This window comes from Tenacibaculum tangerinum, from assembly GCF_029853675.1.
GTDB classification, from domain to species: domain Bacteria; phylum Bacteroidota; class Bacteroidia; order Flavobacteriales; family Flavobacteriaceae; genus Polaribacter; species Polaribacter tangerinum_A.
In genome coordinates this window covers 1,870,344-2,101,029 of record NZ_CP122539.1, presented here as the reverse complement: position 1 = coordinate 2,101,029, position 230,686 = coordinate 1,870,344, and the positions used below count along the sequence as shown (strand labels likewise).

The window sequence follows — 230,686 nt, the reverse complement described above, 5'->3', positions numbered from 1 at the left end:
GTGCTTGAAAGTTTTTGTAAACGGAGATGAGCAAAAATACGAAGAGCTAAAGGCACCCGCAATGCGTTTAGGGTCGGCATTTCAAAAAGTGAACTTCTTAAGAGACTTAAAAGAAGATTTTAAAGAGCTAAACAGGTCTTATTTTCCAAATGTAAATTTTGGAGATTTAAGTATCGAAGGCAAGAACACCATTATTAAAGAAATAGAAGACGATTTTGATTTTGCTTACAAAAACGGTATCTTAAAGTTACCAGTAGAAGCAAAATTTGGGGTATATACAGCCTATAGATATTATAAAACACTTTTAAATAAGTTGAAACATACTCCTTCAACAAAAATTATGGATACCAGAATTAGAATTTCCAACCCGATGAAAATTAATTTATTAGCAAGGAGTTATGTGAGGTATAAACTCAATTTAATATGATAAAAGAAATGCTATTTGGTGCTTTGTTCTTGGTGTTTACCGCTAGTTTTGGCAATACACCTAGCTTTGTAGAAGAATATCATAATGTGTCTACCAAAGCAGAAGAGCTAGCATACATACGTAAATACAAAAAAAGCAAAGAAGTTAGTGTAAAAGCGTATGTTATTTCTCTAGAAATGAAGCAGGCAGAATACAAAACAATGCCTTGGAGCAAGCTTAAAATTTTTAACACAAAGAAAAAAGAATTAGAAGCGTTAATTTTAAAAAATCCAGATAACATACATCTAAGGTATGTTCGATTGGTAATACAAGAAAATACACCTAGTATTTTAGGGTATACTACATCAAAAAAAGAAGATAAAGAATTTTTAAAAAAAGCACTTCAGAAAAAAGATAGTACCAATTATTTACACACTTATATAATAAACAACACATCATTATGAGTTTAGTAGTATACATAGCAGTTACGTTGATAACATTTATTGTTATGGAAGGGGTTACTTGGTTTACCCACAAATATGTTATGCACGGTTTTGGATGGTATTTGCATGAAGACCATCACCAGCCAGGATATCCTTATGTTTTTGAAAAAAATGACGTTTTTTTTGTTGTTTTTGCAGTTCCAAGCATGCTCTTGTTCTATTTCGGAATTAACCCAGAATTAAACTATTTATTTTTTATTGGTTTGGGTATTTTACTATATGGTATTGCTTATTTTTTAGTACACGATGTATTAATTCATAGAAGATTTAAGTGGTTTGATAAAACAAATAACCAATACTTTAAAGGATTGCGAAAAGCACATAAAATCCATCATAAACATTTAGGGAAACACGATGGAGAGTGCTTTGGTATGTTATTCGTACCTTTTAAATATTTTAATAAAAGACAGTGAGTCAATATTTATATCTTATCTTAAACTTAGGCAGCTTAAGTATACCGTTACTCTATAGCATCTTTGAAAAAAAGTTTCACTTTATACAGTACTTCAAACAAGCAATCATCAGTATTTCAATAGTTGCGTTATTTTTTTTGATTTGGGATAGTTGGTTTACACAAATGGGCGTTTGGGGCTTTAATCCAAAATATCACCTACCTATAAAGCTACTGCACATGCCCATAGAAGAATGGTTATTCTTTTTTTGTATTCCTTACGCATGTTTGTTTACGCATGAGGTATTAAAATATTTATTTCCAAAATTTAAAATGTCAAAATCAGGAACCATTATTTTAAGTTTTTTGCTCATACTTATAGTTAGCCTGTTGTTGATTTTTAACTTCGGAAGATGGTACACCACAGTTAACTTTATACTATTCTTATTGCTTTTAGCGTACGCTTTGAAATATCATTTGCCAACGTTACAAGAGTATTACCCTAGCTTTTTAGTGATTTTGATACCCTTTTTAATTGTCAATGGAATTTTAACAGGTAGCTTTATAGAAGAGCCTGTAGTTTGGTATAACAATGCAGAGAATATAGGGTTTCGGGTTTTTACCATACCCTTTGAAGACTTTTTTTATGCATTTATCATGCTGTTTTCAGTACAACTAATTTTTAACTATTTAAAAACAAAAAAACATGAAAGAAAATAAATACATACGATTTTTAGTTTTTCTAGTTGCTAATTTTTTAGCGCTAGGTATAGGGTCTTGGTTAATGAATGATGGGCCTAATACCGACTGGTATCAGTCTTTGAACAAAGCTCCTTGGACACCTCCAGGATGGGTGTTTGGAGCAGCATGGACAACCATTATGTTACTGTTTGCTGTGTATATGACCAAAGTAAGTTTTAAGTATCCATATTTAAGTAAAAAGCTACTCGTTTTATACGGTGTACAATGGATTTTAAATGTAAGTTGGAACTATCTTTTCTTCAATCAACATTTAACAACAATAAGCTTAGTGGTCATTATACTACTGTGGCTACTCATAGGATATTTTACTTTCAAGCACCTTAAACAAGTAAAAAATTACACCTTTTTCATACTACCTTATTTAGTGTGGATGACAATTGCGACTAGCTTAAACCTATACGTCGTACTAAACAATTAAATTATGGCAAAAAAAAGAACATAACAAAAGAAAGATTGATCGAATGGTACATGAATACTGTATTAACTACAGGTGAACCAACTTCAATATTTGCCTTTGCAAAAGAAAACAATTTTGAAGAAGCAGACTTTTACAAACATTATTCAAGTTTTGAGAGCTTAGAAAAAGCCATTTTCAAAGTTTTTGCAAAAGAAACGATTGCATTGCTACATAAAACCGACGCTTATGCAGACTATTCGGCAAAAGATAAATTACTGAGTTTTTATTTTACCTTTTTTGAGTTGCTTACAGCGAACAGGTCGTATGTGATGCTACAATTTAAAGGAATGAAAAGCGATTTTTCAAAACTATCGGTATTAAAAGGACTACGTGCAGAATTTATAGACTATATAAATGCACTCAATCTCGAAAAAATTGATTTTAAGCACGAGAAGGTTAATAAAATTCAAGACCAAACAGTTGCAGAAGGCTATTGGATGCAGTTGTTGATTATTTTAAAATTTTGGGTGGATGATGAATCTCCAAACTTTGAAAAAACAGATGTGTTTATAGAAAAATCAGTCAAAGCCAGTTTCGATATTCAACAAATAGCCCCTGTAAAAAGCGTAATCGATTTGGCAAAATTCTTATGGAAAGAAAAATCGCCAATGATGGCTAAGTAATAATTGTCTCAATTTTTTGCGACTAAATGAAAAAACAAAAACACACATGAAGACTTTAAATAAAATACCTACCTCTAAAATTGAACGAGCTACCAAACTAGTTTCAACAGGGTTAAAAGTTGGAGTGAACTATGCGAAGTATTACGGTAATAAAATTACCAAATCAGAAGAAGAAGCCAAAAAACAATTAAATGAAGACAATGCTGCCGATATTTATGACGGATTAAAAGAGTTAAAAGGATCTGCCCTAAAAGTGGCACAGATGTTAAGCATGGAAAAGAATATTTTACCCAACGCTTATGTCGAAAAATTTTCGTTATCACAATTTTCGGTACCGCCACTATCAGGACCATTGGTAAACAAAACCTTTAAGAAATATTTTGATAAAACGCCTAATGAGGTATTCGATACCTTTACATCAGAATCGGTAAATGCAGCAAGTATAGGACAGGTTCACAAAGCAACTAAAAACGGGAAAAAGTTAGCCGTTAAAATTCAATACCCAGGAGTAGCAGACAGTATTTCAACCGATTTAGCTATGGTAAAACCCATTGCCATGAAAATGTTTAATATCAAAGGCGAGGGCTCAGACGAATACTTTAAAGAAGTCGAAAATAAGCTGTTAGAAGAAACCAATTACGAATTAGAACTTGCCCAAAGTAACGAAGTAGCCGAAGCATGTAAACACATTCCGAATTTAAAATTTCCAAAATACTATCCAGCATTATCATCAGATAGAATTTTAACCATGGATTGGATGGAAGGGGTACACCTATCGGAATTTACAAAAGAACAACACAGCGAAGAAGTTTCAAATATACTCGGGCAAGCTTTGTGGGATTTTTATATGTACCAAATGCACGTCTTAAAAAAAGTACATGCCGACCCGCACCCAGGGAATTTCCTAGTATCTAAATTAAACGAATTAATTGTCATTGATTTTGGCTGTATGAAAGAAGTTCCTGAAAGTTTCTACGTTCCTTATTTTGAATTGGCAAAAAGAGAAAACATTGAAAACCCTGCTTTTTTTGAAGATAAACTGTACGAGTTAGAAATTTTAAGAACAGATGATACTCAGGAAGAAATCACCTTCTTTAAAGCGCTTTTTTACGAAATGTTATCGCTTTTCACAACACCATTTCAACAAGAAGAATTTGACTTTTCAGATGAGGTGTTCTTCGGAAAGATAGCAGACTTGGGGCAGAAATACGCCAAAAGCACCGAACTTAAAAAAATGAATGGAAATAGAGGTTCAAAACACTTTATTTACATTAATAGAACTTTTTTTGGTTTGTATAATCTTATGCACGATTTAAAGGCAAACGCCATAAAAATAAACAACTTTAACACCCTATAAATGCATCTTACACGTCAAGAAATAGACGAGTTTCCTCATATTTATAAAATAAATTTGATGAATAGTATTTCTGGTTACAAGCCGGCAAACCTCATTGCTACAAAATCGAACGATGATATCACGAATGTAGCGGTGTTTAGTTCCGTAGTACATTACGGTTCGAGTCCAGCAATTTTAGGTTTTGTGCTGCGCCCAACAACCGTGGTAAGGAATACCTATAACAATATAAAAGAAACAGGATTTTACACCATCAATGCTATTAACGAGGCAATTATAGAAGAAGCACATCATACCTCAGCTAAATATCCGTCAGAAGTTTCAGAATTTGATAAAACAACTCTATCAGAAGAATATAAAAATAATTTTCATGCTCCGTTTGTGGCAGAATCACCGTTACAAATAGGGATGAAATTCTTAGAAGAACACCCTATCAAAGCCAACGGAACTATTTTAGTATTGGGTGAAGTAACTGACTTATATTTTAAAGAATCAATGCTTTCAGAAGATGGTTTTTTAAACCTATCAACAGAAAAAATTGCAGCGATTAACGGATTAGATACCTACATGGTAGCTGAAAAATATAAAAGACTCTCTTACCAAAGACCCAAAGAATGAAGATCTTAGTTACAGGCACCACAGGCTATATCGGAAAACGATTAATCGTTAAATTACTCGAAAGTAACCACCAATTAGTTTGCTGTGTTCGTGACTTAGATAGAATTCCCGATGAATTTGAAAACAACCCGAATGTTACATTTATCAAAGTAGATTTTTTAAATGCCGAAGACACCAGCTTTCCCAAAGACATAGATGCTGCCTACTATCTCATTCATTCGATGGCGACCAGTTCAGAAAATTTTGAAAACTTAGAACTTACCTGTGCCAAGAACTTCAAAAAATTAGTAGAGCCAACCAACTGTAAACAAGTAGTATATTTAAGTGGTATTGTAAACGATAATTCGTTATCCAAACACTTACAATCACGATATCAAGTAGAACAAGAACTACGCTCAGAAGCATACGCATTAACCACTTTTAGAGCAGGAATCATTGTAGGTAGCGGTAGCGCTTCCTTTGAAATAATAAGAGATATTGTAGAAAAACTTCCAGTAATGGTCACTCCGAAATGGCTAAAAACCAAAACCCAACCATTAGCCGTTAGAGATGTTTTAGCATTTTTAGAAAACACCCTGCTTGTAGAGAAAACCTATAACCAATCGTTTGATGTTTGCGGACCAGAAATACTTACTTATAAAGAAATGCTATTGCAGTTTGCCGAAGTAAGAGGACTCAAAAGATACATTTATACCCTGCCTGTGCTTACACCAAAACTATCTTCTTACTGGTTGTATTTTGTTACATCAACCTCTTTTAACTTAGCCAAAGCGTTGGTAGATAGTATGAAAGTAGAAGTAATAGCAAAACCCAGTAATATAAACGAGTTGCTAAATGTACATCCGATGCCATATAAAGAAGCAGTTGCCTTGGCATTTCAAAAAATAGAACAAAATGAAGTAATTTCTAGTTGGAAAGATGCCATGAGTAGTGGCGTATTTCAAGACCAATTAGCAAAGCATATACAAATACCCCAATACGGCTGTTTTAAAGATGAGCGGGTACGAGAAGTACGAAACGAAAAAGACACCTTAAATAAAATTTGGAGTATAGGAGGAGAAAATGGATGGTATAAATTTAATTTTCTTTGGAAAGTTAGAGGATATATAGACAAACTTTTTGGAGGAGTGGGTTTACGAAGAGGACGAAGACATCCCACAGAATTAGAACCTGGTGATCCGCTCGATTTCTGGAGAGTACTGTTGGCAGATAAAAAAAGCAAACGCCTAATTTTACTGGCAGAAATGAAACTCCCAGGAGAAGCGTGGTTAGAATTTAAAATTGAAGAAGGGAAACTATACCAAAGAGCTATTTTTAGACCTAAAGGAATTTGGGGAAGAATGTATTGGTATGCGGTATTACCCTTTCATGGAATTATCTTCAAACAACTCATTAACTTTTTAAGTAAATAAAATTTATTGAAAAAAGAACACCTACCTACCAAAATATGTGTTGTTTGTGGCCTTCCTTTCACTTGGAGAAAAAAATGGGAACGCCATTGGGAAGAAGTCAAATATTGTAGTCAAAAATGCAGAAAAAACAAAAACAAGAATGTACGTTAGTTTGGTTTCGAAACGATTTGCGACTGCAAGACAATGAGTTGCTAGAAGAAGCGATTAAAACTCAAAAGTACCTCGTGGCTTTTTATGCTTTCGACCCCATTTTTTTCAAAAAACAACACTCTTTTGTACGAACAGAAAAGTTTAGAATAAATTTTTTAATAGAAACCCTAAGAGAATTAAGAGATGCTTTATCGGTTTATAACATCCCCCTTTTTGTAGCTACGAAACCCACGGAAGAAATGGTTGCACAGCTACAACACCAGTTTTCTATAGTAAATATCGTATATCAAGAAGATGCTACTTTTGATGAAGCGACTATTGAAAAGAGAGTTCTAAAAACATTACCCAAAGAGGTACATACAATAAAAGTTACCAATCAATATTTATATACCCCTCAGCAAATAGACGAACTATTTACAAAAGGAATACCCAAATCGTTTTCATCATTTAGAAAAAAAGTAGAGAAAAAACTCGAAGTATTACCTATTACCACCTACCGAATACCCATACAAGAAAAACTATACGACTCTGTATTTGAAACCCCCAATTTTTCTGAATATACACAACCGAAAAATACCGCTTTTCCTTTCAAAGGAGGAGAACGTGAAGCGCTGAAAAGAGTACAGTCGTATTTTTTTGATACTACTAAGGTCGCCACTTATAAATACACGAGAAATGAGCTGTTAGGGGTTGATTACAGTACAAAGTTTTCTCCGTGGTTAGCCAACGGTTCTTTGAGTGCACGCACCATTTATTGGGAGTTAAAAAAGTTCGAGAAACAAGTAAAAGCAAATGTATCTACCTATTGGGTGTATTTTGAGCTTTTATGGAGAGATTTTTTTAAGCATACAGCGCGATTTCAGGGAACTAAAATTTTTATGCCTAGCGGAATCCAAGAAAAGCGCATAACAACCCACCAAAATAATGAAATTATTGAATGTTGGACACACGGAAAAACAGCCAGTGATTTTGTAAATGCCAATATGATAGAGTTAAGAGAAACGGGTTGGATGAGCAATCGAGGAAGACAAAATGTAGCCTCTTATTTTGTGCACGATTTGCAGCAAGATTGGAGGGTAGGAGCCGCTTATTTTGAGTCACTGTTACTCGACTATGACCCGCATAGTAATTATGGTAATTGGATGTATATAGCAGGAGTGGGAAACGATACAAGAAATAAAAAATTTGATGTTAATTGGCAAGCAAACACCTACGATGCCAAGAGCGTTTTTACAAACCAATGGAATAAAGTAAATGAGTAAAACACTACGAATCATTCTCGGAGATCAGCTAAATATAGAACACAGTTGGTATAAAGAAACCGATGATAATACGGTATATGCGCTCTTTGAAATGAAACAAGAAACCAGTTATGTTAAGCATCATATTCAAAAAGTAGTAGGATTCTTTTTAGCAATGCGAAACTTTGCTAACGCATTGAGAGAACAAGGGCATCGTGTAGCCTATATGAAAATTTCAGATAAAAAGAACAAACATCAACTCATAGAAAACATAGAACAGCTCGTTAAAGAACACCATATTACAGCCATACATTATCAAGAGCCCGATGAGTTTCGTTTAGATGCACAACTTCAAAAAGGATTAAAAAAAATCGGGCTGCCGCTAAAAGTATATACAACAGAACATTTTTATACCACGAGAAATGAGCTTGAGAAATTTTCAAAAGATAGAAAGAAAACGGTTATGGAAGATTTTTACCGTTACATGCGTAAAAAGCATCAGATACTTGTAGAAGGAGATAAGCCTGTCGGAGGTCAGTGGAATTACGATAAAAACAATCGAAAAAAATGGAATGCAGAGGTGCTTATACCCCTGCCTTACGAACCAAGAAACAACTGTAAACAAATACTTCAGGAAATCAAAGAAGCGGGCATCACAACGTTTGGAGAGCGAACTGCTGTATTCAATTACCCTATTTCAAGAAAACAAGCCAAAGCACAACTCGATTATTTTTGCAAAGAGTTACTTCCTTTTTTTGGAGACTATCAAGATGCCATGCATACATCGCAAGACTTTTTATTTCATTCAAAACTATCTTTTGCGATGAATACAAAATTGATAAGTCCGAAGGAAGTTGTTGAGGCCGTTGAAAATGAATTCTACAAAAGCAGCAACATTGATATTTCGCAAGCGGAAGGTTTTATAAGACAAGTAATCGGTTGGCGAGAATATATGAGAGGCATTTATTGGCAATTAGGTGTCGATTTTAAACAAGAAAATTTCTTTAAAAATAAGGCAGATTTACCCAATTTCTTTTGGACGGGGGATACCAAAATGAACTGTGTAAAAAGAGCTATACAAAATTCATTACAAAATGCCTACGCACACCACATTCAACGCTTAATGATTTTGGGGAATGTAGCGTTGCTACTCGGAGTAGCTCCCGATAAAGTTGATGCATGGTATCTAGGCGTGTATGTAGATGCTATAGAATGGGTGCAACTACCCAATACCAGAGGAATGAGTCAATTTGCAGACGGTGGTTTAATCGCTACCAAACCCTATGTGTCAAGTGCGAGCTATATTCATAAAATGAGTAATTATTGTAGCAGTTGTTTTTACAATCATAAAACAAAAACAAATGAAGATTCTTGTCCCTTGAATACCTTATACTGGGATTTTTTACATAGAAACAAGGAGGTGCTAAAAAACAATCATCGTATGAGAATGATGTATAGCCTGCTAAATAAGATGGAATCTAAGCAAAAAGAGTTTCATGAAATTTTAGAAAAGGCGAAAAAAATTAAAGAAGCACCAGACTATTGTTAAAATCTATCCTTCTATAATTTTGTTTAATAATAATAATTAATAGTTAAACAAAAATTTTGTATATTTGATTTACAATCATTTACAAATTGAAGATACAAGAAGAAATAGCAATTGTTTGGTTTAAAAGAGACCTCCGTTTACACGATAACGAAGCTGTTTTTAATGCCGTAAATTCTGGTAAGAAGGTGTTGTTAGTGTATATTTTTGAAGACAGTTTACTGAAAGACGAACATTATTCTGAACGTCATTGGCACTTTATCAAAGAATCTATTGCCGACTTGAACGCTACACTATCTAAATACGGTACACGTGTTTTAGCGGTAAACTCCGAAGTAATTCCTTTCTTTAGTTATATCAAATCACTTACCAATACCACACAAGTTTTTTCGCATCAAGAAACAGGGTTACTCAAAACCTATCATAGAGACAAAGCTTTTAAGAGGTTTTGTAATAACAATGACATTGTATGGAAAGAGAACATTCACAACGGGGTGTTTAGAGGAAGAGAAAATAGAGAGCTTTGGATAGAAGATTGGGAAAGCTTTATGAATTCAGAACAATTTGCACCCAGCTTTGCATCGAATACATTTGTATCTTCTGAGGAGATAACTACCATAGCCAAAGACCTAAAAGAAGTAAACCTAGAAACCAAAAACGAAGGCTTTTTTCAAAAAGGAGGAAGAGTAGAAGGATTAAAATACCTACATAGCTTTTTAAATCAGCGATACCTTTATTATACAAAACATATTTCTAAACCAACAGAGGCTAGAGAGAGTTGTAGTCGATTGTCGCCTTACATTGCTTGGGGAAATCTCTCAGTAAGAGAAGTATACCAAGCAGCAAGAAAGATAAGACCAGTAGCTGAAAATAAAAGAGCCATAGATGCCTTTATTTCACGATTGCGATGGCAAGCACACTTTATTCAAAAATTTGAAATGGAGTGTATTATGGAAAAAGAAAGCATTAACAAAGGCTTTCGAAAGTTGAAGAAAGAAGTGACTGAAAGATACATAGAGGCTTGGAAAAAAGGACAAACAGGAATTCCGTTTGTAGATGCCTGTATGCGCTGTTTAATAAGTACAGGTTATTTGAATTTTAGAATGAGAGCAATGTTAGTTTCTTTTTTTATTCATAACCTATGGCAGCCTTGGCAAGAAGCCTCAAAGTACTTGTCGAAACTATTTTTAGATTTTGAGCCTGGTATTCATTTTCCGCAGCTACAAATGCAGGCAGGTGAAACAGGAATCAATACCATTAGAATATACAATCCTATAAAAAACGGATTAGAGCATGACCCAGATGCCTTGTTTATAAGTAAATGGGTTCCAGAGGTAAAGCATTTGCCTGTTGCTTTCAAGCATCAACCATTTAAAATGACAGCTTTAGAGCAAAAACTCTACAATTTCAATCTTGGAAAAGAGTATCCTAAGCCGATTGTAAATATTGATACTTCTAGAAAAAAAGCATCAAAAACTATTTGGGAAATGCGCAAAGACCCAGAAGTAATTCAAGATAATTATCGAATATTAAAAAAACACGTAGTAAAGTAAAGAAATGCTATTCAATGTAACACATACCAATAAAGAAAATCAGTTGATAATAAACCACATAGTGGGTGCCCGTTTCAATTTTTTTAAGTCTATAAAATTAAATGGAATAGGCTCTGGAAAAATGATTATAGAGGAGGTTAGTGAAAATTTTAAAGAATTAATTTCAGACACGAGTGATTTGAATTACGGAAATATAGAGTTGCGCCCTGGAGGCATTCTTGTTTTTGTAACCAAAAAACTACAACGCTTTTGTTGGACAATTCCTTATTATAAGCTGGTCGTATATAAAAATGAGTCTTTTAGCATTTATGCAGATGCCAACTTTATACGGTTTAGAAAAGACAAGAATTACAGAGAGAATCAAAAGTTTATAAGAAAAATGATGAACCTAAAGATAGCGTTCAAACAAGAGTATGCGTATGACAGATAGGGTAGTAGATAGAATCATCGAAATGGCTTGGGAAGACCGTACTACCTTCGATGCCATTGAATACCAGTTTGGCTTGAAAGAACAAGAGGTTATACAACTCATGCGAAGAGAGTTAAAACCTTCAAGCTTTCGATTATGGAGAAAACGAGTACAAGGTAGAGCGACCAAGCATCAGGCAAAAAGAGATTTTGTAAAAGGTAGATTTAAGTGTACACGACAAAAAAGCATTAGTAATAATAACATAGCCAAGCGATAAATGAAAGAGCCAAGAGTAGCCATTACTAGAAAAGAACATTTTAACGCAGCGCATAGGTTGCACAATCCGTCGTGGTCTGCAGCTAAAAATACGGCAGTTTTTGGAAAGTGCAACAATCCGAATTTTCACGGACATAATTACGAACTAGAAGTCACTATTATCGGAACCATACATAAAGAAACGGGTTATGTAATTGACACGAAAATTTTATCAAACCATATTAAAAAAGAAATACTAGAACCCCTAGATCACAAAAACTTAAATGTTGAGGTTTCAGAATTTAAAGAGTTAAATCCAACAGTTGAAAACATAGCTGTTGTAATTTATAACCGCTTAAGAAAAGTAATAGAGCGTGATTTAGACATTAAAATAAAACTTTATGAAACACCTAGAAACTTTGTTGAATACCCCTGTTAAGAATGATTTAACAGTTGAGGATATTGGAGACAACCACATGTGTACAGGTATTGAAACACCCATGATCGATGAAGCGTTTTTAGTTTCTGATGAAGAAAAAAAGAAAAAATAGCCTATTTATTTGAGGAAATCATGAGAACAATGGGCTTAGATTTAACCGACGATTCTTTAAAAGGAACTCCTCAAAGAGTAGCGAAAATGTATATCGATGAAATTTTTTCAGGATTGAATCCAGAAAATAAGCCACAAATTGCCTTGTTTGACAATAAGTATCAATACAATCAAATGTTGGTAGAAAAAGACATTCAATTTTACTCTAACTGCGAGCATCACTTTGTGCCAATTATAGGAAAAGCTCATGTAGCCTATATCTCGTCAGGAAAGGTAATTGGATTGTCAAAGTTGAACAGAATTGTTCAGTATTATGCAAAAAGACCTCAAGTACAAGAGCGATTAACCAATCAAATAGCCAGAGATTTACAAAATATATTAAACACCAAAGACGTAGCTGTAATTATAGATGCCAAGCACTTGTGTGTTTCATCTAGAGGAATCAAAGACGATTCTTCATCAACAGTTACTTGTTTTTATGGGGGTGTATTTAATACGCCAGAGAAAATTGTTGAACTTCAAAACTATTTAAAATGAGCACCGTAAACTTAATTCAAGAAGCCTTAGAGTTTGAAAGAAACTACAAATCATTCAAAAGCAGAAACGAAAAAATAATAGCTTCACGTAAAGCCAAGGAAATTGTGTTGTCTATTAACGAAGTGTACAAAAAGAATAAAGACAAACAATTAATGGATATTATGAAGCGTATTACGGTCATCAAACAAAAAGTAGAAAAAAGATTAAAAGGGAGGTTATGAAAACAATCGTAGTAGTAGGTGGTAGTAGTGGTATAGGAAAAGCTATTATTGATACTTTGAAAGACCAGCATAAAATCATCAATATTAGTAGAACTGAACCAGAAAGCCATAAAAATCTCAATCATTATTCATGCGATGTTGTTAAAGACGAACTTCCAATATTAGAGGATGATATTCATGGCTTGGTGTATTGCCCAGGGAGTATCAATCTTAAATCTTTTTCTAGATTGAAGATAGAGGATTTTCAAAACGATTTCGAGATCAACGTGATGGGAGCAATTAAAACACTAAAAGCCTATGAAAGCTCTTTGGCCAAAAACAACGGAAGCGTAGTGTTATTTAGCACCGTAGCATCCTTTTTAGGAATGCCTTTTCATGCGAGTATTGCTACGAGTAAGTCGGCAATAGAAGGACTTACAAAATCGTTAGCTGCCGAATATGCAACAAAAATTCGATTCAATGCCATAGCACCCACAGTTACCGATACTCCGTTAGCTACTCGATTGCTGCGAAATGAAAAACAACAAGAAAGTTTGCAAAATAGGCATCCTTTAAAAAAATATTTGAAACCAGCAGAAGTAGCAAGTTTAGCAAGCTATCTGCTATCAGACGATGCTGCAGCCATCACAGGACAAATAATTCCTATCGATGCAGGTATTGTAAGTGTAAAATTGTAAGTAAATAAGATGAAATGGATACTATTATTAATTCTTTGTATAGGTATGAATGATGAAATTGTAATTTTCGACGGTAAGAGTAACCAAAATGAGTGGAACATTACCAACGATACTGTGATGGGAGGAGTGTCTAATTCTTCTATGAAAATAGATGAAACAGGGAAGGCTATTTTTTCAGGAGAAGTATCTACCGAAAACAATGGTGGCTTTGCCATGACACGCTTGCCAGTTAAGGTAGCGTTTGAAAAAGATAAAAGGGTAATAAAAGTAAAGCTCAAAGGTGATGGGAAACAATACCAATTCCGACTAAAATCCAGTAAAGAACAACGTTACTGGTACGTTCAAAATTTTAAAACAACCAATCAAAAAGAAGAAATTATATTATCCTTAGCAGAATTTTATCCTTCCTATAGAGGTCGTAAACTTGATTTTGAAAATTTTTCAGCCAATAAAATAGAAGAAATAGCCATTTTAATAGGAAACAAAAAAGACGAGCAGTTCTCGTTAGCCATAGAAAAAATAACAATTCAATAATACGTATGAACACAGTAAAAATAGTTTTAATCATGTCATTATTTAGTTTTTTAGGAAATGCACAAACAGTAACACCAAAAGAATCATTATTTGATGTGAAAATAAGCAGCATAAACGGAGAGTCGTTAGATTTAAGTCAGTTTAAAGGAAAAAAAATACTATTCGTAAACGTAGCTTCTAAATGTGGATTTACGGGGCAGTACGAAGGGTTGCAAGAACTGTACACTAAATACAAAGACAAATTAGTTGTTGTTGGTGTACCATGCAATCAGTTTGGAGGACAAGAACCAGGAACCACCAAAGAAATTCAATCGTTTTGTAGTGTGAATTACGGAGTAGAATTTCCGATGACAGAAAAAATTGAAGTAAAAGGTGAAAACCAACATCCGTTGTACCAATGGCTAACTCAAAAAGAAAAAAATGGGAAGCTAAATTCTTCAGTAAAATGGAACTTTCAAAAATATTTAGTAGATGAGGAAGGAAGACTGATCGATGTTTTTTATTCGATGACCAAACCTTCCAGCAAGAAAATTACCAAACTACTGTAAGCAATGTCTAAAAAACCAGATAATGTTGTTTTTAATGAAGCGTCAGGTGTTTATGACGCTTTTTTAAAACCCTATGCAACGAGTTTTTCGGCTCCTGTAATCAAAGCAACCGATGTCGTAAGCTGGAAAAAGCAGCATGTTCATCAAGCAAACGCTCAGTTTTCAGCAGTTTTTCAAGAACTAAAAAAGCAATACAATAACCTTATTAACGAATACCAATACAACGAAATTATTTACAGTGCTAAATTCAACTTTGAACCCATTGTAGGCAACACGTACCATCTTTATAAAAGAGAAAATCAAGAGTTTTTCTTGTCGATACTTGCGCCTCAAGAGTGCGACTTTAATTTCATAGGAAGTTTTAAGTTGAACTCTGATAAAATTTGGAAAAAAATAACGTAGTATAGTAATAGTATGATACAGTTTAAAAAACATTCAGGCATTTATACATTAGCAACAGAACAAGTTTTAGATGTTTCTTTAGAGAAAGCCTGGGATTTTTTCAGTGCTCCTGAAAATTTGCAAAAAATTACGCCTAGTCACATGGGGTTTCAAATAACTTCAGCAGTAGATAAAAAAGCGTATGCAGGTCAAATAATTACCTACAAGGTTGGCATTTTACCAGGTATTAAGTCTAGTTGGGTAACAGAAATAACGCAAGTAGAAGATAAAGCCTTTTTTATAGATGAACAACGATTCGGACCTTACAGTATGTGGCATCACGAACATTGGTTTGAAGAATTACCAGACGGAAAAACGTTGATGAAAGATAAAATATCATATAAAATTCCGCTAGGCTTTTTAGGACACATCGCACAAGCAATCTTTATAAAAAAACAATTAAAAGGAATTTTTGAACACCGTTATACAACACTAGAAAACTTATTCAATGGAAAATAAGCTAGCTGTTTTTTGGTTCCGAAGAGATTTACGATTAGAAGATAATAAGGGGTTGTTCGAAGCATTACAATCAGGAAAAAAAGTCCTTCCCGTATTTATTTTTGATGAAGAAATTTTAGAAAAATTACCTAAAAATGATGCGCGTGTTTCCTTTATTTATCAAACGCTCAATGAGATTAATGAAAGGCTTAAAGAATATGCATCTTCCTTAGTAATTAAGAAAGGAACCCCTATAGAAGCTTGGGAAGAACTTATAAATGAATATCCGGTCGATTCCGTTTATACTAACAAAGATTATGAACCCTATGCGATACAAAGAGATCAGCAAGTTCAAGAATATCTAGCGTCAAAAAACATTACACTACAGCTTTTTAAAGATCAAGTAATTTTTGAAGAGAAAGAAATAGTAAAAGACGACGGAACTCCTTATACTGTGTATACTCCCTATAAGAACAAGTGGTTGAAACATTTTTCTGAAGAGGTACATGCCCAAGAATACAAAATAGATTTTGATGGTTTTTACGAATTGATCACTAGTTTTCCTTCGCTTCAGGAAATCGGATTCACCAAAAGTACAATTGAAGTAAAACCATACAATTTAAAAGAATTGGATTCGTATGAAAAGTTACGAGATTTTCCGTCAAGAGACAGTACTTCTTATTTATCGCCCTATTTGCGTTTTGGTTTGGTAAGTATTCGTAAAATGGTTCGGTTTGCATGTAAAACAAATGCTACTTTTTTAAGTGAGTTAATTTGGCGTGAGTTTTTTATGCAGATTCTATACCATTTTCCAAAGGTAGTTACTAAGAATTTTCGGGAAAAATACGACGCAGTACCTTGGAGGAATAACGAAGAAGAATTTAAACTTTGGTGTGAAGGAAAAACAGGCTACCCGATGGTAGATGCTGGGATGCGTGAATTGAATGAAACAGGGTATATGCACAACAGGGTACGAATGATAACCGCAGGCTTTTTATGTAAGCATTTACTCATTGATTGGCGTTGGGGAGAGGCCTATTTTGCAGAAAAGCTATTAGATTACGATTTGTCGGCAAACAACGGAAATTGGCAATGGGCAGCAGGTACGGGTTGCGATGCCGCTCCGTACTTTAGAGTATTCAACCCCGAATCGCAACTTAAAAAGTTTGATAAAGACTTACAGTATGTAAAAAAGTGGGTGCATGATTTTGAGGAACTAACCTATCCGCAACCCATGGTAGTACATAAGTTCGCTAGAGAACGAGCGATAGAAACGTATAAAAAAGCATTGCAATAAAAAAAGGTTCAGAATTTTCTGAACCTTTTTTGTATTATACAATATATTCTTTAGCTCTGTCTAATGCTTTCGGAATTCCTCCTGGATTTTTACCGCCAGCCGTGGCAAAGAAATTTTGTCCACCACCACCACCGTGAATGAGTTTTCCTAATTCTCTAACAACCTTACCCGCATCGTAGCCTCTTTCATTGGCCAACTCTTTAGAAATATAGCACGTTAACATGGCTTTTTCTTTCGTAGGAGCAGTGGCAAATACCACAAAAAGATTGTTTATTTCACCTCCTAATTCAAACAATAAGTTTTTAATACTGTTCGGGTCTAAATCTACTTTTGTGGCTAAAAACTGAACTCCATTTATTTCTTGTAACTGATTTTTAAGTTCAGTTTTCATGTTTTTAGCCTTGTCTTTTAATAGTTGTTCTACCTGTTTTTTAAGCTGGGTATTTTCATCTTGCAGGGCACTAATAGATTTGCTAACATCTTTCGGATTTTTCAAGAGTTGCTTTACCGTATTAAAGTTACGTTCAACATCTTCAAAATAATCGCCCACCGCCACATTGGTAATCGCTTCTATTCTTCTAATTCCGGCAGCTATTGCACTTTCCGACTTTATCTTAAAATACCATATATCTCCTGTTTGTTTTACGTGGGTGCCTCCACATAACTCCATCGATTTTCCAAAGCGAATGGAACGAACACTATCTCCGTATTTTTCACCAAACAAAGCAATAGCTCCTTCATCAATAGCTTGCTGCATCGGAATATTTCTTTTTTCTTCCAATGGTAAATTCTCACGAATACGAGCATTTACAAAGTCTTCTATGTCTTGCAGTTCGTCTTGGGTTACCTTAGAAAAATGAGAAAAATCAAAACGCAAGTGTTTTGGGTTTACCAAAGAACCTTTTTGTTCTACATGCTCTCCTAAAACAGTTCGTAACGCTTGATGCAATAAATGCGTAGCAGAATGATTATTTGCTGAGAGCTCTCTAAACTTTTTGTTTACAACAGCTTTGAAGGTGTCGTTTACATTTTTAGGAAGGTTTTTACTAAAATGAATAATTACATTGTTTTCTTTTTTAGTATCTAATATATAGGTCATATCTCCGTTAGGAGCCTCTAAATACCCAACATCACCTACTTGTCCACCCCCTTCTGGATAAAAAGGAGTCATATTAAAAACCAATTGATACTGGTCTCCGTCTTTTTTTGTGGTCACCTTTCTGTAACGAGTGAGTTTTATGTTCGTAGTTAAGATATCGTATCCGATAAACTCTTCAACATCATCTTCCTGTAAAACAACCCAATCACCTGTTTCACTAGCAGAAGCAGCACGAGAACGTTCTTTTTGAGCTTTCATACCAGCATTGAACTCGTCTTCATTCACTTCATACCCTTTTTCACGAGCAATTAACTGTGTTAAATCTAGCGGAAATCCATAGGTGTCGTATAATTCAAAAGCACGTTTACCAGAAACCACTGTTCCTTTGGTAGTTTCAATAACTTGATCTAATAATAGTAAGCCTTGGTCTAGCGTGCGTAAAAAAGAAGCTTCTTCTTCTTTAATTACATTATGTACTAAGGTGCCTTGCTTTTTTATTTCAGGAAACGCTTTTCCCATTTGCAGGGATAAGGTTTCTGTTAATTTATAAATAAAAGGTTCTTTTTGGTTTAAGAACGTAAATCCATAACGAATAGCACGACGTAAAATTCGACGAATCACATACCCTGCTCCATTGTTACTAGGTAACTGTCCGTCGGCAATAGCAAAAGCTACGGCACGAACATGATCGGCAATAACACGAATGGCTACATCGATTTTTTCATCTTTCCCATACTTAGCTCCTGTAATCGTTCCGATTTCTCGAATTAAAGGGGTAAATACATCGGTATCGTAGTTCGATTGAACTCCTTGTAAAACCATGCATAAACGCTCAAAACCCATTCCGGTATCAATATGTTTTGCAGGAAGTTCTACCAAAGAGCCATTTGCTTTACGGTTGTATTGCATGAATACCAAGTTCCATATTTCAACAACTTGAGGGTGATCTTCATTGATTAACAACTTTCCGTCAATCGTAGCTTTTTCTTTTGCTGAACGAATATCTACATGAATTTCGGAACACGGACCACAAGGGCCTTGTTCGCCCATTTCCCAGAAATTATCTTTTTTATTGCCCATTAAGATACGGTCTTCAGCAATGTATTGCTTCCAAATATCGTATGCCTCTTGGTCCATTTTTGTACCGTCCTTTTCATCTCCTTCAAAAACAGTTACATACAAAATATCTTTATCTATTTGGTATACTTCAGTCAATAATTCCCATGCCCAAGCAATCGCTTCTTTCTTAAAGTAATCTCCAAAACTCCAGTTACCCAACATCTCAAACATGGTGTGGTGGTATGTGTCGTAACCTACCTCTTCTAGATCGTTGTGTTTACCAGAAACTCGCAAGCACTTTTGACTGTCAGAAATTCTGTTGCTTTTTGGCGTAGCGTTTCCCAAGAAAAACTCTTTAAAAGGAGCCATACCAGAGTTGGTAAACATTAAGGTAGGATCGTTTTTTAACACCATAGGTGCTGATGGAACAATTGTATGCTGTTTTGATTTAAAAAAATGTAAAAATTTAGCTCTAATATCTTGAGATTTCATACAACTCTAGGTATCTGTATTTTGTTAAAATTTGTTTAAAAAACTGCTTGTAAAAAGAAGTTTTAAAAGATTTTGTAAATTTGTGAGTTTTCAAATTGTATATCCTACTGATGGATGTCTAATTTAAAAAGCACAAAAATAGTACATTTAGCATTATGGCAAAAGTAAAATATTATTACGATCCAGAGACGTTATCGTATCGAAAGATAGAGGTACAAACAATTGAAAAATATAAGAAAACTTTTTTAGGTTTACTAAGTGTTATATTAATTGCTTTCTTTGGTTTCATAGGGTTTAGCCAGTTTTTAATGTCTCCTAAAGAACGCGCACAAAAAAGAGAGCTAGAAAATTTAAAATTGCATTATGAATTGCTTTCTAAAAAAATGGAAGAAAGCGCCCAAATATTAACAGACCTACAAGAAAGAGATAATAATATTTACAGAACCTATTTTGAAGCAAGCCCAATACCCGAAGAACAGCGCAAAGCTGGTTTTGGTGGTGTAAATAGGTACAAACACTTAGATGGGTTTGATAACAGCGCTATGGTTAAAAAAGTTACCAAAGAGTTAGATATTTTATCAAAACAAATGGTAGTTCAGTCTAAATCGTTAGACGAAATCGTATCGTTAGCCAAAGAAAAAGAGAAGATGTTAGCTTCGATACCTGCCATTCAGCCTGTAAAAAATGAAGATTTAAAAAGAATGGCTTCAGGTTATGGCATGCGTTTGCACCCCATATTAAAATCGTGGCGTATGCACAAAGGAATGGACTTCACAGCTCCTACAGGAACTCCGATTTTTGCTTCTGGTAATGGTGTTATAAAAAAGGCACACCGAAGCTCTACTTATGGTAAAGTAGTGTACATAGATCATGGGTATGGTTATGAAACCATTTATGCACACATGAGCGAAACCGTAGCAAGAGAAGGACAAAAAGTAAAAAGAGGCGATTTAATAGGTTATGTTGGAAATACAGGACGCTCTGCTGCACCTCATTTGCACTATGAAGTACATAAAAATGGAATAGCAGTAAACCCTATTTATTATTACTACGGAGATTTAACTCCTGAAGAGTTTATAGAGATGCAAAAAGCATCACAACAAAAAGGGCAGTCGTATGACTAAGTATTGATTAATGCTGTGAAAAATGTATGTAGACTTACCTGAGAAGAGATATTATAAAATAGGAGAAGTAGCAAAAGCTTTTGGCGTAAATAGCTCGTTAATTCGATTTTGGGACAAGGAGTTTGAAATTATTAACCCTAAAAAAAATGCCAAAGGCGATCGGTTGTTTACACAAGAAGATGTACAAAATTTTAAAATTATTTACAATCTGGTAAAAGAAAGAGGATTTACTTTAGATGGCGCAAAACAAAAACTAAAGAAAAACCCAGACGGAGTCTTAAATAATCAGGAAATTATTAGTAGATTAGAAACGGTAAAAGCAGAGTTAATAAAAATCAAAAATCAATTATAACAATAAACAATCAAAAATTATGAAAAAATTACTTCCTATCATTATCCTTGCTATTATAGGATTTGGAATCTATGGATGGGCAAAAGGATTTTACAACACAGGTATTACGTACCAAGAAGATGCAAAAACAGCTTGGTCTAATGTAGAGAGTTCATATCAACGACGAAATGACTTAATAGGAAATTTGGTAAAAACGGTACAAGGAGCAGCCGATTTTGAAAAAAGCACCTTGACAGATGTAATCAATGCCAGAGCGAAGGCTACTTCGGTAAATATTGATGCTGGTAATTTAACGCCAGAGAAAATGGCGCAATTCCAACAAGCACAAGCAGGGTTAAGCGGCGCTTTATCTAAACTATTGGTATCGGTTGAACGCTATCCTGATTTAAAAGCAAATCAAAACTTTTTAGAACTACAAAGTCAGCTTGAAGGAACTGAAAACCGAATTAATGTAGCTCGCGATCGTTATAATGAAAGTGTAAATAAGTATAACAAACATATTAAAATGTTTCCAGGGAACTTGTTAGCGGGTATATTTAATCTTACTGAGATGGCACGTTACAAAGCAGATCCAGGCTCGGAGAACGCTCCTGATGTAAACTTCGATTTTAAAAATTAATAGATGTCTGTTGTAGAAGATTTTCTTACGGCGAAAGAAGAAGAGGAAATCGTTCTAGCGATTAGACAAGCAGAACGAAATACTTCCGGTGAAATCCGTGTACATATAGAGCGAACAAGTAAGATTTCGCATTATAATCGGATGCTGGAAGTGTTTCAATTGCTTAAAATGTTCAATACAAAAGAGCAAAATGCGGTGTTGATTTACATCGCAGTTGACGATCATAAGTTTGTGATTTATGGAGATAAAGGTATTGATAAGGTCGTTCCTGAAAATTTTTGGGAAACTACGAAACAAGCCATTCAAAACCATTTTCAACACGGAAATTTTAAGCAAGGAATTATTGATGGAGTAATAAAAGCAGGAGAAGAATTAAAAGCGCATTTTCCGTGGACTATTGATGATGAAAATGAGTTAAGTGACGAAATATCAAAAGTATAAAGTCTTTGCAGAAGCAAAAAATATGATAAAGAATAGTACGGTAGTAGATAGAAGAAACTGTAAGATGTCAAGCTTAAAAGGTGTTCTTTTTTTTGTAGCATTTTTATGTGCACACACTCTTTTCTCACAAGGATTCAAAATACCTGATACACCCGATTTTCAAACCAGTGTATACGATTATATCAACCTATTATCACCCAGTCAAAAAGCAAGTTTAGAAAATAAGCTAATTAAGTATTCCGATACCACTTCAACACAAATAGTAGTAGCGATTATAAGCTCTACACAAGGAGAAGAGATAGGGTATTTGGCTACCAATTGGGCGCATAAATGGGGGATAGGAGGAAGTGAAGAGAAAGACAATGGAATATTCATGCTGTTAGCCAAAGACGACCGAAAAATAACCATTCGAACGGGCTACGGAACCGAACACTTATTAACCGATTATGTTTCTAGACAAATTATAGAATACAACATTATTCCTTACTTTAAACAAGACGACTATTACGCTGGGTTAAACAGTGGAGTAGATGCTGTTTTTAAGGTGATGAGCGGTGAGTACCAAGGGAGCCGAAAAGAAACAGGAGGAGGAAATTTCGGATTTATTGTATTTGTCATTATTCTCATCGTATTTTTTATCATTATTTCTAACGCAAATCGAGGCAATCGTGGAGGGGGAAGAGGTAATTATCGTAGAACAGACTCGTTGAATGACATTTTTGATACGATTATTTTAAGCAATGCTGGTAGAGGAAGCTACGGAAGAGGTGGTTACGGCGGAGGTTCGTCAGGAGGTTTTGGAGGCGGAGGTGGCTTCGGTGGAGGCTTCGGCGGCGGCGGCTTCGGTGGTGGTGGTGCTACTGGTGGTTGGTAGTTTTGTACGCTGTAATCCGATTTTTTTTAGGTCTTGTGTGTTTATTTATAAAGGTAGATTTGAATATATCGTGTTTGATTTTTAATTGATTAAATGTGATGTTTTATAAAAACTCTAGTAACAAGCTTATCCATCCAACAATTAGTAGCAAGCCACCCAAAGGGGTAACAGGTCCTAAAAATTTCATTTTTTTACCTGTTGCACTCGATAATACCAAACCATAAATACTAAAGGAAAATAAAAAAGTGCCTACAGTAAAAGCATAATACAATACCAAACCAGGCGTTTCAAAATAACTTCCAGCGAATAATAATACCAATGCGTGATACATTTGGTATTTTACCCCTGTTTCAAATGATTTTATCTGTTCTTCAGTTGCTATTTTCTTCAAAGCATGTGCGCCAAAAGCACCCAATACTACAGCAAATAGTCCAAATAGAGCTCCCGTAATCAATACAATTTGTGGTGTCATATTTTTTAAATAAAAGTAAGGTTTTTAATATAAACGAGGGTTTTCTAGTAGGTTTTTGTAATCTTCTGGGGTATCGATATCTACTAGGTTGTTAGAGATAGTTGTCTTTATAATTTCAGCAGTAGGGCTTTCTAAAAAACTTTTAGCTCCTTTGTCTCCTTTCAAATTCATCAAATTATGAAAGTACTTTTTTGGAAAAATAGCAGGAACTCCAACGGTATGTTGGTATTTGGAAGCAATTATTTTTAAAGGATTTTTTTCTGAAATTTCAATGAGAGAATTAAGATATTCAAAAGTAACATGAGGTTGATCTGCCAGCATAATTAGCACTGTATCGAAGTTTTTTTCTTGTATGTATTCAATTCCTTTAGCAATACTAGTACTTAATCCGTTTTTATAGTTCGGATTGTAAATTATTTCGATAGGATGGTGTTTAATTTTTTCTTGAATAGTTTCTTTATTCGCTCCTAAAACACAATACACATTTTTTACAACGGATTTTTGGGCTTGCTCAATTGCGTGTTCTAGTAAGGTAGTATTTTTATAAGGAAGTAATTGTTTTGTTTTTCCCATGCGAGAGGCACTTCCAGCAGCCATGATAAGAATTACCGTATGTATCATGTTAACAAATTAATTATGGATTTTTCCTGTAACTTTTTTCAAAGAAAACACTTCTTTGTTACGAATTACCGATAGAATTTCTGCAAGAATAGACAAGGCGATCTCTTCGGGAGTTTCGGCGCCAATGTTCAATCCTGCGGGTGTGTGTATCTTGTCTAAAAAGTCATCAGAAATATCAGGTGAAAAATCGAAGAGTTCGTTCAGTAATTTTTCACGTCGCTTAGCAGCCCCTAGAATACCGATATACGCAGGTGTATATTCTTGCAATTTAATTAACCATCGTAAGTCGTAGGTAAAGTTATGGTTCATAATAACAATGGCTGTATGCTTGTTTATATGAGAAAGTTGAATTGTTTCTGGGGTTTGTGCTGTGACCGATTTTGCTCCTGGAAAATCAGCTAAGGTTTTAGGGTCTTTTATAGAACAAACCACCGCTACTTCCCACCCTAAATGGGTTGCTTGTGTACACAACTTAACTGCATCGTGTTCACCACCAATAATTAGTAGACGAAATAGGGGGGGTAATAATTGCTTGAAAATAGTGAGCTCAGCTGTTTTATCAAGAGAAAAAGCTGTGTTAAAAGAAAATTTTTGTGAATTATTAAATTCTATGATACTACCAAAATTACCCAATGCTTCGTCTTCTTTTGTAAAGAATGATGTAATGGTATATGCGTTTCTTTCTTTGTTATTTTCAGAAAAGGCACTGACAAATTCTGGAGAGATAACAAATGGCTCTAACAAAACATATAAAATTCCTTCGCAGCCTAAACGATAGCGACCGTCATAGGCTATTACTTTAGGAATGTTATTTTTAAAAACGGATTGTGCTCTGCGTTGTACTTCTTTTTCTACACAACCTCCGCTTATAGCACCGCTTATTTTTCCGTCAGAAGAAAGCAACATTCTAACTCCGGGTTTTCGATACGAAGACCCGTCTAAATCTACAACGGTTGCCAGTATATTAGTTATTCCTTTTTGTTGATTTACAAAAGCTTGCTGTATTATTTCTTTGAGTTCGTGTGTCATTATATCATAAAAAGCGCTCTTAAAAATACGCTTTTTATCATGTGGTTAAAAATAAAATAGTTTAAGTACGTTGCATTACATAGTAAATTCCTTTAAAACCCATAAAGGAGTTAAAAATGAAAATCATATTCTTTGATGCTTCCTTTTTTTCCAAGGCTATTGAATTTCCAGCTAAACCCGAGCATAAAGTATTGTTGTAACACCGTGCTTTCAGAATCTTCTATGTAGTTTGCCGAAGCAGTACGACGAACATTGTTATTTTGGTTCAGTAAATCGTACGCCTTTAAGCTAATGGTACCTTGGTCTTTGAATACAGAGTAGGCGAGTGTAGCGTTCCAAAACCAAGCAGATTTGTTAAAACCAATTACATTTGGGTTGTAGGTGTATCGAACATCGTTTCTCCATTCTAGCTTTTTTGGAACATTAGTTCTCGTTCTAATATTAACTAAATGTCTTGTAAAATTTTGATTTTGATTCTTATTGATGTCGTATTTTGTATTTGAAAAGGAAATATCGTAACGAGTTTCTATGCTTACGAGTTTGTTCCAATTAAATGTGGCTCTTATGTTAGGTTGTAAAGAAGTAGTTCTAGCTCCTTCTTTAATAGTATTTAAAATATTAAAGTTTTTATTAGCGTTAAGGTACGCTCCAACTCTAAGATTAATGCTGGTAAGAGAGTCTAGTTTAATTCTTTTACTGTAATTACCACCTCCCCAAGCATCATATCCACCATCTGTGTTTTCAAAAGTAGTATTTCTAACAAGGTCATCACCAATAGTAGTATTGCTAATTATCTGGTCTTTATAAAGAGTACCACTTACATAAAACCAAAACCCTGTTCGAGCTTGCCAGTTATATTTATTAAAATTCATATATACTCGGTGATTCTGCGTAGGTTTTAAGTTTGGATTACCCGTAATTATATTTGAGGGATTGGTAACGTTTGAAAAAGGTTGAATTTGATTAATACTAGGAGCATTGTTGTTTATATAATAGTTAACATAAACAGAGGCTTTGGAGTCGAATCGATACCTAAAGCTAGCGTCTAAATTTAGGTTGTTGTATTTTTTTTCTAAACTTAATTCGGGGCGTAATTTATCGTTGTTTTCTAGTGTTCTGTTTATAAAACCAGTTTCGAAGTTTACGTTCCACTTTTTTGTTTTATAAACTAATTCTAACGAGGGTATTTTTGCAATGTCGTTATAGATAAAGTCAGAACTTAAATCAGTGTTAAAATCACTGTATTGTTGTGTGGTAGTATTAAAGTCGAAGGTATTATTTATATTTTCTCGCTCGTTACGCAGGTAGGTGTATTTGGTGTCTAAAAAGAGTTTTTTAGCAACCAAAGGAAAACGATAAGTAAATCGTGTATTGAGTCCCATTAAGTTGCTTTCGGTAGCGCTTTTTTGATCTCTAATTTCAGTACTCGGATTGCTTCCAAAAACTTCTATGGTAGACTTGTTAATGCTTTCAGTATCTGCTTTATCAATACGATTGGTTACCGAGGCTTTAATAAAAGAACCTTTTGTGCCCAATTTTTTAGTAATATCTAAGCTGTTTTGAAAGTTATTTGCTTCTGATTCTGAGTAGGCGGAACTGATAAAGCTATTCGTAAGCGTATTATTTGCGTCTAAAGATTCTTCTTGTCTGCGGCTGCTTCCTTCTCTTTTGTTAAATACAAAAGAAGGGTTGATATTAATCAAAAAAGTTGAATCTATTTCGATGTCAAAATCTGTGTCAATACTATGATTGTGGTTTTCATCAACGGAAGTAGTGGTAGAGTTCGAGAAATACTTTCTATCTGGGAGGGTGTATTCTCTACTACTTTTTGATTCGTTGTTAGAGCTACTTCCTGAATAAAAATAGTTTGTGTTTGCATCGAGACCTTTTCCGTATTCATCAGCGTAGGTAGCACCAGCAGTTTTGGATTTAATAATACCGCTACCCCCTCCAAAACTTCTTCCGTTAACATTAAAACCACCATTACCATTAATCCAGATATTGCCACCGCCTCCAAACATTTTTCGAATTTCTCCAAAACTAAATCCAGGAGAGTTGATGTTGTTGGTACTCGCTAACACACTAAATCTTTGGTCGTTATCAAAACGGTTTACCATGGCTGCTCCTTCAAAACGTTCGTCTGTTCCAATACCACCTGAGACTCTACCAAACCACCCTTTATTATTTTCTTTTTTAATGGTAAGGTTGATAGTCTTGTTGTTCGTATCGCCTTTTTCTCCTGCAAATGCTTCTGATTTTGATTTTGTATCGGTTATTTGAACTTTTTCAATAATTTCTTTGGTTAAATTTTTAGTAGTAATGCTGGGGTCGTTTCCAAAGAAGGGTTTGCCATTTACCAATATTTTATTAACCTCTTTTCCGTTTACGGTAATTTTTCCATCTTCATCTACTTCAACGCCTGGTAACTTTTTTAAAAGATCTTCTACGGTAGCATCTTTCTTTGTTTTAAAAGATTTTACATTAAATTCTAAGGTGTCTTTTTTTATCGTAATGGGTGCTCTAGATTTTACAACGACTTCGTTTAATAAATTACTTTTTTCTTTTAAAAGTACAGTTCCTAGATTCAAGTTAGGAGTTTTATCTAACTGTATCGATTTGGAATAATCATCCATACCTATATAAGAGATAAACAACTTTACATTTTTATGATAGGTTTTACCTTCTAAAGAAAATAATCCTTTATTGTTTGAAATGGTGTAGGTAACGACAGTGCTATCTTTTGCTTTTTCTAAATGAATGGTTGCGGCTTCGATAGGAGTTTTATCTTTTTCTGATGCAACAACACCTGTGATTTTAAATTGATACGATTGGGCAAAAATTGAACTAGCGAAAAGTAGTGTAAAAGCAAAAAGTAGTTTTTTCATTATTTATAGCAATAAAATTTAACAGGCTACAAATAAAAAGAAAAACTACCTTTTTTATTGTTAAATAACGTTAAAATTATTTTTGTCGGAAATAGATACTCATAGGAACACCATTAAAATTGTAATGTTCACGTAATTGGTTTTCTATATAACGCTTGTATGGGTCTCTAATATATTGAGGTAAGTTCGCAAAGAAAGCAAACTGGGGTGTATGCGTTGGTAGTTGCATACAGTACTTTATTTTTATGAATTTACCTTTGGTTGCTGGAGGCGGATTGTGTTCTATAATCTCCAACATTGTTTCGTTTAACTTACTTGTTTGAATACGACGTTTTCTGTTTTCAAAAACCTCTACAGCGGTTTCAATTGCCTTGAAGATACGTTGTTTGGTTAATGCAGAAATAAATATAATAGGAACATCGGTAAAAGGAGCGATTGCCTGACGAATTGTAGCTTCAAAATCACGCATGGTATTGGTTTCTTTTTCAACCAAATCCCACTTATTCACCAAAATAACAATTCCTTTTCGGTTTTTTTCTGCTAGCCAAAATATTTTTTCATCTTGCCCTTCAAAACCACGAGTTGCATCAATAACCAGCACAGCAACATCGCAATGCTCAACAGCACGCACGGCACGCATTACAGAGTAAAACTCTAAATCTTCTTTTACTTTCGATTTTTTTCTAATTCCAGCCGTATCTACTAAATTGAATTCAAATCCGAAACGATTGTATTTGGTATCGATAGAATCTCTAGTTGTTCCTGCTATATCGGTAACAATATTTCTGTCTTCTCCAATTAATGCATTGATAAATGATGATTTCCCTGCATTTGGGCGTCCAACAACAGCAAAACGAGGAAGTTCTTCTTTTTCTTCATCTTCTTCGGGTTCAGGAATTTCTTCGGCAATGGCATCTAACAGTTCTCCTGTTCCGCTTCCATTTATTGAAGAAATGGTGTAGTAGTCTCCTAAACCAAGGTTGTAAAACTCAACAGCATCGGCATCGCGCATGGCATTGTCAACTTTGTTAACTGCTATGAATAGAGGTTTTTCAACCTGACGCAAAATTTTAGCAACTTCGGCATCCATTGGAGTAATGCCTTGCTCAACATCTACTACAAAAACAATAATATCGGCTTCTTCGATAGCCAACTGAACTTGTTTGCGTATTTCTCCTTCAAAAATATCATCAGAACCAACTACATACCCCCCTGTGTCAATTACAGAAAACTCTTTTCCGTTCCATTCAGATTTTCCGTAATGACGATCTCTCGTAACTCCACTAACAGAATCTACAATAGCTTCACGGCGCTTTACCAATCGGTTAAATAAGGTAGATTTTCCTACGTTTGGTCTTCCTACAATCGCAATAATACTCATTTTGCAAAAAATTTATGCAAAGATACAATTTAGTAAATGATTTGTGATGAGTTTTAAGGAGTATATAGTTTTTGCTATATTGCTGGGACTTAATTTTTTATTTTAATGGACGATAAATTATACAATCAAATTTTTTTAAAACCTCGCTTTCAGTTAGAGTATGACATGAATTCTCAGGATTTATTAGAGGGAATTAAGAAACACGTAAGCGATGTTTCTAAATACAAAATGAGAGTTGTAGATAATCATGTGGTGATTGATGTGCCAGAAAAGGAATCGCATTTATGGTCGCCACAGCTACAAATAGAAATTGAAGAGGTATCAGAAACTAAATCAAATATAAAAGGATTGTTTGGCCCAAAACCTCAAATATGGACTTTTTTTATGTTTTTACATTTTTTGGTAGGTACTGCTTTTTTAATTTTTGCTATTGTAGCTTATAGCAATTGGTCGTTAAAAAAAACAACCATGTTACCCATAGTAATGTTAGTTGTTTTACCTATTGTATGGGTTGCAATGTACTTAGTGGGTAGTTTAGGTAAGTCAACAGGAAAAAAACAAATGGATGAATTAAAAGACTACACTAAAAAGTTGTTGAAAACCGTTAAAAACGATTAGTCTTTATATCCGAATCGCTTTAATTGTCGTTCGTTAGAGCGCCAATTTTTGTTTATTTTTACATATAAATCTAAAAAAACTTTCTTTTCAAAAAATTGTTCTAAATCTTTACGAGCTTCTGTTCCTACACGCTTTATAGAATTTCCTTTATGACCAATGATAATTCCTTTTTGTGTTTCGCGTTCTACCATAATAACAGAACGGATTTTAATAATGTTGTCTTCTTCAACAAAACTTTCAGTTTCTACTTCTACAGAGTACGGAATTTCTTTTTTGTAGTGTAGAAGAATTTTTTCACGAATTTTTTCGTTCACAAAAAATCGTTCGGGTTTATCGGTTAATTGATCTTTTGGATAAAAAGGAGGAGATTCTGGTAAAAGCTCAATAATTTTATAAAAAACAGTATCTATATTAAATTTTTCAAGAGCCGAAATGACATATACATAAGAGCTCGGAACTTTCTTTTTCCAATAGTCAATTTTTTCTTCAACTTCTTCTTGAGTCGATTTATCAACTTTGTTTAATAGTAGAATTACTGGAATTTTACTATGGATGATTTTGTTAAAAAAAGCTTCATTTTTTAAGGCAGTTTCACCAACTTCTACCATGTAAATAAGCACATCAGCATCTTCAAAGGCAGATTTAACAAAATCCATCATAGATTCTTGCAGCTCGTAAGCAGGTTTTATGATTCCTGGAGTATCAGAAAAAATAATTTGATAGTCATCGCCATTAACAATACCTAGAATACGATGCCTAGTAGTTTGTGCTTTAGAGGTAATGATAGATAGTTTTTCACCAACCAATGCATTCATTAAGGTTGACTTTCCAACATTTGGGTTTCCGATGATATTTACAAATCCTGCTTTATGTGTCATGGGGCAAAGATAGTTTGTTTTGAGTAAGAATTTTATATTTTTTATAGGGTTGTTATAGAGAAAGTTATGAAATAGTTGAAAAATAAATGCTCTATTATTTGGAAAAAACGAGAAAAAGGTTGTATATTTGCAACCGCAAATCGCGGGATAGAGCAGTAGGTAGCTCGTCGGGCTCATAACCCGAAGGTCACTGGTTCGAGTCCAGTTCCCGCTACTAAAAATGATGAGCCTCTCAAGAAATTGAGAGGCTTTTTTATGATACGGGTACAACAATTTTTATTAAACTTTTTCTGAATAATAAAAATAGAAGTGTATTCTATTCCAATAATATAGAATTACCATTTCGAATCATTGTTCCTGGACTTGGAGTTTGCTTTGAAAATGTAGACTCATCAGTAACTTTTTCTGTATCTACTGTTTCACCAAAACTATATTCTAAACCATATTCGGTTAACAATGTTCTAATTTCCTTGAAGCTTCTTTTTTTGTAATCTCTATACCGTCATCATCTAAAACGTTTTTTTCAATTACGTTTGGTAAAAATCGAATAATTTGTGTGTCAGAAGGTGGTACTGGTACAATGTCAAACTGAATTTCTGCAGTTGCATTTAATCCTAAGTTATATTTATTTGCATTAGAAGCATTTACCGGTGTAGCATACATTTTAGGTTTAAATGCTCTAGAGTTTTGTACAGACCCATTTGTACTTTGTTGTGATATGGATAGTGATATTTTTGCTTTGGCCGTAGTTTTAGGTATCGTATAAAACGTAGGCTGATACCCAACATCTCGCAACATTTTTAAAATTTCAGGAGATTTATCAGGATCACTGTTATAGATTTCTAAGGTTTGACGTAATGAACCTTCATCTAAGGCAGCTTGCGCTTCTCCAACTCCTTCTCCAATAGAAGCTATAAAGTCTCCTAAGGGTGCTGCAAAGGCATCTTTTACATAATCGTATGAATTGCTTGACATAATTTTTTTAGTTTAATGGTTTTGCGAATATGACAATAACTTCTTGTCCTTCTTCTATATTAGCTCCTGGTGCCGGAGATTGTTTAAAGGATTGTCCTGATATTAAATTAGAATCATTAGTAGGATGGTAAACTGCATCTAGTTTTAGCTCATGGTCTAATAGTATTTTTCGAACAGCAGTTTCAGTTAACCCTAAAAGGTTTGGCATTTTTCTTCCTACAGTTTCAATAGCTGTAGGGTTGGGTACAATATCAATACTAATATCACTAACCGCTGCTCCGTTGATTCCTTTGGCGCTTTCGAAATCAATTAGACCTAGCATGGTGCCTTCTGGGCCTTTTTCAACAGTAGTTTTTAAGTTTAATGAAATATTAGCAAGTTTATATTTTGAATTCAATAGTTCTTCATCTGCCTTAATCACATCTTTTACTATGCTACCATATACTTTGCTAGCAGATAATTTGTTAGGGTGTTCAATCGCATTAAACTCTTTAATTTCTTCCAATTCGTTAGTTATTTTTGCGTTTTTTTGCACCAAAGAATCTATTAATGTTTGTGAAGCGGCTAACTCCATGTCTCTTGTACTGATAGCTTCTTGACTTATTTTTATATCATTCTGAAGTTTATCAATACTTGATAAAAAAGCTTCTTTTTCTTGCAGTGAATTTTCTTGTGTTCTTTCTAAATCTATTACTTTTTTTTGCAGCTCTAAAAATTTTGCTTCAAAGTTTTCAGCATCTTTAGCTTCGAGTTCTACAATCGTATTTTCTAATACTGAAATCTGATTTTCTAAAGTAGTTGTATATTCTTGTAACTCTTTTTTTTCTTGAATTTCTTCTTCTAACTGTGTATTTAATAATGTAAGGCTTGTATTTAATTCTCCTAATAACTCTTCTTTATCTTCCGCCTGAGTTCTTACTAAGTTAAATTCTGAAGTTAATATTTCTTTTTCTTGGCTTAAACTATTTATAGCAGTGTTTAAATTCACTAATTGTCCCTCTACTGTAGTTTTTTCTTTCAACAATTCTTCTTTTTCTTTTTCTACAGTTAACATTGCGTTATCAAACTCAAAAATGCGTAGTGAAGAAGCTATAATAACGTGTGTTTTTGCATTAATAATGGCTTCGTTTTTTAGGAGCCAATTTGTACCAAAGTTAATATCTAATAGTAATTTTTCTTTATTTATACTTACAGTGAAGTCTGAAGCAATAACTTTTGGAAGCTCTTTTTCTGCTGTAAATTTTATAATTCTGAATGTAGGTACTCCTCCTGATTTAATAATTTCTCTAACAATTCGAATTGTTTGATTAGTTGTTGATATTCTATCTGGGATTTCAATTGTATGTGAAAATTTTGATGCTTTTATCATTAAAGCCTCTGTTAAAGAAACCCAAGAATTCAGATTTATATTGTAGAACTGAACAACAACTTCAACACCTGTTATGGATTGGTTTGAGGCATCAAACAATTGACCTTTAAACTGTAAAAATTCTATATCCGTTATCATAACTTATTGTTGTATTGAAATTTTAGTTAATACATTTCCTATGTTTACATCTAAAATTAAAATGTGTCCGTTGGCAACATCTACTGCATCAACTTTAACTTGGGCGGAAGCTTTTCCGTTTTCATCCGTTCTAATTTCACTTGCATTTAAAAATGAAGTCCCATGATTTAGTGTAGCATTTGGGTTTAATTTTTCTGTTTTTTCTTGATTATAATTAAACTCTACTAGGGCATCTGAAATTTTTTCTCCTGCAGCGTTAATTACTTCCACATCTATATCATATATATGAATAGTAGTTGTTTTTTTAGGTACTGCATTTATAATAAGCTGTGGTAGTCCTTCATTAGGTACAATAGCTACAAATCGACCAGAAATAGTACTGGTTATCTTATTGGTTTCTTTAGAGTTAGTTGTACTGTTGGTAACAGGTTTAAATGCGATTGTTTTTTCATATGCTTGTTTATGAGGTTGATAAGGAAGCGGTTGACTCTCAGTAAACCTATTACTTTTTTGAGCTTCACTAGTCGTTTCTTTTTCAAATTCTGCTTCTACTTGAAGATTAAAATCTAGGTATGGTAAGGTATATAATGTATTAGGTCTTCCAAACTCATCGTAAGGTTTTATATTTCTGAGATGATTTTGGGCTTCGTTTAAGCTATCGGAAATCCCTAATAGTATTTGTTTTAAGGTTAATGCGTTATTAACTGAACTCATTGTATTGCGTTTTAAAATGAAAAACTATCTTTTTTATTTTTAGAACTCTTTAATGTGTCTATTCCTTTTTTTACTTTTTTTATCGTATTTATATCTACTGAAAGTTTTTTATTACTCACATTAAAGTTTTGATTTTCTTCTTTTTTTGATTTTTGATTTTGAATAAAGCCTAAATCAAAGGCATTAGCTGTTTTCTTTTCTTTATTATAAATTGTATTAAATATTTCTACTTTCTTATCTATCAACCCAACTGTTTTCGTAGTCTTATTTAGATATTTGTTAGCAGTATTAAAAAGCTGATCTACTTTGCTAATACTATTATCTAACTTATTTACAAGCGTTGCACTTTTGGAAATATTATTGCCAACACTTATAGCCTTTGCGTTTGTAGAGAGTTGTTGTAATCCTGAAATTACTTTGGGACTTACTTGCTTGATATTTTGGTAAGTATTCACCGCTTTTTTAACAGTTGTCATTGTAGTTTTCAGGGGCTTGTTTTCCTTTAATTTAGGAAATGATTCGTTCGTGTTTTTTTCTTTCTTTTGAATAGGGTTTGCTATTAAACTGCTTGTTTTTTTACTCTCTTTCCGTGTTTCAATAACTAAATTCTGTACTTTTTTAGCCTTTTTAATAAGTGTGGATACAGGTTTAGTTTTTTGTTTTGTTTTTTGATCAACACTAAAAAGCGATTTTTTTAGCTGTTTTTGTACTATTTCTATTTGGTCTTTTCCTTCTTTAACTTTCCTAATTGTGTTAGTTAGGTTCGTTTTATTTTGTTTGGTAATTTTTATTCCTGATTTTTCTGCTTTTTTCTTACGCTGCTTAATAGTTGTTATAGAAGCATCAATTGTTTTTTTAGCTTGAATGAAACCATTTTCTTTTTTCTTTTTAGTTAAGATTTTTGAGGGAATAGAAATAGAAGGTTCTTTTGTTTTTTTTTGAACAGGTATGTCAACCTTCCATCTATCCTCTTGTTTTTTGTTACTTTTTTGTCTTTTCTTTTCTTCTGTTCTTTCTTCTTTCTTTTTCTGATCGATTGATTTTATTTCATGCTCATACTTTTTGTTAGTATTGGATGCTTCTTTCTTACCAGTAAGCTCAGCCATTTTGTCTTCAAGCTGCTTTTGCTCATCTAATAATGATTTTAGATTAGCATTAAAGTCTGCTACCTCTTCTAAAGACTTGCTTGTTTGTTCTCCAGAAGAAAGAAGAGTTTTAAAATCCAACTCTTCTTTTTGTTCTGGAGTTTTTTCTTTCTTAACAAAACTTTTCCAATGCTTAGCCATGGTTTATGAATTGGTATTAGTAGGTGTTGTGGTATTCGGATTTCTTTTACTTTCTAGTTCTGCTTCAATCATACTTTGTAAACGTTGCTCAAACACCGGCGGGTTAGGCACTGTAACCAATTTGGTTCTAATAAGTGAGCTTGCTTCAGCAGAATATTGATATTTTTGAGAGTAGCTTGCAGATACTGTAGCGCTAACAGCAGCAAAACCTACGTTAAATCCGGCACTAGCCGATACTGAGGCACCAAATTCTCTAGACTCCACCATAGATACTGACATTTTACATTCAAAAAAAGTATCTACATACTGGTAGAAAGTAGGAGTAAAGCCTAGTGCTAGTAGGCTATACTCTTCTCCTCCCATTTCTATTTTGGTATGAACAAGCTCCTTCGCTAAATCCATAGAAACTCTGTCTAAGGCACGTTGAGCCTGTGCAATACCAATACCCAAACTTTTAACCATTTCTGGTAAGGGTGCATTTTGTATTTCTCTGGTTATTCTACCCATTTACACTAGTTTTCAGCTTCCTCTCTTGCTATTTCCATTTGCTGTTGAATGCGTTCTTCTAAAATTGCTGGGGGTGGAATAGGTACTAATTTTGTTTGTAATAAACTAGATCCTTCAGCAGAATAACTGTACTTCTGTGAGTATTCTGCGTTAACTTGGGTGGTGGTTACAGTTTTATTAGTTTTTAAACCACTTCTCCAACTAAAACTTGTACTTCTGTCGGTACTATCTGTTTTTCTGTTATATGAAAATGATGACGAACCTTCTCTTGAAAACTTAATGGCAATTCTTACTTGAATCATAGTATCTACAAATTGATAGAATGTTGGTGAAAAACCTAATTCAAGCATAGATAAACGTTGGGGTAAAAACAATGTTTTTTCTGTAGTACCAGGCTTTACCATAAGTCTTGTTGTAGAAGCTGTTGGTGGGTTTGCAATTGCTTGATATGACGATGTAGTTGAATCATATTCAAACCAATTACTCCCATTTCTGTAATATACTTCTGGATTCTTCTGATCATCAGGAGTAAATTTAGCTGAGCTATTAGATGGCACAGCACCACTTACATCTACTACAGGTCTATCATAAGCAGCTTCAGTATCATTTTTAATCTTATCTTCTATAGAAGCTCTATATGCTTGGTCTGTATTTGCATTGTACAATTCTACTGCACCTGCAAGTGACACCTTTTCTTTACCAAAGAAAACACGACTGTCCTTAAAATTGATAAATTCTTTACCATCTTTTTCGTACTTGACAGGACTTAATCCTCCCATCATTTCAGCTACTTCAATAGAGTTTGCATCTAATGCCATTTGTGATTTGGCAATAGACATTGCCATTTGCTCTATCATTTGTCCCATTGGAACATCTAATAATTGTTGCCCTATTCTGGGCGTATCTCTAAACATATTCATAATAAGTTCTTTTTATTCTTCTTTATTTAATGTTGACTTTAATATTTCTAAGTATATATCAGGTGGAGGTAGCGATACAATTTTGGCAGCAATAGATGATGATCCTTCGGCAGAAGCAGAGAATTTTCTTGAATAGTGTGCCGATACTGAAACACCAAACATTTGTGTTGAGGTGTTTCCGCTTTGTTCCTCTCCTCCAGAATTATCATTTTTACTTTTTCCGTAATTAAATGCAACGGCACCTCCGTAATTTTCTGATTCTGCCATGGAAAATTCCATTTTCATTTCTAGCGATGCTTCTGTAAAAGCATAAAATGTTGGCGTAAATCCAAGGCTTAATAAATTATACTCTTCATCACCTACGTTAACTTTTATTGATGCCATTTCATTGGCCAATCGAATTGAATTAGCATCGAGTGCAGATTGCGCATTGGCAATAGACATTCCTAGCTTTTCCAACATCATTGGTAATGGAGCATTGGCAATTTGTTGTATTACTTTAGGTGTTTCCATCGTTCAATTAGTTTGAAGATGTATTACTTCCTCCTGTTAACGATTGAATATAGTTTTCTAAAGCTGAAGGAGGCGGTACTGAAATCATACGTGCAGCAATAGAGGCGTTTCCTTCTACAGACATGTTAAACTGACGTGCATAGCGTACATCTAATGACCCGCTAATAGCTAAAGATCTGTCTCCTTTAAAGTCTTTAGAAGATTCTTTCAATTTAGAAAGATCATTTTTTGTATCACTTACAAATACCTTGGTAGTATCTTTATTAATATCTGCTGAAGCTTGCTTATTTATTTTTACATCTAATTCTTTATTTTGCTCAGAATGAATAAAGTAATTTACCTTGGTTTCTTCATGTAAGAAATAGTAGTAATCGTTATACTTTTCAGCATACAACTCTTGTAGTTTACTCTTAAAATTATTTGCCGATTGTAGGGCATTGCTTATATCTGCAGCAGTAAACGTATAGCTTTTTCCGTTATACTTAAAAGTAATTGGCAACCCTGTATTACCTGCTGAGTTATCATTTTCCAGATAAACAAAGGCGTTAGGAGTAGGAGCATTAGCACCTGTTTTTGTGATTTCTCCTCCATTAAAATGGATATAATCATAATCTGAAGGAAGCTCTACTTTAATTTTTCTAATGTTTGGGTCTTTAGCAGAACTACCATTGGCTAAGCTTTCACCTTTAGTTATTATAGTAACTCTGCTTTCAGCTAAGGTAAAAGTTCCTCTTTTTTCTAGCTCAGCTTTAAAGGCTTTAGCTCTTTTTTTACCCAAAGCTTTATTATAATCTGCATTTTCCTTGGTTGCATTACCACTTCCATCTGTATATCCGGTAATGGTAATAGTTAATGAAGGATCTCTTTCTAACAATAAAGCTAAAAGTGTAACATCATCTTTATGTACCGAATCAGATTTAACTCCGGTAGAATACCCATAATTGATATCATATTTATCCCAACCAAAAAAGAATTCCAATACTTTTTTACCTCCAGATCTATGAATTCCTTCAGAATTTATTCCTACAACAGTTCCATTCACTCCATTACTAGTTCTGGCACTTGATAAGGTATGTGCAAAATCTTTCTCTTTTTTGAAATTTTTAGGAGTACTTCCTCCTTTTAAAGTAATATTTGGAGCGCTAGGGTCGTTTAATGGTAAATAGGTTGAAGGCATTTTTAATAATCCTTCTGTTGACGTATGCACATAAGGTTCTGCTACAACTACAAACCCATCTTCTTTGATAATTAATAAATTGTTAGAAGTGTTTTCTTCTAAAATTTTTTCATCTTCAATTACTGAGTCTACTCGTAAATCACTAGCTTGATCTCTCATCTCTTCTTTAGTTTCTTCAACTTTAGAATATGAGCCCTCTTCTTTGTGAATTTCAAATGATTTTTCGTTAATACTAATTTCTTCAGATGTACTTGCTTTTAATGCAATTTCTTTCTGAGTTTTAGAATTTTTGCTTAACGATTTACTTCTGCTTTCTTTTAGTTGATCAAAGAAATCTTTATCAAATGTGGTATTATTTTTATAATCCACAGCCAAGCTAAAATCTACCTCTACTTCTTCTTTAACTGCCATTTTTAGGCTAATTGACGCAGAAATATCTGCATAATCAAAAGCATAAAACGCTGGTTGAAATCCAAATTCCAATAAGGACTTCCCAGCTATTTTGGTTTCTGAAAGTCGGATAAGTTGAGATACCGAATTGTTGTCTAGTCGCTCTTGAGCGCTAGCAATACCCAGGGCTAATGCTGTAACCATACTACTTACGTCTACGTTTTGTAGTATTTTTGCCCCTTGGTCAAAAGTTTTAATGTCTGCCATATTTTACTTATTTAGTAGTTTAAAATGGAGAAACGCCTTCGGGTAAATCCATGGCAATTTTAGGATTAACCGATTCTTTTCTCACAATGAAATAATTATGTTTCTGCTGTAATCTTTTTAATTGATTTGCATTAACCTGATACCCTCTAAGTAACCAATTCAACAATTCATCTGTAATAGGTTGTTTTCCTTTACCTAAATCTTTTTGAACTTCGAGTAACAGCGTTTTAGCTTCTTCTTGCTCTCCTTTAAGTATATGTTGAATTGCTTGACGCTCACTTACAAAGGCTTTATGCTTTCGCACTAAAACGTCTTGTTGTTTTTCTTCTAAAAAAGACCTGTAATTTTCACAAAACGAAATAACCTGATCATGTGCTCCTGATAATTCTAAAGACTCCATAACACACTGACTGTAGTGCTGAAAAAACAATTCGCTGTCTTGTTGTTTTTGTGTTAATTTTAAAGCCTCTTTATAATGTCGTAGAGCTTCTGTGTAGTTTTTATCTAAGGCGTGCATTTTGCCTCTTTCTGCAATTCTGTAGTGTAACATGTTTTGTTCCATCTTATATAATTTCTGGGTTACACATTAATTGTTCTAATTGCGCTAGTAGATATCTTGCAATTATTGAAGGAATGGCTTCTTTGCTTTCCCAATTTTTAGTTCCTTCTTTAGGCAAGTCTTCTTTAGCAATAAACTGACTTAGTACTTTGGTAACATTTTCAAAGTCTTCGATGTCTTCTATTTGAATTTTTTTCTTGAAATTGACCTCTCTTTTTAAATCAACGGTCATTCCCATTTCTATGCATGACCCCATAATTTCTTCAGCATTTTTTCTATTGATGTTTTCAAATAAGGTTATAGGTAAGGCATTTTTAACATCTTCTAAAATTACTTCTGGCAGGCCTACTTTATTAACTAAAAAAGAAACATGCTTTTGGTTATTTAAATCAAATTCATTCATCACAATATGAACTAATTGGTGGCTTTGATTTAATAGTTTTACCGTTTTTTTAGATTGGTATTTTCTCCATAACAATTGAGAATTATTATACGACACATCTTCAATCACATAAACATCTTCTTCTTTTTTGATAGCTTTTTTTAGTTGATTTTCAATGTTTTTTAACTCCGAACTTCCAATTTCATCGTTAATTAAAATAGTATAGCTGTCTTTTTTGGGGTTTGAGTAATGCACGTTTGCATCTATTCTTTTCTGTAATGCTTTTGCTGTAGCAACAGACACATTGCCAAGAACTATACTTGGGTTATTTAAAAGTAAGTTCAGTGCTTCTGATTGTTTACAACCTAAAAAGGTGGCCAATTGTTCCGTTACTTTTGGAAGCTGTAAAACATTCTCAAAACTCACACTAATATCTACAAGTTCCGTAGTTAAATCAAATTTGTCATCTTCTTTATAAACAGATATGTCTAAACCTAATTTAGTTAAAGTGTCTTCTGCTTTTAATGCGGTATTTTTATCTACCTTTTGAAATAAAATAGATGGTGCATTGTACAACAATTTTAAGATGTAATCTTGTGGTACTTTTAAAGCATCTGATAAAATTTTTGAAGCCCCCGGTGTGGCTGTTCCAATAGAATTAATTATAATAGAATGATTCATAAAAGAGTATTAATTGTAATTAGTGGAAACAAAACTAGCTTGATTGTTTTAAAATTATGAGTGTGAAATAGCTCTTTTTGGTTGGGTTTTTCACCCTATTTCTATGAGCTAAATACCCTTTGGAACGAGTTGTTATAAGCATAAAATGCTTTTATAATTTTGATGAAGTTTATAGATTTCAGGTTTGTTTCAACTATTAATAAGAGCAATTAATAATGATTACTTTTATTAATATAACGTGAGTTCGGGATAAAAAAGTTTTTTAATTACACGAAAAAAAGCGAAAAATTTAGTAAATTAAAGTACTGATTTTTAATTGTATAACTAAATTTTCCACTATGATTTCTGATTTTAAAATTACTGAATTTTTCTGTTTAATTGATGATTTTTGTGCCGAAATTAATCAAGTTATTGATAAAAATGCTTTAGAAACCTGTTCAAAGATAGTTAGACGAAGAAAGCCTAAACTCACCCAAAGTGAAATAATCACAATTATGGTGTTTTTCCATTTTAGTGGTTTTAGGTGTTTTAAACACTTTTATATCGAATATGTTAGCAAACACTTGTCAAAAGAATTTCCAGATTTAGTTTCCTATAACCGATTTGTTGAATTGAAAAAGCGTTGTTCAGTGCCTATGATACTGTTTCTTCAAATGCACTGTTTAGGTCAATGTACAGGGATCTCCTTTTTAGATTCTACCACTATTAAAGTATGTCATTATAAAAGAGAAAAGCAGAACAGAGTTTTTAAAAACACCGCAAAAAAAGGGAAAGGAACCATGGGGTGGTTCTTTGGCTTTAAACTTCATATTATTATCAATGAAAAGGGCGATATCGTTGACTTTTTAATTACGCAAGGTAATATAGATGACAGGCAACCACTTAAAGATAAAGCCTTTCATAATCGTGTGTTCGGAAAAATATTTGCCGACAGAGGGTATGTAGGTAAAGAACTGTTTGAACAGCTTTTTGTAGATGGAATACATTTGGTTACAAAAATTAGAAAGAATATGAAAAATACTCTTATGCATATCTATGATAAAATTATGCTTAGAAAAAGGGCTGTTATTTAAAGTGTGAATGATATTTTGAAAAACGTATGTCAAATAGAGCACACAAGACACAGAAGCTTCGATAACTTTATCTTAAATTTAGTCGCAGGGTTAATCGCTTATTCGTTTTATCCAACTAAACCTAATATCAATATCGATAACTTACAAAGAATAGGATAAACTATCCCGAACTCACGTTATTTAAGTGATTATACGAAAGATGTACGAGCAGAAATCTCTATCGTTTTTAATGAAAAAGGAAACTATAAAAACACCGTTATTGAATATAAAAAAGGTAATAGATTAGCTGCTGAAAATCTTCACAGGGATGGTTCGGATAAGCAAGGTGGATCAAAAAGAAGCTTTCTTAGTAGTGTAGATGAAATAATGAAAAATAAGGATGTAAAAATTAACTCACCAACAAAAAAGTGTCAACCTCAAAGTGTTGTTTTTTCTTTTGATTATTCATTAGAAGCAAAATAACACCTATAAAAATCTAAAGTATTCATTTTTGAACTTACTCCTGATTTAGACATAAATAAAAGAGATTATTTGTACATCAGATAATCTCTTTTTTTACTCTCTAAAATTTGAAAGTGATTGAAGTCTTTAAATCTAGAGATTATTGTGGTATACTATAAATATCTATTAATTTAAAAAGATGAATTCTTCTCTACTTCCAAAATCATTACAAAAAAGATTTATTTCTGTAGATATTTTCAACACAAAACTAAAAGAACTTCCTAATGTTTCAGTTGAAATCCCAAAAGATGAATTAAAAAGATTACAATCTTTATTTCCAGAAAAAATGAGTAATAAAACTTTTGGAAAATTAGAATTATTACAAGAAAATCTGAAAATAATAGCACACCCATTATTACTCAAATTCCTGCTAAAATTCTTGTAAATGATGTAGAAAATGATTTTACAATTCAAACGCTTCGAGAAGTTATGGAGATAGTAAATCAGTCAAACAATGAGGTAAAAAAAATATTTATCGAAAATGTTTCTGATGATGTTTTAAATAGGGTTTGGGATTCTCATTTAAAAGCATGGTCTTCTTCATGTCTGCAAGATTCAAAACAAAAATTATATACTGAGCAAAAAGAATTTCAAAGAGAAGTTATGGGTAAAAATTCTGAGTTATATGGTGATGCGTATTTGGCTTTTGTAATCAATTATATTGTTTTTAGAGAAGATTTAGTGTTTACGGGTAATTTTATGCGTTTAAATAGCCAAACGGAAGAAGGAGATAGTCATCAAATATATACTAGTGGTGTAGCAATTGAATTAGGAAAGTGGTCAAATGGCCTATTCTTATTGGGGGAATTGGTGCCTCTTTTATTATTGAATAATATTGTATTTTAGAGAAATCTAAAAGTACAATACTATGAGTGAAGTTTATTTTTGCGGGAAATGTGATCGTCAACAACAAACTAGAGAAGGCATACCTTGTAAGATATGTGGCAAAAACACAGTAAGTTGGTTTACTAATTAAAGAAACAGCACAGGATGCTAAAAGAAAGTGGAAACACATAAATTCTTAATTAAGATGGGGATATTTGATAGTTTAAAATACACGTGCTCTATGCGATGTGATTCTTGTAAGTGTTCTAGAGACCATACTGTACAAAACACTAAATTTTTTAGAACACAACAATGTTATAAATGTGGCTATGTAAAGAAAACTCGTAGAGCTTAACATTTATATTATAATCCAAAATTTTTCAAAGGAAGTTGAAGTCTTTAAATCTAATAATTTTATCATTTTTAAGGTTTAGATTTAAAACAAGTAAGCGTGTTGACGTAAACAGTAAAACTGAAGTTTCCGTTACCAACACGCTGACTTGTAAGGGGAATTTCCCCTTAACCCCTTTCAGCGGAATTTTGTTATCCAAATATTATAGGCTCTTTTTTTCAAGGCAAAATTATACTTTTAAATTAGAGAGCTTTTAGCTAAAAATCTAAATATTCTTATTTTTAATGTTGATTTAAGTTAGCCAAAACTTGAAAATAGCCTCAAATTTTAAGTGATTTGAATCTGATTTTTGCCCAAGTTCACTTTGTTTTACAAAGTGTGACTTTGCCCTACTTTTTTTAAATAAAGTTGTAACGTAATATTTTTTTTACTATTCTTGCAGTCGGAATTTTAGATTGCTGAAAGATTGCTGAAAGATTGCTGAATTTTCCTATTTAAATTTTTCTTTTTTTATTATAAACGTCATGTGACTGACGGTAGCGAAGCTATGTTTAATTAGTAATTTTTGTTGTTATGAGTTTTAAGAACGGATGGTATGTTATATATGTAAATCCTAATTCTGAGAAAAAGGTTTATGAGCGCTTAAGAGATATTTCTATAGAATCATTTATGCCTGAAATTAAAATAATCAGGAAATGGAGTGATAGAAAAAAACAATCCTTAAACCACTATTTCCATCTTATGTTTTTGTGAATATTAATTCTTCTTTAGAATTCCATAAAGCACTATCTGTTAATGGAGCATATGCATATATCCAATTTGGAAAAGAATATGCTAGAGTGACTGAAAAAGAAATCAATCAAATAAAGCTACTTATTGGAGATAAGAATATTTCAGAGATAGAAACTAATGTAGAGCTTCCAAAAATAGGTGAAGTAAAAAAAATTACATATGGCCCTCTAAACGGATTGGATTGTAAAATTATTAAAGCAGATAACCACAACAAAATTATAGTTCGAATTGATTCGTTACAGCAGAATATAATGGTAACAATCCCACTTTTTGCTTTGAATTAAAAAGTTCTTATTCAATAAAAACTTACTTATGAGCGAAAGCAATAATTCAAGAAAATCGTTTTTTAATATTTTTTTTAGTATCGCCTTACAAAGGTTATTAATGTGTGGTATATTTTTTACAGACACATATTTTTTAAGTCTTACTTCGGATGAAGCAGTTTCAGGAGTAGGTTCAGCTGTTGTTTTATTAATATCTTTACTATCTATGATTAGTGTCATAGCAATGGTTGGAGTTAGCTTTTTGTCCATTGCTGAAGGTGAAAATAATAACCGTAAATTTATTACTATATCAGGGGTCTTGATATGGCTATCCATAGGAATGGCGATCATTTTTACCTTACTACAGTATTTTTTATCTGAAAAAATAAGTAATTGGATTGGTTTAACACCTGAAGCATCAGATGCTTTTTTAAGTTACTTGTTTTATATGTTACCCATTTGTATTATAGATTCTCTTTATTCAAATTTTTCATCGATACTAATGGCAAAAAAAACAGTAAAAGTATATCGTATTCTTCTACGGTATTATTTATATCTAATATTGTATTCAACTTTATTATTTTATTAGGATTAGTTCCAGAAGTGAAAATTTCTCCTAAAACATTAGCGATGGCTACAATAATAAGTCAGTTCCCAGCTATATTAATTTTAATATATCATTTAAAAAAAGAAAAAAATCCATTACTTGATTATTTTAAAATTAGAAAAGAAGCGAAAAAGGAATCACTGGTAATTTTAAAACGAGTGTTACCACTTTCTTTAGAACCGATTTCATTTAATCTTAAAGATATATTTATTATTGCCTTTATTGGCAATATTAGTTCTATAGCAATAGCATCTTATACTTATTCAAAAAATATTTTAATTTTTCTAACCACCGTATTGGCAGGTGCGCTTGGGGTTACCGTTCAAATTTTCTCTAGTTATAATATTGGAAAAGAAAATTATTCTAAAGCCGACGCCTACATTAAAAAATCGTTAAAATATTATATACCAATTTTATTTTTTACAATGCTAATAGTTTACCTGTTTTCAGATTTAGTGTTTAGTGTTTTTACCATTAATAAGGAGGTATTACTTTTCATAGGTATTATTATTCCTTATTTTATTTTTAGTGAGACTTTTCAGGCTATTTCATTAATTATTTCACCAACGTTAAGGGGGGTTGGAAACCCTAAATTAATATCTGTATTTAGTGTTTCAAGTAATTGGATACTTGGAGTTTTAGGCTCTTTTGTATTTGCTTTTTACTTTAAAATGGGATTGTCAGGTATACTACTAGGTATATTTCTAGATGAGATTTTAAGAGCAGGATTTAATTATGTTTTATGGAAAAAGTGGTTAAAAAGTAATACTAAATAAATTTTAAGGGCGAAATAAATACAGGTTTAATTTCTCTTTTTCTGTATTGGAAAACAATTCGGTAACTGTAGCTATGCTATAGTTTTACGCTCTCAAAAAAAGAAAAAAATCAAGGTCACCTTTCTTGTGTCATTTTAAAATCCATTTGGTATAAAAGCTAAAAAATATTTAAAAGAATGAAAGATTTAAGAAAACAAGTAGCAGTCATTGGATATTCTGGAAAATTTGCGAGTGCAGGAAGTCTCGAAGAATATTCAAAAATAATAATGAATGGGGAAAGAGCGACTACAAACTTTTCAAAAGAAGCCATTATAAAAGAAGGAGTTTCAGAAGAAATAGTAAGTAGTGCGGATTACAAACCAATATCCGGATATTTCCCCGATGTTGATAAATTTGATGCTAATTTTTTTAAATTTTCTAATCGAGAAGCTGAGATTATGGATCCTCAGTTTCGTCTATTTCTTCAGGAATCCTATCATGCATTAGAGAATTCGGGATACATAAATAAAACAAATTCAGTAAAATGTGGGGTGTTTGCTTCCTGTGGGATGGCCTTATATTCTGGAAAAAATAGAAATACCTATTTTAAAAATAACGTAGAGCATCATAAAGAAGTATTAGAATCTGTAGATAGTGTTAAGGTTAAATTACTGAATGATAAAGATTATTTAGCAACACTTTTGTCATACACATTAAATTTAAGAGGCCCAGGACTAACCATTCAAACGGCCTGTTCATCATCTTTAGTAGCGCTAAGCACAGCGGTAAAAAGTGTTAGATATGGAGACTGTGATATTGCTTTGGCAGGGGGTGCTTCCGTGCACACTCCTCGAAAATGTGGCTATCAGTATTATGAAGGAGGTATATATTCTCCTTCTGGAAAATGTAATCCTTTTTCATCGGATTCTGACGGAATTATTGGAGGAAATGGCGTAGGTGTGGTCGTCTTAAAAAGGTTAGACAAAGCATTAGAAGATAACGATACAATTTGTGGAGTAATTAAAGGAGTATCAGTAAATAATGATGGAGCAAAAAAAGTAAGTTTTACCGCTCCAAGTATTGAAGGACAGCAAGAAAATATTGAAAATGCAATTGAAGATGCAGGAATTTCATCTAATGAAATAGGATATGTAGAAGCGCATGGTACAGGAACTAAAATGGGAGATCCTATTGAAATTACGGCCTTAACAAATGCCTTTCAATCAAAAGGAAAAAATGTAAATAGTCAATTTTGTTCTTTAGGATCTGTAAAGGCTAACTTAGGTCATTTAGATACTTCAGCAGGAATTGCGGCATTTATTAAATGTTTACTGCTAATTAAAGAAAAAAAGCAACCATTACTTACTGGATATGAAAAACCAAATCCATTTATTAACTTAAAAAATACGCCATTTCATATAAACAAAGAAACAAAGGAGTGGGAAAGTAGCGAAAAACCTAGAGTCTGTCTTATAGCCTCTTTGGGTGCAGGAGGCACGAATGCACATGTTATCTTATCGGAGTATGATAGTACTGAAAAAGAAAAAAGCACAACGAAAAGCAACTATTTCCCGCTTTTTATAAGTGCTAAATCAGAAAAATCTTTAAAAGATTATGCATTATTATATAAAGAGTACCTAAAACAGGATATTGATTTTAGAGAAATTTGCATCAATAGTATACTGTGTAAGGAGCATTTTGATCATAGATTATCGATACCTGTCGAAAGCAAAGAAAATGCAATAAAAAAAATAGATTATTTTCTAAGTCAGAAATATTCCGTAAATACTCAATATTACAAACAAACCAAGAAAGTAAAACAGTCTGTTGTTGTCGCATTTACAGGGCAAGGTAGTCAGTTTGTAGGAATGGGGAAAACTTTTTACGATTCGTTTCCACTATTTAAAGAAATTCTCCATACGTTTGAAAAGCTTTTTTATGATAAAAGAAAAGAAAGTCTTTTGGAGTTAATGTTTAATGGGCCAGAAGAAAATTTAACCTTAACAGAAAATGCACAACCAGCAATCTTTGCTTTTGAATTTGCGTTGTACAAACTGTGGGAATCATTTGGTTTAAAACCAAAAACATTGTTGGGGCATAGTGTAGGAGAATACACCGCAGCGGCAGTCTCAGGAGTCTTCACTATGGAAGAAGGTTTTAAGCTGATAATGCAAAGAGCAAGTATCATGGGAGGCTTGGAAAAAAATGGAGCAATGGCAGCAGTGTTTCTGCCTTTAGAAACGTTGCTCGAAACACTTAGTAAATTAAAGTTAAACATAAATATTGCCGCTGAAAATACTGAAAAGTCAATTGTTGTATCTGGACATGAAAAGGACATTTTATTTTTTGAAAAATGGTGTAAAGAACAAGAAATAACAATTAAAAAACTTAAAGTTTCAAATGCTTTCCATTCTTATTTAATGAAGCCAGCAATGGAACAACTGAGAGAGAAGTGGAAAAATAAAAAACTCAAAAAACCAAAACTTCAATTAATTTCAAATCTAACAGGGTTACCTGCTACCGACTCTATAGCTACAGTAGATTATTGGTTAGAGCATTTAATGAATAGCGTAAAATTTCACAAGAGTATTGAATACCTGGTAAACAAAAAAAATCAAATCTTTTTTGAACTAGGTCCTAAGCCAGTACTTTCTAATTTTATTAACGATTCTTTTGAACAAGCTGAAACCATTTTTTGCTCTAAAAGTATTCACGGCTCACATGATTTTAAAAAAGCTATAGGAAAATGTGTTTTGCTAGGGTTAGACTTGAATTTTTATAAGATATACGGAGCGAAGAGTTTTAAAAAATTGCTTTTACCAAATTACCCTTTTGAAAAGAAAAGCTTTTGGTTGCCCTCAAAAAATAACAAGCAGGACCAAAATAATATATTTGAAATTGACTGGAATACAAAGTCAATTTCCATAAATAATAGAGAAAAAAATATTGAAACTAATACGCTATGGGTACTTTTTGGAGACGACAAAAATCCTCTTTCAATAAAAATTAACGAATCACTTACAGCGCAGAAAAACGCTGTTATCCATTATAAAACTCCGCAAGATAAAGAAGAAATTCAAGCAACTATTAATTCTTTAAAAGCGGAACAGGGAGGAATGGAAACAAAAGTAGTTTTTGTGCCAAATAAAGAGCTTCCCTTTACAGAGCAAGCATTTTTTCTAACAACATTAATGGGGCAATTAGATGCAGAGCTAGAAGGAGGTAAGGCAGTTGATTTTCATTATGTATTTGATAATAATACAGCAGAAACAACTACGGATTCACAAAAATCAATTTCTCATGCACTTACGGGAATTGTGAAAAGTGCCCAATATGAATTAGAAAACCTACATTGTTATATTACCGAAATAGCTAGCTTAAATGCAAATCAAGAAATTATTAATTTTATTCATAGAGCCGATAGTTCCGATAAAAAAAGGTTCTATGAACGAATGATTAATAACAATGTAGCAGCACCTCAATTAAAAAACATTTCTTTTCACGAAAATTCATTTTTACTACCAACAGAGATAAGAAAGTGCATGATTTTAGGAGGTTTAGGTGAGATAGGCCTATATTTAGCTGAGAAAATGTTAAAAGAGAAAACTGTTGAAAAAATTGTGTTAATAGGTAGGTCTGCCCCTAATGAGGAAATAATAAATAAGATAGAGCAGTGGAATAAAGATGATAAAAAAATTGAATATTATTTATGCGATATAACCATTGAAGATGAAGTAAGAGAATTAATTAATAAAACAAATGGTATCGCGAATTCTTTAGATTTACTTATTCACTTAGCAGGAAAATTATCTGATGGTGTGGTTAAAAATATGAATTATCAAAAGATAAAAAATGTTGTATCACCAAAAGTAACAGGGCTCTTAAATATGATGCAAGTATGTACGCCTAAGAGAGTGCTGTTTTTCTCGTCGGTAGCAAGCGCTTTTGGAGCAGCGGGTCAGAGTAATTATGCTGCTGCAAATGCGTTTCTTGATGATTATTCAAAAATTTTGCGTAACTCTGGAATCAAAGCTACAAGTATTAGTTGGGGAGCATGGAAAAATATAGGTATGGCATCGAGAGGAGTTGCTGGTAAAAGTTTAAATGAAGCGTATAAAATTACCAATGAAGAAGCTTATAAATTAATGCTAGGAGCTTTAAACGATAATTCTCATCATTTAATTATTAATAAATTTTCAGATAATATTTTAAGTGAAATTTCAGATAATAAAAACTTAAATGAAATTGGAAAGCAATTTTGGAGCAGTCATTACACTGGCCAAACTAAGAAAGACGCAAATACTACTATCAATTTAGACGGACTTTCTTCTCATGAGAAAGAAGTACTGATAACTAAAGAAGTTATTCAAGAAGTTAAAAATGTATTAGGGATAAACGAAAATAAACATCTTCAGGAAGATCAGAGCTTTCATAACCTTGGTGTTGATTCTTTAACATTGATTCAACTTAAAAATCTTCTAAATAAGAAATTGCCTGTAAAATTAACTATTGGAGATTTTTATAGTAATTCAAGTGTAACGGCTCTTGCATTATGTATACTTGAAAAAACAGCACCAATAAAGGAAGAGGTAATTGAAAAGGAAAAAGTGTCTGAGGAATTAGAAATATCCGATAAAGACTACTTAATAGACTTACTTGAGAAAGAACTGTTTGAATAATAGTAATACCAGAGTAGTTATAACAATTGAAATACACAAAAATGAATTCAGATATAAAGCTTTTTATTAACAAGTTAAAGAACAATAATGTTTCTCCAGATTTGTTAAATGGGTTTTTAACAACGATAAAAAAAATAAAATCGCAAAAAGAAAAAAGAGAAAGTATAGCCATTGTAGGAATTGGCTGTAAGCTTCCTGCCAATATAAATACAACAGATGACTTATGGAGAGTTTTGTTGAATGGACAATCGGGAATTACAGACTATCCCAAAAATAGAGGATGGGATATTAACGATTTTTATAGTGCTGATAAAGATACTAGGGGGAAAACTTATGTAAATCAAGGAGGATTTATTAACGATATTGATTTATTTGATCCGAGTTTTTTTGGGATTTCTCCCAATGAAGCAATTCAAATGGATCCACAACAACGCTTGATTCTTGAAACAACTTACAAGGCAATTGAAAACGGTGGCTTATCATTAAAAGATTTACAAAATAGAAAAACAGGAGTGTTTATTGGGGTTGGAACTAGTGATTATCGCTCTCTATCAGTAAATAAGGATAGTCTTGATAATATTAACTTTTACTCCGGAACAGGTAATAGTAGAGGTGTTGCTGCTGGAAGAATATCATATTTAATGAGTTTTAATGGACCGAGCTTAACGGTAGACACAGCTTGTTCTTCTTCTATGACTGCCCTACATTTAGGGATTAATAGTTTGCTTTTGAAAGAAAGCGATTGCGCTTTAATAGGCGGGGTTAATTTAATTTTAACTCCACAAGAAGTTATTTCACGTTGTGCACTAGGAGCTTTAAGTGATGATGCCAGCTGTAAGTCTTTTGATGAAAATGCAAATGGGTTTGCTTTGGGAGAAGGTTGTGGAGTAATTGTCTTAAAAAGACTTCAAGATGCTGTTAGAGACAAAGATAATATTCAAGCTGTTATATGCGGTTCTGCTATTAATCATAATGGAGGAGGTAATGGAATGACTGCACCTAACGGAAAGAGTCAAGAAACAGTTATTAATAATTGTTTAAATGTAGGAGAAGTTGATCCTGAAAAGGTTGATTATATTGAGGCTCATGGACCAGGAACAAGTTTGGGAGACCCAATAGAATATTATTCTTTAGCAAATACTTATTGTACCAATAATAACCGCAAGTCTAAACTTTATTTAGGTGCTTTAAAGGCTAATTTTGGACATGCAGAAGCTGCTTCAGGTATATTATCCATAATAAAGGCTGCATTAATAGCAAAAAATAAAACCATCCCTCCCCAAGTGAATTATCATACTCCAAATTCACAAATAGATTGGAATCAATACCCTATTGAAGTTCCTATAGAAGTAAAGGATTTAAAAGAGAAAAAAGAAGAAGTATATGTTGGAGTGAGTTCTTTTGGAATTGGTGGTAGTAATGCTCATGTTGTTATAAAAACACCTTTGGTAGAAAACAAAGAGAATACGTCAAGTAAAGACGAGTTATATGGGCTAATTTTAGGAGCTCATAAAGAAAACAATATAGAAGCGCAGGTAAATAGTATGTTAAAATTCTTGGAATATACCGAAGAATCCGTGAAAAATATATGCTATACACAAGCCATTAAAGGTAAAACTTTTAATTATAGAATCGGTGTTGTAGGAAAAACTAAAAAAGAGCTTGCTAAAAGGCTACATGCTTTTTTAGAAGGAAAAAAGAAATTAGGACTTTTTAATTATTTAGGTAATAATAAAGCTTCTAAATTAACTTTTGTGTTTTCTGGCCATGGGTCACAAGGTAAAAAAATCGGAAGTTGGATGTTTAAACATTACCCTGTTTTCCGTTCGGTGATAGATGAATGCCAAGAAGCATATTATCAAATTAGTGGTAACGACTTAAAAAAGAACATGTTTGAAGCCTCGGAAGAAGCTTTAGAGTCTGCCCAAACAGCACATCCAGTTATATTTAGTTTTGGAATTGCATTTGCAAAACAATTAATGCATTGGGGAGTTACCCCTGATTCATTAATAGGGCATAGTATAGGGGAATATACAGGAATTTGTTTAGCAGGGATTTTGGATATAAAATCAACATTACAGCTAATAGAAAAAAGAGCGTCGTTAATGGAGAGTGTTGGTGATGAAGGTAGAATGCTGGCCATAATAGCGAAAGAAGCCCATGTAAAACAAGTGATAAAAGAAAATGGAGCAGATGTTGATTTTGCCGCTATTAATGGAAAAGAAGCCATCGTAATTTCGGGTCATTTAGAGGAACTTGAAAAAGTAGAAAAAGCCTTTAAAGAACAACAAATCAGCGTTAATTATCTTTCTGTTTCTCACGCAGCACATTCACGTTTTATGAATCCAATAATGGCAGAATTTACCGAATATGCTAGGAATGTAAAGATCAATAAACCCAAATTAGATATAGTATCTAATATAAAAGGTGAATTTATAACAGATAAGGAAATTACAGAACAGTATTGGGCAAATCATTTAAGAGATACAGTGAGGTTTCAAAAAGGCGTGAATACTATTCTTGATCGTGGTGTGAATTGTTTTTTAGAGATAGGATTTAAGGCGGCGTTAACGCCTTTAATACGGGAGTCAAACCCTGACACTACAACCATAAGTATTAGTCAACCTGGTTTTGAAAGAACTGCTCTTTTAACCGCACTAACAAACTTATCTAGCTATGGAATAAATGTGAATTGGGAGGAGGTATTAAAACCTTTTTCATGTGAAAAAATAGAAATTCCAGCTTATACATTTAATAGAAGCAGGTTTTGGTTTGCCGACACCAATAATACAAAATTTAATACCTCTGCTAAAATATTGCCACATAAATCAATTGAAAATATTTACACGGATATTTTTGAAGAGTCTTTTGAAAAAAATAAAGAGCTAACGTTAGCTGACAAAGACCCTATAAGCATTGTTCGTTTTAGAAATAGAATTAAACAAGAATTAGGAATAAGTATAACGCTGAAAACAATAGGGGAAAGTAATTTACAAGAAATAGCTGCTATTTGCAAAAGTAATACCAAATAAAAGGTTCTATAGTTTTTATCCTACAATAGAAAAAAATATACACTTTATCATAAGTGTTAAAGGTTAGAAAACTCTTTTGCTACAAGAAATTATTTAATAAAAACAACTAAAACATAATAAAAATGTCTGTTAACATAACAATTATGGGAGCAGGGGTTATGGGAACAGGTGTTGCCCACAATTTCGCTCAATATGGAATTCCAGTAACTCTAATTGATATATCTGAAAAACAATTAGAAAATAGTGAAAAACAAATTAGAAAAAACCTTCGATTATACAAGTTTCATAAAAATCATTATAAATCGAAAGAGTCGGTAGATGAAATTATCGAAAGAATAAATTTTACTACCAATTATTCTGAAGCAAAAGATGCTGATTTGATAATTGAAAATGTTACGGAAGATTGGGATATAAAAAAGGAAGTATATAAAAAATTAAGAAACATTTGTAAAGAAGACGCGAAATGGGCGGTAAACACCTCTGCTGTATCTATTACAAAGGTTGCAAATTTATTACCAAAACCAGAAAATGTAATTGGAGTACATTTTATGAATCCCGTTCCTTTAAAACCAATGGTCGAATTAATTAAAGGCTACCATACTAATAACGAAACAGTAGCTTTTTTACAAGATCAAATGAGTGTATTAAACAAGAGAACACTTGTTGTTAACGATTCACCAGGTTTTGTTACAAATAGAGCCATGATGATTTTTGTAAACGAAGCCGTTTTTATGTTACAAGAAGGAGTTGCTTCAGCTAAAGATATTGACACTTTGTTTAAAGAATGTTTTGGTCATACTATGGGGCCACTCGAAACGGCTGATTTGATAGGTTTAGACACAATTTTAAAATCACTCTACATGCTACAAGATGGTTTTAATGACGATAAATTTAGACCATGTTTCTTACTTAAAAAAATGGTAAATGCAAACCTCCTTGGTATGAAGTCAGGTGAAGGATTTTATTCATATAACGTATAATATTTAAACAATTATTAATAATGGAAAACATTAAAGTTAAAATTAGAGAGCGTATTAAGCCAATTCTTCAAGGAAATGAAATTGATGATGATGAGAACTTCTTTGAATTAGGACTAGTTCATTCGTTATTTGCAATGCAAATTATTCTATTTATTGAAAAAGAATACAAAATAGAACTTGACCCAGAAGAGGTATCGTTAGAAAATCTTAGCTCAGTAAATGCTATTGCAGAAATTATCGACGAAAGATTAAAAGTAAATAGCTAGAGCGAGATGGCATTTAATTCAAAATTTGAAGAGGAAGTAGCTCTTTTTGTTTCAGAATATATTGTACCACATGCTATTGAGATGGATGAAACTCAAAATATCCCTGATTCTGTAATAAAAAATATTGCAGACAGGGGATATTTCGGAGCTTGTGTAAAAAGTAAATATGGAGGGCTTGATTTGAATACTTATGACATGATGTCTCTTCATAAAATAATGGCAAAAGGACACGGATCAGTTGAAAATATGTTAACTGTAACAGGGATGGTTACTCAGCCTATTCAACGATTTGGATCCAAAGAAATTCGTGAAAAATGGCTGCCTAAAATAGCCTCTGGTGAAAAAATTGGAGCAATAGCCCTAACAGAACCTAATGCAGGAAGTGATTTAAGAGCTGTTGATACATATTTGACAGATCAACAAACTCATTTTACTATTAATGGTGTAAAAAGATGGATTACATTAGGACAAATAGCGGATTTTTTCTTGGTACTATGTAAGTTAAACAATAAAACAATTGCAGTTATTGTTGAAAAAGATACACATGGAGTAAAAGTTAAACCAATAACGAACATGCTTGGTTTACGTGCGAATATGTTGGCTGAAATTGAATTTACCGATTGTAAAATTCCTAAAGAAAACGCTATTGGTAACGAAATAGATGGTGTATCGACAGCGATTAATTTTGGCTTAGATGAAGGACGATACACAACTGCCTGTGGAAGTTATGGAATTGCAGAATTGGCCTTAGAGGAAACCTTGAAACATTTAAGAGAAAAAGATAGGTTAAATAAACATCAGCTTGTTCAGAAACTATTAACCGAAATGATAGTAGAAGTAGAATCTGCTAAAAGTTTTTGCACCGCTGCGGCTGGAGCTAGAGAAACTTTTGATTTTTCTATGATACGTAAAACACTTTTAGCAAAATATGTCGCATCAAAGGCAGCAACTAACGTAAGCTCTAAAGCTATTCAAATTTTAGGGGCGAAAGGATGTCATTTAAATTCGTCTTTTACAGAACGATTGTATAGAGATGCAAAAATTATGGAACTTATTGAAGGCTCAACGGAAATACATGAAGTTCTTATAGCTAAAGAGTTTTTATACGCCTAATCACGATTTTTTATATATGGAAAATAATAATATACTTTCGATAATAGAAGAAGCTTTTCGCGTACATGCAAATAAAGTAGCTATAATTCAAGGTGATCAGAAAGTTTTATATTCAGAGCTGGACGAACGTTCGAATCAGTTAGCAAATATGCTTATTGAGTCAGGAGTACAAAAAGGTGATATAGTTGGAATATTAATGGAGCGTTCCATAGAAATGATGACAACTATTTTTGCAATAACAAAGGTAGGAACAGCTTATTTACCTTTAGATCCTTCTTACCCTAAAGAAAGACTTCGTTCTATTTTTGAAGATAGTAAGATAAAAACGCTTGTATCAAGTACAAAGGATATTTATGATGCTTTTGAAGGAAAGCAGTTTTCGCTAGAGGAAATAGATTTAAGCATATTTTCTAAAAAAAGTCCAGAAATATCGGTTTCTGGAAATGATTTAGCGTATGTAATTTATACATCAGGTTCAACAGGTAAACCTAAAGGAGTTGCCATAGAACACGGCGGGTTATACAACCGATTAATTTGGAAGCAAAAAGCATATCCTATTACCTCTTCTGATACCTTATTTTTTAAAACAGTATATACTTTTGATGTTTCTGTATGGGAAATATTTTGGTGGTCAATGTACGGAGCTTCGGTAGTATTACTTCCAAGCGGTAGAGAGCAAGATGTAAGACTCATGTTTAAGTTAATTGATAAACACCAAATTAATGTTATTCATTTTGTACCCTCTGTATTTCGTTTGTTTCTCGAATATTTATCTATAAAAGAAGATGCAAGTGCTGTAGCATCGTTAAAGTATGTCTTTACCAGTGGGGAAAAACTAGCTATATCCAGCGTTAACACGTTCAATCAATTTTTTAAAAACCTACAAGGAATATTAATTAATTTATATGGACCTACCGAAGCTAGTATAGATGTATCTCATTATGCATTTAGAGAAAAAGAACAAGATTATACAATAGCGCCGATAGGAAAAGCTATTAGTAATATTAAACTATGGATACTTGATAACGATTTAAAAGATAAAAATAACGGAGAGGAAGGAGAGTTGTACATTTCAGGTATAGGGTTGGCTAGAAATTATGTGAATAATGAAGAATTAACCAATTTAAAATTTGTTTCTCTTCCTAACCATGGAAACATAAGAGCTTATAAAACAGGAGATATAGTATATAGAGATGTTACGTCTTTAGACATATGTTTTGTAGGAAGAAAAGATTTTCAGGTTAAGTTAAGAGGCTTGCGTGTAGAGTTAGCAGATATTGAAAAACAGCTTAAAACTATTGAAAATATACAGGAAACGGTTGTTTTAATGAACGAAAAAAATGGAAATCAATTTTTATATGCTTTTTATAAATCCAATGCAGCACTTAGGGAAAACTTTATAAAAGAACAGTTAAAAACGAAACTACCAATTTATATGATTCCGAACAAATTTGTGTTTAAAGAACAATTCCCTTTACTATCCAGTGGAAAATTAGATCGAAAAAAATTGATAGATGAATTATAATTCATGAAGTATAAAAATATTTCGCCTTGGTTGTCTTTTAGAGACCAAGGTATTAAAAACTACGAATCTAGATGGGTCTTTTTTCCTTATGCAGGAGCAACTTCCGCTGTAATGTATCCTATCGCAAATAAGATGGACAGTAACGTAGAGGTTTTAATTGTAGACCTGCCAGGAAGAGGAAAATGTATAAAAGAGCCTCTTGTTGATACTATAGATACCATAACGGAAAATTTAGTAGAAGAACTTAGCCAATTACCTGAGCTTCCAACCTATTTTTTTGGATATAGTTTGGGTACACTTATTGCCTACGAATTGGCGCTTGCCTTAAAAGGGAAAAATATAAAGCAATTAGTTTTAGCGGCAGGATCAGCGCCACATGATATACAAAAAAGAAAACCTCTTTACAATTTAGAGAAGGAAGATTTCTGGAATCAAGTTAAAGAATATGGTGGACTTCCGAAGGAAATTTTAAATGAGCCTGAGTTATTAGATTTTATAGAACCTATATTGCGTGCTGATTTTAAAGTAATTGATTGCTATAATTACAAACCGCAAAAAATTCTGAATATTCCCATAATAGCAATAGCAGGTAGTAATGATTTTGTTTGCCCTCCAAAGTACGTTGAAAATTGGAAAATGTATACCACAAATGAATTCAATTATTTTGAGTTTGATGGAGGACATTTTTTTATGAATAACAATATGAATGAATTACATAAATTGATGAAAGAAAAAACGTCGAATTACACTGCAATAAATTAGAGAGATTTAATACTGAATATAAATTTTCTAATTGAAATTATTCCTAACAAAAAAATAAAAAATTGCCTTAAACTATTGATACCGATTCACTTTATGTATGCGCTACGTTATGGTTTAATTGGTAGTACAAATATTAAGGTTAACAAGTGAAAAAATACTCCAGTCTTGATTAATGTTTTGAGAAAATCTAAAGTTTTCTCAAAAAAACACTTTTTTAAAAAGTACCAATTTGAGGTGTTAAGATGTGGAGATAACTAAATTATATAATTAACAAAAACAAAATGTAAGAAAATGAATTTAGATCATCTAAGTACCGAAGAAATAAAGGCCATTTTTGATAAAGATGGTGTTGTAGGACCTTTTAAAGCATACGATCAAGAAGAAGCAAAAAGTATGCTAAAAAATATTCGAGCAAAAAGTATGGTTCAAGATCGTGCAATGCATAAGAATAATGTTGGTTGGGATAGACATTTTGATGTTCAAGAGCTTTCTGATCATATATCTAATGAAAAAGTTTTAGATAAAGTAAAAATTATTTTAGGGGAGGATCTTTTATGTTGGAGAACGGAGTTTTTTCCAAAATTTCCTAAAAGTTCGGGAACAGATTGGCACCAAGTTGGAACATTTCAATATGTTACAGGTGCGCCAATTTTACAACCTACTATTACTGGCGAAAACGAAGATATAGAAATTACTGCATGGACAGCTTTTACCGATACAACCATTGAAAATGGATGTATGAAATTTTTACCAGGAACACATAAAAAACAATACTATAACGAGGCATTACCAGTATCTGAAGGAAGAGATAGCGAATATACTCCTATAGAAAAAGATAATTTTTATGGGTACGATTTTGAAGAATTCAAAATAGATCCTAAATGGGATCCAGACCAAATGGAAAGTAAATCCATTGAAATGAAGGCTGGAGAATTTATATTATTTACATCAAAATGTATTCATGGTTCACATCCTAATGTAAGTGAAAGATCAACACGATTTGCGTTTTCATCACGATTTGTTCCTACTCAAGTAAAAGTTTATCCAGAGCATGATGAATTTCATGGACATGGAGGTTTTTTTCAATTAAAAAAATCAGGTTACGGATGCGTATTGGTAAGTGGAGAAGATAATTTTAATCATAACGAGATAAGAACAGAAAATAATTTAGGGACTTTTTTTAAGAAAGGTCAATAAAAGAAAATTACATTTTTAAATGAAGAAAATAACTATTGGAGAATCGTCCTTTGAATTTAAAAAAGGAACTTCAATGTCAGATCTTTATGATTTTGATACAGTGATACCTTTTCAATGTTTGAAGGGTAGATGTGGCAGGTGTCTTGTAAAAACAAACTACGGTGACTTGGGAGAAATAACTTCTAAGGAAAAAAAATTATTGAAGAGACTAGGCTTTTCTATAGAAGAACACCGGCTACTTTGTCAATGTACATTAGAAGAAAACTCTGAAGTATTACCAGTTCTGATTTAAAATTGTTTATGTAAAAACTTGTTACCAAACTATTTATGATGAAAATAATGTTTTGGGAAAGTTTTTATCAAAATAGGTTAGTCATAAGACTAACTTTTTTGAATTAAAATAAAATTATTATAAATATGAAAAACCATAAATTCCATAGGGATATACTTAAAAAACTAGATGTTTTATCTAACCCCAATAATTACCGAGCCTTATTTGGACTATTGATTGACTATTTATTTATAGGTGCTAGTGTTTACTTGGTTCTTCAAAGCTGGTATTTTTATCCTTTAGCAGTGTTATTAATAGGTACTAGACAACGAGCATTTGTAACATTATTACACGATGCTGGGCATGGAGTACTTTTTAAAAATACTTGGTTCAATGATTTTGTAGGGAAATACCTCACAGGATACCTTATTTTTTTAGGTTTTGATGATTATATTAATTCTCATGTAGTACATCATCATAATTATATAGGTAATGAAGAAAAAGATCCAGATTTGAGGTTTTATAATCATTTTGGTTTGTACGAAGATCTAGATAAAAAGTCATTTATTAAAAAACATTTATTAAAACCTATGTTATTTGGTAATGCGTTTGTTTATGCGAAAGCTTTAATTAATGATCGTGTAGGCTATATTAAAGAAGGATCACTTGAAGCAAAAATAATATTGGGATATTGGGTTGCTATTATAGGTGTTTTTGCGTGGCAAGGTTGGCTATTATACTTAATTCTTCTATGGTTTGCTCCTTTCTTTCTTATATTTCCATGGCAGGGTTGGTTTATTGGTATCTCAGAACATTTTTTACTAATAAAAAACCCTAACGATATAAATCAATCATGGAACAGGTTTAGTCATCCTATCGAAGCCTTTTTTTCAAGTATACATAATGAGAATTATCATTTAACACACCATCTTCGTCCTGATATTCCTTATTGGAATTTAAAAAAAGCACATGAAGTAATGATGGAGGATGAAAAATACAGAGATCTAAATGTTGATATGGGAGGAATATTTCTTTCGTCAAATGATAACCCTACTTTTTGGAATAGAATTCACAAGTTTTTAGACGAAAGAGAATTAAAAAGAACCTCATTAAACTAATCAAAATGGATATATTAACAACAAAAAATATTACAGAAAATGAATTCCTGATTCGAAAATCAATCATAGGTATAAAAGGGATTTATGATTGTCAGTTAAGACAAAAAGAAACGAAAGAAGGAACTACTATTACGATACTTTACATATTAAGTACTCAGATAGTTGAAGAAGATGATATTAAGAGTAAAATTGTAGAGCTTGTAGATGATGAATTCAAAATAGTTCAACTAACGGGATTTCCATTAACAGAGGATGGTGAGTTAGATAATAAGGATTTAACAGAAACGCCAATTTTTGATGAAGTTTATACAGAGCTACTAGCAAAAAAGTTAACAGATGAATACCCTTCTTTGGAACTTAAGTATAGCCAAAAAGAAAGTTTTGAATTAGAATCAAACAAACAAATTTCTGTATCAAAACAAGCAATTATTTCAGGAGGAGTAGTTGCTAATACAGTAGCAGAGAACACACTTTCTGAAAGTTTAGTAGAGGCTTCAAAAAATAGTGATAAAGGCATAACTTTAATAAATAACCAAGGAAGAACTAATACAGTAACTTATGGTAGTTTATTAGAAAATGCGAAAACGGTTGCAGGGGCTTTTGAGGAACTTAAAATAGATAGAGAAACACCTGTTATAATGCAACTGCCCGATATGGAGCAGTATATAGAGGTTTTTTGGGGAGGGATTTTAAAGGGAATTCCTATGATTCCAATGGCATTTCCAAAACAGTATACTAAGAGTGTACCAACAGCTAGTAAATTAGCATCTGTTGTTAATCAATTCTCTAAAAGCATTGTAGTTTGTAATAAGGATGAGATAGAAGTTATAGAAAGTTTTTTAGAAGAAAACACGAACACCTTGGTAAAAGTTATTGCTTATGAAGAAGTAATAAATAATACTAAAAAATTAAATACGTTTGATGTAAAGCCAGACGATATTGCGGTTTATTTAATGACTTCTGGTAGTACAGGTGCTCCAAAATTAGTACCACAAACGCATCGAAGACTTATTAATAGGTGTGCGGCAACTATTGCAGCGAATGGTTTTACAAAGGAAGAAATTAGTTTAAATTGGTTACCCTTAGATCATGTTGGAGGAATAATTATGTTTCATGTTAGAGATGTAGTTAGTAAGTGTTCTCAAATTCAGGTAAATACTAATTATATACTACAAAAACCATTGCGTTGGATGGAATTATGTAGTCAATTTAAAGTAAACATAACTTGGGCACCAAATTTTGCATTTAACTTGATAAGCTCATTTACAGAAGAAATAGCTAAATCACGACTTGATTTGTCAATGCTTCGATTTATTATGAATAGTGGAGAACAGGTAGTAGCTTCACAAGTTCATAAGTTTTTAAAATTATTTAAGCCTTTTAAATTGAGTTCAAGAGCTGTATTCCCAGCTTGGGGAATGTCGGAAACTTGTTCGGCAGTATTGTTCAATAAAAACTTTGATTTAACTTTAATAAGTAATCAGTACGTTAGTGTTGGAAGCCCTGTTCCTGGAATAGATGTTAGAATTGTAAATGAGAATAATAAGCTTTTAAAGGAAGGTGAGCACGGAAAACTACAGATTAAAGGAGCTACTATCCTTGATTCTTATTATAAGAGACCAGATGTTAATAAAGAAGCATTTACTGATGATAATTGGTTTGATACAGGTGATATTGCATTTGTAGAAAATGAAGAAGTAGCCATTGTTGGAAGAAATAAAGACATTTTAATTATTAATGGTCAAAACCTTTCATGTCATGAGATAGAGGAATATATTGATGCTAATATTGATGTAGAACCATCATCTACAGCTGTAGTTCCGTATAGAAATGAAGGAAGTTTTACTGATAATGTAGCCGTATTTTATCACACTAAAAAAGAGGGGGCTGCTTCGGAAAAAATCGAAAAAACGATAAGAAGAGAGGTTTCCATTCTTTTTGGATTCACGCCTAGTAAAATTGTAAGAGTAGAACCTAATGAAATTCCAAGAACGTCGATTGGAAAAATACAAAAAGGGAAACTTACAAAAATGCTCGAGGCTGGAGATTTTAATACGGAATCTTCTAGTTCAAATACCGTGTCAGAAAATAATACGTACGATACTACTGTTTTAGAACAAACTTGGAAGCCAAAAAAACTTTCAAAATCTATTGATATTGAACCTAAAACGGTACTGGTTTTTCCACAAGAAGAATCCGCTATTAATTTTGAGGCTTTACCTAATGATACAAACGTTGTATTTGCTTTAAATTCAGACAGTTTTCATAAAATTTCAAAGAACCAATATGGTCTTAACCAAGATTGTTCAGAAGACTTTTTGAAACTTTTAGAAGATATATCTTTAAGTAACATTCAACTTGATACTATTATTATAGAATCAAGAGAATATAAAAATGAAAAGGATGCCAGTATAATTGCAGAAAAAAATGCATTAACCCTTTTACACCTTGCTAAGGCTCTTGGTAAACTCCAAAAAAAGTCTTTACAGTTAATTTTGGTTAGTAAAAATAACCAACAGGTTCTTTTAAATGAAGTAACCAAGATAAATGCAGGCTCTCAAATAGGAATGATGCATGCAATTCATGAAGAATTAAAGGGGATTTCTTGTAAACACATTGACTTAGACAGCTTAACTGATGTGACTTTACTAATAAATGAAGCGAAAACAATTCATGAGTTTGAAAGAGAAATTGCTTATCGCGATACTAAACGTTTTGTTTCTAAATTAAGCCAGGCGCAAGGACATAATTACGCAAAATCATTTATTCCTCAAGATAATGAAACTTATCTTATAACAGGAGGATTGGGTGGTATTGCCATAGCTTTAGCAAAAAGCTTACTTAAAAGAGCCAATGTAAACCTAGTACTTTTAGGAAGAAGTGCTTTTGATACACTGAATAAAGAAAAGCTAGAGGAATATAAAGAACTCACCAATATGAGCTCAAGTATAACCTATTTAAGTGCAGATTTAAATAACTACGAAACATTAAAGCAAAAATTAACTGAATTTAATATCGATTGTATTTTTCATCTAGCAGCCGATTTTAAAATGGATGCTTTAGGTAATTTCTCTACCGAAGAATTTAAACATCAAATTCAAACAAAAGTAAAAGGAAGCTTTAATCTTTACAATGTAGCATCTGAATTAGAAATATCTAATTTCATTAATTTTTCTTCGTTAAACGGATATTTTGGAGGAGTAGGAGTTATTGCTTATGCAGGAGCTAATAGTTTTCAAAAGGCATTAACATCAATTACAACGAAACAAGAAAAGTTAAAGGTTTGGAATATTTCTTGGTCTATTTGGGAAAATACAGGACTTGGAAAGGCCATTGAGTTTCCAGAGTTGGCAGCCCGAAAAGGTTTTGATATTTTAAAGCCTGAAAACGCTTTAAATGCCATGTACAATGTGTTAGCTAAAGGAATATCAAACTCATTTATTGGTGTTGATAAAAATAATCTTTTTATGCAGCCTTATTTATCTTTAAAAACTTCAATGTATAAACAAGTAGAAGTTTTTGGATCAGAAGATGATTTGAATACTAGTTTTAAAAAGCACTTAAAAGATGAGTTTGGAACAACAATTCCTGTATTGAAAAAAGTCCTTGCCGAAGATTTTACAACATCGTTAAATGAAAATACAGAAGATGTTGTTTTAAATGCAGGTGGTATTGAAAACTACGTAACTACAGTTTTTGAAGAGGTTTTAAAAACAGACGAATTTTCAAAAGAAGATAGCTTTTTTGATCTTGGAGGAAATTCGCTAATCTTACCGCAAGTATTCAATAAAATTGAAGAAAAATATAAATGTGGATTAACAATTGTTGATTTATTTCAGCATACCACTGTTCAAGAAATTTCAGACTTAATTGGAAACAAACTGGCAAATCAAGAAGATAAGGAGTCTTATGAGTCAGTAAAAGAACAGGTTTTAGCTATCTGGATAAAACTTTTAAATCTTGATGAAATTGATGAAGAAGAAAACCTATTTGATCTTGGGTTAAATTCATTAATGATACCACAAGCACAAAATGAAATTAACGAACTATTTAATACAGAATTATCTGTAGTAGATTTCTTTCAATATAGTTCAGTTAGCACATTAGTTGAAGTTATTTGTGAAAAGCTACAGATAACAAACTGATGAATATGTTTAAAACAAATATTTATACATTTTAATAAAAAGAAATTATGTGAAATTTTCTTATTGGATTAAATAAGAACTATAGTTTCTTTTTACTACTTCCAGTTAACCCCAACAAATTTTAAAAACAACGCATAAAAACCGTTTCTTTTTAGTTTGATTACAGTTAAAAAATTAACTCGTAGCTATTGCTGTTATTTTAGTTTTAGCCTAAATCAACTTTAACTATAATCCACTTTATGCATTTGACATTTTAAAATTAAGCTGGTGTTATTAGAACAAACAAAATCAAAATCAAAATGAAATTACAAGAAAATATTAGAACTCTTTTTGCTGATACCATGGGGTATGATGCAGAAGATATAGAATTAAAAGTGCCTTTATTAGAAATAGGAGCAGACTCATTTACTATGATGTCAGTAACTAGAAAAATAAAAGAAACTTATGGTGTAGCGATATCGATGAGGGATATTTTTGAAAATATAAACACCATTGAAAAAATAACCTCTTATGTAAGAGAGAATTCTGAAGAATTACCTTTAGAAGAAATTGAAGAACCTGTTTATGCCGAAAGTAAGTTTCAAGCTGAAAAAACATTACCAAAAATAGAAAACAATACAGTTACCAAAGAGTTTTCACAGAATTATTCTTTTAAAAAGAAACCAAAGGAAATTAAAAGTTTTTCCAGAGTTTCTGATGTGCAGAGTGATAAAGCACATAATGGGAATTTCAAGACTTTTACACCAAGAAAAATGACCTTTTCGCAATCGGGATCTACGGCAGTGAATGGTAAAAATGATGATGCGTCAACAGCATGGGTGGATACTAAAAAAGCTAAAGAACTTACTCCAGAGCAAGAAATTTATTTAAATGAATTTATTGAAGAATATAGTGCTAAAACATTAGGCTCAAAAAGAATAGCGCAAGAGTCAAGACCTTATTTATGTAATAACCGTAAAAGTTCATCAGGCTTTAGAGTAGAAACAAAAGAACTTTTATACCCTATAGTTACCAATACCTCCAAAGGATCAAAAATATGGGATGTTGACAATAATGAATATGTTGATATTGCAATGGGATTTGGATCAACATTGTTTGGACATAACCCTGATTTTTTGAAGAAATCTTTGCAAGAGCAAATAGAAAAAGGGTATCAAATAGGCCCCGAATCGGAGTTAACTGCGGAAAATGCAAGATTAATTGCGGAAACGGTTAATATGGATCGTGTGTTGTTTTCCAACACGGGTACTGAGGCAGTTATGACAGCTATTAGAATAGCAAGAGCAGCTAGTGGAAAAAAGAAAATTGTAGTATTTCAAAATTCGTATCACGGACATTGCGATAACGTTTTGGTAGTTCCAGATATAGAATCAGATAGATTTGAATCTAAAAGAATGGTTCCTGGAATACCCGAATCTGCTATAGAAGATACATTAATACTTCCGTATGGAAATGTAAAGGCGCTTTCTTTTATTGAAGAAAATGCTCACGATATTGCCGCAGTAATTGTTGAACCTGTACGAAATTATATAGGAAACAAAAACCCTGGAGAGTTTTTAAAAAATATTAGAGAAATAACTAAAAGAAAAGATATTATTCTAGTTTTTGATGAAGTTCTAGTAGGGTTTAGATTAGCGTTAGGAGGAGCGCAGGAATGGTTTGATATTGAGGCAGATATAACCACGTATGGTAAGGCTATAGCAGCGGGAATACCTGTTGGTATTGTAGCGGGTAAAAGTTGGTGTATGGACTGGGTTGATGGGGGATACTGGAGCTATGGAGATGATTCTGCTCCAATAGGAAACCAAACCTATACTGCAGGTACATTTTGTAAACATCCTTTAGCAATGACAGCTGTGAATGCCGCAATAAAAGAAATGCTAACAAAAGGTCCTGCATTACAGAATGAATTGAATGAAAGAACAGAGGAAATGTGTATTATTCTTGACGATATAATAGCGTACCATAAGGTTCCATTAAAAGTTCATAGGTTTGGTTCGAACTTCCGTTTCTCAATGTCTGGTAATTTGAGTTTCGCATTTCAACCTTTAGAACTTGACATTTTCTTTTATCATGTTATTAAGGAGGGGGTGTATGTATGGGAAGGAAGAACATGTTTTATTTCAACAGCACATACGGATGATGATTTAAATAAAATTATTGATGCCGTTCACAATGCTATCAAGAAAATGAAAGAAGCAGGTTTCTGGGCTGAAAAAAAAAGACTAAACCTAAATTAAAAAGAAAAGGACTCGTTAATCCTATAGCTTCTCTTTCAAAAGAGAAGGTGTTTCGTGAACCTGAATTTCAGGCGAACGCATATACTGAGAAAGAACAACAATTACATTCTCAGGAGAAACAGGTTTTTAAAAATAAATTAGGTATTTCAATGCTCCTTACAGATAAAGATATGGATAATCTTACTGAGGGATCATTTTTTTCTTTTTCAGATAAAATAGGTAGTAAAGAAGTAGTATTTCATTGCTATTTTGATGAAACTGTATCTGAACATACACTTAAAAATTGGGTGGAAACAAATAGCGATAAGCTCTTGGATTTACCTTTTAATATTGTATTAAAAACGAATCATAGATCTTTTGCAAGTACAAATGAATCACTAGGGAATTACACCCTCGATAACAGACTGTTTTTTAATATTACAGAAGACTTATTAGGTAAAAAAAGCATAGCAAGTAATAATTTTACATCACTACAGATAACCTTAAAAAACAATTTTGAAGAGTATGAATTTGCAGAATCTTTGAGTATGAATTCGGTAATTCAGTATACTAAAGACATAGATAGCAAAATTGCCGAAAAAATAGCTGTTTCTAAAAAGAACTCAAATTCAAACAACTTAAATCTACAAACAAAACATATTACATTACAAGTTTTATGTATTACTGGAGAAACACAAAAAGAAGCTATTGACAACGCTTACCAATTTTTATATGAAAGAGCGAAAGAAAACAATAGCTATTGGCTAAACTTTATAACTAATGATAAAAAAATAGGAGAAGTTTTATCTACATTAAGTTCTGAAGAAAAAGAATATGTACTTAAGAGTTATATAGATAAATGCATTAAAAAACGTGTATTAATAGGAACAACAGAATATTGTAAAGCGCAAATACAATATTTCTTTAGTTTAGGAATTAATGAAGTTAATTTTATAACGTCTCCTCATAATATAGAATCACAAAATTTTAGGAATAGTATTTCGCTTTTAGAAAATGTCCAGGAAGAAAAAGTTGAAAGTGAGGAAAATTCAAGACGTGATTCTCTTTGCCCGATTGTTTCTCCAGAATTTATGGAAGAGGCTAAAACGGAAATAGAAACTCAAAGGGTAATTAAAGAAGACAGGGAAGACGATATTTTTCAACAGGAAAATTTCACATTACCGTTAACAGGTGACCAAAAGGCATTGCTAGTTTTATCAAAAGTTAGTAAAGGAGCAATGATGACAAATTCCCAAACTTGGGCTTTAAAAGTTGAGGGAGCGCTAGATATTGATAAACTTCAAAAGGCATATCAAAAAGTTACTGACCGTCATAATGGAATGCGAATAACTATTGATGAAGAAACCCTTGAACAAACATTTCACCAACAGTTTGCAATATCTATTGGTGTTCTTCAAATGGAAGAAGAACAAAATTCAGAGAAATTTATAGAAGAATTTTTAAAACAAGAAGCTAGCAGACAATACGATTTAAGTAAGTCGTTACACAGACTTACTGTTTTGAAAATTAACGAGAATTATTCTGTAATTGTGTTGAGCTGTAATCATATTACGATTGATGGAGTGGGTGTAAGTGTACTATATACTGAATTAGCGGCTTATTACAACAACTTGAACGCCAAACTCGATAAAACAATGGGCTTTGATAAGTTTGTGAAATGGCGCCTTGTTCAATCTGAGGAAAAACACTTTAAACTTCAAGAAAAATACTGGTTAGATGAGGTTAATACCGAAATTCCAGTATTAGATTTACCATTAGATCATGCTCGTCCTTTAAGCAATCAATATAATGGTTCATCTTACTTAATGAATTTTCAAAAGGATTTCTTTAAAGAACTTAAAGATTTTTCGGTTGAAAACAATTGCACATATTTCATGGTAGTATTTGCCGCTTTTCAGGTGCTTCTTTACCGTTTGTCATCGCAAAAAAAGTCGGTAATTGGAGTTGCTTTTAACGGTAGAACAATACCTAATAGTGATTTAATGATTGGTTTTTGTGCTAATATTTATCCAATATTATGTGAAATAGAGCCAGAAGAAAGTATACTTGACTTTTTATCTAGAGTAAAGTATAAACTATTTAGTGCTTACGAAAATCAAGATTATCCTTTTAGTGAATTAATTCAAAAAGGATTAAAAAATAGAGATGTAAGTCGTTTTCCTTTTTTCTCAGTAGCTTTTAACTGGGATAGATTAACATTGCCTAAAATGGATGGGGCAAAAGTGAGTTGGGAAGTATTTAAACAAGAACATGTAAAGCTCGATTTAGTACCAAATTTGATGGAGGTTAATGGAGAGTTGAGTATGACTCTTGAGTATAATACAGATCTTTTCGATATTACAACCATAGAAAGATTCTGTAAATATTATGAAGATATTTTATACACCATAATAAAAGATCCGAAAGCAAGTATTTCTTCACTTGGTAATTGTATTAAAAGCGATGTATTACAAGTACAAAATTGGCAAGGTAATCGAGTTACAACGCATGAAAATACAAATGCTTTCCATGAATTGTTTGAATATAATGCGAAATTAACGCCTAACAAAATAGCATTAATTCAAGGAAATAATAAACTCACCTATAAGCAGGTAAATGAAAAAGCGAATCAACTTTCCAGAAAATTTTACAATGAAGGTTACCAAAAAGGAGATTTAGTTGGAATTTGTTTAGAAAAATCGTTTAACCAAATTATTAGTATCCTTGGAGTTATGAAGGCAGGATTAGCTTATGTACCCATTAATCCAGAATTTCCAGAATCGAGAATTTCGCAGCTCATTACCGATGCAGTAGCTCGCTCTATTATTACAATTGAAGAATATGCTTCAAAATTACCTGTAGATGATTCTAAGAAAATTATTTTAGACAATCCTGAATTACAAATAGTTCTAGAAAAAAATAGCACAGCTAACTTAGCGTTAGAAATGAGTAGAGAAGATTTACTTTATGTAATGTATACTTCTGGAACAACGGGGAAACCAAAAGGTGTTAGAATTGACCATAAAGGAATTTTAAATTTAGCTCATAACTTTTCTGTGTTTTTCAAAGAAAAGGAAATCGATATAGATCAAAATTGGGGTTGGAATTCTACATTTACTTTTGATGGTTCTCTAAATGCACTTACACAATTTTATCAAGGGAGAACCTTGGTTTTATTAGAAGATGCTAAAGAAAAGTCTCCAGAAGATTTTTGGAAATATTTACATAGAATGGAAGTTAAAGTGGTTGACGTTAGTCCCTCTCAACTGCAGTTTCTTTTATCAGGACTTTCTTCGGGTAACATACATACAGCACCTAATTTGGTAATAGGAGGTGAGGCTACAGGACAGCGTTTACTGGAAGAAATTAAAAACTATTGTAAACAATACAATGTGACCGCGTTTAACGTATATGGGCCAACAGAATGCTCTGTGGTGAGTCATATTAGTGTAATGACAGATCACGAAAAACCAGTTATAGGAAAAACATTAGATAATGTGGAAGCTTATGTGGTAAATAATCTTTTACAACAAGTGCCTATAGGAGCCAAAGGAGAATTGCTTTTAGGAGGCGTTGGCGTTTCTAATGGATACCACAACAACCAAAAACTTACAGAGCAAAAGTTTATTAACCTTCCCGAATTAACTAAGAGTAGGTTATATAAAACTGGAGATATAGTTAGATGGCTTCCTGGAGGAGTGTTAGAATATGTTGGTAGATCAGATAACCAAGTTCAAATTAGAGGAGTTCGCATTGAATTAGGAGAGGTAAAGACGCTTATCAATAAAATGGATGAGATAAGTGAATGTATTGTTGTGGCAAAAAAAGACACAAACAATGTTAACTCACTGGTAGTATATCTTGTTTTAAATAAAGATATTGTTATTACCGAGAGTGAGTTGTTTCAGAAAATGAAACTGTATTTACCCACCAATATGCTACCTTCTTCGGTTATTTTTATAGAAGAAATACCGATGACACTCAACGGGAAAGTTGATTATAGTAAATTACCAGATACAAACAATGTTATCAAGAACGATTACGTACCTCCCGTAAAAGATATAGAGAAAATACTTTGTATGATTTGGCAGGATGCATTAGAGCTTGATAAAATAGGTGTTTATGACGATTTCTTTTTTATAGGAGGACATTCGTTAACGGCGATGAAAATTATAGCAAAAATTCAAACTTTATTAGGTAGAAAAGTAACGTTAACAGAAATATTTAAGTATTCAAACATAGCGCTATTAGCTGAATTTTTAGAACGAGAAGACAAACAAAAAAGCGATTCGGAAATAATCACTGTACATACCGAAAAAAACAAAGAAAGAGTACTTTCTTTTCAGCAAGAAAGCTTTTGGTTAATAGATAAAGTAGTTGAAGATAGAAGTATATATAATGTTACGGAAATTTTTGAATTCTCGGGAGAAGTTAACAGTAATGCTTTAAACAAAGCGTTATGTGATATAGTTGAAAGACATGAAGTATTGCGAACAGTTATCCAATTAAATGAAAACAATGCACCAATTTCTATTTTACTAGACAAGCCAACAGATTTATTGGAAATAGTAAACTGTGATGAACATGCATTTTCAGAAAACTTTTTAAAAGAGCAGCAGAAAAAAGTGTTCAGAACTATTTTCGATTTGAGTAAAGGATACATGTTAAGAGTTAGATTAGTTAAAGTTTCTGATACAAAGTCTTTCCTTTTACTGGCAATTCCGCATATCGCAATAGATGGTTGGTCCATGAACATTTTTAAAGAGGAATTAAAATTTGCTTATAAAAATGCTATCAACGGTAATAAAAATACCTTTCAAAAATTACCTATTCAATATGCCGACTATGCCACTTGGCAACGAAATAAGTTTACCGATACTTATTTAGAGGAACAAAAAAGTTTTTGGGTTAACAAATTGAAAGGTATTCCTTTGTTACATAGTTTGCCATTAGATCACCCTAGGCAAAAGGTAAAGTCATATCAAGGAACTGCATTTAAACATAGTGTTGGAAAAGAACTCTATGATAAAATAGTGAAATTTAATGCAAAGCATGGTGTAACCATGTTCGTTACCTTACAAAGTGCTTTTGCTATACTATTAAGAAAATGGAGTAGTAAGCAAGATATTGTTATGGGAACACCCGTTGCCAACCGATCATTAAAGGAGGTGCAAGGCCTAATCGGAATGTTTGTAAATACAATGATTTTGAGAAACGAAGTAAGAGACAATATTTCATTTTTATCGTTTATTGAACAGAACAAAGAAAACATTATTCAAGCATTTGAATACCAGGATTATCCTTTTAATTTTCTAGTAGAAAACATAAATCCTATAAGAGAATTAGGGCACTCTCCTATATTTCAAATTATGTTTGCTCTAGAAAATAGTACAGAAAGCTCAGGAGTTTTTGCCGAGGATGTAACTATTAATAAGGTAAAAAAGGCGTACTATTCTTCTAAGTTCGATTTAACGCTTTATATGAATCAAAAAGAGGAAGATATTACTATAGAATGGGAATACGATACAACGCTTTTTGAGGGAGACACTATCGAGCGTATTGCAGAATCTTTTATAAATTTATTAGAAAGTATTGTTACAGATCCCAATACTCCAATAAAAAAAATAAATCTTTCTACTGAAAAGTTTAAGAAAAAGATACTTTCATTAAGCAAGGGAGAGGAACAGGAAATTGATAATACTTGTATACATGCTGCCTTTGAACAACAAGTATTAAAAAACCCAGAGAGTATTGCAATAGAATATCTCAATACAAAAATTTCTTATCAAGAGTTAAACTTAAAGTCTAACAAAATAGCAAACTACCTAATTAGTAAAGGGCTTAAAAAAGGTGATTTTGTAGTTATTCACGCACAAAGATCTATAGAAACATTCTCTTGTATTTTAGCAGTTTTAAAAGCAGGAGGAATTTATTTACCACTAGACTCAGGAACACCAAAGGGTAGAATAAAACATATTTTAGAAAGTTCAAAAGCACAATTTATTATATGTGATAAAAACATTGACAAAAAAGCGTTTGAGAATTATGCCATTATTAACCTCAATGACCAGCAAGTCGTTGAAGCTATAGAAAAACAGGAAACGGACAATACTTTCGTTAAAAGCGTTTCTTCTGATTTGGCGTATGCCATATATACCTCAGGATCATCAGGTTTACCTAAAGGCTGTCTACTGTCACACAGTAATGCTCAAAATTTGATACTCTCTTGTCGCCAAATATTAAACTTCACCCCTAATTCTCGAGTTCTTCAGTTTGCATCAATAAGCTTTGATGCTTCTGTTTTTGAGTGGATAAACGCTTTAACACTTGGTAGTACGTTAATAATTGTTCCAGAGGAAATCAGAACAATTCCTGAAGAATTATCTTCTTTTATTAAAGAAAAAAAATAACACATGCGTTAATTCCTCCTATTCTAATTTCAAATCTAAACCCTGAAGATTTTAAAAATATCACGGCATTAGTAATCGGAGGTGAGCACTGGAGTAAAGAGTTAATTAAAAATTGGAAAGGTGTTTGTGATATTTATAATGCCTATGGACCTTCAGAAGTTTCCGTTATCACAACTATTGGAAAGGTAGCTATAGATAAACCGCTAGACATAGGACGCCCTATTTTTAACACACAATGTTTTGTGCTTAATGAGTATTTAGACTTGCAGCTTGTAGGAGCTATTGGAGAACTTTATATAGGAGGAGAATCAGTAGGTAGAGGTTACTTAAATAATAAAGAGCTTACCCATAAGAGTTTTATGGAGAGTCCTAAAGATAATGTATCAAGACTATATAAAACAGGCGATTTAGTTAGGTGGAATTATCAAGGTAACTTAGAGTTTGTAGGACGATTAGACAATCAAGTTAAGGTAAGAGGTTATCGAATAGAAACTGGAGAAATAAAAACGAATATAGAGAAATGTACAGGAGTACGTCTTGCTCATATATTAGTAGAAAAAAACCAATTTCAAGTAAATGAAATTGTAGCTTTTATTGAAACTAGTGAAAAAATAGACTCAACATATATTGAGGGAACTATTAGTGATTTTATTCCTTCTTATATGTTGCCTTCTCGCTACATATTTATGGAGCAGTTGCCGATGACTATTAATGGGAAGGTAGACGAGAAAAAGTTAAAAAAAGCAGAAATGTTTACTGTATTTGAAGAAAATATAGTGTTGCCAGAAAATGAAACAGAAAAAGAAATAGCTAAAATATGGAAGGAGCTATTGGGTTTAAAAAATGATATTTCTGTTAAAGAAAACTTTTTTAGGTTAGGAGGTCATAGTTTAACTATTGCCAGATTACTTGGAGAGTTGAAAAAACAATTTAATATTCAAGCTGAATTAAAGAGTTTATATTTAAATCCAACGATAGAAAAACAAGCCAAACTTATTAGTAACTCTGAGAAGGAAGTTTTTGAGCATATAAAACCCGTTGCATCCAATACAAATTATGTACTGTCTTCTTCGCAAAAAAGACTTTGGGTGCTATGCCGCTTTCCAAACTTAAACCGAGCGTATAATATATCTAATACAAAAATAGTATCTGGTAAATTAAATGTTAATACTTTAGAAGATGCTTTTATTAGTATAATTAATCGTCATGAAAGTTTGAGAACAAATTTTAGAGAAGATCATAATGGTACTGTTTATCAAATAATACGAAATAAAAATATAGTTCCTTTTACCGTTGAACAACATAATACGAGAGATAAGAAAAAGGATGTTACGGAAATATTAAATGACTTTACACAAAAAATATTTGATTTATCTTCTGAATTACTTATCCGAGCTCAATTAATTAAAATAAAAGAAGAAGAATATATATTGCATTATGTTGTACATCATATTGTTGCAGATGGTTGGTCAATAGATATTTTAGAAAATGAATTAAAAAAATGCTATAACGCAATAAGTAATAATGAAAATTCAAATTTACCCTCTCTAAATATACACTATAAAGATTACGCAAATTGGCAACAAAATACTTTAAACAATTCTCAAGGAATAGCTGCTCGTAATTATTGGAAAGCGCAATTTAACGATACTCTTCCAGTTTTAGATTTACCTACCGATTTTATAAGACCTAAGGTGAAAACATATCAAGGGCGTTCTGAAGTGTTTGAAATAAAAGCAGACTTACTGTCTTGGTTAAATCCTATTTTAAAACAAGAAGAAGCAACTGTTTTTATGGGATTAACAGCATTGTTAAACTTGTTTTTATACAAATACTCGGGGCAAACCGATATAGTTCTTGGAGTTCCTGTCGCAGGAAGAGATCATGTAGATTTGAATAATCAAATAGGGTTTTATGTAAATACAATAGCTTTAAGAACACAATTTGAAGAGCAAAATAGTTTTATTGATTTACTAACTACAGTAAAACAAAATATGTTAGCAAGTTACGCACATCAAATGTATCCAATAGATGAGCTATTCGATCATATAAATATTGAAAGAGATATTAGTAGAAATGCATTATTTGATGTAATGATTGCTTTTCAAGATTTAGATGAAGACAAAAAAGACAGTTTAAACTTCTATGGAACTAAAGCAGCTCCATATCAAGGAGAGAAAAGAGAATACAGTTTACTAGACCTAACATTTAGCTTTGTAAAAAGAAATGATGATTTTGAATTGGAGATAGAGTATGACACCGATCTATTTCGAGGCGAAACAATAGCAAGAATGGTAGCTAATTTTTTCTATTTATTAAATTCAATAAATGGTCGAGTTAATGTAGCTGTTAATGAATTAGAAATGGTTAATGAAAAAGAAAAACACATTCTTTTACATGAATTTAACCAACCTGTAATTTCTAAGAAATATGCCTCAATTAAAGATTTGTTTGAAGCTACTACAGAACAGTTCCCCGATAGAGTAGCTGTGTTGCACGATACCAAAGAAATAAATTATAGTGAGCTTAATGAAAAAGCAAACCAGTTTGCAGATTATTTAAAAAGTAATCACCAATTGAAAAAGGATGATTTATTGGTGATTTACATGCAAAAAACAGAAAAGCTTTTAATATCTGTTCTAGCAGCAGCAAAGTTGGGCATTGCTTACGTACCAGCAGATATTAATGCACCGAAAAGTCGTTTAGATTACATTATACAAGATACAAATGCCCGATTCTTAATTGACGAGCAGTTATACGATTCTTTTGCACAGGATAAAAATCAGTATTCGAGAGGTAATTTCAAAAACAATGTGAAAGAACAAATGCCTTTTACAGTTATATATACCTCAGGAACCACTGGAAAACCGAAAGGAAGTGTTATAAGCAATAAAAATGTAGCATCAAGAATCCAAACAGAGATTAAAATACTAAACAAAAAAGGAAAAATAATAACCGTAAATACAACAAATGCAGCATTTGATGTTTGTTTGCTTGAATTCTTTTTACCCTTACTAACTGGAGGAAGCGTTCTTATACCTACTCAAGAGCAAAATGATTCACATAGTAATTTGGTAAAGGCAATAAAAAAACATAAAGTAAATGTTTTACAAGGTACTCCAAGTTTTGTACAACTTCTTTTTCAAGAAGAATCTGTTGCGAAAGCATTAAAAGGCATAACACATATTTGTATTGGAGGAGAGTCTCTAAACAGCTCATTGGTTCAAAGAATAAAACAAATATTACCTAACATAAAAGTAAATAACCATTTTGGACCTACAGAAACAACTATTGATGCAATTGTAAATAGAGATTTGAGCAGTTTTGAGCAGAATATAATAGGAAAACCTATAGCACAGACTCAAGTGTTCATTGTAAATTCAAAAGAAGTCTTAGTTCCATTAGGGGCAACAGGAGAAATTTGTATTGGAGGAGAAGGTGTTACTATGGGCTATTTAAATAATAAAGCTTTAACCGATAATAGATTTATTGACTCTCCATGGAGTGAAGAGAAAATTTATAAAACAGGAGATCTAGGAAGGTGGCTTCCTGATGGTAATATTGAGTTTATTGGTCGTAAAGATTCACAAATAAAAATACGTGGTTATAGAGTAGAACTTGAAGAAATAGAACATACTTTAATAGAACATGAAAATATTTCAGAAGCAGCATTAATAGTAAAGGAAAACGAACTTAAAAACAAAGAACTTATAGCCTTTGTTGTACTCAATAAAAAAATGAAGTCGCATGAAATTAAACGACATTTAAAAAACAAACTAGCGTTTTATATGATCCCAAATCATATTATTGAAGTACCTAGCATCTCTTTGACTATAAATGGTAAGAAAGATTATAAACTTTTAGAAAATAAGCTAACTGAAAAGGGAACGCATTTCATGGAAGAAGAACTAAGAGTACCAAATAAAATAGATAAGCAACTACTTTCTTTATGGGAAGAACTACTTAGAATAGATAAGATAACACTTGATGATAATTTTTTTAGTTTAGGTGGAAATTCCATTATGATTATTGAAATTAATAATAGACTAAGAAAGATTTTTGATACAAATTTTGATATTTCAATATTTTATGAATACACCAGTATCCTTGATTTATCTGATTTTATAACAAGTAAGTTAGATGTAAAAATAGATGGAAGTAAACAAGAGGAATCGGAAGGCGAAATAGAAATATTAAATTTTTAATTCTTTAAACATGAGTAATGATATTGCTATTATAGGAGCTTCTGTAAAAATTGGCGAAATAGAAACAATGCCTGATTTTTTTCTTTTTTAGAAAAATCAGAAACCATTTGTATTGATTTTCCAAAAAATAGATTTCAAGATGTTTCCAAAAAAATATCTTATCAAGATATTGCAAAAGGAGGCTATTTGAAAGAGATAGATTTGTTTGACTATGATTTTTTTAATTTAGATAAAGTTGAAGCCGAAAAAATGTACCCAGGTAACCGATTGTTACTTGAAGCAGCGGTAAAAACTGTAATGAATGCGGGTTACCATTATAATGATTTAAAAAACAAGCGTGTAGCAACTTTTGTAGTACAGCAAGAGTCCGAATATCATTCTTTTTTTCGTAGAGTTAATAAAAACTCTTCAGAGGCTTCTTATCTGCCTATGGCAGGTACCAGAATTGCAAATTTTTTTAAATGGAAAGGACCTGTAACGGCCATAGATACAGCTTGCTCATCATCATTATCGGCATTATATTACGCATGCCAAAGTATAAAAAACAATGATTGTGATGCAGCTTTTGTTTGTGGAGAAGTTACGGATTTTATATTTAAAGAAGCAGTGGAAAACCATCCAATATATTCTAAGAATTTTAAATGTTCTCCTTACGATAAAGATGCTAATGGAACTTTTTTTGGAGAAGGAGTTATGGGAGTTTTAATAAAACCATTAGATAATGCTCTTAAAGACAATGATTCTATTTATGCAGTAGTTAAGGGAGGAGCTTTAAACAGAGGAGAAATGGCTTCTAAAAACATATCGGTTCCAAAAGCAGAATCGCAAACAGAAGTTATAGAATTGGCATGTGAAAATGCATCTGTGCCTCTCGGAAATATTGAATTTATAGAAGGGCAAGGTACAGGAACTTTATTAGGAGATACTATTGAGTTAGAAGGATTGTCTAAAGCTAAAAATAAGCATCAGAGTTATAAAAATTGCCATATAAGTTCTGTAAAAGGACAGGTTGGTCACTTAGGAGTTTTATCGGGGTTAGTAGGTTTGTTCAGGGCAATTTATGCATTGCAAAGCAAACAGCTACTTGGTCAATACAATTTTAATTATTCATACTCCAATATTTTTGAAGAAAAGGATAATAAAATAAAAATCATGAGCAAAAATCAGGCTTGGGAAAGTAAGAGACTTTTAGCAGGAGTAAGTTCTTTTGGAATGACGGGAACAAATGCTTGTGTTATTTTAGAGAATTATCATGTGTCAAAAATAGCATCGAAATTAGGTCAAATGCATCTGTTTTTGATTGCGGGTAAGGACCAATTACAACTTAAGGCAGTAAAAAAGTATATTGTAAAGTATCTTAAAGGGCATAAAAATATCTGCTTTGGAGACCTAAGTTATTCACTTAATAGATTATTTGATAACAATGAGTGTCGTGAACTGTATGCTTTTACAACCTATAAGGAACTGATAGACCAATTAGAAGAAGATAAAACGATTACGGAAAGTTTTGAAGCTGATTTTATATACCTTATCACGGAAATTTACGAATTAGAACAAAGTATTGCTTTAATAGAGCGGAGTATATACTATCACGAATATAAAACAATTATAGAGGCTAATAGCTCTCTTACAGTACTCGAAAAAGCTATAATTGCACAATACTTTTCCTTTAAATTGTTAGCTGAGGTTAGCAATAACTCTTTTAGATTTATTGGCGGAAATATAGGAAAATATGTCACCAAACTCCTGTCGGGACATTTATACCCAAAGGATTTAGTGGTATTAGACCAAAAAAAGGATTTTAATGAATATAAGTTTATAAAATATTTAGTATCATTGCCCCCCGATAAAAACTATGTGCTATTAACAAAAAAAGAGGATATCTCTAATATATTTACCGAACTTAATGATACTTTTACTAAGTATAAAATAGGCTTAAATGAGAATCCATATGTTGATGCATTGAAAATAATAATAAATCATGGTGCTCATCTTAGTTTAAAAAAGCATTTTAAAAATGGTACTTTTCTTCAAGACCTTATGCTACCTGTTTTTGACAAAAAAAGATGCTGGCCAAATACAAATAAAGATTGAAATTATGATTGAATTAGAAACACAAAGACTCTTATTGAGACAGTGGAAACCAACGGATATTGATGCTTATACAAGTATTTGTCAAGATCCAAAAGTAATGAAATACTTGGGGGGTAAAACCTTTTCCAAATTAGAAGCATGGAGACACATGGCATTTTTAGTAGGACATTGGCACTTGAAAGGATACGGTCATTGGGCTGTAGAAGAAAAAGAATCTAAAAAGTTGATAGGAAGAGTTGGGTATTTATACCCAGAAGATTATCCAGGTTTTGAAATAGGTTGGACTTTATCTAGCGATTTCTGGGGAAAGGGATATGCTTTTGAAGCCGCTGTTAAAGCTCTTAATTATGCCTTTGAAAGCTTGGAACAAAAAGAAGTTATCAGTTTAATTCATCCCGAAAACGAGGCATCTATAAAATTATCTAAAAAATTAGGACAGTCGTATCTAAGAGATCAGAAGGTTATGGGCTATGACGTTAAAGTTTATGGCATAAACCAAGAAGACTGGAGAAAAATGCAAAACTAAATTAATACCAAATGAATTTTAAGATGAACAAGTATTTATGTGGCATTTTGAAGTTTATTTGGTGTTACATACGAACTATAAAAATAGCTAAACATGAAACTAATTTTTTTTTAATCGTCTTAACTTTTTTTTGCATAAAAAAAGTTTCTTCCCAAAATATAGAAATAGAGGGAAATATTTTAGATAAAGAAAATATACCAATAGAATATGCAAGTGTAATTGCGTATAAGCTTCCGGATAGTCTTTTATTAGGGCATGCTACAACCAATGAGGCGGGAAAATTTAAGTTAATTATAAGTGCAAATAAAATTAAAAAAGGAGCTACTTCTTTGCTTAAAGTTGACTCGTATGGATTTATGCCTTTTAGCAAAGAGCTGATATTGGATAAAGACACAAATATAGGAACGGTTGTACTTGAAGATATTGGACAACTGGAGGAAGTGGTAATTAGATCAGAAAAAAAACAAGTGACAATTGAAGGAACGGAAAAGTCCATTGATCCTTCTAAAAACCTCTTATCCCAAAACGGAAGTGCTATTGAAGTACTATCGCAGGTACCTGGTGTATGGATAAATCGCGATGGAGAGCTTATTCTTAATGGTAAAAAAGGAGTTACCGTAATGATTAACGGACAGCCACAAATTTTAAACACAGAGGGATTAAATGCTGTTTTAAGAAGTATCGATGCACAATCGGTAAAGAACATTCTTGTTAATACCTTACCTTCAGCAAAAAATGATGCTACGGGTGCTGCGGGTACCATAGATATTAAAATTCAAGAGAAGCAAAGCAACGGGATAGATAGCAATGTTTCACTAGCAACACACTTTAGAAATGAAACAAACTTGCTTGGGAGCTGGAATATGCGCGTAAAACAAAACAAATGGTATATAGGTACAAGCATAGGTTTTAGTAATACTTCGCGTTTGTTGGATGTAGATAATATATTCTGGTATAGAAATAATGGTTTAGAAACAGATGCTGATATTATTCAAAACCAAGGGTTCAGAAATAAGAATTTTAATAGCACGATCAAATATGAAGTTAATGATAAAAATGTAATAGGTTTACTCGTTAACGGTTTTGATAATAAAACTGAAAATCCAGTTGTAACAACCACTCATATTAGACCTATAAACTCAGAAGTCTTTCATTTTGCCGATTCCATTTCTATAACCGATTCACAAAATAAAGAGAGATTAAAAAGTATTTCCTCTGGACTATTTTGGAAGCATGATGCCGAAAATGGAAATTCACTTTATCTATCAACAGATTATTCTGTATACAATAAAAGTTTTGATGTTGAAGCGCAAACTTCGTTAAGTTTATATGATACTCCTCAAAATATTTTACGCGATGATGTAGTTAACTTTAGCATTCCTTATGATGTTTCTATCTTTTCTTCTAAACTAGACTATTCTATTCCTCTTAAAGAGCAACATTTATTAGAATTAGGAGTAAAGTATAGTAATACGGAAAATAATAGCCGTAGGGAATTTAGTTTTTCTTCATCTCCTGAAATTAGTGAAAGTAGTTTTGATTATAACGAAGATATTTTTTCGGTATTTACTAATTATAGTGGGCAAAAGAATTTTGATAAGAATATAACAACAGTTAATTATCAGTTAGGACTTCGATTGGAACATACCAATCCTGATTTTAATTTTTCTGACTCTAATTTGGTTACAATGTCTGACTATACAAGATTGTTCCCTAGTGCGAATTTAAGTCTTGTGTTTAAATCAAATAATGCATTAACTTTTGGTTATAATAGACGTATTCAACGTCCGTTATATAACGAGTTAAGTCCTTTTGTATATTATTTAAGTGACTATATTTCTAGAGAAGGAAATGCTACGCTAATTCCTGAAGATATTCATAATTTTTTGGTGAGTTATACTTTTAATAAAGGTAAAGGAAATATAGAATTAAACTACTCGCATACTCTTGACAAAATCACACAAATGCCTTTCCAAAATGCTGAAGATTTTAGCGTAATACTTCAAAACGTTAATATTCAAAAAAGACAAAACTTTTCAGCAACAGGAATTTTTCAAAATAAAATAAATCATTGGTGGAAAATAACCAATACTATTTCAGGTGTCTTTGATAGATATTATCAAGATGATTTTGAAGGTAGTAGTTTAGATATGAATAAGTTAAGTGTGAGTTGTAATGTGGTGAATAATTTTTCAATTTCAAAAGATTTAAAAGCACAGATTACAGGTTTATACTTATCTCCTTTTATTGATGGATTATATGAAACAAGTGATTATTTTATGATGTCAGTAGGTTTGAAAAAGTCCTTTTTAAAAGATAAATTAAATTTGAATCTAGAGTTGCAAGATATTTTTAACACATATAAAGATGATGTTAATGTAAACTTTAATTCACTTCAAAGCAGATTCATTCAAAAAATTGATACTCGAATTTTTAAAATTTCGTTAACGTATAATTTTAAATCAGGAACAAAAATTAATAAAGCATCTGAAAAACAAAGTAATGAAAGCGAGAAAAGTAGAGTAAATTAAATTTTTTCGACACCTTATTTTTTATAGATAACAAATGATAGTAGTACTTTACACGTATATATCTGAATCCTCACATAATAGATTATTAGAAAAGTTGTCTTTTTTTTCTGATAGATTTCAACAAAAAGTTTTGAAATATAGAAAATGGGAAGATGCACAATTATCCTTATTAGGAAGGTTACTTTTAAAAGAAGGGCTTGAAAATTATTTTAATAGCGACTATATTGATTCCGATGTAGAATACATGCAGTACGCTAAACCTTATTTTAAATCAAAAAAATACCATTTTAATATATCGCATTCGGGGAATATAGCGGTATGTGCTATTTCAGAAAAAAAAGATATTGGAATTGATATTGAAATGATAAAAAGTATAGATGTAGAGCACTTTAAAAATCAAATGACCAATTATGAATTGAATAAAATTGAAGAAGGGGTAAAAATGAACTTAGAAAGGTTTTATAGTTATTGGACTGAGAAGGAAGCTGTAATTAAATCGAATAGCAGAGGGTTACACATTCCTTTGAAATCATTTGAAATAAAAAGTAATAAAACTACTATTGATAATGAAGTTTACTATGTTAAAGAACTCAAAATTGATAGTGATTATAAATGTAACATTGCGTTTAAAAAGAAAGATAAATGTTGCTCAGAACATAATGATACATACAAGTTAATTCATTTTAAATTTTAAAAGCTAGATTAAACTTCTAGCTTTTTAGTTGAAGTGATTTGATATATTATAAAAGACAATTCATTGAATGTTAAATAATTTTAGTGTAGATAAAAACAAAACAATTTTTTTGATTTTAAATGCTCCAATACCAAAAACTACCATATCAAAAAAACAGATTAAGTGTCTTACATAATTTGATACTTGGCTAGGTTGAACGTTTTTTAAATTATATTGCTTAAACCAAGGTTTAAGCGTTAAAATAGTTGGATTCTGATTTCCATGCAGGAAGAGTAATTGGTTGGATTTTAACGTACGGATATCCTGTGCACTGAGAAGTAATTTCCCATATACATGATTTCCTTCTACTATGGTTGTATTTCCGATAAGATTTTAAGCCCATAAAGCCACTTCGGGACTTACTCCAGGATAAATAATACGACTTACACAATTAGAAAGTACCGTTTTCATAGCCGATGAACCTAACTTTTCTAGCTGTGAAAAATCCTGAATTACAATGACAATAGAACATTGCTTTTTACGGAGCACTACAAGGTAGTTTTCAATATCAAAATGCATAGCGTTAAACTCCTCAAAAATAAACTGAATGGGTAAATACGGTTGTCCTGCTATTTTAGGCTTCATGGCGAACTCTAGTAATTGTTTGATTAGAATACTCAAAACAAATTTTAACTTCGGCATTCGCTGTTCTTCACAATGTATGAACAGGGCTGTAGGGCGAGAGCGCAACTCCTGAAAATTTAAGCTATCTTTTTCTAAAACATAACGTAATACAGGGGTATTAAGCTGCTCTAAAGCCGACTTTAAGGACATAATAATAGATTGGAAGGTTTTTTCTTCAGAAGCTCCCATTAGCGATAGATATTCATCAAAATACTCCTCTGGTAAAAAACGTCCCATAAAATCATCAACTTCTGGTTGACTCACAGTAAAAAGCTAGTCGATAACATCCAATGTCTAAAAGTATTTCTTTTACTTTCCTCGATATGAAAAATCCATTTTCTTGATTTAAGAATTTGCATCTGCTTGGTAATGCTGGTAGTAATTTTACGCATCAAATAATGTGTTTTTGTTGATGTAAAAACAAATACAACATTTAGTTTGGGATAATTTATTCAACATGAGTTCGGGATAGTTTATCCTATTCTTTGTAAGTTATCGATATTGATATTAGGTTTAGTTGGATAAAACGAATAAGCGATTAACCCTGCGACTAAATTTAAGATAAAGTTATCGAAGCTTCTGTGTCTTGTGTGCTCTATTTGACATACGTTTTTCAAAATATCATTCACACTTTCAATAACAGCCCTTTTTCTAAGCATAATTTTATCATAGATATGCATAAGAGTATTTTTCATATTCTTTCTAATTTTTGTAACCAAATGTATTCCATCTACAAAAAGCTGTTCAAACAGTTCTTTACCTACATACCCTCTGTCGGCAAATATTTTTCCAAACACACGATTATGAAAGGCTTTATCTTTAAGTGGTTGTCTGTCATCTATATTACCTTGCGTAATTAAAAAGTCAACGATATCGCCCTTTTCATTGATAATAATATGAAGTTTAAAACCAAAGAACCACCCCATGGTTCCTTTCCCTTTTTTTGCGGTGTTTTTAAAAACTTTGTTCTGCTTTTCTCTTTTATAATGACATACTTTAATAGTGGTAGAATCTAAAAAGGAGATCCCTGTACATTGACCTAAACAGTGCATTTGAAGAAACAGTATCATAGGCACTGAACAACGCTTTTTCAATTCTACAAATCGGTTATAGGAAACTAAATCTGGAAATTCTTTTGACAAGTGTTTGCTAACATATTCGATATAAAAGTGTTTAAAACACCTAAAACCACTAAAATGGAAAAGCACCATAATTGTGATTATTTCACTTTGGGTGAGTTTAGGCTTTCTTCGTCTAACTATCTTTGAACAGGTTTCTAAAGCATTTTTATCAATAACTTGATTAATTTCGGCACAAAAATCATCAATTAAACAGAAAAATTCAGTAATTTTAAAATCAGAAATCATAGTGAAAAAATTAGTTATACAATTAAAAATCAGTACTTTAATTTACTAAATTTTTCGCTTTTTTTCGTGTAATTAAAAAACTTTTTTATCCCGAACTCACGTTATTCAAGAACTTTATGCTCAATTCCTTTTTCTTTAAAATATTTGAGTACCTCAATACCATTCATGGGCTGCATAGATATATCTAACACGATTACATCGCATTGATTATTCTGGCACCATTTTATTAACTCTTTACCGTTGTTAGAAACTCCTACTACTTTTATATTGCCATACTTTAGCAATTCTTTGATACCGTCTGCAACAATTTGATGATTATCCGCTATATGTACTGTTATTTTCTCCACAATACAAAAGTATGTAGTTTGTAAAGATAAATTTATGGACGTTTCCCCATATAGAGCTTTTTTTTATTGTTTTTGGAATTTATTATACTGGTATACAGTTAGTTGTGTTTTTGTGTTCTGTTAAATAAGATAGAAATTTAAAGCAACTTACCCGAAACACGTATTAATTTTATGTCAAGGAGTGACGTATTCTTAGGTTTTATAAACAACAACAACTGATAATTATGTAGTTGCAATTTTATTTAAAAAGATACAGAATAATTTGGTTTTTTTTGATTGGTTTTGAATAGAAATGGAGTAATTATTAATTCTAGTAGTAAAATATGTAATGAATCTATGTAGGTATCTAAAGTTTTTTTTCAAAAAATGAACATTCGATTTCAATTCAACTGCAACTTTTAAGATTTATCCATTTAAATCGTATAACGCATATACATAAAAACACCCGATTACATCTGTAATCGAGTGTTTCTTGAGTTTACATTTTTAAAACTCTAAAAGCTTAATGATTAATTGCATAACTAGCACCTTTACCTAAATATGATAAGTATGCTGAAATTGATTTCATTAAGTTTTTCCCCCTTTTAATTAGTAAGTGTCTTTTCATTGTTATTATATTATTAATTTCCCTTACTACAAAGTTAACCTACAACTAAAAGATAAACAGAGGGATTTTTCCCTTTTTCTACTTATTAAAACACCCTTTATGTATAATTGGTAAGTTTTTAGTTATGAGCTGTTAATAATAATATGTAAATAACATTGAGGTTCTTATAAAATTTTCACAAAATCTTCAAAAGCAACATAATACGGTTTGTTTTTGAAAATGGGTAGTTCTATACTTTCTGCATTCGCTATACCAACACCTGCGTACCAAACTTTGGCATTTTGCCTTTCTGCATGTTTTTTAAAAGTTTCCATCCATAATACATCGTATTCTTGAGGTGTTTGAATATTGTTGGTTGTTTTGACCAATACAAAAATGGTTGGTTCTCCTTTTTTGTATAATACAAATTGTGGGTGTTTTTTTAACTCACTATTTACTGCAATAAATTCGTACCCCATTTCTTGTAGCTTCTTTCCCACAATATTCATTCCCAAATTGTGAAGTTCTTGTTCTGTAAGTACTTGCATTATTTTCGCTTTTTATTGCGTTTGTTATAATTCTTATCTCCTCTTGTTTTGGGTTTTTTGTACTTTTTAGCAATTTCTCTTCTGTAGGAGCCTCCTTGGTTTGTTTTTTTGTTTTTTTCTTTTTTCTCGTGAAAAGCAGGTCCGGGTATATATTCTTGAGAAGTTCTATTTTTATTTAGTTCTCGGTCTTCTTTTATACGCTCTTCTTCTGTTAATTCTGTTGCTATTTCAACTTGTTCTGGAATAGTTAACTTCGGAATTTCGTAATCCATCAACTCTTCAATGCGTTGCTTTGCTTCCAGTTCTTTTTCAGTAGCAAATAAAATTGCTTTTCCCTTACGTTCTGCGCGACCTGTTCGACCAATTCTATGCATATAATTTTCAGGAAAATGAGGTGTGTTAAAATTAATTACATGGGTAACTTCTTCTAAATCCAATCCACGTGCAATTACATCGGTAGCTATTAAAATTCGCTTTTCTCCTTTATTGAACTGTTCTATAGAGCGCAAACGATAATTTTGTGTTTTATTTGAGTGAATTACACAGGCTTGCGAAGGATACGCTTCTGCAACGCAATCAAACAACCTATCTGCATTTCGTTTATTGGGGGCAAACACAAGTACTTTAGAAAATTCTGATTTGTCTTCTAGTAAGAAATTCAATAAATTAACTTTGGTATAAAAATTCGGAACATCGTAGCTTATTTGTTGAATATTCTCTAGAGGTGTTCCGCTGACTGCAATGGCTATTTTGTGAGGAGCAATAAAGAAATCATCAATCAATGCTTCAACATCTTCTGTCATCGTTGCAGAGAACATAATATTTTGACGTCTTTGCGGCAACAAATCAAAGATGTTTAATAGCTGAAAACGAAATCCTAAATCGAGCATTACGTCTACTTCATCAATCACTAATTTCTGAATAGATTTTAGTTTTAACACGTTGCTTACTGCCAAATCATACAAACGACCGGGAGTAGCCACAATAATATCAGCCCCTTGCATTACCGCTTCTTTATGACGGTTTAAATTTACACCCCCATAAACACCAATGGTTCTTAGTGTAATGTACTTTGCCAATTTCTCAATTTCTTCAACAACTTGAACTACTAGTTCTCGTGTAGGTACTAAAATTAATACTCTAGGGTGTAGTTGTTTTGAAAACTTTAAATCACGGAGTATGGGTAGTAAGTAACCAAACGTTTTTCCTGTACCTGTTTGTGCGATACCTACCATATCTTTTCCTGATCGTATTACTGGAAAAGATTCTTCTTGAATTGGTGTTGGGTGTACAAAACCCAATTCTTCAATAGCATTACGTAGTGGATTTGATAAATCTAAATCTTGAAAAGTTGTCATTAACAATAGTTTGGTACAAAGGTACAACCAATATTTTGTATATTTAAGGGCACAAATTCTTTTTGATTATGGAAATACCTAAACGACTAGAACAAGCACTGATAAAGCTTTACAATGCTTTTCATAATAACGAATTGAATCCTGAATGCTGTACTGCTTGCGCGGTTGGAAATATTTTAGACAATCAAGATAGCTGGAAGCATTTAACTAATGGGCATGGTTCTTTAGAATTGAGTTATGTAGGCAGGGTGCATCAAAATTTAGGAAGGACTTTTAACGGTTACACTCCCTTTGAATTACTACAAATTGAAAAAGTTTTTTTAGAAGCCTGTGGGTTTACAGTGCCCTTATGTCATTACAACCCGAAACCTAAAAACGCTACAAATAAAGAAACACTGTTTAATGGTTTGTGCGCAGTGGTATCGCATTTATGTGCACTTGATAATATACCAAACGTTATGGACTATTCTAAAATTTTTGAATATGAAAAGGACAGTCCTGTGTATAAATTTGATGTTATCTACCTATAAACTATCCTAACCTAGCTAAAAATTCTGTTTTACATTCATAACATTTGAATCTTTTTTTATTAAAAAAAATGAGTTTTTGAAAAAGACTTCTTTTGATTCTTTTTATAAAGTTAGACTGGCATTTTGGACATTTCATTAGTTAGTTAGTTAGATTTTTGGTAATAGTAGGTTTGGGTGCAAAGTAACTTTATTTGGTAAATAATAGGTATTTTATTTCTTAAATAATGAAAAATCGTTCATGAATGGTAAAAGTTAGAGCATAACAAAGCCGATACAAATTTGTATCGGCTTTTTGCAATATTTAAAAGTATTTTATTTTTAACCTCCAAAGTCATCAAAACGAATGTTTTCGTCTGGTATTCCAAAGTCTTCACCCATTTTTTGTACTGCTTTGTTCATTAATGGCGGCCCACAGAAATACAACTCAATATCTTCTGGTGAATCGTGCTTACTCAAGTAATTGTCAATTACACAGTTGTGAACAAATCCTACAAACCCATCGCCTTCATCGTCAATACTATCTTTTACTTTCCAATTATCTTCTGGTAAAGGTTCTGATAACGCAATATGGAATCGGAAATTTGGAAAGTCTTTTTCTAACTGATAAAAGTGATCTAAGTAAAATAATTCACGCTTAGAACGACCTCCATACCAGTACGAAACTTTTCTTCCTGTTTTTAATGTTTTAAACAAGTGGTATAAGTGCGAACGCATAGGAGCCATACCAGCTCCACCTCCTACATAAAGCATTTCAGCATCTGATTCATTAATGAAAAACTCTCCGTAAGGTCCAGAGATGGTTACTTTATCTCCTACTTTTCTTGAGAATACGTATGAAGATGCGATTCCTGGGTTTACATCCATCCAACCTCCTTTGGCTCTATCGAAAGGAGGAGTTGCAATACGAACGTTTAACATAATTTCACGACCTTCTGCTGGGTAAGAAGCCATCGAATAGGCTCTTTCTACCGTTTCATCGTTTTTCATTACTAATGGCCATAACTTAAACTTGTCCCATTCCAATTGAAACTTATCTGGAGTTTCATGTTCTTCTGGGTGAGCGGTTATGTCCATATCAGAAAATTTTACTTCGCATGGTGGAATTTCAATTTGAATATATCCTCCTGCTTTGTAGTTCATATCTTCTGGAATCTCAACTACGAATTCTTTAATAAATGAGGCTACATTATAGTTACGTACTACGGTAGCTTCCCATTTTTTAATTCCGAAAATTTCTTCTGGAATTGAAATATCCATGTCTTGTTTTACCTTAACCTGGCATGCTAAACGAGCTCCTTCTTGTAATTCTTTACGCGTAAAGTGAGGTGTTTCTGTTGGTAAGGCTTCCCCACCACCTGAATTAACATGACACTCACATTGAATACAAGATCCACCTCCACCACAAGCTGATGGCAAGAAGATTTTTTCATTACCTAAAGTAGATAATAATGTACCTCCTGAAGCTACTTCTATTGTCTTTTCTCCGTTAATGGTAATTTTTACGGGACCAGATGGTGCTAACTTTTGCTTTACAAATAATAACAAGGCTACTAAAACTAAGATAACTACCAAAAACGCTACTACTGTTATAGCAACTGTTCCTCCTGTACTTGTTTCTAAAAATATCATTATTCTGTAATTTCTTTAGTGTTATTAGCTATTTCTTTTGCTTTCTCTTCAGTCTTTTCAACAGCCTTTTCTTCAAGTTCTTTCTTTTCAACTTTAACAGTGGCTGTTTCTTCTTTTTTACCTGCATCGTCGCCTCCTGTTAACATTCCACCGAAGCTCATAAACCCGATAGCCATTAACCCTGTAATAATGAAGGTAATTCCTAAGCCTCTTAGTGCTGGTGGCACAGATGAATATCTGATTTTTTCACGAATCGCTGCAATGGCTAAGATTGCTAAAAACCATCCGATTCCTGAACCTACACCGTAGGTAAATGATAAGCCTAAAGTGGGTATTTCACGAGATTGCATGAATAAAGACCCTCCTAAAATGGCGCAGTTTACTGCAATTAACGGCAAGAAAATACCTAAAGAGTTATACAATGCTGGTGCGAATTTTTCAACAATAATTTCTACCAATTGTACCATGGTTGCAATCGTTGCAATAAACATGATAAATGATAAGAAACTTAAGTCGTAATCTGCGTACTCTTCTCCTAACCATTTTAAGGCTCCAGGCTGTAATAAATACTGATCTAACAACCAGTTTACGGGAACTGTTACTGCCAATACAAAAATTACGGCAGCTCCTAAACCTACAGCTGTTGATACTTTTTTAGATACAGCAAGGTACGAACACATTCCTAAGAAGGTAGCAAATACCATGTTATCTATAAATATCGACTTGAAAAATAATTCTAAATGTTCCATGTTTTTTATAGTATTGAGTATTGAGTAGTTAGTGTTGAGGTTGTATAGCTCAATTCTTTTAACTTCTCACAACTATTTTAATCTTCTATTAATGCTTTATTTCTTGTACGTTGTACCCAAATAATAATTCCCACAACGATTAATGCCATTGGTGATAATAACATAAATCCGTTGTTTTCATATCCTAAAGCATACAATCCTGTTTTCTCGATAGGATCTCCTAATACTTTGAATCCTAATAAAGTACCAGAACCAAATAATTCTCTAAAGAATCCTACGATAATTAAGATTACTGCATATCCTAAAGCATTTCCTATTCCATCTAAAAATGATTTCCACGGTCCGTTACCTAAAGCAAATGCCTCAAAACGTCCCATAATGATACAGTTGGTAATAATTAACCCAATAAATACCGATAAAGTTTTACTTAAATCGTACGCAAATGCCTTTAGCACCTGGTCTACAATAATTACTAGGGTCGCTACCACGATTAACTGTACAATAATTCTAATTTTTGATGGAATGATATTTCTCATAAGTGAGATAACTACATTTCCTACGCCTAATACAAACAATACTGATATTGACATTACGATAGAAGCTTGTAACTCTGCTGTAATTGCCAATGCAGAACAAATACCTAATACTTGAATCGTAATTGGGTTGTTATCTGCTAACGGGTCAGTAATTAATGCTGCATCTTTTTTTGATAAAAGTCCCATAATTATTTTAATGTTTTAAAGTAAGGTACATATAAACCTAATTCAGATTTAATCATTGCAGCAACACCATCACCTGTAATAGTTGCTCCTGCAATTGCATCTACCTCGTTATCAGTTTTATCTTCATTCTTTGGATCGTTATTCGATTTTGAAACTGCAATTCCTTTAAAAGCATCGCCATTCATTAAATCTTCTCCTGTAAAGTCATCCATAAAGTAACGTTGCTTGATATTGGCTCCTAAACCAGGGGTTTCTCCTTTATGATCAAAGAAAACTCCTTGTACTACCATATTTTTATCCATGGCAACAAAACCCCAAATAGCATCCCAAAGACCTTTACCTCTAATAGGAGCGATATAATAAGTCTTTCCTTCTTTTTCTCCTATAAACAAAGGTAACTTTCTTGTTTTTCCTTCTTTAGCTCTAGTTTTTTGCTTTTTAACATCAATTAAATACGCTTTGTCATCTTCAGAAACCTTATCTCCTTCGATTACTAATTGTTTTTTAATGTATTTAGCAAACTCATCTGCTACTTTATCTTTTGAAACAAACTCTACACTTGTCTCGTCATTTTCATTTACCCCCATAGCATACAAAATATTTTGTTGCTTTTCGATGCGTTTATTTGCATCGATTGTTGGGCGTAGTGATGATGCTGTAAAGGCTAACAGCGCACCTACTACTAACACCATTCCTATGGCGAAAAGTACTGTATATAAATTACTATCTGTCTTTTTACTCATAACTAGGTATTTTGAACTTTTACTTTTGCTCTTTTCAATCTTCTCTTCACATTACCTTGTACAACGTAATGGTCAATCGTTGGAGCAAACACATTCATTAATAAAATGGCTAACATTACTCCTTCTGGATATGCTGGGTTGAATACACGAATCATAATTGAAAGGAATCCGATAAAGAATCCATAGATCCATTTTCCTTTGTTCGTTTGCGATGCTGTTACTGGGTCAGTTGCCATATACACAGCTCCAAATGCAAACCCTCCAATGATTAAATGTTTCCAGAAATCTAAACTCATTAATCCGTAAAACTTGCTTGTTTCACCGATCCACCCCATTGCCACCACTTGGTTGAAGATGAATCCCATTACCAAAGCTCCTATCACTGAAGATACTATGATTCTCCAGCTTCCAATCTTCGTAAAGATTAAGAATAACGCTCCTAATAAGATTAACAACGTTGATGTTTCTCCTACTGACCCCGGAATGAATCCGAAGAACATATCAGAAACTGAGTAATTTAATGGTTGCGATTGGGCTAAACTTCCTAAGATGGTTTCTCCTGAAATCGCATCGGCAGTTCCAGCAGCTTCTACAGCTCCTTCAACCCATACTTTATCTCCAGACATCCATGTAGGATAGGCAAAGAACAAGAAAGCACGAATGGTTAAAGCTGGGTTTAAAATGTTCATCCCAGTTCCTCCAAATACTTCTTTACCGATTACTACCCCAAAAGCTACCGCTACTGCTAGCATCCATAAAGGTAAATCTACAGGTACAATTAACGGAACTAACATTCCTGTTACTAAATATCCTTCTTCAACTTCGTGTCCTTTAATTACAGCGAAGACAAATTCGATTGCTAAACCAACTCCATACGATACAATTACTAATGGTAAAATTTTAATGAAACCAATTAAGAAATTATCCATATTCCAAAATTCTCCAGAAAAGAAACTGGTTGCTTTTGAAACGACTTCTGTTTGAAGATTGTGTTGATAACCTGCATTGAACATCCCGAAAATTAAACACGGGATTAATGCCATAATTACGATATTCATCGTACGTTTTAAATCATCGGCTGCCTTGATATGAGTTCCTCCGTGAGTTGTCTCATTTGGCAAATATAAAAAGGTGTGGATTGCGTTAAACGCAGGTGCCATCTTAGTACCTTTATATTTTTCTTTTAAATTATGTAAATTTTGTTTTAAGCCCATATCTTATCCTAATTCTTCTCTCATTAAATCTAATCCTTCACGAATTATTTTTTGGTGAGGTTGTTTAGATACACAAATAAATTCTGTTAACGCAAAATCTTCAGGTGCAATCTCGTAAGCTCCTAAACCTTCCATTTCATCAAGGTCTTTGTACATACAAGCTTTTAGTAATTGCATCGGATATATATCTAACGGAAACACCTCTTCATACGAACCTGTTACTACAAAAGCTCTGTGCTCTCCGTTGGTATTCGTATTCAAGTCATATTTTTTCTTCGGATTTAACCAAGAAAACGTAAATGCTCTAGAAGTAGAAACCTTATCAAAAACAGGTTTGTTCCATCCAAAGAATTCATAATCATCTCCCTCTGGAATTGCCGTAATGAGGTTGTCGTAGTATCCTAAGAAACCATCTTCGTTTACTTCTAAGCCACTCAATACATTACCACTAATGATACGAGCATTGCTTGCTTCTAAATTTCCTTTAACAATATCTGCAATTTGTGCTCCTGCTTTAGCAGTTACATATTGAGGCTTGTTGAATTTAGATCCAGCTAATGCGATGGTACGGGTATTGTTAAACTTACCTGTTAGCAATAACTCACCTATTACTACTAAGTCTTGAGGGCTTACTACCCACACTACTTCTCCTTTATTAATAGGGTCGATTTGTGCTATTTGAGTACTTACATTTCCTGCTGGGTGTGGTCCTGAAACTTTGTGCAACTCAATCCCTTTTAAATCTTTAAACGGAGATAGTGTTGCATTTTTCCCAATAGAAACGTGCACTTTACCTGTAGTTAATTTTGTTAACGCAGTTAATGCTGCTTGCAATGCTGCCTCTTTACCTTTTAAAGTATAATCATAATCGGCTGCTAAAGGTGCACTTGCGTAGGCTGATACAAAAATTGCTTTTGGTGCTTGATTTGGATTGGCAATGATGTCGTACGGACGTTGCTTTACAAACGGCCAGCAACCAGAAGCAAATAAGTGATTCTTCACCTCTTCTCCAGACATTGCGTCTACATCTTTTTTACCAAAATCTTTGTATTCCTGCTGTGCATCAGCAGTGATTTTAATTGCTAAAACTTTTCTTCGTGCTCCACGAACGATTTCAGAAACTTTTCCGCTAACAGGGCTAGGAAATAAAATACGCTCATCACTTTTTGAATAAAAAAGTGCTTCTCCTGCTTTTACTTCTGTACCTTCTTTAGCTAAAATTTTAGGAATAACGCCGTGAAAATCATCTGGCTTTACTGCAAAAGCACTACCTAGTGAAAGTACGGTAGTTACCTGTTCTGCCTCGCCAACTAGCTTGATGTCCAAGCCTTTCTTAATACGGATGTCTTTTGACATAGGAACTGATTAATTTGATTCTCTTAAAAAACATGCAAATTTAAAAATTTTGAAAGCCTTTGCAGAACAAAACCATTTTTATCTTTCCGAAATCTTATTATTTATAATTATTCTAAATAAAAAACTTGTCTTTGGCTTATATTTTGATACTTTTGTTATTGTATGATAAAAAAAGAACTATTTATACTTGCTCTTTTAGCAGCAGTGTCTGTCTTTGGACAAAACATAAAAACGGTACAGTTAAGGCCTAAAAATAATCCTAATTTTTATGCTCCAATTGTTCGTTTAGGAAGGGTGTTGGAACTTTCTTTTGATGATCTCGAGGGAGATAGTAAGCAATATCAATATAAAATTGAGCATATGACACACGACTGGAAGCCTAGCTCAATGACAAGCAATCAGTATATTGAAGGATTTAATCAAAATGAAATACTCAATTTTACAAATTCGTTTAATACCTTACAATCGTATACACACTATTCGGTTGAAATTCCCAATCAAAACACGATTATTACCAAAAGTGGTAATTATTTAATTTCAGTTATTAATGAAGAGTATGAAGTGGTTTTTACCAGACGCTGTGTTTTTTATGAAGACATTACCGCCGTTGGTGTTGCTGTTTTTAATAGTAGAGATGCATCAACAGCCAACCGACAACAAACGGTGCAGTTTATTGTAAATCACCCAACACTTCAAATAAATATCCCTACCCAAGAAGTTCATGTTTCCCTTTTTCAAAATCATAACTGGAATACGGCTATTACAAACCTTGAACCTGTTTTTATAAAGCCTCAGCAGTTATTGTACAATCACACTGTGAAAACCAACTTTTGGGGTGGGAATGAGTTTTTAAATTTCGATACTAAGTTTATTAGAAATGCTAGTTTAAATGTTGCCAGAGTTGAAGAAAAAGAGGTGTATCACAGTTATCTTTATACTGATGAGCCTAGAGCAGAGAAAACATATACCTACAATCCTGATATCAACGGACAGTTTGTGGTGAGAACAACTGAGCGTAATGTTGCCTATAATCAAGACGATACTGAAGCCGACTATTCGCTAGTTCATTTTTCATTAGATGCTTTCGAGCCTTACGAAAACAAAGATGTTTTTGTTTATGGTGCTTTTAACAACTACCAGCTTTCTGAAGAAAATCGAATGACTTATGATGCGTCGCAGCAGATTTATAAAGCCGTTATACCTTTTAAACAAGGCTTCTATAACTACAGTTATGTTACCTTAGATCGTAACAATAATATTAATTTACACGAGATTGACGGTTCTTTTTATCAAACTGAAAATGAGTATACTGCTATCGTATATTACCGACCTTTTGGTGGTATTTACGATAGAGTAGTTGGAGTAGGCTATGGTTTTTTTAACCAAAATAGATAGCGGTGCTAGAAGAAACGTTGTTTAAAAACCGAAAAAGAGTTATCTTTAGCGTATGTTTCAACAAGTAACAAAAGGCATAAAAATTTCTGTAAAAACCTCTTTTTTGGGAGCTGTTTACAGAGGAGAACAGCAATATAATGCTTTTAGTTATTTTATTTCTATAGAAAACAACTCTAAAGACACCGTACAACTCTTAGAGCGATTTTGGGTTATTTTCGATGCTTTGAACGATATAGAGTATGTAGAAGGAGAAGGGGTTGTTGGCGAAACACCAATCTTACAACCCAATGATATTTACAATTATCGATCTAACTGTTTTTTATTATCTACTACGGGTGCTATGGGAGGGAACTATAAAATGATAAATACTGAAACTCTTGAAGAGTTTTTAGTAATTATTCCAACTTTTCAACTAACTACTACTCCTACTTTAAACTAATGACAAAGAAAAATACTATAGTAGTTGTCAAAGACGCTAGCTGTTTAAACTGTGGATATCCTTTTACACATAACGAAAAATTCTGTCCAGAATGCGGTCAAAAAAATAAAGGTAAAAAAATAACCTTTGGTAGTTTTATTCGTGAAGTATTTGCAGGTTTTTTTTCATGGGATGCTAAATTTTGGAAAACATTAATTCCTTTAATTATAAGTCCTGGAACAGTTTCGAAAAATTATATTGATGGAAAAAGAAGCAGGTATACCAACCCATTCCGTTTTTATATCACTACTTCTGTAATTTTCTTTTTAATCGTTAATTTAACTGATAGTTACAACGATTTTAAAAACTTAAATAACGATAAAAAACAGAATGCTAACGCTGCCATTTTAGGAGTACAAGATGCTTTTTACGATAGTAAAAAAGATTCTGTTGCAGCGATTGTATTAGACGAGTTAAAAAACAAAAAAATAGATTCTACACTAACCGCCAATGAACTAGATTCTGTAGTGAATATCGATTCAATAATAAAAAATAAAAAACCTTTTTTAAATGTTGCTGGTAAAGAAATAAAAATAAACAGGATGCTTACTTTTCAAAAAGAATACCCAGAAGTACCTGTAAATGACGCATTAGATAGCTTACAAATTAAAAAAACATTTTCTAATAGGTTTTGGTATTCTCGAACTGAATTAATAAATAGTTTTTTTTCAAAAACAGAAACTCAAAAGGCATTAGTAAAGCAGTTTTTATCATACTCATCAGTAGCTTTGTTTATATTGCTTCCGCTGTTTACATTATCGTTAAAGCTTTTGTATTTTAGAAGAAAGTTTACCTACATAGAACATTTGGTATTTGTTTTTCATACACAAACAGTTTTTTTTATACTGATTTCAATTTTTTATATTCTAGATTTTATTGGAGATAGTAATTACACAACAAACATTTTTCTACTTCTGTTTATGATTTATCTATTCATTGCTATGAAAAAATTTTATAATCAGGGGTATTTTAAAACATTTATAAAATACTGCATAGCAAATACCTTGTTTTTTATATTAGGTGCTATGGCTTTTGTATTTATTTCATTTGCTGTTTTTGCTTTGTACTAATCCAATAAATCTAAATAAGTTACTTTAATCGCATTTGAGTTTTTCTTTACAGATGTAACACTTACTGTTTCTACATGAGTCCGTCTCATTTTTAACGAAATTTCAGGAGTTCCCTTGGTTGCATCTTGATGAAAAGCGAGGATGTCTGATTGAAGATAATTGGGGTGCGCTGCCAACCACTCTGCCAACCACTTTTTTCTTAGCTGTTTCATTTCATCAGTATAGAGTGTAGAAGACGACCAAATTTTAGGAGTTCCGTCTAACTCTTGAAAATGTTTTTCTACTCCATCCCAAACCAATTCATAGGCTTGTAAATTCTCATTCCAATCGACCAAAATAATGGTAAAAGGTTCTATTCCAGAAAAATCAAAATGATTAATTACCTCCACAGGATTCTCAACTTTTAATAATTGCTTTACAATAACCCCTCTACTCATTCGGTAAGACTGCGCTCTTTGATGTTTGGTAAACCCACCATTTAACAAACAAATCAATCTATTTTTTTCACTTACACCAATCCAAGTGCCTCCCGCCAACTCATCTTTAGGATAGGTTAATTGTACCCCATCTTCTGTATATGTTTTAGGTGCAATTGTTTTTCGTTTTGGGTCTTCGTCTCTATTAGAGGTTAATATAAAATCATTATTCCCTAAAGGTAAATACGTTACCGTACACATATCGTTTTCTTTTGTTGAATTCCAGCCTTTTGTCTGCTTACATATTTCTAAAAATAACCGTACCTTTGTGCATCCGAAATTTTACGCAGACTTTTCTGTAACAAAGAAAGAAATTTATAATTCAACAAACAACATACAAATGGGAAAAGGATTTTTTCACGTACCAACTGCCATCAATGAACCGGTAAAAGCATACGCTCCTGGATCGCCAGAGCGTGAAGCCGTTTCAAAACAATACAAAGAATATTTTAACGGATCTGTAGATGTACCTATGTACATCGGTAACGAAGAAGTTAGAACAGGAAATACTCGCAATATGACGCCTCCGCACGATCATCAACATGTGGTAGGACAGTATCATATAGGCGATAAATCGCATGCTGAAAAAGCCATTGCGAATGCTTTAGAAGCTCGTAAAGCATGGGCACAAATGCCATGGGAACAACGAGCGGCTATCTTTTTGCGTGCTGCTGAGTTAATTGCAGGTCCTTACCGTGCAAAGATTAACGCTGCTACGATGATTGCGCAATCAAAAACCATTCACCAAGCTGAAATTGATGCTGCTTGTGAGTTGATTGACTTTTTACGTTTTAACGTAGAATATATGTCTGATATTTACGACGAACAACCTAATTCTGATGAGGGAATTTGGAACCGTGTGGAGTACCGTCCGTTAGAAGGATTTGTATATGCTATTACACCTTTTAACTTTACTGCCATTGCAGCAAACTTGCCTGCATCGGCAGCGATGATGGGGAACGTAGTGGTTTGGAAACCATCAGACAGTCAAATTTTCTCTGCGAAAGTGATTGTAGATGTATTTAAAGAAGCGGGTGTGCCAGACGGTGTAATTAATGTAATTTACGGAGACCCTGTTGAAATTACCGATGTGGTATTGGCATCTCCTGATTTTGCTGGAATCCACTTTACAGGTTCTACCTATGTATTTAAGGAGTTATGGAAAAAGATTGGTGAAAACATTCATACCTATAAAACATACCCTAGAATTGTAGGAGAAACGGGTGGTAAAGATTTTATCATTGCACATCCTTCTGCGAATCCAAAACAAGTAGCTACAGGAATTTCTCGTGGTGCTTTTGAATTCCAAGGACAAAAATGTTCGGCAGCTTCAAGAGTATACTTGCCAAAATCGCTAGCAGAAGAAACATTGAACTATGTAAAAGAAGATATTGCTTCTTTTAAAATGGGTTCTCCAGAAGACATGAGTAACTTTATTACAGCAGTAATTCACGAAGGTTCTTTTGATAAGTTAGCAAAATATATCGACCAAGCGAAAGCAGATGCTGATGCGGAAATTATTGCAGGTGGTAACTACGATAAATCGAAAGGATATTTTGTTGAGCCAACGGTTATCTTAACGACCAACCCTAAATATACTACTATGGAAACAGAATTATTCGGTCCTGTAGTAACGGTTTATGTGTACGAAGATGCCGATTGGGCGGAGACTTTACAATTGGTTGATGGAACTTCTGAATATGCCTTAACAGGTGCGGTATTCTCTACAGACCGTTATGCGATTGCAGAAGCTACTAAAGCATTAGAAAACTGTGCGGGTAACTTCTATGTAAACGATAAGCCAACAGGTGCGGTGGTAGGACAACAACCTTTTGGTGGGGCAAGAGCTTCAGGAACGAATGACAAAGCAGGGTCTGCTCAAAACTTATTACGTTGGGTATCGCCTCGTTTAATCAAAGAAACTTTTGTTTCTCCAACCGATTACCGTTACCCTTTCTTAGGATAAAGAAATCGCATTCTAAACCTGTTTTAGAATACTAGTATAAACAAAAAACAACCTTACTTCGGCTACGCTCAGTAACCAAGAAGGTTGTTTTTTATTGGGCAACAACTTTGCAAGTATACGAAAAACAAAGCTTGTTGTTTAAAAAGAGGAAAAGGGATGGTTGCAAAAAAACATTATGTGACCGATAACGAAGAGTTAGTTTTACCAACAAAGAAAATAACAAGGCGATAGCTAATTTAGAAGAAGTTTTAGAAGCTTCAGATTTATTAGAAAACATTCTTTTAAAAGCTGGCAAGAGATATCAATCAAAGAAAAATGAAGTACTTTTGAAAAAGCCAAAAAAACAGCAAAAAATCCTTTTTTCAATATTAAAAATATAAGAATTAATAAGTAATCTCGATAACTAATAATTGATTTGGCAGGAATTTACCTACATATCCCATTTTGTAAGCAAGCATGTTACTATTGCGACTTTCATTTTTCTACTTCCTTAAAAAAGAAAGCAGTGTTGGTTACTTGCTTAGTAAAAGAATTAGAATTACGAAAAGGAGAATTACAAAGTGAAGCAATAGAAACGATTTATTTTGGAGGCGGAACACCAAGTTTATTATCTATTGAAGAAATACAATTGTTGATAGATACTATTCATGAAAATTACAAGGTAGTTCCAAACCCAGAAATTACCTTAGAAGCCAATGCCGATGATGTATCTAAGAATCAACTAATCCAATTATATAAGACGCCAATTAACCGCTTAAGTATCGGAATTCAATCTTTTTTTGAAGAAGACTTACAGTTAATGAACCGTGCGCACAATGCACAAGAAGCCAAAGAATGCTTGTCTATGGCGATTCGCTACTTTGATAATATAACGATTGATTTGATATACGGAATTCCGAATATGTCGAATGAGCGATGGAGAGAAAACTTACAAATTGCTTTTGATTTCGGAATTAATCATATTTCATCCTACGCACTTACTGTAGAGCCAAAAACAGCCTTGTACTCGTTTATCAAACAAGGAAAATACCCAGATGTTGACGAAGCTGTAGCCAAAGCACATTTTGATATTTTGGTGGCAGAAACGGCTAAAAACGGATTTGTTCACTACGAAATTTCTAACTTTGGAAAACCCAACTATTTTTCAAAACACAATACGAGTTACTGGTTAGGAAAAAAATATATGGGCATTGGTCCGTCAGCACATTCTTTTAATAAAACGCATCGTAGTTGGAATATACCCAACAATGCCAAATATATTAAGGCTATTCAACAAGGAAAACTTCCTTCCGAAGAAGAAAAACTTACTGTAAATAATCAGTTTAATGAATATTTAATGACAGGCTTACGAACTATTTGGGGAGTATCGTTAGAAAAAATTGCGCAAGAATTTGGAGAAGAGCTTAAGATAGAACTACTTCATAATGCTGAAAAATTTATCAACCAAGACTTATTAACTATTGAGTACGATACCCTGCACAGTAAGGAAGAAATTTTAAAAACAACCGAAAAAGGAAAGTTTCTAGCAGACGGATTGGCTAGTGAGTTATTTATAATTTAGGTATCTTTGAGTATGATAGCAACAATTGAACACAACTCGAGAAAACACAAAATAGATTTATCAAAACCATTAGATATATCCATAGCCATTGATATGTCTAGAGAAAACGTAAATGCTTGGTATTTAGACGAGCCAAAAATTTACCCTGTTACTGACGGAGAGTGGGTAGGAAGTGTTCAGCAAGGAGCCGATGTAAATTTTAACAACATACAATTCAATCCACATTCGCATATTACACATACAGAGTGTGTGGGACATATTACCGAAAAAGTACATTCTGTAAATAAGAACTTAAAAAAGTTTTTCTTTTTTGCTGAAGTGGTAACTATAGCACCAGAGCAATTAAAAAACAACGATTTTGTAATTTCTAAAAAACAACTTCAGTACGCTTTAGGAAACAAAAAAAGAGAAGCCATTGTTATTAGAACCCTTCCAAATTTATCAGAAAAAAAATCCGCTAAGTACTCTAATACAAATCCACCCTATGTATTAGAAGAAGCGGCAATATATTTAAGAGAAAAAGGAATTGAACATTTGTTAATCGATGTACCATCGGTAGACAAAGAAAAAGACGAAGGAAAATTGTTAGCACATAATGCCTTTTGGAATACACATGGAGCCCTTAGAATGCAAGCAACCATAACAGAATTTATATACATTCCCAATACCATAAAAGACGGAACTTATTTTTTAAACTTAATGATTGCACCTTTTGAAAACGATGCTAGCCCCAGTAAACCAATGCTTTACGAAATTATTTAAAACTTTTATACTAGGGTGTTTATTTTTTTACTAGTTTTACGACTTAATTAAGAATACGAATGACCATTTTTAATACATACAAGCAATGCAAATCGACTGTGGTAAGACACAAAGACGATCGGGCGAGGTATGTATTATAACTATGTGTATATAAAATATAATAATTACAGAAAGTCCGACTGCAAAGTCGGACTTTTTACTTTTATAACTAAAACAACAACTAAAATTTAAGCTTATGAAAAAACTCTACTTTAACTATTTGAACACCTTTAAAGGGCTCTCAACCGAAGTTTGGTGGCTGTCGTTAATAACACTTATAAATAGGGCGGGAACGATGGTGATTCCGTTTTTATCGTTGTATTTGAGAGAAAGTTTACATTTTACATTGAATGATGTGGGATGGATTATGTCTTGCTTCGGATTGGGTTCTGTGGTGGGTTCTTGGCTAGGAGGGAAGTTAAGCGATAAAATAGGTTTTTACAAAGTAATGGAAATCAGTTTATTCTTAACAGGGATACTTTTTATTACATTGCAATTTGTACACTCATTTGCAGGATTCTGTATCGGTATTTTTTTGGTGATGTTGGTAGCAGATACCTTTAGGCCAGCCATGTTTGTTGCGCTGAATACCTATAGTAAACCAGAAAATAAAACACGCTCGGTAACCCTAATTCGTTTGGCTATTAATCTGGGGTTTTCAGCAGGTCCTGCAGTAGGAGGGCTTATTATAACCTCAATAGGGTATAGTGGATTGTTTTGGGTAGATGGAATTACCTGTATTTTAGCTACTGTACTGTTAATGAATGTATTGCATCCTAAGAAAGTAAGACCGTTAGATGAAGAAAAAGAAACCAACCCCATATCGATATTCTCAGATAAAGCCTTTTGGGTGTTTTTTGTAGGAATGTTTATTTTCGGTTTTATCTTTCTACAGTATTTTTCTACCATGCCCTTGTACTATAAAGACGTACATCACTTAACAGAGTTAGAAATAGGTCTGTTATTGGGGCTAAACGGGTTGATTATATTTCTGTTAGAAATGCCTTTAATAAAGTGGTTAGAAGATAGTGAATACACCAAAGAATTTTTAATGTTTATAGGTTTATTTCTAACAGGGTTAAGCTTTGTGGTAATTAATTTAACTGGTTGGATGGGAATTTTATTTGTAGGAATGTTATTAATGACTGTTGGAGAAATGATTGCTTTCCCTTTTTCAAATGCTTTTGTAATGGAACGAGCTAAAAAAGGAAAACAAGGTGAGTATATGGCGTATTATAGTATTGCATTTTCAATGTCACATATATTTGGGCACAATTCAGGAATGCAATTGATAAGTCATATTGGATTTGATAATACTTGGAATTTTATGATTCTATTGTCGGTAATTGGACTAGTGTTTTTGTTGATATTAATTCGAATGATAAAGAAAGAAAAAACTATAGCATGAATTTAAACCAAGTAACCATTCCGTCTCTCGATGTAATAACATCTGTAGCATTTTATAAAAAATTAGGCTTGCATCTTATCGTAGATGCAAGCCCTAAATATGTTCGATTTGAAGTACCTGATGGCGAGGCAACCTTTTCAATTCATCAAGTAGAAAAACTTCCTGGAGGAGAAGGAGTTGTGTTGTATTTTGAAGATGCTCATTTAGATGCATTAGTGGCGAGATTGCAACAAAAAGGAATTCAATTTACGCAGTTGCCAAAAGATCGAACTTGGTTGTGGAGAGAGGCTCATTTATTAGACCCAGATGGAAATAAACTAATTTTTTATAAAGCGGGCAAGAACAGAAAAAATCCACCTTGGCGAATCAATTAAGAAATAGAAGTTATTATCCTTTTACCATTTCAATATGTCGCTCTGATTTTTATTAATTATTCACTATTCATTGAAACATTAACCCAACCAACCTTCTCGGTCTAAACTTCTGTATTGAATAGCTTCTGTAATATGTTCTGATTGTATATCTTTAGAGGATGCTAAATCGGCAATAGTACGAGACACTTTTAAAATTCTATCATACGCTCTAGCAGACAAGTTTAATTTTTCCATAGCGATTTTTAACAAATTTTTACTTTCTTCTGATAGCTTACAAAACTCACGAATTTGCTTTACATTCATCTGGGCATTGTAGTGAATGTTTTCAAATTCCTTAAATCGTTTTGTTTGTATTTCACGGGCAAGTGTAACTCGTTCTCTAATGCGTACACTACTTTCTCCTTTTCGTTCATCGGAAAGTTTATCAAATGGTACAGGAGTTACTTCAATATGAATGTCAATTCTATCTAATAAAGGGCCAGAAATCTTACTTAAATAACGTTGCATTTCGGCAGGGGATGAGGTAACAGGCGAATCGGGATTGTTAAAATACCCCGAAGGGCTCGGGTTCATACTCGCTACCAGCATAAAACTACTGGGATAGTTTACTGTAAAACGAGCTCGAGATATGGTAACTTCTCTATCTTCTAAAGGTTGACGCATTACCTCTAAAACGGTGCGTTTAAACTCTGGAAGCTCATCTAAAAATAACACCCCATTATGTGCCAAAGATATTTCTCCAGGCTGCGGATATTGTCCGCCACCTACGAGTGCTACGTCAGAAATGGTATGGTGAGGACTTCGAAAGGGACGTTGGTATAATAACCCCGTATTTTTTACTTTTCCTACAACCGAATGTATCTTAGTAGTTTCTAAAGCTTCGTGTATGGTCATAGGGGGCAGAATAGAAGGAAGCCGTTTCGCTAACATGGTTTTTCCCGCTCCAGGAGGTCCAATAAGAATAATATTATGTCCGCCAGCGGCGGCAATTTCCATACAACGTTTTATAGATTCTTGCCCTTTCACATCGGCAAAATCAAACTCAGGAAAGTCGATATGTTTGTAAAACTCAGCACGGGTATCAACAGTGGTCGGTTCAATTTGTTTGTTACCATCGAAATGATGAATAACTTCCATAATGTTATGTACTCCAAGAACGTTTAAATCATTCACAATAGCGGCTTCTTTGGCATTTTCTTTCGGAAGGATAAAATGTTTAAAACCTTCTTCACGTGCTTTAATGGCAATTGGCAAGGCTCCTTTTATGGGTTGTAAACTTCCATCTAAAGAAAGTTCTCCCATAATAATATATTCGTCGATATATTCTGATTTTATTTGACTGGAAGCAGCTAAGATTCCCATGGCAAGCGTTAAATCATACGCAGCACCTTCTTTACGAATGTCGGCAGGTGCCATGTTAATAATAATTTTCTTTCCAGGGAGTTTGTAGTTATTGTTGGCTAAAGCAGCAGAAATTCTGTAAGAACTTTCACTTACGGCTTTATCGGGTAATCCAACTAAATGATAGCCGATACCTTTATCAATATTTACTTCGACAGTAATGGTGGTAGCTTCAATACCAAAAACAGCACTTCCATAGACTTTTACTAGCATATTTTTCTCTTTTCGCTAAAGATAGAGAAAAAATTAAAACATATACGATATTGGTAAATTAAAAGCAAACGAAACAGAAACTCTTACAACTAAGAAGTGTACTCGTTGTGAAGTTTAAAGTACAATTGTTTTTTAAGATAAAGAGAGAATTTCTTATGTAGTTTTATTTTTTTTAGTTTATTAAATTCCTATCATAATTTTAAATTAACGTTATCTGTATAACTTTTTTTAAATGATTTCTAATTTGTTTCATTATTTAAAATACTGAAAGTAAGTTTTTTGTAAAGGTTTTTTCTAATGTAGATAATTAATCTTTCATGAGTACAGACTATTAAAAATTAGTGAAAGTGATTAAGAGGTTTTTTATGTTATTGTTAGTTTTTCCACTGATTGTGTTTTTTTAACTTTTTTTTATACTTTAGCCGCAAGAAATTTTTTAGCAGAAAATTCTTGTTAAGAGTCTCCCGAAATGACTCCACGAAGATTGCTAAATTTCTTTTAAACATTTTCCACCTTATTATTCCTTTTTTATACCCTGTATGTGAGTCAGGGAAGCGAAGCTTTAGTCAAAATTTTAAATCTATTTTTATGAATTTTAACAATGGTTGGTACGTCTTGTACGTAAAACCTCGTTGGGAAAAAAAAGTAAACGAATCATTAAAAGATATTTTATTAGAATCGTTTTTACCACAAATAAAAACAATCAGACAGTGGAGTGATAGAAAAAAAACAATCTTAAAACCCATGTTTCCTTCTTATGTTTTTGTAAATGTAAAATCTTCTACTGAATTCCATAAAGCCCTTTCTGTGAATGGTGCTTGTGCATACATTAGTTTTGGTAGAGAGTATGCTAAGGTATCAGCATCTGAAATTGATAAAATTAAAACGCTAGTAAGTGCAGATGCTGTTACTAATTTTGAAATTGATACAAGGCGTTTGAAAATAGGCGCTATTAAAACAATTAACCAAGGTCCTTTAAGTGGTTTAGAATGCGAAGTGCTTAAAGTAAATAATAAGAATAAGGTTGTTGTTAGAATAGATTCGTTACAACAAAATATACTTGCCACTGTACCCTCACATTTTATTTAAATAATGAAAATAATTGCTTTCCCTTTCGCAGGAGGAAACTCTCAATCGTATAATAAACTTTTTCATAAAAATGAAAAATTTACTGCATTGTGTTATCCAGGAAGAGGAGGTAGAATTAGAGAAAAATTACTTTTAGAGGTAGATGAATTAGTAGAAGACATGCTTCTTCGTGTAATATAAGAAGTTGAAGGGACTGATGAGTATATCATTTATGGTCACAGCATGGGAGCAATAGTGGGATATTTGATTTGCAAAAAAATAGAAACTTTAAATATTAAAAAGCCCCTACAACTTATTGTTAGTGGTGTAAAAGCACCAGTATATCCAAGAAAAGAGAAAATAGCCCACTTATCAGATAGCGATTTTTGGAACAAAATTTTGAATTTTGGAGGAATGCCCGAAGATTTTGATAATTGCCCTTAACTTATAGATTTTTTTATACCAATACTAAAAGCAGATTTTCAATGTCTCGAAAATTATAGGTATAATAAAGAATCACCAAAACTAACGATACCAATTGATGTGTTTTATGGTAGTGATGAAAACATTTCAGAAACAGAAATAAACGATTGGAAAAATAATGAAACCACAAACGATGTTGCCATTCATAAATTAACAGGGAATCATTTTTTTATTTTTAACAATGCATATACGTTCAAAGAACATATTAATAAAATAGTTTTTAACTACCATTAAAATATTTTCTTCAGAAAAACCTCAAGTTATTTCTATGACTATAAAAAACAAAAGATTATTGCAATTGTAGTTGTTGTGGACTCCAACGAGCAGGGTCATACTTTCTTAAAAAACCTTTTAAAAGATTGTTACGTTGATAATCTATATAATCATCATAAATCAATGAAGTAGGTTTTTTACCTAGCTTGTTAAAGGGAATAGAAAAAGAACCATTGTCTATATCATCTTTGCTTACTATAAAAAATGACAGCTCTGATACATTCAAATTTTTATTAATTGTTGATGAATCATAGAAAGGTGTATCGATGGTAGAGTACGTGTAAATACTTTTAGGAAGCTTATCTTTCTTGTCCATTTCTTGGGCAGTAGCAGAAAATACAACTGCTATAAAAAGAAAGATGGTGATACTATTTTTCATAAAAATTGAATTTATAAATTACCATCAATAATTATACCTTTTTTGACTTTGTAAAAATAGACTTGTACATTTTACGAATAGCAATAAATATCAAAACGACTAGAATAATAGCTACTATAGGTAAAAAAATAGAAAAGGCAGACATCACCATAGAGGTGCCCGTTTCTACAGTAGAAATAACAGGATTTGCAATTCCCGCAGTTGTTGCAGTAGAAGTCAATCTTGCAGAAGCGGTAGTTCCTTTTATTGTAGAAGCTGTTCCGCCACCAGCAATTATTGCTAAAGCCCAAGTAGTTACAGGAGATAAATCTGCTATCGTCGAGACCATAACAGCGGTACCAGCAATGGCTGCAAGAGGAATGGCTATAGTATCTAGTAAATTGTCAAACCAAGGAATATAGTAAGCAAATATCTCTAACAAAGTAGCTATACCAAGCGTAATAATAGCCGATGAACTTGCTACCCAATGCCAGTTTTCATTCAATGGAATGATATTGTAATATCCAGCTAAACTCAATGCAAACAGCGGTAAAAAAACTCGAAATCCAACTGAGGCTGATAAGCCAATTCCTAAGAAAATACTAATAATCGTTTCTGGTGTCATTTGTTTTTTATTTGAAAGATATAAAAAAAGCCTCTTTTTCTAAAAAAAGAGGCTTTTTAATATTATATAACTTAATGTGCTAAAATTAGTTAGAATCAAATCTATCTAAACCAGTTTTTAACCAATTGTAGTACGTTGTATGATCTGTATATTGTTGAGGCGAATTTAATACTTCTAATTCAGGACTCATCAACACATAAAAAGGCTGAGAAGCTGTCTTAAAGTTGGCTGCTTGTAACGTAGCCCACTTATCTCCATACGTTCTAATTCTTTTAATTTTTCCGTTCGATTTTATAAAATCAAACTGTTGGTCTTCTGGTAAGGTTCTTTGATGATCGTCTACATACAATGAAATTAATACGTAATCGTCATTAATTATAGAATAGATGTTTGGTTGGCTCCAGATGTTCTCTTCCATCTTACGACAGTTTACACATGCCCACCCAGTAAAATCTAGTAATACAGGCTTGTTTACTGATTTGGCATAGGCAATACCTTCATCAAAATCTTTAAAACAATTCAGGTTTAGAGGACATTTATTGTCTTTTTGGTAAATACTATGGAATTTTGGTGGGGCAAAACCACTTAAAAATTTATCTTGACTCCAAATAGGTTTTTCCATAACTCCAGGAGCTAAATATACTGCTATGGCTAATGAACCTATCCCTAGTAACACTCTGAAAAGAGTAATTTTTCCGTGCTTCTTTCCTATAAAACCAAATAAATAGAGTGCCATTAAGAAGGCGATTAGTGCCCATATACCAATAAATACTTCTCTTTTTAAAATTCCCCAGTGACCTACTAAATCTGCATTTGATAAGAATTTAAAGGCAAAGGCTAATTCAATAAAACCTAAAATAACTTTTACGGTGTTTAACCATCCACCAGATTTTGGTAACGAATTTAACCAGTTAGGGAACATTGCAAATAGAGCGAACGGTAAAGCGAGTGCCAAACCAAACCCAATCATACCTATTGATAATTGCATAGCTCCACCACTTAAAGATCCTGCTAGTAATGATCCAAGAATAGGACCTGTACAAGAGAAAGATACAATAGCTAAGGTCAATGCCATAAAGAAAGTACCTATAATACCTCCAATGTTAGAAGCACTGTCTGCTTTATTACTCCAAGAACTTGGAAGTGTTAATTCATAAAAACCAAAGAACGAACCAGCAAAGAATATAAGAATAACAAAGAAGAATAGGTTTAACCAAATATTGGTAGAAATATTATTTAAAATTTCAGGATCTAAGGTATCTAAGAAATGAAAAGGTAGACTTATTAACCCGTATATTAATACGATAAAGAAACCATATAAAACAGCATTACCAACACCTTTACCTTTTTTCTCAGAACGCTTTGTAAAGAAAGATACCGTTAAAGGAACCATTGGGAATACACATGGAGTTAAAAAAGCCAACAAACCACCTACAAACCCTAGTAGGAAAATATTTAATAAGTTATCGTCTTGTTCTTCAGAAGAAGAAGATTCAGTAGAACTTTTTAATAAAACCGTATTCTTTAAATCTAAGTTGAGAGATTGCGATAATTCTTTACTTTTAGCGTCTACTTCGGCAATTGTTTGAGCAACTTTCTCACCTGTTAATGAGAAGGTAAAATCTTCATCAAAAGGCAAACAATACTCCTTACAAACTTGTGCGTCTAAATTTAACGTAACTTGTGTTAGTGTAGAGTCAGAAACTGTTATTCTTTGTACTAACCTACCTTCGTCTACAAAAAAGATTTCATCTTTTCCCCAGATTTCACTAAACTGAGTTTCTGTTTCACTTTCTTCGGCCTTACCATTTAAAGTATAGCCAGATTGTCCTTCTGCGGGTGCAATTGTCATAGGTAGTGAAGCATCTTCAGGATTGTACTGAGAGTATAAGTGCCAGTCTTCTGCAATTAACACATTGAAAATTAAATCGTATTCATTATCAGAGACTTTTTGTACAGATGGTGTTACTACTACGGGATTATCGTCAGATTGAGAATAAACCGCTAAACCTATGAATAATAAAAGTAGAGTAAAGAATTTTTTCATTCTATGTAGTTTGATGGGGTTAATTAAATACTAATTTTTAAAAGGTTGGTTGTTTTTTCTGTAGGTAAAAAACGTCTGTCTTGTCGTTTTCCTATAATCCAAATAATTTCGTTTTTACCAGAACAGAGTAACCAAATTTTGTTTTTGTTTACTATTGATATTTTTTCGTCCTTAAAATATTTACTTACCTTCTTACGCCCTTGCATTCCTTTGGGATAAAAGTAGTCGCCAGAAATCCAGCGCCTTAGAGATAGGGGATAATCAAGTAATTCACTATCAACATAAATAGAATTTGTGCTGATAGTAGTTTGTTTTTTAACATTTTCGAATATAAGCTCGATGGGAACTGTTATTCTTTTGTTTTCTTTATGAATGATGAAATGTTCATTCTTACACAAACTTTCCTCATCAGTGGGTAAAAGTAATAAAAAATCTCTGTCTTTCAACAAAGTATAAAATTTTGTTAAAATTCGCCTCCCCGATTGCGCATAAATTAAATCAAAAACATCGTCCCATTCCCTGAATCCATAAGGCTTTAAGAGCTGATATAGGTAGGCTTTTGGGTTCGTTAATTTTAACATTTCTTCAATGTTAATTTTTAACAAATCACCCTCTTTTAAAAGAATTTTAGAGGAAATTTCTTTGATTTTATTATCAATTATTTGTTGAGATTGCTGTAAATAATCAATTGTTTTATTGAACGATTTTAAAAGGCTAGGGTTCAATTCTTTTAATACAGGAATAACGTCATGACGTATTTTATTTCGCACATATTTTTTTTCAGCATTACTTTTATCTTCTTGCCATTCGATGTTGTTTTCTGTTGCGAAAGAAAAAATTTCTTCACGAGAAAAAATTAGCAAAGGCCTCACCACATTTTTATTAATTGACGGAATACCGGTTAGCCCTTCTAGCCCTGTACCTCGAGTAAAATTGATTAGAAAAGTTTCTAAATTATCGTCTGCATGATGAGCCGTTAAAATATAGTCAAAGGCGTTTTCTTTTCGTAGTTTATCAAACCAGTTATAACGTAGCTCTCGTGCTGCTAACTGTATTGATAGTTTGTTTTCAACGGCATATTCACGAGTATTAAATCGTGTTGTAAAGGTCTCGATAGTTAAGCGATCTCCTAATTTTTGAACAAATTGTTCATCCAAATCACTTTCCTTACCCCTTAGTTGAAAATTACAATGTGCCAATGAAATTTTAAATTGTAATTTGTGTAAAAGGTGAGTTAGCACAACACTATCGACACCTCCAGAAATGGCAATGAGCAATCCCTTATCCTTTAAAAAAGAAAATTGTTCGTCAATATGTGAAGCCAACTCTTGAAGCATATAAAAAAACCTATGGTAATTGAGCGTTTAACCAGTGTACTACATCTTGTAACAGTTCTTCTTTACACAAGTCGTTTTGTAGCTCATGATAGCCGCCCTCATATAATTTTATACTAGCATTAGGTGTTTTACTAGCAAACGCTTCTGAGCCTTTATAATCAATAATCTTATCATCAGTACCGTGCAATATTAATATTGGAGTCTGTAACGAAGAAGCATTTTCAATAGCCCACTCACCAGCATCGATAAACGATAAAGAAAAATTAGGACTTACCTTATCGTGCACCAAAGGGTCTTCTTTATATTTTTGTACCTCAATAGGGTCGCGTGATATGTCGTTAGGATTCAGCTCGTTACCTAAGGTAATTGAAGGTGCTATTTTTTGCATGAGTTTACCCAGCGATAGTTTCCATGCAGATGGCTGAAATGCCAAACGTAAAAAAGGACTGGTGGCTACCACTCCCGTTAAATCATGCTCATTTCTTAAGGTGTAGTTAATAACTGTATTTCCTCCCATCGAATGTCCGTATAAAAACACAGGGTTATTTCCAAAAACTTCGATGCCTTTTTCAATAAGTTTGGTAACACTTTTTAACACATATTCATAACCTGGATTATGACCTCTTTTTCCTGTAGTTTTTCCGTGTCCGAAATGATCGAAAGCGATAACACCAAAATTAGCGCCTGTGAGTTTTTTCGCCACATGCTCGTACCTGCTAGAATGTTCTCCCATACCGTGAATTAGCACTACAATGGCTTTTACGCTTTCAGGTTTCCAATACTGACCGAAAAATGTGGTATTTTGAAAATTGAATGTAAAGGTGTGGTGTGTCATCTAATCTCTTGTAATATTTCCGTCTTCTAAAATAGAAAAGATAATGGTAGAAGGCGAATCTGAAACATATTCTACCAACTCAATACTGTTTTTGTTAAGAGTAGAAGTGGTTTTTAACATGCCGTCAGCTATTTCATCATAGGCCAGTACCTGACTGTTAATTACGGTAAACGAATCATCGTAATTTACCAACATAGAAATCAGTTCGGTGTTATTAGGATAAAAATAATACACTACAGATTTAAAATTATCTGAAATTTTAGGCAGGTAAGAAACACCAATTTTAGCATTCTCCTCAGGTAACTGCCCCTCAAAAATAGCGGGAAGTTTTAAAAGTTCTTGTTGCGATTTGGTTAATAACTTGTCTTCTACATGATTGCTAAAATTGGTACTGTCTACCAAAGGAACAGCCTTCGTAGGGTACTCATCTAAAAAGGAATAATTGTTTGATTTACATGAGGCAATTGCTACAATAATAGTCGCGAAAAATATAATTTTAATGGTGTTTTTCATCTCTTTATTTTTTGTAATAGTTTGTTGGTTATCAATACTCATTACAAGTATCAGCTATAAATATAGTTAACTTTTGTTAGTATTCGTTAAAACAAATTTCATGGCTTTGGCTTTCAGTAAGCATTCTTCATACTCTTTTTCAGGAGTAGATTTAGCTGTAATCGCACCGCCAACTGAGTATGAAACGTATTTTTTTTCAAGATTGTATAAAATACTTCGAATAACTACGTTAAAATCAAAATCTCCGTTAGGAGTAAAGTAACCAACAGTACCAGAATACAAACCACGCTTGGTTTCTTCTAATTCTTCAATAATTTTCATGGCTGAAATTTTTGGAGCCCCTGTCATACTTCCCATCGGAAAAGTATCTTTAATCACATCAACAGGGTGTGTGGTGTTTTCAATTTCTGAAACCACCGTAGAAATGAGTTGATGTACTTGCTTAAACGAATATACGTTACATAATTCCTCTACTTGAACGCTTCCTTTTTTAGCTGTTCTTGATAAATCATTACGAACCAAATCAACAATCATTATGTTTTCAGAACGCTCTTTTGCATCACGAGCTAAGTCAAAAACAATTTTTTCATCTTCAATAGGGTCTATAAATCGCTTTGCTGTACCCTTTATAGGCTGTGAAATAATTTTTGAACCTTCTTTTCTAATATACCTCTCGGGGGTAGCAGATAGCAAGTAGTGATTGTCATTTTTAAAAAAAGTAGCGAATGGAGGTTCAGATATTTTATTTAATTGCTTGTATACTTTATACGGATTAATTACGGTGTTTTCGGCATAAAACTCCTGACAAAAATTAGCCTCGTAAATATCCCCTCTATGAATGTGTTCTAAAACTTTTTCTACTTTTTGATGATATTCATCTTTATGAATACGAAGCTTTATTTTTATCTCATCCGTTTCCTCTTGTTGAGAATGTAGAAGGGTAGGATTAATTTCAACAATATCCTCAAAATCTTCCTCTAATTCGTCATCAATCATTTGCAAGTAGTGAAACTCAACCGTACTTCCTTTAATAAAAATTAATTTTTGAGGTTGAAAAAAATACAAATCAGGAAAATGAAGTCCGTCAAAATTAGTAGAAGTCAGTTTTTCAGTATCATTTTTAACATCGTAACTAAGATAGCCAAAAATGTAATCTTTGGTAAAAGATTGGTATTCTTTCAATTTGTCAAAAGCATGCTCAGAATCTGTTTTAATAGAAGTAAATTCATCAATAGCCACCGCACATTGAAACGAAGAATAGGCTTGCTCATAATTATTAGAATCTAACCAAACGATAGTTTCATGTTGTTGAGCCCAAGCAAATAGCTTTTCTTGAAAGACTTCAATATTGTCAACCGAAAAGTTGCGCTGTGTTCTTTTTGACATGCGACAAAAATAGAAAATGAAGCGAACATTCCTGTTTTCTTTTGTTACTTTTATAAAAATTAAGTTTTTTTGAGATATGAGAAAAATAGTACTAGTAATATTAATTTGTTTTGTTGCGGCATGCAAAAAAGTTGATACTAAAAACAAGCAAACAAAAGAAATAAAAGAAGTAGCCGCTCCAGAACTAAATTTAGCACAGGCTAATAAATTGGCCTTTTTACCCGTAAATTGTATTAATGTTGAGTATCCTAACAAATTAAATCAGGTAATTGGTGGCGATGAAGACTTACAATCACCCAAAGAATTACACCCAGCCTTTTATGGATGTTTCGATTGGCATTCTTCGGTGCACGGGCATTGGAGTTTGGTTTCGTTGCTAAAACAGTTTCCTGATTTGAATAATGCCGAAAAAATTAAGCAGCAATTGCTAGCAAACATTTCAAAAGAAAATATTGAAAAAGAAGTTGAATACTTCCACGGAAAGCATAATAAAAGTTACGAGCGAACCTACGGATGGGCTTGGTTGTTAAAACTAGCAGAAGAGCTACATACGTGGGACGACCCTGTAGCTGAAGAATTAGAAAAAAACTTACAACCATTAACCGATTTAATTGTAAGTAAATATGTAGCATTTTTGCCAAAATTAACATATCCTATCAGAGTAGGAGAGCATACCAATACCGCATTCGGATTAACCTTTGCGTGGGATTATGCCAATACGGTAGGCAACGACAAATTCAAAGACCTCATAAGAAAGAGAGCCAGAGATTTTTATTTAAAAGATGCGCACTGTCCGTTGTCTTGGGAGCCTAGCGGATACGATTTCTTATCACCCTGTTTACAAGAAGCGGCGATTATGAAACGCATTATGTCACCAGCAGAATTTAGATTGTGGTTTGTCGATTTTCTTCCGCAGTTAAAAAATAAAGATTTTACCTTACCTGTAGGAGAAGTGTCGGACAGAAAAGATGGTAAACTAGTGCATTTAGATGGCGTAAACTTTTCAAGAGCGTGGGCACTTTATAAAATTGTAGAGGGCATGCCAGAATTAAAGCATGTAAAAAATATAGCCAACGAACACATCAATTATTCCTTGCCAAATTTAGTGGGAGACAGTTATGAGGGCGGACATTGGCTAGGTAGTTTTGCAATTTATGCGTTAAACGCCACTAAAAATGATTAAAAACTGGTTTAAAAATATAGGCCCAGGTACTTTAGTAGCAGCGGCTTTTATAGGACCAGGAACCGTAACCTTATGTACATTAGCAGGGGTAAATTTTGGCATGAATCTGTTGTGGGCTATGGTACTATCGATCCTAGCAACTATCGTATTACAAGAAATGGCAGCTCGGTTGGGCATTGTTTCTCAAAAAGGACTGTCGCAAGTCATACGAGAAGAAATACCATCGCCTTTCTCTAAACAATTCATCACTATTTTAATACTTTCGGCGATTGTTATTGGAAATGCCTCGTATGAAGCAGGTAATATTAGTGGTGGAATTTTAGGGCTAGAAACTGTTTTTGGAAAATGGACTATCGAGGTCGGGAGTTTTGCTGTAAATATGATGAGTTTTGTGGTTGGCAGTATAGCATTTGTACTGCTGTATATGGGAAACTACAAGTTTTTAGAAAAAGCCTTGGTCGCTCTGGTGTTATTGATGAGTATTTCGTTTATAATTACTGCAATGGTTACCAAACCAAATCTTACAGAAGTTTTAAAAGGAATGTTTATTCCGAAGTTTCCAGAAAAAAGTTTGTTAACCGTTATCGGACTCATAGGAACCACCGTAGTACCCTACAATTTGTTTTTACATGCCTCTTTGGTAAAAGAAAAATGGAAAACCACAGACGATTTATCGCTCGCTAAAAAAGACACCGTTATTTCTATTGTCCTTGGAGGAATGGTTTCAATAGCCATCATTATTTCAGCAGCGGCAATGCCCTCTTCTGAAATTCATAATGCTGCCGATTTAGCCAAAGGATTGGAACCTCTGTATGGAAGTTTTGCCAAGTATTTTATGGCACTAGGATTGTTTGCCGCAGGAATCACGTCGGCAATCACAGCACCTTTAGCCGCCGCCTACGTAGCCAAAGGATGTTTGGGCTGGAAAGAGGGACTACAATCCAAACGTTTTAGAACCGTTTGGATGGTAATTTTAGGCATTGGCGTGGTGTTTTCTTCCATTGGAATTAAACCCATTGAGATTATCAAGTTTGCACAGGTAGCCAACGGAATGTTATTACCTATAGTAGCAGGAATTTTATTATGGATTATGAATAAGAAGTCGATTTTAGGCAACTATAGCAATACCAAATGGCAAAATTTTGCAGGCTTATTCATTCTAACTATTAGCATACTGTTAGGACTCAAAACTATTTTAAGCGTATTCAATGTATTCTAACTATAGCATAGATATTAACTGTGATGTGGGTGAAGGCGTTGGAAATGAACACTTACTACTACCTTATATATCCTCTTGCAATATAGCCTGTGGGGCGCATGCAGGAAGTGTGGCTACGATCGACAATGTAATTCATCTAGCCAAAAAGCACCAAGTAAAAATAGGAGCGCACCCTTCTTTTCCAGATCGCAAAAACTTAGGAAGAGCAGTACTACCTATTTCTTCGGAAGCGTTGCAAGAAAGCATCGAGGAGCAGATTCGGTTACTAAAAGAAAGAGCCGATTTACAAGGGGTAAAACTCCATCATGTCAAACCACACGGTGCGTTGTATAATGTAATAGCTAAAGACAAGAAGATGGCACAATTGGTTATCAGAGCTATTCAAAATACGTGTTCAAACGTATTTTTATACGTTCCTTATAATTCAGTAATTGCTGAAGAAGCCGTAAAAAAGAACCTACAAATAGTATACGAAGCCTTTGCCGATAGAAATTATAATGACGATTTAAGCTTGGTGTCGAGAAGTAAAGAAAACGCATTGATTACCGATAAAGAAGCAGTTTTTATACACATAAAAAATATTATTCTGCACCAAAAGGTAACAACGATTGCAGGAACCCGAAAAATTATAGCCGATACAATTTGTGTGCACGGCGATACCAAAAATGCAGTCGCGTTAGTTGCCTATATTCATGCGAAACTAAAAGAAAATAACATTCAAATTGCTTAAAAAACCTACATATACGCTTTTTGGAGAACGCACTATTTTAATAGCGTGGGAAGCTCTGATTTCAGAAGCAATTATAAAAGACATTACTCAATTTGAACAGTTGGTGCAATCAGAGAAATCAGAAGTGATTGAAGACAGCGTTATAGGCTACAATTCGCTGTTGCTTATCTATAAAAAAGCACCTGATGCAGCAGAAATTGCCTCACTCAAAACATTGTATAAACGAAGGACTACTTCTGTAGATGTTGAAAATTTCTTATGGAAGATTCCTGTATGCTATGATATAAAGTTTGGAGTAGATTTAGAAGAACTAGCCAAAGGATTACAGCTAACACCAGAAGAAGTTATCCAAAAACACAGCAATGCTATTTACCATGTATATTTTATTGGTTTTTTACCTGGGTTTCTGTATTTAGGAGGTTTAGAAAAAGGATTGCACTTCCCCAGAAAAGCAACACCCAGATTGGCTGTATCTAAAGGGGCGGTAGCCATTGGAGGGAGTCAAACGGGAATTTATCCGCAACAAAGTGCAGGCGGATGGAATATTATAGGCAGCACACCCATTTCTTTGTTCGATATAAGCAAGGAAGCACCCTGTTTTGCTAAATCGGGAGACAAAATACAATTTGTACCGATTGGACTTTCTGAATATGCAAGTATTATGGCACAGAAAGGAGCTTACGAAGTAACCAAAACCTTGTTGCATGATTAACGTTCGAACTCCGGGAATTTATAGCACTGTACAAGATAGCGGCAGGAAAGGCTACCGAAAAATAGGTGTTCCTGTTTCAGGAGCTATGGATGCTTTTGCTGCAAACCTTGCGAATCAGTTATTGCAAAATCATGAAGATGCTGCGGTAATCGAAGTTACTTTTGGGGGGTGTATACTGGAATTTCTATGCGATACATTTTTGTGTATTACAGGAGCTGATTTTTCGCCGAAACTGAATGAGGTACCCATCAAGTTAAATTCGGTACAAAAGGTAATGAAAGGAATGGTATTGTCTTTTGGTAAAAGAAACTACGGGGTACGTACTTATATAGGGGTTTCAGGAGGCATACAAACCGAACGATTTTTAAATAGCCGAAGCTTTTACAAAGGAATCACGCCTCATTTTACGTTAAAAAGGGGAATGATTTTACCTATCGGAAGTTTAGAGAAGCAACTGCACCAAAGTTTGGCTGTAGTAAAAGTAAAGCAACCGCATTTTTCTTCAGAAAAAATATCCTGTTTTAAAGGACCAGAATTTGGGTTGCTTTCTCACGAACAAATCTTGTTGCTACAAGACACGGTATTTACGATTTCATCTGATAATAGTCGTATGGGCTATCAATTGAATGAAACCATTCCGAATACTTTTGACTCAATGTTAACTTCCGGAGTATTGCCCGGCACCGTACAGCTAACACCCTCTGGAAAACTAATCGTGTTAATGAGAGATTGTCAGGTTACGGGAGGCTATCCGCGTGTTCTACAACTCTCTGAAAATGCTATCAATATCCTTGCTCAAAAAACCACGGGAGACAGGTTGAGGTTTTTAGTACAGTAAAAAAAGAAACCCGATAGTTGTATTACTATCGGGCTTTTGTTTTATTCAAAGAAGAGTTATTCTTTTTTCTGATTACTTTCGTACTCTTTAATTTTATTTTGTACTTCTTCTAAAGTGCCTTCAAAAACTTCTTCTTTACTAACTTTTTTACCGTTTTCAATAGTGATGGTTTTAATGATAGCTTTCGCTGTTCCGTCTTCATTTTTTTGAATGTTCACTTCGGAAGTTTTTTCAACAAATTCAGTGTTAGAAGAAGCGTCTGTTTGGTGACCTTCAATTACTACCTGAGCACTTTCTGCTTCTTTGTGTATTTCAGCAGTATGTCCACCCAAAATAGGAGCGATTACCAAACCTACCAAGCAAGTTAATTTAATTAAGATGTTCATCGATGGTCCAGAAGTATCTTTAAAAGGATCACCAACGGTATCACCCGTAACAGCCGCTTTGTGTGCATCTGAACCTTTGTAGGTCATTTCTCCGTTGATTTCAACACCTGCTTCGAATGATTTTTTAGCGTTGTCCCATGCACCACCAGCATTGTTTTGGAAAATGGCCCACATAACACCTGATACACAAACACCTGCCATATATCCACCTAAAGGCTCTGCACCAAATAACAATCCGATAATAATTGGTGTAATAATGGTAATTAATCCTGGTAAAATCATTTCTTTTAAAGCAGCTTGCGTAGAAATATCTACACATTTTGCATATTCAGGAGTTCCTGTTCCTTCCATAATTCCTGGAATTTCTCTAAACTGACGGCGTACTTCGTGTACCATTTCCATCGCTGCTTTTCCTACAGATTGCATTGCCAAGGCAGAAAATATTACTGGAATCATTCCTCCCACAAACAGCATCGCTAATACATCTGCTTTAAAAATATTAATTCCGTCGATACCTGTAAAAGTAACATAGGCAGCAAATAACGCTAAAGCTGTTAAAGCAGCAGAAGCAATTGCAAAACCTTTACCTACCGCTGCGGTAGTATTTCCTACAGAATCTAAAATATCGGTACGCTCACGTACATGATCTTCCAATTCACTCATTTCGGCAACCCCACCTGCATTATCAGCAATAGGTCCGAATGCATCAATCGCTAACTGCATCGCAGTAGTTGCCATCATAGCTGATGCTGCTAAGGCAACTCCGTAAAATCCTGCAAAGTAATACGAGCCATAGATCGCTGCCGCAAATAATATAACAGATAAAAACGTAGATTTCATACCTACAGCTAAACCAGCAATAATGTTAGTTCCTGCTCCTGTAGCACTGTTTTTTACGATTTCTAATACTGGTTTTTTTCCTAAACTAGTGTAGTAAGAAGTTACCATAGAAATCAAAGCTCCTACAGCCAAACCAATACAAGCAGACCAAAACACGTTGATAGAAGAAACATCTTTAATTCCTTCTCCAAAGAAACTCATTTGCATAGTTTCAGGAAGCATCCAGTCAATTAAAAAATAACTTGCCACTAAGGTAATAAGTATAGATGCCCAGTTACCAGTGTCTAATGCTTTTTGTACTTGAGCTTCTTTTGCAGTATTGTCTTTAATACCTACTAAAAAAGTACCAATAATAGAGGCAATGATACCCACACCCGCAATTACTAAAGGTAATAGTATAGGTCCCATTCCATTAAAAGCATCGGTAAATTGAGTGGTGGTAGACATGTCTCTAATTACATAATTTCCTAATACCATCGCAGCCAATACGGTAGCAACATACGAACCAAATAAATCGGCACCCATACCAGCAACATCCCCTACATTATCTCCCACATTATCAGCAATAGTAGCTGGGTTACGAGGGTCGTCTTCTGGAATTCCTGCTTCTACTTTACCTACTAAATCGGCACCTACATCGGCAGCTTTTGTATAAATTCCTCCACCAACACGGGCAAATAAAGCAATAGACTCAGCTCCTAAAGAAAAACCTGCTAATGCTTCTAAAACCACGGTCATTTGGTTGTAAAAATTCCCATCATTGGTCATAAACTGTGCGACGAACAATAGAAAAAACAAACTCAAACCTAAAACAGCTAAGCCTGCTACTCCTAAGCCCATTACGGTTCCACCGCCAAAAGATACTTTTAAGGCTTGTGGTAAGCTTGTTTTTGCAGCTTCTGCGGTTCTTGAGTTGGCATCGGTAGCGATTCGCATACCTATATTTCCGGCTAAAGCAGAAAAAATTGCTCCTATAATAAACGCAGGAACAATCATAATACTAGTGGTTTCAACTAATTGAGAGATTCCGAATAAAGCTATTGAGGCAATAATTACAAAGATTAATAGTAATCGATATTCGGCAGCTAAAAAAGCAAGAGCGCCTTCTTTTATACTTTTTGAAATAGATTGCATTTTATCACTTCCTGCATCTTGTTTTTTAACCCAGACCATTTTTACATACATAAAAATAAGCCCTACCAGTGCTAAAATAACTGGTATATACATTATATTTTGTTCCATATTTGAATTAATTGATTAATTTTCGTGCTTGTAAAAGTATAACAAAATCAATTAGAAACAAAAATCCTCTTAGCGAAAACTAAGAGGATTTTACTTTTACTTTATAAATTATTTAGATTACAAAATCTCCTTTTGTTTTATGGTCACTTTCTTCGTAACGATCTAAGCATTTTTGTAAAATATCATACGCTTCGTTAGCATCACCCCAATCGCCAACGTCAACTTTTTTCTTTTCTAAATCTTTATAAACTTGGAAAAAATGTGTGATTTCCTCTTTACGATGTGGATTTAAGTCAGACAAGTCGTTGCATTTGTTCCAAATTGGGTCAGATACAGGTACACAAACAATTTTCTCGTCTGGTCCTTTTTCATCTGCCATGTGGAAAACACCAATAGGTTTTACTTCCATAACACACATTGGGAAGGTGGGCTCAGCTCCTAAAACCAACACATCTAACGGGTCTCCGTCTAATGCTAACGTTTTAGGTATAAATCCGTAGTCTCCAGGATACATCATCGATGAGAATAACATTCTATCAAAACGAATTTTTCCTAAATCAAAATCATACTCGTACTTGTTTCTACTTCCTTTAGGTATTTCAATTAAAACATCTACTGTCTTTCTTTCTTTTGCGGTCATATATTCTTAACTTTTCTTCGTTTTTTAAATCGGTTTGCAAAAGTAGTGATTTATTAGCTTTTTAAAAGAAAAACAAAGGTTATTTATAGGTAAATATATGATTATAAGTCAGGTTTAATACCTATACGGATTGCAAATTTGGGTGTTGGGGCAACTAATGAGCCTTGAGGAGGAGTGTAATCACTGCGCCAAATGGCGTCAATTCTTAAAAAACGCAAATTACCGTATCCGATATTTTCTAACCCAACGCTGTATTCGTAATACATTTTTTTAGGAGCGTTGTAATTAATATTGTATACGCCTTCGCTGTTTGATAAACCATCGTTTATGGCTCTGTTTTCTTGAGAGATATTTCCGTAAGCGGCTCTAAAGGTTACTAAACTTCGTAGTTTTAATTTTTTTAATAATGGAATTTTGTTGAGAATAAATCCGTTAAAATGATGTTCAAAATGCCCAGCTAGGTATTCATCAGTAACAAAATCGTAGTAATTTAAGAGTGCAAAGGTGTTTTTAACTAATGAAAAGGTTTGGTTGGCAGGAACAGGGCTTAGCAGCGCTACAGGGACCGTACCAAATGTTTTACCTGCTTCGATACTCGCATCTAAAATTCCGAATTTACTGAGTAAAATAGGTTGGCTATACTTAAATTGAATTTTGTCATAGCTATGCGTTCCGTTAAAAGGTCCTTTAAAACCTTTGCGGTAGTTTACGATGAAAGTAGGGAAAACGTTTTTTCCGAAGCGTCTTTCTACACCCAATCCGTATACAAATCTACCTGGTGTGAAGGTAAGGTAAATGTCTGATGCAAAGTCGGTTACTCTCGATTGAATTTTTCCGTTTTCATCTATATAACTCATAGAAAAATATGCTTCAGAAGCAGAGGCTATTTTTGAGTGAGAGAAATTGACTCCTACATGTAAATTTTGCTGAATTTGGTAATCGAAGTTTGTGGCGATTTTTTCAACATCGGAAAGGAAGAAGTTATCTCCTCTTGAAAATAGGGCTGTATTTCCGAAACTTCTTCCTAAGAGTTGTGTTGTGTTGAGCAAGGTGCTTCCTAGCTGCTCAATATCATTTTGATAAGCTAGACCAACGGCAATTCTAGGCTTGTAAGATAAAAGGTACTGTGCTTCTGCACCATATTTTAATTGTTGGTCTCTAAAACCATAAGCAACATGCCCACTTAAGCGAAAGCGATCATCTTTGGTGCGAAAGGTTCTAAACCCTAGTTTTGTTCTAAATCCTTCTATTTTGTTGGTCGCAAAAGAAGTCCATAAAGGTCCTATTTGAACACCAAGATTAGTGTTTACATATCCGCTTGCGACTGCATTAATTAAACCAGTTAGGTTTTTTATTTGCTTTTTTTCTTTTACGTTTTCAATTAACTTGTAAGTGCTTTTATTTTCTTCACTTTGAACAGCATCCCAATAAGAAGCTTCTCTTTTATATTGGTCGGGTCTTATTTTTTCAATGGTTTGTTTGTAGAAGTCTTCGGGCTGTGGCTTGTTTAAGATGTATTTTGTGTAAGTAATATTCTTTTTAATTGTTAATCCTCTGTTACTTTCATTTTTGTCTAAAAATGTAAAATCTGCTTCATAAGCATTTTTGGTAGGAATGTAAATACTATCGTTTCGTACTTCAAATTCTTTTTCAAAAGTAAGTCCTCTTACAAAGTTCAGGTTGATGCTTTTGTGGACTTTCATTTTTAATTTTTTGATAGAAAAATTTTTATCGGCTACCCAAACGTTCCCTTCAAAGGCAAAATCGCCTTCTCTTCTTGGAAAAAAGTAAATGTTGTATAATTTTTTGTTGTTGTCAACAATACTGTCGTACAAAAGATAGTCATAAGTAGCAAAACCGTCGGTAGATAAAGGACTGATGAATGGTTTTTGAAGTAGATTGATGTTGTTTTTAAAAACATCAACATTTTGAAAAGTGTTAGACATTCTATCAAAAATAAATCCCTGAGCATTTAAACCTTCAGATTTTTCGGCTTCAATATCTTCTCTTACACGATCGTTTTTAGTATCACCATATACATTGGCAACTTGCTCATTTAAGTATATGGGTACATAGTAGTTTATACCGTCACTATCGTACTTTATTTCTTGAATTGCTTGATGGTATTCGTCTTTAAATAGTTGTTTTAAAAATAAGGTATCTAAGTTGTTAAGACCAATTTCAATAGTTGTGTTTTTTTTGTATTGGTAATGATTCACTAAATCAAGTCCGTTTTTTCTTTTGCGTTTCCAAATTTCTTTTAAAATACGGTATGCTGGGTTTTCTTTTTCTTTAGTCGCTTTTTAGGCTTGGTTACAATAACCACTTCTTCTAATTGGTTGCTTGTTTCTTTTAAAGTAATTTTTAAGTAAGGTGTTTTTTGAGTAACCTTAATAGTTTTGGTTTGAAAACCAATAAAAGAGATTTCGAGTTTGCCTCTGTTTTTTTTTGTTTTTAAAAAAAACTTACCGTTATCATCTGTAGTTGTACCATACCTAGTATTTTTTAAAACTACATTAACAAAGGGCATTGGGTTGTTAAATTCGTCAACTACTTTACCTTGTATTGTTAGTTGAGCACTTAAGGTGCTGGCAACAAATAGTAATAGTAGACTTATAGAATATTTCATTATTTATTTACTACAAAATCCTTTTGACATAAGCCAAAAGGATTCTAATTTATTTGCAAAATTCTATTTTCTTTAATTATGTACGGTATAATACCTCTTTTACAGCAGCTACAACATCGCTTGCATTTGGTAACCATTCTTCTAATAAAACAGGAGAATAGGGTGCAGGAGTATCGGCAGTTGTAATTCTTTTAATAGGAGCATCTAAGTAGTCGAATGCTTCGTCTTGTACTCTGAACGTTATTTCTGAAGACACACTTCCAAAAGGCCATGCTTCTTCTAAAATTACCAATCTATTGGTTTTCTTAACAGAGGTTAAAATAGCTTGATGATCCATTGGGCGAACCGTACGTAAATCAATAATTTCTATAGAGATTCCTTCCTTTGCCAATTCATCAGCAGCCTTGTATGCTTCTTTAATAATTTTACCAAAAGATACCACAGTTACATCGCTACCTTCTCTTTTAATGTCGGCAACTCCAATAGGAATAATGTATTCTCCTTCAGGAATTTCCATCTTGTCGCCATACATTTGTTCTGACTCCATAAAAATTACTGGGTCATCATCGCGAATGGCTGCTTTTAATAAACCTTTGGCATCGTACGGATTTGAAGGAACGATTACTTTTAACCCAGGGCAATTTGCATACCAACTTTCAAAAGCTTGTGAGTGGGTTGCTGCTAATTGACCAGCAGAAGCAGTGGGACCTCGAAAAACAATAGGGCAGTTGAATTGTCCGCCACTCATTTGACGAATTTTGGCAGCATTGTTAATAATTTGATCAATTCCTACTAAAGAAAAATTGAAAGTCATATACTCAACAATAGGACGATTACCATTCATAGCCGATCCTACAGCGATACCACCAAAACCTAATTCAGCAATAGGAGCATCAATAACACGTTTGGCACCAAACTCATCTAACATTCCTTTACTGGCTTTATATGCACCATTGTACTCAGCAACTTCTTCACCAATTAAATAAATGCTTTCATCCCTACGCATTTCTTCACTCATTGCTTCGCAAACGGCTTCTCTGAATTGTACTGTTTTCATACGTTTTATAAGTAGTTGTTTATCAAAAGTGCAAAAATAATAAAAATAGGGGTAATATTACAGTATTAAAATAAACAAATGATTATGTGGCAATAATATCTTAATTTTGAGGCTGACTAACGTTGAGGAAAAAATTTATTATGCACGCATAGTAAATTAAAAAAATCCTTAACTTCGTCGCACAAAATTAAGTTTCTTTAAAACAACGATATATGAAAATATTAGTTTGTATCAGTCATGTACCTGATACTACTTCAAAAATCAACTTTACCGATAACGACACAAAGTTTGATACTAACGGTGTTCAATATGTTATAAATCCATACGATGAGTTTAGTTTAACTCGTGCTATGTGGTTTAAAGAAAAACAAGGTGCAAGTGTAACCGTAGTGAATGTAGGAGGAGCTTCTACCGAGCCAACATTGCGTAAAGCTTTAGCTATTGGTGCAGACGATGCGATACGTGTAAATGCAGAGCCTACTGATGGATTGATGGTTGCCAAAGAATTGACTGAGGTTGTTAAAAACGGAGGATACGATTTAGTATTGGCAGGAAAAGAGTCTGCTGATTATAACGGGCAAATGGTTCCAGGGATGTTAGCTTCTCTGCTAGATTTTAACTTTGTAAATGGATGTGTAGGTGTTGAGGTAGAAGGAACAAATGTTACGCTACTTAGAGAAATTGATGGAGGAGAAGAAAAGGTGTCTTCAACATTACCAATGGTTATTGCAGGGCAAAAGGGAATTGTAGAAGAAAAAGATTTACGTATTCCTAATATGAGAGGTATTATGATGGCGCGTAAAAAGCCATTAAATGTAGTTGAACCCGTGGGTGCAGCTGCAGCTACTGTAACTCAAAACTTTGAAAAACCAGCGGCTAAAGGAGCGGTTAAGTTGGTAGATAATGTTGATGATTTAATCGATTTATTACACAACGAAGCGAAAGTTATTTAATTAGTTAAACAATTTTAATAGCGTTTAAAAGAAAGAATAAAAATATTTGTTGGTGATGAATAATCAAAATAAATCACTAACGACTAAAAAAATAAAAAAATATGTCTGTATTAGTTTTTGCCGATTCATCGGAAGGAAAATTCAAAAAAACAGCTTTTGAGGTTGTTTCATACGGAAAAAAAGTAGCAGAAGAGTTAGGAAGCGACCTTGTAGTATTAACTATTAACGGTGGTGATGCATCCCAGCTATATACGTACGGAGCAGAAACAGTTGTAGAAGTAAAAAATGAATTAACATCGTTTAACGCCAAGGCTTATGCTTCGATTATTAAACAAGTAGCAGAAGCAAAGGGAGCCTCTACTGTTATTATCGATTCTAGTGTTGACGGATTAACCGTAGCGCCATTGGTGGCGGTAGCATTAGATGCTGGGTATGCATCCAATGCAGTAGCCTTACCAAGCAGTACCAATCCTTTTGTTGTTAAAAGAAAAGCATTCTCAAACAAAGGATTTAATAATACTGAAATTTCAACAGAGAAAAAAGTAATAGGCGTTGCTAAGAACTCTTACGGAGCACATGAAAACGCTGTAAGTGGAACTACGGAAAGCTTTGATGCTACCTTACCTGAATTAGGAGTAACATCGGTAGAGATTAACAAAGCGCAAGGTAAAGTAACTATTGCCGATGCCGATATCGTAGTATCTGCTGGAAGAGGATTAAAAGGACCTGAGAATTGGGGAATGATAGAAGAATTGGCAGAGGTTTTAGGAGCAGCGACTGCTTGTTCAAAACCAGTATCTGATTTAGGATGGCGTCCTCATAGCGAGCACGTTGGTCAAACAGGAAAACCAGTGGCGGCAAACTTATACATTGCGATAGGTATTTCAGGTGCTATTCAACATTTAGCAGGAATTAACGCCTCAAAAGTAAAGGTGGTAATCAATACCGATCCAGAAGCACCTTTCTTCAAGGCTGCAGATTATGGTATTGTTGGTGATGCTTTTGAAGTAGTACCACAATTGATAGACAAACTAAAAGCTTTTAAACAAGCATAAAATAGGAACAATTTTTTCTTTTTCTAGAAATTAGAGTACAACTCATAATTTTTAGTAAATTGTGCCCACTTAAGAAGGCTGTCTAAAATTTGAAAGCAAAAGGCCTACAATTTAGACAGTTTTCGTATTTTATGATACTAGTACATGAGTTTGATTAAACTAACGATAAAGGGAATTTCATATAGCCAAACACAAAGTGGGGCTTATGCTTTGGTGTTAAGTGAAATAGGAGGAACGAGAACACTTCCTATAATTATTGGAGCGTTTGAAGCGCAATCCATAGCCATCGCTTTAGAAAAAGAAATTCGACCACCAAGACCACTTACACACGATTTGTTTAAAACATTTTCAGACAGATTTTCTATTGTTGTTAAGCAAGTGATTATTCACAAATTGGTTGATGGAGTATTCTTTTCAAGCTTAATTTGCGAACGAGAAGGGGTCGAAGAAGTTATTGATACACGAACCTCAGATGCCATAGCACTGGCAGTTCGTTTTGAAGCACCTATTTTTACCTATGAAAACATTTTAGATAAAGCAGGTATTTATCTAAAAATGGATGAAGAGTTAGAAATAGAAGAAGACTTAGGTTTAGAAGAAGATGAAATCGAGTTTTCTATGGAGGAAGAAAAAGAAGAGAAAGGAAATTACTCGCATTTATCACTCAAAGAGTTACACGAACAACTTAACGATGCTGTGGCTAATGAAAACTACGAACTGGCAGCCAAAATTCGTGATGAAATCAGCAAACGTTCTTAATTCAAATTACTAAAATGAAGAAACTATGTACTTTCATAATGCTTTGCGTTACGATGATAACTTTTAGCCAAAGCATTGAAAAAAAGTGGAATTTTTCATCAATTACAACAACTAAAGGAGATTCAATTGTTACTATAGACGCTACAGATACTTTTACCTTATCAGAAGGGAGTTTTACGTATTCGTTAGTAGGAAAAGATAGTTTGCAGGCTTCAGGAAGTTATATTCATCAAAATAACTTATTAATTTTTAACTACAAGCAACCAAACGATACGGTTCGTTACTATAATGTAGTTACATTAACAGACGATGCGTTAACGCTTTCAGAAAAAAATATACTATACAATTTTACGACAGATTCAGCGGTAATTGCTACCCAAGAAACTGAAGACACTGCTGAAACTTCTAACAAAATAGTGCCAAGTCAAGGCTTCTCAATACAAAGTCTATGGAGAGGAGTTTTAGGTATGATTACACTATTAATTCTTGCTTTTTTATTTAGTGCTAATAGAAGAGGTATCGATTGGAAAACAGTAGGATTGGGATTAACTTTTCAATTATTAATAGCTGTTGGAGTTTTAAAAGTTCCTTTTGTGCAAAAGGCTTTTGAATTAGTAGGAGGCTTGTTCGTTAGTGTATTAGATTTTACAAGGGCTGGAAGTGAGTTTTTATTCAGTGGTTTAGTGGCTGATATGGATTCTTTCGGATTCATCTTTGCCTTCCAAGTATTGCCCACCATCATCTTCTTTTCGGCATTAACCTCGGTGTTATTTTATTTAGGGCTAATTCAAAAAGTAGTAAAAGGTTTAGCTTGGTTACTATCTAAAGGATTGAAAATTTCTGGAGCTGAAAGTTTATCAGTAGCAGGAAATATATTTTTAGGTCAAACGGAAGCTCCGCTATTAATAAAAGCGTACCTAGAAAAAATGAATCGCTCTGAAATCCTATTAGTGATGATAGGAGGAATGGCAACTGTGGCTGGAGCAGTATTAGCAGCCTACATAGGCTTTTTAGGAGGCGACGATGAAGCCTTACGCTTACTATATGCAAAGCACCTATTAGCAGCCTCTGTAATGGCAGCGCCAGGAGCAATTATTATTTCAAAAATTTTATATCCACAAACCGAAGAAGTAAATACCGATGTACAAGTATCTTCAGAAAAAATAGGTTCTAATATTTTAGATGCCATTGCGAATGGTACCACAGAAGGTTTACAATTAGCCATGAATGTGGCAGCCATGCTTTTGGTTTTTATTGCATTTATTGCGATGATTAACGGAATTTTAGGATGGGTAGGCGATATTACGAACTTAAATTCTTGGATGGCAGCAAACACATCGTATGCTAAGTTTTCATTAGAAGCGATCTTAGGCTATATTTTCGCACCCCTAATGTGGTTAATTGGGGTGGCGAAAGAAGATATGGCATTGATGGGGCAGTTGTTAGGTATTAAATTAGCGGCAAGTGAATTCGTAGGCTACATACAATTGGCAGAATTAAAGAATGTGGCGAATGCTACACATTTAACATTTAACAAGTCGGTAATTATGGCAACCTATATGCTGTGCGGCTTTGCCAATTTTGCATCTATCGGAATTCAAATAGGGGGAATAGGCTCACTAGCACCCGGACAGCGTAAAAACTTATCAGAATTTGGTATGAAAGCCCTCATAGGTGGTACAATCGCTTCATTAATGTCGGCAACCATTGCTGGAATGATTATCGGATAGTGGCGAGTCGACACAGACAAAAAACGGTTAATAACTTCTGAATAGATTTTTAAAAGCATTTACATTTTATGTAGCTGCTTTTTTATTTTTGTGTTGTTTAGCAAAGCAACAATTTTAACGATTAAACGCAGTAGGATGAAGCAGTATCACGATTTAGTAACATATGTCTTAGATAACGGAAATGAAAAAGGAGATAGAACAGGAACAGGGACGAAAAGTGTTTTTGGCTATCAAATGCGATTTGATTTAAGCGAGGGATTTCCAATGGTAACCACCAAGAAACTTCACCTAAAATCAATTATTTATGAATTATTATGGTTCATAAAAGGCGATACGAATGTTAAGTATTTGCAAGAAAATGGAGTGCGTATTTGGAATGAATGGGCTGACGAAAATGGAGATTTAGGTCCTGTTTACGGACATCAATGGCGTAATTGGAATAGCGATGAAATAGACCAATTAAAGGAAGTAATACACACGTTAAAAAACAATCCGAATAGCCGTAGAATGTTAGTGTCGGCATGGAATCCTTCAGTGTTACCAGATACCTCAAAGTCGTTTTCAGAAAACGTAGCGAACGGTAAAGCAGCACTTCCTCCGTGTCATGCCTTTTTTCAATTTTATGTAGCTGACGGAAAACTATCGTGCCAATTATATCAACGTAGTGCGGATATCTTTTTAGGCGTACCTTTTAACATAGCATCGTATGCATTATTTACCATGATGGTTGCACAAGTTTGTGGTTACGAAGCAGGAGAATTTATTCACACATTTGGAGACGCACATATATACAACAATCATTTAGAACAACTAGAATTGCAATTATCTCGCGACCCTAGACCGCTTCCAACAATGAAACTCAACCCAGCGATTAAAAATATCGAGGATTTTACGTTTGAAGATTTTGAGTTGGTCGATTATAACCCACATCCACACATTAAAGGAGTGGTGGCTGTATAATTTAACTTTATTTTTTATAGTTAGTTTAGTAGCTTTGTATAAAACCAATCTAAAAATAGTATAAAAATGAATACAGATATTGATGTTTTAAGGGAAGATCTTTATGATAAAATAGCAGAAATTAATGATGAAAATGTATTAAAAGCTATTCATACCTTGGTTGATAATATGAAAAATGAAGCTTTTGAGGAGGCAATTACTCAAAAAAGAGATCTTACAGGCTATATTAAAGAATGGGTAAAAAGTATGTAAACCCACCTCAATTCAATCAGAATTTATGATTACACTTATTGCTGCTATTGCAAAAAACAATGCTTTAGGAAAAGATAACGACTTAATTTGGCATTTACCTGCCGACTTAAAACGTTTTAAAAAAATAACTACAGGACACTCTATTTTAATGGGACGTACTACTTTTGAAAGTATAGGAAAACCCTTACCTAATCGTACATCGATAATTATCACTCGAAATAACAACTACTTTATTGATGGTTGCTTAATAGCCAACAGTATCGAACAAGCAATAGCGTTAGCAGAAGGAAAAGATGCTTTTATTATAGGCGGAGCACAAATTTACAAGCAGGCTTTAGAACAAGATTTAGTAGACCGTTTAGATATAACCTTATTGCATCACGAATTTGAAGCAGATGCTTTTTTCCCAGAAATAGATAAGAAAATATGGAAAGAAGTAGCCCGAGAAGATTTTAAAGCCGACGAGAAAAATAAATACGACTATAGTTTCGTTTCGTATGAGAAAGTTTGAAAGTTTGAAAGTTTGAAAAGTTGGAAAGAGAAAAGAGAAAAGAGAAAAGAGAAAAGTGAAAAGTGGAAGGTTGTTGGTTGAGTATAATTGAAATTAGTGACTTAGCCTAGTCGAGTTTGGTGGTGGAGCGCAGTCGAAATGGTGGTGGAGCGTAGTTGAAATGGTGGCTGAGCGTAGTCGAAGCCACAAATATCAAATGTAAGACGAACGAAAATGAAATTCAAAGAAACTAAGCAATTAAACTCTTCTTACAAAGAGCAGATTCGATTACTTTGGAATCGTGAATACCCGTCTATCATTCGCCATAAAAAAGCAAAAGATTTCGAGGAGTATTTATCGAAATTAAAAGATAAAAACCACCTATTAATTCTAGAAGAAGAAAACGTTCTTGGATGGTACTGTGATTTTATAAGACAAGAAGAACGTTGGTTTGTAATGATACTTGGTACAAAAATTCAAGGAAAAGGCATCGGAAAAAAGATAATAGAAAGTATAAAAAATAGGTACAAAGAATTAAACGGTTGGGTGGTTGTAGACGAAAGTTATTTAAAAGATAATAACGAGATATACAAATCTCCAATAGATTTTTATAAAAAACAAGGCTTCACTATTTTTGAAAATGAAAAATTAGATTCATCCATCATAAATGTAGTAAAAATTCAGCTGAAATCAATAAACTAAATGTCAATACAACTTACTGAAATATCGAAAATCTACGGAGCACAAAAAGCAGTGAATGCTATTTCTTTTGAAGCAGAAAAAGGAGAAATCGTAGGGTTTTTAGGTCCTAATGGGGCGGGGAAATCTACCACGATGAAAATCTTAACAGGATTTATACAACCTTCCGAAGGAACTGTATTGGTAAATGGAATTGATGTGGTATCAAATGCTATAGAAGCACAAAGAAAAATAGGATACTTACCAGAACATAATCCGTTATATGTAGAGATGTATGTGCGTGAGTATTTACAGTTTCAAGCATCTTTACACAACATGGCAAAATCTAATATAGACGGGGTTATCGAAAAAGTAGGGCTAACGAATGAAGCACACAAAAAAATAAATCAACTATCTAAAGGATATCGCCAACGTGTAGGGTTGGCAGCAGCTATTTTACACGATCCAGAAGTATTGATTTTAGATGAACCGACTACGGGGCTAGACCCAAATCAATTAGTAGAAATTCGACAATTAATAAAAGACTTAGGAAAAGATAAAACCGTATTGCTGTCTACGCACATTATGCAAGAAGTAGAAGCCATGTGCGACCGAGTTATAATTATTAACAAAGGAAAGATAGTACTTGATAAACCCATATCAGAACTTAAAACAAGTAACGAGCAAATCATAAAAGTAACGTTCGATTATAAATTAGAAGAACAGTTTATAAAACGCTTGCCAAATATTACAGCCTACAAAAATACAATAGAAAATAATTGGGTACTTACATTTAATACTTCAGAAGATATGCGTCCGGTAATTTTTGACTTCGCACAAGAAAACGGATTAAAAATCCTTGGATTGAATACCGAAAATAAAAATTTAGAAAGTTTGTTTAGAGAGTTGACTCAATAGCAATAAAGACTATTGCACTTGAGATAAACATATTTTACGAATATGTTAAACTTATTTTTCATTTTAAAGCAAAAAGGGGATTTTCCCCCTTCTTACTACCTGTTATTTCATTTAAAATTTTTTAGGAGAAACTACCTTTTTAAAAGAGTTTTTCATTGAGGTTTCTCTTCATAAGAGTGGTTAATTTTACCATGTCTGATTGTCTTCCCTTCAATCACATACCGAAAACTAACCAAACTTACTATTAAATGATTTTTGAGATATTACAAATCATTACAGAGGAACTAAATGGATATTTAGACGAAAACACAGTAGAGCTATCAAACATTGCGATGGCAGATGGCGATGGGAATTCTCCAGGAAATAATCCAGATATTTCATTAACACTTATCAACACACAAGAAGAGTTTGCCTTAAAAAATACTTCTAACAATAGTGTAGAAGGAACTTCGGTTAGTTATAGAAATCCGAAAGTATACTTAAATCTTTATGTTTTGTTTAGTGTAGATAAATCTACGTATTCAGAATCATTAAAAAGTTTAACCAAAATACTAGCTTTTTTCCAAGGTAAAAAAGTATTTACCCATCAGAACACCAACTTTGAAGGCATAGAAGAGTTATCAGATTTAAAGACATTCAAATTTATAACACAACTATACACCCCTTCTTTTGAAGAACTGAACTATATATGGGGTACTTTAGGAGGAAAACAATACCCTTCTGTACTCTATAAAATCACCTTACTAGAAATAGAAAGAGATGTCATAACCAAAGAAGGTACTGTTGTCTCTGGTATCGAACAGCAATCTCTTATTAAAAATTAAAGCTATGTATAAAACACTGTTCAATATCAATATCTATCACTCGTATTTTTTAGACGAAGGAACACTCCCATTTTTTAAGTTTAGTGATGCTAGTACTAGCAATAATGGAAACAACAATGGAAATAATGGCAACGCAAATAATGGAAATGCAAATAGCAATAGCACAGAGTTAGAAGGAAAGGATAGAGAGCGTGCAGAAGCACAGTATAATGTGAATGATTTCTTAAGCATAGTACCTACCGAAGAAACTAAAAAAGCGGTAAAAAACCATAGACTTTTACTAAGAAACCATAAAAAGGGAATTCGAGTACTTGCAGAAACTTTAGAGGTAATTACAGAAGGAAACAATCAAGAAGAAGTAGCTCTTTATAGTCCAATCATTACACTACCCGATTCGTTAACGCTAACATTTTACCTCAAAGTACACCATCCATATTTTGAAAATTTTTCCAACGTAATTGAGAAAAATAAGCAACAACTGTATTACCTCTCGAATAAAAGTTCTTCAGTACTCAACGTATTTGAAACCATTTCAGAAGTAAAAAAATGGAGCGATTTTTTGTTATCAGATAGTGAAACAAGAAAGTTAGTACACCAACTGGAAACAATGAAGGAATTTGAAACAAGTACTCCGAATTTGGTAACCATAGCCAATATAAAAGAAGAAAAACTAGCGGAAATCGAAACGAAGATAGCAAACGAAACAGCCTTAGACACCGAAGAGCAAGAGATACACGATGCTGTAAAGGCATTTGTAAAAAGGGTTAAAAACAATCGAGTAATAGGGGTGTTGCAGTTACAAATATCAGGAGAAGATAGCAATGATTTCACAGAACAAATAATGACCAAGAATAAACAAACACAGCAGTTTGATGTAGAAAAACAATGTTTGTTAGCAACGTTTCCAGAGTTTAAAGTATGTATTCAAAACAGAACCACTTTTTGGCGCTATACAAAAACAAGTGAGAACTTGGTAATGACCACAATAGACGAACAACCCCTAACCATGAATGGGCGTGTAGAGATAAAAAACGAAGATGTTTCTCCACAACCGCAAGACAGTTATTATTTCCCGAACCCTACTCCTGAGAGTATTACCCAAGATCCAAATAATCAAAACTATTATTCGGAAGTATTTATATAAACAAAAATTAAAATTAAAAACAAGTAATTATGTCAGCGTACAAAACACCAGGAGTCTACATAGAGGAAATTGTAAAGTTTCCCCCTTCGGTAGCTCAAGTAGAAACAGCGATTCCAGCTTTTATTGGTTATACGGAGAAAGCAACCAAAAAAGTTAAAGGAGATTTAAAAGCAACACCGACACGCATTAGTTCTATGCTAGAATATGAAATGTATTTTGGTGTTGCCAAACCAGAAATAGGTATAAAGGTCACAGTGGAAGACGAAAAAGTATCGGTTGAAGCTCCTAATAGTATAGAAAAGTCACCTTTCTTGATGTATTATAGTTTACAGTTATATTTTGCCAATGGAGGAGGGCCTTGCTATATTGTTTCTGTAGGAAGATATGGTAATATCAATCTATTAGATGGGAGTGATTTACAAATAAAGGCTATTACTTCTGTTGCAGATTTTAATACTGGATTGGCAGAAGTAAGAAAAATTGATGAAGTAACTTTAATCGTATTTCCTGATGCAACTGCATTAACAGACGACACGACCTTTTACGACTTATACAAAGCTGCTTTAACTCAGTGTAATGAGTTACAAGATCGTTTTACGATAATAGATACGAGAGCATGCGATCCAACTGATCCTGCCTTTCCAAACATAGGGATTTTAAGAGATAAAATAGGTTCAGAAAAAGATTACCTCAAATACGGAGCGGCATATTACCCATTTCTTAAAACTATTTTAGATTATCGCTACGATGAATCTAGTACAGATGTAACTATAAGTACAGCTTTACCGAGAAACATTCAAGCGGAAGCACAAGCAATTTCAACGGCAATAGATACTACTGATTTATCCACTTTTTTAACTGATATAGCAACATTATCATCAACTGTTGATGGATTTACTGGTCCTGATGACGATGACGATGCTGTTGCTGAAGTACCTAATGTAATTGCAAAAATAAATAGCATTAAACACTATTTAGGTACTTTGGAGGTAGAATTGAATAAAGCTGTAAATCTCGCAAGAACAGATGGTAGTGCTACTGCTGAGGCCAATGCTTTAGATACATGGATAACTGATGAAATTGAAACATTACAAGTCGATTTGAACAAAGCTATTGACCGTTTGAATAATGATGACTCTAAAATAACAGTTTTAAATGAGATATCTGAAGACACTGGAAACAGTACGTCTTTACAAAAAGTATTAGGAACCCATAATGATTCTACAGATTCAATTGTAGATAAAATCAACACGTTAATAGCTTCGGGAGAACTTCAAGATTTAATAGATAATTTACCGACATCTAGTGGAAGTGCGTTGGTAAAGACTTTAAACACTATAAAAACGGAAGACGATGCTCTTTATAATCAAATAAAAGCAGAAATATCTAATTTACCGTTAGTATTACCACCGAGTAGTGCTATGGCAGGAGTGTATGCAAGGGTTGATTCAGACAGAGGTGTTTGGAAGGCGCCAGCTAATGTGAGTTTAAACTATGTTATTGAACCATTAGTAAATGTTTCTCACGAAGATCAGCAAAACTTAAATGTAGATACTGTTGCAGGAAAATCAATCAATGCTATTCGATCTTTTGTAGGAAAAGGAAATCTCGTATGGGGTGCAAGAACCTTAGCAGGAAACGATAATGAGTGGCGATACATATCCGTACGACGTTTCTTCAATATGGCAGAAGAATCTATTAAAAAAGCCACCGAACAATTTGTATTTGAGCCGAATGATAAAAATACTTGGGTACGTGTAAAAGCGATGATAGATAATTTCTTAACCCAACAATGGAGAGCAGGAGCTTTGGCAGGGCCTACACCCGATAAAGCATTTTATGTAAGTGTTGGTTTAGGAGAAACCATGACCGCTCAAGATGTTTTAGAAGGAAATATGATTTTAGAAATTGGAATGGCAGTAGTACGTCCTGCAGAATTTATCATCTTGAAGTTCTCACATAAAATGCAAGAAGCATAAGTAAATAAACTAAGCAAAAACATAAATAAAAAATAAAGAATCATGGCAGAATTATATCCACTTCCAAAGTTTTCCTTCGAGGTAACCTTTGGTGATACAAAATTTAATTGTACAGAAGTATCAGGGTTAAGTTTCGATAATAAAGTAATAGAATATCGTGGAGGAGCAGATAAAGAATACCACAAATCAAAACAACCTGGAATGTCTGAGTATGGCAACATTACTATGAAGACAGGAACCTTTGTAGACAAAAGTAAACAATTTTATAAACAATGGGCGAAAACGGTATACTTCCAAGAAGGAGGTGAACAGTTTAGAGGAGATTTAACCATCAAATTATTAGACGAGACTGGACAGCCAGCAGTAGTATGGGAAGCTACAAATGCTTATATCACTAAAGTACAGCCTACAGACTTAAAAGCTGATGGTAATGAAATTGCCATTGAAACCGCAGAGTGGGTTATTGAGAAGCTAAAAATGTCATCGTAATGAGCTATTATCCACCCGTAGGCTTTAGTTTTCAAGTAGCGTTTGAAGATATTTCAACTTCGAAAGGAGACAACTCATTTCAATCAGTTTCAGGTCTTTCAGTAGACCTTGAAACTGAAGAAATAGCCGAAGGAGGAGAAAACAGATTTAAACATACAATTCCAGTAAGATCAAAGTACCCAAACTTAGTATTAAAAAGAGGAATGTTGGTCGATTCCGAAGTGATTAAATGGTGTAGAAAAGCCTTAGAAAACTTCGAAATTAAACCTGTAACCGTGAATGTAATGTTGTTAGGCGAAGACGGAGATGCTATACAAAATTGGGAAGTAAGACATGCATATCCTGTAAAGTGGACGGTAGGAGACTTTAATGCCGAAGAAAGTAAGTTGGTTATTGAAACACTTGAATTAACCTATAATTATTTTAAAGTATCATAAAATGCCAATAACAATTAAAGAACTCCATATCAAAATTAATGTAGATGAAAAATCAGCATCACAAGGAAAAACAAGTGGAGCAACAAACGGAAATACAGCAGCGATAGTGGCAGCATGCGTGGAAGAGGTAATGGACATTTTAGAAAGACAAAAACAACGGTAACAATGAACATTTATCAGTGAGCAGTGAACAATTAATTATAATATCGCTAACTGCTAACTGCTAACTGCTAACTGCTAACTGCTAACTGCTAACTGCTAACTGCTAACTGCTAACCGACAACCAAGAATAAAATGAGTCAAGGAGAATTAAAAAAATTAGTCATAAAAGCTTACAAAGACGAAAAGTTTAAAGACGAAGTAGCCGACGGTGAGTTTACTACACTTGTGAATCCCGAGAAATATATGGTTGCTTACAAACCAGAGTATACTGAAGAACAGGGGCAAGGTACAAGTGGTTGGCAACCCAAGTTTGCTAAAATAGCACCGCAGGAGATAGATTTAGACTTATTGTTCGACAGCTCTGGAGTTATTGATGGGGAAGCAGATTATGATGATGGAATTATCGATAAAATTGAAGCTTTTAAACGAATTGTATTTGAATACGATGGAGATAAGCACAAACCCAATTACTTAATGGTAAAGTGGGGGGCATTACTCTTTAAAGGAACGTTGGTTGATTTATCTATAGAGTACCGCTTATTTGCTTCTGATGGTACACCTATTAGAGCGAATGCAAAATTGAAACTCAAAGGTACCATTGACGATGATTTACGGGTAGCAAGAGAAAACAACCAATCGCCCGATTTAACACACTACCGTAAGGTAAAATCAGGAGATACCTTACCACTTATGTGTCATCATATTTACGGAGATTCTAAATATTACTTAGAAGTAGCCCGTGTTAATAGAATAATGCAGTTTAGAAAATTACGAGCAGGACAAGAAATCTTTTTTCCACCCTTACAAAAGTTCGCATAAATGAATAGTACAGGAACCATACAAACCTCAAAAAGTGCCGATTTAGTCACCTTTAAAATCTTAATCGAAGGTCAAGAGCTCTCTAAAAAATACGGAGTAAAAAACATCACCGTTTCCAAAGAAGTGAACCGAATACCTATGGCTCAAATAGTACTCATCGATGGAGATGCTTCTGAAAGAGATTTTGAGTTAAGCAACGAAGAGTTGTTAATTCCTGGGAAAGAAATTGAGATAACGGCAGGCTACCATTCTGATGAAGAAACTATTTTTAAAGGAATCGTGATCAAGCACAACCTAAGAATTAGAGCCAATTCAGCACAGCTAATCGTTGAGTGCAAAGACGAAGCGGTTAAAATGACGGTAGGTAGAAAAAGTACCTATTTCTATGAAAGCACCGATAGCGACATTTTTGAAGAAATCATAGGAAACTATGACCTGTCAAAAGAAGTAGAAGCGACTAATTACAGTCATGCCGAATTGGTACAATACAATGCATCAGATTGGGATTTTATAGTTTCAAGAGCACAAGCCAATGGAAAATTGTGTTTTGTAGATGACGGTACCATAACCATAGCCAAACCCGATGTGAGCCAGTCAGAAATAGAAACGGTAACCTTTGGGGGTTCTCTGTTAGATTTTGATGCCGAAATCGACGCCCGCCATCAAGTAAAAAAAGTAGCAGCGTACAGTTGGAATCATGCCGACCAAGAAGTGATTGAAATTGAGGGCAAAGATCCCAATGTAAGTTTAAACGGAAATCTATCGGTTTCAGACTTAAACAAAACCATAGGCTTAGAAAGTATGGAGTTACGACACGGAGGTGTGGTTACAGATACAGAACTACAAGATTGGGCAGATGCCAAATGGCTATTTCAACAATTAGCAAAAGTAAGAGGGCGTGTAAAATTTCAAGGAATTCCGTCAGTAAAACCAAACACCATATTAAAATTAGAAGGAGTAGGAGACCGATTCAACGGAAATATATATGTAACAGGAGTTCAGCATGTGATTTCAGAAGGAAATTGGGTTGCCAATGCGCAGTTTGGCTTGTCAACAGAGTGGTTTTCTGAAACCTTTGAAATCTCAGCCAAACCAGCTTCAGGGTTGTTACCAGCAATTCAAGGCTTGCAAGTAGGAATTGTTTCTCAGTTAGAAGAAGATCCCGACGGAGAAGATAGAATTCTCGTACAAATTCCCATCATAAATAACGAAGAAGAAGGCATTTGGTGTAGAGTAGCCTCACCCGATGCAGGAGAAAATAGAGGCATTTTCTTCCGTCCAGAAATAGGAGATGAAGTAATTGTTGGATTTATCAACCAAGACCCTAACGATGCCATTGTGTTGGGTATGTTGCACAGTAGTGCGAAACCCTCACCAATTACAGCAACAGATGATAATCACGAAAAAGGAATCATTACCAGAAGCGAAATGAAAGTATTGTTTGATGATGATAAGAAAATAATCACCATTGAAACACCCGCAGGGAAAGTGATTTCACTTGATGAAGATGCAGGAGCGATAACCATTGAAGACGACAACTCGAATGTAATTACCATAAACAGTGACGGAATATCCATGGAAAGCGCTGGAGATATTTCTTTAAAAGCATCAGGAGATGTAACGATTGAAGGAACTAATGTGAGTATTGCTGCCAATGCAGAATTCAAAGCAGAAGGAAGCGCCGGAGCAGAAGTATCTACAAGTGCCATAGCTGTTTTAAAAGGCTCTTTAGTACAAATAAATTAGTGAAAAGAGAGAAGAGAGAAGAGAAACAAGAACCAAGAACCAAGAAGAGAGAACAATTAATATTAAAAACTAAAAACTAAAAACTAACAACCAAAAACCAATAACTGATATGGGAAATCCAGCCGCAAGAATAACAGATATGCACGTATGCCCCATGGTAACAGGCACCGTTCCACATGTTGGAGGACCAATCTTACCGGCAGGAGAACCCACCGTGTTAATAGGAGGGTTACCAGCAGCCAGAGTAGGTGATATGGCAACTTGTACAGGACCACCAGATAGCATTGTAGCAGGTTCAGGAAGTGTGTTAATAGGAGGAGCGCCAGCCGCAAGAATGGGAGATAGTACAGCGCATGGAGGAACCATCGTACTAGGAGAACCTACAGTTTTAATAGGATAATCATGGAAAATAAAAAAGCATTTTTAGGAATAGGTTGGGATTTTCCGCCAGAATTTTCAAAAGACCTAAGTGAAACCATTATGATTTCTGAAGAAGAGGACATAAAAAGTAGCTTAGAAATATTGTTAACTACTCGATTAGGCGAACGTGTAATGCTACCCAATTATGGATGTAATTTACAAGAACTTCTTTTTGAAAAGTTAGATAGAACACTCATAACCTATGCCAAAGATTTAATAGAAACGGCCATTCTATATCACGAACCACGAATAGATGTACTTCATATTGATGTTTCAGAAACAGACCCCTTAGGAGGAATGTTAGTAATAAAAATTGAATACAGAGTTAGAGCTACCAATAGTAGAACCAATGTAGTTTTCCCTTTTTACAAAGGAGAAGGAACCGACATAAATTAAAATATTATGAGTAAAATCATTTCTAGCATATTACAACGAAACGGAACAGGACAAGAGCTGCGCTATATTGATGCATTAGATCCTGACAATTTCGAACTTCACGATTTTACTATAGAAGATTGGATGTTGTTTGCCTATAATTTTGCTGAAAAACTACATTATTTTCCAACAGAAAATCACAAAATACCCGCTGGAAATTGGCAAGCCTTTTTTAAAAAAATAACCACAGCAGAGATTCCCTTTAGAGGAACTAGAGCGTACGATAAATTAAAAGAAAACATTCAAGCAACCCTCGAAGGATATACTAAAGAAGGAAAACTGAGTCCGCATTTAACCTTGTTCGTTTGCTTTTTACAATTATTAGAATTTTCAAAAGAACGTTTTAATAAGTTAACCAAACGCCATTTAGATTTCTACTACAAAGAAATACTACAAGTTCAAAAGCGAGAAGCCACTCCCGACCAGGTGCATGTCATTTTTGAATTGGCAAAAAAAATGACGAACGAACGAATTGAAGAAGGAACTTTATTAGACGCAAAAAAAGATAGCCTCGGAAATCCGTTAGTATACGAAACGACTAAAGAACTCATCGTAAACAAAGCTTCGGTGGCAGCTATAAAAACGATGTATAATAACAATTCAGAAACGTTAAAAAAGATAAAAGTAAGTGCAGTAGCAAATACCAAAGACGGTTTTGAAGAACCACTACCCGAAGAGACTCCCTACTGGTATCCTTTCGGATATCCTGCAAACGGAAAAAATGCTTCTGAACTGCCAGATGCAGAAGTAGGTTTTGCAATTGCCTCACCCATGCTATTATTACAAGAAGGAGATAGAACGGTAACCATTACTATTGATTTTAAAAACAACTTTGAAGCCAATACTTTTAATGTAAGCGAATTGTTGCAAACCGTTCAATTATTTGGAAGTGGTAAAGAAAAATGGATAGAACCAACATTGGTTGCTATTAATAATGTAAACGATGGAGCGTTAGTTACCACCAATCAAATAAGTTTCAAATTTACTTTAGGCTATGATGCCGATGCATTGGTAGGCTATAATGAAGAATTTTTACTAAAAAAGTACAACACCTCACATCCGTTAGTACGTTTTGTGTTTGATGTTTCAACAACCGAAGGATATGATTTTTATAGATTCTTAGCAGGAAACGCACTTGAAAAAGTAACCATAAAAACAGCTGTTAAAGGAGTACAATCAGCAACTGTTGAAAACGATAACGGAGTGGTGAGAACCAGAAAACCATTTCATCCTTTTACTACACGCCCTATTGAAGGATCGAATTTTAGTGTAAGCTACAACGAAGCCTTCTCAAAAAAATGGAATGATTTCAGCGTAAACCTACGTTGGAAAAATACCCCAGATGATTTTAGAGAATGGTATCAAGCATACCTAAAATCATCAAGTTTTTCTTCAATCTTAACGTATGCAAATAAACTTAGTAAATCTATAAACCCAACAGACTTAATAGTTAAGGATTATACCTATTTTAAAGTAGAAAAGCGATTAGTCCATGCTGCAGGAGCAGCTAAAGAAACGATAGGAGAAATAGCCAACCTTTTTAAAAAAGAAGTTGTTGAAGACGGAGATAATGAAGAAGTATTGTATACCAGCGTTTTTACAGTAACCAACCCAGGAAATGCGTATGAAATTGATAAGGCAGGTCCGTTGCAACTATCCTTAGAACAATCATTTTTACACGAGTTGTACCCTAAACTCTATGCGCTGGCAATAAGTGCAGATAATAAAAATATTAACCTTCCTAACGAACCTTATACACCGCTAGTAGAATCTATTTCTATAGACTATTCAGCAGAGGAAGTTTTGGTGATGGAAGAAATGAACTTAGAAGGAAATCGCATACAATTGTTTCATGAACACCCTTTTGGGCAGCACGAAGAAAATTATGCAGAAAAGAAATACTTACAAGAAGAAAAAGAGATTGTCGATGTGTTCGATAAAGACACCATTCAAACTGTTTTAGTACCCAACTACTGTTTAGGAGGCTACCTATTTTTAGGAATAGAAGACCTAGAACCACAGCAAAACCTATCTTTATTAATTCAGGTGTTGGAAGGAAGTGAAAATCCATTAGTAGAAAGTTTTGGAGAAAACGAAAAGATACACTGGTCAATATTATGCAACAATAAATGGAAAACACTCGAAAACAATATCCTATCGAATAACACCGATAATTTCTTAAAATCAGGAATTATTACGTTTTCAATACCCAAAGAAGCTACTTCCAACAATACACTATTACCCTCAGGATATACTTGGATAAAAGCACACATGAACAAATCATACGATGCAGTATGTAAAGCCATAGGCATTCATGCACAAGCGGTAAAAGCATCGTTTGAGAATAACAATAATGAGGTAAGTCATTTAAAAAACGGATTACCAAGTGGAACCATTAAAAAAATGGTAACACGTATCCCACAAATTAAATCCGTTTCGCAACCGTATAGTTCTTTTGGAGGAAGTCCAGAAGAGTCAGACGCTAATTTTTACAGAAGAATCAGCGAGCGCTTACGCCATAAAAATAGAGCCATAACCTTGTGGGATTACGAGCATGTAATCCTTCAGGAATTCCCAGATATTTATAAAGTAAAATGCTTAAACCATACCTCAAAAACAAGTTTTACTGCGGCAGGTCATGTAACACTCGTAGTAGTGCCAGATACAGTAAATAAAAATGTATTCGACATCTATCAACCACGAGTAAGCAAAGCTACGTTAAATAGCGTAACACAGTATATTAATACATTAAACACGCTACACGTACAAGCAGAAGTTATCAACCCTAACTACGAAGAAGTAAGTATTGGACTCGAAGTAAGTTTTTATGAAGGCTATGACGAGAATTTTTACATCGAACAGTTAAAAACAGACATTACCAAGTTTTTATCTCCTTGGGCTTTTGACGAAACCAAAGAAGTAACCTTCGGAATTATGCTTCACAAAAGTATCTTGATAGACTATTTAGAAAAATTGCCGTATGTAGATTATTTACAAAATGTAACGATGAATGGAGATGCAAAAGTTTATAAGATAACACCCAGCGACCCAAAGTCCATATTAGTATCTGCAAAAACACATCGTGTAAGTACCGTATTAACCACCTGCAAAGGCACTAAAAAAATTACAGAACCTACATGTCAACTATAAACGAACATATTAGCATTCCTAAGAATATAGCGACCAAAGACGATTTAGATTTTTCTTTTTTAAGAAAAGAAGGAATCTCTTATTTAGAAACATTTGGTGGAAAATTATGGACTGACTTCAATTCACACGACCCTGGCGTTACCATTTTAGAAATGCTGTGTTACGCAATTACCGATTTAGGCATGCGTATCGATACACCACTAGAAGATTTATTAGCATCTAAAGACCCAAACCTATCACTACAGGCACAGTTTTATAAGGCCTCAGAAATTTTTCCAACCAAACCCGTCAATGAATTAGATTATAGAAAATTGTTTATTGATTTAGAAGGCGTAAAAAACTGTTGGTTACGAACGTATGATAAACAGGTGTTTGTTGACTGTAAGAACAACAAATTAGGCTACCAAAAGTTTGAAGATATTTTACCAGAATTTCAAAAAGATTTTACCCTAAAAGGACTGTACTCGTTGTTGGTAGATGTTGAAGAAGGCTACACCAAAGAGCAGGTTTTTGCAAACATTAAAACTACCTACCATCAAAACAGGAACTTATGCGAAGATTTAATAGAAGTAAAAGAAGTAGCTACCCAGCCCATTGCTATTTGTGCGAATGTTGAGGTGGTGCCAGAAGCAGATGAAGAATGGGTATATGCCAATATTTTAGTTGAAATAGAAAAATACTTATCACCTTCGTTACAATTCTATTCAATTCAACAAATGCTAGACAAAGGCTATACTACCGATGCCATATTTGACGGACCAGTATTAAGCAACGGATTTATAGATACAGAAGAACTCAAAAAAGCAGAATTAAGAAAAGAAGTACGCCTTTCTGACGTGATGAAAATCATCATGAACATCGAGGGAGTTAAATTAATAAAAGATATCTCTGTAGGGTTTTGTAATGAGGATATTGTACAGGAGAACAGATGGGTAGTATGTATCGACCCAGATAAAAAGCCAATATTGTGTGAAAAGAGCACGTTTAATTTTAGTAAAGGATTTCTTCCACTAAACTTAAATTATGATAGAGTATATGAGTATGTAGCACAATTAAAAACAGATGAAATTGAGTCACAACAAATAGCCGATAAAGATAAGGTTTTATCGCTTCCCAAAGGTAGCGCGATAGAAGCTGGCGAATACACTACGATTCAAAATGACTTTCCTGATACCTACGGAATTGGTCAAGAAGGACTAGCAGTACACGTTACTAACGAAAGAAGAGCCAAAGCAAAACAACTAAAGGCATATTTAACGTTTTTCGATCAAATTTTAGCAAGCTATTTCAAACACTTATCACAAGTAAGAACATTATTTTCTGTTTCCGGACAAGAAGCACGCACCTTTTTTACCCAAGCCGTAAAAGACATTAAAGACTTTGACGAACTCGTTAGCGAATATCCACAATCCGATGATGACGAATTGACAAAAATGTTATTCAATCAGTTTGATAATAACATAGCACGAAGAAATGCCATTTTAGACCATTTATTAGCACGTTTTGCAGAACGATTCGGAGAGTACACCTTCATTATGAAAGCCCTATACGGAACAGCTACAGATGAAATTGTATTGTCAAACAAAGAAGCCTTTTTAAAAGACTACCAAGTTATTAGTAGCGAAAGAGGGACAGCTTTCAACTACTACAAACAAACCCCAGAAAATTTATGGGATACGAATAATGTTTCTGGATTTCAAAAACGAATCGCACGCCTAATGGGAATGACCAATGAAAAAAGAAGAAATGTAACAGAAACCAACGTAGAAATATACGAAGTAACGGAAGGCAGTAATACCTATCGATGGAGATTAAGAGATAACGAGGGCAATATCTTGTTGTCGGCAACAGAGCACTATGCTAGTATAGCCTTCGCTATTGAAGAACTATATTTTACGGTATTACAAGTTGTACAAACCAAAGAAAAAGATATCGAAAAAGCATTTGAAGAAGATATTACAGGTGATACACAAATTGGATTCATTAGAATTCATGAGTCGACCCCATCAAACCCTTCTATTCCTGTAAAGTACTCTTTCGATGTGGTGAATCCAGAAAAACCTGAAAGCAGTAGCGATTATATCATAGCCAAACAACACAAGTATTATGAAGATACTAATGACTTGAAAGAAGCATTGCTAGAAGTAATTTCTTTTCTTAAAAAAGAGTTTACCGAAGAAGGAATGTTTTTAGTAGAGCACATGCTATTGCGTCCAGATGTTACCGAATCGTATGTAGAAATCTATGAGCTAATAGACAATAGCAACACAGTGTTTAGCTGGAGGTTAAAGTATAACGATGGAAGTATTTTGTTATCAGCCAAAAAGAACTATGCAAGCGAAAACCTTGCAATAGAAGGGTTTTATTTGATAGCAGAACAAGTTTTACAAACAAAAAAAGGTGATTTAGAAGAAATAGTTAAAAAAGAAACTATAGATAAAAAGCAAATCGGATTTATAAGAATACATCAAGCTGCACCTACAAATTCATCGGTAGGTGTTAACTATTGGTTTGATGTAATTAATCCTGAAGAAGTTGAAGACAGTAGTGAATTTATCGTTGCCGAGTCAGGTGAATACAAAAACAGAAACGCCTTGAAAAGTGCCATAGAAAACATTATTTTTCTATTAGAAAAAGATTTTTTAAAAGGCACTCTAAAAAAAGGAAAGTATCATAAAGACCAGATGATTTTGCGTTCACAAAATGCCAGTACTGGAGTCGAAAACTTTTTACCCATTTGCGCCAAAGACTGTGAAGACTGCGGAACAATTGACCCCTATTCTTACCGAGTAAGTATTGTGTTACCAGGTTATACCTATCGTTTTTCAAATCCAGATTTTAGACATTACATGGAAGATGTAATTCGACAAGAACTACCAGCACATATTTTACCAAGAATTTGCTGGGTAGGAGAGCGAAAAGAAACCATAGCAGATGAAGAAAACGATTTATTACAGTTTGAAGATGCCTATAAAGCATACCTAATTGCAAAAACAAACCAAGAGCAAAAACAACCAATAGAAAATGGTGAATTGCAAGACTTAATACATGCAATGCAGCAATTAAACACCATTTATCCAGTAGGAAGATTAACCGATTGTAATGCAGAAGACGAAGCCTTAGACGGTAGAATTATACTAAACCAATCTAGTATCGGAAATATACAAACAGAAAAAGAAAATAATAACGAAGAAAACTCATAAAAATAGTACGTGTTTATTCATGAACACAGCCAAAATAGTATACGTATGGAAACGACTAACCTGAAACTAAAAGAAATTACGACTGAATATAGTAAGTTCAATGCGAATCAAGTATTAACAGAAACGCAATTAAACACATTTATAGACTATTTTGACGACCAAAACCGTTTGTCGAGACTTGGGCTGAGTGGTGTAGGAATAGCTTGTGGGTTTGAAGTAACTCCTAAATTTAACGCAGATAAAACAGCGGTTAATGGCATTCAAATAAGTCAAGGAACTGCCGTAACTACCGACGGAGATTTAGTCCAGTTTTTTGACTTGCTAGAAGAAAACCTAGCTTTAAAAACGTTCTCATTCTATAAAAAGTTTGAAGATACCGACGGTACATACGACCGATTTAGAAATACGCAAGAAAAGCAATATGATTTATGGGAGTTACATACAGAAGAAGATGAATCGCATACCCCTTTGGTTGATTTTTCAGGGATACAAAAAATGGCGGTGTTGTTGTACTTAGAGCAATACTCTAATGAAGATGTATTGTGTAATAAACTAACCTGCGATAACCAAGGTATTGAGCAGATTAACAACTTACGAGTACTACTTATTCGTATAGAAGATTTAGAAGCCATTGCAGCTAAAGATTCCATCTTTTTAAAGCACAATTGGTATAAAATTAATGACGAATTACCTGTGGTAGAAGCAAAAAGAGTAGTGTTGCATGAAACCAACACCAAAACATTTTCATTATTAAAAGCAGAGTTCGATAGTGTAGTTAAAGATGAAAGCATTAGTGTCGATTTAATAGAAGGCTATGATACGATATTGTCAAAATTTCAAAAACCATCGATAACCACTAAAATAAAAGCCTTATTTAGTTTTAGTTCGTTAGCAGTTCCGTTAGACTTTCAATACCGTTACGATGTTATTAAAGACTTGGTTGATACGTACAATGAAATTAAAGAACTATTGCTACATATTAATGTAAACTGTTGTCCGAATATAGGCGCATTTCCAAAGCACATCATGTTAGGAAAGCTCATAAAAGAAGCAGAATACCCAGTGCTACGTCACCGATTTTATAAATCAACTATTGTAGGGCATGAAAACGAAAATCTTCAAAAAATACAGTTATTACTCGAAAGAGCTGTAGCGATAGTAAATAGTTATATAGGAAAAACAAAATCAGAAGACATCGAAATAACGCCATCGCAAGCACACACTGCATTGAGCAAAAAAGCGGTGCCATTTTATTACAAAGTTTCTTCAGAATTTTTACAAAAATGGAGTTTTGACAAAACAAAAAACTACAGAGCTAATCAAAACTTAAGTTATCACAAAGAAAATCTTTCCAAAGCATTGGCAATTCAAAAGCCACTATCGTACAATATCGATAAAAATGATTTTTACAGAATAGAAGGGCATCAAGGAAAAATGTATCGTGAAGCATTAGCGAAAATCCTGAAACGAAAGAAAGAAAACGGATTGAGTTTTGATGTCAAAACACTTTCTATCAATGCGACCAAACAAACCATCAACACCGATAATTACGAATGTGAGTTTGAAGATTTAAAAATGTTGTTAAATGCTTGGAGAGCAGAACAAAATTGCATTTTATCAGAAGTAAGTAAAACATTTTCAGCCTTTAAATTAACCGATCCAAAAGTCAATACAGTAGCGGCTAGTGCTGCAGACTACGATTATATAAAGGGAGTAAGCATTTTAGAAAAAGAATTGATAAAAGGAGAAACCCCATCAGTAAAAGAGTCTGTAAGTGAAATGAATTTACTTTCAAAAGAGATAAGTGTTAACGAAGATTATACGTACAAATATACTACAGAAGCCAAAGAATATAGCAAGTACTTAGAACAAGAAAACATTGTTAAAGAAAGTCTAACAAAAGAAGAAGACTCGATAGGATATTTAATAGATAGTGTTATAGACAAAAATAAAGATGCGTCGGCAAGAGATATTATATACGAGTTGAATAAAGAAACAGAAGTTTTAAGAGAAAGAGAAGTATGGAAAGAAGAACCCGAATTGAGTGATTTTATTCTAACAGATCTTACTGAAACTTTAGTACACACGTATATTTTAGACACAAAAATTCCATTAAACATAAGAGATATAGACAGTCTCGTACTAGCAAGTTATCAACAAACCATAGCAGAATTATGCAAAAGAGTAAAAAGGCTACAAGCAACGTATAGCGGTACGTCATTACAACCATCAACCAAGCAAATTTTAGGACTGCTTATTAACCAGCTATCTATCGTTTGTTGTTCAGGAAAAAAGTTAGAAACATTACTTGCCGAAATAGATAAAAGAAAGAAAAAGATTTTAGAAAGAATACAACTTTCTGAATTTGTAAAACAACACCCAGGACTTGAACACAAAGCAGGAGTAATACCTGGAGGAACTTTTGTAATGGTATATGTAACCGAAAATGCAGCCGATAAAAATACGTTCGAAGAGGTGGTACTAGATGTTGTATTTAAAAACCAACCCATTACAACCAATACAGAAACTGAATTCATAAAAGATGAGCTTTTTCCTTCAAAAGATACCTTTTTTGAAAAAGAAATGTTCTATGAAAACGGAGGAGTTATCAAATTATGGGATGAAAGTTCAAGCATTGCGTTTTCATTTGTAGATGCGAATTATTTCAATAAGGAAAAAGAAGCATCTATTAGTAATATTGTGTTAGTAGGAAAAACACTAGCAGAAACCGTAAGTAACTTAACAGCTTTTTTAAATGGAATTTGGTTTAAAACAGGAATGTCTAAAACCCTGAATGCCGAAGAAACAATTATGTATAAAGATGGCTCTATAGGTATGCGTATTACTATTAAAGACACTTTAGTACCCAAAGGTGAATACTTTTTCCAGATATACAATCCTGTAGTTTTAGAAACGGACAAGCCATTGTACTTCGACGAGAATCAACCCATACGTGAAAACGAAACCCTAAGAAACACAGTGGTGGCAGATTTTTCGTTGCCCTATATGTGTTGTTCAGACTGTGCGCCTGTGAACTTTATCATACCCAAAGAACCACCGTTTTTAATATTACCACAAAATAATATTTGCTTACAAAATAATACTGAAATGGAACCATTAATTTTTACTCTACGACCACTTGATGGAGAAGTAAAAGCCAATGTTAATGAAGGAGTGGAGTCGGGAGTTTATTTCGATGAGGAAGACAAAAAATGGAAAATAGACATTACCAAAATAGACAAAAGTTTGTTAGGAAAACCAATCACATTTACGGTAAATGGCGAACCTACCGATTGCGAACTTACGGTATATCCAGCGTTAGAATTGACGGTAACTGTAGATCGTCCCATTGAATACAATGCCGATAAATCAAGAGCTAGGGTAACCTATCTGTTAAAATGGCACGATAGCGATTTTGTCAATGCAGATTTCTTTACGAATATCAAATATTCTTGGGATTTTATGGGAGATGGTACTAGAGTAGAACGTACGCCAATAAATAACAAAGTCTTTCAAAACTATACCCTGCCAATTGATGATATAAACAATGAGATACACCCAGGATTAACAATTTCACTGGGTCCATGTTCAAAAGAAATTCCTATAGAACCAATAAAATTTGATACACTAACACCATCAGAACTAGCCATACAACCTAAATATTGCATAGATCTTGGTAAAGAAGAGGAGGTAAGAATCTCCTTTACCAATGTAAATGGAACCATAACCATAGTAGGAGGCGCTATTGAAGGATTGAGCATTGAAAATAGTGAATTGTTAGTTGATGTGGCAAGCTTCAGAACCTACGACCAAAGCATTGAATTTTTAGAAGACGAACAACCCACTAATGCAAGAATAAGGATTTATGAAGTGAAGCAAATAAGTATTACCGAACGAAGTGAATCGAGATATGTATGGAATAACGGACAATTATTCTACGAAGCGGCCTTTGAAGCAATTCTTCCTGATGGTGTAAAACCAGACGGATTACAATACCATTGGAATGTAAACAATATCGAATCAAAAACAGAATTGTTTAATCCTAAGTTATCAGTAAAAGAAGGAAATGAAAACACATATATAATATTTTTAACAATTGCAGATGGTAACGGCTGCGTTTCAACTGCACAATTTACCAAGAGCATAGCATTTCCAGAATTTAAGATAGACTTAGATGGTACAACTTTTTGTTTAAGCGATAAAGAACCGCATCCTGTTGTTGTAAGACCAACATTTGAAGGAGTACAACTCACAGGAGGAAACGTAAAGTTAAATGAAGCAATAAAAGTATGGGAATTCGTGCCTGCCAATTCAGGATTAACAAATTCAGGTACTGTAACAATTGGTATTGTAGGAACCTTTGTAACACAAGCTGTAACCCTAATAGCAACACCAAAAGCAAGCTTTACATACAGCTTTGATCAAGAAAGAAAGATACTGTCGTTAACCAACACATCCGATCAAGGGGATGAATATATATGGGTAATTAATGACGTTCAAAGAGATCCACAAGTGAACAGAGTTACCATAACCGAAGACCTGAGTAATTTTGATGGAGACCAAATAAAAGTTTCATTAATAGCAGCAAGCAAGTGTGGAGAACATACAGCAACAGAAGTTATAGAAATAGGGAAAATACAAGATGAAACCTGTGAAGAAATAACAAAAGGAGAAATTGAAAATTATTATCTGCTAAATAGGTTTAATATAGAAGATGGAGGTAGCGATACTAATGTAAATATAGTGGTCGTAGTTCCTACAAATGATGCTTATGCGGACATTATAGGAGATAAAAGTAATGCTTTTTTAACAGGTGAAAATAACAACAAGTTACGCGAACTGTTTTTAGAATTATTAAATAAAACTACCAACTTACTTAAGACATCGAGTAATGATAATGAAAGAAAGTTAATTTCAAAGTATTATAAAGCCCAAGTTCGTCTATTCTTTAATATTCTTCATTGTCAACAGCAAACAGTGTTAGAGACAGATGAAAACAGGCAAGTTATTCAAGGCATACTAGAAGAAATTAGCACAGGGTTTACCGAAGGGCAAATAGAAAAAGAAGAAGCTTTATTAGAATTTTTAAGAAAATGTTCGGTAGAAATTCAAGCACAGTATATATCAGATTTTATAACTGATAAGTTAATACCTCTTTTATGATGCACAATCAAAAACATAGCATCGAAAAAGTAGTTGTTGAGGTACACACAAAAAGTAAAAAAGTGGCGGAAACCTATAAAAATTCCATCGAACACTTTTTACAGGAAGAGGTGTTTCCAGAAATCGAAAAACACTTTAATTCTCTCGAGATAGAAGGTGAAATAGGTATTCAGCAAATTCAAAAATTGAACATCGAGGTGGGTTTGTCTAATTCGTATAAATCAATGGATGAAGCGGGTACAAAACGAGCAATCAAAGAGCAATTACTAACGAAGTTAAAAAATATTTTTAAGCAACCAGAAGCACACGACGTAACTGTAAACACAGTAACAATTTCACAATCTCACACAGATGCTTTTTTCCACTTTTTACAACATGGAACCACGGCGTGGTGGAACCAAAACGACGAGAAAAATCTCACAAAAAAACGATTGTTTGAAATTACAGAAAACCAAAATTTTGAAAAACGATTTTTAAAAGCGCTCAATAGTAGCACCCAAAAACAACGCTTACTTCGTCAGTTTACAAAAGACGAGTTGCAAATTTTATTCCTAGGAATTTTAAACAAACCCAAAGGATATTCAGCGTTTTTAGAAGCAATAAAAGAGTTCTCTTTTACCTCACAGCATACAAAAAATAGGCTATGGCAAATTTTTATAGCAGCGACCCTGCATCATAATTTCTCTGAGGTTATAGCTACAATTCAAGAAGAAATGAAAACTGTAAAAAACACTGAAGCTTCAAACGATTTTTCAGAAGAGCTAAGCAATTTTTTACAAGAGTTGATTTCAAAAGAACAACTATTTAAAAATCAGGTTTTCAAAAACAAAAAGGAAGATGTTACAACAGTTGCTACTCTTGAAAATAAAAACACAACTGAGACAGATGAAGCTACTTGTAAACTAAAAGAAGAAAGCGGTTTAAAACAATTAGAAGATTCAGAAAAAAATCATAAAAAAACGAACATACCCCAAGAAAAAAGCGCTGTTTCTCAAGAAAAAAATACCACCGAAAAAACGTTGGCGAATACTAGAGAAAATAAAACAACTACGATTGATGATGCTAGTAAAATGAGTAAAGAGAGTAAAGAAAAAACAGTAAACAATAGTACCGAGAATCAATCGATAACCAATAAAGAGATCAATAAAAATTCTGAAAAAGAAACAAGAAACAATAATTCTAATACAACAGGAAAAGAGACAAATAGTCAACAGGAAAAGACCAAAAATCAATCAACAACAGAAGAAGCAAGCGAGCATTTTAATGACAACGAACAAAGAAATTCATTAACAAAAGAAACAAGTAACGATTACAAAAAAGCCGAATATCGAAGAAGGCTACAAGAAGCCTTACACAATAATCTTACAACTACAAACGAAGTGCCTAACGACACAACGTCTCACTTGGTAAAAAACGCAGGACTCATCTTACTACATCCTTTTTTAAAACAATTTTTTACGGTATGTGGTTTTTTAGATGAAAAGAATACCATAATCAAACCCAACGAAGCAGTTCACTTATTACACTATGTAGCGACAAAAAAAGAACAGCAGTTTGAAAACAATTTAATTTTTGAAAAATTTCTGTGTAACATACCCATTCAGTATCCGATAGAAAGAAACATCGTGTTGAGTGATGAATTAAAAGAAAAATCAGAAGAACTGTTAAGAGCAGTCCTTCAAAACTGGAACGTATTGAAAAACTCGTCTACAGATCTTCTAAGAAACGAGTTTCTTCAAAGAGAAGGAAAGTTAGACTTAACAAAAGAGCAACCAAGAATTATTGTAGAGAGTAAAACACAAGATATTTTGTTACAAAAGTTACACTGGAATATTTCAATGATAAAACTACCATGGATACCATCAATTGTATTTATCGAATGGTAGTGATTTTGAAAACAACTAAAAAATAACGTCATGAGCACCAAACACCATTACTGTAATTTACCTCAAGTACCCACTCGAGAATTTTCGTTAGGATTGATGCCTAATAGATTAGAAGCAATTATTATTCTCGAAAAAAAATGGGTAAACGGAACCAAGCTGAAATATTATTTTTTTAATGATGATACTTTTTTTACCAACGCCGTTGACACCTTAGGCAATCAGCAAAAAATTCTTTGGAAAGGAACTTCTAATGAAAAAGAAGCTGTTAGAAATGGATTTCAAAAATGGATGGATTTAGAAATAGGATTAGAGTTTGAAGAAACTACGAATCGCTTAGAATCACACATTCGAATCGGTTTTGCGAAAGGAGAAGGCTCTTGGTCGTATGTAGGACGAGATTGCTGGGATATTTCTAAAAGCGAACGAACGATGAATTTTGGGTGGAATATCTTAAACGATGAAGATACCATTTTACATGAAATTGGTCATGCTCTAGGATTGCCACACGAACACCAAAACCCCAAGGCAGGAATTGTGTGGAATGAAACAGCCGTATACAATGAATTGGCAGGAGCCCCTAATTTTTGGAGTAGAGAAAAAACACACTATAACATTATTCGAAAAATAAACCCAGACGAGGTTCAAGGTTCTAATTGGGATGCAAACTCCATCATGCACTATCCGTTTGGGGCAGGACTCATCACTGCACCAACACAGTTTCAAAACGGAATTCAACCTCAGGGCGGACTTTCTCCCAGAGATATTACATGGGTAAAACAATTTTACCCCAAAATAGACCGCAGAAAATTTTTAACCATCAAACCATTTTATTCAGAGGTATTTGATATTGAAGCCGGACAGCAAGTAGACTTTGAATTTGAGCCAAAAGAAACACGTAACTATACCGTAAGAACCTTCGGGAAAATGGATACTGTAATGGTAGTTTCAGAACATGTAAACGGTGAAGATGTATACCTATCGGGCGATGACGATAGTGGAGAAGATTACAACTCAAACATTGTCATGAAGTTTGTGGCAGGCAAAAAATACATAATAAACATACGACTGTATTACAAAACATCTTCAGGAGCAACCTGTGTAATGATTTGGTAAAGAGAAGCACGCTCTTTTTAAAGAGTTCTGAGAGGCAAGAATAGTTCATCAATAATAAAAAAACACCCATGAAATCAAAATTTATATTTTTAGTTCCAGTAATTATAGCCGCCATAATTTTAACAAGAGAAGAGGTAGTGTTAATCACATTGAAGCCGATGGGAAGCATCAATTTTAGCTCGCTTCTGGTTACATTTCCAATTATTCTTGCATTAACCGAACGATTCAACGAATTGTTTATAGTAGATGATCAATATTCAAAAGAGCGTCTTATTAAAAGAACCTCGTTGGCGTCTTTCTCTGTCGGAATAGCCTTGGCATTGGTGGGATTTAGAATTTTAGAAACCTTTATGGAAGTTCCCTCAACTAGCTCTGCATTCCAAAAAGGATTGTTCTTGTTTATCGATACCGTTTTAACCGCAGCAGTAATTGCAGGAAGTACAGACGGATGGCATCAGTTGGTAGCCTTGCTACAAGACATTACCAAATCTAAAAGAGAAGAAGTAAAGAACAGTTAAAGTCAAGAATTATGTTTAAGCGAGATAGAAAACCAATAAGAGGGCACACTTCGGAAAGCGACCAACAAAAAACTCCCTTCATACAGCGCAAACTAGCCTTTGGTAGCAAAGGAGATCCGTATGAAGTAGAAGCCGATACAATGGCAAATAAAGTAGTAGGGAATGGTGCAGAAGCTACCTCGGTACAAAAGAAAGAAGGCGAAGAAGAAATACAACAAAAGCCTTTGGCTGCTGAAGTAACCCCTTTGGTACAAAAGATGGAAGCTACAGAAGAAGAACAACCCGTTCAGAAGATGGAGGAAGAAGAAGCGGTACAGAGTAAGGAAGAAGAGGAATCCATTCAAAAACAGGAAGAGGAAGAAGCTGTTCAGAGTAAGGAAGATGAAGAGGTTCAAATGATGGAAGAGGAAGAAGCAGTACAATCGAAATGTGCCGATTGTAAAAAAGAAGAACAAGTCCAAAAACAAGAAGAAGAGGAAGCAGTGCAATCGAAATCAGAAAATACCAGTTCAACTACAAATACCCCTTCTTTTGAAAGCAGGTTAAGAGGCGGAAGTGGGGGGCAAAAAATGGATGCACAAACCCAAGGAGAAATGGAATCGGGCTTCGGAGCAGACTTTAGTCATGTAAACATACATAACGACTCAGAAGCCGCACAAATGAGTAAAGATATAGGCGCACAAGCATTTACTCACGGAAACGATATTTATTTTAACGAAGGAAAATACAATCCGAATTCCAAAGGTGGAAAACATTTGTTAGCACATGAGTTAACGCATACCATTCAGCAAAAAGGAATGGTGCAGAAAAAAATTCAACCATATGGAGGGTGTACTTCAACAAAAGATGCAACTATTAATGCAGATCATAGTTTGGCTTTAACTTGGTTAAATGGCGCAATAGCTAATCTTGCTTCTTACAACGGAACAACACCATCAAAAGTTAAAACAGCATTATCCACTCATTTTGGAGGTGTTTCCAACGTAGGGTTTGCTGCATGGATTAAGACAAATTTGATTTATTTAAGAGTAGTCGCTTGGATGGCAGGATATCAATGTGAAACAACAGGAAATTCATCATGGGCTTGTACCAGTAGTTCTACATTGGCTACCACTTTTTGGTGTGTACCTTTTGTTGATGTTAGATTATGCCCAGGATATTTTAGTAGTTCTCAAAGCGATAGGGTAACTACATTAATACACGAATGGGTACATAAGTATGGATGTAATTTTGATTTAGGTTACGAACATGAATCCCATTATTCAGGCAATGGAACATTAAGGCAATTGTTAAATGCAGATTCATTTGCAAATTTTGTTAGAGATGCTCATTAGTAAAATTTTGGACTAAACTACTGTAAAATTTAAATTATCCATGTTCTCACCAAAAACCCAACATACCACAAAGCCAACTTCTCCAACCACTGGAGCAGGAAGTTTTATTCAGCCTAAATTAAACATTGGAAAACCGGGTGACAAGTATGAGGTAGAAGCAGACAAAGCCGCTGATCAAATTGTGGCGAAAGGAAATGACACCACCAATTCTTTTTTTGCACCCAATATTCAAAATAAAAACGAAGAAGAGGTTCAAAAACAAGAAGCCAACGAACAAGAGATTCAGCAAAAACCCTTAGTTGATTCTATAAGTCCAGTAGTTCAGTTAAAATCGGAAAATACGCTTCAGAAACAAGAAGAAGAAATTCAACAAAAAGAGGAAGAGGAAGTGCAAAAATCTGAGGATGAAGAAGTACAACAATATCCTGAAGAAGAAATTCAAACAAAAAAAGAAACAGCGGATGCACCATTTACAGGAGATGTAATCCAGCAACAACCCGAAGAAGACATTCAAGAAAAAGAGGAAGAAGAAATTCAAGAAAAAGAGGAAGAAGAAGTACAACAACTACAAATGTCAGGAGGTGATGACAATTCCTCATTAGAAAGCAATTTAAGCAGTTCAAAAGGAGGTGGAAGTTCTTTGCCTAGTAGCACTAAAAATGAAATGGAATCGGGCTTTGGTGCTGATTTTAGTGGGGTACGTGTGCATAACGATAGCAATGCCGTTCAAATGAATCAGCAACTAGGTTCACAAGCATTTACCAATGGAAACGATATTTATTTCAACGAAGGTAAATACAATCCCCAGTCCGATTCAGGGAAACACCTATTAGCACACGAACTTACACATACGGTGCAACAGGGTGCCTCGCCAGCAGCTAACAATGTTCAAAAATCAGAAGGAGAAGCAGGCACAGAAACCTTAGTAGCACCCACCCAAGCAGTTGACATCACCAATGGTTTACAACTGTCAGATGCATGGTTAAATTATATAGAACAAGAATCAAGAACACGAGATTTTGAGGTAGCAGTTAAAATAGGAGAACGTTTTACAGGAACTATAAAAATTAAAAAACTAGGAAATCCAGCGGAAGGTCAACCACAAAAATTTGAATTGGTTAGTACAAGAAATAATAATCACTTAGATGTAAGAGGAATGACCTTTTTAAACCCCTTACGAGATGCAGGCGTGTTCCCAGTATTAGTTTTAAGGAATTTTGGAGAAGAACAAAATACCACAGGATTTTTAAGTATTCGAACAGGAGAGGAAGTTTTTACTAGAGATGCACTAGGAATTATACATAAAATTAATGAAAACCTTGAAGCCATGAGCTTTTTAGGGTTGAGTCCGATTCAAGTTGCAGAAGGTTTAGAAAACCGATTTGAAAGTGGAGGATTAAACTTTAGAGCCAATAATTTATCTGCTAATATCGATGGCTATATAGAAGCCACGGGTAGTATGGGAATTACAGACTCTACGATGACTTTTGAATTAAACTCTACCGTAGATATTGCAGGTTTAGCTTCTGGGGAATTTAATGTAGCAAGAGGAGCTGATGGAAAATTGAGCGGACAAGCAAGTATTGCTGCTGATATTGCCAATATAACAGCATCTCTAAATGTAGCGTATGATGATGGTGCGGTAACCATTCAAGGTACGGGTAGAATGAATTCCGATAAATTTTCTGGTGAAATTACCTTATTAGTTACTGATGCTACCCGCTCTCGCCAAATGATGCATGCTGCGTTAGGCGTAGAAGCAATGGATCAAGAAGCAGAAGCTCCCCCTCAAGAACAAGTAGCAGTAACCAAAACTAAAAACAATCAAGTATTAGCAGGCTGGGGAGAAGTAGAGGCTACCATTACACCTTGGTTACAAGGAACAGCCAAGATAGGAATAGACCACCTAGGGCATGTGACGATTGTAGGTGAGGTCGTTGTAACAGAAGACATTGAGTTGATGGAGCAACGTGGTAAAAAGGTCGATATTTTTGAAGTAGAAATACGGGCAGGCTACGGTATTCCATTGGTAGGGCAGGTATTTTTATTCGCTAGCATAGGTATGTTTGCCAATGCAGGTTTCGGTCCGTTAGTTCTTAAAAATGTAGGCTTTACAGGAACCTATTCTACCGACCCATCGGTATTGCAAAATTTTAGTATTACAGGAACCTTAGGAATTAATGCTTTTGCAGTCTTGGGCTTAGAAGCCGAAGCAGGAGTCGGAGTTACCTTAATTGGGCATGATGTAAAAGCTGGGGTGAATGTTACGGCAGCAGCAGGATTACGAGCCTATGCAGAAGCTACCCCCACTTTCGAATATAATGAAGAGCGCTCGCCAGAAGGAGGAAAAGTAGGAGAATCACGATTAAAAGGACACTTTGAGGCTGCAGCCCAGTTATTTTTACAATTATCAGGAGCTTTATTTTATGAATTAGACAGTCCGTGGTGGTCACCCGCACCCGATGGACGCGAAGAATTCCCATTAGGAGAAGTACAATATCCTATTGGAGATAGCTTAGGAATTGGAGCCGATGTAGATTGGTTGGTAGGCGGAGAAGAACCACCAGAACTCACCATGTCGCCAGTAGAGTTTGATGCAGATAAGTTTACGGCGGACGTCATGGCAGATCCGCCACCAAGAACTATGGGAGATAGTGAGTCTAACCCAGCTGGAGAGTGGCAAGGAGAAAATGCCAATGGAAATCAAACAGAAAATCCAGAAATTACAGGAGAAGCAGAAGGATTACCACCAGGTAGACGAGAAGAAGATTTGAGTACGCTTTCTGAAGAGCAAAAATATATGAGAGCCTTAGATGAATTGTCTCAAATGGAAAATGCCAATCCAAAGCCTACCATTGGAGTCGTAGAAGATAAAATTAATACGGTGAAACGCAGGTATGGTATAAGTACTATTCAAAAGCGAAATGAAGAAGCCGAGAGGGTAGCCATTTTTGTACGTCACGGAGAACAAGACAATACAAGGCATTTGTTAGAAATTCAGTTGATGAGTGAGGCGGAAAAAAGACAATTAATAAATGAAGGATTGGAGGCATTGCATCGAAAAGAAAGAGAAAAAGCAGAAGAAGGGAAAATAAGTAGAGCAGAGGCTGAGGATGTAGCTCGAGAAATAAATGCTGAATTTGAGGTCTTTACATCGGTTAGGGTTACAGATGGAGAAGATAGCTGGGATTATATTTATACCGCTAGTCCATCTCAAAAAGAAGAATCAGATTTAACGAAAGAGGAAGCTCAGGAAGCAGTAAGCTCCCAATTTTTAAAAAAGTGGTTAGACCAAAAAGTGACAACGAAAGAAGGAAAATTTCTAAAGAGATTTTTAGCTGATTTTGATAAAGAGATTAATAAGGACAATGGAAATAAAGTGTATATACTTAGAGAAGCCAATGAAGAATTTTCTATTGTAAGAGGAAGTGGTTTTGCAGAAGTATACCCGAGTGTATATGTCGTTAAAAGAAATAAGGAGGGAAGTAATAAAGCAGAAGTAGGTTATTTAAAAGAAGGGAGTGAAACCAATTCAAACAAGGCCAGACATAAAAACTTTAAACCGAAAAAATTAACCATAATAGAGAATAAAGATGGATCTTATGAAGCAACATACGAAACACAAAGGGCAGACCATCAAGAAGAGCAAGAAATAGTAGGAGATCCACCAACATTTGTTATAAAAATTAGATTTGATGATATTTTAGACGATTTAAAAGATGTTCCTGTAGAATCAAGAGAAGTTACGGGATTAAACTTAGTGAGTAAGCCAGGTAAAACAGGTAGAGGTAGACATGATAGTGCCGCAACTGGCAGTGGATTTGATAATGCCCATATTATCGGAGATCAATTTGGAGGATCAGGTTATAATCACTCTTTAAATATTCATCCTTCTTCGCCTGAATATAATAAAAAAGAAATGGGGGATGTAGAGGAAGAAATGGCAAGAGTATTCGCTCGAAAACAGCAAAACTACAACTTAACAGCTAAAGCGTACTTAAAAGACGATACAGAGGATGTAAAACCTCTTCAAAAAATATTAAAAGAAGAATATAAGAAAGATAACCAACAAGATAAATCAAAGGAAAAATTAGCAAATCAAGCTCAGGAAAAATTAGTAAGTAGTCTTCAAAAAAGAGTAACCCAAGACATTATTGAACATCCAGCAAAATTTATGAAGGTAGAATATACATCAGAATCTTTGGCAGGAGAAGAATTCAACTTAAAAAACAGAGAAGAAAGATACGATAATAGAGACTCAGAAGAAAAAAGGTTTGCAAATAATCCATTTGAAGAACACCAACAAGAAGATATCACTGAAACAAATGAGAATAATGAAGAAAAAACTTACAAAAGGATATCAATAGGGCAAGATGTTAACTACGATAAACTTGTTGGCACAGGTGAAAATGAAACAACCACCGAAGATTTATCATAAAAATAGTGAGCAATATTGATGGAGTATAATTGAGATAATAGAAGTATATTTTGATATAAAAAACAATCAAATGAAAAGTGAAATAGCAGACATAATGATAGAAAATAGTTTTTATAACTATTTAGCATATAGAATACGAGAAAGATTAAAGTTAGAATTAAAAAGAGAACCTAAAAGGAATACAGAAATTAGATTCCAATTAGATAACTCTAAACTGTCTAAGTTCATTTATAAAAATCAATTCTCTAAAGATGAAATAACAATAATAATACTTGCTCTAATATCTCATGTATTACCGAGTTTTATCAACGATATTTTAGAAGAATTTATGCCCAATGGAGGAGAACTTCCTGAATTTGGAGGCGTAAAAGGAAAAAACCATAGAGGAATTATTCCAACTGGAGAAACCATGCTGTATATTTTAGCAGGAAAAGATATTGAATACAGAAGGTATTTAATAGATTATTTATTTCACGAAAGTAAGTTGTTCAAGAATGGAATTATAGAATTAGAAAAAGTACCCTATGGCGAACCTTATATGAGTGGGAAAATTATACTTACTCAAGAATACGTACACCTGTTTTTAACAGGAAAAGAACTCAAACCACAACTAAGTCAAGATTTTCCAGCAAGCTTAATAACTACCGATTTAGAATGGAATGATTTGGTACTGCAAGAAAAAACCCTAAATGATGTTAAAGAAATAGAAAATTGGTTGGCATATAATGACATACTCATGAACGATTGGGGGATGGCTTCAAAAATAAAACCAGGCTATCGCGTATTGTTTTGTGGACTCCCAGGAACTGGGAAAACATTGACCGCAGGTCTATTAGGAAAACATACAGGGAAAGACGTTTATAGAGTAGATTTATCGATGGTCGTGTCAAAATACATTGGTGAAACAGAAAAAAACTTATCCAAACTTTTTGATAAATCCATTAACAAAGACTGGATTTTATTCTTCGATGAAGCCGACTCTATCTTTGGGAAAAGAACGAATGTTCGCGATGCGCATGATAAATATGCCAACCAAGAAGTATCCTATTTATTACAACGCATAGAAGCACATCCGGGACTCATCATTTTGGCATCTAATTTTAAAAATAACATTGATACCGCATTTACACGTCGCTTTAATAATATTATTGAGTTTGAAACACCAAACTACGAAGAACGATTAATGCTTTGGAAAAATAACTTACCAAAAAATATAGAGTTAGAGGCGTCTATTACGATAGAAGAATTAGCCAAACGATTTAGTATTACAGGAGCTAATATTGTAAATGCAGTTCAGTATGCCTGTTTAAAAACCATCGCAAACAAAGAAAATAAAATATTGAAACGATATATTTTAGAGGGGGTAAAACGAGAGTACACTAAAGAAGGAAAAACAACCAATATTTCTGTTTAGAAGTATTTAATTATAAGAAAAGTAACTGTAAACATTAAAAATAAGAGATGTTATGAAAACAATCAATCAAGTAAACGGAATTCCATTACACTATGCACGTTTAACCAACCATCCGTATGGAACTAGAGGACAGCAACGCAATTTTTTAATTGATGAAGGCTTCTTAAATACCTTGCAAAAAGCACTTCAAGAAGTTTTTGAACACTGCCCTTTAGGAATCCCAGAAGTACTTACCACTGCAGGAATTTTTGTAGATAAACCAGGGCAACACGGACATGGAAAAGCGTTTGATATAGATGCCATTTTTTGGAATAATGAAACCTTAGTTACAACGAATTTTATTCATCAAAAAGAGTTATATCTAGGGATTGAATCTTTTTTGCGTAAGCACTTTGGTATCGTGCTAAACTATTACTACCCTAATCATAAAGACCATTGGCATGTAGATACCAGTGTGCCTGTCGACTATAACGAAAGCTCAAAATCAGAAACGTTGTATTTGCAGTTGGTGCTGAAGTATATTTACAGAGAAGAAATTTTAGTAGACGGTATTTGGGGAAGACAAACTTCGGGGGTCGTAAAAGAAGTTTTTGAAAAATTAGGAATTAAGACTCCTATTACCACGAAAGCAAACTACCTAAAATTTTTGGATAGCACTGGTAAAATAGCATTCAAGCTATACGAACAAAAAACCTCTCCAAGACATTTATTAAACAATTTAACAGAGGTTATTGAAGGCTTGCCACAACAAAACAAACTAGCAGTACGAGAAGCACTCAATAGTTTTTTAGATCATTCAGAGACAGCTACTTGGTTGGATGATTTTGAAGATGTGCATGATTTAGAGTCTGTTATAGAAGAAATAATAACCTAAAAAACAGCAACTGTAGAAAATGGTTGTAAATGCGAAATAATAAAGCATAAATAGAATAAATCGTAGTACTGAGATGTCTCATCAGTGATACTTCACTCTATCGCCGTGATATTGTATCCCAAAATCATGTTAAAGAAGCTCCCGTGTAAATGTTAATAAGTGTTAATTATTTGATTTTAAGGTCTCTGTGTTTTGTTTGAGTCAATATTCATGGCATTTGAGTTAAACTTTATCTTATGTCATTTATATATTTGTATGGAACAGTAAAATAAATAATTATGAACTCAGACACAGCTAAAGGGAAGTGGAATCAGATTAAAGGAGAATTTAAAGAAAGATACGGCGCTATAGCCAACGACAATTCAAAAGAAGCAGAAGGAAAAATGCAGGAATTATTAGGAGAGATTCAAGAGAAATACGGCGAAACCAAAGAGGCTATCGAAAAGGAGATAGAAAGTTGGAAATAAAAAAGTACTATTTTATCTTGAACAGCATAAACATATCAAGAATTCATATTCTTGATATGTTTTGTTAATTTAAATCCATCTTGCACAAACAGAAATATACAAATACGAACCAACTAAACAGTTTTTCTTAGTCGGTTCTGGTAGTGTTTGTTTTGCTGTAGTGTTTGTACTTCTAACAGAGTGGGTAGTTGTTTTTAAGACTTTATCCTTTGTAAAACCGCTCTTTAAACCACACCTTTTTCCAAATTCGTTGTAAAATTAAAAATGTGATATTTTCAGCATACAAATCAATATCGGTAGCATCATTCATCTGAATATCTTTTTCAGAAATATCAATACGATATAAAAGATTGGTAAACGAATTAAAATCATGTAATAGCAATTTTTTTACCACTTTTAGAAGTACTTCTTTTAATGTTGAAGGCGTGTTGTCTTCAGAAAAAGTGACATCAATTCCAGTTAAATGAAAATCTTTGTTAAGCTGAATGATGAGTAGCGTATATAACTTCGTATTATTGGCTACTTCTGTTAACAAATCGGTGCTGTTTTGGTAGCTAGGAAGCATTTTAATTCAATTTATAATTGATAAACTGTTCGTCCAAGGCTTTTAAAAATTCACTCGATACTTTAATTTTAGTCGTTCTACTTGGTAAACTGAGTTCAATTTTTTCTTCGGCATCCCATATTGTAAAGTGTACACTTTGCGACCCTTTATTCGTCGCAAATAGATGTTGTAATTCTTTAATGGTATTTTCTTTTACTTCTAGTAGCGGAATTTTAATGGTGAGTTTCTTACACATTTTATCCATAATGTCGTGTAACAATAAAAACTCGTTAAATCCAACTCTAGGCTCTCCTTTTCCCCCTTCTTTGTTAGTCCAACCAGGCTTGATGGTGGTTTTTATAAATAAGAAGGAGTTTGGCACTAAAAAGTGTTTAAATTTTAAGTAATCTTCTCCAAAAATTCGAAACTCAAAACTATCGTTATAATCTTCCATAGTAAATGCAGCCCATCCTTTTCCAGCTTTTGACACACGATGTTGTACATCGGTAACAATACCCGCAAAAGAGAGTCCTAAACCTTCGTACTGTGCTATATTTTTAAAATGCGCTAAGGTGGCGTTACAAAATTTGAGTTCGTTTTTAAAATCATCTAACGGATGTGCAGAAATATACATTCCTACAACTTCCTTTTCACGAGCTAACAACTCCATCGTTCCCCAAGTATCACATTCAGGAATTAGCGGTTCTGGTAAATCAACTTCCGAAGCCTCTCCAAATAAAGAAACCTGAGATGAATTCTGGTTTTCTTGAAATTTATTACCAAAACGAATAGCCTTTTCTAAAAATGTTTGTCCTTTTTCATCTTTCACATAATACTGCGCTCTATGCGTTTCGGTAAAGGAATCAAATCCACCAGCCAATACCAAACCTTCAAAAGCTTTTTTGTTAGCCACCCGTAAATCAACACGTTTTGCCACATCAAAAATAGAAGTGTAAGGTCCGTTTTCTTTGCGTTCATCAATAATAGCTTTCACAGCGGAACCACCAACTCCTTTAATAGCTGCCATACCAAAACGAACAGCACCGTCTTTATTTACGGAAAACTTCGCATACGATTCATTTACATCGGGTCCTAATACCTCCAATCCCATACGCTTACATTCTTCCATAAAGAAAGACACCTGCTTAATATCGTTCATATTGTTAGAAAGCACTGCAGCCATATATTCAGCAGGGTAGTGGGCTTTTAAATAAGCCGTTTGATAGGCAATCCAAGCATAACATGTAGAGTGCGATTTGTTAAAGGCGTAGGATGCAAAAGCCTCCCAATCTTTCCAAATTTTTTCTAAAGCTTTTTCATCATGACCGTTTGCTTTTGCTTGATTGATAAACTTAGGTTTCATTTTTGCCAATACCGCAGCTTGCTTTTTACCCATCGCTTTACGCAATACATCGGCCTCACCTTTGGTGAAATCAGCTAACTTTTGCGAAAGCAACATTACTTGCTCCTGATATACCGTAATTCCGTAAGTTTCGGCTAAATATTCTTCCATAGCAGGAAGGTCGTATTGAATTTCTTCATCCCCGTGTTTTCTTCGGATAAAGGACGGAATGTATTCCAACGGTCCAGGTCGATACAAAGCGTTCATGGCAATTAAATCGGCAAAAACGGTAGGCTTTAACTCACGCATGTACTTTTGCATTCCTGGAGATTCGTATTGGAATATTCCTACCGTTTCTCCACGTTGGAACAATGCATACGTTTTTTCATCATCAATAGGAAAATTCTCTGGGTCGAGTGCTACACCGTGACGTGCCTTTACAATTTTTACGGTATCTTTAATCAGGGTCAAGGTTTTTAACCCCAAGAAATCCATTTTTAAGAGTCCCGCACTTTCTACCACTGAGTTATCGAACTGAGTAACGTACATATCGGAATCTTTCGCAACCGATACGGGTACGAATTTGGTAATGTCATCAGGGGTAATAATGACTCCACAAGCATGAATACCAGTATTACGAACCGAGCCTTCTAAAATTCGAGCTTTGTTAATCGTTTCAGCTTCCAGTCCGTTACCATTGGCAATAGCTTTTAACTCGTTTACCATTTCTAGTTCCTCAGAACGAAGCTTTTCTCTCAATCCTTTCTCGTCTAATGAGAAAATTTTAGCGAGTTTCATTCCTGGGATTAATTTGGCAATTCTATCAGCTTCAAATAAGGGCAAATCGAGCACACGAGCTGTATCACGGACAGATGATTTAGCTGCCATGGTACCGTAAGTAATAATTTGTGCCACCTGATTGGCACCATACTTTCGAATTACATAATCCATTACACGACTTCTACCTTCATCGTCAAAATCAATATCAATATCGGGCATCGATACACGTTCTGGATTTAAGAAACGCTCAAAAAGTAAATCGTATTTGATAGGGTCGATGTTGGTAATCCACAAACAGTAAGCTACTACAGAACCCGCAGCAGAACCACGACCCGGACCTACCGATACATTCATGTTACGGGCTTCTCGAATAAAATCTTCTACAATTAAGAAATATCCAGGATATCCTGTTTTGGCAATTACATCGAGTTCAAAATCTAAACGTTCTCGAATTTCATCGGTAATTTCTCCATAACGTTTTTTGGCACCTTCATAAGTTAAGTGACGCAAGAAATTATTTTCACCGCGTTTTCCGCCATCTTCTAAATCTTTTTCGTCTCTAAACTCTTCAGGAATATCGAAAGCAGGTAACAGTACGTCACGTGCCAAACCAAAAGGTTCAACTTTATCAACAATTTCTTGAATATTACTAATGGCTTCAGGTAAATCGGCAAAGAGTTTTTTCATCTCTTCGGTAGATTTAAAGTAGTACTCATCGTTAGGTAATCCATAACGATACCCTCTTCCTCTCCCTTTAGGAGTCGCTTGCTTTTCACCATCTTTTACACATAGTAAAATGTCGTGTGCGTTGGCGTCTTCTTTATTCAAATAAAAAGTATTGTTGGTGGCAACTACTTTGATGTCATGTTTTTTTGAAAACGCTAACAGGGTTTCATTTACTGCTTTTTCGTCTTCCTGTCCGTGGCGCATCAATTCGATGTACAAATCATCTCCGAATTGTTCTTTCCACCACAATAGTGCCTCTTCAGCTTGGGCTTCTCCAACATTTAATATTTTACTAGGAACCTCACCGTATAAATTTCCTGTTAATACAATGATATCTTCTTTGTATTGCTCCACAATTTTTTTGTCAATTCTCGGAACGTAATAAAAGCCATCCACAAAGGCAATGGAAGACATTTTTGCTAAATTGTGGTATCCTTTTTTATTTTTTGCTAATAAGACAACTTGGTATCCGTTGTCTTTATGACTTTTATTGGTATGGTCTTCACAAACATTAAATTCACAACCTACGATGGGTTTTAAAATAGTTTCGGTTGGTTTTTCTCCTTTTTCTATAGCTTCTTTGTTAGCTGCTTCGGCAGCTTTATTATGCCCCAACACAGCTTGAACAAAGTGAAAAGCAGCCATCATATTGCCCGTATCGGTCATGGCAATTGCCGACATCTTATCTTTAGCGGCAGCATTTACAATATTTCCAATTTGAATGGTTGATTGTAAAACCGAGTATTGTGTATGGTTGTGTAAATGTGCAAACTGAATACCTTTAAGTTCTGCCAATCCTTCTGCGGTAGAAATAGTATTCGCCTCTTCTGTTTCAGAAGATTTTCTTTTTCGGATTTTCTCACTTTCCTTTTTAAGGTTTAAGTGTTTAAGTCCGATAACCTGAATTGGATTGGGGTTTGCCTCTGTATAACGTTGAAAATAATCACTAGAAACCTGTAATTCTTCTTCGGTATACTCACGCAAGCGTATGAGTTCTAAGAAACATCGTGTGGTTGCTTCAACATCGGCGGTTGCATTATGCGCTTCTCCAAAACCAGTTCCGAATAAATGCTTGTGTAATTCGGTAAGTGTAGGTAATTTGAATTTACCACCACGACCACCAGGAATTTGACATAATGCTGCTGTGTGTTCAGTACAGGTGTCTAAAACAGGGAGTTCAGTTAGGTTGTTTTCAACTCCTAAACGATGAAATTCACAGCCCATAATGTTCACGTCGAACCCTACATTTTGACCGACAATAAACTTAGTTTTTTGTAGTGCGCTGTTAAATAATTCGAGTCCTTCATGTAACGAAATACCTTGTTCAATAGCCAAATCGGTAGAAATTCCATGAATACGTTCTGCATCAAATGGAATGTTAAAACCGTCAGGCTGAATTAAAAAATCGTTATGCTCGATTAAATTTCCTAACTCATCGTGTAACTGCCATGCAATTTGTATAGCTCTTGGCCAGTTATCAGTATCAGTTATCGGAGCATTCCAGCTTTTAGGTAATCCAGTAGTTTCGGTATCGAAAATTAAATACATGGGCAAAAATTAGGTATTGGAGTTTTGGCGTAAAACAAAGTGTAAAAATACGAAGAATTTGGATGGTTGCCTCGAGAAGTTATTAACGGATGTTTTTTATAAATGTAATAACTTGAATACCCGATTGTAGCCGAAAAGGAATGTTAAGTATACGTTAACTTTGAAAGAAAAGTAAAAAAAAGTAGTTGATAGTCAATTAATAAGATTATCTTTGTGCTTTAATATAATATTTTTTACAATGAAAGAAGGAACAGTAAAGTTCTTCAATGAATCTAAAGGTTTTGGATTTATTACAGAGTCAGGGTCAAACACAGAACATTTTGTACACGTATCAGGTTTAATCGATGAGATTAGAGAAGGTGACAGTGTAGAGTTTGAACTTAAAGAAGGAAAAAAAGGATTAAACGCTGTTAGCGTTAGAGTATTATAATATACCTCACAATTTATTTTTCTTAAGAGCCTGTTTAACAGGCTCTTTTTTATTGTAATAATACTAGTTTTTTTGTTTTTTATTGAAAAAGATTTTATAAATTTGCGCCCACTTATCACGAGATGGTAAGCTATATTAATAATCAAGGTCGTGAACCTTAAAAATTAAAATTATGCCTGTAAAAATTAGATTACAAAGACACGGTAAAAAAGGAAAACCATTTTATTGGGTAGTAGCTGCTGATTCTAGAGCTAAAAGAGACGGACGTTTCTTAGAGAAAATCGGAACTTACAACCCTAATACCAATCCTGCAACTATCGATTTAGATGTTGACGGAGCTGTAAAGTGGTTGCAAAATGGTGCTCAACCAACTGATACTGCTAGAGCTATTTTATCTTATAAAGGAGCTTTATTAAAGAATCATTTAGCTGGTGGAGTTCAAAAAGGAGCTTTAACCGAAGAGCAAGCAGAAGCAAAATTCAATGCTTGGTTAGAAGAAAAAGCAGCTAAAGTTTCTGGAAAAACAGAAAATTTAGCAAAAGCTGAAGCAGACGCTAAAGCAAAAGCTTTAGAGGCTGAGAAAGCGGTAAATGAAGCGCGTATTGCTGCCGCAACTCCTGCTGTTGAAGATAGCGAAGATGCTGCTGCTGAATCAGGTGCTGATAGCGAAGAATAAAACTGTACAGCGATGATGCAAAAAGAAGATTGCTTTTATCTTGGCAAAATCGTTAAAAAACATAGTTTTAAGGGTGAGGTAGTGATTAAGTTAGATACCGATGAACCCGATCTTTACGAAAATTTGGAATCAGTTTTTGTCGACTTAGGCAATAATCTGGTTCCTTTTTTTATTGAAAATTCTAGGCTAAGTAAAGGAACCATGTTTCGAGTAAAATTTGAGGATGTTGATACCGAAGCCGATGCCGAAGCTATTTTACGCTCAGGGGTGTATTTACCTTTAGAGTTACTTCCTAAACTTTCTGGAAATAAATTTTACTATCACGAAGTAATAGGTTTTACTGTGATAGATGCTTCTTTTGGAGAAGTAGGAACAATCGCAAGTATTAACGATACTTCTGCACAACCTTTGTTTGAAATTAATCGAGAGGGAAAAGAGATTTTTATTCCGATGATTGATGATTTTATCGTAAAGGTTGATAGAGAAAATCAAACTATTGAGGTAGATGTTCCAGAAGGATTGATTGAATTGTATCTATAAAAAATAGCATTTTTTCTTTTAGTACGGTAAAAAATGGCTAGTCGACTTTTTTTGTTCTAGCAAACTTTTTTAAAAGTCTTAATTCCTTTCTTTTTAATTTTTTAAAGGAAGTCGTTCGGTGACAAAGAGAGGTAAATAAATCGTTTTTTGATACATTTTTCGAGTCAATACCATAATGATTGCTGTATACTAAATATTTTTTATTTAAGCTAAAAACAAAACCGCAAGCACTACTACTTCTGTGAGATTTTACAGTAACTTTTTCTTTTGAAATGTTGCCTTTTAACACCCTAGTTACTTCAAAAGTATAGGAAATAATATCGCTTCCAGAGTCGAACTCTTCACTGTTTTTATGTTCTTTTATGTCGACTACTTTTCCATAGAAAATAGCTTTCGAAGAAATGTATTCTTTTTTCACCTTTTCTTTTAAAGATTCCTTTGTTTCTATGCAAGTACATGGGTACATGCTTAAAGAGCTTACTAAAAAAATAAATAGTAATGTAATTTTTTTCATCATAATTGGTAGTTTTAAAATGTGTACTCGTATACTGAATCTTCTCCGTTGTTAAAAACTTTTAAGATTTTTTGTTACTGGGCATGGTCAATGCCAATACCTTTTTTGTTTAATTTTTTTACAAACATACTCCATAATCAATTCTGTGGCTTCAGTTGCGTAGCCTTTACCCATAATTTTAAGCGCATAACCAATATCAATAAAATCTAAGCGATCTCTTTGTAAAGCTTTAGAGGTTCCAATGAGTTTGTTGGTTTCTTTTAAAATGATGGTAAAAAAACCGAGTTCGCCTAATTTAGAATTTTTAAAGATAATGCCTTTCAAATACATTTTGGTATCTATTTCTGATTTTAAATTTTTATTACCTATAAAAGTAATCCAATCGGGGTCGTTGAATAACTTAAAATAAAAAGCAGAATCACTAATTAAAGTATTTCTAATCAGTAATTGGTCGCTTTTTAATACCATGGTTTAAATATAAATTAAAAATGTACTTTTGCGGAGCAAAAAAAGAATAAAAATGAGTTTATTACAAGAGTTACAAGACAGAAGTGGAAATCAATGTGAATTATGCGGAGCAAAAAATGAGTTGTCGGTGTATGAAGTACCACCAATATCTACAGGAGGAGTCGATGGTAGCTTGTTGGCTTGTGCTACTTGTATTGAGCAGATTGAAGATGCTGATAAAACAGAGGCAAACCATTGGCGTTGTTTAAATGATAGTATGTGGAGTGAGTTCAGCCCAGTAAAAGTGGTGGCTTGGCGAATGTTACATCGCGTTAAAAAAGACGGCTGGTCGCAAGATTTATTAGACATGCTATATTTAGAGGGTGAAGAATTGCGCTTTGCGGAAGCCACAGGAGAGCATTTAGACGAAAGTGAAAAAGTAATTCACAGAGACGTGAATGGTGCTATTTTGCAAGCAGGAGATAATGTGGTGCTGATTAAAGATTTAAAGGTAAAAGGCTCTAGTATGATAGCCAAGCAGGGTACGGCAGTGCGTAGAATTTCGTTGGATCCTGAAAATGCCAAATATATTGAAGGTAAAGTAGGGTCACAGACGATAGTTATTGTAACCGATTACGTAAAGAAAATGGCAGAGAAGGAGTAGTTTTATAATTATATTGTGTTCAAATCATAATATAATTGGTAGTATCTCAGCAAACAATAACCAAAAAGATAGTAGATCGACTATAAAGTTTGGTCTTGGTCGAGGGATTCCAAAAACTCTTTTAAATATTATGGCATCTATAGAAATTGGTTTTAAATAAGAAGAAAACAAAATAGAATAGTGAAAAGGTTATTAAAAGACTCGCTTTAATCATCATTATATTCATTTGTATAATACCTATAGTTGCAGTTGGAAGTGCTATTAAAATATGGATTTCGGAAGGATATCGTTTTGCAAAGGAGTATATATTCAAAAATAAAGAGATACATAAAAAGACAGGAGATATATTAGCGTTTGGTAATTTTCCTTCAGGTTTAATTGAAGAAAGTTACACAAACACAAGTGTTAATGCTTAAATTGAAATTGACACAGAAGGTTCAAAATAGAGTGAAAAATTTATATAACTAACTCAATAATAATTTAAACAATAAAAAAACCGCAAATTTGCGGTTTTTTTATTGTTAAGGTCTTTATAAAGACTAGATGTTTAATGATTGAAATAACTCGATTAATTTAGGATCAGAAGGTCTTGGAGCATTTGCATCTACAATATTTCCTTCTGGATCTAATAAAATAAATCTTGGAATACCAGATACTCTATAAGCATCCATAAAAGTTCGGTCTTCTTTAGCATATAACTGAACACCTGACAATTCTTTGTCGACAATCATTTGTTTCCAAGTTTGGTAATCTCTTTGTTTATCTACAGAAATGCTTACAAATTCGATATTTTTATCGTGGTATTGTTTTTCTACTTTCTTTAAAAATGGAATTTCATTTTTACATGGTTGACACCACGTTGCCCATAAATCGATATATACATATTTACCTTTTAAATCGTCTAGAGAAGTAGTACCACCTGCATTGTTTTCATAATCTAAAAATTTTGGAGACTCTTTTCCTTTAGACAATTTGGTTGCCAGGTACTGTTTGTCCTCATACATTTTAGTTAGGTAGTTTTCTAAACCAGTGATATTTTTCTTTTGGTTGGCTACGAAAGTCGAATCTAAAGAGGCACCCTCTATTTCCTTGTTAAAATCATCTACAAAAGAAGAAACTTTAGCTTTAAAATCTAATTCAGGTAAATCCATCAATCCCTTATCTGTAAATAATTTTTCTTGGTTTATAGCAGCCTTGGCAATAAAGTTATTTTCTTCAGCGCCATTTCCAGTATACTTAATGGTTTCATCAAACTCTTTTGTATCAAGGGTAAGATTGATATCATCTCCATTTTTTAGATACAATGTGGTAGACTCTTTACCATCAAAAAGTCTGTAAAAACCATTGGTTACTTTCATGGTATCTTTAAAAACGCCGTTTTCATCAACCTTTAATACTCTATTAAATCTAAATTGTGGATTAGAAATGATTACAGAATCAGAGTTCTTATTGGTAATTTTTCCTGAAAAAGTAACATAATCTTTTTGTTCCTCTTTACATGAAACCAAGGCAATAGAAAATGCCAATAAGTAAACTATTTTTTTCATTAGGTGCATGTTTAATTTTTGCTATTCAGTTTTTTATAAGCGACTAAATTAGTCATTTTAAATGAAAGAACAATTTTTTAACATTTCTATAACAGCATAAATTCATCAAGCACATAAGGAGTTTGTATGTTTATAAGACAATAGCTAATTCATGCAGTTTTTAATTTTCTACTTTTTAAATACGACTTTAGCTTTTTATTCTATCAAAATCTAGTTCTTCTGAAATAAGAGTTATTATTTCTTTAGTAAAACCAAATTCATACTCTAAACGTGTCCATTCCTAGATGTGTTCGATTCATCAAGCGGAAAAAATCTCAAGGAGAAGGTAGGTGTTGTGTTTTGAGGATGCTTATTTAGGTGTATTGGTAGCGATATTGTAACAAAAAGGAATTCAATTTACGCAATTACCTAAACATCAAACATGTTTATATATAGAGAAGCTCATGTATTAGACTCAGATGGAAATAAGCTAGTTCTATACAAAGCAGACAAGAAAAGAAAAAATAAGCCTTGGCGAATCAATTAAGAAATAGAAGTTTTTATCTTTGGAAATTTAATAAAAAATGTTAGTTTGATATAAAATATCATGTTCTTAAAAAAAATAAGTATAAGATCATATCAAATACGCTATAGCCATTAAAGCAACAAACATGAATATACAAGACGCACAACAACAAGTAGACGATTGGATTAAAAACCACGGAGTTCGTTATTTTAACGAGCTAACCAATATGGCGCAACTTACGGAAGAAGTAGGGGAAGTGGCTCGAATTATTGCCCGTCGTTATGGAGAGCAAAGCGAAAAAGAAAGCGATAAACACAAAGATTTAGGTGAAGAATTGGCAGATGTGGTATTTGTAGTATTGTGTTTGGCTAACCAAACAGGGGTGAATTTACAAGAAGCCTTTGAAAAGAAATTGGATATTAAAACAAAACGTGACCACGACCGTCATCAGAATAACAAAAAATTACAATAATGAGTTTTATAAAAAAAATACAACAACCCTTGTTTTGGAAAAATGTAGCCAAAGTAGCAATCCCATTTTTTGTGTTAGTAACCATCATAAGCTTATTTATGAATAGCTGGCGTGATATTTTTGCTGGAGATTTTGAAATCGTTAACCAAACTAATTTTGCTGATGGAAAATGGGTGCGTTTTTGGGGAATAAAAGTTGTATTAAGTTTTATTTACGGAGTATGGGTAACGAATAAAAAGATGAAGTAGAGCAATGAACTTACAATAACTGTATTGAAATATATAGATCGAGAATGTATCAGATTCAAAAGACACCTATCATTTATAAGAATTATTGTTATCAGCTAAAAACATAGCTTATATTACGCGAAGGAGATACCACAGAAGTAACCTGTTTATTTCGAACGAAAAACAAAAATAAAAAGATTACTTCGTGATGGCTCGTAATGGCGTAATTTTTTTAAAATGTACAACATGCTATACATGTCTCTTATTCTTTCAGTTGTATAAAATCAATTTGACTGTTCTTTATTTTCTGATTCAACTCTTTTACTTCCGTAGAAAAAAGCGTGTTTAATTTACCGAGTTCAACATCAATCTTTTGAGTGATTTCATTTTTAAAAGCAATAGCTTGCGCTGTTGGGGCATAATTTCCAATTCTGGTCAATGAGTTGAGGTGTGCCAACTTATTATTCAATCGAATCGGATAGTTTAGCGGGTCTTGAGCACTTTTACTTTTGGTTTGATACAGCGTAGTTTCAACAGCAGTTAATTTTTTAACCAAGGCATCAGCAAACGAAAGCAATTCTTCATGTTTTTTGGTATCGGTAATGTTTTTTTTCAAATCAGCCACGCTGTTTTTAACAATAGTTACATTTTTTAACGCTTTGTGAATTTCCGTTACCTTTGCATTAATTTCATTGATAAAATCAAACTGTGCTTTCATATCTTCTAAAGTAGCTTCCGAAGAAGGATTTTTAAGAATTGTAAACGGCTTACTTACGGTCTTTTTATTTTGAGTTAAGGTTACTTTGTATGTGCCTGGCAAAGCAGCAGGTCCGTTTAAAGACGCCCACCATAAAATCATTCCTTTTACCTTTTCGGCCCCTGGATACATCATATCCCAGTAAAAAATAGCATTGCCGCTTTTTACAGCTAATTTTTCTTCATCGGCTTCCTTTTCGGGGTGATTATTAAATGTTTTAATTAATGTATTGTTGGCATCATAAAAAGAAAGACTGATGGTATCATTTTCTTGAACACTCTTTAAGGAATAGTTCACCGCAACTCCTCCAGGATGATTCGTTCCCATAGTTTTAGAAGTATGTCCTTTCCCCCCTTGCAAAGCATAACTATCTTTGGGTTTGAATAGAACAATAGGGTCGTCTTTACTTTCTTTGGTGTATTGGTGTAGCGGAGTCAAATCGTCAATCATCCATAAGGACCTACCTTGAGTAGCGGCAATTAAATTGTCGTTTTTAATGGCTAAATCTGTAATAGGAACGATGGGCAGATTTTGCTGAAAGGAATGCCATGTTTTACCATCATCAAAAGAAATGTACATGCCTCTTTCGGTGCCCGCATACAGCAAGCCTTGTCTTTTTGGGTCGGCTCTTAGGGCACGTGTAAAATCTTCTTCGCCAATTCCTTGAGTGATTAACGTCCATGATTTTCCATAATTTTTTGTTTTGTACACATAGGGTTTGTAATCTCCCATTTTATAGCGTGTTCCCACAATATAAGCACCTCCTTTGGTAAATGGGTCGATTTCTATACAATTAATTAGCATCCATTCGGGCATATTTTTGGGTGTAACGTTGGTCCAGTGTTCTCCATTGTTTTTTGAAATATGTACCAAACCATCATCAGAGCCTGTCCATAGTAATCCTTCCTCATAAGAAGATTCGGTAGCAGCGAAAATAGTTCCGTAGTACTCTACCCCTGTATTATCTTTGGTGATAGGGCCACCTGAAGGTCCTAGAGTTTTAGGGTCGTTTCGGGTTAAATCTGGACTGATTACTTGCCATGACTGCCCTTCGTTTTCGGTAACGTGGAAATGGTTAGATGCGGCGTACAACCTTTTTTTGTTATTGGGAGAAAAGAAGATAGGAAAATTCCATTGAAAGCGGTATTTAAAATCTTCAGCACCATGTCCCATAGGGTCATCGGGCCATACATTGATGGCTCTCGTTTCGTCGGTTATATGGTTTTTTCGGGTAAGTAAGCCCCCATAACTTCCTCCATATACGATATCGTTGTTTAATGGATCAACTACAATATGGGCACTTTCACCACCTGCCGTGGCTTCCCAATCAGATTCACCAATAAATCTACCATGGGTTCTGTGCGAAATTCTTATGGTAGAATTATCTTGCTGTGCAGCGTAAATTCTGTATGGAAAATGGTTGTCGGTGGTTACCCTGTAAAATTGTGCTGTGGGTTGGTTGTGATAGGTAGTCCAGTTTTCACCTGCATCAAAAGAAATTTGCGCTCCCCCGTCGTCGCCAATAATCATTCGTTGGTTGTTTTCAGGGTCGATCCACAAGTCGTGATGATCGCCATGCGGAGCGTTGTAGGTTGTATAGGTTTTTCCGCCGTCTGTAGATTTGTGATAGTTTACATTTAAAACGTATAGAATATTTTCATCTTTGGTATCGGCATACAAGCGGGTATAATACCAAGCACGTTGCCGTAGTTTACGTTCTTTATTAATAAGTTTCCACGTTTTTCCGGCATCGGTAGATTTGTACACTCCACCATTTTCATTTTCTATAAGTGCCCATACAATGTTTGAGTTTAGGGGTGATACGGTGATCCCAGAAATTCCCCAAATACCTTTCGGTAATCCTTGATTTTCAGTAATAGATATCCATGTTTCTCCAGCATCGGTACTTTTCCAAAGTCCAGAACCTTCACCACCACTAGATAAGCTATAAGGAGTTCTTCGTACATTCCAAGTACTCGCATATAAAATTCTCGGATTGCTGGGGTCGATGATTAAATCGATAGCTCCAGCATTTTCATTGGCGAACAATACTTTTTTCCAGTTTTTTCCTCCATCGGAAGATTTATAAACGCCTCTTTCTTTGGTCGGTTTGTATAAATCGCCTAAAACAGCTGCATAGACTATTTCTGGGTTTTTTGGATGAATTCGCATTCTCGGAATATGTCTTGAGTTGGAAAGTCCGATATGTTTCCATGTTTTTCCAGCATCGGTCGATTTCCACACGCCATCACCTGAAGAAACATTTCCTCTAACGGTTTTTTCACCAGCTCCTACATAAATGACATTCGAATCCCATTCGCTCACGGCTATAGAACCTATGGAACCTCCAAAGAACCCATCTGAAATATTTTGCCAGGTATTGCCTGCATCATTTGTTTTCCAAACACCTCCACCAGTGCTACCCATATAGAAAAGATTAGGCTGTTTTACCACTCCAGTAACGGCACAACTTCTTCCGCCTCTAAAAGGACCTATGTTACGCCAGGTAATGGCACTAAAATTTTCTTTTAAAAATTGGTGGTTGTTTTTCTGCGCTGTAACTTTGGCGCTAAAGCTAACTATTAGAAATACAAAAAAGGATACAAAGATTTTCTTCATTTTTGTGGCTGATATGAATGTTTAAAACGAGTTAAATATAAAACTTAATTCATGAATGTAAGATTAAAGAATTCAGAAAATAGCATAACTACGGAAGAAATTACCATTTCAGGTTCTAAAAGTGAATCAAACCGTTTGTTAATCTTACAACAATTGTATTCAAATATACATATTGAAAATGTATCAGATTCAGACGATACCCATCATTTACAAGAAGCATTGTCATCAGCTAATAGTGTAGCTGATATTGGTCATGCAGGAACTGCCATGCGTTTTTTGACGGCCTTTTTTGCAACGCAGGAAGGAGAGACAAAAGTGTTACAAGGTTCAGAACGTATGCACAATCGACCTATTGAAATATTGGTAAATGCGTTGCGTGATTTAGGTGCTGATATAGTATATATAGAAAAAGAAGGCTATCCGCCACTGAAAATTACTGGTAAACAGCTAACAAAAAACAAAGTTTCAATTAACGGAAATGTAAGCAGTCAATACATTTCAGCCCTAATGCTAATAGCACCCAGCTTAGAAAAAGGGTTGGAAATTGAGTTGATAGATAAAATTACATCGGTTCCTTATATTAATATGACGTTGCAGCTATTGCATCAACTAGGTATTGAAGCTGAGTTTAAGGGGCAATTCATAAAAATAGCACCAACACCTGTTGTAAAAAAACAAACAGTCGTTGTAGAATCAGATTGGAGTTCTGCATCTTACTTTTATTCGATTATAGCATTGAGTGAGTTGGGTTCTTCGGTAAAATTATCTGCGTATAAAGAAGATAGTTTACAAGGAGATAGTTGTTTGGTAGAAATCTATCAGCATTTTGGAGTGCGTACTATTTTTGAGGAAAATTCGATTACGCTTATCAAAGAAAAGGAACATGATACTTCAATACTAGTACAAGATTTAAAAAATGCGCCTGATATAGCACAAACAATAGCCGTTACGTGCTTTGGGTTAGGAATAGCTTGTGATTTGTCAGGATTACATACTTTAAAAATTAAAGAAACCGACCGATTAGAAGCGTTGCGAGAAGAATTAACTAAGTTAGGCGCAGAAATTACAGTTACCAATGAAAGTTTACATTTAAAACCGTCTGCAAAAATTAACAAAGACATTCAAATAGCTACCTATAACGACCATCGAATGGCAATGGCATTTGCGCCTCTAGCTTTAAAAGTGCCTATTGAAATTTTAGATGCTGAAGTCGTTACGAAATCGTATCGAAGTTTTTGGAAAGATATGGAGCAGCTAGGAATAAAATAAGATGACATACTTTTATAGTTAGTATTATTTTTATTGATACTTTTATAAAACAGGTAATATCTTGATGTAGAGATAATTATACTTTACATCAAGCTCATGTTACGTATTAAAAACGGTTCGTACTTGTGTAGTAGTACGAACCGTTTTTGTTTTGTAGAAAGCATTCGTACCATAGATAAGTTCGATAGATATATCGCAAAAAAAAACCAGAGCATGTACTTAAAACACGCTCTGGAATTTAGTTAAAATTGAATTAAGTTAACGTTTGGAAACGTTATTCAATTGCAATCTTTTTAACCCATTTAGCATTTTTCGTTTGGAATTGTACGAAATAAATTCCAGGAACTAAATCATTTACGGGTAATCCTACATCACTATCAATTTTTTCTTCATTAAAAGTTTTGACAGTTGTTCCTGTGGTTCCGTTTATTACTTTTATGAAAACGGGCTCCATTACAGGGTTGCTTATTTTAACATTCATAATGTCTACAACTGGATTTGGGTGTACATCAATAGCGTCTTCAAGTTCTTCATTTGACTCTATGCTATCTACTACCACAATTTGTACAGTACTAATGGTTGAAGCTCCCATAGCATCTTTTCCAGTAATTACCACATTCGTTGTACCTTTTGCTAAAGGCTTTAGTAGTAATTTTTCATCACTAATATAAGCTGTTACGATAGAAGTATCTTCTATATTATACGTGAATGATAAGGTATCACCATCAGGGTCTTGCATTGTTTCGTTGTAAACAATTTCTACTTCACCGTTGTACAAGTTCATGTATTTGGTTTCTAATGTATTGGCAACAGGAGCTCTGTTTTTATTCATTACTTCAACGGTAATGGTAGAGTTTCCTTTTACTGCATTTTCATCTTCAGTTTCAAATACAAAAGTGTATACCCCTTCATCTTCATAAGTTGGTGTATAGCTAAAGTTAGCAGTACCATTTACGAAATCGAAAGTAACGTTAGGATAATTTTCAACCAACGCTACATTGGTAATAGCATCTCCTTCTAAGTCTTTTACCTCTAATTCTAGCGATAATGTTTCCGATTCGTATACATAGTATATTTGCTCGGTTACTAACTCTGGAGCTTGGTTAATTTCTAACGTAGCATTAATACTTGTAAGAGAAGCATTAGGGTCGTTAGTTTCAATTAAAATATTTGCAGTGTTTTTTGGATACAAGGTTCTAGAAGGGTAGAATTCTAGCGTAATATCTTTTGTATTGCCAGGTTCAATGCTACCAGTTCCTTCTTCTACATGCGTTAACCAGTTTAGCTGAGAAGTCGTATCTGAACCAACTCTGTTCATCCATGCAAAGTTTCTTACTGCGGCTCCACTAGCGTATAAATCATACCAGAAACCACCATTATAGTAACGATATCTATCTTTTACAGGTGTTTCAATTCTTACAGCACCTTGCGGGAAGGTTGCTCCTAATGGGAATGAAATTACTAAATAGAATTTTTCGTAAGGGAAAATTTTAACGCTTTCACCTAATTCAAAAGTTAGTAAGCTACCATAAGAATCTGAACTTTCTATAGTATAGTTAAATGTTTCTTTATGAATTGGTGTTGCATTTTCTAAAAAGGCTCCCACTCTAATTTCTACTTCAATATCAGAGTTTAACCAATCCCCAGGTACGTACCAAGTTTGTACATGAGAAAGGTCAAATCCACTTGCAGGAGCAATAAACTCTGTAGCAGAAGAGAACACGGCAATACCATTATAACCAAATGATGTATACGGACCAGACTCTTCTTCGTACGACAATATTTCTACAATATCGCCTTTTGATTCGGCATTTTTAGCATTTTGTTTTTTAGTAAATGCTTTGCTACTTTTTTGTAGGAAGCTATTGTTTTTTACAGTTTCTGATTTTGATTGTTTTTCAGACTGTGTTGTCGTACCTCTGTTATAAGTCATACTTAACTTATAATTTAAAGGAGACTGTCCGTTTTCATTTCCTAAGTTTAAAACGTAGGGCAGTACATCGTCGTTGTATGCCATTTTATAAATAGGGTCTGCATTAATTGTAAAAGCAGGTGGTGCTTTGAAAATAGCAGTTATAGGAAGCTCTACAGTAGAACCATCGTTAATAGTTGCCATAACAGCATTGCTATAGTTATCGTTTGGTTCTGTTGGCGAGAATGTAATTCTCAATGTTTCAGACTCAAAACCTGGTTCTATAACAAAACTGTCTCTAGAACTAATAGGGACCCATCTCCAACCCCATCTAAAATTAAACACATAGCGTTCAATAACTGCATTTGCAGGGTCTTTTAAACGCAAGTTACCAACATTTAATGTTGCTTTTCCAGTATTAGCTAATTGGAATTCTTCATAATATTCTTGATTTGGTAATACTACTTTTTCGCCTAAATCTATTGTTTCAGGTATATAGGTAAGTACTGGATCACCACCAACAGTAATATCAAAAGGTACTCTTACACTTCTATTTAAAGGATCGTTACTAGAAATGTAAATTGCATCGTTGTAAGTACCAGCGTTTACATCTACTGAAGAATACGTAACATCAAATTCTTGTGAAGTATTCGCTTCTAATGTGTATTTATTAGCAGGTATAATCTCTACAGCGACACCATCGGCAAGGAAATCTTGATAATGAGCAATTTGAACTGCTTCTGTAGCTGCTTGGTTTTCAATTCCAATTAAACCGTAAAAAGCTCTTGCTCTGGTTGGTATGTTTTCTTTATACTGGAATTTAATAGTACCGTCTTTATATAAAATAGCTTGGAAACTGTATTCTGAGCCAAAACCAAATATGTTAAGATAGTTTCTCCACTCAAAAACAAGTTTGTCTTCATACGCTTTAAAATATCGCCCTCTTTGATCTTCTGGTAAGCTCGTATTCGGACCACCCGCAGCAAAGTAAGGTGCAATAATGTTGTTTACCTCATCTGCTGTAGGTACTGGGTTTGGAGAGAAGAAGTTTAAAGATTCATCTTTAATTTCATCAAAGCTCAACACCCCTTGCGTACCCATCCAAAGCTTCGAGTATTTTTGGTTGTAAAAGTTAAACTCAAAAGGTAAGTTTATCGCCTCCCAAAAATCTGAATTTTGTACATTGAAAGGAACTTTATCGTCTTCAGTTAAACGATACCATTGGAAGCTTGGCTTATTTTCTTCATTGTATGTAGTTCTTGAAATATAAGCGTATTCACCAGTAGTATTGTTCGCAGTCTCTAATGTTAAATGTTCTGTATTAGCAATAGCATATTCGAGTGTAGCCTTTCCGCTATTTTTTACGGTGAATTTTGTCGTTGCTGTTTCATCAGGATTCATTGTCACGGCATAGCTAGGTTCTACAACCTCCATTTTAGGAGCATCGATAATAGTACCTGTAAACGGAACACTATACATCTGGTCGTTTTCATCAACAACTTCTAATACATCATCAATAGCACCAAGCGTATTGGTTAGTAATGTGTAATTTACATACAGTGTTTGGTTTGGTTTAATAACTGTAACATCTGCTGTTTCGTGCGTTAATTGTCCGTTTTTAAACTGAATGCTTTTTGTTGAAATTTCTTTGGTACCTAAATTTTCAATACCAATGCTACCAGTTACTTCTTCGTTTTGGAAAACGTCTCCAAAATCAACATTTTCAGGAGCTACTACTATGGTAGAAGCACCTCCGCCAGTAACATTAATATTTACTTCAATTGATTCGCTGCTTCTAAATGGATCGTTAGACAATACACTAATGTATTCTTTAAAGCTACCTTCAATTAGTTTATCCTTGTCAACAGTCATTACTAATTCAGCTGTTTCACCAGGTTGGATAATACCTCCAGAAGAAACCACATCTTTAATTAGACCTCTACCAGGACTGTGAATTTTTACGATTTGGTATGCCTTGTGTGGTAAGTATACTCTTTCTCTGTTAGAATTTATAAGCAAACCATCATTTTTCGCTCTATTTTCTATAGCAGTATAAAAGCCTCTCATTATATAGCTAGGGAAGCCTACGATGTTATCGTAAATTAATTCAATGTCTCCCGTATCATAAATTACAATTTGTAGCGTAATACTTGCCGTTTCAGGGTCGTTTGCATGGCGCACATTTGTATATTGTACTGTAAATTTGCCTGGGTCTTTTTTATAGTGTACCGAACCTTGTTGAGCAAATGCAAATTCTTTTACAATTGCTGAAATATATCCGTTCGGCATAAAAGTACCATGGAAGGTAGAAGTTGCATTAAAAACACTATTTGTTTCTAGTGTAAGCAATCCGTTACGGGTAACATACAATTCACCTACGATTTCTCCAAAGAAAGGGAAATCAAACCCTAAATCTACTTTTTGATATAACTCTTTTGAGTTTTGTTTAAAGAAGTTGGTGATGTCTGTTCCTGAACTTGTAATATCATTAAAAACATATCCTACCGGATAATCCATTTTTTCCATAGTATATGGAAAACGTTGAATGTTTTCAGGTAAATTTTCAATATAACTTACATCACTTTTAAAGTTAGGGAATCCGTATTGTAGCGGATATTGCCCTGTATTGGTAATCTTAATTGTATCAACAGGTTCGTCTCCTATTTGTACGTTATCAAAATTATATACACTTTTCTCAATGCTCATTTGTGCTGGTTCAATACTTACAGCAAAAACATTGAACTTGAATTGCTTACCAGCATCGTCTGTTAAAGTAATTACAGCATTTTTATTACCCACACTATTAGGGGTAAAGGTAATTTGTAGCGGTCTTTCGTCTAATGCAGGAATATTTAAAGCAAATCTTGATGTATTTACTACAAATTGAGGATCTGAAGATGAAACAGATAGGGTTCTAAATCTTCCGTAACCTTGGTTGGTAATGGTCATTTCTTTAGTACTGCTCAATCCATTGAAAACATGACCAAAATCTAAGATGTTAACTGAGGTTAATTCAGACTCTTGTCCTTTTACCACCACGTCTAATGGAATACGATAGTTAGGAGTATCGACATCGTTACTTCTAACTACTATATTAGATTTATACGTTCCGTTAATCAGTTTCGAAGCGTCAATATCTACAGTCACCTCTTCTTGTCCAATTCCAGAAATGCTTCCTGCTTCTGGAGTAAATGTAGTGTACGTTGCTAAAGGTTCGGTAGTACTTGAAGCAGTTACTGCCCATACAAAAATATCCGATTCTATAGCTTGTGATATGGGTTGCCAAGTTTTACCTAAATCGAAACTCATAAAGCAGTTGTCTGAATATTCAGGTGAGGTTTCTGCTCCAATACCTAGTGGATATAAATTACCTGAAGGTGCATGGAAAACAAGCCAGAATGTTTCACCCTCTTCGAAGAAAAGTTGCTCTTTCAATGCGTGAGAATAGTTTCTAATATCATTTTCACCAAAAGCATTCAATTCAGCACTATATACTAAGTTTTCTTTGATAACTTGCTCACCCTTATATACCTCAAATATAGCAGGACCATCTTCTTTATCTAATTGCATGTATGAACTAACTCTTGTAAGGTTAAATCCTTCAGGATTGGTAATTTTAAACCTTGTGGCAGCAGAGTTAGTTAAGGTAGAATCTACATCTCCAATTACATAACTAACATTGTTGTAGTATTTTAAGTCTTCTGGCTCCCATTTACTAGCTTTATTTTGCTTGGTAGGGAATTTTTCAACTTCGGCAACTTCTTGTTTAATTACGTTTATTTGATTAAATGATTTTATCGTTCCTTGTTTTGGATACTGTACGCTATTTTTAGATTGTATTGCTCTAATTTGACGTGCTTCAACAGTCCAATTTAAAACACCATTATCGTTGTTTAAAATATTGAAAACATCAGATGCTTGAGTAGTTGCAGTTACATCAACAGGAATGTTTAAACTAAATTTATCTGACGATATATCGGGACCACTGTTGGTGGTAATTTCAACAATATTCGACATTTCAGAAGTGTTTCCCCAACGGTCTACTGCAGCCACTGCAATATAGTACGTAGTTAAAAACTCAAGGTCTACAATTTCTGCTTCTATAGTTTCGCCAACCTCACTGAAGTTGTTAGCGACTACCATCATATCTTTAGAAGCAAAATTAGAGTCTTTAGAATAGTAAATTTCATAACCAAAAGGTGTTCCGTCTTTTTCGTCTACAGGAACTTGCCATGATACTTTTGCAAAGTCTTGTGATACACCTGTAACCGTTAAATTATCAATTATCATTGGTGCAGTCATATCGTTTTCTGCAAGTGCCATTGCGGCATCGATATAACCTGCCCCTAGTTTACCACTATAGTCGGGGTTGTAAACATCGATATTTTTAACACTTGTTAATAATCGATCTTTTAACATTTCGTTGGTAAAGGTAGAAGAACCATACTTAGAAATTACAAGAGCAGCTATACCACTAACATGAGGTGTTGCCATTGAAGTTCCCTGTAAATAACCATATTTGTTATCTGGAAATGTACTTAAGACTCCGTTTTTAGTTCCTAATCTGATATCTCCACCAACAGAAGCGATGTCTACCCAATCTCCGTAGTTAGAGTAGTATGCTCTTTTAAAATTGGTTCCTATAGAAGCTACCGAAATAGCATTTTCATAGTAACCAGGGTAATGAGCCAAGTCGTTATTGTTATTACCAGCAGCAAAAATTACCACTCCTCCTTTCATTGGGCTGTTAGGGTAACTACCTGCTTCAGCAATAAAATAGTCTATCGCATCGAGTACAGATTGCTCATATTGACCTGCAAGTTGGTATCCCCAAGAGTTTTGAGAAATAACAGCACCATTGTCGGCACCGTAAACAATTGCCGCAGCAAAGTTACCTCCGCCATTATCTGCAAATACCTGACAAGAGATCAATTTAGCTCCGTCGTTATTACCACTACCACCAGCAACACCCGCAACACCTTTTCCGTTGTTGTTCACTGCTGAAACAGTACCTGCAACGTGTGTTCCGTGTTCTTGATCGGTAATTTGTCCTGAATTGTCAACGAAGTTATACCCATGAATATCGTCTACATAACCATTAAAGTCGTCATCAACTCCAGGTTCTCCATTAAGTTCAGCTTCATTAATCCACATATTATCTTGTAAGTCAACATGGTCTACATCAATACCACCATCAACAACAGCAACGATAACATTCGATTTTCCTTGTGTAATTTCCCAAGCTTCGAATAAGTTGATGTCAGAACCTGCTATAGAGCCTTCTAAACTTCCGTCATTGTTATAATGCCATTGGCTGGGAAGATAAGGGTCGTTTGTAGATAAAACAGCACTTGTAGTAGTGTTAACTTCTGGAACCTCTACAATTTTCGACTTTTCTAGTGTTTTTACTCGAATGGGTTCTGAGTGAAGTATGTTTAAGTTATTTTCATAATCGTTGGCTACTTTTTGTAAGCTAGCCTGACTGTCGTTAATGGTTATTTCATACCATAAATGCAATCCGTATTTCATGTGCTTACTTTCATTTTTTCCAGCATGCGGAAAAACTCTCTTCATTTTAGTAGCACCATACTTGTTATTTAACTTGTTAATTTCAGCAAAACCAGTTTCTAACTTATTTTCTTTAGAAGACTGTTCTAAGTTTTTATGTAATAATGTTACTGCTGAAGGTTCTATTTTTACACGTATTTTTTGTGGTACGAGTCCTTTATTAGACTGAGCATAACCACTGGCAAGGCATAATAAAAACACCCATATAGCAAGATGTTTCATCTTGTTTAAGATTTTTGTAATTTTATTCATTATACTTTCTATTAAATTAGTTTTTAGTTTATCTGAGCCTTCTTTTTTCTCTTCGTTTTCGTAGTAGGTAATTGGTTTCCTACTTTCTATATCGTTTAAGATTTTTTTGATGGCTTTTTCTTTAGATTTTTCTTTCTGTATCCAATCTTCTACATCTAAATCTTCCATAACCGTAATGGTTTAATTTTCTGCGGTATCTGTATCGTTATCAATAGCTTTTACCGTGTTTGCTGCACCTCCAAAATTTAAACGTAGTGAAAAGCGTAGCGTATTTTCTATTGGGTGTGAAACACTAGAGTTATTTACTAAGTAAGAAAGGTCTATTGTCGCATTTTTAATCTTAACTCCTCCTCCTAAGGTTGCAAAATTAAAACCTCCTCTAGCTTGGTTTTCTGCATAATAACCAGCTCTTAAAAAGAAGGCCTCGTTGTAAGCATATTCACCACTTAAACCTAAACTATGTGCACTTGCTCCATCATCAAAAAAAGAGTCGAACATGCCTCCAATAAACCCTACATCATTGGTTGGAGAATTTGGGTCTGATGAGGGTACAAGAAGTTTGTTAAATTCTAACCCAGCAGTTACATTGTGAAAATCATTAAAAGCAAAACTATAACTTCCCCCTAATCTTAAATTAGTAGGTAAAAAGTAATTATCACCAGAATTGTCTAGGTCTACTTTTGGCCCTATGTTAGAAATGTTAAAACCAGCTCTGTACTGACCTCTAAAACTTTTGTATTGTTTAGGGTCTGATTCATAATAACCTGAGATATCAATGGCTGCGGTATTAACTGCATTTGCATTCGTTGTATTACTTGTTCTACCTAAGTGAATGTATCGTAAACTTACCCCCATTGAAAAATTTTCACTTAATTTTTGAGAATAAGAACCATCAATTGAAAATTCGTTGGGTCTCATCGTTCCAAGAGAGTTTTCGTTTTCATCAGAAAAGTCAATTTGACCTAACGAAAAATAAGTAACACTTGCTGCCCAAGCACTTTTTTCATTGATTCGTTTAGAATAGGAAGCATTGGTTAAAAAAACATCAGGACTTATGTTTCTTAACCAAGGAGTGTAGTTAATACTTACCGTGTTTTCATATTCGGTAAATGCAAACTTTGAAGCGTTAAAAAACTGTGAGTTTCCATCTGTTGATGTTCCAACCCCCATATCTGCTAATCCAGCACCCCTAGCATCGGGTGTAATTAACAAAAATTGTGCTGCAGTTTGTATTACCTCGTTATCAGACTGTCCATAATTCTTGAAAACACCTAATAAGAGGACTACCATAAGTAGCATGTTTAGTTTTTTCATTTTGTTGAATGTTTAAATTAGTGTTAACAAATCAATAAATTAAAACTAAAAACTACTAATGATAAGGGTTACAAAAACAATACAGCGGCTTTTTTTAAGGTTACGAAATCTATACAATTAACCTTAAATCACTGAATTACAATGTTTTTTATATTTTGTTTAAAAATGAAATTAGGTTGGTGTCAGTGTTATTAATTCCTAATTTTTTTCTTAATCTGTAGCGAGCAACATCTATAGTTCTAGTATTTTGGTTAGTAATTGAAGAGATTTCTTTAGATGATAAATTCAATTTTATAAAGGCAGCAATTTTAAGTTCGTTTGGGGTTAAGTTGTATTTTTCAGATAATCTTTTATAAAAATCAACATGTACTTCTTGAAAATAAATTTCAAATTCATCCCACGGTTGTTTCTTTGTTTCGATTCTTAATTTTCGTATTAATTTATCAATTTCTTTGTTAGCTTGTGTTTTAGGAATTTTCTTTATTTCAGATAATTGTTTTAATAAATGCATAATAAACTTATTATCTTTTAAAATGTACATTAAATTGGTTACTAATTTTTTATTCTTATAATCTAAATCTTGTTCTAGTAAAATTTTTTCTTTTTTAATGTTTTCATTAATAAGTTTGGTGCGAACTATTTTATTTTTTTGAAGTAAAAAAAGATTGACAAAAATAATTAAAACAAGTAACAATATGCCTAAGATAAAATAGAAAATTAATTCTCTTCTTTTTTGCTTCTCTTTATTAATTTGATTTGTTAATTCATTTTCGTAATCAGCTTTTAATCGAGCCTCTTTTTTTAGACTTTCTTCATTCAGAAATTCTTCTCTAGATTCGAGCTCTATTTCTTGAATTTCATACGCTTTTTTAAATTCTTTTCTTTGTACATATATATCTTTAAGTGCTTTGGAAATTTCATGTTTATACTTCGGAGAGTTTATTTTTTTAGCTTCTTTAAGAGCTTCCTCATAATATTGTTCGGCTAAACGAATATTATTAGTGCTAAGGTAATTACCAGCTAAGTGTCCTAAAGATTGTATAATACCAATTTTAAAATCATTTTTGTAACGAATCTCTAGAACCTCTTTATTTAGTGTAATAGATTCGTTGTATTTTTGTTGCTTAAATTTAACGCTAGCTAAGTTACTCATTGCATTCGCTAGGTAATACTTAGAAGGTAATTTTTTAGCTACTTCAATAGAGTTGTTATATAGTTGTTCTGCTTTGTTATAATTATTCAAATTTTCATACGCAATACCTTCATTGTTATACATTACTGCTAATAAAAGATTGTCTGCCTGTTTAAAAGCAACCGCATTTTTCTTTTTTAGGGTTTCGAAAATATCGACAACTTTTTCATACTCTTCTGCTTCTAGATATATACTAGCTAAACTAATAGCAGAATAAACGATTCCTTTACTATAGTTAATTTCTTGTGATAATTTAGAGGCTTCCATATACTTGTCCATAGCCTTATCTCTAATACCTTTCACAAGAAAGACGTTTCCAATATCAAGTAATATTTGAGTTTGTTGTACTTTAAAATCGTTTTCTTTTAAATAGGTATTTAACCTGTTTAAATAAAATAGCGAAGAGTCTAGGTTTTTTTGATTATAGGCTTCATATTTTGTGTAATTATCTACATAAAAAATAGAATCTTGCTCAGAAAAAGGAGTAGTCTGAGCTTTTGTATTATTAGAAATAATTACCGAAAAGGATAGAAAAAAAATATAGTTATTTTTTTAATCATAAAAATATAGTTGCTTTACATAACAAGTGTTTAGTTGTTATCTAATAATTAAAACCAATATTATTGGTATCAACTCACCAAGTGAAACTCCAATGCTTCTATACTTGAGTTGATTTTTTTAATATTTTCCTTTCAAAGCAATGTATGGTAACACTAAGATTGGTTGTACTTCATTCAACAAACCTCGTGTTAAAAGCAAAGAGTAATTGTTTGCCAAAACAAAAAATTAAATGCTCGTATTTCTAAAATACAAGTCTATCTATAGATAAAAGTACAGAATTCTTTAGAAGAAAAATAATTTTTCTTCATTTTATAAAAAAGTAAAGCACTTATGAGTATTAAATATTTACACAAAATAAACTGGCAAAATGCTTGACAACCCCTTGGTTGAAATTGTATATTTGCCACCGTTAAGAAAATTTTACAAATGAAATTATCAAATTTTAATTTTGAGTTGCCAAAAGAATTGTTGGCAGAATACCCTTCAGAGCATAGAGATGAAGCACGATTAATGGTATTACACCGTGATACACAAAAGATAGAGCACAAACTATTTAAAGACTTAATCGATTATTTTGATGAAGGAGATGTAATGATGTTGAATAATACGAAAGTATTTCCGGCCCGTATGTATGGAAACAAGGAAAAAACAGGAGCTCGTATTGAAGTATTTTTGTTACGTGAATTAAATGCTGAAAATCGTTTGTGGGATGTATTAGTAGATCCAGCAAGAAAAATAAGAATAGGAAATAAATTATTCTTTGGAGATGACGAAAGTTTAGTCGCTGAAGTTATTGATAATACAACCTCTCGTGGAAGAACATTACGCTTCTTATTCGACGGTTCATACGAAGATTTCAGAAAAAAACTTCTAGAATTAGGCGAAACACCGTTGCCAAAGTATATTAAAAGAGAGGTTGAACCAGAAGATGAAGACCGCTATCAAACTATTTTTGCCAAGCATGAAGGAGCGGTTGCCGCACCCACAGCAGGATTGCATTTTTCTAAACATTTAATGAAGCGCTTAGAAATTAAAGGGATTGATTTTGCAGAAACAACCTTACACGTAGGTTTAGGTACATTCAATCCGGTTGAAGTAGAAGATTTATCAAAGCACAAGATGGATTCTGAGCAAATTATAATACCTCAAGAGAGTGCAGATATGGTAAACAAAGCTATTGCAAATAAGAAAAAAGTATGTGCAGTAGGTACTACCGTTATGAGAACCGTAGAATCATCGGTGTCTTCTAACAATCAGTTAAATGCTTTTGAAGGATGGACGAATAAATTTATTTTTCCTCCTTATGATTTTAGCATAGCAAATTGTATGGTAACGAATTTTCATACGCCAAAATCTACATTGTTAATGATGATATCTGCATTTGCAGGACATGATTTTGTTATGAAAGCGTATAAAGAAGCCATTAAAGAAAAATATAAGTTTTACTCGTACGGAGATGCGATGTTAATTTTATAAAATAGTTTTTTAAACCGTTTGCAAAACCTCACAAGTAACTTGTGAGGTTTTGTGTATTTTTGTACCAGATGAAAGTAAAGAAAAAAGATATACGTGCATTAACCAAGGAACAGCTCCGTAATTTCTTTGTTGAAAACGGAGATAAAGCCTTTCGGGGAAATCAAGTATACGAATGGTTATGGCATAAAGCAGCGCATTCCTTTGATGATATGACCAGCCTATCTAAAGCAACAAGAAAAATGTTGGATGAGCACTTTGTAATCAATCATATCGAAGTTGATGCCATGCAGCGTAGTAATGACGGTACCATTAAAAATGCGATTAAGTTGCATGACGGATTAATTGTAGAGTCTGTTTTAATTCCTACTGATAAACGTACTACTGCCTGTGTATCGAGCCAGGTAGGTTGCAGTTTAGATTGTAAATTTTGCGCAACAGCTCGTTTGAAGCGTATGCGTAATTTGAATGCAGATGAAATCTACGATCAAGTAGTAGCAATAGATAAACAAAGTAAGCTATACCATAATCACAAACTATCAAATATTGTTTTTATGGGAATGGGAGAACCATTAATGAATTACAACAATGTAATTAAGGCTATCGATAAAATTACTTCGGAAGAAGGCTTAGGAATGGCAGCTCGACGTATTACGGTGTCAACTTCTGGGGTGCCTAAAATGATTAAAAAAATGGCAGATGATGAGGTGCGTTTTAATTTGGCAGTTTCGTTGCATTCAGCGATTGACGAGGTTCGTACATCTATTATGCCATTCAACGCTACGTTTCCTCTGAAAGATTTAAAAGAATCATTAGAGTATTGGTATGAAAAAACGAAACGGAAAATAACCTACGAATACGTTGTTTGGAACGGTATTAACGATCGAAAAGAAGATATTGATGCGTTAGTGCAATTCTGTAAATATGTTCCGTGTAAAGTCAATTTAATTGAGTACAATCCAATCGATGATGGAGAGTTTCAGCAAGCTTCAGAAAGAGCGATTACGAATTATATTTCTAATCTTGAAATGAACGATATTGTGGTGAATGTACGTCGTTCAAGAGGAAAAGATATTGATGCGGCTTGCGGACAATTGGCGAATAAAACTTAAAGATTAATTCCTTACTTTTGATGGTTAAATGAAGCCAGTAGCGCACATAAAACTTCCGATTGCCAAAGAAATGGAACTCTTTGAAACTAAGTTCAAAGATTCGATGTTGTCTAAAGTTCCTTTATTAAATCGAATTACCTATTATATTGTTCGTAGAAAAGGGAAACAAATGCGCCCCATGTTCGTGTTTTTGGTAGCAAAAATGGTTTCGAACGGAGGTTTTGACGAACGTACTTATCGCGGAGCATCAGTAGTAGAATTAATTCATACAGCCACTTTAGTACACGACGACGTGGTAGATGATAGTAACCGACGTCGTGGTTTTTTCTCTATCAATGCGCTTTGGAAAAACAAGATTGCTGTTTTGGTTGGAGATTATTTACTTTCTAAAGGATTGCTTCTTTCTATAGATAATGAAGACTTCGATTTGCTAAAACTAATCTCTATTGCGGTTCGAGAAATGAGTGAAGGTGAGTTGTTGCAGATTGAAAAAGCGCGTAAGCTGGATATTACAGAAGAAATATATTTTGAAATCATCCGTCAAAAGACAGCTACATTAATTGCAGCTTGTTGTGGAATTGGAGCAGCATCGGTTGGCGCTAATAATAAAACAGTGCAGCAAATGCGTAAGTTTGGAGAATATATTGGTATTGCTTTTCAAATTAAAGACGATTTGTTCGATTATACCGAAGATAAAATAGGAAAGCCAACGGGAATCGATATCAAAGAAAAAAAGATGACGCTTCCACTAATTTATGCCTTGAATACGTGTACTCCCAAAGAAAAATCGTGGTTAATTAATTCAGTAAAAAAACACAACAAGAACAAAAAAAGGGTCAAAGAAGTCATCGCTTTTGTGAAACAACAGGGTGGTTTGGAATATACCACCGATAAAATGCACGATTATAAAAATAAAGCACTAGCCATTTTAGATAATTATCCAAATTCAGAATATAAAGATTCGCTACTTCAAATGATTGATTATGTGGTGGAGAGGAAAATTTAATTTTTTTATCATCCTTCTAATCTTTTTTTCTTGTTCAAAAGAAAAAAGATATGAAGACTTCAATGAAGAAGATTTTTACGAAGTGCAAGGAATTATAACGAATGTCTATCAAACACCTTCCGTTTTTGACTCACCGTATAATAAATCAATGAATTATTCTTATTCAGTGAATGATTCGGTATTTCTAAATGGTAGTGAAAGAGAATTTTATAAGGCATGGGTTGTAGGAGACCCAATAGTTGTATTAGTTCATAAAAATGATTCTAAGATTAATTTTTATGCTAGAAATGGCTTTTTAGATAATGTTACTGAAGAACAGTTTAGGCAGCTTAATCTTATTTTAACGTGAGTTCGGGATAGTTTATCCTATTCTTTGTAAGTTATCGATATTGATATTAGGTTTAGTTGGATAAAACGAATAAGCGATTAACCCTGCGACTAAATTTAAGATAAAGTTATCGAAGCTTCTGTGTCTTGTATGCTCTATTTGACATACGTTTTTCAAAATATCATTCACACTTTCAATAACAGCCCTTTTTCTAAGCATAATTTTATCATAGATATGCATAAGAGTATTTTTCATATTCTTTCTAATTTTTGTAACCAAATGTATTCCATCTACAAAAAGCTGTTCAAACAGTTCTTTACCTACATACCCTCTGTCGGCAAATATTTTTCCGAACACACGATTATGAAAGGCTTTATCTTTAAGTGGTTGCCTGTCATCTATATTACCTTGCGTAATTAAAAAGTCAACGATATCGCCCTTTTCATTGATAATAATATGAAGTTTAAAGCCAAAGAACCACCCCATGGTTCCTTTCCCTTTTTTTGCGGTGTTTTTAAAAACTTTGTTCTGCTTTTCTCTTTTATAATGACATACTTTAATAGTGGTAGAATCTAAAAAGGAGATCCCTGTACATTGACCTAAACAGTGCATTTGAAGAAACAGTATCATAGGCACTGAACAACGCTTTTTCAATTCAACAAATCGGTTATAGGAAACTAAATCTGGAAATTCTTTTGACAAGTGTTTGCTAACATATTCGATATAAAAGTGTTTAAAACACCTAAAACCACTAAAATGGAAAAGCACCATAATTGTGATTATTTCACTTTGGGTGAGTTTAGGCTTTCTTCGTCTAACTATCTTTGAACAGGTTTCTAAAGCATTTTTATCAATAACTTGATTAATTTCGGTACAAAAATCATCAATTAAACAGAAAAATTCAGTAATTTTAAAATCAGAAATCATAGTGGAAAATTTAGTTACACAATTAAAAATCAGTACTTTAATTTACTAAATTTTTCGCTTTTTTTCGTGTAATTAAAAAACTTTTTTATCCCGAACTCACGTTATTTTAGGAATAGAAGTGAATAAAAAAACCTCGGGATAATTCCCAAGGTTCTCAATTATTGATTGGTTTTTTATTATCAAACAAACTTAAGTTTATATTACAAGATATAAATGCTTATCTGTTTATCAATCATATTTAATCTAGTGATTTTCCTTACTTTACTCATTCTAATATCTTGTAGACGGTAAAGTCTATTGATTCCATTTCCTAATACGAGTTCATTATCCAGAAATATGTTTATTACTTGAGAAAAGTTTTTTCCTAATTTTCCAGATACTCTTGACGTGCTTGAGTCATCAATACGAGTAAAGTTTGAGTTTAATTGTGTATTAATTAGGTTTTTTAACTTTCTGCTACTAATTCTTGAGTCATTTTTTAAAAAATCTAAAAGTAACTGGTTAGATTTTATTTCATTATTGTCAACTATAATCTCAATTGGTTTTTCTGATTCTTTCTTTGATTGTTTTTCTTTTTGAGCGAACAAGTTTAAAGAGATTAAGGCAACAATTAGTACTAAATAGCTTTTTGTTTTCATAGTATAAAGTTTAATATTTAAATAAATAGCGCCAAAAATCATTCCAAAAAACCTCAACAAATTTCTCGAGGTTGGTAGTTATTGATTTGTTTTTCTGAAAGAACGTGCTTTTTAGAGATTAATTCACCTGATTCAGTAAGTCCCTCAATATAAAGAATAACTTCACGTTGCATATTGCTGGGTAACTTTACGGCTAATGTAGAAAAAGGATGAATAAAAATATTTTATATTATTAAATATCCTATTTTTACGTAATGAAAAAGTTACTTTTCTTTATAGGTATTATTTCTATTTTACTTTTTTATTTTTGGTCAAAATTGATAGTAGCTTCAATACTATTTATTTTAATTTTAGATAGCTTTACGGTTAAAATTTTAGTAAGTAAACTAGAAAAGATACTACCAAAAAATATATGGAAAATAATTAGCTATGGCTATATAATTATGCTTCCAGTTTTATTTGCAATTTTTTTTCGAACTTTCTTTTTTGACATTTACTATGTGCCATCAAGTTCGATGGAAAGAACATTGTTTCCAAATGATTATGTTATAATCAATAAAATAAGTTATGGAGTAAAATTGCCAAAGCACCCAAGAAATATCCCAGTGATTGGAAGTTTTTTCACCCCTCCTAAAAATGAATACAATATTTATCAATCTTTAAAACCTTTTAAAAGACTCAAACGAGAAGATATTGTTGTGTTTAAAGCAGTTGACAATTCTGATAAATTTTTAATCAAGCGTATTATAGGAATGCCAGGTGACACCATAGAGCTAAGAGAAAGTAAAGTTTTTATCAATTCAAGAGCGTTGAAGGAAAAAGAAAGTTATTCCTATAATTTTTTATTAAAAAATAAAATCAAAAACTTATTAATAAAAAATTATTCTAATAAGGAATACAGGAAGTTGCCTTTTAATGAAAAGAATAGGTATAAAAAAAATGTTATTGAAAAACCAAATTTTAATTATTTTTTATTTCCTGCGTCTAAGCAGGATAATTGGACAAGGGACAATTACGGGAAATTAATCATCCCTAAAAAAGGGATGAAAATATCTTTAACTGATGAAAATATTGGAATTTATAAAAGTGTTGTGTTAAAATTTGAGAATATCAACTTACAAGAATTAGAGAATCAATATTACACTTTTAAAAACGATTACTATTTTATGATGGGAGATAACCGACATAATTCGATCGATTCTCGAAGTTTTGGCTTTGTGCCTGAAAGTTATATTCAAGGAAAAATGATAAAAGTATTTTCGAGAAAAAGATTATTTAGTTTCTAACGAGATTCACAATTCAAAACTAAAGGATATGTAATAAATATACCAATGGCTTACTATGTGTGTGTTAGTTTTTGAATTTTGTTAGTACTAATACGGGATTATCATTATCGTTTAAATTATCAACTGTTTTTTTTGCCTTTTCATTAAAATAACAGTCTTTGTCTATGGTAAGTGCTCTTTTTATATGTTCATGATCTAAAGTAGTAAGAAGATAATCTTGATAGTAACCTTTAGGGACAAACTTATTGTTAACAAATCCATTCTTAGTGTTATTTATATAATTGAGATTTTCATTGTTTTTATTGTAAACAACCAAATGGCGCAAATCGGCCGTCCAAAAATCAGCAATAATAAAATTAGTAGACTCATTCATACCTAAACCATAAACAAGTTCTTTTTTCTTAATATTGAAAACAAAACTGTCGAAACCGTCTGCTTTTTGATATAAAATGTCTTCATTCCAGCGATCTTTGAAGTTGAAAAAGTATCTTGGTACAATAGAGTCTTTAGTTACTTTGTATGCGATCACAGAATTTTGAGGTAAAAACAAAGCACTATCATCAGTCCGTTTACTTGTTTGATTACCATGTCCCATTTGAAATGAATAAAACCTTTCGATTTCAAAAAAACTATTTTTAATAGTCAACGTGGTATCTGTAATAATTGCTTTATAAGCATATTTTTTGTCATCAAGCGAATAGTTATTAAATAAAAGGTTTTGGGAGTCAAGATAGAGAAAAGAACGTGAGAAAAAAGGAATTCTTTTGGAGCTAACATAACTTCCGTCAAAACGATATTTGAATAGCTTTCGTAAATTACCGTCTAAAATCATAACGCAATCTTGATTTTCTATGATATTAAAATCGAATACACCAGTATACTCTCCTGGGCCATTACCTATAGATCTAATTTTATTTAAAAACTTCCCATCAGGATAACTAAAAATTAAAATCGACTGTGTTTTATAATCATGAACAAAAATTCTGTCATTTTCTATTTTTACCCTTTCTATGGTTCCTATCAAAGATTCTTCAGAAGTCTCAAGCCTTATGAATTTAATATCGTCCACAAGTTCACAAAAGTTCTTAGAGTTGCGACCAATGGTCATGTCAATTTCTTTTGCCCCTGTTACATTATTGATTTGAGATTCTTTTTTACAAGATAAAAGAATGATAATAATTATGACGAGTGTTGCCGTTTTTTTCATTTCAATAGTGAAAAAGGAGAAAATTTCTTAACTCCTTATTAATCTTTTTTTTGCATAAAATCTATGCTTGTTCTCATACTGGACCTTTATCAACACAACATTCACTACCTCTGTAGTAATGTTTTTTTTTTGACCGTTAACATATTGAATATTATACCGTTTTGTAAAATTTCTAGCACAATTTGGATGGAAATAGTATACATTAACGACTGAGGTTCTTTAAAATTAAACAATAAAATATACTCTTTATAAACAAATAAAGTATAGTTTCTTTAAAAAAATAGGGTGCAATTTTTGTGCACCGTTTTCTGTTAGCTATAGCAAGACGAATATATGTATTCAATTCTTAATATTTTTTTTATTGTCTTTTTAAGGTAAATATGGGTAAGTAAACTAAAATTCCTAACAGAGAAAAGATTAGCCCACCAATAGTTCCAGCACCTAAGGCAAACCAAAATACCTCACTTTGTCCATCTTTAACAAAAGGGATAAAACCAAGAATGGTAGATATTATTGTTAAAGTAATTGGAAATATTTTTTGCTTGAAAGCTTCAATATATAAATACATATAATTATGTTTTGGAAATTCTTTTTTTAATTTATTAAAACCATTGATAATAAAAATAGAGGCGTTTACAGTGATACCACTTAACAATACAAAACTTGCCAATCCGCCCTGATCAAAATTAAAATCAAAAAAGTAAAATGTCAAAAATACTCCAATAAAAGAAATAGGGATCACACTTAAAATAATAAAAGGTTGTTTGAGGCTTTCAAATAAAATAGCGCAAATAAAATAAATAATAACCAATATCAACAATAATAATAACGTGTAGTTATTGTTTTTATCGTCATTCAAAAACCATTTTCTTTGAGCGTTTTCAAACTGGTAACCAAGCGGTAGTTTTTTTTCTAATTCTGTTAACTTTTCTTTTAAGAATTTTGCTCCAAATTTAGGAGACCCGGTGTATTGAAATTGTACCAATCGTATGTATTCTTGGTTTTCTTTATAAATACTTTCTTCTTCTCTTTCTTTTTGAATAGTAGTAATATCTTCTAACACAATGGGCGTGTGTAAACTATCTATAGGTGTGTTGGTAATATTCCAAATATCAAATTGTTTAGAATTATGAGACTCTAAGCGTATAGGAGCGTATTTTCCTTGGATATTTAAAGAAATATCCGATTGTTTTGAAAGGGTCAACGATTTTAATTCTTCAAATATTTTTGAGGGATTACTTTTTTGCAAAGCTACTTGCTCTTTATCTAAAGTAAAAAGGTATTCATATGATGGTTTTCTAGACCAATACGAGTTTTCTTTTACAATTACCTTCTGTATTCTTGGATGTTTTAATAGAGCTACTTTTAATGTATCTGCCCAAATATTCAAATTATCATAATTATAGCCTTTAGCTTCTACTGTAAAATCAACAACCTCATTGTTCCCACCACCATTATTAAAACCATTGCCAACACCATAAATATTCCAGTCAATACCTCCTAAATCTAAAGCCTTTCTAACCAAACGTGCCTTTAAAATAAATGGAAAAGAAGATTCTCGAAAACCCTCATTGAAACTGATTTCCATTCGAGCATAATCACCGCTATATACGGTGGTAGTATATTGTTTGATTTCAGTGAAGGGCTGCAAATAATTTTCAATCTTTAAGAAAGCTTCATTCATTTGGTGTACTGTGGTTCCTTTTTCCATAGAGGCAGATACATATAATTTTGTTTCTTCATTTCTGCTATAGTAGGCATTTTCAAAAACATAGTAGTTAAAGAGACGAAAACTACCGCCTAAATATCTGTCAATGTACGGACGAACATTTTCTCGATACCACTCATTTCCAAGGGTGGTATTGTAGGTTTTTTCTAAAAAAGTTTTATTATTTTCTAATTTTTGAGGTAACATAAAAAAAGGAACTCCAAAAATTAAAATAATTATAACGATGGTTACTTTTTTAAATCGTAATAAAAATTTTAACAATACTTCATAAAAGCTATAAAACCTTTTTTGAATAATTAATCCTAGTCTTTTTGGTGTTGTTTTTTGTAGTGAAATCTTTTCTAATAAAGCAGGAATTAAGAATAACGCAATAAACAATGAGACCCCCAAGTTGATAATGATAACCAAAGCAAAGTCAATTAAATTTACTTTGTAGGTATCGTCTAAAAAATAAATAACACTTAGTGCGCCAATGGTAGTCAGAGTAGACGCTAAAATAGGAATAAAAACGTGAGTATTGCCTTGTTTTTTTATATGGTCAATCATTACAATACTGTTATCAACGATTAAACCAAGAGAAATAGTAATTCCTGCCAAGGAATACAACTGTATTTCCACCCCTAAAAAAAAGTAGCCTAAAAAAGCAATTCCCAAATTACAGGTTACACTTATTATTGTTATCCATAAGTGCTTAAAACTACGACTTATCAATAGTATAAAAAGTAATAAAATAGCTAAGGTATATGCGGTTCGCTCATATATTTTATTCAATTCTGTTTCTAAATATTCTGTAGCATTATACGTTTCAATAATGGAATAGTTGCTGGGTAATTGTTGTTGTAATTCTTGAAGCTTGTTAGCTACTTGCTTTGCTAAAACAATCGTATTGGCATTCTTTGTGGCAAATACAGAAAGTGTAATCGTATTTTTTCCATTGACTCTAAAATAACTTTGTGCTTCTTGTTCTAGCTCTTTAATGGTAGTTATATCGTCTAAATAAATGAGTCGATTTTCTATTTTTTTTACAGGAATGTGCCAGTTTATTTTCTTTTCAGAATGAATAGCTAAAGTAATGTATTGTTTTTGGTAAAAAATAGAACCTAAACTTTCTTTTTTAAATTGTAACTGTAGTGCGGTAATGATATCTTGTCTACTAATCTTAAGTTGTTTCAGGATACCAAAATTGTAGTTAATAACATACTCTTTGGGTGTAGCGCCGTATACTTTAGTTTTATCTACGCCTTGAATAGCTCCAATATTGGGTTCTATTTGGTTTTTTACCGTTTCTTGAATTACAAAAGGTGTTTGAGGAGCATTGATGCTATACGATAAAAAAGTACGCTGCTGTTTATTTTCATTGGGTTTGTTCACACTAATTGTCGGATAACTAACCCGTTCGGGAAGTTTCTTATAGAGTTGTCGAATAATCGTGGCTATTTCAAAACGCACATGGTCTACAGAGGTATATTTATCAAATTCTAATGTGATACTCCCGCTATTTTTAGATGATGTGGAGCTTAACTTGGTCAGCCCTTTTATCGTGCTGAATCCTCCTTCTAAAATACTAGTTACATCTCTTTCTAGAACGTAAGGTGATGCGTTAGCCCAATTATAACTTACAGCTATTGAAGGTAAAGAATTACTTGGGTTTAGGCGAACCGAGAGTTTAGGAATAACAAAAAAACCCAAAAAGCTCAATATAAAAAAGAAGATGAGTGTTTTAAATGTTGATATGTTACGTTGGTTCTTAATAGCAAGTTATTTTAAAACACCAAACATAAGAAGTATTTTGCAAAATACCACGTCATTTGGTGATATCTCAAAGAACTTGTGTAAACATTTTGTTTTTTTTAAAAAGTTTCTAATCTATTGTGGTTTAATTTTTTTGTATATTAGTGATGTTTTTGAAAAAGATTAGCTACCTTTTTAAAAATTTTAGTTAAAGAAAAGAATATTAAAAAAAGTTGTGCAGCATTCTTTATTTTTTACTTTTTATTTGGACTATTACTTTATTTTTTACAAAATGAAAGTATGGTTTTGTTTAACTTTTAAAATAGAATAGAAATGAAAAAATTCTTAATTTTATTAGCTTTTTCGGGAGTTTTATTTTCGGCAAACATGCTAACTAAAACTGAAACTGCAGAAGCTTCTTTAGATGAGTGGAAAAGCACAACTGTAGAATGTACTGCGACAAAAACAGTTGGATGGAATTACATTATTACATACGAAGAGTCAACAACATATCAAGCTACAATGCGCAAGTGTGTAAGTAGTTGGGGGCTTTGTACTTGGAACAGTTCTTGTAGTTAAAAAATTATAAGACGAGGATAGAATTATTCTATCCTCGTTTTACATTAAAAAAGTATGTTTAAAAAAATTATATATTCATTTTTTTTAATCCTTTTGTTTTCTAGTTGTAAAGAGGAAAAAAAAGGACGTGATTCGCAATTTGATTGGTTGGATAGAAAAGCGATATCTAATAAAAATATACCAATTAATAATGATAATCAGGTACAACTAAATGTTGAGCAATATGTAGAACAAAAATTAAAAATTTCAGATGTTATTTCTAATTTTTCTTTTCTAAGCTTAAAGGAAAACATTAATAAAATTGGAAATATAGATAAGATTTTATTTAATGACGATTATGTTTTTCTTCTAGATAAATACACAACAGAATCATTACACTTGTTTGATAGGAAAAATGGAGAACAAATTATTGTTTTTAATGAGCATGGAAGAGGTCCAACTGAGTTCACCTCCATTTATGATTTTGATGTAGATTATAAAAATAAAGAAATCTATATTTTTGATGGAGAGAATCTTAAGTGTTTGAAATATAGCTTTGATGGGCGATTTATTATTTCAGAAAGATTACCTTTTCGTATTGGGAATATTAGAAAGTTAAGAACAGGTGGGTTTGTAAACTTTCCTCAGCATGCACCAAATTTTCACTTTGGAGATTTTTTCTCCGATAAAGATATTATTGTAACCGACAGTTTGTTAGTTCCTAAATATGGAGGGTTTACTTTTAATCAGAATGCAGTTATAAACGATTTTTACAGTAGGGATTATTTTGGTTTTAACAATGATACATTATCTTACTTTCCGAGATTTAAAAATCAAATCTACGAATTGAATAGAAAAGAAAAAGGTTATGAATTTATATCATTAGTAAAATTCGATTTAGGTAATTACGAAATTCCTAACGAAGACTTTGTTATGGAAGCCTCTAAGTTTATTAGTAATCGTAGAAAAGATAATAAGCTATTTTCAAACGGAAACCATTTTGTATCAAATAATTGGATTGGTACTTCTTTTAGAAACTTTGGAGGAATTGATTTTTCTGTTTTTTATGATCGAAGGAGTGAAAGAGTTTTTGCTGGAACTGGTTTTGAATTTGATTTTAAAGGTTTGCCTTTTTTCGGATTTCCAACAGCAATAAATAAAAATGAGTGTGTAACTGTAATAGATAATTCGTTAATTCATCAGTATAAAAATATTAGTGATAAAAACAAACAGTATTATATAGATAACCAAGTTTGGTCTCATGAGATGGACTCATTAATGTTAAATATAGAGGATACAGAATCTCCAGTTTTACTTTTTTATAATTTGAAATAGTTTCTTTATGTATAAAATAAAGTTAATTCTTTATACGATATTACTGATTATTTGGGGGGATGATTAACATCTTCTAACACCGTGGATTCCGCCATAATAGCAAGTTATTTTAAAACACCAAACATAAGAAGTATTTTGCAAAATATCACATCCTTTGGTTATATCTCAAAGAACTTGTATGAACTTTTGTATTTTTTTTAAAAAAGTTTCTGATTTATTGTTTTTTAACTGTTTTTTTGTATATTAGTGGTGTTTTTGAAAAAGATTAGCTAACTTTTTTAAAAATTGCCGGCAAAAAGAAAGAGTGTTTATATAAAATTGCAATACATTCTTTTTAAAGTTTATTACCAATAATGCGTTATAAATTTAGTTTTATAATGGTGTTGTTAATGTTTAATTTTTAAAATTTTTTAAGATGAGAAGAATAATTTTAGGCACTTTGATTGTTGTGCTTTCTTTAGTATATAGTATTGATATGTCTTTAGCCCAGTCTTTAACATATGAAGGAGATACTACTATCTGTCTCACAGCTCCTACAGCTCCATATCATTGTGTAGCAAACGAAGATGGATCTGGTGATACCTGTAGTAAGACCAGTAGTGTTGGTCCTGCGTGTTCAAATACAGCAAAACGTGTTTAATTTAAAAATTATATTATGAAAAAAACAATTTTTCTTTTAAGTGTTCTTTTTTTATGTGGAATTACTATTAAAAGTGTTAGTATAGTAGATGCTCAATCTCTCATACATGAAGGAGATGAAAGACAAATGTGCTCTGTTAGTTCCAGTTCTATTGATAATTATGGCAAATGTTATGCTAGTGGAGGTGGAAACTATGGCTGTAGTATGTTAGTGGTGTCAGGCAATGCCTGTAATGGCACTGTAACGGTACTGAATTGATGATAAAGTTTCAAAAACAAGCTTCATCATATTTTATGGTGAAGCTTCATGTTAAAACACTAATGAGAATAATATTATTTTATATTTTAATGGTCTTTCTTTCGTGCGAGAGTAATACCACCAATGGTATAGATTTTGTTGATAGCGGTCAGGAAACTTATGAATTAAATGATAAGTCAACATTTAATATAAGGTCAGCAGAATTTTCAAATTTTAATAATGAGAGTTTCTTTTCTTTTTTAAATATTAATGACAATACACTTGTGAAATATGTTGGAGAAGAAAAGAAAGCATCAGTTTTAAATTTAGATTCAGAAGGAGAAGACGGTGTTGGGAGCCTAGATTTTTTTTCGACTCATAAATTTATATCCAAAGATAGTATCCTTATACTTCAAAGTCAAATAGGTAAAATGTTTTTGCTAAACTCAAAAGGGAAAAAACTTAAAACTTATGAGTTATATAATGTGTCTGAAAAGGGGAGTTTTGTAACTTTTCCAAGTAATGGAGTTTTGAATCCAATACTTTATGACGATAATCAGAATATTTTTACAAGATGCTCAATGGTAAAGTATTTTAAAGATTACCAAAACATAAAACTAGTTAAAAAAATTAATCTTCAAAATAATTACAGTGAAGATATCCTATCACTACCAAAGATATACAATGATGGATTTTGGGGAGCTTTGTTCAAGTATGAACCAAGTATTTGCTTTTATGATAAAGAACACCTATTAGTAAGTTTTCCTATCGTTAACGATATTTACAAGGTCAATCTTAAAGGAGAGTCAATTGAAAAAATTAGTATTAAATCAAAGTTTTTATCAAAAAAAATGAACCTATGAATGATGATTTGGAGTATGGAAACAAAGAAAACGTAAATTGGAATAATATTAATTCTTATAGTCTTTCCAATTCTGATTACACAGCTGTAATTAAAGACAGTTACAGGAATTTGTATTACAGAATTGTTTACTTAAGACCTTCATTAGAGGATGTTAAAAAAGGGAAAAGAGTTCCTGACTTTTCTGTGATTGTAATAAATGAAAATTTGGATATCATAGTCGAAAAAAAATTTAATTCTACCATATATTCCCACACTATTATTATACCAAATGAGAAAGGGCTAGCCATTGCAAGGAAAGATTTATATAACTTAAATGATAATAAACTGACATTCAGTTTCTTTAATATAAAAAAATGAAAAAACTAATTTTATATTTCTTTGTTGTTTTTAGTTATGTTAGTTGTGATGAAAGTAAAACAGAACTTTTTAATAGAGGAGTTAAAGAATTGTCAAAAAATAACTCAATTGATTTGAATTTAATTGATAATGTAGTGCTAATTCCAAATGAGGGCTGCGGAGGATGTATCACAAGTGCTACACTTTTTTTTGCGAAAAATTTCGATAAGTATGAAAGTAATACTATAATTATTTTTACAAATGTTAAAGATATTAAACAATTAAAAGTCACTTTAGGAAAAGAGTTTTTAGAAAGGAAAAATGTACTTGTTGATACTGAAGAGTTTTTTGTTGATTCAAAAATTTCATCTATATATCCTCAAATACTGAAATTAAATAATTCTAAGGTTGTAGAAAGTGAAATTTTTGATATAAATAATTTTAAAATGATGTAGCGCAATAGATTTTTTATTACAAGGCATGATGTCTCAAAATTTTAGTTGAAAGTAGGTATAAGAAGCTCTAAAAAGGGAGGGGGGTTATAAATAAATATTTTATTATCAATAAGTTAAACTGTATTATAGCAATAACAACTAAGGCTTTTTTGAACAAAAAATAAATGTTTTTTAAAAAATTTAAAACTCCTTTATTATTAGTGATTATAGGGAATGTTATCGCTTATAGGTATTTTAATAGTTCAATAATTTTCTTAGAAAAAAGTGTATTTTTTAATAGTTTTTTGTAAGTTGCTACTTCTAATTTTTAAGAAAAGATACCATCCATAATAAATTTGCTTTTGAGAATATGTTAAGAGTTATATTACTGTTTTTTGTAGTGCTTTTAGTTTCTTGCCAAAATGAAAAAAAGCCTAGTGAAGAAGAATCACAAACTACCGTAAGTACAGAAGGGGTCTATGTAACCGTACTACCTATAAACACAGACACTTTTAATCAACAGCTTATTGTAAATGGTAAAATCCATGCTATTCAGAAAGCAGAATTGCGATTTAAAACATCCAACCAATTAGCAACAGTAAACGTACGTAATGGAGAAAAAGTTAAGCATGGTCGGGTAATCGCTTCTCTAGAAAATGAATTGTTAAAGAATGAGGTTCAAAAGGCAGAGATAGATGTGCAGAAGTCTGAAAATAAACTGAGTGAAGAAAAAATAAATTATGATTCAGAAAAATTACCTGAAAAAGTACTTGCTAATTTGAAAGTAAAGAGTGGTGTGGTTGAATCAAAAAATAATCTCGAAAAAGCAAGGATTCAATACAGTCAAACTTTTTTAAAAGCACCCTTTACAGGAGTGGTAGCCAATGTAGAAAAAAAATAGGAGACTATGTTACCCCTTCAGAGGTTTTTTGTACAGTAATCAATCCTAATCGTCTAGAAGTTTCCTTTGCTGTTTTAGAAAATGAATTTGGATTTATCAGCAATGGTCAAAAAATTGAGATTCAATCGTTTTCAGGTAAAAAACAAAAAATTGAGGGGATTATTACAGATATCAATCCTTTAGTAGATAAAAATGGATTGATACAAATGAAAGCTAAAATAACTTCTGAAAATACAGGTTTGTTGGATGGAATGAATGCTAAAATTCTGATAAATAGACCTCTTGAAAATGTGATTCTTATTCCAAAAGAGGCGTTAGTCCTCCGCACAAATAGAGAGGTAGTATTTACCAAAGAAAATGATTTGGCAAAATGGAATTATGTAGAAATAGCTGGAGAAAATAAAGATAGTTATGCGATAAAAAAGGGGCTGAAATTGACGGATACCATCATTGTTTCAGGAAACTTAAATTTAGCACATGATGCTAAAGTGAATGCTACTTTTGTAAAAGATGATACCACAGAAAGTAAGTAATTCTCTATGGTTAAATTTCTAATAAACCGTCCTGTTGCCGTTTTTATGGCAAGCTTAGCATTTTTGTTACTAGGTATGGTAGCTGCTGCTAAAATACCTACTTCACTAATGCCTGACATTCCCATACCTGAAATTACGGTGCAAGTTAGTTACCCTAACAATACGGCAAGAGAATTAGAAACCAACATAGTTCGTCCGTTACGAAACCAACTACTGCAAGTTGGTAATTTGAAAGATATTTCATCAGAAACTCGAGACGGTTTTGCTGCCTTAAAACTATCTTTTGAATACGGTACCAATACCAATTTAGCCTTCGTAGAAACCAATGAGAAAGTAGATGCTTCGTTAAACTATTTACCAAGAGATTTAGAACGACCAAAGGTAATCAAGGCATCGGTAACTGATATTCCTATTGTAAACTTAACTGTTTCTTTGAAAGACGATTTTTCATCAGAAAAGTTTTTAGAGTTAAGTGATTTTACAGAAACTGTTTTAAAAAAACGTATTGAGCAATTGCCCGATATAGCTCTAGCAGATATTAGTGGATTAACTAAACCCGAAATTGTAGTAACTCCTGATATCCAAAAGTTACAAAGTTTAGGCTTGGATAGTAACGAGCTTATCAATGCTATTAAACGAAATAATTTCGAATTGGGAAATCTGTTAGTGCAAAATGGAATTTACCAATACAATTTTAAGTTTGCAAATCCTTTAAAAAATAAAAAAGATATTCAAAATATTTACTTGAACATTCATAATAAATTATTTCAAATAAGCGATTTAGCAAGTGTCAAACTACAAGCAGAACAAAACAAAGGTCTAATTTATGTAAATGGTAAAAGGGCCATTGTACTAGCAGTCATAAAACAAGCAGATGCACGAGTATATGAACTCAAAGAATCACTTGATAAAGTAACACAATCTCTTGTGGAAGATTACCCTAATTTGGAGTTCACGACCAATCAAGATCAAACAAAACTGTTACAGCTTTCAATAGATAATTTAAAGTCTAGTTTATGGCTGGGTAGCTTTTTAGCAATACTAATAATGTTTTTCTTTTTACAAGATGTAAAGTCTCCTTTAATTATTGCCATAAGTATTCCTGTGTCTTTAATAGTCAGCATCTTTTTTATGTATTTATTTGGGTTGTCTATTAACATTATTTCACTTTCAGGACTTATTTTAGGGGTGGGAATGATGATTGATAACGCCATTATTGTTATTGATAATATTACCCAAAAATTAGAAGAGGGAAGCAATTTGGCGAATGCTTGTGTACGAGGAACAAATGAAATTATTACACCGCTAATAAGTTCTGTATTAACCACTTGCTCTGTATTTTTGCCTTTGCTTTTTTTAAGTGGAATAACAGGAGCATTGTTTTATGATCAAGCACTAGCCGTTGCTATTGGATTATTTTCATCTTTGTTAGTATCGATTGTGTTAATACCGGTAATATATAATCAATTAAATAAAAAAACGTTCAAGTTTGAAAAATGGTTGCAACTCAAAGTACAGACTCAACACATAGAAAATTGGTATGAAAAAGGGTATGATTTTTTCTTTAAAAGGAAAAGTATTTTATACGGTATTTCTACGTTTTTTGCACTTTTAGCAGTTTTGTTTTTACTACTAATGCCATACTCTCAATTACCAGAGCTTAATCAAAATGAAGTGATTTTGAATATAGATTGGAATGAAAATATTACAGTTGAAGAAAACCAAAAAAGAATAGCCAGTTTATTTAGTGAAGAAACCAATTTACAAACAGTGTTTTCAAAAGTGGGAGAACAACAATTTTTATTACAACAAGAAAATACTAAAAGTTTTTCAGAAGCAGCGATATATCTCAAAACAAATACCATTGATGAAATTGAAAAATTGAAGAATAATTTACAAGGCAATATTAATAGAGTATTTAAGAGTGCTACTTTTAGCTTTGAAGAACCTAAAAATATATTTCAATATTTATTTGGGAATCGAAAGAGTGCGTTAATTGCCCAAGTTTTTTCGAGAAGTTCTTTAGAGGTACCACCAGAAGAAAGTTTACCCAGAATTCAAAGGTTACTGAAAAAAGTCTCAACAACTGAAATACCCCTTAAACAAACAGCTTTTATTGAGGTATTACATGAAAAAATATTGTTGTATGATGTTTCTTATGATGACTTGTTACATGAATTAAAATCTACTTTCAACCAAAATTTTGTTGATAACCTAAAAACAGCTCAAAAGTTTATCCCAATTAAACTCAATTACCAACAGGAAACTTTTGAAACAATGATTACCGATTTATTTGTGAAGAATAAAAACAACGAATTAATAGCTGTTCGTAATTTAATTAAAACCTATCCTGCACAACAGTATAAAACCATAACAGCCAATAGAAGTGGAGAATATTTAGCTTTTGATGTACATACAAATAAGAATATTGAAAATAAAATAAATGAAATTCAAAATGTATTTAAGAAGCAAAAGGATTATAATGTTCGGTTTGATGGGAGTTTTTTTGATATAAAAGCATTGGGAAATGAATTATTAGTTGTTGTTTTAGTAGCGATATTATTACTATATTTTATCATGGCCGCTCAATTTGAATCGTTATGGCAACCCATAATAATTTTATTAGAAATACCCATTGATATTGGAGGAGCATTATTATTACTTTGGCTTTTTGGAGGAACTATTAATGTAATGTCAGCTATTGGAATTGTAGTAATGAGTGGTGTAATTATAAATGATAGTATTTTAAAACTACATACCATAAATTTACTAAGAAAAGAAGGGAAATCGACACATGAAGCTATTAAGTTAGGAGGTAAATTGCGTTTAAAACCTATTTTAATGACCTCATTAACTACTATTTTAGCATTATTACCCTTTCTATTCATAGATGGTTTAGGGGCAGAATTACAAAAGCCTTTGGCTTTAACTGTAATAGGAGGAATGCTAATAGGAACTTTTATAAGTTTGTACTTTATTCCTTTAATGTATGCACTATTAAGTAAAAAAGAAGTATATGAAAAGTCAACTTAAATATTTTATACTTATAATTTTTTATCTTTCAACTATAAGTATGTTTTGCCAAAAAAAATGGACTTTAGAAAGTTGTATTGAACATGCAAAGCAACACAACATCGATGTAATAAAACAAAAAATACAAACCGAAGTATTAAATAGTGATATTAAAATTGCTAAAGGAAATTATTTGCCAGATGCAAATTTTAATGCTTCGCAAAACTTTTCTCTGGGTAATTCATTTAATGTTTCTACTGGAGTAGGACAAAGGGAAAGTAGTTCAAACAGTTTTAGTTTATCATCTTCCTTGAATATTTTTAATGGCTTTAAAAATAGGCATACACTTCAAAAGTCTAAACTGTCTAAAGAAAAATCTGAAGCGGATGTAGATAGGATAGAGTTTGATTTAACTTTGAACATAACTAACAAGTACTTACAAATCTTATTCAATAAAGAGCTTCTTAAAGTTGCTGAAGAGCAAGTAAAAATAAGTAATCAGAACTATAACCGCCTAAAAAGACTATATGATAATGCGCTTATTGGAAAAAGAGAGCTACTTGAAATTGAATCTACCTTAGCCTCTGATACTAAAGAAAAGGAAGTAATGAAGAATAAGGTTAAAAACAGTTTAATTGAATTACGGGAATTGTTAGATATCAAACAAATTGAAAGTTTTGATATAGAAGAAATAACGATTGATAATTTGCTGTCAGTTCCTAATAAAATCACAAAAAATATTATAGAAAACAATCCACAAATAATCTTTTCAAAATTAGCTATTGAACTTCAAAGTAAAGAAATTCAGCTTTCTAAAGTTAATTTTTATCCTAGGGTCAACCTAAATTATTCATACGGCAGTAATTATTTTCATATTTTAGGACAAGAAGATGTTGTTTTTAATCAGGAAACAGGGCAAAATGAGGCTAATGGCTTTTGGGTACAGTTGAATAACAATAGAACTCATTTTATTGGTATCTCAGCTTCCATACCAATTTTTAATAGGTTTCTGACGAAGGAGAATTATAAAAAAACTCAAGAGGAATTAAAGACTCTAGAAGCAGAACTAGAAAATAATAGACAAATTTTACGAAATAAAATTGAAATAGCGACTAATGATATGGAAACTGCTAAAGTTTCATTAGATGCATCAAAAATAGCCACGGACACACAAAATAAAGCTTTTGAAATATTACAAAAACAGTATAAAAATGGGAACGTTGGGATTTATGAGTTCTTAGAAGGTAAAAGTAAATATATTAGAAATGCTTCTGAGTATATAAAATCAAAGTACGAATATTATTTTAAATCAAAAGTGTTAGGATATTATTTTAATCAATAATGCTTCACTCATTCCCGTCCATAAATATGTGTTTTTCTACTTCACTTATAACTAAATAAAAAGTTTTTTAGATTGTTTTATTAGGTATTCTCTATATAGTAGGCTTCATATTTTGTTTTTTCATCTTTAGATATATCTTTTAAATGATTTAATATTTCACTAGTTAATTGATGTAACTTAAATGTATAGTTACGATTTTTTATATTTTTATTTATGGTATAGGCTAAAATGAATAAAATTATACTGGTAGAGAAGAAAATGTAGGAAAATATATTATGATTTAATAACAAAACTGTTTGACTGTCTTGAGCAAGTGAAGATTTGGTTGATTTTTCTACAATTGAAATTATTAGCTCAGGGAAGAAAAAAATTAAAGAAAAACTAGCTGTTAAAATTGATAGTAACAGCACAATAATTTTAGTAGAATTTAGAGAAAAATCTTTGATACTCTAAGAAAGAGATTTTTCCTCCATCTTTTTAAAAGTATTTTCAAATTCACGTATTTTTTGATCAGTAATTTAGATTTTATACAGTTTGTAATTACGAATTTCTTCTTTAATACTACTATTGGCCATATCTCATATTATTTTCTATCAATTATACAAAAAAAACTCGGAATTAACTAGTTGCGTTTTTTAATGAGTTTTTTTGTCTTTTAGTAAAAATAGAAAACCTTGAGAGTAATCTCAAGGTTCGCAATTATTGATTGGTTTTTTTTGAAAGGACATGCTTTTTAGAGATTAGTTGTCCTGACTCAGAAATCCCTTCAGTATAAATAATAATTTTTTCTTGTAAGTTTAAAGGAACTTTAAATTGAAAATATGAATTGGGTTTAATTTCAATATCAGGTTTCCAAAAAACATCTCCAAAATATACGTATTTATAATCAATATAGGAATTATAAGTAGGAGTGTAATATTCTTTGGCTTTTGAAAAACCTTTTGATACACGATAATATGAGAAAGTACTTTTTTTATTTTTGTATTCAGCTGGAGAATAGGAGTATATATAAACATGTTCACAACTATTGTTGTCAAAAACTCTACCATAATAAATTTCTTTTACTCTATCGAGATATAAAGTTTCTGTAATCCATAACATTTGACTTATTTCATTATTGTCAAGAAATAGTCTGACTAAGGGTCTAAATTTGTAATTATTTGTTTTTAATGTACAACCAGACCTTGGATTAATTATTACTTCTCCATCATCCATATAAATATTATAAAGTTTACCTTTTAGAAAATCAATCACAGTCTCACTAGAAGAGAAAATATAATTTTTCATTTTTTGTCTACTCAAAAAAGTAACAGCTCCGTATGGAGGATTTTCATACTCTTCAATATTCCTTTTCTTTCTTATCCTAACTTCATCAAGTATTTCAGTTTCTTTAAAAGTTGATGCTAAATTTTCTATTTTAAAATTCAATTGCTTTTTGTTTTGAATCTTGTCGGTGTAGTTATTTGGTAAAATTTCATAGGAACTTCGCTTGGAAAATTGAAGTGAAGGGGTAATTTTATGTATGATTTTTTCTTTTCCTTTTATCCCAAATTGTATATGTGAGTCTTCATGAACGAAAGTATTCGGGAGTTTAAAGTTTCCATTATTTGGTTTTAGAACTTGCACAATATTATTTTCTCCAGAGAAAATTAAAAGCTCTTGATCGCTTTTCAATGGTTTGTTAAGTTTTCCCGTAATGGTTATACCATTTTCAAACTCATAATAAGTTTTAGGATGATTATTGAAGATATTAGACCAATCATATTTGCTCCATCCTTGTGTGAGTAGTAGCAAGTCTAAATCACGTAGTTTTTTATGATTTATGTTACTTAAATAATATTCAGCATCTTGAATGTGTCCTTTAATGTAGGGTTTAAAGATAAAGGCATTATAGATATTATCAGTTGGTTTATATGCTTTTGTATGAAAAGGAAGAAATGAGGAACTTAAATAAAGCTTTTGATTACTTTTGTTTTTGATTTGAAAAGTTAGAGAGTCATTCGTTGAGTTGATTTTTGTTATACCAATATCGGCGTAAAGTTCTTTCTTATGATTGTATATAATTCGTTCTAAAATAGGCTCAAAATTTTCATTAAATACCGTTATTATGTTAACTCCCGCTATTAAATTTTCTTTATTTATGATAATTGAATAGTTTGTGTTGTTATTTTGAAATGTCAATTCTTGCTTTTGATAGTTTCTGGTATTATGAATAAATACAGTATATGTTTTTGTATTCAGATTGGGTAAAGATTTTTCGTTTGTGCTAAATTTAATGAATAACTTCTTAGTATTACTATTAATTACTCTCATAGTAATCCCAATCTCTTTAGGGATAGAAGTTTTTTGAGTAATTAAAATTCCATTGTCTAATGTCGCCTCTAGTGTGTAAATTTCATTTTTATCAAAAAATAGGTTAACACTTCCCAATCCAAATTTATTGGTTGTAAACTCTTTTATTACTACACCTTTACTATTTTTAACTACTCCTTTACTAATGTGAATACCTTCATTATTCTTATTTTTTATCAGAACCCCTAGATTGTTTATCGTTTCAGAAACTATATGACCACCTTCAGGAAATAATTTGAATTCATAAAATTCTTCTTGATTAATTGAATTATCAGTTTGTTGTTTCTCATTTGTAATAATACTTATTTCTTGGATATATGAATTGTCTTCGTGGAAATTTTTCATCCAACTTGTTGAGGCCTTTAAATAGTAACTTTCTTTGGTATAAGTTGAGTCAATTTTTATATTTCCTCTTCCGATACCTTCAGTTATTTTAATTAACTTTTGGTCTTTTATGTTGCCTTTTTGGTCAAAAATAGAAATGTATAAATTAGATGTTGTCTTGTGGAGTTTTTGAGAGTTTTGCTCTTGTACGTAAGCTTTGAACCAAATTTCTTCTCCAACAAAAAAAGTAGTTTTATTTAAGTGCAAAAAGGGTACCTCTCTAGTGTTTTCAAAGTAATTAGAGTAGCTTTTAATAATGCTTTTTTGTGCTAATAATAAGTTACAAGTAGGTACTAAGATTAGTAAGAAGAATATTTTTTTCATAGTCTTGTTTTTAATTTTTCTTTCCTAAAAAACCGCAAAAATAATGCCGTAATCATACAAAAAACCTCGGAGATTTCCCCGAGGTTTTAAAATATTTAGGTGTCGCGAGCCTTCTCTACCTACATCATTCCTGGCATTCCACCGCCCATTGGAGGCATTCCGCCGCCTGGGTTATCTTCTTTAATGTCTACTAAAGCACATTCCGTAGTTAAGATCATTCCTGCTACAGAAGCAGCGTTTTCTAATGCCACACGTGTTACTTTTTTAGGGTCGATAATACCAGCTTCTAACATATCTACATAGGTTTCAGACTTCGCGTCGTAACCAAAGTCTTTATCGCCTTCTAAAACTTTATTAATAACAACCGAACCTTCACCTCCTGCATTTTCAACAATAGTGCGTAATGGAGATTCAATAGCTCTGTTTACGATTTGAATACCTGTAGTTTCATCTAGGTTATCAGTAGTAATTGCCTCTAATACTTTTTTAGCACGTACCAAAGCTACACCACCACCAGCTACAATACCTTCTTCTACAGCAGCTCTTGTAGCGTGTAAGGCATCGTCAACACGATCTTTCTTTTCTTTCATTTCTACTTCAGAAGCAGCACCTACATATAACACTGCCACTCCGCCCGCTAACTTCGCCAAACGCTCTTGTAATTTTTCGCGATCGTAATCAGAAGTAGTCGTTTCTATTTGTGCTTTGATTTGGTTTACACGAGCTTTGATTTGAGCTTCATCACCAGAACCGTTTACGATAGTCGTATTATCCTTGTCAATAGTCACTGTTTCAGCAGTACCTAATAAGTCTAATGTAGCATTTTCTAACGAGAAACCTCTTTCCTCAGAAATTACCGTACCTCCTGTTAAAATAGCGATGTCTTCTAACATTGCTTTTCTACGGTCACCAAACCCTGGAGCTTTTACTGCAGCGATTTTCAATCCACCACGCAATTTGTTCACTACTAAGGTAGCTAAAGCTTGCCCGTCAACGTCTTCAGCAACAATTAATAAGGGTCTTCCTGATTGTGCTACAGGCTCTAAAATTGGAAGAATTTCTTGTAAGTTAGAAATCTTTTTATCGAATAATAAGATATACGGATTTTCTAAATCGGCAATCATTTTATCGGCATCGGTTACGAAGTATGGTGATAAGTATCCACGGTCAAATTGCATTCCTTCAACAACATCAACATACGTGTCAGTTCCTTTAGCTTCTTCAACAGTAATTACTCCTTCTTTTCCAACTTTACCAAATGCTTCTGCAATTAAGTTACCAATTACGGTGTCGTTATTAGAAGAGATTGAAGCTACTTGCTGAATTTTTTCTGAAGAATCACCCACTTCTTTTGCTTGCTTAGCTAAATCTTCAGTAATCGCAGTAACCGCTTTTTCGATACCGCGTTTTAAATCCATCGGATTTGCCCCCGCAGCCACGTTTTTTAATCCTTCTTTTACGATAGCTTGTGCTAGTACGGTTGCAGTAGTAGTACCGTCACCAGCTAAATCGTTTGTTTTAGAAGCTACTTCTTTTACCATTTGAGCTCCCATATTTTCTAACTCATCTTCTAGCTCTACTTCTTTTGCTACAGAAACTCCATCTTTAGTTACGTGAGGAGCTCCGAATGATTTAGAAATAATTACATTACGCCCTTTAGGTCCTAAGGTTACTTTTACTGCATTTGCCAATGCATCAACTCCACGTTTTAATCCGTCGCGAGCGTCTACATCAAATTTTATATCTTTTGCCATTTTGTTTTAGTTTTTAGCCGTTAGCTTATAGCTTTTGGCTTAGTTTTTTAATTTTTTTGATTAGTGGCTAATAGCAAAAAGCTAAAAGCAAATAACTTATTAGATAATAGCGAAGATGTCGCTTTCTCTCATGATTAGATAATCTTTTCCTTCCAATTTGAGCTCAGTACCAGCGTACTTTCCGTATAAAACAGTATCACCAACGTTAACCGTTAAAGGTTCGTCTTTGGTTCCGTTTCCAACGGCAACGATAGTTCCTTTTTGTGGTTTTTCCTTTGCGTTGTCAGGAATGATGATTCCTGATGCTGTAGTAGTTTCTGCTGCAGCTGGTTCTACAAGAACTCTATCTGCTAAAGGTTTAATGTTTAATCCCATTTTATATTTTTTGATTGATTAAATTAATTTTTACTGGTTATGTCTTGTCAGAAATTATGCCATTAGATTTTTGCTGACAATTTTTCTAACACATTTGAGGTACGTATAAAAAAAATGCCAACGTGTCATTTACGTCGGCATTTCATCGTGTATTTTGTAAAAACTACTGAGCGCTATCTTTAGCAGTATCAGTTGCTGCTGGTGCAGCAGGAGTTGTAGTAGTTTCGTAATTGTTTAACGTTTCATCTAATTGAGGGGCATCGGCTGCATTACCTCTTGGAATAGCAAAATTTGCTAATAAAATTAAGGCAAACATGGTAATAGCTAAAGTCCAAGTAGTTCTGTCTAAAAAGCTATTCGTATTTTGTACACCTCCAATATTTTGAGCTCCACCGCCTCCAAATGATGAAGATAATCCTCCACCTTTAGGATTCTGAACCATTACAATTAAGATTAATGCTATTGCAACAATCAATATTAAAACTAAAAGTAAAGTATACGTTGTCATTTATTTATTGTTTTGTAAAATTTGTATTCTTTTAATTTGGTCTGCAAAGAAACCACTTTTTTCTGGATATTTCAAACTTAATATTTTATATGCTTGAATCGCACTATCATATTTCTTTTGCTCTAAATATACCTTAGCTAAAGTTTCAGTAGCTAACGGGTTATTTTGTTTGTTTTCGGTAATTTTTACGTCAGAGACAATTGTCTTGTTAGGACGAGATATTTTTGGAGCGGTTTTAATAAAACGATCGATAATAGCATCTTGTTCAGATTGTTCAGGATTCTCATCTACTTGCTTTTCTAGAGGTTTATTATCGTCAGAAGTTCTTATAATCGCTTTTTTCGAGGATAGTTGTAGCCATTGATTGAAAGAAAATGTTTCATTTTTTGTAAATGAAAGTGGTTTTCCGATAGCTAAATCTTCTTCTACATCTGTAACTTTTGTTGGTTTTCTTTTGGGTAGAATCTTTTCTTTTAAAGTAATTTTTGGTTCTTGTTGGGATACTTCTTTGAAGACCTTAGACGTAATAAAATCAAATAAAACACTTCTATCACTCGTATGAGCCGCTGTTATTTTTAACTCGTTATTGTATTTGTAACTTTCTTGATTTTTTAAAATTTTTAAACGAAGTGCTCGAGCAGATTGAAAATAAGGGTACTTTTGAATAATAGCAGTAATATCTGAAACTTGTTCTTGAGAAACTAATTCAGGTTTTTCTAATAACTGTATGTACGAATCCTTATTCAAAAAAAACTACCATTTTGCCACTGAGGCATTAAAAATATCTTGTGTAATACGTCCTAAAATTTCATCTAAGGCAGCTTCTAAAACTTCTCCTGTTAGCTGTTCGTTAGCCCCATAATCATCGAAATAAGAGAAACGCTTTTCAAAATTATCTTTTTCTACTAAAGCATTCACAAAGTTCACATTTACAACAATTGTTAAGCGGTTTTGAGCAGCTGTTTGTTGTGCAGTGGCACTCATTGGAGTAATACGATAGTCGACAATTTCACCGTAAAAATGCAAGTCGCCACCAGCTTTTACCAAGGTTAAATTGGTTTGACGCGTAAACAAATCTTGTAAGTCTTGTGTAAACCTTTGACTAAGTGTTGGCTCTACTAAAGGTGCTTGGTTAGGAAAAAAATCAACCTGAATTGTTTTTGCATCTCCAATGTTTCCTCCTGTAAAAGAGTAGACTCCACAACCTAACATTACAATAGTTGTAGCGATAAAAGTAATAAAGTAAAATAGCTTTTTCATAAAATTAAAAGTAAACAATTCAAGTTTATATAATATGCACGAGTTTTTACAAGTCGTACTGTTTTATTTTTCGATATAAAGTTCTTTCTGAAATTCCTAATTCTTTGGCAGCTAACTTACGCTTTCCATTATTCTTTTCGAGAGATTTTTTTATCATTTCAATTTCTTTTTCTTGTAAGGATAAATTCTCATCTTCTTCAATGGTTTCTGCATAGTCATAATCACTTTGATGAGAAGATGATTTTGGTATTTGTACAACTTCTATATTTGAAGCTTCCGACAAGTCTTGGTCTTGATAAATACGTTCAATTAAACGATGGTTATCCTCTTGGACTTGTTCAGAATTGCCATTTTGCATTAAATCTAAGGTTAGTTTTTTTAGATCGTTAATGTCATTACGCATATCAAACAAGATTTTATACATAATATCTCGTTCGTTGGCGAAATCTGACTGATTTGTTGTTTTGCCTCCAACTACCGCAGGCAAGTTACTACGGTTTTTAGGTAAATATTGAAGGAGTTTTTCAGGAGTAATAAACCTGTTTTCTTCAACGATTGATACTTGCTCGGCAATGTTTTTTAGCTGACGAATGTTACCAGGGAAATGATAGTTTAACAACATCTTTACCGCATCTTCATCCAGTCGAATAGTGGGCATTCGATATTTTTGGGCAAAATCAGCAGCAAACTTTCTAAATAACAAGTGTATATCTTCTCCACGTTCTCTCAATGGAGGAAGTGAAATTTCGATAGTGCTTAGTCGATAGTATAAGTCTTCACGAAACTTTTCTTTGGCAATAGCTTCGTGCATGTTTACGTTGGTTGCAGCGACAATACGAACATTGGTTTTTTGTACCTGAGACGACCCTACTTTGATAAACTCTCCGTTTTCCAATACGCGCAACAAACGTACTTGTGTTGTTAAAGGGAGTTCGCCTACTTCATCTAGAAAAATGGTACCTCCATCTGCCACTTCAAAATACCCTTTACGAGTTTGCGTTGCTCCTGTAAAAGCTCCTTTTTCATGTCCGAATAATTCACTGTCAATAGTTCCTTCAGGAATCGCACCACAGTTTACAGCAATGTATTTTGCATGTTTTCTGTGAGATAATTGATGAATGATTCTTGGAATGTTTTCTTTTCCCACACCGCTTTCTCCGGTAACTAACACCGAAATATCAGTAGGAGCCACCCGAATCGCTTTTTCAATAGCGCGATTGAGTTGCATATCGTTACCGATAATTCCAAAACGTTGTTTTATAGCTTGTAAATTTTCCATTGCTTTCTTTACAGTAAAGAAAAAAGAATAGAGAGAAAAGATTGCGTCTTTTCTCTTGACTCTATTTTCTATATATTAATTATTTTCAGAATAGCCTACTGCGATTCCTTTTAAGGTAGTAGACGTACAATCTTCAATTTTTACATTTACAAAATCACCCATTTTATAGTGTTCCTTAGGAAAAACAACTACGGTATTTTGTGTATTACGACCTTTCCATTCATTTTCATTCTTTTTTGAGGTTCCTTCAATTAATACTTCTTGAATTTTACCCACATGCTCTTTAGCTCTGTACAAGCTATGTTCTTGTTGCAAATCGATAATTTCTTGTAAACGACGTTTTTTAATTGCTAAAGGAACATCGTCTTCCATTTTTTTTGCAGCCAAAGTACCCGGTCTTTCAGAATAGGCAAACATAAATCCGAAGCTATACTTTACGTAGTTCATCATATCTAACGTATCAAGATGGTCTTCTTCAGTTTCACCACAGAAACCAGCAATCATATCTTGACTCAACGCCATTTCAGGAACAATTTTGTAAATATTGTCAACCAATTCCATATACTCTTCGCGAGTATGCTGACGATTCATCGCTTTTAACATATTGTTGCTTCCGCTTTGAACAGGCAAGTGAATGTATTTGCAAATATTTTCGTGTTTTGCCATCACATGAATAACATCCAACGTCATATCTTGCGGATTTGAAGTTGAAAAACGGAAACGCATTTTAGGAAACTCAGTAGCACACATGTCTAGCAATTGTGCAAAATTCACTGCGGTAGCCTGTGCTAACTCAGAAGCCTTTTTAAAATCTTTTTTCAAGCCACCACCATACCATAAATAAGAATCTACATTCTGACCCAGTAAGGTAATTTCTTTAAAGTTTTTTTCTTGCATGCTGCGAATCTCTTCAATAATACTCTTAGGGTCACGGCTGCGCTCACGACCACGAGTAAACGGAACCACGCAGAACGTACACATATTATCACAACCACGCGTAATCGATACAAATGCTGAAACTCCGTTAGAATTTAATCGTACAGGAGAAACATCGGCATAGGTTTCTTCTTTCGATAAAATAACATTAACAGCATCACGACCTGCATCTACTTCTTCTATTAAATTAGGTAAATCACGATAGGCATCAGGACCTACCACCAAATCTACAATTTTCTCTTCCTCTAAAAACTTCTCTTTTAAGCGTTCAGCCATACAACCCAATACCCCAACTTTCATTTTCGGATTGTGTTTTTTTGCATGATTGTATTTTTGCAGTCTGTTACGAACGGTAGTTTCTGCTTTTTCGCGAATCGAGCACGTATTTACCAACACCAAATCTGCATCTTCTAAGGTTTGTGTAGTGTTAAAACCCTGTTCAGCTAAAATCGACGCCACAATTTCGCTGTCGTTCATATTCATTTGGCAACCATAACTTTCAATAAAAAGTTTTTTGTTGTTCCCTTTTTTATGTTCTGTAACAAGTGCTTTTCCTTGTTTTTTCTCATCAATTACTTTCTCTACGTGTTCCATAAAATCCTAAAATCGTACTAATAATAGGGAGCAAAGATACAACCAAAAAGTGTAATTCGTGACAAATTGACAGGAATTGTTTCTTTAAGAAAAAGTAAAATTTTGTAAAAACAAACTCATTAAAAAAAAACTATATACTTTTGCAAACTGAATTGTACCTGTTTTAATAGGGTATAAAAAAGATTAAGAGATACAAACCTATGGCAAAAAATTTAGTAATCGTTGAGTCACCTGCTAAAGCAAAAACGATAGAAAAGTTCTTAGGAAAAGACTTTCAAGTAGAATCGAGTTTTGGACATATTGCAGACTTACCATCCAAAGAGCTAGGAGTTAATGTTGAAGGAGACTTTAAGCCAAAATATGTGGTTTCAACCGATAAAAAAGCGGTGGTAAAAAAACTGAAAGACTTAGCGAAAAAGGCAGACGTTGTTTGGTTAGCTTCCGATGAAGACCGTGAAGGAGAGGCCATAGCATGGCATTTGGCAGAGCAACTAAAATTGAAGGAAGAAAATACAAAACGTATTGTTTTTAACTCTATTACTAAAAATGCCATTTTAAAAGCTATTGAAAATCCACGTACCATCAATTATAATTTAGTTGATGCGCAACAAGCGCGACGTGTGTTAGATAGAATCGTAGGGTATGAGTTATCTCCTGTATTGTGGAGAAAAGTAAAACCAGGGTTATCGGCAGGTAGAGTACAGTCGGTTGCTGTAAGACTAATTGTTGAGAGAGAAAGAGAAATTGAAAGTTTTACCCCAGAAGCATCTTACCGAGTTGATGCAGAATTTGTTAATGAAGAAGGAAAAAAGTTCAAGGCAAAACTTGCCAAGAATTTTTCAACAAAAAAAGAGGCAGAAGCTTTTTTAAACTCGTGTTTGCATGCAGAATTTTCGGTAGCTGATTTGCAAAAAAAACCAGCAAAAAAATCTCCTGCACCACCATTTACTACTTCTACGTTACAACAAGAAGCGTCGAGAAAATTAGGATTTCCTGTAGCAAAAACAATGCTGGTTGCACAGCGTTTATACGAGGCAGGTTTGATAACGTACATGAGAACAGATAGTGTAAATTTATCGAACGATGCAAAAAATGCTGCCCAAGCAGAAATCATTGCTTCGTACGGAGAAGAGTACAGCAAGCCACGTAACTACGCAACCAAATCAAAAGGAGCGCAAGAGGCGCACGAGGCGATTCGCCCTACCAACATGGAGCAACATGAAATTACAGGCGAGTATGACCAAACAAGATTGTATAGCTTAATTTGGAAGCGTACACTCGCTTCACAAATGAGTGAAGCTCAGTTAGAGCGCACCGTGGTGAAAATAGATAACGATAAGAACAAAAAGCAGTTTACAGCAAATGGAGAAGTAATTACATTTGAAGGCTTTTTAAAGGTGTACCTTGAAGGAACAGATAATGAAGAAGAAGAGCAAGCAGGAATGCTGCCGAAAATGGAAGTTAAAGAGCGATTGGTGAATGAATTGATAACAGCAACCGAGCGTTATACAAGACCTCCTGCGAGATATACAGAAGCGTCTTTAGTAAAACAGTTAGAAGAATTGGGTATTGGTCGTCCTTCTACCTATGCGCCAACTATTTCAACAATTCAACGAAGAGAGTATGTCGAAAAAGGAACTGTAGAAGGAAACGAAAGAGCGTATACACAGTTAAGTTTAGCCAATCAAGCGGTATCAGAACAAACGTTAACAGAAAGAGTAGGTTCAGAAAAAGGAAAGCTAGTTCCTACAGATATAGGAAATATTGTCAATGATTTCTTGGTCGAAAACTTCGACGCTATTTTAGATTATGGTTTCACTGCCAGAGTAGAGAATGATTTTGACGAAATTGCTGAGGGGAAAGAAGATTGGACAGCAATGATTAAAGACTTTTACAATAACTTTCATGTAGTTGTAGAAGATGTTGCTGAAAATGCCGATAGGGCGAAAGGAGAACGTTTGTTAGGAGTAGACCCCGAAAGTGGTAAAAATGTATATGTGAGATTAGGTCGTTACGGAGCTATGGTGCAAATCGGTGAAGCTACCGACGAAGAAAAACCTCGTTTTGCAAGTTTACAAGCAAATCAAACCATGAATTCCATTACCTACGAAGAGGCTATGGATTTGTTCAAATTGCCAAAGGTAGTTGGTGAATACGAAGGGAAAGAAGTGGTAGTTGCCAATGGAAGGTTTGGTCCTTATATTAAGTTTGATGGGAAGTATGTATCGTTAGATAAAGATGAAAATCCGATGTCGGTAGATATGGAGAGAGCCATCGAACTCATAGAAGCAAAAAGAAAAGCCGATGCCCCTATTGGAAACTACGAAGGCATGCCTATTCAAAAAGGTGTAGGGCGTTTCGGACCCTATATCAAATGGAATTCTATATTTATTAATGTAAATAAGAAGTATGATTTTGACAATTTAAGTCAGGCAGATCTAGAAGAGTTAATTGAAGATAAAAAACAAAAGGAACGAGAAAAGTTAATACATAATTTTGAAGAAGTCGGAATTCGTGTAGAAAAAGCACGTTGGGGTCGTTTTAATGTAATTAAGGGGAAAGTGAAAGTAGAACTTCCTAAAACCACAGAAATTGAAAAACTAACACAAGAAGAGGCGGTTAAGATGATAGAAGCAAAGTCTCCGAAGAAGAAAGCAACAAGAAAGAAAGCGGCTAAAAAAAATAAAGAAGCTTTGATAAAAAAAATAGTTTAGTATATTGCAACCTTAAATTTCCCCTTATAATGAATATAGACTTCTTTACCCCAATAGAAGACTCTGTACTTGCTCATGCAGTATTGCAATCTTCTTCCACACTTGGAAGAAATATTCAATTGCATACTACTCAAGCTGGCTTTCCAGATTTGAACGAGATTTCTGTAGCTATTATAGGAGTTAAAGAAGATAGAGGTGCTGTACATAATTTGGGAACGGGGAAAGAACTCAATGAAATTCGTAAACATTTATATCAACTATTTCCTGGTAAGTGGAATGTAGGTATCGCAGATCTTGGAGATATCGAACAAGGAAATACGATACAAGACACTTATTTTGCGGTTAAATCATCTGTAACATTTTTGCTTAAAAATAGCATACTACCTATAATTATAGGAGGTGGGCAAGATATAACGTATGCAAATTATAGGGCTTACGACGAATTAGAGCAAACAGTAAATCTAGTAGCGGTAGATAGCCGATTTGATTTAGGAACTATAGAAGATGAATTGAACTCTAAATCTTACGTAAGCAAGATTGTTATGGAGCAGCCCAATAATTTATTTAATTTTAGCAATATAGGGTATCAAACCTACTTTAACTCTCAAGAAGAAATAAGCTTATTAGATAAGTTGTATTTTGATGCATACCGATTGGGTGAGGTCAAAGACGTAACATTAGTTGAACCTGTTATGCGCGATGCTGACGTAGTTAGTATAGATATAGGATGCGTTCGACAGAGCGAAGCCTCTGCAAATAAAAATGCTTCTCCGAACGGTTTTTACGGAGAAGAAATATGTGCTATTGCACGTTATGCAGGAATTAGTGATAAAGTAACCTCTTTTGGTATTTACGAATACAATAGTACATTAGATTCAAACTTTCAAACAGCAAATCTAATAGCACAAATGATTTGGTATTTTATAGAAGGAGTGAATTCAAGAGCTAAAGATTATCCGTTTGCAACAAAAGAAAGTTATCAGAAGTTTACAGTACTTTTGAATGATGATGATCCAATAAACTTTTACAAAAGTGATAAAAGTGGTCGTTGGTGGATGGAAATAAATTTAATATCGAATAATAAACACAAAAGACATACGTTAATACCATGTAACTATCGAGATTATGAACAGGCACTACAACAAAAAACACCCGAACGATGGTATAAAGCCCTGCAAAAGCTTGTTTAGAAGAAGGTTGTGTGTTCTTTAAAAAATAATAACTCGTAATTGTTTTTTAATAAAAAAAATAATAGGTTTACGTCTCTTTTATAAGAAAGATATAATATGAAAAAAATAACAGTACTTGCATTGTTAGTATCTATCATTTACTCTTGTGGTTCAAGTGGTGATAGAGGGGAGTTGGTAGGAGTAAAGTCCAAAAGAAAGTGGTTTGCAGAAAAACCATACGGCATGGCCAAGATTCCTGGAGGATCTTTTACTATGGGGAAACAAGATGAAGACCCCATGGGAGCTATGAATGCCCCAACTAAAACTGTTACGGTTCAGCCATTTTATATGGATGAAACAGAAATTACCAATAGTGAGTATAAAGCATTTGTTCATTGGGTAAGAGACTCTATAACAAGAACGAAGCTAGCTTATCAGGCAGAGTTTGCTTCTTTAGGAGGAGACGAAGCCAGTACAGGTAAAAACGCTAAAGGAATTCAATTATATGCCTTTGCCTCAAAAGATACAGTAAATGAAACTCCGTATGAAAAATACATGCGTGAAAATTATTACGAGTTGGGTGAAGGATTAGATTCACTAAAGCCACTAAATTGGGAAGAAGAAATCATTTGGGATTCTCAAGAATACCCAGACGCAGACTATGTAGAGGTAATGGACTCACTTTATATTAAAAAAGATGAGGCATTGAACGGAGTAAGAACCTTTAACGTAGATTTATTAGATTATAGATATTACTGGTTTGATAACGAAGCAGCTGCCAGAACAGGTAAAAACAGAAAAGACTTCTTAAAAGATAAGGTAATTAATGTGTACCCAGACACCACAGTTTGGATTAAAGATTTTAATTACTCATACAACGATCCTATGCACCAAGAATATTTTGCCCACAAAGCATACGAAAATTACCCAGTTGTAGGGGTTACTTGGAATCAAGCAAAGGCTTTTTGTCATTGGAGAACGAAAGCAAAGAATAGCTACCAGCGTTCAAGGAAAAAACTAGGGTTAGTTCCTGCATTTAGATTGCCAACAGAAGCAGAATGGGAATATGCCGCTCGTGGTGGACTTAACTACGGTAAGTATCCTTGGGGTGGACCCAGCACTACCAGTGATAGAGGATGTTTTTTAGCGAACTTTAAACCAGTGCGTGGTGACTATGCTGCTGATGGAGCTTTATACACAGTTGAAGCATTATCATACAACCCTAATGAATATGGATTATTTAATATGGCAGGAAACGTTTCTGAGTGGACAAATACTGCCTATAGCCAAATGTCATATTACATGGGATCTACGATGAATCCTAATGTTGAAATTAAAGAAAATAGAAGAAAAATTATCCGTGGAGGTTCATGGAAAGATGTAGCTTATTTCTTAGAAGTAAGTTCTCGTGATTGGGAATACGCTGATACTGCGAGAAGTTACATCGGATTTAGAACTGTACAAGATTATTTAGGAACGAATAAAAACAATTAAGAAACAAAACAACAAGAATAAATATTAATCCCCAAAAATTTAAAAAATTATGGCACAATCAAAATCAACCAAGAAATTGTTTAATATGGCTTACGGTTTAGGAGCCTCAGTAGTTATCCTTGGAGCATTGTTTAAAATCTTACACTGGCCATTTGGAAATGAAATGTTAATCTTAGGTATGATTACCGAAGCAATAGTATTCGCACTTTCTGCTTTCGAAAGTGTAGAAGACGAATTAGATTGGACTAAAGTATATCCAGAGTTAGCAGACGGAAAAACAACAGGAAAAAAAGGTAAAGAGGCAACTCCAGAAGATGCACAAAGTATGTTGTCACAAAAATTAGATACTATTTTAAAAGAAGCTAAATTAGATGCACAATTGGTATCTCGTTTAGGCGATAGCATTAAAAACTTTGAAGGAGCCGTACAGCCTTTAGCTTCTGCTACTCAATCAATCTCAGCAACAAACAGTTATAACGAGCAAATGTCAAGAGCAGCCGCTCAAATGGAATCGTTAAATAGTTTATACCAAACACAAGTAGAAAATGCTAGCAGACAAGCTGACTTAAACTCTGCAATGGTAGAAAACTCACAACGTTTACAAGAACAAATGCAGTCGTTAGCAACAAACCTATCTTCATTAAATGGAGTATATGGAGGA

189 protein-coding genes, 1 tRNA gene and 5 pseudogenes (2 of these 195 only partly in view) are annotated in these 230,686 nt (G+C 33.3%); 131 read left to right on the top strand and 64 right to left on the bottom strand.

The annotated features are described in order from the left end of the window. From P8625_RS09160 to P8625_RS09045, 24 genes and pseudogenes are all read left to right on the top strand, one after another. Positions 1-427, top strand: the 3' portion of a protein-coding gene (locus P8625_RS09160; RefSeq protein WP_279650166.1) for a phytoene/squalene synthase family protein. Its footprint begins 416 nt before the window's first position; 427 of the gene's 843 nt are visible here — the last part of the coding sequence; the start codon falls outside the window, past its left edge; it ends in the stop codon at positions 425-427. After that, on the top strand, positions 424-870 hold the full coding sequence (locus tag P8625_RS09155) for a hypothetical protein (protein WP_279650165.1): 447 nt from the start codon (positions 424-426) through the stop codon (positions 868-870). Before P8625_RS09160 ends, P8625_RS09155 begins: the two co-directional genes overlap by 4 nt. Beyond that, a complete protein-coding gene (locus P8625_RS09150) occupies positions 867-1,322 on the top strand; it encodes a sterol desaturase family protein (RefSeq protein ID WP_279650164.1) in 456 nt (151 codons plus the stop codon). The genes P8625_RS09155 and P8625_RS09150 overlap by 4 nt, the downstream gene beginning before the upstream one ends. After that, positions 1,319-2,020 carry a lycopene cyclase domain-containing protein gene (locus tag P8625_RS09145; protein ID WP_279650163.1) on the top strand — a complete coding sequence of 234 codons (702 nt, stop codon included), beginning with the start codon at positions 1,319-1,321 and terminating at the stop codon, positions 2,018-2,020. The genes P8625_RS09150 and P8625_RS09145 overlap by 4 nt, the downstream gene beginning before the upstream one ends. Then, positions 2,007-2,480 (top strand): TspO/MBR family protein, encoded by a 474-nt coding sequence (locus P8625_RS09140; RefSeq protein WP_279650162.1) that lies wholly within the window; start codon positions 2,007-2,009, stop codon positions 2,478-2,480. The genes P8625_RS09145 and P8625_RS09140 overlap by 14 nt, the downstream gene beginning before the upstream one ends. Before the next feature lie 50 nt (positions 2,481-2,530). Continuing rightward, entirely contained in the window at positions 2,531-3,142 is a 612-nt protein-coding gene (locus tag P8625_RS09135; protein ID WP_279650161.1) for a TetR family transcriptional regulator C-terminal domain-containing protein, read from the top strand. Between the two features lie 46 nt (positions 3,143-3,188). After that, the gene (locus P8625_RS09130; protein ID WP_279650160.1) at positions 3,189-4,499 is read left to right on the top strand and encodes an ABC1 kinase family protein; all 1,311 of its coding nucleotides are present in this window, start codon (positions 3,189-3,191) and stop codon (positions 4,497-4,499) included. Then, positions 4,500-5,114 carry a flavin reductase family protein gene (locus P8625_RS09125; protein WP_279650159.1) on the top strand — a complete coding sequence of 205 codons (615 nt, stop codon included), beginning with the start codon at positions 4,500-4,502 and terminating at the stop codon, positions 5,112-5,114. Beyond that, positions 5,111-6,526, top strand: coding sequence for an SDR family oxidoreductase (locus tag P8625_RS09120; RefSeq protein ID WP_279650158.1), 1,416 nt, complete (start codon positions 5,111-5,113; stop codon positions 6,524-6,526). Before P8625_RS09125 ends, P8625_RS09120 begins: the two co-directional genes overlap by 4 nt. A 6-nt stretch (positions 6,527-6,532) precedes the next feature. Then, positions 6,533-6,676: a DUF2256 domain-containing protein gene (locus tag P8625_RS09115; RefSeq protein ID WP_279650157.1), complete on the top strand. Its 144-nt coding sequence runs from the start codon at positions 6,533-6,535 to the stop codon at positions 6,674-6,676. Next, positions 6,643-7,938, top strand: a complete 1,296-nt coding sequence (locus tag P8625_RS09110; protein ID WP_279650156.1) for a DASH family cryptochrome — start codon at positions 6,643-6,645, stop codon at positions 7,936-7,938. Before P8625_RS09115 ends, P8625_RS09110 begins: the two co-directional genes overlap by 34 nt. Then, positions 7,931-9,466 (top strand): cryptochrome/photolyase family protein, encoded by a 1,536-nt coding sequence (locus tag P8625_RS09105; RefSeq protein ID WP_279650155.1) that lies wholly within the window; start codon positions 7,931-7,933, stop codon positions 9,464-9,466. The genes P8625_RS09110 and P8625_RS09105 overlap by 8 nt, the downstream gene beginning before the upstream one ends. Positions 9,467-9,552: 86 nt before the next feature. After that, positions 9,553-11,016, top strand: coding sequence for a cryptochrome/deoxyribodipyrimidine photo-lyase family protein (locus tag P8625_RS09100; protein WP_279650154.1), 1,464 nt, complete (start codon positions 9,553-9,555; stop codon positions 11,014-11,016). A gap of 4 nt (positions 11,017-11,020) precedes the next feature. Continuing rightward, the gene (locus tag P8625_RS09095; RefSeq protein ID WP_279650153.1) at positions 11,021-11,446 is read left to right on the top strand and encodes a hypothetical protein; all 426 of its coding nucleotides are present in this window, start codon (positions 11,021-11,023) and stop codon (positions 11,444-11,446) included. Beyond that, the gene (locus tag P8625_RS09090) at positions 11,430-11,702 is read left to right on the top strand and encodes a TIGR03643 family protein (protein WP_279650152.1); all 273 of its coding nucleotides are present in this window, start codon (positions 11,430-11,432) and stop codon (positions 11,700-11,702) included. The genes P8625_RS09095 and P8625_RS09090 overlap by 17 nt, the downstream gene beginning before the upstream one ends. Further along, positions 11,703-12,119: a 6-pyruvoyl trahydropterin synthase family protein gene (locus P8625_RS09085; protein WP_279650151.1), complete on the top strand. Its 417-nt coding sequence runs from the start codon at positions 11,703-11,705 to the stop codon at positions 12,117-12,119. Beyond that, a pseudogene (gene folE, locus P8625_RS09080) lies at positions 12,082-12,767 on the top strand (GTP cyclohydrolase I FolE). The gene P8625_RS09085 and the pseudogene folE overlap by 38 nt, the downstream one beginning before the upstream one ends. Further along, positions 12,764-12,988: a hypothetical protein gene (locus tag P8625_RS09075; protein WP_279650150.1), complete on the top strand. Its 225-nt coding sequence runs from the start codon at positions 12,764-12,766 to the stop codon at positions 12,986-12,988. Before folE ends, P8625_RS09075 begins: the two are co-directional and overlap by 4 nt. Further along, positions 12,985-13,665: an SDR family NAD(P)-dependent oxidoreductase gene (locus P8625_RS09070; protein ID WP_279650149.1), complete on the top strand. Its 681-nt coding sequence runs from the start codon at positions 12,985-12,987 to the stop codon at positions 13,663-13,665. The genes P8625_RS09075 and P8625_RS09070 overlap by 4 nt, the downstream gene beginning before the upstream one ends. Positions 13,666-13,674: 9 nt before the next feature. After that, positions 13,675-14,199 carry a CIA30 family protein gene (locus tag P8625_RS09065; RefSeq protein ID WP_279650148.1) on the top strand — a complete coding sequence of 175 codons (525 nt, stop codon included), beginning with the start codon at positions 13,675-13,677 and terminating at the stop codon, positions 14,197-14,199. A 5-nt stretch (positions 14,200-14,204) separates the two neighbouring features. Further along, on the top strand, positions 14,205-14,747 hold the full coding sequence (locus P8625_RS09060) for a glutathione peroxidase (RefSeq protein WP_407704733.1): 543 nt from the start codon (positions 14,205-14,207) through the stop codon (positions 14,745-14,747). Positions 14,748-14,750: 3 nt separating this feature from the next. Further along, positions 14,751-15,149, top strand: a complete 399-nt coding sequence (locus P8625_RS09055) for a DUF2452 domain-containing protein (RefSeq protein WP_279650147.1) — start codon at positions 14,751-14,753, stop codon at positions 15,147-15,149. Positions 15,150-15,161: 12 nt separating this feature from the next. Beyond that, complete coding sequence (locus P8625_RS09050) at positions 15,162-15,647, top strand: SRPBCC family protein (RefSeq protein ID WP_279650146.1); 486 nt, start codon at positions 15,162-15,164, stop codon at positions 15,645-15,647. Then, positions 15,637-16,923, top strand: a complete 1,287-nt coding sequence (locus P8625_RS09045) for a cryptochrome/photolyase family protein (RefSeq protein ID WP_279650145.1) — start codon at positions 15,637-15,639, stop codon at positions 16,921-16,923. Before P8625_RS09050 ends, P8625_RS09045 begins: the two co-directional genes overlap by 11 nt. Positions 16,924-16,957: 34 nt before the next feature. Here P8625_RS09045 and alaS read toward each other — a convergent pair whose 3' ends face one another. After that, complete coding sequence (alaS, locus tag P8625_RS09040; RefSeq protein WP_279650144.1) at positions 16,958-19,573, bottom strand: alanine--tRNA ligase; 2,616 nt, start codon at positions 19,571-19,573, stop codon at positions 16,958-16,960. A 155-nt stretch (positions 19,574-19,728) separates the two neighbouring features. Between alaS and P8625_RS09035 the strand changes: the two genes are divergently transcribed. Genes P8625_RS09035 through P8625_RS09015 form a run of 5 tightly spaced genes read left to right on the top strand, consistent with a single transcriptional unit; the run spans position 19,729 to position 22,983 of the window. Next, complete coding sequence (locus P8625_RS09035) at positions 19,729-20,697, top strand: M23 family metallopeptidase (RefSeq protein ID WP_279650143.1); 969 nt, start codon at positions 19,729-19,731, stop codon at positions 20,695-20,697. A gap of 22 nt (positions 20,698-20,719) precedes the next feature. Next, a complete protein-coding gene (locus P8625_RS09030; RefSeq protein WP_279650142.1) occupies positions 20,720-21,049 on the top strand; it encodes a MerR family transcriptional regulator in 330 nt (109 codons plus the stop codon). A 19-nt stretch (positions 21,050-21,068) separates the two neighbouring features. Then, on the top strand, positions 21,069-21,668 hold the full coding sequence (locus P8625_RS09025; RefSeq protein ID WP_279650141.1) for a LemA family protein: 600 nt from the start codon (positions 21,069-21,071) through the stop codon (positions 21,666-21,668). Between the two features lie 3 nt (positions 21,669-21,671). After that, positions 21,672-22,109: a TPM domain-containing protein gene (locus P8625_RS09020; RefSeq protein WP_279650140.1), complete on the top strand. Its 438-nt coding sequence runs from the start codon at positions 21,672-21,674 to the stop codon at positions 22,107-22,109. A gap of 22 nt (positions 22,110-22,131) precedes the next feature. Then, positions 22,132-22,983: a TPM domain-containing protein gene (locus P8625_RS09015; RefSeq protein WP_279650139.1), complete on the top strand. Its 852-nt coding sequence runs from the start codon at positions 22,132-22,134 to the stop codon at positions 22,981-22,983. A 103-nt stretch (positions 22,984-23,086) separates the two neighbouring features. Here the strand turns inward: P8625_RS09015 and P8625_RS09010 are convergent, their stop codons facing one another. The 5 genes from P8625_RS09010 to der all read right to left on the bottom strand — a co-directional run bounded on the left by P8625_RS09010 (position 23,087) and on the right by der (position 29,371). Further along, complete coding sequence (locus P8625_RS09010) at positions 23,087-23,455, bottom strand: DUF423 domain-containing protein (RefSeq protein ID WP_279650138.1); 369 nt, start codon at positions 23,453-23,455, stop codon at positions 23,087-23,089. A 24-nt stretch (positions 23,456-23,479) separates the two neighbouring features. Next, positions 23,480-24,076 (bottom strand): nucleotidyltransferase family protein, encoded by a 597-nt coding sequence (locus P8625_RS09005; RefSeq protein WP_279650137.1) that lies wholly within the window; start codon positions 24,074-24,076, stop codon positions 23,480-23,482. Positions 24,077-24,085: 9 nt separating this feature from the next. After that, positions 24,086-25,105 (bottom strand): XdhC family protein, encoded by a 1,020-nt coding sequence (locus tag P8625_RS09000; protein ID WP_279650136.1) that lies wholly within the window; start codon positions 25,103-25,105, stop codon positions 24,086-24,088. Positions 25,106-25,215: 110 nt separating this feature from the next. Then, complete coding sequence (locus tag P8625_RS08995; RefSeq protein ID WP_279650135.1) at positions 25,216-27,990, bottom strand: outer membrane beta-barrel protein; 2,775 nt, start codon at positions 27,988-27,990, stop codon at positions 25,216-25,218. 76 nt (positions 27,991-28,066) lie between these two features. Further along, positions 28,067-29,371 carry a ribosome biogenesis GTPase Der gene (gene der, locus P8625_RS08990; RefSeq protein ID WP_279650134.1) on the bottom strand — a complete coding sequence of 435 codons (1,305 nt, stop codon included), beginning with the start codon at positions 29,369-29,371 and terminating at the stop codon, positions 28,067-28,069. A 105-nt stretch (positions 29,372-29,476) separates the two neighbouring features. Between der and P8625_RS08985 the strand changes: the two genes are divergently transcribed. Continuing rightward, positions 29,477-29,989: a GTP-binding protein gene (locus P8625_RS08985; protein ID WP_279650133.1), complete on the top strand. Its 513-nt coding sequence runs from the start codon at positions 29,477-29,479 to the stop codon at positions 29,987-29,989. On the opposite strand, the gene era is transcribed toward P8625_RS08985, so the two are convergent. After that, positions 29,986-30,867: a GTPase Era gene (gene era / locus P8625_RS08980; RefSeq protein ID WP_279650132.1), complete on the bottom strand. Its 882-nt coding sequence runs from the start codon at positions 30,865-30,867 to the stop codon at positions 29,986-29,988. The genes P8625_RS08985 and era overlap by 4 nt on opposite strands. 141 nt (positions 30,868-31,008) lie before the next feature. On the opposite strand from era, the gene P8625_RS08975 reads away from it, so the two are divergent. After that, positions 31,009-31,081: transfer RNA gene (locus P8625_RS08975), tRNA-Met, on the top strand. Between the two features lie 236 nt (positions 31,082-31,317). Here the strand turns inward: P8625_RS08975 and P8625_RS08970 are convergent. From P8625_RS08970 to P8625_RS08925, 10 genes are all read right to left on the bottom strand, one after another. Continuing rightward, positions 31,318-31,842 carry a hypothetical protein gene (locus P8625_RS08970; protein WP_279650131.1) on the bottom strand — a complete coding sequence of 175 codons (525 nt, stop codon included), beginning with the start codon at positions 31,840-31,842 and terminating at the stop codon, positions 31,318-31,320. 7 nt (positions 31,843-31,849) lie between these two features. Beyond that, positions 31,850-33,349: a Stk1 family PASTA domain-containing Ser/Thr kinase gene (locus tag P8625_RS08965; RefSeq protein WP_279650130.1), complete on the bottom strand. Its 1,500-nt coding sequence runs from the start codon at positions 33,347-33,349 to the stop codon at positions 31,850-31,852. A 3-nt stretch (positions 33,350-33,352) separates the two neighbouring features. After that, positions 33,353-34,063, bottom strand: coding sequence for a hypothetical protein (locus P8625_RS08960; protein WP_279650129.1), 711 nt, complete (start codon positions 34,061-34,063; stop codon positions 33,353-33,355). A gap of 11 nt (positions 34,064-34,074) precedes the next feature. Next, a complete protein-coding gene (locus P8625_RS08955; RefSeq protein ID WP_279650128.1) occupies positions 34,075-35,289 on the bottom strand; it encodes a hypothetical protein in 1,215 nt (404 codons plus the stop codon). Between the two features lie 63 nt (positions 35,290-35,352). Beyond that, positions 35,353-35,856 (bottom strand): hypothetical protein, encoded by a 504-nt coding sequence (locus P8625_RS08950; RefSeq protein ID WP_279650127.1) that lies wholly within the window; start codon positions 35,854-35,856, stop codon positions 35,353-35,355. 5 nt (positions 35,857-35,861) lie between these two features. Beyond that, positions 35,862-36,776, bottom strand: a complete 915-nt coding sequence (locus P8625_RS08945; protein ID WP_279650126.1) for a hypothetical protein — start codon at positions 36,774-36,776, stop codon at positions 35,862-35,864. A gap of 12 nt (positions 36,777-36,788) precedes the next feature. Further along, positions 36,789-37,289 carry a hypothetical protein gene (locus tag P8625_RS08940; RefSeq protein WP_279650125.1) on the bottom strand — a complete coding sequence of 167 codons (501 nt, stop codon included), beginning with the start codon at positions 37,287-37,289 and terminating at the stop codon, positions 36,789-36,791. A gap of 7 nt (positions 37,290-37,296) precedes the next feature. After that, a complete protein-coding gene (locus P8625_RS08935; RefSeq protein WP_279650124.1) occupies positions 37,297-39,123 on the bottom strand; it encodes an OmpA family protein in 1,827 nt (608 codons plus the stop codon). Positions 39,124-39,142: 19 nt separating this feature from the next. Then, complete coding sequence (locus P8625_RS08930; RefSeq protein ID WP_279650123.1) at positions 39,143-39,685, bottom strand: hypothetical protein; 543 nt, start codon at positions 39,683-39,685, stop codon at positions 39,143-39,145. Position 39,686: 1 nt separating this feature from the next. Further along, positions 39,687-40,745, bottom strand: a complete 1,059-nt coding sequence (locus tag P8625_RS08925; RefSeq protein ID WP_279650122.1) for a hypothetical protein — start codon at positions 40,743-40,745, stop codon at positions 39,687-39,689. 338 nt (positions 40,746-41,083) lie between these two features. Here P8625_RS08925 and P8625_RS08920 point away from each other — a divergent pair. The 24 genes and pseudogenes from P8625_RS08920 (at position 41,084) to P8625_RS08800 (ending at position 83,680) form a co-directional block, all read left to right on the top strand. Continuing rightward, a pseudogene (locus tag P8625_RS08920) lies at positions 41,084-41,977 on the top strand (IS982 family transposase). A 481-nt stretch (positions 41,978-42,458) separates the two neighbouring features. Continuing rightward, positions 42,459-42,704 (top strand): hypothetical protein, encoded by a 246-nt coding sequence (locus tag P8625_RS08915; protein ID WP_279650121.1) that lies wholly within the window; start codon positions 42,459-42,461, stop codon positions 42,702-42,704. A gap of 44 nt (positions 42,705-42,748) precedes the next feature. Then, a complete protein-coding gene (locus P8625_RS08910) occupies positions 42,749-43,165 on the top strand; it encodes a hypothetical protein (protein ID WP_279650120.1) in 417 nt (138 codons plus the stop codon). Positions 43,166-44,069: 904 nt separating this feature from the next. Next, positions 44,070-44,572: pseudogene (locus P8625_RS08900) on the top strand (UpxY family transcription antiterminator). Between the two features lie 28 nt (positions 44,573-44,600). Next, a complete protein-coding gene (locus P8625_RS08895; protein WP_279650117.1) occupies positions 44,601-45,140 on the top strand; it encodes an MATE family efflux transporter in 540 nt (179 codons plus the stop codon). A gap of 41 nt (positions 45,141-45,181) precedes the next feature. Continuing rightward, positions 45,182-45,934: an MATE family efflux transporter gene (locus tag P8625_RS08890; protein WP_279650116.1), complete on the top strand. Its 753-nt coding sequence runs from the start codon at positions 45,182-45,184 to the stop codon at positions 45,932-45,934. A gap of 176 nt (positions 45,935-46,110) precedes the next feature. Beyond that, the gene (locus tag P8625_RS08885) at positions 46,111-50,592 is read left to right on the top strand and encodes a type I polyketide synthase (protein ID WP_279650115.1); all 4,482 of its coding nucleotides are present in this window, start codon (positions 46,111-46,113) and stop codon (positions 50,590-50,592) included. Positions 50,593-50,633: 41 nt separating this feature from the next. Further along, positions 50,634-53,624: a type I polyketide synthase gene (locus P8625_RS08880; protein ID WP_279650114.1), complete on the top strand. Its 2,991-nt coding sequence runs from the start codon at positions 50,634-50,636 to the stop codon at positions 53,622-53,624. Positions 53,625-53,746: 122 nt separating this feature from the next. Beyond that, positions 53,747-54,604 (top strand): 3-hydroxyacyl-CoA dehydrogenase family protein, encoded by an 858-nt coding sequence (locus tag P8625_RS08875; protein ID WP_279650113.1) that lies wholly within the window; start codon positions 53,747-53,749, stop codon positions 54,602-54,604. A gap of 20 nt (positions 54,605-54,624) precedes the next feature. Then, positions 54,625-54,870: an acyl carrier protein gene (locus P8625_RS08870; protein WP_279650112.1), complete on the top strand. Its 246-nt coding sequence runs from the start codon at positions 54,625-54,627 to the stop codon at positions 54,868-54,870. 6 nt (positions 54,871-54,876) lie between these two features. After that, the gene (locus tag P8625_RS08865; protein WP_279650111.1) at positions 54,877-55,983 is read left to right on the top strand and encodes an acyl-CoA dehydrogenase family protein; all 1,107 of its coding nucleotides are present in this window, start codon (positions 54,877-54,879) and stop codon (positions 55,981-55,983) included. Positions 55,984-55,999: 16 nt separating this feature from the next. Beyond that, a complete protein-coding gene (locus tag P8625_RS08860) occupies positions 56,000-57,508 on the top strand; it encodes an amino acid adenylation domain-containing protein (RefSeq protein WP_279650110.1) in 1,509 nt (502 codons plus the stop codon). Between the two features lie 3 nt (positions 57,509-57,511). Further along, positions 57,512-58,270 (top strand): thioesterase II family protein, encoded by a 759-nt coding sequence (locus P8625_RS08855; RefSeq protein WP_279650109.1) that lies wholly within the window; start codon positions 57,512-57,514, stop codon positions 58,268-58,270. A 291-nt stretch (positions 58,271-58,561) separates the two neighbouring features. Then, positions 58,562-59,467: a chlorinating enzyme gene (locus P8625_RS08850; protein WP_279650108.1), complete on the top strand. Its 906-nt coding sequence runs from the start codon at positions 58,562-58,564 to the stop codon at positions 59,465-59,467. 19 nt (positions 59,468-59,486) lie between these two features. Continuing rightward, the gene (locus P8625_RS08845; protein ID WP_279650107.1) at positions 59,487-59,759 is read left to right on the top strand and encodes a 2Fe-2S iron-sulfur cluster-binding protein; all 273 of its coding nucleotides are present in this window, start codon (positions 59,487-59,489) and stop codon (positions 59,757-59,759) included. A 125-nt stretch (positions 59,760-59,884) separates the two neighbouring features. After that, positions 59,885-60,856 (top strand): fatty acid desaturase family protein, encoded by a 972-nt coding sequence (locus P8625_RS08840; RefSeq protein WP_279650106.1) that lies wholly within the window; start codon positions 59,885-59,887, stop codon positions 60,854-60,856. A gap of 5 nt (positions 60,857-60,861) precedes the next feature. After that, a complete protein-coding gene (locus tag P8625_RS08835; RefSeq protein WP_279650105.1) occupies positions 60,862-65,001 on the top strand; it encodes an SDR family NAD(P)-dependent oxidoreductase in 4,140 nt (1,379 codons plus the stop codon). Positions 65,002-65,300: 299 nt separating this feature from the next. After that, on the top strand, positions 65,301-67,241 hold the full coding sequence (locus P8625_RS08830; protein ID WP_279650104.1) for an aminotransferase class III-fold pyridoxal phosphate-dependent enzyme: 1,941 nt from the start codon (positions 65,301-65,303) through the stop codon (positions 67,239-67,241). Between the two features lie 47 nt (positions 67,242-67,288). Next, positions 67,289-73,630, top strand: coding sequence for a non-ribosomal peptide synthetase (locus P8625_RS08825; RefSeq protein ID WP_279650103.1), 6,342 nt, complete (start codon positions 67,289-67,291; stop codon positions 73,628-73,630). Beyond that, a complete protein-coding gene (locus tag P8625_RS08820) occupies positions 73,627-77,835 on the top strand; it encodes an amino acid adenylation domain-containing protein (RefSeq protein WP_322790519.1) in 4,209 nt (1,402 codons plus the stop codon). The genes P8625_RS08825 and P8625_RS08820 overlap by 4 nt, the downstream gene beginning before the upstream one ends. Before the next feature lie 105 nt (positions 77,836-77,940). Then, positions 77,941-79,929 carry a polyketide synthase gene (locus P8625_RS08815; protein ID WP_322790518.1) on the top strand — a complete coding sequence of 663 codons (1,989 nt, stop codon included), beginning with the start codon at positions 77,941-77,943 and terminating at the stop codon, positions 79,927-79,929. A 4-nt stretch (positions 79,930-79,933) separates the two neighbouring features. Next, the gene (locus tag P8625_RS08810; protein ID WP_279650102.1) at positions 79,934-80,455 is read left to right on the top strand and encodes a GNAT family N-acetyltransferase; all 522 of its coding nucleotides are present in this window, start codon (positions 79,934-79,936) and stop codon (positions 80,453-80,455) included. Between the two features lie 23 nt (positions 80,456-80,478). Further along, positions 80,479-82,986 carry an outer membrane beta-barrel family protein gene (locus tag P8625_RS08805; RefSeq protein WP_279650101.1) on the top strand — a complete coding sequence of 836 codons (2,508 nt, stop codon included), beginning with the start codon at positions 80,479-80,481 and terminating at the stop codon, positions 82,984-82,986. 34 nt (positions 82,987-83,020) lie between these two features. Next, complete coding sequence (locus P8625_RS08800; protein ID WP_279650100.1) at positions 83,021-83,680, top strand: 4'-phosphopantetheinyl transferase family protein; 660 nt, start codon at positions 83,021-83,023, stop codon at positions 83,678-83,680. 372 nt (positions 83,681-84,052) lie between these two features. On the opposite strand, the gene P8625_RS08795 is transcribed toward P8625_RS08800, so the two are convergent. From P8625_RS08795 to P8625_RS08775, 5 genes are all read right to left on the bottom strand, one after another. Continuing rightward, positions 84,053-84,607 (bottom strand): type IV secretory system conjugative DNA transfer family protein, encoded by a 555-nt coding sequence (locus P8625_RS08795; protein ID WP_279650099.1) that lies wholly within the window; start codon positions 84,605-84,607, stop codon positions 84,053-84,055. A 209-nt stretch (positions 84,608-84,816) separates the two neighbouring features. Continuing rightward, positions 84,817-85,710: an IS982 family transposase gene (locus tag P8625_RS08790; protein ID WP_279650098.1), complete on the bottom strand. Its 894-nt coding sequence runs from the start codon at positions 85,708-85,710 to the stop codon at positions 84,817-84,819. A 101-nt stretch (positions 85,711-85,811) separates the two neighbouring features. After that, a complete protein-coding gene (locus P8625_RS08785; RefSeq protein ID WP_279650097.1) occupies positions 85,812-86,057 on the bottom strand; it encodes a response regulator transcription factor in 246 nt (81 codons plus the stop codon). Positions 86,058-86,828: 771 nt separating this feature from the next. Next, on the bottom strand, positions 86,829-87,191 hold the full coding sequence (locus P8625_RS08780; protein ID WP_279650096.1) for a Na(+)-translocating NADH-quinone reductase subunit F: 363 nt from the start codon (positions 87,189-87,191) through the stop codon (positions 86,829-86,831). Then, positions 87,191-88,549 (bottom strand): DEAD/DEAH box helicase, encoded by a 1,359-nt coding sequence (locus P8625_RS08775; RefSeq protein WP_279650095.1) that lies wholly within the window; start codon positions 88,547-88,549, stop codon positions 87,191-87,193. The genes P8625_RS08780 and P8625_RS08775 overlap by 1 nt, the downstream gene beginning before the upstream one ends. A 68-nt stretch (positions 88,550-88,617) precedes the next feature. Here P8625_RS08775 and P8625_RS08770 point away from each other — a divergent pair, with 68 nt between their 5' ends. Then, a complete protein-coding gene (locus P8625_RS08770; RefSeq protein WP_279650094.1) occupies positions 88,618-89,079 on the top strand; it encodes a Na(+)-translocating NADH-quinone reductase subunit F in 462 nt (153 codons plus the stop codon). 318 nt (positions 89,080-89,397) lie between these two features. Here the strand turns inward: P8625_RS08770 and nqrF are convergent, their stop codons facing one another. The 6 genes from nqrF to P8625_RS08740 all read right to left on the bottom strand — a co-directional run bounded on the left by nqrF (position 89,398) and on the right by P8625_RS08740 (position 95,492). Further along, complete coding sequence (gene nqrF, locus P8625_RS08765) at positions 89,398-90,708, bottom strand: NADH:ubiquinone reductase (Na(+)-transporting) subunit F (RefSeq protein ID WP_279650093.1); 1,311 nt, start codon at positions 90,706-90,708, stop codon at positions 89,398-89,400. Then, complete coding sequence (gene nqrE, locus P8625_RS08760; protein WP_279650092.1) at positions 90,708-91,457, bottom strand: NADH:ubiquinone reductase (Na(+)-transporting) subunit E; 750 nt, start codon at positions 91,455-91,457, stop codon at positions 90,708-90,710. Before nqrE ends, nqrF begins: the two co-directional genes overlap by 1 nt. A 77-nt stretch (positions 91,458-91,534) precedes the next feature. Next, positions 91,535-92,179 (bottom strand): NADH:ubiquinone reductase (Na(+)-transporting) subunit D, encoded by a 645-nt coding sequence (locus P8625_RS08755; RefSeq protein WP_279650091.1) that lies wholly within the window; start codon positions 92,177-92,179, stop codon positions 91,535-91,537. A 2-nt stretch (positions 92,180-92,181) separates the two neighbouring features. Next, the gene (locus P8625_RS08750; RefSeq protein ID WP_279650090.1) at positions 92,182-92,922 is read right to left on the bottom strand and encodes a Na(+)-translocating NADH-quinone reductase subunit C; all 741 of its coding nucleotides are present in this window, start codon (positions 92,920-92,922) and stop codon (positions 92,182-92,184) included. A 2-nt stretch (positions 92,923-92,924) separates the two neighbouring features. Beyond that, a complete protein-coding gene (locus P8625_RS08745; RefSeq protein ID WP_279650089.1) occupies positions 92,925-94,136 on the bottom strand; it encodes an NADH:ubiquinone reductase (Na(+)-transporting) subunit B in 1,212 nt (403 codons plus the stop codon). A 3-nt stretch (positions 94,137-94,139) separates the two neighbouring features. Continuing rightward, complete coding sequence (locus tag P8625_RS08740; protein WP_279650088.1) at positions 94,140-95,492, bottom strand: Na(+)-translocating NADH-quinone reductase subunit A; 1,353 nt, start codon at positions 95,490-95,492, stop codon at positions 94,140-94,142. 162 nt (positions 95,493-95,654) lie between these two features. Between P8625_RS08740 and P8625_RS08735 the strand changes: the two genes are divergently transcribed. Genes P8625_RS08735 through P8625_RS08725 form a run of 3 tightly spaced genes read left to right on the top strand, consistent with a single transcriptional unit; the run spans position 95,655 to position 98,435 of the window. After that, entirely contained in the window at positions 95,655-96,887 is a 1,233-nt protein-coding gene (locus tag P8625_RS08735) for a type IX secretion system plug protein (protein ID WP_279650087.1), read from the top strand. 52 nt (positions 96,888-96,939) lie between these two features. After that, positions 96,940-97,326: a Co2+/Mg2+ efflux protein ApaG gene (gene apaG / locus P8625_RS08730; protein ID WP_279650086.1), complete on the top strand. Its 387-nt coding sequence runs from the start codon at positions 96,940-96,942 to the stop codon at positions 97,324-97,326. Then, positions 97,326-98,435 (top strand): DUF3667 domain-containing protein, encoded by a 1,110-nt coding sequence (locus tag P8625_RS08725; protein ID WP_279650085.1) that lies wholly within the window; start codon positions 97,326-97,328, stop codon positions 98,433-98,435. Before apaG ends, P8625_RS08725 begins: the two co-directional genes overlap by 1 nt. Here the strand turns inward: P8625_RS08725 and P8625_RS08720 are convergent. Further along, positions 98,432-99,112, bottom strand: coding sequence for an NRDE family protein (locus P8625_RS08720; protein WP_279650084.1), 681 nt, complete (start codon positions 99,110-99,112; stop codon positions 98,432-98,434). The two genes, P8625_RS08725 and P8625_RS08720, sit on opposite strands and share 4 nt — an antisense overlap. 139 nt (positions 99,113-99,251) lie before the next feature. On the opposite strand from P8625_RS08720, the gene pruA reads away from it, so the two are divergent. The 5 genes from pruA to P8625_RS08695 all read left to right on the top strand — a co-directional run bounded on the left by pruA (position 99,252) and on the right by P8625_RS08695 (position 105,021). Then, complete coding sequence (gene pruA, locus P8625_RS08715; RefSeq protein ID WP_279650083.1) at positions 99,252-100,877, top strand: L-glutamate gamma-semialdehyde dehydrogenase; 1,626 nt, start codon at positions 99,252-99,254, stop codon at positions 100,875-100,877. Positions 100,878-101,292: 415 nt separating this feature from the next. Further along, on the top strand, positions 101,293-102,438 hold the full coding sequence (hemW, locus tag P8625_RS08710; protein WP_279650082.1) for a radical SAM family heme chaperone HemW: 1,146 nt from the start codon (positions 101,293-101,295) through the stop codon (positions 102,436-102,438). Positions 102,439-102,450: 12 nt separating this feature from the next. Next, complete coding sequence (locus P8625_RS08705) at positions 102,451-103,200, top strand: cyclase family protein (RefSeq protein ID WP_279650081.1); 750 nt, start codon at positions 102,451-102,453, stop codon at positions 103,198-103,200. Between the two features lie 235 nt (positions 103,201-103,435). Further along, positions 103,436-104,647 carry an MFS transporter gene (locus P8625_RS08700; RefSeq protein WP_279650080.1) on the top strand — a complete coding sequence of 404 codons (1,212 nt, stop codon included), beginning with the start codon at positions 103,436-103,438 and terminating at the stop codon, positions 104,645-104,647. Further along, positions 104,644-105,021, top strand: coding sequence for a VOC family protein (locus tag P8625_RS08695; RefSeq protein WP_279650079.1), 378 nt, complete (start codon positions 104,644-104,646; stop codon positions 105,019-105,021). The genes P8625_RS08700 and P8625_RS08695 overlap by 4 nt, the downstream gene beginning before the upstream one ends. A gap of 78 nt (positions 105,022-105,099) precedes the next feature. On the opposite strand, the gene P8625_RS08690 is transcribed toward P8625_RS08695, so the two are convergent. Next, entirely contained in the window at positions 105,100-106,635 is a 1,536-nt protein-coding gene (locus P8625_RS08690; RefSeq protein ID WP_279650078.1) for a YifB family Mg chelatase-like AAA ATPase, read from the bottom strand. A 588-nt stretch (positions 106,636-107,223) separates the two neighbouring features. On the opposite strand from P8625_RS08690, the gene P8625_RS08685 reads away from it, so the two are divergent. From P8625_RS08685 to P8625_RS16360, 4 genes are read left to right on the top strand one after another with little or no spacing between them, the layout of a single operon-like run. Continuing rightward, complete coding sequence (locus P8625_RS08685; protein ID WP_279650077.1) at positions 107,224-107,724, top strand: UpxY family transcription antiterminator; 501 nt, start codon at positions 107,224-107,226, stop codon at positions 107,722-107,724. 3 nt (positions 107,725-107,727) lie between these two features. Then, positions 107,728-107,904 (top strand): hypothetical protein, encoded by a 177-nt coding sequence (locus tag P8625_RS08680; RefSeq protein ID WP_279650076.1) that lies wholly within the window; start codon positions 107,728-107,730, stop codon positions 107,902-107,904. 24 nt (positions 107,905-107,928) lie between these two features. Further along, positions 107,929-108,147 carry a thioesterase II family protein gene (locus P8625_RS08675; RefSeq protein WP_322790517.1) on the top strand — a complete coding sequence of 73 codons (219 nt, stop codon included), beginning with the start codon at positions 107,929-107,931 and terminating at the stop codon, positions 108,145-108,147. A gap of 3 nt (positions 108,148-108,150) precedes the next feature. Next, positions 108,151-108,420, top strand: a complete 270-nt coding sequence (locus P8625_RS16360; protein WP_407704774.1) for a thioesterase II family protein — start codon at positions 108,151-108,153, stop codon at positions 108,418-108,420. A 55-nt stretch (positions 108,421-108,475) separates the two neighbouring features. On the opposite strand, the gene P8625_RS08665 is transcribed toward P8625_RS16360, so the two are convergent. The 7 genes from P8625_RS08665 to pabB all read right to left on the bottom strand — a co-directional run bounded on the left by P8625_RS08665 (position 108,476) and on the right by pabB (position 115,560). After that, positions 108,476-108,838: a hypothetical protein gene (locus P8625_RS08665; protein ID WP_279650074.1), complete on the bottom strand. Its 363-nt coding sequence runs from the start codon at positions 108,836-108,838 to the stop codon at positions 108,476-108,478. Positions 108,839-108,869: 31 nt separating this feature from the next. Continuing rightward, entirely contained in the window at positions 108,870-109,442 is a 573-nt protein-coding gene (locus P8625_RS08660; protein ID WP_279650073.1) for a DUF4126 domain-containing protein, read from the bottom strand. A gap of 85 nt (positions 109,443-109,527) precedes the next feature. Further along, on the bottom strand, positions 109,528-111,489 hold the full coding sequence (locus P8625_RS08655; protein WP_279650072.1) for a protein-disulfide reductase DsbD family protein: 1,962 nt from the start codon (positions 111,487-111,489) through the stop codon (positions 109,528-109,530). Positions 111,490-111,512: 23 nt separating this feature from the next. Further along, complete coding sequence (gene tilS, locus P8625_RS08650; protein ID WP_322790475.1) at positions 111,513-112,814, bottom strand: tRNA lysidine(34) synthetase TilS; 1,302 nt, start codon at positions 112,812-112,814, stop codon at positions 111,513-111,515. Between the two features lie 22 nt (positions 112,815-112,836). Further along, positions 112,837-113,661, bottom strand: a complete 825-nt coding sequence (locus tag P8625_RS08645; RefSeq protein ID WP_279650070.1) for an alpha/beta hydrolase — start codon at positions 113,659-113,661, stop codon at positions 112,837-112,839. Further along, positions 113,662-114,174 (bottom strand): hypothetical protein, encoded by a 513-nt coding sequence (locus P8625_RS08640; RefSeq protein ID WP_279650069.1) that lies wholly within the window; start codon positions 114,172-114,174, stop codon positions 113,662-113,664. It lies immediately after the preceding gene. A gap of 66 nt (positions 114,175-114,240) precedes the next feature. After that, positions 114,241-115,560: an aminodeoxychorismate synthase component I gene (pabB, locus tag P8625_RS08635; protein WP_279650068.1), complete on the bottom strand. Its 1,320-nt coding sequence runs from the start codon at positions 115,558-115,560 to the stop codon at positions 114,241-114,243. 76 nt (positions 115,561-115,636) lie between these two features. Between pabB and P8625_RS08630 the strand changes: the two genes are divergently transcribed. The 5 genes from P8625_RS08630 to P8625_RS08610 are packed head-to-tail and all read left to right on the top strand — an operon-like array spanning position 115,637 to position 120,242. Continuing rightward, positions 115,637-116,743, top strand: a complete 1,107-nt coding sequence (locus P8625_RS08630) for a DUF2891 domain-containing protein (protein WP_279650067.1) — start codon at positions 115,637-115,639, stop codon at positions 116,741-116,743. Further along, on the top strand, positions 116,736-117,962 hold the full coding sequence (locus tag P8625_RS08625) for an Nramp family divalent metal transporter (protein ID WP_279650066.1): 1,227 nt from the start codon (positions 116,736-116,738) through the stop codon (positions 117,960-117,962). Before P8625_RS08630 ends, P8625_RS08625 begins: the two co-directional genes overlap by 8 nt. Beyond that, a complete protein-coding gene (gene pxpA, locus P8625_RS08620) occupies positions 117,952-118,692 on the top strand; it encodes a 5-oxoprolinase subunit PxpA (RefSeq protein WP_279650065.1) in 741 nt (246 codons plus the stop codon). Before P8625_RS08625 ends, pxpA begins: the two co-directional genes overlap by 11 nt. Then, the gene (pxpB, locus tag P8625_RS08615; RefSeq protein WP_279650064.1) at positions 118,685-119,404 is read left to right on the top strand and encodes a 5-oxoprolinase subunit PxpB; all 720 of its coding nucleotides are present in this window, start codon (positions 118,685-118,687) and stop codon (positions 119,402-119,404) included. The genes pxpA and pxpB overlap by 8 nt, the downstream gene beginning before the upstream one ends. After that, positions 119,397-120,242, top strand: coding sequence for a 5-oxoprolinase subunit C family protein (locus tag P8625_RS08610; RefSeq protein ID WP_279650063.1), 846 nt, complete (start codon positions 119,397-119,399; stop codon positions 120,240-120,242). Before pxpB ends, P8625_RS08610 begins: the two co-directional genes overlap by 8 nt. A 56-nt stretch (positions 120,243-120,298) precedes the next feature. Here P8625_RS08610 and P8625_RS08605 read toward each other — a convergent pair whose 3' ends face one another. From P8625_RS08605 to P8625_RS08585, 5 genes are all read right to left on the bottom strand, one after another. Continuing rightward, a complete protein-coding gene (locus tag P8625_RS08605) occupies positions 120,299-122,710 on the bottom strand; it encodes a sodium-translocating pyrophosphatase (RefSeq protein ID WP_279650062.1) in 2,412 nt (803 codons plus the stop codon). A gap of 112 nt (positions 122,711-122,822) precedes the next feature. After that, positions 122,823-123,350 carry an inorganic diphosphatase gene (locus tag P8625_RS08600; protein ID WP_279650061.1) on the bottom strand — a complete coding sequence of 176 codons (528 nt, stop codon included), beginning with the start codon at positions 123,348-123,350 and terminating at the stop codon, positions 122,823-122,825. 101 nt (positions 123,351-123,451) lie between these two features. After that, positions 123,452-125,569 (bottom strand): DUF5686 family protein, encoded by a 2,118-nt coding sequence (locus tag P8625_RS08595; RefSeq protein ID WP_279650060.1) that lies wholly within the window; start codon positions 125,567-125,569, stop codon positions 123,452-123,454. A 41-nt stretch (positions 125,570-125,610) separates the two neighbouring features. Beyond that, positions 125,611-125,979, bottom strand: a complete 369-nt coding sequence (locus tag P8625_RS08590) for a carboxypeptidase-like regulatory domain-containing protein (RefSeq protein ID WP_279650059.1) — start codon at positions 125,977-125,979, stop codon at positions 125,611-125,613. Between the two features lie 76 nt (positions 125,980-126,055). Further along, complete coding sequence (locus tag P8625_RS08585; RefSeq protein ID WP_279650058.1) at positions 126,056-127,036, bottom strand: pyruvate dehydrogenase complex E1 component subunit beta; 981 nt, start codon at positions 127,034-127,036, stop codon at positions 126,056-126,058. Between the two features lie 212 nt (positions 127,037-127,248). On the opposite strand from P8625_RS08585, the gene P8625_RS08580 reads away from it, so the two are divergent. The 30 genes from P8625_RS08580 (at position 127,249) to P8625_RS08435 (ending at position 166,846) form a co-directional block, all read left to right on the top strand. Further along, a complete protein-coding gene (locus P8625_RS08580) occupies positions 127,249-127,989 on the top strand; it encodes an electron transfer flavoprotein subunit beta/FixA family protein (RefSeq protein WP_279650057.1) in 741 nt (246 codons plus the stop codon). 101 nt (positions 127,990-128,090) lie between these two features. Then, positions 128,091-129,044, top strand: a complete 954-nt coding sequence (locus P8625_RS08575) for an electron transfer flavoprotein subunit alpha/FixB family protein (protein ID WP_279650056.1) — start codon at positions 128,091-128,093, stop codon at positions 129,042-129,044. A 144-nt stretch (positions 129,045-129,188) separates the two neighbouring features. Next, entirely contained in the window at positions 129,189-129,803 is a 615-nt protein-coding gene (locus P8625_RS08570; protein ID WP_279650055.1) for a bifunctional nuclease family protein, read from the top strand. A gap of 14 nt (positions 129,804-129,817) precedes the next feature. Further along, positions 129,818-131,533: a NupC/NupG family nucleoside CNT transporter gene (locus tag P8625_RS08565; protein WP_279650054.1), complete on the top strand. Its 1,716-nt coding sequence runs from the start codon at positions 129,818-129,820 to the stop codon at positions 131,531-131,533. Between the two features lie 135 nt (positions 131,534-131,668). Beyond that, positions 131,669-132,493 carry a thymidylate synthase gene (locus tag P8625_RS08560; protein ID WP_279650053.1) on the top strand — a complete coding sequence of 275 codons (825 nt, stop codon included), beginning with the start codon at positions 131,669-131,671 and terminating at the stop codon, positions 132,491-132,493. Between the two features lie 66 nt (positions 132,494-132,559). Then, positions 132,560-132,745 carry a hypothetical protein gene (locus P8625_RS08555; RefSeq protein ID WP_279650052.1) on the top strand — a complete coding sequence of 62 codons (186 nt, stop codon included), beginning with the start codon at positions 132,560-132,562 and terminating at the stop codon, positions 132,743-132,745. 25 nt (positions 132,746-132,770) lie between these two features. Next, complete coding sequence (locus P8625_RS08550) at positions 132,771-133,256, top strand: dihydrofolate reductase (RefSeq protein ID WP_279650051.1); 486 nt, start codon at positions 132,771-132,773, stop codon at positions 133,254-133,256. Positions 133,257-133,469: 213 nt separating this feature from the next. Next, positions 133,470-133,937: a GNAT family N-acetyltransferase gene (locus P8625_RS08545; RefSeq protein ID WP_279650050.1), complete on the top strand. Its 468-nt coding sequence runs from the start codon at positions 133,470-133,472 to the stop codon at positions 133,935-133,937. Continuing rightward, entirely contained in the window at positions 133,938-134,831 is an 894-nt protein-coding gene (gene gldA, locus P8625_RS08540) for a gliding motility-associated ABC transporter ATP-binding subunit GldA (protein ID WP_279650049.1), read from the top strand. A gap of 248 nt (positions 134,832-135,079) precedes the next feature. Next, on the top strand, positions 135,080-135,655 hold the full coding sequence (locus P8625_RS08535; RefSeq protein ID WP_279650048.1) for a DUF4255 domain-containing protein: 576 nt from the start codon (positions 135,080-135,082) through the stop codon (positions 135,653-135,655). A 4-nt stretch (positions 135,656-135,659) separates the two neighbouring features. Beyond that, complete coding sequence (locus P8625_RS08530) at positions 135,660-136,799, top strand: hypothetical protein (RefSeq protein WP_279650047.1); 1,140 nt, start codon at positions 135,660-135,662, stop codon at positions 136,797-136,799. 29 nt (positions 136,800-136,828) lie between these two features. Further along, a complete protein-coding gene (locus tag P8625_RS08525) occupies positions 136,829-138,778 on the top strand; it encodes a phage tail sheath family protein (RefSeq protein ID WP_279650046.1) in 1,950 nt (649 codons plus the stop codon). Between the two features lie 42 nt (positions 138,779-138,820). Further along, a complete protein-coding gene (locus P8625_RS08520; RefSeq protein ID WP_279650045.1) occupies positions 138,821-139,267 on the top strand; it encodes a phage tail protein in 447 nt (148 codons plus the stop codon). Beyond that, entirely contained in the window at positions 139,267-139,704 is a 438-nt protein-coding gene (locus tag P8625_RS08515; protein WP_279650044.1) for a phage tail protein, read from the top strand. The genes P8625_RS08520 and P8625_RS08515 overlap by 1 nt, the downstream gene beginning before the upstream one ends. A gap of 1 nt (position 139,705) precedes the next feature. After that, positions 139,706-139,867: a DUF5908 family protein gene (locus P8625_RS08510; protein ID WP_279650043.1), complete on the top strand. Its 162-nt coding sequence runs from the start codon at positions 139,706-139,708 to the stop codon at positions 139,865-139,867. A 131-nt stretch (positions 139,868-139,998) separates the two neighbouring features. Beyond that, on the top strand, positions 139,999-140,685 hold the full coding sequence (locus tag P8625_RS08505; RefSeq protein WP_279650042.1) for a CIS tube protein: 687 nt from the start codon (positions 139,999-140,001) through the stop codon (positions 140,683-140,685). Then, positions 140,686-142,431: a type VI secretion system tip protein VgrG gene (gene vgrG, locus P8625_RS08500; RefSeq protein ID WP_279650041.1), complete on the top strand. Its 1,746-nt coding sequence runs from the start codon at positions 140,686-140,688 to the stop codon at positions 142,429-142,431. It abuts the gene before it with no gap. 109 nt (positions 142,432-142,540) lie between these two features. Continuing rightward, positions 142,541-142,831, top strand: a complete 291-nt coding sequence (locus P8625_RS08495; protein ID WP_279650040.1) for a PAAR domain-containing protein — start codon at positions 142,541-142,543, stop codon at positions 142,829-142,831. Positions 142,832-142,833: 2 nt separating this feature from the next. Further along, positions 142,834-143,247, top strand: coding sequence for a GPW/gp25 family protein (locus tag P8625_RS08490; RefSeq protein ID WP_279650039.1), 414 nt, complete (start codon positions 142,834-142,836; stop codon positions 143,245-143,247). Positions 143,248-143,253: 6 nt separating this feature from the next. Further along, a complete protein-coding gene (locus P8625_RS08485) occupies positions 143,254-146,436 on the top strand; it encodes a baseplate J/gp47 family protein (protein ID WP_279650038.1) in 3,183 nt (1,060 codons plus the stop codon). Beyond that, positions 146,424-149,639 (top strand): hypothetical protein, encoded by a 3,216-nt coding sequence (locus P8625_RS08480; RefSeq protein WP_279650037.1) that lies wholly within the window; start codon positions 146,424-146,426, stop codon positions 149,637-149,639. The genes P8625_RS08485 and P8625_RS08480 overlap by 13 nt, the downstream gene beginning before the upstream one ends. Positions 149,640-149,684: 45 nt before the next feature. Further along, positions 149,685-154,802 carry a hypothetical protein gene (locus P8625_RS08475; RefSeq protein WP_279650036.1) on the top strand — a complete coding sequence of 1,706 codons (5,118 nt, stop codon included), beginning with the start codon at positions 149,685-149,687 and terminating at the stop codon, positions 154,800-154,802. Further along, on the top strand, positions 154,799-156,688 hold the full coding sequence (locus tag P8625_RS08470; protein ID WP_279650035.1) for a contractile injection system tape measure protein: 1,890 nt from the start codon (positions 154,799-154,801) through the stop codon (positions 156,686-156,688). The genes P8625_RS08475 and P8625_RS08470 overlap by 4 nt, the downstream gene beginning before the upstream one ends. Before the next feature lie 30 nt (positions 156,689-156,718). Next, entirely contained in the window at positions 156,719-157,801 is a 1,083-nt protein-coding gene (locus P8625_RS08465; protein ID WP_279650034.1) for a M12 family metallopeptidase, read from the top strand. Between the two features lie 68 nt (positions 157,802-157,869). Beyond that, on the top strand, positions 157,870-158,319 hold the full coding sequence (locus P8625_RS08460) for a hypothetical protein (RefSeq protein WP_279650033.1): 450 nt from the start codon (positions 157,870-157,872) through the stop codon (positions 158,317-158,319). 11 nt (positions 158,320-158,330) lie between these two features. Beyond that, the gene (locus tag P8625_RS08455; RefSeq protein ID WP_279650032.1) at positions 158,331-159,653 is read left to right on the top strand and encodes an eCIS core domain-containing protein; all 1,323 of its coding nucleotides are present in this window, start codon (positions 158,331-158,333) and stop codon (positions 159,651-159,653) included. 40 nt (positions 159,654-159,693) lie between these two features. Next, positions 159,694-164,091 (top strand): eCIS core domain-containing protein, encoded by a 4,398-nt coding sequence (locus P8625_RS08450; RefSeq protein WP_279650031.1) that lies wholly within the window; start codon positions 159,694-159,696, stop codon positions 164,089-164,091. Positions 164,092-164,161: 70 nt separating this feature from the next. Next, on the top strand, positions 164,162-165,505 hold the full coding sequence (locus tag P8625_RS08445; RefSeq protein WP_279650030.1) for an ATP-binding protein: 1,344 nt from the start codon (positions 164,162-164,164) through the stop codon (positions 165,503-165,505). A gap of 52 nt (positions 165,506-165,557) precedes the next feature. Then, positions 165,558-166,379: a hypothetical protein gene (locus tag P8625_RS08440; RefSeq protein ID WP_279650029.1), complete on the top strand. Its 822-nt coding sequence runs from the start codon at positions 165,558-165,560 to the stop codon at positions 166,377-166,379. 278 nt (positions 166,380-166,657) lie between these two features. Beyond that, positions 166,658-166,846 carry a CsbD family protein gene (locus P8625_RS08435; protein WP_279650028.1) on the top strand — a complete coding sequence of 63 codons (189 nt, stop codon included), beginning with the start codon at positions 166,658-166,660 and terminating at the stop codon, positions 166,844-166,846. A 202-nt stretch (positions 166,847-167,048) separates the two neighbouring features. Here the strand turns inward: P8625_RS08435 and P8625_RS08430 are convergent, their stop codons facing one another. Continuing rightward, positions 167,049-167,411, bottom strand: a complete 363-nt coding sequence (locus P8625_RS08430; RefSeq protein WP_279650027.1) for a hypothetical protein — start codon at positions 167,409-167,411, stop codon at positions 167,049-167,051. Position 167,412: 1 nt separating this feature from the next. Beyond that, positions 167,413-171,786: a DNA polymerase III subunit alpha gene (dnaE, locus tag P8625_RS08425; RefSeq protein ID WP_279650026.1), complete on the bottom strand. Its 4,374-nt coding sequence runs from the start codon at positions 171,784-171,786 to the stop codon at positions 167,413-167,415. Positions 171,787-172,024: 238 nt separating this feature from the next. On the opposite strand from dnaE, the gene P8625_RS08420 reads away from it, so the two are divergent. The 3 genes from P8625_RS08420 to rimM all read left to right on the top strand — a co-directional run bounded on the left by P8625_RS08420 (position 172,025) and on the right by rimM (position 173,432). Next, entirely contained in the window at positions 172,025-172,216 is a 192-nt protein-coding gene (locus tag P8625_RS08420) for a cold-shock protein (RefSeq protein ID WP_279650025.1), read from the top strand. 172 nt (positions 172,217-172,388) lie between these two features. Continuing rightward, entirely contained in the window at positions 172,389-172,892 is a 504-nt protein-coding gene (locus P8625_RS08415) for a 30S ribosomal protein S16 (RefSeq protein WP_279650024.1), read from the top strand. A gap of 15 nt (positions 172,893-172,907) precedes the next feature. Beyond that, positions 172,908-173,432, top strand: a complete 525-nt coding sequence (gene rimM / locus P8625_RS08410; RefSeq protein ID WP_279652932.1) for a ribosome maturation factor RimM — start codon at positions 172,908-172,910, stop codon at positions 173,430-173,432. Positions 173,433-173,469: 37 nt separating this feature from the next. Here rimM and P8625_RS08405 read toward each other — a convergent pair whose 3' ends face one another. Together P8625_RS08405 and P8625_RS08400 are read right to left on the bottom strand one after the other, a co-directional pair. After that, the gene (locus tag P8625_RS08405) at positions 173,470-173,949 is read right to left on the bottom strand and encodes a hypothetical protein (protein WP_279650023.1); all 480 of its coding nucleotides are present in this window, start codon (positions 173,947-173,949) and stop codon (positions 173,470-173,472) included. A gap of 84 nt (positions 173,950-174,033) precedes the next feature. Continuing rightward, positions 174,034-174,414 carry a GNAT family N-acetyltransferase gene (locus P8625_RS08400; protein WP_279650022.1) on the bottom strand — a complete coding sequence of 127 codons (381 nt, stop codon included), beginning with the start codon at positions 174,412-174,414 and terminating at the stop codon, positions 174,034-174,036. A gap of 52 nt (positions 174,415-174,466) precedes the next feature. Between P8625_RS08400 and P8625_RS08395 the strand changes: the two genes are divergently transcribed. Next, positions 174,467-175,057: a PhnA domain-containing protein gene (locus P8625_RS08395; protein ID WP_279650021.1), complete on the top strand. Its 591-nt coding sequence runs from the start codon at positions 174,467-174,469 to the stop codon at positions 175,055-175,057. Between the two features lie 539 nt (positions 175,058-175,596). On the opposite strand, the gene P8625_RS08390 is transcribed toward P8625_RS08395, so the two are convergent. Further along, positions 175,597-176,604, bottom strand: coding sequence for a TlpA family protein disulfide reductase (locus P8625_RS08390; RefSeq protein ID WP_279650020.1), 1,008 nt, complete (start codon positions 176,602-176,604; stop codon positions 175,597-175,599). A 650-nt stretch (positions 176,605-177,254) separates the two neighbouring features. Here P8625_RS08390 and P8625_RS08385 point away from each other — a divergent pair. Further along, positions 177,255-177,581 carry a nucleotide pyrophosphohydrolase gene (locus tag P8625_RS08385; protein WP_279650019.1) on the top strand — a complete coding sequence of 109 codons (327 nt, stop codon included), beginning with the start codon at positions 177,255-177,257 and terminating at the stop codon, positions 177,579-177,581. Next, positions 177,581-177,829 (top strand): hypothetical protein, encoded by a 249-nt coding sequence (locus tag P8625_RS08380; protein WP_279650018.1) that lies wholly within the window; start codon positions 177,581-177,583, stop codon positions 177,827-177,829. Before P8625_RS08385 ends, P8625_RS08380 begins: the two co-directional genes overlap by 1 nt. 2,842 nt (positions 177,830-180,671) lie before the next feature. Here the strand turns inward: P8625_RS08380 and P8625_RS16355 are convergent. Next, a pseudogene (locus P8625_RS16355) lies at positions 180,672-180,992 on the bottom strand (WD40/YVTN/BNR-like repeat-containing protein); the annotation flags it as partial. A gap of 243 nt (positions 180,993-181,235) precedes the next feature. Here P8625_RS16355 and P8625_RS08370 point away from each other — a divergent pair. Beyond that, complete coding sequence (locus P8625_RS08370) at positions 181,236-182,453, top strand: 3-phosphoshikimate 1-carboxyvinyltransferase (protein WP_279650016.1); 1,218 nt, start codon at positions 181,236-181,238, stop codon at positions 182,451-182,453. Positions 182,454-182,727: 274 nt separating this feature from the next. Here the strand turns inward: P8625_RS08370 and P8625_RS08365 are convergent, their stop codons facing one another. The 3 genes from P8625_RS08365 to P8625_RS08355 form a co-directional block, all read right to left on the bottom strand. Next, positions 182,728-190,353: a S8 family serine peptidase gene (locus tag P8625_RS08365; protein WP_279650015.1), complete on the bottom strand. Its 7,626-nt coding sequence runs from the start codon at positions 190,351-190,353 to the stop codon at positions 182,728-182,730. Positions 190,354-190,365: 12 nt separating this feature from the next. After that, positions 190,366-191,499: a type IX secretion system outer membrane channel protein PorV gene (gene porV, locus P8625_RS08360; RefSeq protein ID WP_279650014.1), complete on the bottom strand. Its 1,134-nt coding sequence runs from the start codon at positions 191,497-191,499 to the stop codon at positions 190,366-190,368. A 148-nt stretch (positions 191,500-191,647) separates the two neighbouring features. Then, a complete protein-coding gene (locus tag P8625_RS08355; RefSeq protein ID WP_279650013.1) occupies positions 191,648-192,994 on the bottom strand; it encodes a tetratricopeptide repeat protein in 1,347 nt (448 codons plus the stop codon). A gap of 684 nt (positions 192,995-193,678) precedes the next feature. Between P8625_RS08355 and queA the strand changes: the two genes are divergently transcribed. The 4 genes from queA (at position 193,679) to P8625_RS08335 (ending at position 197,192) form a co-directional block, all read left to right on the top strand. Further along, positions 193,679-194,728 carry a tRNA preQ1(34) S-adenosylmethionine ribosyltransferase-isomerase QueA gene (gene queA / locus P8625_RS08350; RefSeq protein ID WP_279650012.1) on the top strand — a complete coding sequence of 350 codons (1,050 nt, stop codon included), beginning with the start codon at positions 193,679-193,681 and terminating at the stop codon, positions 194,726-194,728. A gap of 68 nt (positions 194,729-194,796) precedes the next feature. After that, positions 194,797-195,837, top strand: coding sequence for a 23S rRNA (adenine(2503)-C(2))-methyltransferase RlmN (gene rlmN, locus P8625_RS08345; protein WP_279650011.1), 1,041 nt, complete (start codon positions 194,797-194,799; stop codon positions 195,835-195,837). Positions 195,838-195,865: 28 nt separating this feature from the next. Further along, on the top strand, positions 195,866-196,843 hold the full coding sequence (locus P8625_RS08340; RefSeq protein WP_279650010.1) for a polyprenyl synthetase family protein: 978 nt from the start codon (positions 195,866-195,868) through the stop codon (positions 196,841-196,843). Continuing rightward, positions 196,821-197,192, top strand: coding sequence for a hypothetical protein (locus tag P8625_RS08335; RefSeq protein WP_279650009.1), 372 nt, complete (start codon positions 196,821-196,823; stop codon positions 197,190-197,192). The genes P8625_RS08340 and P8625_RS08335 overlap by 23 nt, the downstream gene beginning before the upstream one ends. A gap of 12 nt (positions 197,193-197,204) precedes the next feature. On the opposite strand, the gene P8625_RS08330 is transcribed toward P8625_RS08335, so the two are convergent. Together P8625_RS08330 and P8625_RS08325 are read right to left on the bottom strand one after the other, a co-directional pair. After that, positions 197,205-198,098: an IS982 family transposase gene (locus P8625_RS08330; RefSeq protein WP_279650008.1), complete on the bottom strand. Its 894-nt coding sequence runs from the start codon at positions 198,096-198,098 to the stop codon at positions 197,205-197,207. A 200-nt stretch (positions 198,099-198,298) separates the two neighbouring features. Further along, on the bottom strand, positions 198,299-198,736 hold the full coding sequence (locus P8625_RS08325) for a hypothetical protein (protein ID WP_279650007.1): 438 nt from the start codon (positions 198,734-198,736) through the stop codon (positions 198,299-198,301). A 254-nt stretch (positions 198,737-198,990) separates the two neighbouring features. On the opposite strand from P8625_RS08325, the gene lepB reads away from it, so the two are divergent. Further along, positions 198,991-200,022 carry a signal peptidase I gene (lepB, locus tag P8625_RS08320; RefSeq protein ID WP_279650006.1) on the top strand — a complete coding sequence of 344 codons (1,032 nt, stop codon included), beginning with the start codon at positions 198,991-198,993 and terminating at the stop codon, positions 200,020-200,022. Positions 200,023-200,086: 64 nt separating this feature from the next. Here lepB and P8625_RS08315 read toward each other — a convergent pair whose 3' ends face one another. Next, complete coding sequence (locus P8625_RS08315; RefSeq protein ID WP_279650005.1) at positions 200,087-201,229, bottom strand: 6-bladed beta-propeller; 1,143 nt, start codon at positions 201,227-201,229, stop codon at positions 200,087-200,089. A gap of 358 nt (positions 201,230-201,587) precedes the next feature. Then, positions 201,588-204,671, bottom strand: a complete 3,084-nt coding sequence (locus tag P8625_RS08310; protein WP_279652931.1) for an efflux RND transporter permease subunit — start codon at positions 204,669-204,671, stop codon at positions 201,588-201,590. A gap of 351 nt (positions 204,672-205,022) precedes the next feature. Between P8625_RS08310 and P8625_RS08305 the strand changes: the two genes are divergently transcribed. The 12 genes and pseudogenes from P8625_RS08305 (at position 205,023) to P8625_RS08255 (ending at position 214,882) form a co-directional block, all read left to right on the top strand. Then, positions 205,023-205,268: a hypothetical protein gene (locus tag P8625_RS08305; RefSeq protein WP_279650004.1), complete on the top strand. Its 246-nt coding sequence runs from the start codon at positions 205,023-205,025 to the stop codon at positions 205,266-205,268. Positions 205,269-205,322: 54 nt separating this feature from the next. After that, complete coding sequence (locus tag P8625_RS08300) at positions 205,323-206,582, top strand: 6-bladed beta-propeller (RefSeq protein ID WP_279650003.1); 1,260 nt, start codon at positions 205,323-205,325, stop codon at positions 206,580-206,582. Between the two features lie 415 nt (positions 206,583-206,997). Continuing rightward, entirely contained in the window at positions 206,998-207,222 is a 225-nt protein-coding gene (locus P8625_RS08295; protein ID WP_279650002.1) for a hypothetical protein, read from the top strand. A gap of 15 nt (positions 207,223-207,237) precedes the next feature. Next, positions 207,238-207,480, top strand: coding sequence for a hypothetical protein (locus P8625_RS08290; protein WP_279650001.1), 243 nt, complete (start codon positions 207,238-207,240; stop codon positions 207,478-207,480). A 62-nt stretch (positions 207,481-207,542) separates the two neighbouring features. After that, entirely contained in the window at positions 207,543-208,322 is a 780-nt protein-coding gene (locus tag P8625_RS08285; RefSeq protein ID WP_279650000.1) for a hypothetical protein, read from the top strand. Next, a complete protein-coding gene (locus P8625_RS08280; protein WP_279649999.1) occupies positions 208,319-208,681 on the top strand; it encodes a DUF4221 family protein in 363 nt (120 codons plus the stop codon). Before P8625_RS08285 ends, P8625_RS08280 begins: the two co-directional genes overlap by 4 nt. Next, on the top strand, positions 208,678-209,115 hold the full coding sequence (locus P8625_RS08275) for a hypothetical protein (RefSeq protein ID WP_279649998.1): 438 nt from the start codon (positions 208,678-208,680) through the stop codon (positions 209,113-209,115). Before P8625_RS08280 ends, P8625_RS08275 begins: the two co-directional genes overlap by 4 nt. 349 nt (positions 209,116-209,464) lie before the next feature. Beyond that, on the top strand, positions 209,465-209,995 hold the full coding sequence (locus P8625_RS08270) for an efflux RND transporter periplasmic adaptor subunit (RefSeq protein WP_279649997.1): 531 nt from the start codon (positions 209,465-209,467) through the stop codon (positions 209,993-209,995). Next, positions 209,932-210,168: pseudogene (locus P8625_RS16350) on the top strand (HlyD family efflux transporter periplasmic adaptor subunit); the annotation flags it as partial. The gene P8625_RS08270 and the pseudogene P8625_RS16350, both read left to right, overlap by 64 nt. 33 nt (positions 210,169-210,201) lie before the next feature. After that, a complete protein-coding gene (locus P8625_RS08265) occupies positions 210,202-210,528 on the top strand; it encodes an efflux RND transporter periplasmic adaptor subunit (protein WP_279649996.1) in 327 nt (108 codons plus the stop codon). Positions 210,529-210,534: 6 nt separating this feature from the next. After that, positions 210,535-213,561 (top strand): efflux RND transporter permease subunit, encoded by a 3,027-nt coding sequence (locus P8625_RS08260; RefSeq protein ID WP_279649995.1) that lies wholly within the window; start codon positions 210,535-210,537, stop codon positions 213,559-213,561. Beyond that, positions 213,545-214,882, top strand: a complete 1,338-nt coding sequence (locus P8625_RS08255) for a TolC family protein (protein ID WP_279649994.1) — start codon at positions 213,545-213,547, stop codon at positions 214,880-214,882. Before P8625_RS08260 ends, P8625_RS08255 begins: the two co-directional genes overlap by 17 nt. Positions 214,883-214,962: 80 nt before the next feature. Here P8625_RS08255 and P8625_RS08250 read toward each other — a convergent pair whose 3' ends face one another. From P8625_RS08250 to miaB, 9 genes are all read right to left on the bottom strand, one after another. Beyond that, positions 214,963-215,292: a hypothetical protein gene (locus P8625_RS08250; RefSeq protein ID WP_279649993.1), complete on the bottom strand. Its 330-nt coding sequence runs from the start codon at positions 215,290-215,292 to the stop codon at positions 214,963-214,965. Between the two features lie 289 nt (positions 215,293-215,581). Next, positions 215,582-217,942 (bottom strand): hypothetical protein, encoded by a 2,361-nt coding sequence (locus P8625_RS08245; RefSeq protein WP_279649992.1) that lies wholly within the window; start codon positions 217,940-217,942, stop codon positions 215,582-215,584. A 119-nt stretch (positions 217,943-218,061) separates the two neighbouring features. After that, positions 218,062-219,696 carry a chaperonin GroEL gene (groL, locus tag P8625_RS08240; protein ID WP_279649991.1) on the bottom strand — a complete coding sequence of 545 codons (1,635 nt, stop codon included), beginning with the start codon at positions 219,694-219,696 and terminating at the stop codon, positions 218,062-218,064. A gap of 99 nt (positions 219,697-219,795) precedes the next feature. After that, positions 219,796-220,071: a co-chaperone GroES gene (locus P8625_RS08235; protein WP_279649990.1), complete on the bottom strand. Its 276-nt coding sequence runs from the start codon at positions 220,069-220,071 to the stop codon at positions 219,796-219,798. Between the two features lie 163 nt (positions 220,072-220,234). Then, complete coding sequence (gene secG, locus P8625_RS08230) at positions 220,235-220,579, bottom strand: preprotein translocase subunit SecG (protein ID WP_279649989.1); 345 nt, start codon at positions 220,577-220,579, stop codon at positions 220,235-220,237. Then, positions 220,580-221,326 (bottom strand): hypothetical protein, encoded by a 747-nt coding sequence (locus P8625_RS08225; RefSeq protein WP_279649988.1) that lies wholly within the window; start codon positions 221,324-221,326, stop codon positions 220,580-220,582. It lies immediately after the preceding gene. Positions 221,327-221,332: 6 nt separating this feature from the next. Then, entirely contained in the window at positions 221,333-221,839 is a 507-nt protein-coding gene (locus P8625_RS08220; RefSeq protein ID WP_279649987.1) for an LptE family protein, read from the bottom strand. Between the two features lie 46 nt (positions 221,840-221,885). Then, on the bottom strand, positions 221,886-223,118 hold the full coding sequence (locus tag P8625_RS08215) for a sigma-54 interaction domain-containing protein (protein ID WP_279649986.1): 1,233 nt from the start codon (positions 223,116-223,118) through the stop codon (positions 221,886-221,888). 75 nt (positions 223,119-223,193) lie between these two features. Continuing rightward, positions 223,194-224,648, bottom strand: a complete 1,455-nt coding sequence (gene miaB, locus P8625_RS08210; RefSeq protein WP_279649985.1) for a tRNA (N6-isopentenyl adenosine(37)-C2)-methylthiotransferase MiaB — start codon at positions 224,646-224,648, stop codon at positions 223,194-223,196. A 200-nt stretch (positions 224,649-224,848) separates the two neighbouring features. On the opposite strand from miaB, the gene topA reads away from it, so the two are divergent. The 4 genes from topA to porL form a co-directional block, all read left to right on the top strand. Beyond that, positions 224,849-227,362 (top strand): type I DNA topoisomerase, encoded by a 2,514-nt coding sequence (gene topA, locus P8625_RS08205; RefSeq protein ID WP_279649984.1) that lies wholly within the window; start codon positions 224,849-224,851, stop codon positions 227,360-227,362. Between the two features lie 29 nt (positions 227,363-227,391). After that, the gene (locus tag P8625_RS08200; RefSeq protein WP_279649983.1) at positions 227,392-228,552 is read left to right on the top strand and encodes a formimidoylglutamase; all 1,161 of its coding nucleotides are present in this window, start codon (positions 227,392-227,394) and stop codon (positions 228,550-228,552) included. Between the two features lie 96 nt (positions 228,553-228,648). Further along, positions 228,649-230,025: a T9SS ring complex lipoprotein PorK/GldK gene (gene porK, locus P8625_RS08195; protein ID WP_279649982.1), complete on the top strand. Its 1,377-nt coding sequence runs from the start codon at positions 228,649-228,651 to the stop codon at positions 230,023-230,025. 49 nt (positions 230,026-230,074) lie between these two features. Continuing rightward, a protein-coding gene (porL, locus tag P8625_RS08190; protein ID WP_279649981.1) for a type IX secretion system motor protein PorL/GldL crosses the window boundary here: on the top strand, positions 230,075-230,686 show its 5' portion. 30 nt of this gene lie beyond the right edge of the window; 612 of the gene's 642 nt are visible here — the first part of the coding sequence; it begins with the start codon at positions 230,075-230,077; its stop codon lies off the right edge, out of view.

Bases quoted from the DNA above. Each gene is read 5' to 3' on its own strand.
- queA (WP_279650012.1), top strand. From the start codon at position 193,679: ATGAAATTATCAAATTTTAATTTTGAGTTGCCAAAAGAATTGTTGGCA.
- dnaE (WP_279650026.1), bottom strand. From the start codon at position 171,786: ATGTATTTAATTTTCGATACCGAAACTACTGGATTACCTAAAAGCTGG.
- P8625_RS09120 (WP_279650158.1), top strand. From the start codon at position 5,111: ATGAAGATCTTAGTTACAGGCACCACAGGCTATATCGGAAAACGATTA.
- P8625_RS08655 (WP_279650072.1), bottom strand. From the start codon at position 111,489: ATGAAAAAATTCTTTACTCTACTTTTATTATTCATAGGTTTAGCGGTT.
- P8625_RS08570 (WP_279650055.1), top strand. From the start codon at position 129,189: ATGAGTTTGATTAAACTAACGATAAAGGGAATTTCATATAGCCAAACA.
- P8625_RS09045 (WP_279650145.1), top strand. From the start codon at position 15,637: ATGGAAAATAAGCTAGCTGTTTTTTGGTTCCGAAGAGATTTACGATTA.
- P8625_RS08255 (WP_279649994.1), top strand. From the start codon at position 213,545: ATGAAAAGTCAACTTAAATATTTTATACTTATAATTTTTTATCTTTCA.
- P8625_RS08810 (WP_279650102.1), top strand. From the start codon at position 79,934: ATGATTGAATTAGAAACACAAAGACTCTTATTGAGACAGTGGAAACCA.
- P8625_RS08700 (WP_279650080.1), top strand. From the start codon at position 103,436: ATGAAAAAACTCTACTTTAACTATTTGAACACCTTTAAAGGGCTCTCA.
- P8625_RS08725 (WP_279650085.1), top strand. From the start codon at position 97,326: ATGACAAAGAAAAATACTATAGTAGTTGTCAAAGACGCTAGCTGTTTA.
- P8625_RS08305 (WP_279650004.1), top strand. From the start codon at position 205,023: ATGAAAAAATTCTTAATTTTATTAGCTTTTTCGGGAGTTTTATTTTCG.
- P8625_RS08370 (WP_279650016.1), top strand. From the start codon at position 181,236: ATGAATGTAAGATTAAAGAATTCAGAAAATAGCATAACTACGGAAGAA.
- P8625_RS08200 (WP_279649983.1), top strand. From the start codon at position 227,392: ATGAATATAGACTTCTTTACCCCAATAGAAGACTCTGTACTTGCTCAT.
- P8625_RS08800 (WP_279650100.1), top strand. From the start codon at position 83,021: ATGATAGTAGTACTTTACACGTATATATCTGAATCCTCACATAATAGA.
- P8625_RS09005 (WP_279650137.1), bottom strand. From the start codon at position 24,076: ATGATACATACGGTAATTCTTATCATGGCTGCTGGAAGTGCCTCTCGC.
- P8625_RS08565 (WP_279650054.1), top strand. From the start codon at position 129,818: ATGAAGAAACTATGTACTTTCATAATGCTTTGCGTTACGATGATAACT.
- P8625_RS08600 (WP_279650061.1), bottom strand. From the start codon at position 123,350: ATGACCGCAAAAGAAAGAAAGACAGTAGATGTTTTAATTGAAATACCT.
- P8625_RS08835 (WP_279650105.1), top strand. From the start codon at position 60,862: ATGGATATATTAACAACAAAAAATATTACAGAAAATGAATTCCTGATT.
- P8625_RS08970 (WP_279650131.1), bottom strand. From the start codon at position 31,842: ATGTCAAGCAATTCATACGATTATGTAAAAGATGCCTTTGCAGCACCC.
- P8625_RS09000 (WP_279650136.1), bottom strand. From the start codon at position 25,105: ATGACACACGAACTCAAAGAAATAATACAGCAAGCTTTTGTAAATCAA.
- nqrE (WP_279650092.1), bottom strand. From the start codon at position 91,457: ATGGAACATTTAGAATTATTTTTCAAGTCGATATTTATAGATAACATG.
- P8625_RS08455 (WP_279650032.1), top strand. From the start codon at position 158,331: ATGTTTAAGCGAGATAGAAAACCAATAAGAGGGCACACTTCGGAAAGC.
- P8625_RS08775 (WP_279650095.1), bottom strand. From the start codon at position 88,549: ATGACAACTTTTCAAGATTTAGATTTATCAAATCCACTACGTAATGCT.
- P8625_RS08505 (WP_279650042.1), top strand. From the start codon at position 139,999: ATGAGTCAAGGAGAATTAAAAAAATTAGTCATAAAAGCTTACAAAGAC.
- P8625_RS08220 (WP_279649987.1), bottom strand. From the start codon at position 221,839: ATGAAAAAGCTATTTTACTTTATTACTTTTATCGCTACAACTATTGTA.
- P8625_RS09150 (WP_279650164.1), top strand. From the start codon at position 867: ATGAGTTTAGTAGTATACATAGCAGTTACGTTGATAACATTTATTGTT.
- P8625_RS08270 (WP_279649997.1), top strand. From the start codon at position 209,465: ATGTTAAGAGTTATATTACTGTTTTTTGTAGTGCTTTTAGTTTCTTGC.
- P8625_RS08520 (WP_279650045.1), top strand. From the start codon at position 138,821: ATGGCAGAATTATATCCACTTCCAAAGTTTTCCTTCGAGGTAACCTTT.
- P8625_RS08295 (WP_279650002.1), top strand. From the start codon at position 206,998: ATGAGAAGAATAATTTTAGGCACTTTGATTGTTGTGCTTTCTTTAGTA.
- P8625_RS08780 (WP_279650096.1), bottom strand. From the start codon at position 87,191: ATGCAAGTACTTACAGAACAAGAACTTCACAATTTGGGAATGAATATT.
- P8625_RS08530 (WP_279650047.1), top strand. From the start codon at position 135,660: ATGTATAAAACACTGTTCAATATCAATATCTATCACTCGTATTTTTTA.
- P8625_RS09125 (WP_279650159.1), top strand. From the start codon at position 4,500: ATGCATCTTACACGTCAAGAAATAGACGAGTTTCCTCATATTTATAAA.
- P8625_RS08585 (WP_279650058.1), bottom strand. From the start codon at position 127,036: ATGAAAACAGTACAATTCAGAGAAGCCGTTTGCGAAGCAATGAGTGAA.
- P8625_RS08940 (WP_279650125.1), bottom strand. From the start codon at position 37,289: ATGGAAACACCTAAAGTAATACAACAAATTGCCAATGCTCCATTACCA.
- P8625_RS08215 (WP_279649986.1), bottom strand. From the start codon at position 223,118: ATGGAAAATTTACAAGCTATAAAACAACGTTTTGGAATTATCGGTAAC.
- porV (WP_279650014.1), bottom strand. From the start codon at position 191,499: ATGAAAAAACTAAACATGCTACTTATGGTAGTCCTCTTATTAGGTGTT.
- P8625_RS08925 (WP_279650122.1), bottom strand. From the start codon at position 40,745: ATGAATCATTCTATTATAATTAATTCTATTGGAACAGCCACACCGGGG.
- porK (WP_279649982.1), top strand. From the start codon at position 228,649: ATGAAAAAAATAACAGTACTTGCATTGTTAGTATCTATCATTTACTCT.
- P8625_RS08985 (WP_279650133.1), top strand. From the start codon at position 29,477: ATGGACGATAAATTATACAATCAAATTTTTTTAAAACCTCGCTTTCAG.
- lepB (WP_279650006.1), top strand. From the start codon at position 198,991: ATGAAAAAGTTACTTTTCTTTATAGGTATTATTTCTATTTTACTTTTT.
- gldA (WP_279650049.1), top strand. From the start codon at position 133,938: ATGTCAATACAACTTACTGAAATATCGAAAATCTACGGAGCACAAAAA.
- P8625_RS09075 (WP_279650150.1), top strand. From the start codon at position 12,764: ATGAGCACCGTAAACTTAATTCAAGAAGCCTTAGAGTTTGAAAGAAAC.
- P8625_RS08790 (WP_279650098.1), bottom strand. From the start codon at position 85,710: ATGATTTCTGATTTTAAAATTACTGAATTTTTCTGTTTAATTGATGAT.
- P8625_RS08235 (WP_279649990.1), bottom strand. From the start codon at position 220,071: ATGGGATTAAACATTAAACCTTTAGCAGATAGAGTTCTTGTAGAACCA.
- P8625_RS09050 (WP_279650146.1), top strand. From the start codon at position 15,162: ATGATACAGTTTAAAAAACATTCAGGCATTTATACATTAGCAACAGAA.
- P8625_RS08625 (WP_279650066.1), top strand. From the start codon at position 116,736: ATGATTAAAAACTGGTTTAAAAATATAGGCCCAGGTACTTTAGTAGCA.
- P8625_RS08435 (WP_279650028.1), top strand. From the start codon at position 166,658: ATGAACTCAGACACAGCTAAAGGGAAGTGGAATCAGATTAAAGGAGAA.
- P8625_RS08770 (WP_279650094.1), top strand. From the start codon at position 88,618: ATGGAAATACCTAAACGACTAGAACAAGCACTGATAAAGCTTTACAAT.
- P8625_RS08490 (WP_279650039.1), top strand. From the start codon at position 142,834: ATGGAAAATAAAAAAGCATTTTTAGGAATAGGTTGGGATTTTCCGCCA.
- P8625_RS08945 (WP_279650126.1), bottom strand. From the start codon at position 36,776: ATGAATATGTTTAGAGATACGCCCAGAATAGGGCAACAATTATTAGAT.
- apaG (WP_279650086.1), top strand. From the start codon at position 96,940: ATGTTTCAACAAGTAACAAAAGGCATAAAAATTTCTGTAAAAACCTCT.
- miaB (WP_279649985.1), bottom strand. From the start codon at position 224,648: ATGGAACACGTAGAGAAAGTAATTGATGAGAAAAAACAAGGAAAAGCA.
- P8625_RS08285 (WP_279650000.1), top strand. From the start codon at position 207,543: ATGAGAATAATATTATTTTATATTTTAATGGTCTTTCTTTCGTGCGAG.
- P8625_RS08610 (WP_279650063.1), top strand. From the start codon at position 119,397: ATGATTAACGTTCGAACTCCGGGAATTTATAGCACTGTACAAGATAGC.
- P8625_RS08875 (WP_279650113.1), top strand. From the start codon at position 53,747: ATGTCTGTTAACATAACAATTATGGGAGCAGGGGTTATGGGAACAGGT.
- P8625_RS08535 (WP_279650048.1), top strand. From the start codon at position 135,080: ATGATTTTTGAGATATTACAAATCATTACAGAGGAACTAAATGGATAT.
- P8625_RS08915 (WP_279650121.1), top strand. From the start codon at position 42,459: ATGAATTCTTCTCTACTTCCAAAATCATTACAAAAAAGATTTATTTCT.
- P8625_RS08280 (WP_279649999.1), top strand. From the start codon at position 208,319: ATGAATGATGATTTGGAGTATGGAAACAAAGAAAACGTAAATTGGAAT.
- P8625_RS08480 (WP_279650037.1), top strand. From the start codon at position 146,424: ATGTCAACTATAAACGAACATATTAGCATTCCTAAGAATATAGCGACC.
- P8625_RS09030 (WP_279650142.1), top strand. From the start codon at position 20,720: ATGTATGTAGACTTACCTGAGAAGAGATATTATAAAATAGGAGAAGTA.
- P8625_RS08660 (WP_279650073.1), bottom strand. From the start codon at position 109,442: ATGACACCAGAAACGATTATTAGTATTTTCTTAGGAATTGGCTTATCA.
- P8625_RS08645 (WP_279650070.1), bottom strand. From the start codon at position 113,661: ATGACACACCACACCTTTACATTCAATTTTCAAAATACCACATTTTTC.
- P8625_RS08275 (WP_279649998.1), top strand. From the start codon at position 208,678: ATGAAAAAACTAATTTTATATTTCTTTGTTGTTTTTAGTTATGTTAGT.
- P8625_RS08290 (WP_279650001.1), top strand. From the start codon at position 207,238: ATGAAAAAAACAATTTTTCTTTTAAGTGTTCTTTTTTTATGTGGAATT.
- P8625_RS08420 (WP_279650025.1), top strand. From the start codon at position 172,025: ATGAAAGAAGGAACAGTAAAGTTCTTCAATGAATCTAAAGGTTTTGGA.
- P8625_RS09065 (WP_279650148.1), top strand. From the start codon at position 13,675: ATGAAATGGATACTATTATTAATTCTTTGTATAGGTATGAATGATGAA.
- P8625_RS08415 (WP_279650024.1), top strand. From the start codon at position 172,389: ATGCCTGTAAAAATTAGATTACAAAGACACGGTAAAAAAGGAAAACCA.
- P8625_RS08550 (WP_279650051.1), top strand. From the start codon at position 132,771: ATGATTACACTTATTGCTGCTATTGCAAAAAACAATGCTTTAGGAAAA.
- P8625_RS08805 (WP_279650101.1), top strand. From the start codon at position 80,479: ATGAACAAGTATTTATGTGGCATTTTGAAGTTTATTTGGTGTTACATA.
- P8625_RS08385 (WP_279650019.1), top strand. From the start codon at position 177,255: ATGAATATACAAGACGCACAACAACAAGTAGACGATTGGATTAAAAAC.
- P8625_RS08525 (WP_279650046.1), top strand. From the start codon at position 136,829: ATGTCAGCGTACAAAACACCAGGAGTCTACATAGAGGAAATTGTAAAG.
- P8625_RS08665 (WP_279650074.1), bottom strand. From the start codon at position 108,838: ATGAAAAATAGTATCACCATCTTTCTTTTTATAGCAGTTGTATTTTCT.
- P8625_RS08630 (WP_279650067.1), top strand. From the start codon at position 115,637: ATGAGAAAAATAGTACTAGTAATATTAATTTGTTTTGTTGCGGCATGC.
- P8625_RS08740 (WP_279650088.1), bottom strand. From the start codon at position 95,492: ATGTCAAAAGACATCCGTATTAAGAAAGGCTTGGACATCAAGCTAGTT.
- P8625_RS09085 (WP_279650151.1), top strand. From the start codon at position 11,703: ATGAAAGAGCCAAGAGTAGCCATTACTAGAAAAGAACATTTTAACGCA.
- P8625_RS09090 (WP_279650152.1), top strand. From the start codon at position 11,430: ATGCGTATGACAGATAGGGTAGTAGATAGAATCATCGAAATGGCTTGG.
- P8625_RS08960 (WP_279650129.1), bottom strand. From the start codon at position 34,063: ATGAGTTCAGTTAATAACGCATTAACCTTAAAACAAATACTATTAGGG.
- P8625_RS08315 (WP_279650005.1), bottom strand. From the start codon at position 201,229: ATGAAAAAAACGGCAACACTCGTCATAATTATTATCATTCTTTTATCT.
- P8625_RS08705 (WP_279650081.1), top strand. From the start codon at position 102,451: ATGATAGCAACAATTGAACACAACTCGAGAAAACACAAAATAGATTTA.
- P8625_RS08690 (WP_279650078.1), bottom strand. From the start codon at position 106,635: ATGCTAGTAAAAGTCTATGGAAGTGCTGTTTTTGGTATTGAAGCTACC.
- P8625_RS08855 (WP_279650109.1), top strand. From the start codon at position 57,512: ATGAAGTATAAAAATATTTCGCCTTGGTTGTCTTTTAGAGACCAAGGT.
- P8625_RS08430 (WP_279650027.1), bottom strand. From the start codon at position 167,411: ATGCTTCCTAGCTACCAAAACAGCACCGATTTGTTAACAGAAGTAGCC.
- P8625_RS08485 (WP_279650038.1), top strand. From the start codon at position 143,254: ATGAGTAAAATCATTTCTAGCATATTACAACGAAACGGAACAGGACAA.
- P8625_RS08365 (WP_279650015.1), bottom strand. From the start codon at position 190,353: ATGGAAGATTTAGATGTAGAAGATTGGATACAGAAAGAAAAATCTAAA.
- P8625_RS09155 (WP_279650165.1), top strand. From the start codon at position 424: ATGATAAAAGAAATGCTATTTGGTGCTTTGTTCTTGGTGTTTACCGCT.
- groL (WP_279649991.1), bottom strand. From the start codon at position 219,696: ATGGCAAAAGATATAAAATTTGATGTAGACGCTCGCGACGGATTAAAA.
- pabB (WP_279650068.1), bottom strand. From the start codon at position 115,560: ATGTCAAAAAGAACACAGCGCAACTTTTCGGTTGACAATATTGAAGTC.
- P8625_RS08470 (WP_279650035.1), top strand. From the start codon at position 154,799: ATGATGCACAATCAAAAACATAGCATCGAAAAAGTAGTTGTTGAGGTA.
- P8625_RS08390 (WP_279650020.1), bottom strand. From the start codon at position 176,604: ATGAAAAAAATAGTTTACTTATTGGCATTTTCTATTGCCTTGGTTTCA.
- P8625_RS08460 (WP_279650033.1), top strand. From the start codon at position 157,870: ATGAAATCAAAATTTATATTTTTAGTTCCAGTAATTATAGCCGCCATA.
- P8625_RS08695 (WP_279650079.1), top strand. From the start codon at position 104,644: ATGAATTTAAACCAAGTAACCATTCCGTCTCTCGATGTAATAACATCT.
- P8625_RS08495 (WP_279650040.1), top strand. From the start codon at position 142,541: ATGGGAAATCCAGCCGCAAGAATAACAGATATGCACGTATGCCCCATG.
- P8625_RS08845 (WP_279650107.1), top strand. From the start codon at position 59,487: ATGAAGAAAATAACTATTGGAGAATCGTCCTTTGAATTTAAAAAAGGA.
- P8625_RS08545 (WP_279650050.1), top strand. From the start codon at position 133,470: ATGAAATTCAAAGAAACTAAGCAATTAAACTCTTCTTACAAAGAGCAG.
- P8625_RS08850 (WP_279650108.1), top strand. From the start codon at position 58,562: ATGAATTTAGATCATCTAAGTACCGAAGAAATAAAGGCCATTTTTGAT.
- P8625_RS08590 (WP_279650059.1), bottom strand. From the start codon at position 125,979: ATGAAATATTCTATAAGTCTACTATTACTATTTGTTGCCAGCACCTTA.
- P8625_RS09140 (WP_279650162.1), top strand. From the start codon at position 2,007: ATGAAAGAAAATAAATACATACGATTTTTAGTTTTTCTAGTTGCTAAT.
- nqrF (WP_279650093.1), bottom strand. From the start codon at position 90,708: ATGATATTTTTAGAAACAAGTACAGGAGGAACAGTTGCTATAACAGTA.
- rlmN (WP_279650011.1), top strand. From the start codon at position 194,797: ATGAAAGTAAAGAAAAAAGATATACGTGCATTAACCAAGGAACAGCTC.
- P8625_RS08560 (WP_279650053.1), top strand. From the start codon at position 131,669: ATGAAGCAGTATCACGATTTAGTAACATATGTCTTAGATAACGGAAAT.
- der (WP_279650134.1), bottom strand. From the start codon at position 29,371: ATGAGTATTATTGCGATTGTAGGAAGACCAAACGTAGGAAAATCTACC.
- P8625_RS08910 (WP_279650120.1), top strand. From the start codon at position 42,749: ATGGAGATAGTAAATCAGTCAAACAATGAGGTAAAAAAAATATTTATC.
- P8625_RS09105 (WP_279650155.1), top strand. From the start codon at position 7,931: ATGAGTAAAACACTACGAATCATTCTCGGAGATCAGCTAAATATAGAA.
- P8625_RS08300 (WP_279650003.1), top strand. From the start codon at position 205,323: ATGTTTAAAAAAATTATATATTCATTTTTTTTAATCCTTTTGTTTTCT.
- P8625_RS08755 (WP_279650091.1), bottom strand. From the start codon at position 92,179: ATGGGACTTTTATCAAAAAAAGATGCAGCATTAATTACTGACCCGTTA.
- P8625_RS08440 (WP_279650029.1), top strand. From the start codon at position 165,558: ATGAAAACAATCAATCAAGTAAACGGAATTCCATTACACTATGCACGT.
- P8625_RS09025 (WP_279650141.1), top strand. From the start codon at position 21,069: ATGAAAAAATTACTTCCTATCATTATCCTTGCTATTATAGGATTTGGA.
- P8625_RS08950 (WP_279650127.1), bottom strand. From the start codon at position 35,856: ATGGGTAGAATAACCAGAGAAATACAAAATGCACCCTTACCAGAAATG.
- era (WP_279650132.1), bottom strand. From the start codon at position 30,867: ATGACACATAAAGCAGGATTTGTAAATATCATCGGAAACCCAAATGTT.
- P8625_RS09110 (WP_279650156.1), top strand. From the start codon at position 6,643: ATGCAGAAAAAACAAAAACAAGAATGTACGTTAGTTTGGTTTCGAAAC.
- P8625_RS09060 (WP_407704733.1), top strand. From the start codon at position 14,205: ATGAACACAGTAAAAATAGTTTTAATCATGTCATTATTTAGTTTTTTA.
- P8625_RS08340 (WP_279650010.1), top strand. From the start codon at position 195,866: ATGAAGCCAGTAGCGCACATAAAACTTCCGATTGCCAAAGAAATGGAA.
- P8625_RS08935 (WP_279650124.1), bottom strand. From the start codon at position 39,123: ATGGCAGACATTAAAACTTTTGACCAAGGGGCAAAAATACTACAAAAC.
- P8625_RS08680 (WP_279650076.1), top strand. From the start codon at position 107,728: ATGAAAATAATTGCTTTCCCTTTCGCAGGAGGAAACTCTCAATCGTAT.
- P8625_RS08745 (WP_279650089.1), bottom strand. From the start codon at position 94,136: ATGGGCTTAAAACAAAATTTACATAATTTAAAAGAAAAATATAAAGGT.
- secG (WP_279649989.1), bottom strand. From the start codon at position 220,579: ATGACAACGTATACTTTACTTTTAGTTTTAATATTGATTGTTGCAATA.
- pxpA (WP_279650065.1), top strand. From the start codon at position 117,952: ATGTATTCTAACTATAGCATAGATATTAACTGTGATGTGGGTGAAGGC.
- P8625_RS08640 (WP_279650069.1), bottom strand. From the start codon at position 114,174: ATGAAAAACACCATTAAAATTATATTTTTCGCGACTATTATTGTAGCA.
- P8625_RS08325 (WP_279650007.1), bottom strand. From the start codon at position 198,736: ATGAAAACAAAAAGCTATTTAGTACTAATTGTTGCCTTAATCTCTTTA.
- P8625_RS08330 (WP_279650008.1), bottom strand. From the start codon at position 198,098: ATGATTTCTGATTTTAAAATTACTGAATTTTTCTGTTTAATTGATGAT.
- P8625_RS08580 (WP_279650057.1), top strand. From the start codon at position 127,249: ATGAAAATATTAGTTTGTATCAGTCATGTACCTGATACTACTTCAAAA.
- P8625_RS08395 (WP_279650021.1), top strand. From the start codon at position 174,467: ATGAGTTTATTACAAGAGTTACAAGACAGAAGTGGAAATCAATGTGAA.
- P8625_RS08380 (WP_279650018.1), top strand. From the start codon at position 177,581: ATGAGTTTTATAAAAAAAATACAACAACCCTTGTTTTGGAAAAATGTA.
- rimM (WP_279652932.1), top strand. From the start codon at position 172,908: ATGCAAAAAGAAGATTGCTTTTATCTTGGCAAAATCGTTAAAAAACAT.
- P8625_RS08515 (WP_279650044.1), top strand. From the start codon at position 139,267: ATGAGCTATTATCCACCCGTAGGCTTTAGTTTTCAAGTAGCGTTTGAA.
- P8625_RS09130 (WP_279650160.1), top strand. From the start codon at position 3,189: ATGAAGACTTTAAATAAAATACCTACCTCTAAAATTGAACGAGCTACC.
- P8625_RS09020 (WP_279650140.1), top strand. From the start codon at position 21,672: ATGTCTGTTGTAGAAGATTTTCTTACGGCGAAAGAAGAAGAGGAAATC.
- alaS (WP_279650144.1), bottom strand. From the start codon at position 19,573: ATGAAATCTCAAGATATTAGAGCTAAATTTTTACATTTTTTTAAATCA.
- P8625_RS08930 (WP_279650123.1), bottom strand. From the start codon at position 39,685: ATGGAACAAAACATGTTACACTACAGAATTGCAGAAAGAGGCAAAATG.
- P8625_RS09095 (WP_279650153.1), top strand. From the start codon at position 11,021: ATGCTATTCAATGTAACACATACCAATAAAGAAAATCAGTTGATAATA.
- P8625_RS08870 (WP_279650112.1), top strand. From the start codon at position 54,625: ATGGAAAACATTAAAGTTAAAATTAGAGAGCGTATTAAGCCAATTCTT.
- P8625_RS09035 (WP_279650143.1), top strand. From the start codon at position 19,729: ATGGCAAAAGTAAAATATTATTACGATCCAGAGACGTTATCGTATCGA.
- P8625_RS09015 (WP_279650139.1), top strand. From the start codon at position 22,132: ATGATAAAGAATAGTACGGTAGTAGATAGAAGAAACTGTAAGATGTCA.
- P8625_RS09010 (WP_279650138.1), bottom strand. From the start codon at position 23,455: ATGACACCACAAATTGTATTGATTACGGGAGCTCTATTTGGACTATTT.
- P8625_RS08575 (WP_279650056.1), top strand. From the start codon at position 128,091: ATGTCTGTATTAGTTTTTGCCGATTCATCGGAAGGAAAATTCAAAAAA.
- P8625_RS08735 (WP_279650087.1), top strand. From the start codon at position 95,655: ATGATAAAAAAAGAACTATTTATACTTGCTCTTTTAGCAGCAGTGTCT.
- P8625_RS08685 (WP_279650077.1), top strand. From the start codon at position 107,224: ATGAATTTTAACAATGGTTGGTACGTCTTGTACGTAAAACCTCGTTGG.
- P8625_RS09135 (WP_279650161.1), top strand. From the start codon at position 2,531: ATGAATACTGTATTAACTACAGGTGAACCAACTTCAATATTTGCCTTT.
- P8625_RS08895 (WP_279650117.1), top strand. From the start codon at position 44,601: ATGAGCGAAAGCAATAATTCAAGAAAATCGTTTTTTAATATTTTTTTT.
- P8625_RS08830 (WP_279650104.1), top strand. From the start codon at position 65,301: ATGAAATTACAAGAAAATATTAGAACTCTTTTTGCTGATACCATGGGG.
- P8625_RS08445 (WP_279650030.1), top strand. From the start codon at position 164,162: ATGAAAAGTGAAATAGCAGACATAATGATAGAAAATAGTTTTTATAAC.
- P8625_RS08885 (WP_279650115.1), top strand. From the start codon at position 46,111: ATGAAAGATTTAAGAAAACAAGTAGCAGTCATTGGATATTCTGGAAAA.
- P8625_RS08750 (WP_279650090.1), bottom strand. From the start codon at position 92,922: ATGAGTAAAAAGACAGATAGTAATTTATATACAGTACTTTTCGCCATA.
- topA (WP_279649984.1), top strand. From the start codon at position 224,849: ATGGCAAAAAATTTAGTAATCGTTGAGTCACCTGCTAAAGCAAAAACG.
- P8625_RS09055 (WP_279650147.1), top strand. From the start codon at position 14,751: ATGTCTAAAAAACCAGATAATGTTGTTTTTAATGAAGCGTCAGGTGTT.
- P8625_RS08720 (WP_279650084.1), bottom strand. From the start codon at position 99,112: ATGTGTACGGTAACGTATTTACCTTTAGGGAATAATGATTTTATATTA.
- P8625_RS08265 (WP_279649996.1), top strand. From the start codon at position 210,202: ATGAAAGCTAAAATAACTTCTGAAAATACAGGTTTGTTGGATGGAATG.
- pruA (WP_279650083.1), top strand. From the start codon at position 99,252: ATGGGAAAAGGATTTTTTCACGTACCAACTGCCATCAATGAACCGGTA.
- P8625_RS08890 (WP_279650116.1), top strand. From the start codon at position 45,182: ATGGCTACAATAATAAGTCAGTTCCCAGCTATATTAATTTTAATATAT.
- P8625_RS08965 (WP_279650130.1), bottom strand. From the start codon at position 33,349: ATGATAACGGATATAGAATTTTTACAGTTTAAAGGTCAATTGTTTGAT.
- P8625_RS08995 (WP_279650135.1), bottom strand. From the start codon at position 27,990: ATGAAAAAACTACTTTTTGCTTTTACACTACTTTTCGCTAGTTCAATT.
- P8625_RS08860 (WP_279650110.1), top strand. From the start codon at position 56,000: ATGGAAAATAATAATATACTTTCGATAATAGAAGAAGCTTTTCGCGTA.
- P8625_RS08405 (WP_279650023.1), bottom strand. From the start codon at position 173,949: ATGATGAAAAAAATTACATTACTATTTATTTTTTTAGTAAGCTCTTTA.
- P8625_RS08465 (WP_279650034.1), top strand. From the start codon at position 156,719: ATGAGCACCAAACACCATTACTGTAATTTACCTCAAGTACCCACTCGA.
- P8625_RS08335 (WP_279650009.1), top strand. From the start codon at position 196,821: ATGTGGTGGAGAGGAAAATTTAATTTTTTTATCATCCTTCTAATCTTT.
- P8625_RS08450 (WP_279650031.1), top strand. From the start codon at position 159,694: ATGTTCTCACCAAAAACCCAACATACCACAAAGCCAACTTCTCCAACC.
- P8625_RS09070 (WP_279650149.1), top strand. From the start codon at position 12,985: ATGAAAACAATCGTAGTAGTAGGTGGTAGTAGTGGTATAGGAAAAGCT.
- P8625_RS08260 (WP_279649995.1), top strand. From the start codon at position 210,535: ATGGTTAAATTTCTAATAAACCGTCCTGTTGCCGTTTTTATGGCAAGC.
- P8625_RS08475 (WP_279650036.1), top strand. From the start codon at position 149,685: ATGGAAACGACTAACCTGAAACTAAAAGAAATTACGACTGAATATAGT.
- P8625_RS08605 (WP_279650062.1), bottom strand. From the start codon at position 122,710: ATGGAACAAAATATAATGTATATACCAGTTATTTTAGCACTGGTAGGG.
- P8625_RS08510 (WP_279650043.1), top strand. From the start codon at position 139,706: ATGCCAATAACAATTAAAGAACTCCATATCAAAATTAATGTAGATGAA.
- vgrG (WP_279650041.1), top strand. From the start codon at position 140,686: ATGAATAGTACAGGAACCATACAAACCTCAAAAAGTGCCGATTTAGTC.
- P8625_RS08555 (WP_279650052.1), top strand. From the start codon at position 132,560: ATGAATACAGATATTGATGTTTTAAGGGAAGATCTTTATGATAAAATA.
- P8625_RS08245 (WP_279649992.1), bottom strand. From the start codon at position 217,942: ATGAAAAAAATATTCTTCTTACTAATCTTAGTACCTACTTGTAACTTA.
- P8625_RS08400 (WP_279650022.1), bottom strand. From the start codon at position 174,414: ATGGTATTAAAAAGCGACCAATTACTGATTAGAAATACTTTAATTAGT.
- P8625_RS08880 (WP_279650114.1), top strand. From the start codon at position 50,634: ATGAATTCAGATATAAAGCTTTTTATTAACAAGTTAAAGAACAATAAT.
- P8625_RS08840 (WP_279650106.1), top strand. From the start codon at position 59,885: ATGAAAAACCATAAATTCCATAGGGATATACTTAAAAAACTAGATGTT.
- P8625_RS08865 (WP_279650111.1), top strand. From the start codon at position 54,877: ATGGCATTTAATTCAAAATTTGAAGAGGAAGTAGCTCTTTTTGTTTCA.